The sequence below is a fragment of the Mycobacterium xenopi genome (genome assembly GCF_009936235.1).
Classification (GTDB): Bacteria; Actinomycetota; Actinomycetes; order Mycobacteriales; family Mycobacteriaceae; genus Mycobacterium; species Mycobacterium xenopi.
In genome coordinates, this window is record NZ_AP022314.1 from 2,003,367 (window position 1) to 2,234,052 (window position 230,686).

177 protein-coding genes, 2 tRNA genes, 1 other RNA gene and 19 pseudogenes (1 of these 199 running past the window's edge) are annotated in these 230,686 nt (G+C 66.6%); 118 read left to right on the forward strand and 81 right to left on the reverse strand.

Features of this window, described 5'->3' with window-relative positions; genetic code table 11:
• The 33 genes and pseudogenes from MYXE_RS09390 to MYXE_RS09540 all read left to right on the forward strand — a co-directional run.
• A protein-coding gene (locus MYXE_RS09390) for a phage major capsid protein (protein ID WP_232061768.1) crosses the window boundary here: on the forward strand, nucleotides 1–1,053 show its 3' portion. It extends 471 nt beyond the left edge of the window; the window shows 1,053 of its 1,524 coding nt (coding positions 472–1,524); the start codon falls outside the window, past its left edge; the stop codon is at nucleotides 1,051–1,053.
• Nucleotides 1,054–1,132: 79 nt separating this feature from the next.
• A complete protein-coding gene (locus MYXE_RS09395; RefSeq protein ID WP_085193415.1) occupies nucleotides 1,133–1,408 on the forward strand; it encodes a hypothetical protein in 276 nt (91 codons plus the stop codon).
• On the forward strand, nucleotides 1,401–1,979 hold the full coding sequence (locus MYXE_RS09400) for a hypothetical protein (RefSeq protein ID WP_085193413.1): 579 nt from the start codon (nucleotides 1,401–1,403) through the stop codon (nucleotides 1,977–1,979). The genes MYXE_RS09395 and MYXE_RS09400 overlap by 8 nt, the downstream gene beginning before the upstream one ends.
• A gap of 26 nt (nucleotides 1,980–2,005) precedes the next feature.
• On the forward strand, nucleotides 2,006–2,317 hold the full coding sequence (locus MYXE_RS09405; RefSeq protein ID WP_232061769.1) for a hypothetical protein: 312 nt from the start codon (nucleotides 2,006–2,008) through the stop codon (nucleotides 2,315–2,317).
• Nucleotides 2,318–2,319: 2 nt separating this feature from the next.
• Nucleotides 2,320–2,691, forward strand: coding sequence for an HK97 gp10 family phage protein (locus MYXE_RS09410; RefSeq protein ID WP_085193409.1), 372 nt, complete (start codon nucleotides 2,320–2,322; stop codon nucleotides 2,689–2,691).
• Nucleotides 2,688–3,122 (forward strand): hypothetical protein, encoded by a 435-nt coding sequence (locus tag MYXE_RS09415; protein ID WP_085193407.1) that lies wholly within the window; start codon nucleotides 2,688–2,690, stop codon nucleotides 3,120–3,122. Before MYXE_RS09410 ends, MYXE_RS09415 begins: the two co-directional genes overlap by 4 nt.
• A gap of 98 nt (nucleotides 3,123–3,220) precedes the next feature.
• Nucleotides 3,221–4,297: a hypothetical protein gene (locus MYXE_RS09420; protein ID WP_174893192.1), complete on the forward strand. Its 1,077-nt coding sequence runs from the start codon at nucleotides 3,221–3,223 to the stop codon at nucleotides 4,295–4,297.
• Between the two features lie 105 nt (nucleotides 4,298–4,402).
• The gene (locus MYXE_RS09430) at nucleotides 4,403–4,921 is read left to right on the forward strand and encodes a hypothetical protein (protein WP_085193405.1); all 519 of its coding nucleotides are present in this window, start codon (nucleotides 4,403–4,405) and stop codon (nucleotides 4,919–4,921) included.
• Nucleotides 4,893–5,264 carry a hypothetical protein gene (locus MYXE_RS24375; protein WP_085193575.1) on the forward strand — a complete coding sequence of 124 codons (372 nt, stop codon included), beginning with the start codon at nucleotides 4,893–4,895 and terminating at the stop codon, nucleotides 5,262–5,264. The genes MYXE_RS09430 and MYXE_RS24375 overlap by 29 nt, the downstream gene beginning before the upstream one ends.
• 18 nt (nucleotides 5,265–5,282) lie before the next feature.
• Nucleotides 5,283–11,168 carry a phage tail tape measure protein gene (locus tag MYXE_RS09440; RefSeq protein ID WP_161552070.1) on the forward strand — a complete coding sequence of 1,962 codons (5,886 nt, stop codon included), beginning with the start codon at nucleotides 5,283–5,285 and terminating at the stop codon, nucleotides 11,166–11,168.
• Nucleotides 11,168–11,359: a hypothetical protein gene (locus MYXE_RS23595; protein ID WP_085193399.1), complete on the forward strand. Its 192-nt coding sequence runs from the start codon at nucleotides 11,168–11,170 to the stop codon at nucleotides 11,357–11,359. The genes MYXE_RS09440 and MYXE_RS23595 overlap by 1 nt, the downstream gene beginning before the upstream one ends.
• A pseudogene (locus MYXE_RS09445) lies at nucleotides 11,356–13,079 on the forward strand (Gp37-like protein). Before MYXE_RS23595 ends, MYXE_RS09445 begins: the two are co-directional and overlap by 4 nt.
• A gap of 13 nt (nucleotides 13,080–13,092) precedes the next feature.
• Nucleotides 13,093–13,377 carry a hypothetical protein gene (locus tag MYXE_RS24390; protein ID WP_232061773.1) on the forward strand — a complete coding sequence of 95 codons (285 nt, stop codon included), beginning with the start codon at nucleotides 13,093–13,095 and terminating at the stop codon, nucleotides 13,375–13,377.
• Nucleotides 13,365–13,928, forward strand: coding sequence for a hypothetical protein (locus tag MYXE_RS09450; protein ID WP_232061774.1), 564 nt, complete (start codon nucleotides 13,365–13,367; stop codon nucleotides 13,926–13,928). Before MYXE_RS24390 ends, MYXE_RS09450 begins: the two co-directional genes overlap by 13 nt.
• A 269-nt stretch (nucleotides 13,929–14,197) precedes the next feature.
• Nucleotides 14,198–15,241 carry a hypothetical protein gene (locus tag MYXE_RS09455; RefSeq protein ID WP_161552071.1) on the forward strand — a complete coding sequence of 348 codons (1,044 nt, stop codon included), beginning with the start codon at nucleotides 14,198–14,200 and terminating at the stop codon, nucleotides 15,239–15,241.
• Between the two features lie 82 nt (nucleotides 15,242–15,323).
• The gene (locus MYXE_RS09460; RefSeq protein WP_161552072.1) at nucleotides 15,324–16,343 is read left to right on the forward strand and encodes a hypothetical protein; all 1,020 of its coding nucleotides are present in this window, start codon (nucleotides 15,324–15,326) and stop codon (nucleotides 16,341–16,343) included.
• 344 nt (nucleotides 16,344–16,687) lie between these two features.
• Nucleotides 16,688–17,587 carry a glycine-rich domain-containing protein gene (locus tag MYXE_RS09465; protein ID WP_161552073.1) on the forward strand — a complete coding sequence of 300 codons (900 nt, stop codon included), beginning with the start codon at nucleotides 16,688–16,690 and terminating at the stop codon, nucleotides 17,585–17,587.
• A gap of 20 nt (nucleotides 17,588–17,607) precedes the next feature.
• Nucleotides 17,608–17,901 carry a hypothetical protein gene (locus MYXE_RS09470; RefSeq protein ID WP_085193393.1) on the forward strand — a complete coding sequence of 98 codons (294 nt, stop codon included), beginning with the start codon at nucleotides 17,608–17,610 and terminating at the stop codon, nucleotides 17,899–17,901.
• Nucleotides 17,902–17,916: 15 nt separating this feature from the next.
• Nucleotides 17,917–18,348, forward strand: coding sequence for a hypothetical protein (locus tag MYXE_RS09475; protein ID WP_085193391.1), 432 nt, complete (start codon nucleotides 17,917–17,919; stop codon nucleotides 18,346–18,348).
• 9 nt (nucleotides 18,349–18,357) lie between these two features.
• A complete protein-coding gene (locus MYXE_RS09480) occupies nucleotides 18,358–18,768 on the forward strand; it encodes a C40 family peptidase (protein WP_085193389.1) in 411 nt (136 codons plus the stop codon).
• Nucleotides 18,765–18,905 (forward strand): hypothetical protein, encoded by a 141-nt coding sequence (locus MYXE_RS24395; protein WP_172468540.1) that lies wholly within the window; start codon nucleotides 18,765–18,767, stop codon nucleotides 18,903–18,905. Before MYXE_RS09480 ends, MYXE_RS24395 begins: the two co-directional genes overlap by 4 nt.
• 187 nt (nucleotides 18,906–19,092) lie before the next feature.
• The gene (locus MYXE_RS09490; protein ID WP_161552075.1) at nucleotides 19,093–19,659 is read left to right on the forward strand and encodes a hypothetical protein; all 567 of its coding nucleotides are present in this window, start codon (nucleotides 19,093–19,095) and stop codon (nucleotides 19,657–19,659) included.
• Nucleotides 19,656–20,318, forward strand: coding sequence for a hypothetical protein (locus MYXE_RS09495; protein WP_161552076.1), 663 nt, complete (start codon nucleotides 19,656–19,658; stop codon nucleotides 20,316–20,318). The genes MYXE_RS09490 and MYXE_RS09495 overlap by 4 nt, the downstream gene beginning before the upstream one ends.
• Nucleotides 20,263–20,967 (forward strand): N-acetylmuramoyl-L-alanine amidase, encoded by a 705-nt coding sequence (locus MYXE_RS24400; RefSeq protein WP_232061775.1) that lies wholly within the window; start codon nucleotides 20,263–20,265, stop codon nucleotides 20,965–20,967. The genes MYXE_RS09495 and MYXE_RS24400 overlap by 56 nt, the downstream gene beginning before the upstream one ends.
• Complete coding sequence (locus tag MYXE_RS09505) at nucleotides 20,967–22,055, forward strand: hypothetical protein (protein ID WP_085194425.1); 1,089 nt, start codon at nucleotides 20,967–20,969, stop codon at nucleotides 22,053–22,055. The genes MYXE_RS24400 and MYXE_RS09505 overlap by 1 nt, the downstream gene beginning before the upstream one ends.
• Nucleotides 22,056–22,165: 110 nt before the next feature.
• Nucleotides 22,166–22,318, forward strand: a complete 153-nt coding sequence (locus MYXE_RS09510) for a holin (RefSeq protein ID WP_197904891.1) — start codon at nucleotides 22,166–22,168, stop codon at nucleotides 22,316–22,318.
• On the forward strand, nucleotides 22,311–22,724 hold the full coding sequence (locus MYXE_RS09515; RefSeq protein WP_085194429.1) for a hypothetical protein: 414 nt from the start codon (nucleotides 22,311–22,313) through the stop codon (nucleotides 22,722–22,724). Before MYXE_RS09510 ends, MYXE_RS09515 begins: the two co-directional genes overlap by 8 nt.
• 21 nt (nucleotides 22,725–22,745) lie before the next feature.
• On the forward strand, nucleotides 22,746–23,144 hold the full coding sequence (locus MYXE_RS09520; protein WP_085194431.1) for a hypothetical protein: 399 nt from the start codon (nucleotides 22,746–22,748) through the stop codon (nucleotides 23,142–23,144).
• Nucleotides 23,145–23,219: 75 nt separating this feature from the next.
• Nucleotides 23,220–23,552: a hypothetical protein gene (locus tag MYXE_RS09525; RefSeq protein ID WP_023870746.1), complete on the forward strand. Its 333-nt coding sequence runs from the start codon at nucleotides 23,220–23,222 to the stop codon at nucleotides 23,550–23,552.
• Nucleotides 23,549–23,776: pseudogene (locus tag MYXE_RS25080) on the forward strand (DNA cytosine methyltransferase); the annotation flags it as partial. The gene MYXE_RS09525 and the pseudogene MYXE_RS25080, both read left to right, overlap by 4 nt.
• A 145-nt stretch (nucleotides 23,777–23,921) precedes the next feature.
• Nucleotides 23,922–24,995: a DNA cytosine methyltransferase gene (locus MYXE_RS09530; RefSeq protein WP_332102230.1), complete on the forward strand. Its 1,074-nt coding sequence runs from the start codon at nucleotides 23,922–23,924 to the stop codon at nucleotides 24,993–24,995.
• A complete protein-coding gene (locus MYXE_RS09535) occupies nucleotides 24,992–25,204 on the forward strand; it encodes a hypothetical protein (protein ID WP_085194435.1) in 213 nt (70 codons plus the stop codon). Before MYXE_RS09530 ends, MYXE_RS09535 begins: the two co-directional genes overlap by 4 nt.
• 131 nt (nucleotides 25,205–25,335) lie before the next feature.
• A pseudogene (locus MYXE_RS09540) lies at nucleotides 25,336–25,972 on the forward strand (ImmA/IrrE family metallo-endopeptidase); the annotation flags it as partial.
• A gap of 115 nt (nucleotides 25,973–26,087) precedes the next feature.
• Here MYXE_RS09540 and MYXE_RS25255 read toward each other — a convergent pair.
• From MYXE_RS25255 to MYXE_RS09575, 8 genes and pseudogenes are all read right to left on the reverse strand, one after another.
• Nucleotides 26,088–26,288 carry a DUF732 domain-containing protein gene (locus tag MYXE_RS25255; protein ID WP_415624483.1) on the reverse strand — a complete coding sequence of 67 codons (201 nt, stop codon included), beginning with the start codon at nucleotides 26,286–26,288 and terminating at the stop codon, nucleotides 26,088–26,090.
• On the reverse strand, nucleotides 26,218–27,225 hold the full coding sequence (locus MYXE_RS24405; RefSeq protein ID WP_232061776.1) for a hypothetical protein: 1,008 nt from the start codon (nucleotides 27,223–27,225) through the stop codon (nucleotides 26,218–26,220). Before MYXE_RS24405 ends, MYXE_RS25255 begins: the two co-directional genes overlap by 71 nt.
• Nucleotides 27,222–27,809 carry a DUF2510 domain-containing protein gene (locus MYXE_RS09550; protein WP_085194437.1) on the reverse strand — a complete coding sequence of 196 codons (588 nt, stop codon included), beginning with the start codon at nucleotides 27,807–27,809 and terminating at the stop codon, nucleotides 27,222–27,224. Before MYXE_RS09550 ends, MYXE_RS24405 begins: the two co-directional genes overlap by 4 nt.
• Nucleotides 27,810–28,313: 504 nt before the next feature.
• Entirely contained in the window at nucleotides 28,314–29,174 is an 861-nt protein-coding gene (locus MYXE_RS09555; RefSeq protein WP_232061777.1) for a tyrosine-type recombinase/integrase, read from the reverse strand.
• Between the two features lie 449 nt (nucleotides 29,175–29,623).
• Nucleotides 29,624–31,333: pseudogene (locus MYXE_RS09560) on the reverse strand (acyl-CoA dehydrogenase family protein); the annotation flags it as partial.
• 184 nt (nucleotides 31,334–31,517) lie between these two features.
• On the reverse strand, nucleotides 31,518–31,778 hold the full coding sequence (locus tag MYXE_RS09565) for a hypothetical protein (protein WP_085194980.1): 261 nt from the start codon (nucleotides 31,776–31,778) through the stop codon (nucleotides 31,518–31,520).
• Nucleotides 31,779–31,835: 57 nt separating this feature from the next.
• Nucleotides 31,836–34,367: an ATP-binding cassette domain-containing protein gene (locus MYXE_RS09570; protein WP_085194978.1), complete on the reverse strand. Its 2,532-nt coding sequence runs from the start codon at nucleotides 34,365–34,367 to the stop codon at nucleotides 31,836–31,838.
• Between the two features lie 103 nt (nucleotides 34,368–34,470).
• Nucleotides 34,471–34,974 carry a MarR family winged helix-turn-helix transcriptional regulator gene (locus MYXE_RS09575; protein ID WP_003918918.1) on the reverse strand — a complete coding sequence of 168 codons (504 nt, stop codon included), beginning with the start codon at nucleotides 34,972–34,974 and terminating at the stop codon, nucleotides 34,471–34,473.
• A gap of 105 nt (nucleotides 34,975–35,079) precedes the next feature.
• Between MYXE_RS09575 and MYXE_RS09580 the strand changes: the two genes are divergently transcribed.
• Both MYXE_RS09580 and MYXE_RS09585 read left to right on the forward strand, forming a co-directional pair.
• The gene (locus MYXE_RS09580) at nucleotides 35,080–37,116 is read left to right on the forward strand and encodes an ATP-binding cassette domain-containing protein (RefSeq protein ID WP_085194976.1); all 2,037 of its coding nucleotides are present in this window, start codon (nucleotides 35,080–35,082) and stop codon (nucleotides 37,114–37,116) included.
• Nucleotides 37,113–37,955, forward strand: coding sequence for a CbiQ family ECF transporter T component (locus MYXE_RS09585; protein ID WP_085194974.1), 843 nt, complete (start codon nucleotides 37,113–37,115; stop codon nucleotides 37,953–37,955). Before MYXE_RS09580 ends, MYXE_RS09585 begins: the two co-directional genes overlap by 4 nt.
• A 22-nt stretch (nucleotides 37,956–37,977) precedes the next feature.
• Here the strand turns inward: MYXE_RS09585 and MYXE_RS09590 are convergent, their stop codons facing one another.
• The 4 genes from MYXE_RS09590 to MYXE_RS09605 all read right to left on the reverse strand — a co-directional run bounded on the left by MYXE_RS09590 (nucleotide 37,978) and on the right by MYXE_RS09605 (nucleotide 42,414).
• Nucleotides 37,978–39,336, reverse strand: coding sequence for an HNH endonuclease signature motif containing protein (locus MYXE_RS09590; RefSeq protein ID WP_085194972.1), 1,359 nt, complete (start codon nucleotides 39,334–39,336; stop codon nucleotides 37,978–37,980).
• 87 nt (nucleotides 39,337–39,423) lie between these two features.
• Nucleotides 39,424–40,746 (reverse strand): ABC transporter substrate-binding protein, encoded by a 1,323-nt coding sequence (locus MYXE_RS09595; protein ID WP_085194970.1) that lies wholly within the window; start codon nucleotides 40,744–40,746, stop codon nucleotides 39,424–39,426.
• Nucleotides 40,743–41,558 carry a carbohydrate ABC transporter permease gene (locus MYXE_RS09600; protein WP_039889436.1) on the reverse strand — a complete coding sequence of 272 codons (816 nt, stop codon included), beginning with the start codon at nucleotides 41,556–41,558 and terminating at the stop codon, nucleotides 40,743–40,745. Before MYXE_RS09600 ends, MYXE_RS09595 begins: the two co-directional genes overlap by 4 nt.
• Nucleotides 41,545–42,414, reverse strand: a complete 870-nt coding sequence (locus tag MYXE_RS09605) for a carbohydrate ABC transporter permease (protein ID WP_085194968.1) — start codon at nucleotides 42,412–42,414, stop codon at nucleotides 41,545–41,547. Before MYXE_RS09605 ends, MYXE_RS09600 begins: the two co-directional genes overlap by 14 nt.
• Before the next feature lie 33 nt (nucleotides 42,415–42,447).
• Here MYXE_RS09605 and MYXE_RS09610 point away from each other — a divergent pair, with 33 nt between their 5' ends.
• From MYXE_RS09610 to MYXE_RS09625, 5 genes are all read left to right on the forward strand, one after another.
• The gene (locus MYXE_RS09610) at nucleotides 42,448–43,959 is read left to right on the forward strand and encodes a TldD/PmbA family protein (protein ID WP_085194966.1); all 1,512 of its coding nucleotides are present in this window, start codon (nucleotides 42,448–42,450) and stop codon (nucleotides 43,957–43,959) included.
• Entirely contained in the window at nucleotides 43,956–45,317 is a 1,362-nt protein-coding gene (locus MYXE_RS09615; RefSeq protein WP_085194964.1) for a TldD/PmbA family protein, read from the forward strand. The genes MYXE_RS09610 and MYXE_RS09615 overlap by 4 nt, the downstream gene beginning before the upstream one ends.
• 7 nt (nucleotides 45,318–45,324) lie before the next feature.
• Complete coding sequence (locus MYXE_RS09620) at nucleotides 45,325–46,167, forward strand: carboxymuconolactone decarboxylase family protein (RefSeq protein ID WP_085194962.1); 843 nt, start codon at nucleotides 45,325–45,327, stop codon at nucleotides 46,165–46,167.
• Between the two features lie 98 nt (nucleotides 46,168–46,265).
• Nucleotides 46,266–46,442 (forward strand): hypothetical protein, encoded by a 177-nt coding sequence (locus MYXE_RS23770; RefSeq protein ID WP_003918908.1) that lies wholly within the window; start codon nucleotides 46,266–46,268, stop codon nucleotides 46,440–46,442.
• A 955-nt stretch (nucleotides 46,443–47,397) separates the two neighbouring features.
• Nucleotides 47,398–48,741 carry an IS256 family transposase gene (locus MYXE_RS09625; RefSeq protein WP_085194960.1) on the forward strand — a complete coding sequence of 448 codons (1,344 nt, stop codon included), beginning with the start codon at nucleotides 47,398–47,400 and terminating at the stop codon, nucleotides 48,739–48,741.
• A gap of 47 nt (nucleotides 48,742–48,788) precedes the next feature.
• Here the strand turns inward: MYXE_RS09625 and MYXE_RS09630 are convergent, their stop codons facing one another.
• Nucleotides 48,789–49,277 (reverse strand): DUF6933 domain-containing protein, encoded by a 489-nt coding sequence (locus MYXE_RS09630; RefSeq protein WP_085194958.1) that lies wholly within the window; start codon nucleotides 49,275–49,277, stop codon nucleotides 48,789–48,791.
• Between the two features lie 80 nt (nucleotides 49,278–49,357).
• Between MYXE_RS09630 and MYXE_RS09635 the strand changes: the two genes are divergently transcribed.
• A complete protein-coding gene (locus tag MYXE_RS09635) occupies nucleotides 49,358–49,942 on the forward strand; it encodes a hypothetical protein (RefSeq protein WP_085194956.1) in 585 nt (194 codons plus the stop codon).
• A gap of 336 nt (nucleotides 49,943–50,278) precedes the next feature.
• On the opposite strand, the gene MYXE_RS23600 is transcribed toward MYXE_RS09635, so the two are convergent.
• Genes MYXE_RS23600 through MYXE_RS24970 form a run of 4 tightly spaced genes read right to left on the reverse strand, consistent with a single transcriptional unit; the run spans nucleotide 50,279 to nucleotide 51,822 of the window.
• On the reverse strand, nucleotides 50,279–50,455 hold the full coding sequence (locus tag MYXE_RS23600; protein ID WP_162561468.1) for a hypothetical protein: 177 nt from the start codon (nucleotides 50,453–50,455) through the stop codon (nucleotides 50,279–50,281).
• Between the two features lie 21 nt (nucleotides 50,456–50,476).
• The gene (locus tag MYXE_RS24960) at nucleotides 50,477–50,791 is read right to left on the reverse strand and encodes a hypothetical protein (RefSeq protein ID WP_269474426.1); all 315 of its coding nucleotides are present in this window, start codon (nucleotides 50,789–50,791) and stop codon (nucleotides 50,477–50,479) included.
• Nucleotides 50,792–50,832: 41 nt separating this feature from the next.
• Nucleotides 50,833–51,666, reverse strand: coding sequence for an NAD(P)/FAD-dependent oxidoreductase (locus MYXE_RS24965; protein WP_269474427.1), 834 nt, complete (start codon nucleotides 51,664–51,666; stop codon nucleotides 50,833–50,835).
• Nucleotides 51,667–51,699: 33 nt separating this feature from the next.
• Nucleotides 51,700–51,822, reverse strand: a complete 123-nt coding sequence (locus MYXE_RS24970; protein ID WP_269474428.1) for a hypothetical protein — start codon at nucleotides 51,820–51,822, stop codon at nucleotides 51,700–51,702.
• 377 nt (nucleotides 51,823–52,199) lie between these two features.
• Between MYXE_RS24970 and MYXE_RS09645 the strand changes: the two genes are divergently transcribed.
• The 13 genes and pseudogenes from MYXE_RS09645 to MYXE_RS09700 all read left to right on the forward strand — a co-directional run bounded on the left by MYXE_RS09645 (nucleotide 52,200) and on the right by MYXE_RS09700 (nucleotide 62,956).
• Complete coding sequence (locus tag MYXE_RS09645) at nucleotides 52,200–52,610, forward strand: DUF302 domain-containing protein (RefSeq protein WP_085194954.1); 411 nt, start codon at nucleotides 52,200–52,202, stop codon at nucleotides 52,608–52,610.
• Nucleotides 52,607–53,221, forward strand: a complete 615-nt coding sequence (locus MYXE_RS09650) for a mycothiol-dependent nitroreductase Rv2466c family protein (protein ID WP_085194952.1) — start codon at nucleotides 52,607–52,609, stop codon at nucleotides 53,219–53,221. Before MYXE_RS09645 ends, MYXE_RS09650 begins: the two co-directional genes overlap by 4 nt.
• Nucleotides 53,222–53,398: 177 nt before the next feature.
• The gene (locus MYXE_RS09655) at nucleotides 53,399–53,671 is read left to right on the forward strand and encodes a metal-sensitive transcriptional regulator (protein ID WP_085194950.1); all 273 of its coding nucleotides are present in this window, start codon (nucleotides 53,399–53,401) and stop codon (nucleotides 53,669–53,671) included.
• A gap of 62 nt (nucleotides 53,672–53,733) precedes the next feature.
• Nucleotides 53,734–54,165 (forward strand): MmpS family transport accessory protein, encoded by a 432-nt coding sequence (locus MYXE_RS09660; RefSeq protein WP_085194986.1) that lies wholly within the window; start codon nucleotides 53,734–53,736, stop codon nucleotides 54,163–54,165.
• On the forward strand, nucleotides 54,162–57,068 hold the full coding sequence (locus MYXE_RS09665; protein ID WP_085194948.1) for an MMPL/RND family transporter: 2,907 nt from the start codon (nucleotides 54,162–54,164) through the stop codon (nucleotides 57,066–57,068). The genes MYXE_RS09660 and MYXE_RS09665 overlap by 4 nt, the downstream gene beginning before the upstream one ends.
• A 267-nt stretch (nucleotides 57,069–57,335) precedes the next feature.
• The gene (locus tag MYXE_RS09670) at nucleotides 57,336–57,713 is read left to right on the forward strand and encodes a carboxymuconolactone decarboxylase family protein (protein WP_085194946.1); all 378 of its coding nucleotides are present in this window, start codon (nucleotides 57,336–57,338) and stop codon (nucleotides 57,711–57,713) included.
• 121 nt (nucleotides 57,714–57,834) lie between these two features.
• Nucleotides 57,835–58,044 (forward strand): annotated as a pseudogene (locus MYXE_RS09675) (thioredoxin family protein); the annotation flags it as partial.
• Between the two features lie 212 nt (nucleotides 58,045–58,256).
• Nucleotides 58,257–58,493 carry a hypothetical protein gene (locus MYXE_RS09680; RefSeq protein WP_085194942.1) on the forward strand — a complete coding sequence of 79 codons (237 nt, stop codon included), beginning with the start codon at nucleotides 58,257–58,259 and terminating at the stop codon, nucleotides 58,491–58,493.
• 157 nt (nucleotides 58,494–58,650) lie between these two features.
• The gene (ctaD, locus tag MYXE_RS09685; protein WP_085194941.1) at nucleotides 58,651–60,399 is read left to right on the forward strand and encodes an aa3-type cytochrome oxidase subunit I; all 1,749 of its coding nucleotides are present in this window, start codon (nucleotides 58,651–58,653) and stop codon (nucleotides 60,397–60,399) included.
• Between the two features lie 131 nt (nucleotides 60,400–60,530).
• Nucleotides 60,531–60,662, forward strand: a complete 132-nt coding sequence (locus MYXE_RS24410; protein WP_232061778.1) for a transposase — start codon at nucleotides 60,531–60,533, stop codon at nucleotides 60,660–60,662.
• 64 nt (nucleotides 60,663–60,726) lie between these two features.
• A pseudogene (locus MYXE_RS09690) lies at nucleotides 60,727–61,873 on the forward strand (IS3 family transposase).
• 73 nt (nucleotides 61,874–61,946) lie between these two features.
• Nucleotides 61,947–62,135 carry a hypothetical protein gene (locus MYXE_RS09695; RefSeq protein ID WP_161552078.1) on the forward strand — a complete coding sequence of 63 codons (189 nt, stop codon included), beginning with the start codon at nucleotides 61,947–61,949 and terminating at the stop codon, nucleotides 62,133–62,135.
• On the forward strand, nucleotides 62,132–62,956 hold the full coding sequence (locus MYXE_RS09700; RefSeq protein ID WP_112649938.1) for an IS3 family transposase: 825 nt from the start codon (nucleotides 62,132–62,134) through the stop codon (nucleotides 62,954–62,956). Before MYXE_RS09695 ends, MYXE_RS09700 begins: the two co-directional genes overlap by 4 nt.
• 75 nt (nucleotides 62,957–63,031) lie before the next feature.
• On the opposite strand, the gene MYXE_RS09705 is transcribed toward MYXE_RS09700, so the two are convergent.
• From MYXE_RS09705 to MYXE_RS09710, 3 genes and pseudogenes are all read right to left on the reverse strand, one after another.
• The gene (locus MYXE_RS09705) at nucleotides 63,032–63,604 is read right to left on the reverse strand and encodes an IS3 family transposase (protein WP_232061779.1); all 573 of its coding nucleotides are present in this window, start codon (nucleotides 63,602–63,604) and stop codon (nucleotides 63,032–63,034) included.
• A gap of 115 nt (nucleotides 63,605–63,719) precedes the next feature.
• A pseudogene (locus tag MYXE_RS25260) lies at nucleotides 63,720–63,956 on the reverse strand (hypothetical protein); the annotation flags it as partial.
• Nucleotides 63,953–64,264, reverse strand: a complete 312-nt coding sequence (locus MYXE_RS09710; protein WP_112649940.1) for a transposase — start codon at nucleotides 64,262–64,264, stop codon at nucleotides 63,953–63,955. The gene MYXE_RS09710 and the pseudogene MYXE_RS25260, both read right to left, overlap by 4 nt.
• Before the next feature lie 26 nt (nucleotides 64,265–64,290).
• Here MYXE_RS09710 and MYXE_RS09715 point away from each other — a divergent pair, with 26 nt between their 5' ends.
• The 5 genes and pseudogenes from MYXE_RS09715 to MYXE_RS24415 all read left to right on the forward strand — a co-directional run bounded on the left by MYXE_RS09715 (nucleotide 64,291) and on the right by MYXE_RS24415 (nucleotide 105,639).
• The gene (locus MYXE_RS09715; RefSeq protein ID WP_085193284.1) at nucleotides 64,291–64,938 is read left to right on the forward strand and encodes a site-specific integrase; all 648 of its coding nucleotides are present in this window, start codon (nucleotides 64,291–64,293) and stop codon (nucleotides 64,936–64,938) included.
• Nucleotides 64,939–64,943: 5 nt separating this feature from the next.
• Nucleotides 64,944–65,017, forward strand: a tRNA-Ile gene (locus MYXE_RS09720).
• A gap of 193 nt (nucleotides 65,018–65,210) precedes the next feature.
• Nucleotides 65,211–66,457 (forward strand): annotated as a pseudogene (locus MYXE_RS09725) (IS256 family transposase).
• A gap of 668 nt (nucleotides 66,458–67,125) precedes the next feature.
• Entirely contained in the window at nucleotides 67,126–69,120 is a 1,995-nt protein-coding gene (locus MYXE_RS09730; protein ID WP_161552080.1) for a SidA/IucD/PvdA family monooxygenase, read from the forward strand.
• Nucleotides 69,121–69,393: 273 nt separating this feature from the next.
• Nucleotides 69,394–105,639: pseudogene (locus MYXE_RS24415) on the forward strand (non-ribosomal peptide synthase/polyketide synthase).
• 11 nt (nucleotides 105,640–105,650) lie between these two features.
• Here the strand turns inward: MYXE_RS24415 and MYXE_RS09755 are convergent.
• Together MYXE_RS09755 and MYXE_RS09760 are read right to left on the reverse strand one after the other, a co-directional pair.
• A complete protein-coding gene (locus MYXE_RS09755) occupies nucleotides 105,651–106,913 on the reverse strand; it encodes a cytochrome P450 (protein WP_139821167.1) in 1,263 nt (420 codons plus the stop codon).
• A 205-nt stretch (nucleotides 106,914–107,118) separates the two neighbouring features.
• Complete coding sequence (locus tag MYXE_RS09760; RefSeq protein WP_085196062.1) at nucleotides 107,119–108,090, reverse strand: aldo/keto reductase; 972 nt, start codon at nucleotides 108,088–108,090, stop codon at nucleotides 107,119–107,121.
• Nucleotides 108,091–108,203: 113 nt separating this feature from the next.
• Here MYXE_RS09760 and MYXE_RS09765 point away from each other — a divergent pair, with 113 nt between their 5' ends.
• The gene (locus tag MYXE_RS09765) at nucleotides 108,204–108,971 is read left to right on the forward strand and encodes an SDR family oxidoreductase (RefSeq protein WP_172468558.1); all 768 of its coding nucleotides are present in this window, start codon (nucleotides 108,204–108,206) and stop codon (nucleotides 108,969–108,971) included.
• 8 nt (nucleotides 108,972–108,979) lie between these two features.
• Nucleotides 108,980–109,414, forward strand: a complete 435-nt coding sequence (locus MYXE_RS09770) for an SRPBCC family protein (RefSeq protein WP_003923330.1) — start codon at nucleotides 108,980–108,982, stop codon at nucleotides 109,412–109,414.
• A gap of 40 nt (nucleotides 109,415–109,454) precedes the next feature.
• On the opposite strand, the gene MYXE_RS09775 is transcribed toward MYXE_RS09770, so the two are convergent.
• The 5 genes from MYXE_RS09775 to MYXE_RS09795 form a co-directional block, all read right to left on the reverse strand.
• Entirely contained in the window at nucleotides 109,455–110,708 is a 1,254-nt protein-coding gene (locus tag MYXE_RS09775; protein ID WP_112649943.1) for an HNH endonuclease signature motif containing protein, read from the reverse strand.
• 320 nt (nucleotides 110,709–111,028) lie between these two features.
• A complete protein-coding gene (locus MYXE_RS09780) occupies nucleotides 111,029–111,415 on the reverse strand; it encodes a DUF2237 family protein (protein ID WP_003918860.1) in 387 nt (128 codons plus the stop codon).
• Nucleotides 111,416–111,455: 40 nt separating this feature from the next.
• Nucleotides 111,456–112,061 carry a hypothetical protein gene (locus tag MYXE_RS09785; protein WP_085196153.1) on the reverse strand — a complete coding sequence of 202 codons (606 nt, stop codon included), beginning with the start codon at nucleotides 112,059–112,061 and terminating at the stop codon, nucleotides 111,456–111,458.
• A 134-nt stretch (nucleotides 112,062–112,195) separates the two neighbouring features.
• Nucleotides 112,196–113,785: a Na+/H+ antiporter gene (locus MYXE_RS09790; RefSeq protein WP_085196161.1), complete on the reverse strand. Its 1,590-nt coding sequence runs from the start codon at nucleotides 113,783–113,785 to the stop codon at nucleotides 112,196–112,198.
• A 54-nt stretch (nucleotides 113,786–113,839) separates the two neighbouring features.
• Nucleotides 113,840–115,108: a cytochrome P450 gene (locus MYXE_RS09795; protein ID WP_085196151.1), complete on the reverse strand. Its 1,269-nt coding sequence runs from the start codon at nucleotides 115,106–115,108 to the stop codon at nucleotides 113,840–113,842.
• 126 nt (nucleotides 115,109–115,234) lie between these two features.
• Between MYXE_RS09795 and MYXE_RS09800 the strand changes: the two genes are divergently transcribed.
• The 3 genes from MYXE_RS09800 to MYXE_RS09810 are packed head-to-tail and all read left to right on the forward strand — an operon-like array spanning nucleotide 115,235 to nucleotide 118,091.
• Nucleotides 115,235–116,479 carry a M24 family metallopeptidase gene (locus MYXE_RS09800; RefSeq protein WP_085196149.1) on the forward strand — a complete coding sequence of 415 codons (1,245 nt, stop codon included), beginning with the start codon at nucleotides 115,235–115,237 and terminating at the stop codon, nucleotides 116,477–116,479.
• Entirely contained in the window at nucleotides 116,476–117,642 is a 1,167-nt protein-coding gene (locus MYXE_RS09805; RefSeq protein WP_085196147.1) for a M24 family metallopeptidase, read from the forward strand. The genes MYXE_RS09800 and MYXE_RS09805 overlap by 4 nt, the downstream gene beginning before the upstream one ends.
• Nucleotides 117,639–118,091 carry a VOC family protein gene (locus MYXE_RS09810; RefSeq protein WP_085196145.1) on the forward strand — a complete coding sequence of 151 codons (453 nt, stop codon included), beginning with the start codon at nucleotides 117,639–117,641 and terminating at the stop codon, nucleotides 118,089–118,091. Before MYXE_RS09805 ends, MYXE_RS09810 begins: the two co-directional genes overlap by 4 nt.
• Here MYXE_RS09810 and MYXE_RS09815 read toward each other — a convergent pair.
• From MYXE_RS09815 to MYXE_RS09835, 5 genes and pseudogenes are all read right to left on the reverse strand, one after another.
• Complete coding sequence (locus MYXE_RS09815) at nucleotides 118,088–119,914, reverse strand: serine/threonine-protein kinase PknD (RefSeq protein ID WP_085196159.1); 1,827 nt, start codon at nucleotides 119,912–119,914, stop codon at nucleotides 118,088–118,090. The genes MYXE_RS09810 and MYXE_RS09815 overlap by 4 nt on opposite strands.
• A 419-nt stretch (nucleotides 119,915–120,333) precedes the next feature.
• Nucleotides 120,334–121,119, reverse strand: a pseudogene (locus tag MYXE_RS09820) (cutinase family protein); the annotation flags it as partial.
• A gap of 140 nt (nucleotides 121,120–121,259) precedes the next feature.
• A complete protein-coding gene (locus MYXE_RS09825) occupies nucleotides 121,260–122,564 on the reverse strand; it encodes a cytochrome P450 (protein ID WP_085196143.1) in 1,305 nt (434 codons plus the stop codon).
• A gap of 96 nt (nucleotides 122,565–122,660) precedes the next feature.
• A complete protein-coding gene (locus MYXE_RS09830) occupies nucleotides 122,661–123,602 on the reverse strand; it encodes a hypothetical protein (RefSeq protein ID WP_085196141.1) in 942 nt (313 codons plus the stop codon).
• Between the two features lie 113 nt (nucleotides 123,603–123,715).
• Complete coding sequence (locus MYXE_RS09835; RefSeq protein WP_161552081.1) at nucleotides 123,716–124,009, reverse strand: MmpS family transport accessory protein; 294 nt, start codon at nucleotides 124,007–124,009, stop codon at nucleotides 123,716–123,718.
• A 488-nt stretch (nucleotides 124,010–124,497) separates the two neighbouring features.
• On the opposite strand from MYXE_RS09835, the gene MYXE_RS09840 reads away from it, so the two are divergent.
• The 4 genes from MYXE_RS09840 to MYXE_RS09855 all read left to right on the forward strand — a co-directional run bounded on the left by MYXE_RS09840 (nucleotide 124,498) and on the right by MYXE_RS09855 (nucleotide 128,932).
• Nucleotides 124,498–125,541, forward strand: a complete 1,044-nt coding sequence (locus MYXE_RS09840; RefSeq protein WP_276328453.1) for a catalase family peroxidase — start codon at nucleotides 124,498–124,500, stop codon at nucleotides 125,539–125,541.
• Nucleotides 125,423–126,025 (forward strand): cytochrome b, encoded by a 603-nt coding sequence (locus tag MYXE_RS09845; protein ID WP_085196138.1) that lies wholly within the window; start codon nucleotides 125,423–125,425, stop codon nucleotides 126,023–126,025. Before MYXE_RS09840 ends, MYXE_RS09845 begins: the two co-directional genes overlap by 119 nt.
• The gene (locus MYXE_RS09850; protein ID WP_085196135.1) at nucleotides 126,025–127,098 is read left to right on the forward strand and encodes an NAD(P)H-dependent amine dehydrogenase family protein; all 1,074 of its coding nucleotides are present in this window, start codon (nucleotides 126,025–126,027) and stop codon (nucleotides 127,096–127,098) included. Before MYXE_RS09845 ends, MYXE_RS09850 begins: the two co-directional genes overlap by 1 nt.
• 94 nt (nucleotides 127,099–127,192) lie before the next feature.
• A complete protein-coding gene (locus MYXE_RS09855) occupies nucleotides 127,193–128,932 on the forward strand; it encodes an Hsp70 family protein (RefSeq protein WP_085196133.1) in 1,740 nt (579 codons plus the stop codon).
• Here the strand turns inward: MYXE_RS09855 and MYXE_RS09860 are convergent.
• Together MYXE_RS09860 and MYXE_RS09865 are read right to left on the reverse strand one after the other, a co-directional pair.
• The gene (locus MYXE_RS09860) at nucleotides 128,929–129,234 is read right to left on the reverse strand and encodes a hypothetical protein (protein ID WP_085196131.1); all 306 of its coding nucleotides are present in this window, start codon (nucleotides 129,232–129,234) and stop codon (nucleotides 128,929–128,931) included. The genes MYXE_RS09855 and MYXE_RS09860 overlap by 4 nt on opposite strands.
• 108 nt (nucleotides 129,235–129,342) lie before the next feature.
• Nucleotides 129,343–130,296 (reverse strand): SDR family oxidoreductase, encoded by a 954-nt coding sequence (locus MYXE_RS09865; RefSeq protein WP_003918844.1) that lies wholly within the window; start codon nucleotides 130,294–130,296, stop codon nucleotides 129,343–129,345.
• A gap of 132 nt (nucleotides 130,297–130,428) precedes the next feature.
• Here MYXE_RS09865 and MYXE_RS09870 point away from each other — a divergent pair, with 132 nt between their 5' ends.
• Nucleotides 130,429–131,100: an SHOCT domain-containing protein gene (locus MYXE_RS09870; protein WP_415624484.1), complete on the forward strand. Its 672-nt coding sequence runs from the start codon at nucleotides 130,429–130,431 to the stop codon at nucleotides 131,098–131,100.
• 81 nt (nucleotides 131,101–131,181) lie between these two features.
• On the opposite strand, the gene MYXE_RS09875 is transcribed toward MYXE_RS09870, so the two are convergent.
• Nucleotides 131,182–131,802 carry an MBL fold metallo-hydrolase gene (locus tag MYXE_RS09875; protein ID WP_003918842.1) on the reverse strand — a complete coding sequence of 207 codons (621 nt, stop codon included), beginning with the start codon at nucleotides 131,800–131,802 and terminating at the stop codon, nucleotides 131,182–131,184.
• Nucleotides 131,799–132,884 (reverse strand): S-(hydroxymethyl)mycothiol dehydrogenase, encoded by a 1,086-nt coding sequence (locus tag MYXE_RS09880; RefSeq protein WP_085196127.1) that lies wholly within the window; start codon nucleotides 132,882–132,884, stop codon nucleotides 131,799–131,801. Before MYXE_RS09880 ends, MYXE_RS09875 begins: the two co-directional genes overlap by 4 nt.
• A gap of 75 nt (nucleotides 132,885–132,959) precedes the next feature.
• On the opposite strand from MYXE_RS09880, the gene MYXE_RS09885 reads away from it, so the two are divergent.
• Both MYXE_RS09885 and MYXE_RS09890 read left to right on the forward strand, forming a co-directional pair.
• On the forward strand, nucleotides 132,960–133,784 hold the full coding sequence (locus MYXE_RS09885) for a serine hydrolase domain-containing protein (protein WP_085196125.1): 825 nt from the start codon (nucleotides 132,960–132,962) through the stop codon (nucleotides 133,782–133,784).
• 119 nt (nucleotides 133,785–133,903) lie between these two features.
• Complete coding sequence (locus tag MYXE_RS09890) at nucleotides 133,904–134,416, forward strand: DUF3145 domain-containing protein (RefSeq protein ID WP_085196155.1); 513 nt, start codon at nucleotides 133,904–133,906, stop codon at nucleotides 134,414–134,416.
• On the opposite strand, the gene MYXE_RS09895 is transcribed toward MYXE_RS09890, so the two are convergent.
• Together MYXE_RS09895 and MYXE_RS09900 are read right to left on the reverse strand one after the other, a co-directional pair.
• Nucleotides 134,413–135,348 (reverse strand): diacylglycerol kinase, encoded by a 936-nt coding sequence (locus MYXE_RS09895; RefSeq protein WP_085196123.1) that lies wholly within the window; start codon nucleotides 135,346–135,348, stop codon nucleotides 134,413–134,415. The two genes, MYXE_RS09890 and MYXE_RS09895, sit on opposite strands and share 4 nt — an antisense overlap.
• Nucleotides 135,345–136,925, reverse strand: a complete 1,581-nt coding sequence (locus MYXE_RS09900; RefSeq protein ID WP_112650026.1) for an FAD-binding oxidoreductase — start codon at nucleotides 136,923–136,925, stop codon at nucleotides 135,345–135,347. Before MYXE_RS09900 ends, MYXE_RS09895 begins: the two co-directional genes overlap by 4 nt.
• 41 nt (nucleotides 136,926–136,966) lie before the next feature.
• On the opposite strand from MYXE_RS09900, the gene MYXE_RS09905 reads away from it, so the two are divergent.
• From MYXE_RS09905 to MYXE_RS09930, 6 genes are all read left to right on the forward strand, one after another.
• Nucleotides 136,967–137,551, forward strand: a complete 585-nt coding sequence (locus tag MYXE_RS09905; protein WP_085196118.1) for a TetR/AcrR family transcriptional regulator — start codon at nucleotides 136,967–136,969, stop codon at nucleotides 137,549–137,551.
• Nucleotides 137,536–139,068 (forward strand): glycerol-3-phosphate dehydrogenase/oxidase, encoded by a 1,533-nt coding sequence (locus tag MYXE_RS09910; RefSeq protein ID WP_085196116.1) that lies wholly within the window; start codon nucleotides 137,536–137,538, stop codon nucleotides 139,066–139,068. Before MYXE_RS09905 ends, MYXE_RS09910 begins: the two co-directional genes overlap by 16 nt.
• A gap of 66 nt (nucleotides 139,069–139,134) precedes the next feature.
• Entirely contained in the window at nucleotides 139,135–140,739 is a 1,605-nt protein-coding gene (locus MYXE_RS09915; RefSeq protein WP_085196114.1) for an FAD-dependent monooxygenase, read from the forward strand.
• A gap of 81 nt (nucleotides 140,740–140,820) precedes the next feature.
• Nucleotides 140,821–141,549 (forward strand): TetR/AcrR family transcriptional regulator, encoded by a 729-nt coding sequence (locus tag MYXE_RS09920; protein ID WP_085196112.1) that lies wholly within the window; start codon nucleotides 140,821–140,823, stop codon nucleotides 141,547–141,549.
• Nucleotides 141,530–142,309, forward strand: a complete 780-nt coding sequence (locus tag MYXE_RS09925) for a class I SAM-dependent methyltransferase (RefSeq protein WP_085196110.1) — start codon at nucleotides 141,530–141,532, stop codon at nucleotides 142,307–142,309. The genes MYXE_RS09920 and MYXE_RS09925 overlap by 20 nt, the downstream gene beginning before the upstream one ends.
• Before the next feature lie 100 nt (nucleotides 142,310–142,409).
• Nucleotides 142,410–142,832 (forward strand): amidohydrolase family protein, encoded by a 423-nt coding sequence (locus MYXE_RS09930; RefSeq protein ID WP_161552082.1) that lies wholly within the window; start codon nucleotides 142,410–142,412, stop codon nucleotides 142,830–142,832.
• A 326-nt stretch (nucleotides 142,833–143,158) separates the two neighbouring features.
• On the opposite strand, the gene MYXE_RS09935 is transcribed toward MYXE_RS09930, so the two are convergent.
• The 7 genes from MYXE_RS09935 to aceE all read right to left on the reverse strand — a co-directional run bounded on the left by MYXE_RS09935 (nucleotide 143,159) and on the right by aceE (nucleotide 152,915).
• Nucleotides 143,159–144,577 (reverse strand): acyl-CoA carboxylase subunit beta, encoded by a 1,419-nt coding sequence (locus tag MYXE_RS09935; RefSeq protein ID WP_085196106.1) that lies wholly within the window; start codon nucleotides 144,575–144,577, stop codon nucleotides 143,159–143,161.
• Nucleotides 144,578–144,607: 30 nt separating this feature from the next.
• Entirely contained in the window at nucleotides 144,608–145,867 is a 1,260-nt protein-coding gene (gene kasB / locus MYXE_RS09940) for a 3-oxoacyl-ACP synthase KasB (protein ID WP_085196104.1), read from the reverse strand.
• A gap of 82 nt (nucleotides 145,868–145,949) precedes the next feature.
• Nucleotides 145,950–147,200: a 3-oxoacyl-ACP synthase KasA gene (gene kasA, locus MYXE_RS09945; RefSeq protein WP_003918830.1), complete on the reverse strand. Its 1,251-nt coding sequence runs from the start codon at nucleotides 147,198–147,200 to the stop codon at nucleotides 145,950–145,952.
• A complete protein-coding gene (gene acpM / locus MYXE_RS09950; RefSeq protein ID WP_003918829.1) occupies nucleotides 147,197–147,550 on the reverse strand; it encodes a meromycolate extension acyl carrier protein AcpM in 354 nt (117 codons plus the stop codon). Before acpM ends, kasA begins: the two co-directional genes overlap by 4 nt.
• A 176-nt stretch (nucleotides 147,551–147,726) precedes the next feature.
• Nucleotides 147,727–148,635: an ACP S-malonyltransferase gene (locus tag MYXE_RS09955; protein ID WP_085196102.1), complete on the reverse strand. Its 909-nt coding sequence runs from the start codon at nucleotides 148,633–148,635 to the stop codon at nucleotides 147,727–147,729.
• Between the two features lie 128 nt (nucleotides 148,636–148,763).
• Nucleotides 148,764–150,068: a PucR family transcriptional regulator gene (locus tag MYXE_RS09960; RefSeq protein WP_003918827.1), complete on the reverse strand. Its 1,305-nt coding sequence runs from the start codon at nucleotides 150,066–150,068 to the stop codon at nucleotides 148,764–148,766.
• Between the two features lie 54 nt (nucleotides 150,069–150,122).
• Nucleotides 150,123–152,915, reverse strand: coding sequence for a pyruvate dehydrogenase (acetyl-transferring), homodimeric type (aceE, locus tag MYXE_RS09965; protein WP_085196100.1), 2,793 nt, complete (start codon nucleotides 152,913–152,915; stop codon nucleotides 150,123–150,125).
• Nucleotides 152,916–153,077: 162 nt separating this feature from the next.
• Between aceE and MYXE_RS09970 the strand changes: the two genes are divergently transcribed.
• The 4 genes from MYXE_RS09970 to MYXE_RS09985 all read left to right on the forward strand — a co-directional run bounded on the left by MYXE_RS09970 (nucleotide 153,078) and on the right by MYXE_RS09985 (nucleotide 154,794).
• Nucleotides 153,078–153,695, forward strand: coding sequence for a hypothetical protein (locus MYXE_RS09970; RefSeq protein ID WP_112650027.1), 618 nt, complete (start codon nucleotides 153,078–153,080; stop codon nucleotides 153,693–153,695).
• Nucleotides 153,696–153,776: 81 nt separating this feature from the next.
• A complete protein-coding gene (locus MYXE_RS09975; RefSeq protein ID WP_003918824.1) occupies nucleotides 153,777–154,199 on the forward strand; it encodes a DUF3052 domain-containing protein in 423 nt (140 codons plus the stop codon).
• Nucleotides 154,199–154,660 carry a peroxiredoxin gene (locus MYXE_RS09980; RefSeq protein WP_085196098.1) on the forward strand — a complete coding sequence of 154 codons (462 nt, stop codon included), beginning with the start codon at nucleotides 154,199–154,201 and terminating at the stop codon, nucleotides 154,658–154,660. Before MYXE_RS09975 ends, MYXE_RS09980 begins: the two co-directional genes overlap by 1 nt.
• Nucleotides 154,661–154,722: 62 nt before the next feature.
• Nucleotides 154,723–154,794 (forward strand) — tRNA-Val (locus MYXE_RS09985).
• A gap of 14 nt (nucleotides 154,795–154,808) precedes the next feature.
• Here the strand turns inward: MYXE_RS09985 and MYXE_RS09990 are convergent.
• Nucleotides 154,809–155,492 (reverse strand): cutinase family protein, encoded by a 684-nt coding sequence (locus MYXE_RS09990; RefSeq protein ID WP_085196096.1) that lies wholly within the window; start codon nucleotides 155,490–155,492, stop codon nucleotides 154,809–154,811.
• A gap of 66 nt (nucleotides 155,493–155,558) precedes the next feature.
• On the opposite strand from MYXE_RS09990, the gene MYXE_RS09995 reads away from it, so the two are divergent.
• Nucleotides 155,559–156,692: an epoxide hydrolase family protein gene (locus tag MYXE_RS09995; protein WP_085196094.1), complete on the forward strand. Its 1,134-nt coding sequence runs from the start codon at nucleotides 155,559–155,561 to the stop codon at nucleotides 156,690–156,692.
• 21 nt (nucleotides 156,693–156,713) lie between these two features.
• Here MYXE_RS09995 and MYXE_RS10000 read toward each other — a convergent pair whose 3' ends face one another.
• Nucleotides 156,714–157,109 (reverse strand): VOC family protein, encoded by a 396-nt coding sequence (locus tag MYXE_RS10000; protein WP_039889389.1) that lies wholly within the window; start codon nucleotides 157,107–157,109, stop codon nucleotides 156,714–156,716.
• A gap of 133 nt (nucleotides 157,110–157,242) precedes the next feature.
• Here MYXE_RS10000 and MYXE_RS10005 point away from each other — a divergent pair, with 133 nt between their 5' ends.
• Nucleotides 157,243–157,386, forward strand: a complete 144-nt coding sequence (locus tag MYXE_RS10005) for a hypothetical protein (RefSeq protein ID WP_157139190.1) — start codon at nucleotides 157,243–157,245, stop codon at nucleotides 157,384–157,386.
• A gap of 132 nt (nucleotides 157,387–157,518) precedes the next feature.
• Nucleotides 157,519–158,480 (forward strand): annotated as a pseudogene (locus MYXE_RS10010) (cobalamin biosynthesis protein).
• On the opposite strand, the gene MYXE_RS10015 reads toward MYXE_RS10010, so the two are convergent.
• The 3 genes from MYXE_RS10015 to MYXE_RS10025 are packed head-to-tail and all read right to left on the reverse strand — an operon-like array spanning nucleotide 158,462 to nucleotide 160,438.
• Complete coding sequence (locus MYXE_RS10015; RefSeq protein WP_085196090.1) at nucleotides 158,462–159,280, reverse strand: SURF1 family cytochrome oxidase biogenesis protein; 819 nt, start codon at nucleotides 159,278–159,280, stop codon at nucleotides 158,462–158,464. The pseudogene MYXE_RS10010 and the gene MYXE_RS10015 sit on opposite strands and share 19 nt — an antisense overlap.
• Complete coding sequence (locus MYXE_RS10020; RefSeq protein ID WP_003918817.1) at nucleotides 159,280–159,774, reverse strand: low molecular weight protein-tyrosine-phosphatase; 495 nt, start codon at nucleotides 159,772–159,774, stop codon at nucleotides 159,280–159,282. Before MYXE_RS10020 ends, MYXE_RS10015 begins: the two co-directional genes overlap by 1 nt.
• A complete protein-coding gene (locus MYXE_RS10025; RefSeq protein ID WP_085196088.1) occupies nucleotides 159,767–160,438 on the reverse strand; it encodes an HAD-IA family hydrolase in 672 nt (223 codons plus the stop codon). The genes MYXE_RS10020 and MYXE_RS10025 overlap by 8 nt, the downstream gene beginning before the upstream one ends.
• An 85-nt stretch (nucleotides 160,439–160,523) precedes the next feature.
• Between MYXE_RS10025 and cobC the strand changes: the two are divergent.
• The 4 genes and pseudogenes from cobC (at nucleotide 160,524) to MYXE_RS10045 (ending at nucleotide 164,540) form a co-directional block, all read left to right on the forward strand.
• A pseudogene (gene cobC / locus MYXE_RS10030) lies at nucleotides 160,524–161,565 on the forward strand (Rv2231c family pyridoxal phosphate-dependent protein CobC).
• Nucleotides 161,562–162,700: pseudogene (locus MYXE_RS10035) on the forward strand (Nif3-like dinuclear metal center hexameric protein). Before cobC ends, MYXE_RS10035 begins: the two co-directional pseudogenes overlap by 4 nt.
• The gene (locus MYXE_RS10040; protein WP_085196084.1) at nucleotides 162,697–163,434 is read left to right on the forward strand and encodes a zinc ribbon domain-containing protein; all 738 of its coding nucleotides are present in this window, start codon (nucleotides 162,697–162,699) and stop codon (nucleotides 163,432–163,434) included. Before MYXE_RS10035 ends, MYXE_RS10040 begins: the two are co-directional and overlap by 4 nt.
• Entirely contained in the window at nucleotides 163,431–164,540 is a 1,110-nt protein-coding gene (locus MYXE_RS10045) for a bifunctional RNase H/acid phosphatase (protein ID WP_085196082.1), read from the forward strand. The genes MYXE_RS10040 and MYXE_RS10045 overlap by 4 nt, the downstream gene beginning before the upstream one ends.
• A 20-nt stretch (nucleotides 164,541–164,560) precedes the next feature.
• On the opposite strand, the gene MYXE_RS10050 is transcribed toward MYXE_RS10045, so the two are convergent.
• From MYXE_RS10050 to MYXE_RS10060, 3 genes are read right to left on the reverse strand one after another with little or no spacing between them, the layout of a single operon-like run.
• Entirely contained in the window at nucleotides 164,561–165,778 is a 1,218-nt protein-coding gene (locus tag MYXE_RS10050) for a cytochrome P450 (protein WP_085196080.1), read from the reverse strand.
• On the reverse strand, nucleotides 165,775–167,496 hold the full coding sequence (locus MYXE_RS10055; protein ID WP_085196078.1) for an N-acyl-D-amino-acid deacylase family protein: 1,722 nt from the start codon (nucleotides 167,494–167,496) through the stop codon (nucleotides 165,775–165,777). Before MYXE_RS10055 ends, MYXE_RS10050 begins: the two co-directional genes overlap by 4 nt.
• Nucleotides 167,490–168,686: an amidohydrolase family protein gene (locus tag MYXE_RS10060; RefSeq protein ID WP_085196076.1), complete on the reverse strand. Its 1,197-nt coding sequence runs from the start codon at nucleotides 168,684–168,686 to the stop codon at nucleotides 167,490–167,492. Before MYXE_RS10060 ends, MYXE_RS10055 begins: the two co-directional genes overlap by 7 nt.
• A gap of 222 nt (nucleotides 168,687–168,908) precedes the next feature.
• On the opposite strand from MYXE_RS10060, the pseudogene MYXE_RS10065 reads away from it, so the two are divergent.
• Nucleotides 168,909–169,092 (forward strand): annotated as a pseudogene (locus MYXE_RS10065) (hypothetical protein).
• A 15-nt stretch (nucleotides 169,093–169,107) separates the two neighbouring features.
• Here MYXE_RS10065 and MYXE_RS10070 read toward each other — a convergent pair.
• The 3 genes from MYXE_RS10070 to MYXE_RS10080 are packed head-to-tail and all read right to left on the reverse strand — an operon-like array spanning nucleotide 169,108 to nucleotide 171,303.
• Nucleotides 169,108–169,503 (reverse strand): type II toxin-antitoxin system VapC family toxin, encoded by a 396-nt coding sequence (locus MYXE_RS10070; protein ID WP_085196074.1) that lies wholly within the window; start codon nucleotides 169,501–169,503, stop codon nucleotides 169,108–169,110.
• Between the two features lie 8 nt (nucleotides 169,504–169,511).
• Nucleotides 169,512–169,763, reverse strand: a complete 252-nt coding sequence (locus MYXE_RS10075) for a ribbon-helix-helix domain-containing protein (protein ID WP_003918807.1) — start codon at nucleotides 169,761–169,763, stop codon at nucleotides 169,512–169,514.
• A 55-nt stretch (nucleotides 169,764–169,818) separates the two neighbouring features.
• The gene (locus MYXE_RS10080; RefSeq protein WP_085196072.1) at nucleotides 169,819–171,303 is read right to left on the reverse strand and encodes an aldehyde dehydrogenase family protein; all 1,485 of its coding nucleotides are present in this window, start codon (nucleotides 171,301–171,303) and stop codon (nucleotides 169,819–169,821) included.
• Between the two features lie 104 nt (nucleotides 171,304–171,407).
• Between MYXE_RS10080 and MYXE_RS10085 the strand changes: the two genes are divergently transcribed.
• On the forward strand, nucleotides 171,408–172,499 hold the full coding sequence (locus MYXE_RS10085; protein ID WP_197904892.1) for a Zn-dependent alcohol dehydrogenase: 1,092 nt from the start codon (nucleotides 171,408–171,410) through the stop codon (nucleotides 172,497–172,499).
• On the opposite strand, the gene MYXE_RS10090 is transcribed toward MYXE_RS10085, so the two are convergent.
• From MYXE_RS10090 to MYXE_RS10100, 3 genes are all read right to left on the reverse strand, one after another.
• Nucleotides 172,483–172,677 (reverse strand): ferredoxin, encoded by a 195-nt coding sequence (locus MYXE_RS10090; RefSeq protein WP_003918803.1) that lies wholly within the window; start codon nucleotides 172,675–172,677, stop codon nucleotides 172,483–172,485. The two genes, MYXE_RS10085 and MYXE_RS10090, sit on opposite strands and share 17 nt — an antisense overlap.
• 102 nt (nucleotides 172,678–172,779) lie before the next feature.
• Nucleotides 172,780–173,964, reverse strand: a complete 1,185-nt coding sequence (locus MYXE_RS10095) for a cytochrome P450 (protein WP_003918802.1) — start codon at nucleotides 173,962–173,964, stop codon at nucleotides 172,780–172,782.
• A 62-nt stretch (nucleotides 173,965–174,026) separates the two neighbouring features.
• Nucleotides 174,027–174,743, reverse strand: a complete 717-nt coding sequence (locus MYXE_RS10100; protein WP_085196068.1) for a 2OG-Fe(II) oxygenase — start codon at nucleotides 174,741–174,743, stop codon at nucleotides 174,027–174,029.
• Between the two features lie 153 nt (nucleotides 174,744–174,896).
• Here MYXE_RS10100 and rnpB point away from each other — a divergent pair.
• Nucleotides 174,897–175,304: RNase P RNA component class A (rnpB, locus tag MYXE_RS10105), an RNA gene on the forward strand.
• A gap of 25 nt (nucleotides 175,305–175,329) precedes the next feature.
• On the opposite strand, the gene MYXE_RS10110 is transcribed toward rnpB, so the two are convergent.
• A complete protein-coding gene (locus tag MYXE_RS10110; RefSeq protein ID WP_085196066.1) occupies nucleotides 175,330–176,826 on the reverse strand; it encodes a CYTH and CHAD domain-containing protein in 1,497 nt (498 codons plus the stop codon).
• A gap of 138 nt (nucleotides 176,827–176,964) precedes the next feature.
• Nucleotides 176,965–177,810 carry a 3-methyl-2-oxobutanoate hydroxymethyltransferase gene (gene panB, locus MYXE_RS10115; RefSeq protein ID WP_085196064.1) on the reverse strand — a complete coding sequence of 282 codons (846 nt, stop codon included), beginning with the start codon at nucleotides 177,808–177,810 and terminating at the stop codon, nucleotides 176,965–176,967.
• A 690-nt stretch (nucleotides 177,811–178,500) separates the two neighbouring features.
• Here panB and ltrA point away from each other — a divergent pair.
• From ltrA to mddA, 12 genes and pseudogenes are all read left to right on the forward strand, one after another.
• Nucleotides 178,501–179,874 carry a group II intron reverse transcriptase/maturase gene (ltrA, locus tag MYXE_RS10120; protein ID WP_085196455.1) on the forward strand — a complete coding sequence of 458 codons (1,374 nt, stop codon included), beginning with the start codon at nucleotides 178,501–178,503 and terminating at the stop codon, nucleotides 179,872–179,874.
• 110 nt (nucleotides 179,875–179,984) lie between these two features.
• Nucleotides 179,985–181,376 carry a WS/DGAT/MGAT family O-acyltransferase gene (locus MYXE_RS10125; RefSeq protein WP_085195859.1) on the forward strand — a complete coding sequence of 464 codons (1,392 nt, stop codon included), beginning with the start codon at nucleotides 179,985–179,987 and terminating at the stop codon, nucleotides 181,374–181,376.
• Between the two features lie 53 nt (nucleotides 181,377–181,429).
• On the forward strand, nucleotides 181,430–182,992 hold the full coding sequence (locus MYXE_RS10130) for an alpha/beta hydrolase (RefSeq protein WP_003918797.1): 1,563 nt from the start codon (nucleotides 181,430–181,432) through the stop codon (nucleotides 182,990–182,992).
• A 58-nt stretch (nucleotides 182,993–183,050) separates the two neighbouring features.
• Nucleotides 183,051–184,594 (forward strand): annotated as a pseudogene (locus tag MYXE_RS10135) (alpha/beta hydrolase).
• A 49-nt stretch (nucleotides 184,595–184,643) separates the two neighbouring features.
• The gene (locus tag MYXE_RS10140; protein ID WP_003918795.1) at nucleotides 184,644–185,984 is read left to right on the forward strand and encodes a glutamine synthetase family protein; all 1,341 of its coding nucleotides are present in this window, start codon (nucleotides 184,644–184,646) and stop codon (nucleotides 185,982–185,984) included.
• A 24-nt stretch (nucleotides 185,985–186,008) separates the two neighbouring features.
• Nucleotides 186,009–188,963 carry a bifunctional [glutamine synthetase] adenylyltransferase/[glutamine synthetase]-adenylyl-L-tyrosine phosphorylase gene (locus MYXE_RS10145; RefSeq protein WP_085195855.1) on the forward strand — a complete coding sequence of 985 codons (2,955 nt, stop codon included), beginning with the start codon at nucleotides 186,009–186,011 and terminating at the stop codon, nucleotides 188,961–188,963.
• A 16-nt stretch (nucleotides 188,964–188,979) separates the two neighbouring features.
• The gene (locus MYXE_RS10150; protein ID WP_085195853.1) at nucleotides 188,980–189,606 is read left to right on the forward strand and encodes a PaaI family thioesterase; all 627 of its coding nucleotides are present in this window, start codon (nucleotides 188,980–188,982) and stop codon (nucleotides 189,604–189,606) included.
• Complete coding sequence (locus MYXE_RS10155) at nucleotides 189,603–190,463, forward strand: TIGR03619 family F420-dependent LLM class oxidoreductase (RefSeq protein WP_085195851.1); 861 nt, start codon at nucleotides 189,603–189,605, stop codon at nucleotides 190,461–190,463. The genes MYXE_RS10150 and MYXE_RS10155 overlap by 4 nt, the downstream gene beginning before the upstream one ends.
• Before the next feature lie 72 nt (nucleotides 190,464–190,535).
• Nucleotides 190,536–191,903 (forward strand): HNH endonuclease signature motif containing protein, encoded by a 1,368-nt coding sequence (locus tag MYXE_RS10160; RefSeq protein ID WP_085195849.1) that lies wholly within the window; start codon nucleotides 190,536–190,538, stop codon nucleotides 191,901–191,903.
• Nucleotides 191,904–191,964: 61 nt separating this feature from the next.
• Entirely contained in the window at nucleotides 191,965–192,207 is a 243-nt protein-coding gene (locus tag MYXE_RS10165) for a hypothetical protein (RefSeq protein WP_003918790.1), read from the forward strand.
• A 103-nt stretch (nucleotides 192,208–192,310) separates the two neighbouring features.
• A pseudogene (locus tag MYXE_RS10170) lies at nucleotides 192,311–193,905 on the forward strand (HD domain-containing phosphohydrolase).
• Between the two features lie 143 nt (nucleotides 193,906–194,048).
• The gene (gene mddA / locus MYXE_RS10175; RefSeq protein ID WP_085195845.1) at nucleotides 194,049–194,831 is read left to right on the forward strand and encodes a methanethiol S-methyltransferase; all 783 of its coding nucleotides are present in this window, start codon (nucleotides 194,049–194,051) and stop codon (nucleotides 194,829–194,831) included.
• Nucleotides 194,832–194,852: 21 nt separating this feature from the next.
• Here the strand turns inward: mddA and MYXE_RS10180 are convergent, their stop codons facing one another.
• The gene (locus tag MYXE_RS10180) at nucleotides 194,853–195,263 is read right to left on the reverse strand and encodes a DoxX family protein (RefSeq protein WP_003918787.1); all 411 of its coding nucleotides are present in this window, start codon (nucleotides 195,261–195,263) and stop codon (nucleotides 194,853–194,855) included.
• A 115-nt stretch (nucleotides 195,264–195,378) separates the two neighbouring features.
• Here MYXE_RS10180 and MYXE_RS10185 point away from each other — a divergent pair, with 115 nt between their 5' ends.
• Nucleotides 195,379–195,984, forward strand: coding sequence for a TetR/AcrR family transcriptional regulator (locus MYXE_RS10185; RefSeq protein ID WP_085195843.1), 606 nt, complete (start codon nucleotides 195,379–195,381; stop codon nucleotides 195,982–195,984).
• Nucleotides 195,981–196,805 (forward strand): hypothetical protein, encoded by an 825-nt coding sequence (locus MYXE_RS10190; RefSeq protein ID WP_085195841.1) that lies wholly within the window; start codon nucleotides 195,981–195,983, stop codon nucleotides 196,803–196,805. Before MYXE_RS10185 ends, MYXE_RS10190 begins: the two co-directional genes overlap by 4 nt.
• Nucleotides 196,806–196,848: 43 nt before the next feature.
• Here the strand turns inward: MYXE_RS10190 and glnA are convergent, their stop codons facing one another.
• Nucleotides 196,849–198,285, reverse strand: a complete 1,437-nt coding sequence (gene glnA, locus MYXE_RS10195) for a type I glutamate--ammonia ligase (protein WP_003918784.1) — start codon at nucleotides 198,283–198,285, stop codon at nucleotides 196,849–196,851.
• Nucleotides 198,286–198,487: 202 nt separating this feature from the next.
• Here glnA and MYXE_RS10200 point away from each other — a divergent pair, with 202 nt between their 5' ends.
• Entirely contained in the window at nucleotides 198,488–198,949 is a 462-nt protein-coding gene (locus MYXE_RS10200; protein WP_085195839.1) for an RDD family protein, read from the forward strand.
• A 22-nt stretch (nucleotides 198,950–198,971) separates the two neighbouring features.
• Here MYXE_RS10200 and MYXE_RS10205 read toward each other — a convergent pair whose 3' ends face one another.
• The 5 genes and pseudogenes from MYXE_RS10205 to sucB form a co-directional block, all read right to left on the reverse strand.
• A complete protein-coding gene (locus MYXE_RS10205) occupies nucleotides 198,972–199,724 on the reverse strand; it encodes a DUF4191 domain-containing protein (RefSeq protein WP_003918782.1) in 753 nt (250 codons plus the stop codon).
• Nucleotides 199,725–199,749: 25 nt separating this feature from the next.
• Nucleotides 199,750–200,688, reverse strand: coding sequence for a lipoyl synthase (lipA, locus tag MYXE_RS10210; RefSeq protein ID WP_085195837.1), 939 nt, complete (start codon nucleotides 200,686–200,688; stop codon nucleotides 199,750–199,752).
• Nucleotides 200,685–201,394 (reverse strand): annotated as a pseudogene (gene lipB, locus MYXE_RS10215) (lipoyl(octanoyl) transferase LipB). Before lipB ends, lipA begins: the two are co-directional and overlap by 4 nt.
• A 24-nt stretch (nucleotides 201,395–201,418) precedes the next feature.
• Nucleotides 201,419–202,328: pseudogene (locus MYXE_RS10220) on the reverse strand (TIGR01777 family oxidoreductase).
• 10 nt (nucleotides 202,329–202,338) lie between these two features.
• A complete protein-coding gene (gene sucB / locus MYXE_RS10225) occupies nucleotides 202,339–204,057 on the reverse strand; it encodes a 2-oxoglutarate dehydrogenase, E2 component, dihydrolipoamide succinyltransferase (protein WP_085195835.1) in 1,719 nt (572 codons plus the stop codon).
• 226 nt (nucleotides 204,058–204,283) lie between these two features.
• Between sucB and MYXE_RS10230 the strand changes: the two genes are divergently transcribed.
• Nucleotides 204,284–206,056 (forward strand): SDR family oxidoreductase, encoded by a 1,773-nt coding sequence (locus tag MYXE_RS10230; protein WP_085195833.1) that lies wholly within the window; start codon nucleotides 204,284–204,286, stop codon nucleotides 206,054–206,056.
• Nucleotides 206,057–206,063: 7 nt separating this feature from the next.
• Here MYXE_RS10230 and MYXE_RS10235 read toward each other — a convergent pair whose 3' ends face one another.
• Nucleotides 206,064–206,402, reverse strand: coding sequence for a hypothetical protein (locus MYXE_RS10235; RefSeq protein ID WP_003918776.1), 339 nt, complete (start codon nucleotides 206,400–206,402; stop codon nucleotides 206,064–206,066).
• A gap of 529 nt (nucleotides 206,403–206,931) precedes the next feature.
• Between MYXE_RS10235 and MYXE_RS25270 the strand changes: the two are divergent.
• Nucleotides 206,932–207,612, forward strand: a pseudogene (locus tag MYXE_RS25270) (phytoene desaturase family protein); the annotation flags it as partial.
• A gap of 366 nt (nucleotides 207,613–207,978) precedes the next feature.
• On the opposite strand, the gene MYXE_RS10245 reads toward MYXE_RS25270, so the two are convergent.
• Together MYXE_RS10245 and MYXE_RS10250 are read right to left on the reverse strand one after the other, a co-directional pair.
• Nucleotides 207,979–209,517: a leucyl aminopeptidase gene (locus tag MYXE_RS10245; RefSeq protein ID WP_085195831.1), complete on the reverse strand. Its 1,539-nt coding sequence runs from the start codon at nucleotides 209,515–209,517 to the stop codon at nucleotides 207,979–207,981.
• 24 nt (nucleotides 209,518–209,541) lie between these two features.
• Nucleotides 209,542–210,660 (reverse strand): adenylate/guanylate cyclase domain-containing protein, encoded by a 1,119-nt coding sequence (locus tag MYXE_RS10250; protein ID WP_085195861.1) that lies wholly within the window; start codon nucleotides 210,658–210,660, stop codon nucleotides 209,542–209,544.
• Between the two features lie 14 nt (nucleotides 210,661–210,674).
• Here MYXE_RS10250 and gcvT point away from each other — a divergent pair, with 14 nt between their 5' ends.
• Together gcvT and MYXE_RS10260 are read left to right on the forward strand one after the other, a co-directional pair.
• A complete protein-coding gene (gcvT, locus tag MYXE_RS10255) occupies nucleotides 210,675–211,763 on the forward strand; it encodes a glycine cleavage system aminomethyltransferase GcvT (RefSeq protein ID WP_197904893.1) in 1,089 nt (362 codons plus the stop codon).
• A gap of 23 nt (nucleotides 211,764–211,786) precedes the next feature.
• Nucleotides 211,787–212,893 carry a branched-chain amino acid aminotransferase gene (locus tag MYXE_RS10260; protein ID WP_085195827.1) on the forward strand — a complete coding sequence of 369 codons (1,107 nt, stop codon included), beginning with the start codon at nucleotides 211,787–211,789 and terminating at the stop codon, nucleotides 212,891–212,893.
• 6 nt (nucleotides 212,894–212,899) lie between these two features.
• Here the strand turns inward: MYXE_RS10260 and MYXE_RS10265 are convergent, their stop codons facing one another.
• From MYXE_RS10265 to MYXE_RS10280, 4 genes are read right to left on the reverse strand one after another with little or no spacing between them, the layout of a single operon-like run.
• On the reverse strand, nucleotides 212,900–213,625 hold the full coding sequence (locus MYXE_RS10265; protein WP_003918769.1) for an adenosylcobinamide-GDP ribazoletransferase: 726 nt from the start codon (nucleotides 213,623–213,625) through the stop codon (nucleotides 212,900–212,902).
• Nucleotides 213,622–214,683, reverse strand: coding sequence for a nicotinate-nucleotide--dimethylbenzimidazole phosphoribosyltransferase (gene cobT, locus MYXE_RS10270; RefSeq protein WP_085195825.1), 1,062 nt, complete (start codon nucleotides 214,681–214,683; stop codon nucleotides 213,622–213,624). The genes MYXE_RS10265 and cobT overlap by 4 nt, the downstream gene beginning before the upstream one ends.
• Nucleotides 214,680–215,216, reverse strand: coding sequence for a bifunctional adenosylcobinamide kinase/adenosylcobinamide-phosphate guanylyltransferase (locus tag MYXE_RS10275; RefSeq protein WP_003918767.1), 537 nt, complete (start codon nucleotides 215,214–215,216; stop codon nucleotides 214,680–214,682). The genes cobT and MYXE_RS10275 overlap by 4 nt, the downstream gene beginning before the upstream one ends.
• 28 nt (nucleotides 215,217–215,244) lie before the next feature.
• Nucleotides 215,245–215,913, reverse strand: coding sequence for a DUF3043 domain-containing protein (locus MYXE_RS10280; RefSeq protein ID WP_085195823.1), 669 nt, complete (start codon nucleotides 215,911–215,913; stop codon nucleotides 215,245–215,247).
• Nucleotides 215,914–216,070: 157 nt separating this feature from the next.
• Between MYXE_RS10280 and MYXE_RS10285 the strand changes: the two genes are divergently transcribed.
• Entirely contained in the window at nucleotides 216,071–217,147 is a 1,077-nt protein-coding gene (locus tag MYXE_RS10285; protein WP_003918765.1) for a glycerate kinase family protein, read from the forward strand.
• Between the two features lie 69 nt (nucleotides 217,148–217,216).
• A complete protein-coding gene (locus tag MYXE_RS10290; RefSeq protein ID WP_003918764.1) occupies nucleotides 217,217–217,573 on the forward strand; it encodes a HesB/IscA family protein in 357 nt (118 codons plus the stop codon).
• 13 nt (nucleotides 217,574–217,586) lie between these two features.
• Here the strand turns inward: MYXE_RS10290 and MYXE_RS10295 are convergent, their stop codons facing one another.
• Entirely contained in the window at nucleotides 217,587–218,219 is a 633-nt protein-coding gene (locus MYXE_RS10295) for an Rv0361 family membrane protein (RefSeq protein WP_003918763.1), read from the reverse strand.
• 171 nt (nucleotides 218,220–218,390) lie between these two features.
• On the opposite strand from MYXE_RS10295, the gene MYXE_RS10300 reads away from it, so the two are divergent.
• A complete protein-coding gene (locus tag MYXE_RS10300; protein ID WP_085195821.1) occupies nucleotides 218,391–219,365 on the forward strand; it encodes a carbohydrate kinase family protein in 975 nt (324 codons plus the stop codon).
• A 67-nt stretch (nucleotides 219,366–219,432) separates the two neighbouring features.
• Here MYXE_RS10300 and asnB read toward each other — a convergent pair whose 3' ends face one another.
• Entirely contained in the window at nucleotides 219,433–221,355 is a 1,923-nt protein-coding gene (gene asnB, locus MYXE_RS10305) for an asparagine synthase (glutamine-hydrolyzing) (RefSeq protein WP_003918761.1), read from the reverse strand.
• Nucleotides 221,356–221,535: 180 nt separating this feature from the next.
• Here asnB and ctaC point away from each other — a divergent pair, with 180 nt between their 5' ends.
• The 4 genes from ctaC to MYXE_RS10325 all read left to right on the forward strand — a co-directional run bounded on the left by ctaC (nucleotide 221,536) and on the right by MYXE_RS10325 (nucleotide 224,750).
• Nucleotides 221,536–222,612: an aa3-type cytochrome oxidase subunit II gene (ctaC, locus tag MYXE_RS10310; protein WP_232061782.1), complete on the forward strand. Its 1,077-nt coding sequence runs from the start codon at nucleotides 221,536–221,538 to the stop codon at nucleotides 222,610–222,612.
• 9 nt (nucleotides 222,613–222,621) lie between these two features.
• On the forward strand, nucleotides 222,622–223,041 hold the full coding sequence (locus MYXE_RS10315; protein WP_003918759.1) for a cytochrome c oxidase subunit 4: 420 nt from the start codon (nucleotides 222,622–222,624) through the stop codon (nucleotides 223,039–223,041).
• 177 nt (nucleotides 223,042–223,218) lie between these two features.
• Nucleotides 223,219–224,109: an MmpS family transport accessory protein gene (locus tag MYXE_RS10320; protein WP_112649950.1), complete on the forward strand. Its 891-nt coding sequence runs from the start codon at nucleotides 223,219–223,221 to the stop codon at nucleotides 224,107–224,109.
• The gene (locus MYXE_RS10325; RefSeq protein ID WP_085194444.1) at nucleotides 224,109–224,750 is read left to right on the forward strand and encodes a DUF2561 family protein; all 642 of its coding nucleotides are present in this window, start codon (nucleotides 224,109–224,111) and stop codon (nucleotides 224,748–224,750) included. Before MYXE_RS10320 ends, MYXE_RS10325 begins: the two co-directional genes overlap by 1 nt.
• A 58-nt stretch (nucleotides 224,751–224,808) precedes the next feature.
• On the opposite strand, the gene qcrB is transcribed toward MYXE_RS10325, so the two are convergent.
• From qcrB to ctaE, 4 genes are read right to left on the reverse strand one after another with little or no spacing between them, the layout of a single operon-like run.
• A complete protein-coding gene (qcrB, locus tag MYXE_RS10330; protein ID WP_003918756.1) occupies nucleotides 224,809–226,461 on the reverse strand; it encodes a cytochrome bc1 complex cytochrome b subunit in 1,653 nt (550 codons plus the stop codon).
• Nucleotides 226,458–227,651, reverse strand: coding sequence for a cytochrome bc1 complex Rieske iron-sulfur subunit (qcrA, locus tag MYXE_RS10335; protein ID WP_039889383.1), 1,194 nt, complete (start codon nucleotides 227,649–227,651; stop codon nucleotides 226,458–226,460). Before qcrA ends, qcrB begins: the two co-directional genes overlap by 4 nt.
• On the reverse strand, nucleotides 227,648–228,490 hold the full coding sequence (gene qcrC, locus MYXE_RS10340; RefSeq protein ID WP_081485225.1) for a cytochrome bc1 complex diheme cytochrome c subunit: 843 nt from the start codon (nucleotides 228,488–228,490) through the stop codon (nucleotides 227,648–227,650). The genes qcrA and qcrC overlap by 4 nt, the downstream gene beginning before the upstream one ends.
• Nucleotides 228,487–229,098 (reverse strand): aa3-type cytochrome oxidase subunit III, encoded by a 612-nt coding sequence (ctaE, locus tag MYXE_RS10345; RefSeq protein WP_003918753.1) that lies wholly within the window; start codon nucleotides 229,096–229,098, stop codon nucleotides 228,487–228,489. Before ctaE ends, qcrC begins: the two co-directional genes overlap by 4 nt.
• A 111-nt stretch (nucleotides 229,099–229,209) precedes the next feature.
• Here ctaE and trpD point away from each other — a divergent pair, with 111 nt between their 5' ends.
• On the forward strand, nucleotides 229,210–230,292 hold the full coding sequence (trpD, locus tag MYXE_RS24435) for an anthranilate phosphoribosyltransferase (protein WP_003918752.1): 1,083 nt from the start codon (nucleotides 229,210–229,212) through the stop codon (nucleotides 230,290–230,292).
• The last annotated feature ends 394 nt before the right edge of the window (nucleotides 230,293–230,686 follow it).

A 230,686-nucleotide genomic window follows, 5' to 3' on the forward strand; every position in this document is an offset into this window, starting at 1 on the left:
CGCGAGGCGGCCACCAGCATCATTGAGCGGTTCGACGACAAGAACTCCAGCCTGGCCCGCCAGTGCTTGGCAACGTCGTCGCCGGTCTATCTGCGGGCGTGGGCGAAGATGGCGCGCACCCATCAGCACCTGCTCACTCCCGAAGAGGCCCGGGCGCTCGATGAGGTTCGCGCCATGTCGCTGACCGACAACGCCGGCGGCTACTTGGTGCCGTTCCAGCTCGACCCGACCGTGATCATCACCTCGGACGGATCGCGCAACGACATCAGGCAGTTTGCCCGCCAGGTCGTCGCCACAGGTGACGTGTGGCACGGGGTGAGCGCTGGTGCGGTGCAGTGGTCGTGGGACGGCGAGGCTACGGAGGTGTCGGACGACTCGCCGACCTTCGACCAGCCGAGCATCCCGGTCCACAAGGCGGCCGGGTTCGTGCCCATCTCGATCGAGGCGCTCGAAGACGAGGCCAACGTCGCACAGGAAGTGGGGCGGCTGCTCGCCTTCGGCCGAGACACACTCGAAGCTGAAGCGTTCATCACCGGCTCTGGTTCGGGCCAGCCCAAGGGCGTAATCACGGCCGTGTCCGCCGCGACGGGGTCGGTCGTCACGGCTGGCGGCGAGCAGTTCACGATCGATGACGTCTACGCCGTCTACGGGGCATTGCCCGCGCGGTTCCGCTCAAACGCGTCCTGGCTGGCGAACAACCTGATCTACAACCAGATCCGGGCGTTCGACCAGTACGGCGGTGCCGCGCTGTGGACGCAGATCGGCAACGATCGGCCGATGCAGCTGCTGGGTCGCTCGCTCGGCGAGGCCGAGGCGATGGACGGTGCGGTCAACCCCGCCGCCACCGAGAACAACTACGTTCTGTTGTTCGGCGACTTCAGCCACTACGTCATCGCTGATCGAGTTGGCATGTCCGTCGAGTTCATCCCGCACCTGTTCGGGGCGAACCGCCGGCCGACCGGCCAACGCGGCTGGTACGCCTACTACCGTGTCGGCGCCGACGTGACGTATCCAGGAGCGTTCAGGCTTCTCAACGTCGCCACTGCGGCATAGGCAGGTCCAGTATCCACCGAGTCCCCAACGCGGAGATCCAACCGCGTTGGGGACTCGGTGCGACCGCGAAGGAACGAATATGGCAATTGTCAGGGCTACCAAGCCGTTTACCTACTGGAACAACGGTGTGCCGCGAACCGTCCGCGCTGGCGACCTGTTCGATACCAGCGACCCATGCGTGAAAGGCCGCGCTGGATTGTTCGAGCCCGTCGAGGTGGCGGCCGCCCGGACGGCATCCATCGAGGACGCAACTGCCGAGCCCGGCGCGCGCCGCTCGGTGAGCACTACCCGCGGCCGGCGCAAGCCTGCCAGCGAGCCAGAAAGAGACGAGCCGAGCGCGGAAGGCGATGCCTGACACCGACGGCGAGCTCACCACCGAGGACGTCCAGCTCTACACCAAGGGACGCCTCAACAAGGACGACGACGAGACCAAGCGGCTACTCAATGCCGCGCTGGCGACCTGTCGCCGCTACTGCGGCTGGCGTGTCACACCAGTCAAATCCGAGGAACTGACACTCGACGGGCCCGGCGGCCGGCGACTCTCGCTGCCCACACTGCATCTCGTTGAGCTGACCTCGGTGATCGAGGACGACGTGACGCTCGACCTCTCCGGGCTGCAATGGTCCCCGCTGGGGTTCGTGCGCAAGAAGTCCGGCGGCTGCTGGTCGAGCGACCTCGGCGCGATCACCGTGACCATGACCCACGGATTTGAAGACGCCGCAGACTGGCAGGCCGCCGTGCTCGAACTGGTCGACCGCATGTCCGCGATGCCCGGGGCGGTCGTCGGCAACAGCGGCCCACTGGTCGAGAAAACCGTCGACGACGTGTCCTACCGGTGGGTGCTCACCATCGGGCAAAACCCGCAGCTGTTCGACATGCTCAACCACACCCTGCTCGACCCCTACAGATTGGTGCCGCTGGCATGAGCTTTGGCGGGCAAACAGTCACCTTCGTGACTCTCACCGACTCGGGAAACCCGAACCGGCTGGGCATGAAGCCCCAGACTTCAACGGAGGTTCCTGTCGCCGGATGTCTGTTTCGGCCGCTCAGCGTTAAGGAAGTCGTCGGGGTCAACACCGACATCGCCACCGAGATCTGGAAGTGCACCGCACCGCCCGTGCCGGCTGCGCTGGCAGCCAAAGCATCAGGACAACTGCAGGTGGACGGCGAAACCTACGAGATCATGGGCGACCCCAAACCGCACCCAGACCTGTCCGGAGCTATCCACCACGTGACGATCATGTGCCAAAAGCAGGCAGGCTAGACATGTCCTACGGTTTCGACCGGTTTGGTGTATCCGACGCAGAGATCGAAGCCGCAATCGCCGCATCCGCTGAGGTCGACGCGCAGCTCAACGCGTTCATGGAGAACGAATTCGTTCCCGCAGCGCGAAACAACGCACCCATCGATCACGGAGCCTACGCGGCCGGCATCAAAGTCACAAAGCAAGCACGCGGCGGCAAGGGCCAAGTTGGTGCCACCCATTGGACGTCACATTTCATCGAATACGGGACCGGCAGCGACCCCGCGGGTACACACTCGCGGTTCGGGCCCAATACCCCAACACCCGAATTTGCGCCGATGCAGAAGACGGCTGAGCAGTTCGGCGGAACACTCGACGACGGTGATCATCGGTGACCATCGAACTGCTCGACGAAGGGGCCACCGATGCAGAAGAATTCGTCATCGCGTGGCTGCAACCACTGGCCCGCAGCGCGTCCAGGCGCCGAGTCGACGACCCGCTGCCGTTCAGGCTCGTCAACCAGGTAATGGGAGCCGACGACCCGTATTGCGGCGAAGACACCGCTGTGGTGTCAGTGCACACGCTGTGCGACGCCACCATCGACAACGCGGAAGACCTGGCAGCCCAGGAAGCCGACAAAACTCATCGCCGCATGCTTTACCTGGCCCGCTACCCGGACACCGATGTCGTGCTGAGCGACGGCAGGCTGGCCAACCTCGACTACATGGATGTTGTGCAGAAACCAATCTGGGTCGACTACGACAACATCCAGATCCTGCGGAAAGTGGGCCGATACCGCATCGGCCTCTCATACGTCGCGCTGTAATGCGCGCCGCGGCCAGCAAACGCCGCATCACAGCCCAACCCCTGTAACCGCCGGATTGCCTTCCGGTACTTCCCCTTTCGCGAAAGGAACGTCCCAAGATGACGCAACCCGCAACCGGCACAACCTGGAGCGGCGCCGGACTCAGTTCGCTCGACAGCCGGGGCCTGGAGCGCGGCAAGCTCGTTCAGGCGTTGATCCGCGACGCCCGCGGCGCCGCCACCGACATCAGCCCCCACAACCCCGACGGCTCCACGCGGTGGTCGCCGTTCGCCCAGGACGGCAAGTGGCGAGCCGATCTGTTCGCGTTCAAGCTCGTCAACGGTTTCTGGGTGCCCAACACCAGCCCGAACGAGGGATTCCACCTCGTCGGCGCGTTCAAGGAAGGCGACGGCCCCAACACCAAGCCGAACATCAAGAACGACGACTTCATGATCCTGCAGTCGAACTTCCCGTTCGACAGCGACGTTGTGGAAGAAGGTGAACCGTTCAGCTTCACCGGCGTGGAGACGGCCAAGCCGCTGATGCGGCGTTTGCGCAACAATCTGCGCCTCAACGCCGACAACGGCGACGTGCTCGTCGAACTGCCCGGCCTGCCCAACGCGGGCTGGAGCCGGCCGATTGACGCCGACAACCCAGGCCGCCAAGTGCTCCTAGTGCGCGAGTACCGCAAAAACGGCCTGCCTGTCTACAAGGTCGACGGCTATGCGTTTTGCAAACTGACCAAGCTCGGCGAATCCAAGATGGACAAGAAGGACTCCGAAGCCGCCGAGATGGAGTACACGCCGCTGCCGGACGGCTTCTTCATGGCGATGGTCGACGGTGAGTACCGGCCGGTCATCAAGCACACCTGGGTTGGTGGCGCCGGATGGGCTGCGCAATACGGGTCGCCGGTGTCGCAGTTCATCGTCACGCTCGGCACACCGACTGCAGGCGACTTCGTGTTGTCGTTCGGCGGAAACACCACAGCGCCGATCGCCTACAACGCGACAAGCACAGCGGTGAAATCCGCGTTGGTCGCGCTCGACGACGGGTTCAGCGCATCCGACTGGACAGTGACCGGCTCTGCGGGCGGCCCGTACACGGTGACCACGCCAGGCGCCCAGTATGGGCCGCTGACCGGCGACGGCTCCGGCCTGACGGGCGGCACCTTCGCCATCAACCCGGTCACACCGTAACCCTGCTAGCCCTCACCAGGCGGGTGCCGGGCTGTCGCCCGCCTGGTGAGTCACAGCCCGCCACAGCCCACCCAATCTTTCTGACAGCCCGAAAGGAACAGCCCCATGCCGGAAATTCCCGACGAGATCAAGCACCGCCACGTCGTTAACGCCGCCGACGCCCGCGAGCAGGCCAGCGAAGGCCGATACAGCTTTCTGCGCAGCGAGTTCCGCCGAGCCAAGCCCACACCCGAGCACCCCGAAGGCGAGGTATTCGAGATCCCACACAAGGATCTGTTGGACAACGAGCAGCAGAAACGCTGGGACGATCTACAGGACGAGATGCGGGAATACGACCGCGAACCCGACATTGTCGACCCGGACGGCCGAGTGATCGCCAAGGGCGCACTGGTCTACCCGCACCGCAAGAACGGCAAGCGCATTCCGACCACCTGGGGCGAACGACTCGCAATCGTGCTGTGGGGCAAAGAAGGCGCGGCGCGGGCCAATGCCGGCGGCATCAACTTCAACGAGATCGAAGTCATCTGGGGCAAGCAGAAGATCGAGATGGATCGGCGGCTAAGCGCCGACCCGAAAAGTGGTGCCGGCGATCCTGGTGTGGCGCCAGCACCCGACCGAGATTGAAGCCGACCTCGCTGACCGCGGCCACGACATCCTCGACTGGCATCGCGGAATCATGTCGAGCCGACGGCTGCTGGTGCTGCTGCGCCACGCACCCGAGAACGGCCCGTACAAAACCGCGCTGCGCGAAGGCAAATGGCCCGAGTTCATGCAGATCCTCGCCGAAATCCACAAAGAGCTCGCACTATACCGGGCCAGCCACTATGTCGGAAGCGAAAACGAGTACACACCGAAGGTCTTCATCGACCCGGTTGAGCGGCGCGCGCTCGCCGACCAACAGGCCGAGGAAGAGGCTGCGTCGGAAAACTTCCAGAACGATTTGGCGGCCCAGATGGGCTGGGAATGAACGAAAGGTGGTGGAGCCGTGCCGATAACGATTGACGTGCAGGCGCGGCCCGACGCCGCATCGTTCAAGCGGGCCGCCAACGAGGTGGAGGCTACGTTCGCTACCGCTGGCAAGAAGGCTGCAGACGCGTTCGGCAAGGGATTCTCAGCCGGGTCGAAGGACATCGAAGACGCGGCCCGCCAGTACCAAACCGCCTACGACAAGGTCGCCGACGCGTCCGGCAAAGCGAAAACCGCTGAGACAGAGCTGCAGCGGCTACGTGACAAGGCCAAAGATCAGGCCAAAGAGGTTGAGGCAGCTGAGAAACGACTATCGAACGCCCGCGAGCAGGAGGGCCGCGACAGTAAGACCGCGCTCGACGCTGAACGGGATTTGGCGACTGCACGTGACCGGCTGGCGCGCACGAACACCCAGATCGTGCGCACAGCCGAGGGTTTGGCACGCTCCAACCGCGAGCAGGCTCGCGCGGCCCGGGAGGCTACGCAAGCCTATCGCCAGCTGCAAGAAGCGCAACAGCGCGCAGGGCGCGGCTTCGAAAGCAACGCCAAGGGCTTAATCTCCGGGTTCGCTTCGCAAAGCAGTGGACTGGTCGGCCAGCTCCACAGCATCGGATCCGCGGGCGGCAAGGCGTTCATCGGCGGCGCGATCGCCGCCATCGTGGCAGGCAACTTCGTTCAGGCTGTGACTGATGTCGCCCGCACCGCGGTCGGCGCGATGAAAGACGTATTCGAAACCGGCCTGGACTTCGACAGGGTTGCAAACAAGCTGCAAGGTGTGACGCGGGCCTCAGCCGCTGACATGGATCGATTCAGGTCCGTCGCAAAGGCTTTAGGTAACGATCTCACCCTGCCCGGTGTGTCGGCCAAAGATGCGCTCGACGCGATGCTGGAACTTTCCAAAGGCGGCCTCGGGCAGCAGGATGTGCTGAAGTCGGTGCGCGGCACCCTGCTGCTATCCACCGCAGCCGGGATATCCCCCACTGAGGCGGCTCAATCCCAGGCTTCGGTGCTGCAAGCGTTCAACCTCGACCCCAGCCAGGCAGACCGCGTCGCGGACCTATTGACAGCGGTGCAGCAGGCAGCGCCAGGCGAGATCCCCGACTTCGCCCTCGCGCTGCAGCAGGCGGGCACCGTCGCGCACGGATTCGGCATCTCCATCGAAGACACGCTCGCCACGTTGGGCATGTTCGCCAAAGCGGGTGTTGTCGGCAGCGACGCCGGCACCTCTTTCAAGACGCTGCTCACCCATCTGGCGAACCCGAGCAGCGAATCACAAGAAGCTATCGCGGATCTCGGCCTGCAACTAACTGATACGCAAGGCAACTTCATCGGGATGCGCAACCTCATACAGCAGCTCGGTGCAGCGGGGGCGCGGATGCGGCCGGATCAATTCCAGGCTGATGTGGCCCAGCTGTTCGGCACCGACGCGATCCGCGGAGCCATGATCGCCAAAGACGCGGGCCTGAAAATGTTCGACCAGGTGATGGCCGAATTCGCCCGCGGCGGCCAAGCCCAGCAAATGGGTGCCGCGATGATGCAGGGCATGCCCGGCATCGTCGAGAAAGTCAAGAACAGCATCGACAGCATCAAATTGTCGCTGTCGGAGCTGTTCAGCAGCGGCGGCGCGCAGAGCTTCGGCAACAAGCTCGTCGAGGGCCTCGACAGCATCAGCGCCTGGATCGACAGCCACAAGCCTGAAATCATCGGGTTCTTCACCGATTTCGCGCGCATTGCCGTGGAGGCATTCGGTGAAGTAGCCCATGAGGCTGGTATTTTCCTGCGCGCTGTCGGCTCCGCGATGAGTCATCTTCCCGGCCGGTTCGGCGAATTCGGCCGCTCAATCCGAACTGCTGGTAAAGAACTAGTCGAGTTCGGCACTCACACAATGCCGACTTTGGCGCACCAGATCGACGTGATGGGTGATCGAGCCAGCCAAGCAGCAAGGTTCGCGCGAGACTTGGGCGACAACATCAAGCTGCTTCCCGATGGCAAAACGATTGTCCTGAAAGACAATACAGCGGAAGTCAGAGCCAACATAGACTCGACGCAGTATGCGCTAGAGAACTTACCGGACGGCACCGTCAAAATCATTCCCCTCACAGAGGAGGCTACCCTTAAGGCCGAGGCGTGGCGCCGCCAGCAAGGCGACCAGCCGGCCACCATCCCGTTGAACGTCAACACTGAGGCCGCCACCAAACAGATCCAACAATTCCTCGCAGCCGCGCCGAAGTCGATCCAGATCACCGCGCAAATGGCCGGCATTCCTGGTGCCCCGCCGGCACCTACCGCGCCGCCTAAGAACTTGCAGGATCTCCTGATGCCGCCCGCGCCGCCGAGGCGCGCTCTCGGCGGCATCTTCGACGTCTACGACTCTGTCGCCTCGTTCGCAGACGGCAAGCTCCCCAGGCATGCGCTGCTGCAGCCGCCAGTGTCCGGCGCCGGCCTGGTGCAGTGGGCCGAACCGTCCACCGGCGGCGAGGCATTCATCCCCCTAAACGGCGGGCAGCGATCCATCAAAATCTGGGCGGAAACAGGTCGTCTGCTCGGCGTATTCGACGAGGGCGGCATCCGCGGCTGGCCCAGCGAACCCGGCACCTATGTGGTGACACCGGACAACATCATGACCGCGCTGCAATTCGCCCAATCCGTCTCCGGCAGAGCACCATACGGGCCGGCCGCCGGGCCGACCATGTACGACTGCTCCGGGTTCATGTCTGCCATCTACGGCATCCTCACGGGGCACGGACTGCCGGATGGCCAACGCTTCTTCACCACAGAGTCCGACTTCACCAAGCTCGGTTTCCTGCCGGGCTACGACCCATCATCGCCGTTCAACATCGGCGTCCATCACGGCGGACCGGGCGGCGGCCACATGGCCGGCACGCTGATGGGCTACAACGTCGAATCCGGCGGCTCGCACGGCGGCCCACTGATCGGTGCCGGCGCCGCGGGGGCTACTGATCCACAGTTCGAGGAGCACTACCACCTTCCCGGCTCCATGTACGGGTACGGCACAGGCGGCGCTGGCGGCTACTTCGAGCCACCAGACCCGAAGCGAGTACGTGAGGCCGAGCAGCGGGTCGCGCGCGCCGATCAACGCGTCGCCGAGCTCGAGCAGCAGCAGCGAGAGCTGAAGGCCGACGCGAAAGAGTCTGAGCGGATGCGGCTGCGAGACGAACTCGCCAACGCCCGCCAGGACGCCCAGGACGCGCGAGCCGACCTCGCCGAGGCTCGGCAAGGCAAATACCGCTCCGGTGGTGGCGGCGCGACGTCGTCGTTCCCCGGCCAGATCGGTGCTCCGATCGACCAGGACTTCGGGCTGTCGAAGGGGCTGCCTGGTCTGGCGGAGAACTTGACCAAGTTCTTCGCCAACCTGGCGTTCGCGCCTGTGCTCGGCGCGCTGGGCGCGGTGTCCGCAGCGGCTGGAAACCCCAGCGGCGGCGGCTTGATCGGTATCGCGGCATCTCAGCCGGGCAGCCTGTTCGCGGCCGCCGGTGGCTTCGGTGGCCTACTCGCAGGGCTCGGCGGCCCATCCGCAATGGGCCCCGCACCACTGGGTGGTGGCGGTGGCATGACGGTTCCAGGTATGGGCGTCGGCGGACTTCCCGGGCCTGGCGTCCCAGCAGACGCAGGAGGACCAGCGGCAGGCCCCACGCAGATCGGCGGTGTCGCACCCGCCGCGGGCCCTGGCGGTGGCGGCTTCGGCGGCCTCGGCGGCATGCCGATGGCAGCAATACAAACAGCAGCCAGCGGACTGAACATGCTCGCACCCGGTGCGGGCATCGCCGCGCAGATCGGCATCCAGGAAATCAACCGAGCCATCGCATACGCCGGTCAGGTCGCCGGCATCGGCGTCCAAGGGCTGATGGAGACGTTTCTGCCGACTGCGGGATCGCAACTGGCACAAAACAACTGGATTACCCGCATCGTTGGCGGGATAGCTGGAGCGCGCCCCCAGCTGCCCAACACTGCCGGCCAGTCCAGCATGCCAAGCAACAAGGCCCCGCAGCAGGCGCAGCCGCTGCCGCAGCAAAACCCGGGCGACGGGCAGCCACACCAGGGCAGCGGTAACCCGCCGGGCCCGATCAACATCACCTACAACAACAACAACGCCACCGAAGCCGCCGCCGGGCCGCGACCTGACGTTCCACCTCAGCAACATGTACCAAGGGGTCATGCTGTGAGCGCCGCTGTCCGCTATCCCGCCAACCAAGTCACTCCGCACGGCTGGTATCAGCTCATCAAGGGCGATCACCCCCTGGTGCGACTACGCGCCTATGACGGGTCGATTGACTTCGACCTGATGGGCGGGCTGTCGATCCCCGACCGCTACAGCGCGCCTGAGGCGGTTCACCTCGTCGACCTCAAGGGGCTGATCCCGCCGTGGCGGCACGTCGACCAAAAGGGCGCCACCGAGGACGGCATCACCCAGCTCGACGCACTCTACGACCCGATCGAGGTGGAGGCGAAGGTGATGTGCCGGGGCCGCGACCCGAAACACACCCGCCAGGTAGTGCGCGACCTTATCGCCTCGATCGACGCCAAGCAGCAATCCGAATTCTCCTGGCTCACTCACGATCTGGGCTACTGGTGGGCTCCGATTCGCTGGTTCAAAGGCGCGCCCCCCGACCCGTTGAGGGGGGCGCAGCTCGACCGGCAGGAGCTGACGTTGCGGCTGCGCGCCGACAGCGGCTTTTGGCGCTCCTACGACGACACTGCGACATTCCGGTTCGCCTACGACTCGATGAGTGACGACTTCGACGTCGACCACACCAGCACGCAGGATCTCGGCCCCGACTGGCCGCAGCGGTACAGCGGCCCTGGCGCCGGATACTGCACCAGCCGCGGCGGGCAGGCTGTGTGGGCCGAGTCCGGCACTGACGAGCGCGAGGTCGTCAACGGGCCCTACGCCGGCTTCGACACCGACACCGACAACCAGGTCATCGAAATCGAGCTCGGCTCCATCCCCGAAATCACCTTCCAGGGCGGCTGTTTCAACGACCTGTGGGGGCGGATGAACCGCAACCCCGACGGCACCTGGGCCGGTGACGGTATCCGCGCGCGCATCGGCTTGCAGGGATTCTTCGGCTGGGTGGAGCTCGCGCGGTTCAACAACTACGTCAAAACCGTTCTGTTCGAGCGGTTGATGATCATCCCGCCGATCTTCGGCGAGAAGTTCAGCCTGGTCTGCGGTGTCGAAGGTGACCCGCGCATGTTCCGCATCCTGCGCAACGGGCTACCAATCCTGTCGCACAAGGAGACTGGTGCCGGATCGGCGCTGGGCGCGGATCACCGCGGCGTCGGGTTCGGCATGGCTGCCGGCGCGGCCGAGTTCGGCAACCAAAAGAGCCCCGCATGGGTGCGGCGGTTCAACGCCGGCGACAACAACACCGTCAGCCAATCGGGGTTCCTGGCGCGCACCAACATCGGAGATCAGCCGATGTACGACGACTACACACTGTTCGGCCCAGGCATTTTTCGCATCTACGACGGCCCCGGCAGCGACGAGTACGTCGAATTCGGGCCGCTGCTGCCCAACCAGGTAGTGTTCTTGCGCACCGACCCACGCAAACGCGGCGCACAGGTGCAAGACCTCACCGTTGTGCCGCCGACACCGCAGCAGCTCAACAGTTTTCAGCAGGCGCTCGTCAAGTTCGAATCGTTCGCGTTCGCCAACAACATCCCCCCGCTGCTGCAAACCATCAACAGCCTGTTCGGGATCAAACCACCGCAGGGCAACATGTACAGCCTCCTCAAGGGCAGGTTCTCGAATCGGGCGGCGATCCCGCCCAAGTCGCCCGGCAACCCGGCGAAGCCCTACTTCGTGAAGGTCGCGATCGACGACGGCAACGCCGACTCCAAAATCATCGCCTCCGGCACACCGTTACGGAGATACCCGATCTGATGGCCGCCATCATCGTCCTGGAGCCCGGAACACCCAGGACCGGTTTATGGTGCCCAAAATGCATGCTGCCCAGCGGCTACGAGGTCGCGCTCTACGGGCTGTTCGAGTCCGGACCGCGCACGGTCGCATGGGCTCGCCGCTGCTACGACTGCGGCGCGAAACTACCCGCCGGCGATGAGGATCGGCAGTGACTACTGCGGAGCTGACCCGCTGGCAGTCCGCGCTGCAATCCGGCGACCCGTACCGGATAGCCGGCACCGCGCGTGAACTAGCCGAAGCGAAATCCCAGCCGGACACCGACTTTCGCTTCACCGTCTACGACCAGCTGTGGCGGCCGGTCGGGGAGATCGGCGGCGAGCTCATGGAAGCCTCGGGCACCGACCCCCGCAACAATGTCGGCTCAGCGAAGCTGAAAATCAAAGGCGACAGCCACCTTATCGGCGTGTTCCAGCAGTGTCGAACCACCCTCGTCGGTGTCACCGTGGAGACCGCCGGGCCTGCGGTGGGCGTTCTACGTCGACAGCTTTGACTACGAGTTCGAAAACGGTGAATGGACCGGCACCGCCAACCTTTTGAGCATCTGGGACATCCTCAACTACCTGGTCATCTGGCCGTCGTGGTACCTGCCCATACAGGCCCAGCCATTCTCCCACGCCGTCTACATCTGGGCGCTGTGCACAGTGATCGAATCCATGATCTCCGAATGCGCGCTGCGAATCCAATCCGGCCTGTGGGAGTTCGTGAACAACGCGCTGTCGCTGAACCCCGATATCCGCGCTTGGTTCGGCACCCTGTTGCAGTCCAACGCCAACATCTTCCAGATGCTCAAAACCCCGGTCTACGTGGTGCGCACCAACCCCTTCCTGGACACCAGCCCGTTGGCGGCGCGCCTGGTGCGGATGGAATCCTGCGGCACCGTTATCAAGGACATAACACCCGCGTACGGAGTCGATGTCAGCGTCGACCTGTGGTTCCCGGGCGACCCGCAGCCCGACGTCTGGACACGCACTATCCCGTTCATGGCGCTCGACCAACCCACCTACGTGGTGACGGTCAAGGACCGATCCCAGATCGAAGGCCCCACCAAGACGGTGCTGGACTCGGTGCTGCGAACCGTGGTGGACCTCGAAGGCTCACTGCTCGGCCGGACGATGGACCCGATCCTCAATCCGCGCGGCGAATACGCACCCAGCGACAACCTCGAAATGTTCACCGCCCCGGCGCTTGGCCTCCATTTTGTACCGCCCTACGCGATCCTGGTGGCGCCCGACCCGGGCGAGGACAGCTCCATCCTGTCGTGCAAGATCAGCGACCACACGCCCAAGGGCTGGCAACACATCATCGGTGGGCGAAGCCCCAAGTGGCTCAACGATTTAATCAACGCCACCACGGCGTGGATTATCGACTCGATCATGATCGTGGTTGGACTAACGGGCGTCCCAAGCGATCTGCTGGCGGGATTCCTCAACAACGCCTTCCTCGCATTTCAGCTCATCGAGCATTACACCCGCCGCGCCGAGGTCGGCCCGTACCACCCCGCGATCGAGGTCTTCCACGCCACCGCCAGCGCCCCCTACAACGTTGAGACGGTGTTCGCGTTCATCAACGCGCTGTGGGACAGTCGCGGATACACAACGGCGATCGTCACGTTCCGCAACGGCGACCAGTATGCGTTGGGGGCGCGACATCTTCCGCGGCGGTCTCATGTCACTGGTGTACATGGGGCGGCGCAAGATGCTCACCGACTACATCGAAAACATCATGTGGCGCATCACCCCCGATGTGCGTGAAGTGACGGTGCAGCTCGGCGACGGCAAACGCGGCGAAGCCCCGTTGGCGAAACACCAGCGGTTCATCACCGCCATCTTTGAGGCGATCAACGTGCTAACCCTGGCACCGCAATCTGGCTAGGAGACAACAACCTATGACGTGGCCCAAGACTGCTGACGGGCAGTACTACCAGTTCGACGGACAGATCCTGATTCCGGTCGATCCGTCGACCGGTGTTTCGATGCTGATCCTGCGGCCGCAGGGCGGCATAGCGGTAGGTGTGCCGCCGATCGAGAAAGGCGATCCCGGTGTGCATGCCGAGATCGATGAGGCGATCGACTTCACCGCGCTCGCATGGGACGACCCCACGCCGGACTCTGCGTCGTTCACCACGATCACACCCCCCCGACCGACACCACACCGGGTGTGTACAAGCTGAAACTCGCGCTACACAAGGGCGAACCTGGTCAAGACGGCACAACCCACATCGACCTGGACAGCATCGGCGGCACCAAAGCGGCCGGCAAGCTCATCAAGGTCAACGCTGACGTCGACGGATTCGAGTACACCTTCGAGAGGGTCGCTGAGCGCTACTTTCCCACCACCATCAACAACGTCGGCCAGGGCAACCCGACCTCAACCCTGACCGTGGTGCCGATCCCGGCGCGCGGCTGGGACCGGCGGGTACGTGTTCACGCGCAAACAATCGTCACACCAACCGGCCCCAACGTCGCAGTCGACCTGGTGGCACGGCTGAACGGGGAGACGAACGGCAACATCGTCGCTCGCTGCTTCGGAATCGGCGGCGCCAAGGAGCGTCTCCAACTGACGCCCGGGCCACCGGCGGGCAGCGCGGACGCATACGACTGGATCCCTGCCGGCACGCCAGCCAACATCTACCTGCGCACCGAGCAGCAGTCCGGCTCCGACAGTTACACAGCATCCGCGGCAACCACGCTGTGCAGCGTTGAGACGCAGCCCATTCCATGACCGAGCAGCCACCTGACTGGGCTCTTTCGGTCCCACCGACCGACGCTGTCCACGCACGCCAGACCGGCACAGAATGGACACGGCCCTTCACCCAGCAGCAACTGCTCGAGATCGGCGGCCAGCTTGTCGAGCAATTCCTGGCGAAGGTTGTGCAAGCCGTCGTCGGGGTTTTCATCCCTGGCGACCGCGGCGCCGCGTTCGAGCAACTTCGACAGTGGGCGCAGGGAGTTCCGATCCTGAGCGACATCGTCGAGGCGATCACCGGCGTCGTGAACGGCGACCTGTCCGACCTCAGCGAGTGGGCCCGCAAGATCCCCATCCTGAGCGACCTCGTCGAACTGATCACCGGCCAGGAGGACGGCGACGAAAACGATCTCGGCACGTTCTTCCTGAACATCCGCAAGTTCCTGGCGAACGTCAACTTCCTGGACCCGAACTTCAACCTGCTCGCCGCTGCTAACCAGTTCCTCTCCAGCATTCTGTCACCCGCCGGCGCGCTGACCAGCCTGACCGATCTGCCGGCGCATCTGTTCGGCAACCTGGCGCCGGGCGCGAGCGACAATGTGGCGCCGCCGTTCAACGCCGACACCATCGACGGCATGGGGCTGTGGTCGTGGAACGCCACACAGGGCGCTATCGAGACGGTAGGCGACGGGACGCTGCGCCAGTTGTTGGGTGTGCCGTTCCAGGTCGCGCCGGGGCAGAAGCTCACCGCTGGGGTGTCGGCACAGTGGCAGAGCGTGACCGCGTCCGGGCCCGCGCTCGGGGTGTTCATCAACGTCTACGACATCAACGACGATTTCATCGCCACAGTGCCAGGCCAGACCATGCAGGACGGTTCGTCACCCAACCTCGTCACCAATCCAGCTGCCAACAGCAGCGGCTTCCAAGCGCTTTCGAACCAGTTCGACATTCCGGCCGGGGCGAGATTCGCGCGCATGCTGTTCGAAGTCAAACCGTCGGTCGCCGCAGGTACCGTGCGATTCAAAGCGCCAGTGCTGCAATTGCCCAAGCGCATCGACGCTGGACTGCTGGGCAACGTGGAGAACATCGACCAGTTGCTCGCCACGAGCATCGAAGGTTTCCAGGGTCTTGAGAATCTGCTGACGACGCTGACCAGAACGTTCGACGGGCTGGGCAGCGCATTCAAACTCGACCCTCTTTCTGGTGTGACGCCGCCGCTGCTGTTCGGGCTGGCGCAGCAGACGGCGCAGAACGCACAGTTGGCCATCGACAACGCAATCCAGGCCCTCCAAACGCTGGGCATCCGAACGAACAAGCCGGGCCAACATCGGTCTCGACAAGACATCTGAGGCCACGTTCCACCTGTCTGATCTGCCGCACAGCGCGTCGACTCCAACAACGCCGGTAGCGGCCGGCACGTCGATTATCGGGGTGCTGCGCGTCGCCGAGTCGGCGGTGAAGGGCTCGCTCGAGTTCCTGGCCAACGGCTCTGGCCTGACCAACGTGGTGTGCAACATCTACCGGGTCACCGACGAGTCGACCGGCGCGAAAACTCTGCTGTGGAACAGCCCCAACATCTACTCGCAGGTGCCGACCGGAGCCACCGCCGGTTGGGTGATCGTGACGATCCCCGACGGGCAGCAGCCATCGGTGGATGCCAGCGATCTGATCCACCTGGAGATCGTCAACGCCGGGGCAGGCACCCTCAACGTTGGTTTCAAACAATCAGCGGTGCCGAACCATCCGGTGGCGTACCCGCCGAGCTGCGCCGCCACCCGCTCCATAGCTGGGACGGGCGGTATAAGCCCTGCGACGCTTAATGATTCGCAGATCACCTACGGGCCCAACATTCCGTACATCAACTTCTCGATCAACGCGGTCCCGTTCGAGTATCACGCGCCGGAGCAGAAGCGCTTCGCCAACACTTCGAGCAGCAGCGCCGGCGGCGACGATGTGTGGACACCGCCGCCGTGGCTGCAGCCGGGAATGCTCGTCGACTTGGTCGGGATCGGCGGCGGCCACAGCGGGCAAGGCGAATACGGCACCCCATGGGCGGCGGATGCCGGCGAGCCCGGCAAGTGGCGGGGTCGAACGGTGGTGTACGGCAGCGACATTCCGGTCAACTCGCAGGTGCTTATTCACTTCGGTGCTGGCGGGCGAAGTGTCAACGGCTACTTCCAGCCCGGTAATCCCGGCGAAGACACGGTGTTCCGGCTGCCGGATGGTACGGAGCTGCTGCGCTGCCCAGGCGGCACGGGGACAACCGCGTCTGGTTCGTCGGGGGCTGGGGATTTCACCTTCGCCGGCCGACCCTACTACGGCGGCGGCGTGGTGGCCGCCAATTTCGATGGTGCACCCCCGGGCGGTGGCGGCGGCGGCGCGGTCCCGTTCTCGATCACCTCTGGTGCGGGCGGTCGCGGTGAAGCATTCGTAACTGCGAGGCAGCAGTGACGTTTTGGTCGCCGAGCGGCCCGGCGCTGCGGCAGCCTGGCGGTATCTTCTGGCGGGCGGTGCGGATTTCGCAGATTTCGGCGAGACTGCGCTCAGCGACAGCCGCGTTCGTTGGTGACGCCACCACCAAGGCCACAGTCGCGGCGGCGACGAAGCCTGTCGCAGCAAGCCTTTCGGGGCAGATGCAACCAGCAGGCACCATCGCCGCGCAGCCCCAACGCGTGGCCGCTGCGTTTTCCGGCGCAATGGCACCGAGCGGATCGCTCGCCGTCACTGCGCGACCTGTATCGGCCGCACTGGCGGGTGCTCCAGGGCCCCAAGGTTCTATCGCTACCGCGTTGCGGTTGGCCGCCACGGCGGCGATGTCCGGCGCGCAGATTCAGCAGGGGGCCGCGGCGGCGGCGCTCAAGCAAGCAAGTGCCGCACTGGCTGGTGCGCAGGCGCAGGCGGGTGGGTTCGCCGCAGCGCTGCGGCAGGCGATCGCCACACTTGCCGGGAACGTCGTGGTGGCATTCACGCCGTTCGCCGAAGAGAACATCAACCGCACGAATCAGCCTGTGCCATTTGGTTGTTCTGGCTGCTGGGTGACGCTGATCGGCGGCGGCGCATCTGGCAATCAAGCCAACGTCACTGCCGGTCAGCAGGGCGGCCCCGGCGGTGGGCGTCTGAACCGGGTGTTCATCCCGGCCGCGTCTCTCGGCTCCACCTACTCGGTAACCCGCGGCCTCGGGGCCACCACTGCAAGGACATCTGGCGGCGATTCCATGTTCACCTCTGGCTCAGTCGCGTTGACCGCACAAGGCGGCCAGTATCCCAACGCCTTCTCTCAAGCTGGCGGTAGCTGGTCTGCGACCGGCATCTCGGGTGTCACCGGCGCGGATGGCACCACCGGCGGCAACGGCAGCCCCAACAGCAACCCCGGCTCGCCAGGTGTGAACAACCCCAACAACGCCGGGGCGGGCGGTGGCGGCGGCACCGCAAGCAGCGGCACCACGGGCGGCAAGGGCGGCGATTCCAGCACCGTCACGGGTGGTGCTGGCGGCACAACGACCGCCCACCGCGACGGTTTCTCGCCGGCAGACGCCGCGCCCGGCAACGGCGGTGCTGGCGGCGGCGGCGGCGGCGGTAATGGCGGCGCTGGCGCAAAAGGCGGTCTGTACGGCGGCGGCGGCGGCGGCGGCGCGGGCCAAAACGGTCCATTTGGTGCCGGCGGCGACGGCTACACGCTCGTCGAATGGGTCTAACAGGAAAGGAATCTCGCACAATGAACACCGAACTGGAAGCCATCCGTGACGCGATGGACCCCGACACCGGCGGCGGCCGCGACGAACAGACGGCGCGCCAGCTCGCCGACGAATACGTTGCCAACCACTCGGCCGAGTTCGCAGCCTTCCCCAGCATGACGGTGCAGCAGCTCGTCGAGGCAGTCGACGTCTTCCGCGCCGCCAACATGCTCGAGGACCAATGGCGTGTCGAGACATGGCTTTTGCATCGCTTCGAGCCGCAGAACATCGGCGGCCCAGCACAGCCCCAAGTCCGCGTCCCCGGCGCCGAATAGAAAAGGATCACCGATATGCCAAAAGCGTTCTCCCTGACAAGCGCTGTCGCGCAAGGGATGCTCAACGGCACCGGCCTCGCGGAAGCGCTGGGCGCGTCGCCGAAAATCCGCATCTACAGCGGACCCCCGCCGGCCAACGCAGACGCCTCACTGAGCGGCAACACACAGCTAGCCCAACTGACCTGTGCGGCAACGCCGATATCGGGATTCTCCGACACCGGCAGCGCGGCCAGGGCCACGTTCGGCTCCATCTCTCCAGACCCGAGCGCGGCGGCGACCGGGACGGCGACGTTCTTCCGCATCCTTGACTCGGCCGGGGAAACTGTGAAGTGCCAAGGCAGCGTCGATACTTCGAACGCCGATATGGTCCTGAACACGACCGCCATCACCGCGGGATCAACAGTGTCGATCACGTCGGCGACGATCGACCTACCCAAAGGCCCCTAGCCCGGTCTCGTGAAAACCGCGTTCGGCGCGGCGGTGCTCCTGGCCGCCGCGCTTTCTGTTGCGCCCGCGCACGCCGACCCCTCGGTCGTGCCAGCGGCGCGCACACGCATCGGAAGCCCCTACCGCTGGGGCGCGGCCGGCCCGGACGCGTTCGACTGCTCCGGGCTGGTCGTGTGGGCGTACGCCCAGATCGGCGTGCAGCTGCCGCACTCCAGCGAGGCGCTGGCGGTCGGCGGACAGCCGATCACCCGCGACGAACTAGCCCCTGGCGACATTGTGACGTTCTATCCCAACGCAACACACGCCGCCATCTACAGCGGTGACGGCATGGTCATCCACGCATCCAAACCCGGCCAGCCCGTCGCCGAAGTACCACTCGACCAAGCAGGACCGTTCCACAACGCCAGGCACTACTCGTGATACCCGAAGCCCGCTGCATTGTGTGCGGCTGCCCCGCAGCAGACCATGTCGCGCTGCGCTATCCGCTGCGCGCGTGGCTGCGGCACAAGCTCACCGGTTTCACCCACCGAATCTTCAACCACCCCAAACGAACCTGAAAGGCGACGACGATGTACCGACTTGGCCGCCATGTCGAACATGACCCTCGTTCACGCAACTTTCCCGCACCTACCGCGCCCAAACAGGTTTCGGTGCTGTGGGGACATCACGGACCCATCCTCGACCAAGGCCAGATCGGCTCATGCACAGGAAACGCGCTCGCCGACTGCATCAACACCGACTACTTTGCCGCGTGCCGGGCCCAACGGCTACCTCACCGAAAACGACGCCCTCGAACTGTACAAGCTAGCCACCAGGCTGGATAACGTGCCCGGAACCTATCCACCCGACGACACAGGGTCCAGCGGTCTAGCGGTGTGCAAAGCGGGCAAGCAGCTCGGCTACCTGTCAAGCTACCGGCACGCTTTCGGCTTCGACCACTTCTGCGCCGCGCTGCAAATCCAGCCCGTGATCGTCGGCACGGATTGGACCGCCGACATGTTCGACCCGGACAGCAAAGGGTTCGTCAAACCAACCGGCCAGGTTGAAGGCGGCCACGAATACCTTGCGCTGGGCATCGACTACACCGCCGAAGTGCTGACGTTCCTCAACTCGTGGTCCGACGGGTGGGGCGACAAAGGCCGCTTCTACATGACGTTCGCCGACTTCGAGAAGCTGCTGGCAGCCCAAGGAGACGTGTGCGCGCCCGTCGCGGCGGTTGCCCCGCAGCCGTCCCCGCCGCTAGCCGGCCAGGCCATCTCAGGCACCTTCACCGGCACGTTGACCGGCACGTTCCTACCGGAGACCGCATGAGCTTCACATGGTTTGCGCCCCAGCCGCTGCTCACTAAAGAGCAAATCGCGTGGCAGGTACACCAGGTTTCACTGGCACGCGGGCTCGACGAGCTGGCAACGGTGATTGCTTTGATGACCATCGCCACCGAGGTCGGAGCCAACGGGCAATGGTGGTGTCCCGCCAACCCGACCAACTGGCCTGATTCCACCAAGTATCCGCACGATTCGACATCAGACGATGGCCGGTCGATGGGCTATTTTCAGCAGCAGCCCGGCCCGAACGGCGAACCCTGGTGGGGCAGCACCGAAGACATGATGACCCTGTCACGGGCTGCCGACACGTTCCTGGCCCGGCTAACTGACAACTGGTGGCAGGCCGCCAACAACCCTGTCCTGGCCGGCCAGTTCGCCCAGCAGGTCCAGCAAAGCGCGTACCCGGACCGATACGCCCAGCACTGGGATGAGGCATGGGACGTGCTGCACCGCGCACTGGCCAACCCCGCACCGCCACAACCACCACCACCGGGAGGCACCATGCCTGACAGGCCGGATTTCAACGAGTATCCGATCTGGTCACCGAACAACCAGCCCAGAGGGTCCACCAAGGTGGACCTTTTCCTTTTTGCACACACAGGAAGGCGACGGCAACGCCGACTCGCTAGCCAGGTATTTGGCTGATCCCGCCTCGCAAGTCTCCTACCACTACACGATCAGCACCGGCTACCCGCACGACGACGGTGTCACCGTCTGCGATGTTGTCGACACCGATTTGGCCTCCTGGTCTGTCGGTGACGCCAACAACCGGTCAATCAACTTGTGTTTCGCCGGGTCCAGCGTGAATTGGAGCCGCGACGAATGGCTGACGAAAGCCGGTCGCGCCATCGACGTTGCCGCTTACCTCGCGGTGCAGGACTGCCGAAAGTACGGCATTCCCACCACAATCCTCGGTTTCGGGGGCGAGTATCCCATCCACGGTGCCGGCATCTCCGACCACCGCTACGTCACCGACGTGATTGGGTGGGGCACCCACACCGATGTCGGACCTAACTTCCCCAAGGACGTGTTCGCTGCCGCGGTGGCCAAATATGCGGGCACACAACAGGATCAGCCGTCGACCGATCAACCCGAGACAGGAGGAACAGCGTTGGACGCGCTCACACCGGACGAACAGCACGAGCTGCTTGACAAGACCCGCTACATCTACGACCAGCTCGGCCCCGGTTTCGACTCGTGGGGCGTCGACGGGGATTTAGGCCGCAACGCGCAAGGATTGCGGCGCACTTTGCGCGCCGGGCTGGCGGCCCTCATGCGAAAGGTGGGTGCGTGATGGCCGTCGACAGCAACGGCCGCTGGATCGGGTTCGGAGTCGGCGATGTCGACGACCCCAACCTGCCACGCAGCGCACCGAACTGGCATGCCATCGAGTTGCTGACATCCAAGCTGCACGACAAATACGCGTGGGCGCGTGCCCGCGGCATTGTCGCCCAACCCCGCTATGACGAACAGGTGGCGGGCGCGGTCGAGGAGTTCTGCAACCGCGCCGGGTTGGCCGTCATCCGCGACCGGCAGGGTTTCGCGGTGGCCACCCTCGCGGTGCGTACCCGGCTGGGGAGCTTCCCGCCGCCGGCGCCGACCCTGCCGATCATGTTCACCGTCGAAGGCCACATGTCGAACATGTTCGCCGGGCCGGTCGCCGACACCGCCACCCAGCTCGAGTCCGAAGGTGTGTGTCACCACCAGCCGATCGGCTACAACAACGCCGCGTTGCCGTTCGACAACGACAGCGGGATCAAAGAGCTGGCACGCCTTGTCGGGGCGACCGTGATGGACAACGGTGTGCCGTTCCCCGCCAGCACACCGTGGGCGCTGGGAGTTTTCAGCCAGGGCGCCATCATCGGCTCCTACTTCTACTTCGACTACCTGGCCCCGGGCAAGCCGTTGCACTGGCGGCTACCCGACCTGCGCGGTGTGCTCGCGTACGGAAACCCGTGCCGGCAGACCGACAGCATCGCGCCGTGGGCCCGCTCGTGGGTCACCAAGACCGGCACTCATGGCCTGGACCCGTATCGGCGGTTCGGGCTGCCCGGTTACCCACCGAAACCGGACAACTGGATGGACGTGTACCGGGAGGGCGACATTTTCGCCGAGAACGGCGACGACAAGCCCAGCCAGATCAAAGCCGCTGTCTACCAAGCGGTGATGAATGATTGGATTTCCAACCCGTACTCGATTGCCGCGCAGATCGGTGACCTGTTCGAAACCCCGTGGACGGAAATCATCGGCATCGTCATGGCCATCATCAGCGGCGTGACATTCCTGGCCGACCAGCCCAACCCGCACTACGCACCATACGACATCGGTGGCGGCATCGACTGGATGCGCCAACAGCTCACCACCGCCGCACCCGCGGCATAACCAACAGCAACGAAACACGCTGCAGGAAAGGAGAACAACGAAAATGGATTTCACCTGGTTCAAATCCGCTGGCCTGGCGGCGGTACAGAATTTCGCCCACGCCATCCTGGGTGTGTTCGGGGGGCAACGCCGTCGACGTGCTGCACGTCAACTGGGTTGACACTCTGTCGATCGGGGCCGGCGCGGCGCTCATCTCAGTGCTGACATCAATCGTCTCCTACAAGATCGCCGGGCAGAAAACCAGTACCGCCAGCGGTGAGTGACATTCACACCGCGCTCGCGCAAGGCAAAGTGGTGGCCGCTGGCTGGCTTGAGCGTGCCGGCAAATTGTGGCGGCTGCCGATCCGCGACGAGGACTGGTGGCTGTCCCCAGTAGACGATTTGATGCTCGGCGACAAGCTGCACTTCCCAAACAGTCTGCGGGCCAAAGATTTGCTGTTGCGGGTGCGGTTTTCGGCCGGGCGGGTGTTCTCAGGCGAGCCGGTGCAGGTTGCCTACCGGCTCACCGGGCAGGTGGTGTGCCCGGAATGCGGGCTGTCGGCGGTGCACGCGGTGACGGTGGCCGACGTTGGCCGCCACCCGGCCGGCGGCAGCTGGTGGACATTCACCCGCCATTGCCAATGCGACAGCACATGGCTACAAGACGGTTCCGCACGAACAGGAGGATAGAAAGTTTTGTCGGCTGCGGAAATGAGCGCACTCATCGGCGCGATCGCATCCCCGGTGCTGGCCTGTGTGGGTGTGGTGGTTGGGCATCTGCTAGGCCACCGCGCCGGGCTGCGGCAAGCCGAAGCCGCTGTCGCTGACGCTGAGGCACACGCCCGGCAAGTGGTGTCTGCGGACTGGAAGGCGTTCGCCGACAGTCTGCAAACCCGGTTGGCTGCCGTGGAGACACGGTCGGCGGCAACCGAGACCCGGCTGGAGGCCGCCGAGCAGCGCGCCCTCGCGGCCGAGCAGCGTGCCAGCTCGGCGGAGACACTGTACAAGGCGGCTGTGCGGTACCTGCGGCAGATCGTGGCCTGGTTCAACCAGCGGTGGCCCGGTGAGCAGTTGCCGCCACCACCCGACGAGCTGGCAGGCGTACTATGATGCGATCTAAAACCGCACAGCCGCCATCGCGACCCGGACGAGGACACACTGGCCAAGCTGGCCGGCATCCTCGGCGTGACCGACCAGCTCGCACTCAAGTTCGCGCAAACCATGCCCGAACGGTTCGAAGAGTTCCACAACGAAAACCCCAACGTGTACGCCACGCTCGTGCGGCTCGCCCGCGAATGGGTAGCTAGCACCGGCCGCCACAAGCTCGGCATCGCAACCCTTTTCGAGCGGGCCCGCTGGGAAATCGCACTCGCCACCAACGACCCCGACTACAAGCTCAACAACAACCACCGCGCCTATTACGCCCGACTCATCATGCGCCAAGAACCCGACCTAGCCGACCTGTTCGACCTGCGCGCCAGCGAAGCCGATGAATGGATCGAACGGCGGGCATCATGACGCTAACCCTGACAGACCTATTCTGCGGCGCCGGCGGCTCGTCTACGGGCGCGATTGCTGTGCCCGGCGTGGCAGTCCGAATCGCTTCCAACCATTGGGATTTGGCGGTCGAGACCCACAATACAAACCATCCCGACGCGGACCATCTATGCGCCGACCTGTCGGCGGTCGATCCGCGGCGCTTCCCGCGCACCGACCTGCTGTGGGCCAGCCCTGAGTGCACGAACCACAGCGTGGCCCGGGGCCGCAAGCGCGCCGACGCGCAACCGGATCTGTTCGGCGAGGTTCTGCCCGACGCGGCGGCCGAACGGTCCCGCGCCACCATGTGGGACGTCCCCCCGGTTCGCGGAAGCCCACCGGTATCAGGCGGTGATCGTCGAGAACGTGGTCGACGCCTGGCATTGGGAGCCGTTCCGGGCGTGGCTGATGGCGATGGACAGCCTCGGCTACGACCACCACGTGGTGTTCTTGAACTCGATGCACGCGCAGGCGTTCGGGCCCGGCGCCCCGCAGTCGCGGGACCGCATGTACGTGGTGTTCTGGCGGAAAGGCAACCAGCGGCCGGAGATTGAGCGCGTCACCGCGCCGGCCGCGGTGTGCCCGGTGCACGGCGACGTCCGCGCCCGCCAGGTCTTCAAACGCGCGGAGCGGTCACCGTGGGGCCGCTACCGCCAGCAGTACATCTACACCTGCCCGACATTGGGATGCCACCAGATCGTCGAGCCGCACTACCGCCCGGCCGCCGAGATCATCGACTGGGCGCTCCTGGGCCAGCGGATCGGCGATCGCGACCGGCCACTCGCCGAGAAGACCCTCGCGCGAATCCGCGCCGGCATCGAACGCTACTGGGCGCCGCTGCTGGTGCCTGTCGAAGGCCGCGACGGCAAGCAGGCCGCACCCGTCGACCAGCCGGCACGCACCACCCGCGAGAACGACGGCATCGCGATGACGCCCTTCATCGCCGAGCTGCGCGGCGGCGGATCGAAACACCGGCCCGTCACCGACCCGCTCTGCACGGTCGTCGCGAACGGCAACCACCACGGCCTCGTCACCACCTACTACGGCAACGGCGGAACACGCCCGGCGAGCGACGCGCTGGCCACCGTCACCGCGGTCGAGCGCCATGCGCTTCTGATGCGGAACAACACCGCGCGCGGCGACCAAGGCCAGATGACAACCCCTGTGCGAGAGCCGATCCGGACCGTCACCACGACCGGACACCAATCGCTGCTCACCGCAGAACAGCTAACGATCGACCTCAATGACGTCCTGTTCCGCATGCTTGAGCCCCGCGAGATCGCCGCGGCGATGGACTTTCCCGGCGACTACCGCATCCTCGGCAACCGCCGCGAACAGGTTCGGCAGGCTGGCAACGCTGTCACACCTCCCGCGGCGCGTGATCTGGTGGGCGTCGTCGCTGAATCACTGGGGGTCGCATCGTGACCGTCCAGTTGTCGTTGCCCGTCTGCGTGCTCCCCGGCTGCGAAACACCGGTCACCGGATGGGGCGATGCCTGCGGCGGCTGCCGGGCCGCGTTCGGCCCGCACCTGCACCAGACCCTGCACGGGGAGCGCCTGACCGCTGAGCAGATCGAACAACGCGACAGCCACGTCCACCGCGCCTACGCGCTGCACCGATCGGCACGCCCATGAGCCACTGTGCAACCTCGCTCGACGAGTTCACCGTCGGCGGCGCCGTCACTGTCGTCGGCGGTGAGGTTACTGTCGTCGGCGGTGAGGTTACTGTCGTCGGTAAAGCGCACGACTATCGCCCAGCGCGGCACCGCGCTTTATGGCGTATGCCCATGGGCCCAGTCGTCAACCTGACACGATGGATGGAAGCCGCAGGCTGCCTCGTCTTCGAGGAAGATTTCGGCACCCAGCGCATCGACGGACTATCACAATGGGTCGATGACCATCCGATCATCCTCATCAACGCCAACGCAGCGCCGGACCGTAAACGACTGACGAAGGCCCATGAGCTCGGCCATTTGGTTCTGCATTCCAACGGGCCTACCGATCAGATGGAAGACGAGGCCAATCGCTTCGCAGCCGAATTCCTCATGCCCGCCGACGAGATCCGCCACGAACTACGCCGACTTGATCTCGGCAAGTTGCGTGATCTCAAGCGGGAGTGGGGAGTTTCGATGCAGGCGCTGTTGGAACACGCCTACCGCATGCATCTTGTCACCCCTGAATCTCGCACCAAGTTCTACAAGATGATGAACGCGCGCGGTTGGAAGACCAACGAGCCAGACATTGAATTCATCGTGTCTGAGAAGCCCTGCCCTGCAGGTCCACATCGGAAACGCGTTGCGAACTCGGGGCTTCACCGATGACGAGGCTGCAAAGATCGCCGGCTACGCCGATCCCAGCGACAACCCGTTCCGCCCAGAAAGCAGTCGCCTCCGCGTGGTGTAAGGGCCAAACCGCCCACCATCACGGACGTTGAGAGCCCTCGAAAGACCAGCCCCGGCTGTTTCGTCGAGCCGCAATGCGTTCTGCGGCTCCGAGACAGCCGGGGCTCTTTTCATGTTCAGCCAGCGTATTGGGGGCAGAAGGCGGTAATTGCCGCATTAACGATCGCGGAAGTCTGCGCGAAGGTCATGCCGTTATTGCCCACGTTGGCGGCGGCGACCTGGGCCGGAGTCATGCCGTGTTGCAGGTCACCGCAGATAGAACGGCCACTGGCGGTGAGGACCGCGGAATCTGTAATGGTCACGGGTATCTGTGACACTAAGTTGAGGAAAAGTAGGTCGGGATCTGGTGCCGCCTGCCACGGTGCTGGCGCAGCCTGCGGTGCAGGTTGTGGTGTGGCCGTGACGGTTACGATCGACGACGGCGCCGGTGATGAAGAGGCTGGCGCTGAGGACCGCTCGGCATTGTCCAGCACTCCTGGTGGCACACCCCCCGACCCGCGTCGCCGTGATCGGGGTGACGATAGTGTCGCCTTGGTTCCCGCATTCGTTGGTGTCAGTCGATTGAATCCTGTCTCCGCGGAATGTGCCGTCGGGACGCGGCTCAAGGTTAAAGCGCACTGACTGCCACGCCGTGCATGCGGCCGATCCGTCATCGGTATAGGTGGCCTGTGCTTGCACCTGAGTGGGTGTCATGTCTTGCCAGACGCCGTTGACGAGACGCAATACTCCTCTAACTTCGGGTGTCGCCGCTTTCTCGTGGTTTTGATTGTCGAGCCGAATTCCGGTGGCGATGCAGTCCATTTCGGTGCACGCTGACCGAAATGCTAGCCAGGTGCTGGCAGGCATGCCGGTGTGATCCCAGTGGACGACCCCGCCGCCTTGGCGTTTGTTGTTGCGGGCTGTTGTGCGTTCCCAGTCGTAGTCGATTCGGTAGGTGCCGTTCAGTAATGGCTTCGCCGGGGGTGGCGGGGCGGCTTGCGGCTGCCGGATCCCTTCCTGCGTGCGCTGACTGTCCCTGTGGATTGTGTAATAGATCGCCGACCCACCGCCGATCACGACGGCGACCATCGCCACCCACAGCAAACGTGAAGTCAGCCGCGACGGCGGTCGGTACTCCGAAACCTCCGGCGGATCGTCGCCGTCCGACCACGCCAGTGGGACGGCCTCGGTCTCGTTGGCGTCCGCGACGATTGCCGTCGCCGCGGTGTCGATAGCGGTCGACTCGATGTCGTCGACGTCTTGTTGGTCGGTCACGTGGGTTGGCCTGGGTTTGGATCCGGCGGCGGCACAGGTGGATACAGGCCGTAGGTTCCTGCCGGGTTGCCGCGCATCAACGCCTGGTGTTCGGCGTCGGCGCGGGCCGCGATCCTGGCCTGCTCGGCGCGGCGATCGACACTGCGCTGATAAGCCCAGTAGCCGAGGAATGCTAAGCCGACCAGGGCGGCCAGCACGACAAAAGCCGCGAAGTGGGCGGACGCCAGGCCGATTAGGAATAGGCCGCCGACCACGGCGCCGACGACCATCGCAGTCGCCGAGCCGCCGGAGTTGCCGCCTACCTGTACCCGCCGATGGCCCACGATCGCGATGATCAGCCATATCGGCAGCCACGTGCCGCATGTGAGGATGGTCAGGATCAGGTGCAGGGCGTGGTTGGGCCCGCTTGTGACCACTACGGGCGGCGCGGCGGCGCCGACGTTGTTGTTGATGACGATTGACGGCTGCGCCGCTGCCGGGGGTGGGTGCGGCAGGTCGACCCACTGCTTGCCGTCGAAGTAGCGCTGCTTCGACGAGTCGTAGGGGTCGGGGTACCAGCCGGGCGGCGGCACGGGTTGGCTCATCGGGCCTCCTGTCGTGGACTGTGGTTGACGAGAGTGTAAGTCTGTCTCCGACAAGCCGTTCGCCGAACCGGACGTTCGTTCATCCGTGGCTCGGCCGAAGCGGCCGGGCCCGCACTGCGGCCGGGCGACCGGCTCTGGTGCGCGGATCGGAAATTGTGTCCAGAGTTGTGACAACTCGTGCGAGAAACCAAGATTCGCCGTGAGACGGCGTGAGTAAGTTTAGGCAGGTCAGCGCCGGTTTGCGAGACACGGCGAGATAGCCAGAAACGCCGTTTAGCGGACTGATGATGCATCGAGCTGTTCACGCGCGATCTCGGCGTTCTGGTTGATGATGTCGGGAATTTCCACCTGGGCCGCCGCCCGTCGCCGAGCTGCTGGTAGTCGGCTTCGTTACCGTGACCGTGGCGGGCGGTGCGGTGGTCGTTGAGGTGCAGGCTGCCGGGCATACGGCAACCAGCGCCGCGACCCAGGCTAGTGTCACGTGACGAAACAGGGTGGTTGTCATTACAAGGCCACCCTGTGTGCGGCGGCTTCGGCGACGGCGCGGATTTCGCGCGCCGACACAGCGGTGTAGCGTTGCGTGGTCGCTACTGACGCATGGCCGAGCGCTTCCTGCACTGCGCGCAGGTTGCCCGTGCCCGCGTAGCCGCGGGTCGCGTAACGGTGCCGCAGCTTGTGCATCGACCAGCCGGGCGGCATCGCCCGCGATACCAGGTGTCCTACCCGGTCGGGGCTGATGTGGCCGTCGATTTGTCCGGGAAATAGGTATCCGCTATCGCGTGGCGCGGCGGCGCGGATCGCCGCTGCCAGCGACGGCGTGATCGGCACGATCCGCTGCTTGCCGCCTTTGCCGTGCACGATCAGTTCGGGGCCGTCGACGCCGGAGAGCAGATCCTCCGAGTGCACCTTGGCGACTTCGGCGCGGCGCAGACCGGCTTCACACGCCAGCCTGGCCATGAGCAGCGTGCGCTCATCGGCGTGCTGTTGTAGGTATTCCCACACGTCGTCGGTGGCCGGCTTTGGGTGCGCGCTGGCTGCTCTGATTTTCGGCAACCCCGATACGGGATTGGACTCGACGAGGCCGCTGGTGAGCGCCCAGCCGTAGAACACGACCAGGCTGGAGCGCAGGCTGCGCCGGTATTCGAGGCTGCGCCCCTCGGCGCCGATCACCTCGATCAACTGGGCGGTGTTCACGTCGCCGGGTGTCGGCACGCCGAGGATACGGGCGGTGTAGCGCAGGTGTGCCCGGCGCAGCCGCCGGGTGGCCGGTGAGGCACCGGATGCGGCCAGCCAGACGACCCAGTCGCTGATCGCGGTGTCCCACGCCGACGGCAGCGGAAACGACAACGGGTGCAGGGTTCTCACGCCGTATGTCATATCTCACCGCCAACCGTCGCGGGTCAATAATCGGTAGATTACAGGTTTGTGTAATTATAAGCATGTCTTATAGCCCTCATCGCCGCCATCGGGCCAGGCAGATGGCAATGTCCGACCGAAACCGAACTGTTATCCAAGAGCCCAGGGGGGCCGACCCGACGTGGCAGGAAAAGATCGCGCTGGCAATACGGGCGCGGGATATGGGCAAGTCCCTTCGAGAGGGGAAGCCAAAGAGCTTCTGCGTCCACCCGCGAAGGATATAGATGCGCCGTCGAACAATGACCGGGCACTGTTTGCTGCGAGTGCCGTCGTCGCATCGACTCTCAGCCCGTCGGCCACTTGCCCGACCGCACGAATACTACCCATCATGCAGCCGAATCCCTTTGCGGCACTTGGTAATCGAAGGGTTGAAGGTTCGAGTCCTTCCGGGGAGCTTTTTGGCGGGCTTCGTCATCCTCGCACGAGTCAATGCCGGCGACGAACGCTTCCAGCACCACCCGGTCGACGTGCGCACTGGCAGCGTGTAGCACGTGATCCTGCACGGCGTTGAACGCATCGAACGCCGACATTTCGTTGGACTTGGCCTGCAGCCGACGCGCAACCGACGACAGCAGGTATTCTTCGCGGTCTTCGAACATCTTGACCTGAGTGCCGCGGTTGAACAGGCTGCCCTCTTCCTCGCTGTCCTGCCGGGCGTCGACGATGGTTTGAATAATCGCTTCGGCCGCAGTGCGTTTCAGCACCCGGGTGCCGACGGTGTTGGCGGCGAAGCGTACCCATTCGACGGGACTCATGCTGCGGATGTCGTCGGCGTAGGCGGTCAGCAGTTCCTTGGCCACCAACTGGGTCAGCACGTGGTTGTCGCCTTCGAACGTGGTGAACACGTCGGTGTCGCCGCGCAACGCAATCAGCCGGTTCTCGGCCATGTAGCCTGCACCGCCGCACGCTTCGCGGGCCTCCTGGATGGCCCGGGTGGCGTGCCAGGTGTTGGCGGCTTTCAGCCCGGCCGCACGTGACGCCAGTTCGCGCTGCTCCTCGGCGTCGGGTTCGTCGGCGGTCTGGATGTCGTGGCATTTGGCGACCAGCTCGTTCTGCGCGAACTGCAGCGCATACGATTTGGCGATCAGTGGCAGCAGTCGCCGCTGGTGCACCAGATAGTCCATGATCAGCACTTCGCTGTCGTCGTCGGGTGCGCTGAACTGCTTGCGCTGCAACGCGTATCGGGTCGCGATGTCCAGCGCGACGCGAGCGGCGGCGGCCGCGCTGCCACCGACGGTGATGCGGCCGCGGACCAGGGTGTCGAGCATGGTGAAAAACCTGCGGTTGGGGTTTTCGATCGGCGAGCTGTAGGTTCCGTCGGGGGCGACGTCTCCGTAACGGTTCAGCAGGTTCTCCCGCGGGATGCGAACCTGGTCGAACACGATGCGGCCGTTGTCCACGCCGGGCAGGCCGCCCTTGTAGTCGCAGTCCGAGGTCGTCACACCGGGTAGGTCGTTGCCCTCGGCATCTCGGATCGGAACCAGGAAGCAGTGCACCCCGTGGTTGACCGGAGCGCCGTCGTGTTCGGTGATCAGTTGCGCGAATACCGCTGCGACGGTAGCGGTTTCGGCTGCTCCGCCGATGTAGTCCTTACGTGCGGTCGGGGTGGGGGAGTCGATGACGAACTCCTGGGTCGCGGCGTCGTAGGTGGCCGTCGTCTCCAGCGACTGCACATCGCTGCCGTGGCCGGTCTCGGTCATCGCGAAACAACCGCGGAGCTCCAGGTTGATGATCTTCTTCACATACGCCTGGTGGTGGCGTTCGGTGCCCAGGTTTTCCACGGCCCCGCCGAACAGACCCCACTGCACCCCGGCTTTGACCATTAGCGACAAATCCGACATCGCCAGCATCTCGATCGCGGTGATCGCTGCTCCGAGATCCCCAGTGCCGCCGTGCTCTTTTCTGAAGGCGCTTTCGGCGGCTCCCGCGGCCGCCATGATCTTCATCTGTTCGGCCACCTTGGTGCGCGCGATGACGGTGTTGGGCGTGTAGTGCGGCCGGAAGATCTCGTCGGCGAGCCGGGCCCGCATCTGGTTTTTTGCGCCGCGCCAACGCCCGTCCAGCGCGTTGCGCAAATGTTCAGCAGTCGTGACCGGATTCGAGGCCATACCCGACGTTAACCCGTCGACTGCTCGAGCATGGTCTTCTCAGACCAAGCTTCGCCGCAATTGCGTTTGCCTTGGATTAGCGAAGATCGCCCAACCCCCTCTGACATGCTTCTACACCGTGCGGCTAGCCTTGTCCGGCAGAGGGATTGGCGAGCGGCCCCAGGCCACGCTGTCGTGGGGCCAGCTATTCGGCGACCAGTTGGTCACTGTCGACGAAGACCAGCTGCCCGTCGTCGAGCAGGACAGCCCACCGCCTGGCCGGATCGGCGATGTGCTGGCTGCCGATGTCGACGGCTTGTCCCGCCGATTCACCGAAATCTTCCACGACAACCCCGCGATCCTCGCGGTCGGTTCCCGGGTATATGCGTACCCGGGAATCCACCGCCAGCTCGCCGTCGCGATTGTCGCCGGCCGTTTGCGCGTCGCGCTCCATCAACACCCCCACATGCAATCCCCCGCCCCGAATTCTCCGGCCACACTATATTCGGCGAACCGCGCGTCGTTACCGACCCGCGGCCTCGACCTGTCGCGGCCGGCTCGGCGGCCGAAGCCACCACCACAGCAGGCCCGTGCCTACCACCGCGAAGACGAACAGCATCGCCATGTCGAACAGCCACTGCCCGGCCGAGTGGCCCCAAAGCGCGTCGTGCTCGGCCAGCAGATCGATCGATTGCAGGTCGATGGTGGAAGCCTGGGCCGCGAACCCCCACCGGGACGGGAACAGCCAGGAGACCTGCTCGAAACCATCCCTGGCGGCCAGCGGGAACATGCCGCCGGAGAACACCAGCGAGAGCAGCACGACCAGCACGACAATCGGCAAGAGCAGCTGCTTGTACCGTGCCACCGCCGACAGCACCAGGCCCACGATCACCGAGACAATAGCCGTGGTCGCGACGGTCACATACAACTCGACGGTGCCGCTGCCCAGCACGGCGGCCCCGCGTGCCGGCGCGCCCTTGCCGAGCACGACGACGGTGGTGACGAACGCGGTTTGCACGGCCGCGAGCAGGCCGAACACCAGGATTTTGGCGCCCAGATACGCCGACGTCGACAACCCCAGATATTGCTCGCGGCGGAAGATGCTGTCCTCGCTGACCAGGTCGCGGATCGACAGCGCCGTGCCAATGCAGACCGCCGCCAGGGTCAGCAGCGTCAGAAGCTCGACAGGCTCGTCGGGGCCGTTGCCGTACGGGTCGGTGGTTCCCAGCCCGGTGTTGCCCGGCGTGACCAGGGCCAGCGCCGCGAACAACAGCGGCAGGATGGTCAGGAAGATGGCGTAGCGCTGATCACCGAAGACTAGCCACGCCTGGCGCCGGGCAGCCACGGCGATCTGACGTGCCAGGCCCACCCGGGCGGGACGGCCCAGCGGCGCCGCCGCAGCTGGGGCCGCCGGAGCGCCGTGTTGGCGCTGCAGGAAAGCGTCGTGGGCACCATGCGGATCGGTGCTGACCCGCCGCAGGATCTGCGACCAGTCAGCGGTGCCCATCGCCGCGTCGATCTCGTCCGGCGGACCGGCGAACGCCGTCGTACCGGCCGAGGTAAGCACCACCACCTGGTCGCACAGGTCCAGGTGACGCGACGACGTCGTCGCCAGCACCACGATCTGGCCGGCGTCGGCGAGTTCCCGCAGCCGCGTCATCATCTGACGTTCCTCGGCCGAGTCGAGTCCCGCGGTCGGTTCGTCGAGGACCAGCAGTGGCGGCCGGGTCAGCAATTCCAGCGCCAGCGTTGCGCGTCGGCGTTGCCCGTCGGAGAGGTTGCCCACCTGGACCGTGCGCTGCGAGAGCAGCCCCAGTTCGCCGAGCACCTGGTTCACCAGCTGCCTGCGCACGTCGGCGGGGGTGCCGGGCGGTAGCCGCAGCTCGGCGGCATAGCCCACGGCTTGTTCGACGGTGAGTTGGGAATGGAGGACATCGCCTTGCGGCACGATCCCGATGTACGGGCGCATGTACTCGGCGTGCACGTCGTGGCCGTCCAACCTGACCTGGCCGACGGTGGGTTGCACCGCCCCGGCGACAATGCCGACCAGTGCGGCCGGAGCCGCACTGGTCGGCCCGACAACGGCGGTCAGCGTGCCGCCGATAGCCGTGAACGACACGTCGTCAAGCACCGGGCGCCCGTCGCCGGCCAGCCCCACGTGGTAGGCCAGAAGTTCCCTGGCGCCGGCTGGCTGACGTGACACCGGCGTTTCGTCGGGCACCTTGTCGCCGGCTGGCAACCGGGTGGTGGCCACTTCCTCGTGTGGCCGGGCCGCGGCCCGGGGCGGCGAGATGTCGGCAGCGGGCGGCGAGATCTCGACGGCTGGCGGCGTCTGAGTCGCCGGCGGCGGCGAGGGCCGCTGGGCCAGGTCCGGCGCCGGCACCGGTCGAGTGGGCAGCTCCGAAGGCGGCCTCGGCCGCGGCGTCGTTTCTCGAGGCGGCGCCGGGGGCGGACCGTGGGGCGGTGCTGGGGGTGGCGCTGCGGCCTGCGGTGGCGAGACCCAGACCGGCTGCGTCGGCGTCTGGGACGGCGGCTGGCCGCGCGGTCGACGGGGCATCCGCTGCGGCGGAGGAGCAGGCCGCATCGGGCCGGCGGCTTGGCCGAACGGCACAGGCGGGGGGCGCCAGCTTGCCTGCGTGGGGGGTTGCGGTGGAGGCGGTGTCCGCGGCGCTGGCTGGCCGGGCCTCGCGGGGGGTGCTGGCCGCATGGGGCCGGGCGGTCCGGGGGCGGTTGCCGCGGCGCCCAGGCGGAACAGCAGCCGAGGCCCGTATTGCGGATCACCGACCGCGATGGTCTGGCCGTCGCGAATGTTGACTATCGGCACCCGCACGCCGTCGATGTAGATGCCGTGTCGGCTCTGGTCGATTGCCACCCACTGTTCGCCGGTGAACCGCAATACGAGGTGCACCGGCGCGATCCACCTGCCACCACCGTCGTCGAGGCGGAGATCAGACCGGCTGTCGTGACCGACCGTGATGTCGCGGCCCGGCAGGAATGTGTGGCTTGTGGATCCAACCCACACGGTCAACGGGGAAGCGAACGCCTCGGTCCGCATGGGCCGCCACCTTTCATCACCCGTCGGGGCCGATCGATGGTTGTCTACCCGTCGCCACGATTATCTATCGAATAGCGCCGCGCAGCCGGGCGCCAGCGTGCCGCTACCGGGTAGCCGTGGGCTGAGGCGGCGACGAGGCGTCGTCGAGAAGCCGGCGCAACACCGCCACGGCCTCGGTCAATACCCGCCGATCCGCGGGCTCGAGACGAGCCAGCTGCGGCTCGATCGCAGACGCGCGATCGGCCCGGACGCGGTTGAGAGCGCGCACACCCGCAGGAGTGATGCGGATCCGCACGGCCCGCGCGTCTCGTGGATCGACCGTGCGACTAACCAGACCGGCGTCTTCTAGCCGTCGCACCTGTGTGGTCATCGTGGGCTGTGAGCAGTGGTCCATGGCGGCCAGGTCACAGATGCGCGCTTCGCCGTGGGCCTCGATGGTCGCCAGCAGCCGGGCCTGCGCCACCGGCAAGGGAAGCTGGATGCGTTGGGTGGCCAGCCGATTGAGCCGGGCAACGACAGCCAGAAGCTCCGCTCCCAGCCTGGAGTCGGCTTCGGTGCTCGCGCCATTGCCCAGTGCGGCACCGTTAGCGGTGCCCGAGGTAGACATACCCCATGATTGCATAGCTTTGCTATGTAGAACAATCGTGATGCTGATCGCCGCGCGACCGCTGTGGCACGTGCGACACCGTCGTTGCCTGGCAGAATCGGTGCAATGGAGTCGACCGTCCGGGGTGCCGCGCCCCAAACGCGGGCTCGTGCACTGCGGGCCGCCGAATTGGCGCAGGCCTCGGTGATGGCGGCGTTGTGCGCGGCAACCGCGATCATCGCGGTGGTTCTCCCGTTCGGGGCTGCGTTGGCGCTGTTGGGCACAGTGCCCATGGGGCTGCTCGCCTACCGCTACCGCCTGCGGGTGCTGATCGCCGCGGCCGTCGCCGCCGGCATGATCGCGTTCTTGATCGCCGGCATGGGCGGTTTCATGACGGTCGTCAATAGCGCCTATGTCGGGGGCCTGACCGGCATCGTCAAACGCCGGCATCGCGGCACCCCGACCGTGATCGCCGCCTCGGTGGTCGCCGGTGCAGCCTTCGGCGCCGCGATGATCGTGGCTCTGGGTGCGCTGGCTCGGCTGCGTCATCTGCTCTTCGACACGGTCACCGCAAACATCGACGGCATCGCATCGGTGCTGGCGCGGCTGGGTCTTGAGGTAGCCGCAGACCGTCTGCGGCGATTTCTGGCTGTCGTGCTGCATTACTGGCCGTGGCTGGTGCTCGGCAATGCCGTCGTGACCGTCATCATCGTGTCGCTGGTCGGCTGGTGGGCGCTGTCGCGGGTGCTGGACCGGATGCGGGGCATCCCCGATGTGCACAAGCTGGATGCCTCGGCCGACAGCGCTCCGGTCGCGCCGGTGCCGGTGCGGCTGGAGTGCGTGCGCTTCCGCTACCCGGGCACCGACCACGACGCCTTGCCCCCGGTCAGCTTGCAGGTAGGGGTCGGCGAACACATCGCGGTCACCGGCGCCAACGGCTCGGGGAAAACCACGCTGATGCTGATCTTGGCGGGCCGGGAACCCACCTCGGGCACGGTAGAGCGACCCGGCGCGGTGGGTCTGGGTCGGATCGGCGGCACCGCCGTGGTCATGCAGCACCCGGAAAGTCAGGTGCTCGGCAGCCGTGTCGCCGACGACGTGGTGTGGGGGCTGCCGGCCGGCGCGACGACCGACGTGAGCCAGCTGTTGAGCGAGGTCGGCCTCGACGGGTTGGCTGAGCGTGACACCGGAAGCTTGTCGGGGGGTGAGCTGCAGCGGCTGGCGTTGGCGGCGGCGCTGGCACGCGAGCCCGCGCTACTTATCGCCGACGAAGTCACCAGTATGGTCGACCATCGGGGCCGCGACGCCCTGCTGGGCATTCTTTCCGGGCTGACCAAACGGCACCGCACCGCGCTGGTGCACATCACCCACTACAACAACGAAGCCGCGTCGGCCGACCGGGTGATCAACCTCAGCGATACCCCGGACAACACCGACATGGTCGAAACCACGGCAGCGCCGCTGGCAATAGCCCCGGTCGGTGACGACGCGGAGCCGGTACTCGAATTGCGCGGCGTCGGCCACGAATACAGCAGCGGCACACCGTGGGCTAAGACCGCGCTGCGCGACGTCAGCTTTGCGGTGCACCAGGGTGAGGGCGTCCTGATCCACGGCGGCAACGGCTCGGGTAAGTCCACGCTGGCCTGGATCATGGCCGGACTGACGATTCCGACCACCGGCACATGCCTACTCGACGGGCGTCCCACCCATGAGCAGGTCGGCGCGGTGGCGTTGTCGTTCCAAGCTGCCCGCCTGCAGCTGATGCGCAGCCGTGTCGACTTGGAAGTGGCCTCGGCAGCGGGGTTTTCGCCGCACGACCACGACCGCGTAATCGCTGCGCTGGGCGCTGTCGGGTTGGACGCCTCGCTGGCGAAGCGGCGTATCGACCAGCTCAGCGGGGGCCAGATGCGCCGACTCGTGCTGGCCGGGCTCCTGGCACGCTCGCCCCGGGCCTTGATCCTCGACGAACCGCTGGCCGGGCTGGACGCCGCCACCCAGCGTGGTCTGCTGCGGCTGCTTGAAGATTTGCGCCACGACCGGGATTTGACGGTGGTGGTCATCTCCCATGACTTCACCGGACTCGAGCAGTTGTGCCCACGCACCTTGCACTTGCGCGACGGTGTGCTCGAACCGGTGTCCGCCGCAGCCCGAGGTCTGCCATGACTGCGGCCACGTCAGCTCAACGCACCACTCGCCGCCCCACCCGGCCGGTGGTGCTGCTGCGCCCCGTGCCCGGCAGCTCACCCGTTCATGAACTGTGGGCCGGTACCAAACTTCTTGTGGTGTTCGCCATTTCGGTGCTGCTGACGTTCTATCCGGGGTGGGTGTCGATCGGTTTTGTGGCGGCTACGGTCTTGCTGGCGGCCAGGATTGCGCACATCCCGCGCGGGGTGCTGCCGTCGGTGCCGCTGTGGCTGTGGATCCTGATCGCGTTCGGCGGTATCACCGCGGCGCTGGCGGGCGGGAGCCCAGTCATCCAGGTGGGAGCGGTCTCGGTCGGGCTGGGCGGGCTGCTGAATTTCCTGCGGATTACCTCCCTGTCGGTTGTGTTGCTCGGGCTGGGCGCGATGGTGTCTTGGACCACCAACGTGGCTGAAATAGCGCCCGCAGTAGCAACTTTGGGCGCTCCGCTGCGACTGCTGCGGATCCCGGTCGACGAGTGGGCGGTCACATTGGCGCTCGCGCTACGCGCTTTCCCGATGCTGATCGACGAATTCCGGGTGCTCTACGCCGCTCGGCGCCTGTGCCCCAAGCAAATTCCGCGCAGCCGCAGAGCCCGGCGTAGGCGCCGAGCGTTGGAGCTGATCGACCTGACCTCCACCGCGATCGCCGTGACGTTGCGACGCGCCGACGAAATGGGTGATGCGATCACCGCCCGCGGTGGCACCGGCCAGATTTCGGCGGCTCCGTCGCGGCCAAAGCGGGCTGACTGGGTTGCCCTTTCGATCGCTGCGGTGGTGTGCGGCGCCGCATTGGCAGCCGAGTTGCTGTTGGGCGCCTAGCTGCGGACAGCATCCGACGCCGTCACGGGTCGTCGTCGCGCAGCAACTCTTCGGGATGATGGAACATGTTGACGCGGGGTTGTCCGTAGTCCAGATCTGGTGGTGGAATCCATTCGGTGCGACCGTCAGCGCGTTTACGGGTTTGCCATCCCCCCGGTGCTACGAGCTTGTGGTTGGGCCCGCAGGCGAGGGTCAAATCGTCGATGTGGGTGGTTTTGGTCTTCGCCCACGCTGTGACATGGTGCACCTCGGTCAGGTAGGCGGGCACATCGCAACCTGGCGCCGTGCACCCACGGTCCTTGGCGTACAGCACTATTCGTTGAGCCGGCGAAGCAATCCGCTTGGTGTGATACAGCGCCAATGCCCGGCCCTTGTCGAAGATGGCTAGGTAGTGGTGAGCATGCTGCGCCAGCCGGATGACCTCGCTCATCGGCAGCAGCGAACCGCCGCCGGTGAGGCCTCGCCCGCATGCGGTCTGCAGCTCCCGCAACGTGGTGGTCACGATGATGCTGGTCGGCAATCCGTTGTGTTGGCCCAGTTGTCCCGAGGCGAGCATGGCGCGCAGCACCGCAGCGAGCGCGTCGTGGTTTCGTTGACCCGCGCAGCGGGTGTCGGAGTCGATGGCTTCTTGCGAGGGCGTGCCGTCGACCACCGGCGCGCCGACACCATGGGGGTTGCACATGCCAGGCGCGGCCCAGCGGGCCAAAACGGCCTCGAGGCTGGCCCGCACGGCCGGGGTCACCCAGCCGCGCACCGGTGACATGCCGTCGACGTCCTGCTTGCCCAGCGTGAGCCCGCGGCGTCGAGCGCGATCCTCGTCGCTGAAGTTGCCGTCGGGATTTAGGCAATCGGCCAGCTTGTCGGCGAGCTTTGCCACCTGCTCCGGGCGAAACTGGGCGGCGAGCTTCGCCAAATGCGCTTCGGCCTGCTCGCGGGTGGGCTCGTCGACCCAGCATGGCAGGTGGTGCAGGAACGTGCGGATGACCGCCACGTGGGCAGCGCCGATCGTGCCGGCGCGTTGCCCGGCGGCGACGGCAGCCAGCCGAGGCTGCAAGGGTTCGCCGGTCAGCGCGCGACGCTGCCCGAGGTCTTCGGCTTCATGAATCCACCGCGCCGCCTCGGCGCGACTGATCCGGAGCCGATCAGCCAGCGCATGCGAGACTTTGCCGCCGATCTCGGCCGGGATGGCCTCCTGGCGGATCCCGTTGACCAACTCGTGACGCGGCACCGGCAAGCGCCGCGTTTCTCGCTCTAACCGCTCCAGCAGCTGAAACCGCTGGCGAGTTGTCAGCCCGTCGAACGACAGCCCGACCAGCCCAGATACCGCCTCGTGGAGTGCGTCCAGGCGCACCTCGATCGCTTCCAGACTAATCGAAGACATGTTCGAATGGTATCGGCGCGCACTGACACCAAGCCGCGCGCACGGCCCGCCCTGTGGACGAACTCCCAACTGTGGACAACAACCGCGCTAGCGACGTGCCGCGGCGTTAGCCGCGGCTTGCGCCTGGCGTACGGTCGCCACGATGTCGCTTCGGCCCAAAAACATTTCGTCGAAGTAAGGTTTGAGAGCTTGATAGCCGGCCGGGAACCCGGCCCCGCCCGGTGCCGCGATACGTGGGCCGTTCAGCACGGCAAAGAACGGTGTGACGTCGACCCCATGGGCGGCCCAGTAGCCGAAATACACCCGCTGAGCCGAGCGCACCGCGGGCACCGCGCTACCGCGCTGCCCCAGGTACGTGTTGCCTTGCCTGCTGCCCATCCAGGCCAACACCTGACGCACCGCCTCGGGGTGTTTCGACGCGGAATTGCCCGCCGCCGCAATACCATTCGTGACGCTGACCCGACCCTTGGGGCCAGCCGGCAGCATCGCGATGCCCCAGTGGAAGCGGGCATGCTCAGCCACCACAGCGAGGTTGTAGGTCCCGGACTGAAACAGCGCCATCTTGCCGGCGAGGAATTGATTGCGAGAGAAATCTCCGTTGTCGTTGGTAGCGGAGGCCGGCGGGGCGACGTGGTCGGAGTTGATCAGCCCGACCAGGTAGCGGAACGCGGCCACTGCTGCGGGGTTGTCAAACGCGAAGCGATCGCCGTCCTGGAACACCCCACCGGCCGATCCGATGTAGTTGAGGTAGATGCCTTGCGGGTCGTTGGCCGCGTTGTATCCCCACTGCCGTACCCGCCGAGCGTCGAAACCCGGTGTGGCCGCGGTGCGTCCGTCGGCGTCGACGGTGAGTTGAGCCAGCACGGGGCGCAGGGTGTCGCGGCTGTCGGGGCTCCACCGCAGCGAACTCACGGTCGCGGGCTCGATTCCGGCGGCGGCCAGTAGATCGGCGTTGTAGTACACCGCGATCCCCGCGTCGGTCAGCTGGGGTACCCCCCACAGCACGCCGCCTCGGGTGAACTGCTCGACCACCGAGGGCTCCCAGTCGGGCACGGGCTGGATCTTCATCAGGCGTCCGCTGTCGGCATACCCGGCGAGATAGGCGTTGGACAACCAGAAGATGTCGTCAGCGCTGCCGCCGGCCACATCGGTGCGCAGCGTCTCGAAGTACGTCGAATAGGCGACCAAATTGACGCGCACCTCGATAGCGGGATGCGAGCGGGTGAACGCCGCAAATGACTGCCGGTACGCTTCTGCCACCTGATCGTCCCATAGCCGCACCGTAACAACGGTTTTGTTCCCACGAGGCTCAAACCACCGACCCAACAGCACCGCCGTCGCAGCGAGCAACACAGCCAGCACCACCACTGCCGTCGCCACCAGCGTGGAAAACCTTGGCCGCCAAGTCACTTCAGCCCCGTAACGACGATCGACCGCGCAATGCGGCGCTGGAACACCACGAATAGCACAATCAGCGGCACGATCGCGACCGTGGTAGCTGCCATCACCAGCGTCCACTGGGCGTTGTACTGGGATTGCAGCGCGGCCGTGGCCACGGTCAGCACGCGCCACTTCGCCCCGCTGGTGATCACCAACGGCCACATGAAGTTATTCCACTGCGACACGACGGTTATGAGTGCGAGGGTCACCAGCACCGGTCGGCTGGCCGGCGTCACCACATGGACGATCACGTCCAGGGTGTTGGCGCCGTCAAGGCGGGCGGCGTTGACCAAATCGTCAGGAATGGCTCGAAAGTGCTCCCGCAGCAAGAAAATCGCGTACGGTGAACCGAACACAAACGGCAACACCAACGCCCAGAACGTGTTGCGCAGCCCGAGCTGAGCCATCATCAGATATAACGGAACCACCGTCACCGTGGCCGGCACCATCAACGTCGCAACATAGATCCAGAACAACGCATCCCGGCCCGGAAACCGCAGCCTCGCGAACGCGTAGGCTGCCAACACCGAAAAGCTCAATTGGCCAAGCAGAATGAGCATCGTCATCAGCGCAGTGACGGCCAACGCGCGGCCGAACCCGGCGCCACCCAGGTGGACGTAGTTGGCCAGGGTGACAGGTCGCGGCCACGTCAGCGGCCCGCCGGTCGCGAACTGGTGTGCGGACGTGAACGATGTCAGCAACCCAAGCCCGAACGGGGCCAGCGTGATTAGGCCGCCGACCGTCATAGCTAGGTAAAGCAGGGCAGCTCTAAGTGAGGTCATAGCTGATCCGTCGCCTGAAATAGAGATGCTGAACGACCGTTACGCCAACCAGGACGACGAACAACACCACGGCCATGACCGCGGCGCGGCCAATCGCCGCCGACCCGAACGCCTCGGCGTAGATACGCATGGCCACCAGATCGGTGTGTCCTCGTGGGCCGCCTCGGGTCAGGGCATAGACGGTGTCGAAAACCTGTGCAGCGCTGACTATTCCGGTAATCAGCACGAAGGACATGGTCGGTCGCAGCATCGGCAACGTGATGCGGCGGAATCGCTGCCATGCGGTCGCACCGTCGGTGCGGGCCGCGGCGTAGAGATCAGCGGGGATGGCCAGAATGCCCGCCACGAAGAACAACGCGACGTAGCCGACGTTGGTCCACACCACCACCGCCGACACCACCGGCAGGGCCAGTCCGGGGTCGGTGAGCCACTCGATGCGACGCCCCAACATGGCGCTGAGCGCGCCGTCGGTGGGTGCCAGGATCCATCGCCACAACACCGCTATCGCCAGCGGAGCACATATCCACGGCAGCGCGTAGACCGTGCGAAACACCCCGCTGCCGGGCAACCCGCGGGTCAGCGCCCAGGCGGCCGCCAGCCCGAGCACCGTCTGCGTGGGCACCACGATCGCCACGAACGCCAACGTCACCAGCAGCGAGTTGCCGAAGACCCGATCGGTGAGCACCGAACGCCAATTGTCCAGTCCGACATACTCGATCGGACCCAGCAGGTCCCAGCGGTGCAGGCTGAGCCAGACCACGACCATGATCGGCAGCAGCAAGAACGCGACCACCGCGAACAGGCTCGGGGCGAGCAGCGCGTAACCCAGCGCGGTCGAGCGTCGCGCGTTGGCCATGAAGGTATTAAAGCCGGTCGTTACCGTGGAGTCGTGACACCTGCTATCGATGCCGACTTTGTGCAACTGCCGCGCCACGCGTTGGCCGACGCTGCGCTGTCGACGGCCGCAGCCGCCGGCGCCAGCCATGCCGACCTGCGGGTACACCGCATCATGACCGAGCTCATCCGGCTGCGCGATGGCGAATTGGAGACCGCTGTCGTCAACCGCGAGATCGGCTTAGCGGTCCGGGTTATCGTCGATGGCACCTGGGGCTTCGCCTCGCACGCGGAGCTGGTGCCGGACGTCGCAGCCGACACCGCGCGGCGGGCTGTGCAGGTTGCCACCACGTTGGCCGCGCTGAACGCCGAGCGGGTGGAGCTGGCACCGGAGCCGGTGTATGCCGACGCGACCTGGGTGTCGAGCTACCAGATCGATCCGTTCACCGTGTCCGCGGCCGACAAGATCACCGTGCTGCAAGACTACTCCGGCCGGCTGCTTGCCGCCGACGGGATCGACCATGTGTCGGCCGCGCTAAGCGCGGTCAAGGAACAGACGTTCTACGCCGACACCTTCGGGTCGTCGATCACCCAGCAGCGGGTGCGGGTGATGCCCGTCCTGGAGGCGGTGACGGTCGACACGGCAACGGGCGGCTTCGACACCATGCGCACACTGGCCCCGCCGACCGCCCGCGGCTGGGAGGTGGTGGCCGGCGACGAGGTGTGGAACTGGAGCGACGAGCTCGCGCAGATACCGTCGTTGCTGGCCGAAAAGGTCAAGGCGCCCAGCGTGACACCGGGGCCGAGCGATTTGGTGATCGACCCGACCAACCTGTGGCTGACCATCCATGAGTCGATCGGTCACGCCACCGAATACGATCGCGCCATCGGTTACGAATCCGCTTACGCGGGCACCTCGTTCGCCACACCGGACAAGCTGGGCAAGCTGCGGTATGGTTCGTCGGTGATGAACGTGACCGCCGACCGCACCGTCGAATTCGGCTTGGCCAGTGTCGGTTACGACGACGAAGGCGTGGCCGCGCAGAGCTGGGATCTGGTGCGCGACGGGATCTTCGTCGGCTATCAGCTCGACCGGGTGTTCGCCCGGCGGCTCGGGCAGCCCCGGTCCAACGGCTGCTCGTATGCCGATTCGCCGCACCATGTTCCGATCCAGCGGATGGCCAACGTGTCCCTGCAGCCCGGTGTCGAGGACCTCAGCACCGATGACCTGATCGGCCGAGTCGACGACGGCATCTATATCGTCGGCGACAAATCATGGTCAATTGACATGCAGCGCTACAACTTCCAGTTCACCGGTCAGCGGTTCTTCCGGATCCGTGGCGGCCGCCTCGACGGCCAGCTGCGTGACGTCGCCTACCAGGCCACCACCACCGACTTCTGGAACTCCATGGAAGCCGTTGGCGGGCCGTCGACCTGGCGATTAGGCGGCGCCTTCAACTGCGGCAAGGCGCAACCCGGCCAGGTGGCAGCGGTCAGCCACGGCTGCCCGTCGGCGCTGTTCCGCGGTGTCAACGTGCTCAACACCCGCACCGAGACCGGCCGATGATTCACGCGTCCCGGGTTGTCGATCTCGTGCTGGAAGCCGCCCGCGCCGACGAGACCATCGTCTTGGTCACCGACCGCACCGAGGCGTCACTGCGTTGGGCGAACAACTCGATGACCACCAACGGGGTGTCGACCAGCCGCGGCACCACAGTGATTTCCATTCTGCGCGACGGGGATAGCGCGCAGGTCGGCTCGCTACGATCGACGGAGGTCGACCCGTCGGTGATTCCCCCGCTGGTGGCGGCGTCGGTGGAGGCTGCTCGCTCCGCGCCGAGAGCGCGCGACGCCGCGCCCCTGCTCACCGGTAGCGGTGCGCCGGACGATTGGGATGCTCCGGTGCCGGGCACCGGGGCCGAGGTGTTCGCCGGCGTCGCGGACTCGTTGAGCCGCGGGTTTCGCGGCGCCGACCAGCTGTACGGGTTTGCCCATCATGTGGTGGAGACGACGTTGCTGGCGTCCTCGGCTGGGTTGCGGCGGCGCCATACCCAGCCGACCGGCTCGGTGGAGATCAATGCCAAACGTGACACGGCCAGCGCGTGGGCAGGTGTCGGCACGCCCGATTTCGCCGATGTGCCAACGGATTTGTTGCTCGAGCAACTTTCCACCCGACTGGCCTGGGCAGCGCGAACCGTCGAGTTGCCCGCCGGTCGTTACGAGACGATCATGCCTCCGTCGACGGTGGCCGACATGATGATCTACCTGGCCTGGACGATGAGCGGCCGGGGGGCGCAGGAAGGCCGGACAGCGTTTTCGGCGCCCGGCGGCGGCACTCGGGTGGGGGAGCGGCTGACCGATCTGCCGTTGACGCTGTACTCCGATCCGTTGGCGCCCGGGCTGGCCTGTTCGCCGTTCGTCGCGACCAGCGCCTCGTCCGAGACGGTGTCGGTGTTCGACAACGGGATGGATATCGAGCAAGTGGATTGGATCCGGGACGGAGTGATCAACGCGCTGGCCTACCCGCGGGCCGCCGCCGCGGAGTTCGGCGCGCCCGTCGCGGTGGCAGCCGACAACCTGCTGATGACCGGCGGCAGCGCCGCGCTGGACGAAATGGTCGCCAGCACCGAGCGCGGACTGTTGTTGACGACGCTGTGGTACATCCGCGAGGTCGACCCCACCACGCTGCTGTTGACCGGCCTGACCCGCGACGGCGTTTACCTGGTCGAGGACGGGGCGGTGACGGCCGCGGTCAACAACTTCCGGTTCAACGAGAGCCCGCTCGACTTGTTGCGCCGGGCCACCCAGGCCGGTGTCAGCGAGGTGACGCTGCCGCGGGAGTGGGGCGATTGGGCCACCCGGGCGGCGATGCCGTCGCTGCGGATACCGGACTTTCACATGTCGTCGGTGAGCCAGGCGCAATAATGCTCCGATGAACGTGCGCGACGAGCTGACACGGTTGGTGTCGCTCTCACCGGGCGACGGCCGGGTGACGGCCCTGGTCCGCCGGGTGTGCGGACAGGCGTTGTCGTTGCCGCCGTTGCCCGCCGCGGTGGCGGTGAGCGAGCCAGAGTCGGATGCCGAAGCTGTGATCGCGTCTTTCGCCGAGCAGTTCAGCATCGACGTCTCCGGGATCGGCGACCAACACCGGTCACAGCTATGGTTTGCCCTGGCAGACAAGGCTTTTGGGGTTGTCGTACAGACCTATATCGCTGACTTCGTGCCCAGGGTGCGGGCCGGGTTGGAAGCGCTCGACGTCGGCCACGAGTACGTGGAGTGGTTGGGTGGCGTCAGGGCATGGGATCATTGCACCGATCCGGGCGACGCGGTATTGAATCGGTTTTTGCCTGCGGTGGCGCGGATGCGCGCACTCGACCCGCTGACCTCCGAGGTGGTTCGGCTGCGTGGTGCGGCGCAGCACAACTGCAGGCTTTGCAAATCGCTGCGCGAGACGACGGCATTGGACGCCGGCGGGTCGGAATCGCTGTATGGCGAAATCGAACACTTCGAGAACTCTCGGCTACTAACCGATCGCCAGAAGGTGGCGCTGCGCTATACCGATGAACTTATCTGGTCGCCGAGCCATATCAGCGCGAAAGTCGCCGCCGAGGTGCGTAGCCACTATTCCGAAGCCGAATCCGTCGAGTTGACCTTCGACGTTATGCGGAATGCCAGCAACAAGATTGCCGTCGCGCTGGGCGCCGATGCCCCACGGGTCGAGCACGGCACCGAGCGGTATCTGATCGATGCCATGGGCCAGACGGTGTTCAGTTGACGCCGTGCGGGGTGGTGTGCGCCGTGCGAGGATTGGTGCCCGCGGGTTGCACGCTGTGACCCCTCGATATGCACGGAAGGCCGGTACCGCGAGAAACTATGTCAGCCAAGCAAGCGCAGCACGAGGCCGCCGAGGCCCTGTTTGGAGCCATCATCGCTCTGCTGGACAAACATGAGCACGCCCACACGTTGACCGAGGCGGTCGTCGAGGAGCTGGCGCGAGCGTATGCGGCGGTGTCAACCAGTGTCCCGGAGCAGGAAAGATTAGGACCGTAGGGGCGCGGCAGCTATTCGGCGGCGATCACCGCAATCGGTGCAGCGCCAATATCCCTGGGCAGCAAGATCGTTCGCGCAGCAGGTGACTGTTGCGTCGGGTGCCAACAGATCAGGCGGTCATTGAGGTATCCAGACCGGGCCTTCCCAAATGCCCCATGCCTGATGACCGGGATCCCATCCGACTGGAGGTGTCCACTGCGACTGGGGAGGTGGCGGCGGCACGTCTGGCGGCGCGAATGGCGGCGCGTACGGTGGCGGGGCTTGGTACCAAGCTGGCACCGGCGGCGGCGGCTTGCACTCGCCGGTCCACACGTTGCGCGACCAATTGCGGTCGCATTGAGCCGAGCCGACTCCTGGCATGGCCACGGCGAGCGCGGCCATCGACATCACCACGGCTGCGAAAACGAGGGCTGGACGACGAACAAACCGCCTCATCACAGACCTCCCCACCGGATGCGTACCTGACCTTGGCTGGTCTCAGCCTATGCCCTGCGACAACGCCACGGCTAGAATCCGCTACCGGCACGGCGTCACTGCTTGGACGTGTACCCATTTTGCGGAGTTCGGTCCAGGGGCGGTAGCTCAGTTGGTTAGAGCCGCGGACTCATAATCGGTGTACCTGGGCGTTTGCTGCGTCGGCTAGCGTTGGTGCGGGCGGGCTAACCAGCTTCCAGCTGCGCTGATAGAGCTTGTCGCGTTGGCCGGAGCTGGATGGGTCTGGGAGCGCTGCGGTACCAACTGCGGTATTGGCTGGTCCGCGGCCTCTATGCGCAGCAACGGCACCATTGCCCTCTTCTTCAACCTCACCGAAATGGGCTACTCGCATCACCAAACCACTCCCTCGCTAGGCAAGTGCAAGTGCCGGGTGGTCGTGTCCGGAATCCGGTGTAAATAGGGAGCACGGGCGTAGGTTCCGGTTCACGACCTGCAAGTCTGCGAAGAAGGAGCAACGCCCGTGCCAGTTCGAGTATCTGCCACTGACCGTATCCGCACCAAAATCGACTCCCTGTTTTCCGAAGATCGGGAGCTGCCGGAAATCCTCGAAGAAGTCGCCCGCCTGGGCGCTCAACTGTTGATGCAGGCGGCCCTGGAGGCCGAGGTCACCGAGTTCCTCGGCCACCAACGCTACCAACGCGCCGCCGCCTGTCCCGACGCTAACGGCGGCTCACGTAACGGGTATCGGCCGGTGACGGTCAAAACCACCGCCGGGCCGGTGAAGTTGGAGCGGCCGAAGCTACGCGGTACCACCGCAGCGTTCGCGTCGCGGTTGTTCGGCAAGCACGTGACGAAAACCAACGCCCTGGAGACGCTGGTGATCGCGGCGTTCGTGCGCGGCCTGTCCGTGCGGGATGTCGAGGCCACCCTTGCCGAAGCGCTCGGCGATCAGGCCGCGATCTCAAAGTCGACGGTCTCGGAAGTCTGCAAGGCGATCCGAGCCGAGTATCAGGCGTGGGCGCGCCGCCGACTCGACGAGATCGTGCTGGACTACCTGTTTTTGGATGCCTCGTTCTTTCGGATGCATCCTGGGTCGCCGGCCGAGCCGGTGTTGGCTGCCTGGGGCATCACCACCGAGGGCAAACCGGTGTTCGTCGGATTGTCACCTGGGACCGGCGAGTCCACCGACGCGTGGGCCGATTTCCTGACCGATCTGCGCGAACGCGGCCTTGGTACTCCGCTGCTGGTGGTCTCTGACGGCGCCAAGGGCCTGATCGCCGCCATCGAACAAATCTACCCAAAAGCGTTGCGCCAGAGGTGTCTTATTCATCGGCTCCGAAACGTGCTCGCCAAGATTCCCACCGGGATGCAAGCCGAGGTCCGCGACGGCTACTGGACGATTTTCGACACCACCGACCTCGGCATCGAAGCGGGACCCCAGCTGGTTGAGATCGTCGACAACCGGATCGAGGCGTTCGCCGCCAAGTACGCCGACCTCTACCCGGCGGCCATGCGGATCCTGCTTACCGACAAAGCAGGGCTGACAGCCTATCTGCGGTTCCCGGTCGAACACCATGGGCGCGTTCGACATTCGAATTTCATTGAACGATCCTTTGGGGAGACCAAGCGGCGCACCAAGGTCATCGGCCGATTCCCCGGCGAAACCAGCGCCATCAGCCTGGTTTGGGCCGTGCTTGATCGCGCCTCGGCCGGCTGGCGCGGTCTGACCATGACACCGGTCGGCACCCGGCTGCTACAAGACCTACGCCGGTCACTGCTCGACCCACCCCGTGAACTGCGGCCGTCGCCCTCCGCCACCAGTGGCGACATCGACCAGGCCGGTCCCATCTCAGCCACCGCGTAGCGACCTCGGTCGCGACGCCGCTACGTCTCCAGGCAGGAGGGCAGCTGTTACCGCTGGCCTTGATGGTTGGCGGTGACCAGGTCGATCGGTGGAATGTAGCCGGTGATGCTGTTGATGGTGCGATGCAGGCCGTGGTGCAGCGCGCCGATGTCGCAGCGGGCCAATCCGCCAGCAGCGGCTATGACGTGTTCGGCGGTGAACGCCAAATCGTTGATGGTTCCGAGGATGCGGCGGTCGGCGGTCTTGGCCACGGCCACCTGCTGGGGATCGAGTTCGCCGAGCGTGTCGACGGGCAGGTGTTCGGCTTGCAGCGCGGCCTGGATCGCCGAGACGACAGGCGGGCCGATCGGTCGCAACCCGGCAGCGGTGACGTTCGGCATGAACACCGAGAACAAGGTGCCGGCGTGGGTCACCAGCAGGCATTTGCGTCGGTCGATCCAGACCAAGTGGGCGTAGAAGTCCTGCTGGCTGGCTTGGCCAATGGCCGGCTCAGACACCCGCAGCAGCGTCAACACCTTGGCGGTGCATCGCAGCATCACGAGTCATGATCGTAGGCAGAGCCACCGGCGATCGGTAGGAAAGAACGGTTGGCGGTGCGCCGGTACAGTGTGGCGACGTGTTGGTTGCTGATCTGGGTCACTTCCTCGACATGCCGCACGACGCTTCGGGTCCCGCGCGGCGCCTCGCGCAGCATTTGGGCGACATTGTCCGGGCGGGTACCGCCGGCGAGGTCGGTGATCCGTGGGTGTCGGCATTGCCGTGTCGGCGCCGACCGGCCCACAAGCGCTGCCCCGGACGGATGACCATTGCCATCGTGGGGGCCGAGGCGTCCGCGCCCATCCGATGGTGGTGCAGCGTCTGTGAGGACGAGGGGGTGATCAGCAACTGGGCAGACTCCCCATACGACCTGCGCCGCCGCCGGCTCAGCGTTGCCAGCGACGTGGACGAGGTCATCGTCAGCGACGAGACCGCCGCCGCGTTACGCGAGCTGACGTCGCTCGACCCCGACTGTGAGCGACTGGTCTTTGGCATGCGCGCCCACCCCGACGGCGCTGCCTTGCTGACCAGTGCAGACGACCTGGAGGAACTGATCGGATTCGTGGCCGCCGAAGCCAACCACGAACCCAACCGGCGCCGCCAAGACCGCCTCGACGCCGCGTTTAACGTACTGACCGAAGCCGCCCGAACCCTCTACAGCTGAACATCTCTCGGCACTGCAGTGTCGGTGCCCTGAGGCAGCGTCGGTGCCCTGAGGCTGCCAAAGCATCTGGAGCCCGCTGAACAGAAACCCGCCCCGTTATCCTCGACACCCCATGAGGAGCAACTGTGGGCGGCGGGCCTGCCGCCTGAGTTCCTAGCCCGTATGCTGACGGCGAAGCCGCGAACCGGCCGGTTGCTTTTACACCAACTTTCGGACGCGAACTGCCGGGTTTGCGGTGGTTCGGTGGGCTGTGATAGCTCGGCACGGAGCCGACGTGAATGTCGCCGGTGCAATGCATTGAGGTCGGCGACAGCTGCCTGGCAAGCCGGTCGCGGGTCAGCCGTGCCCGCGGAAGATGATCCGCACCATTTTCAGATTGATGCGGACGAAACGCCAGAACTGGATGAGAAGGTTCTGACGCATCCGCAGCGTCGCTTGGGTAGGTAGCGGGGCGTCAGCGATGCATTCGGCGGTCCGGAGATCCACCTCCGAGTAGATGCCGTCGTCGTCCATGGGGTGCCTTTCACTCTGGGATCATTCCGGGATCAGCCACCACAACGGCTTGGCCTTGGCCTTGTAGATGAACAGGTGGTGCAGCATCACCTTGATCCAGTGGCCGGCCAGGCCGAGCTCGCCGAACGTGCCGGCGATGTCGCGGCCGGTCTGCGGGTACTTCACCGGGTCGGGCACCACTGGGAACATCGTCATCGCGGCGGCCGAGCCCTGGCGTAAACCGGTGCCGGCCGAGGCGACGCACGCAGCGCCCATGGTCGCCATCGAGGCCCTGTGGGTGGTCGCTTCGGGGTTTTTGATGCGGTCGCGGATCGTCTCGGCAACCGTCTTGGCCATGATGCCCGACGGCATCCCGGTGCGCGGCGGGCTGGGCGTAATTACCGTCCCGTTGGCGCTCTTGCGTGGTTTGCAGATCGGGTCGGCGGCGCGAACGCGATGCCCGGCGCGAAGATATTGGGATAGGCGGGCGACTCGTAGGTGTGCGGCCAGTCCTCGGCGGACCACTCGTCGTACGGCTTGCCCGAATAGTCGGCGTCGACCTTGAGAAAGCCCGACGGGGCGAACAGGGTGGACGTGATGTCGTTGCCGTCCTTGTCGTAGGCGGTGAGATTGGCGCCCCGAAACGGCTGCAGCAGCATCGCGAAGTCGAAATCCAGGTCACGTTCTTGGCCGTCGAGTTGCTCGTAGCGCAGCTTGCCGTCCATCACCTCGTGCACCGCGGCCTGCGTAATCGCCTTCACGCCGCGCTCGCGGAACAGCGATTCGCTCCACATCGGGCTGGACTGCAGGAAACCCTGATCTTCGAACTGCATCCCGCCGACGCCGAAATCGCAGGTGCAGGTGCCGTGTCCGACGCCGACCACGAGGCGGTGCTTCTCGCCGGACTTCAGTTTGGCGATGACTTGGTCGAGCGCCTTGGCCGCCTCGACGGCGTGCCCGGCGGTGCACACCGAGTATGAGTGCCCGTCAGGCCCCAGGCCTGGCGTTGCCGCAAAGTTCAGCTGTGGGCCGGTGGCGTTGATCAGATAGTCGTAGGTGAGGCTGCCGGTCTCGCCACGGGGTTGCTCGTCGGTGTAGGTGAAGTCCACCGACGGCGACGACTGCTCGCCAGTGCCTTCGGGGCGGATCGCGGTAGCCAGCGCCTGGTGGAAGACGATGCCCTTGCGCTGATAGATAGGCTTGAGCGGGATCAGCACCTTCTTCGCTTCCATCCGGCCGACACCGACCCAGATGTTCGACGGGGTTCAGTTCCAATCGGCGTTGGGCGAGACGACGATGATTTCGTGTTTGCGGGGCAGCCATCGGCGTAGGTGCAGGGCCGTTTGATGGCCCGCGATGCCGGTGCCGAGGATCACGACTCGTGCCATTGGACGCTCGTCGAGACAGGCGACAGGATGATGTGACTCACGCCATCCTCTGCCGGTATGGGTATATATCGCCAGTAGTGCCGGGCCTCGGCCGGCCACGCAAAAGGCACGCCGGTTTCAACGGCCGCCAACGCAGTGAGTGAAAACGCTGCCCATGCCGCCTAGTTTATATACCCGGCCGGGTATCGGTTATACTTCGTCTGTTCATATCGGCTGAGGAGGTGGCAGTGACCCGGCAGGTGGGGACGGTCCGTGCGCGCCGGTCCGTCGAGGACCGCTGCACCAGTATGTGCAGCTCGCGGGTTGAGCATCGGCCGGGCGTCGCTATGTCTTTTGCTGTTGATCTGCATGCAACCGCTACCAGGAGAGGGAAACCCATGTCCATTGCCATAAGCACATCGATCGACACAGGCGACTTCGACAAAGTTGTCTCAAGGACTCGGGAAGTTCTGAAGGACAATGGCTTCGGAGTGCTGACCGAGATTGACGTGCAAGCGACTCTCAAGGAGAAGCTGGGAGAGTCGATGGAGCGTTATCTGATTCTCGGTGCGTGCAACCCGACACTGGCGCACCGGGCCTTGTCGGCGCACAAGCAGGTCGGACTGCTGTTGCCGTGCAATGTCGTGGTCCGAGAAGATGCGGAGAACCCGGCAACCGTGCACATCGAGGCGATGAACCCCGATTTGATGGTGCAGGTCGTCGGCGATGTGGCTTTATCGCCGGTCGCCGACCAAGCGACACGGCAACTACAGGCCGCAATCAGCACACTCGCCGAGGACCTGCGGTGACCTCGATCGACCTCTACGTCGACCCGGTATGCCCGTTTTCCTGGGTGACGTCGCGTTGGTTGCTGGATGCGGCCGCCGCCACCGGACGCAGTGTCGCACTGCGGCAAATGAGCCTGGCGGTACTTAACGATGGTCGCGACGTGGAGCCGGCACAGCGTGCCAAACTTGAGTGGTCGCGTCGGGTGGGCCGGGTGCTCGCCGCCGCGACAGACGAAGGCGGGCCCGGGGCATTCGGCGATCTCTACGAGTCGCTGGGCGCCGTGGTGTACAACGGGGCCGGGGACGTGGCCGACAGCTCGGTCAAAGAGGCGCTCGCCGCGACGAGTTGCAGTCCAGCATTGGTGGACGCGCTCGACGACCCGGCGTGGGATGACATCGTGCGCGCGGCGCATCAACGCAGTCAGGACGCGCTCGGCGGCAGCGGCGGCAGCCCGATCATCGCCGTCGACGGCAGGGGATTTTTCGGGCCGGTGCTGACGGCTCTGCCCACCCGGGACGCCGGCATCGCGCTGCTTGACGCCGTGCTGACAGCGGTGTCGACGCCCGCATTCGCCGTGTTGCAACGCCCCTACCAGGGCCCGCCATCGACGGCCGGTATGGGGAGCCGCTGATGTGCCATGCCGTTCGGTGCCGCACCTGCGGTTTGGTGACGTGGTCGGGCTGCGGTCGGCACATCGCCGAAGTGAAGGCCCAGATACCGCCCGCCCAGTGGTGTGAGGGCCACCCGGAAGCGAAAGGCCGCCCGTGGTGGCGGCGATAGTCCACTCCAGTAGAAAGAAGGACCAATCATGGCTACCGCCGATACCGACGCAATGGATCTGGTACTCAAGCGGCTACGGCGCGCGCAAGGCCAACTCTCCGGGGTCATCGCGATGATCGAAGCGGGCCGTGACTGCAGAGATGTGGTCACGCAACTGGCCGCCGTGTCCCGTGCGCTCGACCGCGCCGGTTTCAAGATCGTCGCCTCCGGGATGCGGGAGTGCATCACCAGAACCGACAGTAGCCTCAGCTCGACGCTCACCGAAAAAGAACTCGAAAAACTGTTCCTGTCTTTGGCCTGAGGTTGCCCCTCGCGCCCGATTCACACCGCCCAGGTCCAGGCCACGAGCGAAGGGGTGCTTCGATTTTCAGCATTCTCAAGCGAGCTTGGGTGCCGCTCGTCGTCGTGGTGGCAGTTGCCCTCAGTACTGTCGCCGTCGACCGGCTTCGCGGTGTCTTCGGCTCCGACAAGATTTTTTCGGCGACCGGCAGCAGCGCGGAACCGCTGGTGCCTTCCCATATCAAGCGGGTGACATACGAGGTTTACGGGCCCAGCGCCACCACGGGAAGCGTGAGCTATTTGAACGAGATTGCCCAGCCGGAACAGGCGGACTTCACCAACCTGCCCTGGACCTACACGATCACGACGACGATTCCGGCGGTGATCGCCAACGTGGTGGCGCAGGGCACCAGCGACACCATCGGGTGCCGCATCACGGTGAACGGTGAGGTTAAAGACGAGCAATCCTCGGCCGGGCACCACGCCCAGACCTCCTGCCTGGTGAAGGCCGCATGAGCGGCGACGGGAACGCGCGTCCCAGGTTCATGCGGGGAGTGCGGGCGTTCGCGGTGCCGATCATCCTGGCGTGGTTGCTTTTGACGGTCGCCGTGAACGTGCTGGTGCCACCGATCGAGTCGGTCGCGAGAAACCATGCGGTGACTGCGTCGCCGAAAGATGCCCCCTCAGAGATCGCCGCGCGGCGCATCGGTGCGAAGTTTCACGAGTCCGATTCCGACAGCATCGCGATGGTTGTTCTGGAAAGCGACAAAAAACTCGGAGCGGAGGCACACCGCTATTACGACGGCCTGGTGAAAAAGCTGCAGGCCGACCCTAAGCACGTCCAGCATGTCCAAAACGTGTGGGGCGATCCACTCACCGCCGCCGGTGTCGAGAGCCGAGACGGCAAGGCCGCCTATGTCTTCCTCAACCTGGCTGGCGACCAGGGCAGCACCCTGGGAAATGAGTCTGTGAAAGCGGTCCGCGAAATCGTCGCCGACTCGGCTCCTCCCAAGGGGCTCAAGGTGTATGTCACCGGCCCGGCCCCGCTGACCACCGACATGAACGAGGGTGCCGACAGAAGCATGTTCAAAATGATGGGCGTAACAGGCGTGGTCATCATGATCATGCTGTTTATCACTTATCGCTCCATCAGCACGGTCCTGCTGATTCTGGTCATGGTCGGTTTCGAGATGGGGACGGCCAGAGGGCTTGTCGCCGTCCTCGGCAATTACGATTTGCTGGGATTTTCGACATTTGTCGTTGCCATGCTCTCGTCGCTGGCGATCGCGGCCGGAACCGATTACGCGATATTCCTAGTAGGCCGTTACCACGAGGCCCGGCAAGCCGGCGAAGACCGGGAAACGGCCTATTACACGATGTTTCGCGGCACCTATCACGTCATCCTGGGCTCAGGCCTGACGATCGCCGGGGCGACTTTTTGCTTGTACCTGGCGCGGCTGTCGTATTTCAAAGCATTGGGTATCCCGTCTGCGCTGGGACTGCTCGTGGTGATCGCGGGCGCGTTGACTGCGGCACCGGCACTTGTAGTGGTGGCCAGCCGGTTCGGTCTGCTGGACCCGAAGCGGATGACCAAGACCCGCGGCTGGCGGCGTGTCGGCACCGCCGCCGTCCGCTGGCCGGGGCCGGTATTTGCGGCCTCGTTAGCCATCGCCGTTGTCGGCATCCTGATCATGCCGGGCATGAGGGTTAGCTACGACGACCGCTTCTATATACCCCGTAACATGCCCTCTAACGTCGGGTATGCGGCCGCAGAGCGCCATTTCAGCGCCGCCACAATGAATCCCGACATCCTCATGATCGAAAGTGATCACGACATGCGCAACAGTGGCGACATGATCATCTTGGACCGGCTTGCCAAAGATGTCTTTCGGTCACCGGGAATCGCGATGGTGCAAAGCATCACCCGGCCATTGGGCGGGCCCATCGAGCACACGTCGATACCGTTCCAAATCAGTGCGCAATCGATTCCGATACGGGAGAATCTCCAGTTCATGCGAGATCGGATGGACGACATGCTCAAAATGAGCGACGACCTCGGTGCCATGATCGGATCGATGCAGCGTATGTACGACCTGGTGGGCCAGATGAGCAACACCACCCACCACATGCTCGGCGACATGAACGAAATGAAGGCCATGCTCGACGAAACGCGAGACCACCTGGCGGATTTCGATGACTTCGCCAGACCGTTCCGCAGCTATCTCTACTGGGAGCCGCACTGCTACAACATTCCGGCCTGCTGGGCGTCGAGGTCGGTGTTCGAGGCGATCGACGGCGTCGACAAGTTCAGCGACGACATGAAGGCGCTGCTGAAAGACGTGGACAACATCGACGCGGTACTGCCGCAGATGCGCCAACAGTTCCCGCCGATCATCGCCGTCGCGAGTTCCATGCGCGACAGCCTGCTGACCATGCACAGCAGCTTCTCGGGTCTGCTCACGCAAATGTCGAAGATGACCGACACTGCCAGCGCGATGGGTGAAGCCTTCGACGCCTCCAAGAGTGGCGACTACTTCTACCTGCCGCCGGAGGCGTTCGACAATCCCGACTTCCAGCGCGGTCTGAAACTATTCGTGTCGCCGGACGGCAAGGCCGCGCGTTTGATCATCACCCACGACACCGACCCGGCAACCCCGCCGGGCATTTCCGCGGTCATGCCGGAACTTGCCGCGGCGCATCAAGCGGTGAAGGGCACCAACCTGACCGACGCCAAGTTCTACCTCACCGGGACGGCGGCCATCTACCGCGATATCCAATCGGGCTCACACTACGACCTGCTGATCGTAGGAATCGCCGCGCTGACCCTGATATTCGTTGTCATGGTGATGATCACCCGGGCGCTGGTCGCCTCGCTGGTGATCGTCGGCACGGTGCTGATCTCGCTGGGCGCCGCCTTCGGGCTCTCGGTGTTGGTCTGGCAATACCTTTTCGGGCTGGAGCTGAACTGGATCGCGCCGGTGTTCGGGTTGATCATCCTGCTCGCGGTCGGCTCGGACTACAACTTGCTGCTGGTGTCGCGATTCCAGGTGGAGATCGGCGCCGGACTCAAGACGGGCATCATCCGCTCGGTGGGCGAAACGGGCCAGGTCGTCACCGCGGCGGGCCTGGTGTTCGCCTTCACCATGATGTCCATGGTCGCCAGTGATCTACGCTCAATCGGCCAGGCCGGCAGCACGATCGGCCTCGGCCTGCTGTTCGACACCCTGGTCGTCCGCTCGTTCATGACGCCGTCTATCGCAGCGCTGCTCGGACGCTGGTTCTGGTGGCCCCAACGAGTGCGACCACGCCCGGCCAGCAACACGCTTCGGCCCTACGGGCCGCGTCGGCTGGTGCGCTCTCTGCTGCAGGGTGAGGATGCAGATACGGCAACCACCAAGCCCCAAAGACCATCTAATTAGGTTGGCGATCCCGCCGTTCGAAATCTGTGGGGCGTGCACAGTGAGCAACATTTTGCGGGGAATTTGCGACGACATTATTGCGGGAAAGGCTGGATGCGTGACCCTGGGCGCGCCGCGACCTGTTGAGCACCGCGGTGATGCTGTCCTCGTCGCCAATCATCGTTTCCTCCGCATCCAAGCCGAGCCGATCTTACCCCCAGGGGTATGTTGGAGCCAGGTCACAACTCGCCGTGGAATACCGCTACGGGTATTGGTATTGTAGCTGTCATGGACGAACGCGACCACTACCACGCCGTGCTCGACGACCTCAACCCGCAGCATCGCGCCCTGCGCAAGATGATCCCCGATGTCTACCGGGGATTCGCCGAGATGAGCAGCGCCGCGCTTACCTCGGGCGCCCTGGACAAGAAAGTCAAAGAGCTCATCGCCGTGGCGATCGGGGTGGTAGCCGGTTGCGACGGCTGCATCGCCTCGCACGCCCAGGCTGCCGCCCGTGCCGGAGCCTCTAAAGAAGAAGCCGCCGAAGCCATCGGCGTCAGCATCTTCATGCACGGCGGGCCAGCCACCATCTACGGTGCTCGGGCATACGACGCGTTCTGCGAATTCGCCGACGCCGCCGCCACTACGACGGGATCGCGTCAATGAGCACCACGTAGCCGCAGCGATCCGCGGAACGCTTCGCCGCTGCGAGTCGAGGCCTTCGCCCGACGATCTCTGACTGGCCAGAGGCCGAGTCATCGCCACCGCCAAGACCGAAAGGATTGCCATGACCGTCGAAAACGTCAGCCGGGCGGATTTCGAATCGACGATCCTGGAGAACTCGATGGTAATCGTCGACTTCTGGGCGCAGTGGTGTGGCCCTTGCCGGGCCTTCGCGCCAGTCTTCGGACGGTCTGCCCACGACCACCCTGACATCGTGCACGCCAAAGTCGATACCGACGCGGAGCGTGAACTGGCCGCAATCGCCAGTATCCGGCGCAAGGTACCGCTCAGCCGTCGCGCCGAACGGCGGTGATCACATCGCAAAAGGCAGCGACACTGGGTATTCCGTCCGGTAAGAAAAGAAGGAGCAAATCAAATGACAATCGCCGTTGAAAGCGACGACACCAAACATGCTGTGATCAAGCTGGCTCAGTGGCTGATCGCGGAAAACACCCACTACATTCACGCCGCGATGATCAAAAACAGATGGCGCTGACCGCCAAACTCCACCAAACCCAGGAACGCAACGCGCATCTCGTTGCCGCAAACACCGAGCCGCAGGAGCGCATCAACAGCATCGCCGAGGCCTACGCGACGTTGATTGGTGACGCGATGAATCTAGCGGAGCTCAAAGAACACATGCCAACGCCATTCCACAACAACGATCCGCAGTGGTGCGCACAAGCGGCAGCCGTGTGCCGGTCCACGTCATCGATTAGGTAAGGCATGCAGCAGCCGGCACACGGGGATACGACACCTCTGCGGCTTGGCGGCGGTGCAGGGGTTCCGGCCGTTGCGAGAATCGCACTCGTGAACTCCCGAGCCAGCGGCCGCACGTTTGAGGATATCCAGCCTCGGGAACATCCAGCGGGAACATGCCATGACTGCTGAAGCGCCGTCTGTCTTGCCATTTCAAGCGCGCCGCCCGTTTCCGGCCCGGATGGGCCAGAAGGGCACACTGGTCTACAAGCTGATCACCACTACCGATCACAAGATGATCGGCATTATGTACGTCGTCACCTGCTACGCGCTGTTTTTCGCGGGTGGGTTAATGGCGCTGTTGATGCGCACCGAGCTGGCGGCGCCCGGCCTGCAGTTCTTGTCGAATGAGCAGTACAACCAGCTGTTCACCATGCACGGCACGATCATGCTGCTGCTGTATGCCACCCCGATCGTGTTCGGGTTCGCCAACCTGGTGCTGCCGCTGCAAATCGGCGCACCCGACGTCGCCTTTCCGCGGCTGAACGCCTTCTCCTACTGGCTGTTTTTGTTCGGCGCCCTGATCGTCCTCGCGGGCTTCATCACCCCGGGCGGGGCCGCCGATTTCGGCTGGACCGCCTACACCCCGCTGTCCAACGCCGTGCACAGCCCGGGAGCCGGTGGGGATCTGTGGATCATGGGTTTGATCGTCGCCGGTCTGGGCACCATCTTGGGTGGCGTCAACATGATCACCACCGTGGTGTGCATGCGCGCGCCTGGAATGACGATGTTTCGCATGCCGATCTTCACGTGGAACATCCTGGTGACCTCGATCCTGGTACTGCTGGCCTTCCCGACCCTGACCGCCGCCCTGTTCGCACTGGCCTACGACCGGCACCTGGGCGCCCACATCTACGACCCGGCCAACGGCGGCCCGATCCTGTGGCAGCACCTGTTCTGGTTCTTCGGCCACCCCGAGGTCTACATCGTGGCGCTGCCGTTCTTCGGGATCGTCACTGAGATCCTCCCGGTGTTCAGCCGCAAACCGGTCTTCGGCTACACCACCCTGGTTTATGCCACCCTCGCTATCGCGGGGCTATCGATGACGGTGTGGGCCCATCACATGTTCGCCACCGGCGCGGTGCTGCTGCCGTTTTTTTCGTTCACGTCGTATCTGATCGCGATCCCCACCGGGCTCAAGTTCTTCAACTGGGCCGGCACCATGTGGAAGGGGCAGCTGACGTTTGAGACCCCGATGCTGTTTGCCGTCGGCTTTCTGGTGACCTTTCTGCTGGGCGGGCTGACCGGAGTGCTGCTGGCCAGCCCACCGCTGGATTTCCACGTCCACGACTCCTATTTCGTGGTGGCCCACTTCCACTACACGCTGTTCGGCACGATCGTGTTTGCCACCTTCGCCGGCACCTACTTCTGGTTTCCCAAGATGACCGGCCGGCTGCTCGATGAGCGGCTGGGCAAGTTGCACTTCTGGTTGACGTTCATCGGATTCAACACCACGTTTTTGGTGCAGCACTGGTTGGGCAACGCTGGCATGCCGCGCCGCTACGCCGACTACCTTCCCACCGACGGGTTCACCACGCTCAACATCGTGTCCACCGTCGGATCCTTCATCTTGGGCGCGTCGATGCTGCCGTTCGTGTGGAATGTGTTCAAAAGCTGGCGCTACGGCGAACCGGTCACCGTCGATGACCCCTGGGGATACGGCAACTCGCTGGAGTGGGCCACCAGCTGCCCGCCACCGCGACACAACTTCACCGAACTGCCCCGCATTCGCTCCGAACGCCCGGCCTTCGAACTGCACTACCCGCATATGGTCGAACGACTGCGCGCCGAATCCCACATCGGCAGCCGGGCGGTGGGCAGTGAGCCTGAGACCCGTCCGGGTCGACGCAGAGCGGCCGACCGCAGCTAATCGTGCGGATGAAGTAGGGCCGCGTAGTTGCAGCGGATTCACTTTCGTTGCCGACACCTGTGGTTCCCCCGGTTTCTCGGAGACTTCCGGACCAGGTTTGATCATGCAAGCCTGGAGAAAGGAAGTTCGCGGTGGCAGCGCACAGGAAGTACCCCGTCGAGCTGCGTGAACGCGCGGTGCGGCTGTATCGGGAATCTGATCCCAAGCCGGTGATCGCGCAGCTGGCTCGCCAGCTCAACGTGCATCTGGCGTGTCCCCGGTGAATGAGTCCGCCTTGTTTTAGAGTCCTGTGGCCCCGAAGTGGGGCTGGAAGGGACGATGAATCACATGGCTGGCCGGAAGAAATATTCCGCTGAGGATGTGGTGCGTAAGCTGCGCCGCGCTGACGAACTCGCCGCGGCGGGCAAGACCAACGAAGAGATCGCCGCCGAGCTGGAGGTGTCAGCGGCGACGCTGTACAACTGGCGGCGCGCCTACGGCGGGATGGATCTGGAGGCGGCCAAAGAACTCAAAGAGCTGCGGGAGCAAAACACCCGCTTGAAGCGGCTGCTGGCTGAGGCTGAGCTGCAGAAGGATGCTTTGCGGGAGGTGGCCAAGGGAAAATTCTGAACCCGGACGCCAAGCGCCGCGCCGTGGACATGCTCAAAGAAATTCTGGGCGTGTCGGAGCGGCTGGCGTGCAAAGCGGTCGGGCTGGCCCGCTCCACTTATCGGCGCAGCCCGCTCGCCCAGACCCCTGCTGACCCTGACGCCGAGCTGCGCCAATGGCTGCGTGACTACGCTGCTAAGCACCCGTGCCATGGGTTTCGTCGCGCGTGGGCCGCACTGCGCCACGACGAGCACCGGGAGGTGAACAAAAAGAAGGTCCACCGGCTGTGGAAGGAGGAAGGCCTGCAGCGGCGGGTGCACAGCCCGCGCAAGCGGACAGGTCAGTCGTCGTGGCCGGCTGAGGTGGCTGCCGATGCGCCGAAAGTGGTGTGGGCGATCGATTTCCAGTTTGACTCCACCATCGACGGCAAGGCCGTCAAGATCGCGTCGATGATCGACGAGCACACCCGCGAATCGCTACTGAATATCGTGGAACGCTCGATCACCGCCGAGCGGCTGATCGAGGACTTGGAGAAGTGTTTCACCGCGGCGGCGGCCCGCCGATGGTGCTGCGGATGGACAACGGTCCGGAACTCATTTCCCAAGCGCTGCAATCGTTTTGCGCCGGGAAGGTGGGGATGACTTACATCCCGCCCGGGGCGCCGTGGGAGAACGGCTACATCGAATCGTTTAACAACCGACTACGAAGGGAGTGCCTCAACCGCAACCATTGGACCAACCTGCTTGAGGCTCGCGTCGTCATCGACGACTTCAAGCACGAACACAATCATCGACACCGTCACTCGGCGCTGAGCTACCTCACTCCGGTCGAGTACGCTGCCCAATGCAGCCACACCCATCACCCCGTGGCCTGCGAGATCAACTGAAATCGGTATCAATCACAACCTGGCTCCAAAACCAGGTGGACCGACTATCGGGGACCTGCCACATCCGGAGGCATTGCGGAACTGGATCCGCCAGGACGAGGCTGACCGGGGTGAGCGTGACGATCGGCCGACGACAGAGATGATCGCGGAGAACCGTCGGTTGCGCGCGGAGAACAAGGAGCTGCGCCGAGTCAACGAGGTGTTGCGGGCGGCGAGCGCTTATTTCGCCCAGGAGATCGGCCCGACCCGGAGGCTGTCATGAATTTCATTGGTGCTCATGGCTTCTCGGTCGATCTCGTATTGCGGGTCCTGGGAATTGCGCCGTCGACGTATTATGGCTGGCGCAAGGCGCGCAGGCAGCCGTCGCGGCGGGCTCGCGAGGATGCTGAGCTGTTGCGGTTGGTCGATGAGATCCGCGGCGAGAGCGAGTTCGCCGCCACCTATGGATCGCCGCGGGTGTGGCTGGAACTGCGCAACCGTGGCATCCGGGTCGGCCGCAAACGCGTCGAGCGGATCATGCGCGAAAACGGACGTCAGGGCGCCTACCTGCGTCGAGGCTGGAAGCACGGGTCGACCCGGCAAAACCCCAAGCACACCGCCGCGCCGGATTTGCTCGGCCGCGACTTCACCGCCACCGCACCCAACCAGAAGTGGGTCGCCGATCTGACCCGCATCCTCACCCTGGAAGGCGTGCTGTGGCTAGCCAGCGTGCGGGATGCGTTTTCCAACAAGGTCGTCGGCTGGGACAGCGGCCCGCGTGCGACCACCGAGCTGGTGTGCTCGGCGCTGGACTACGCGCTGTGGTCACGCGACATCCGCGACGGGCAGCTCATCCACCACAGCGACAAGGGCTGCCAGTACACCTCGGTCAGGTTCACCGGACTTCCCGCGGTTTCCCGGAGACTTGTCTATCTGGGATTCGGCAAGTCTATCTGGAGATTGGCAACCCTTCTGGTTGAAGGGGGTGGCTCGGAGGCTGGGTGTGGGCGCCCAGACCGGGCAGGTCCTCGACTTGGCCCTTTGACCTGCCCACAGGGCGTGCAGAGGCTCACGGGTCAAGGGTGGCCGAAGGCCATCGCGTAGCGGCGCGCAGCGTCCTTGACGCGGGAGGGGCACGCCCGTAGCCGGCGCGGCCCACACCCGGCCGGGGGCGAGACGTCACGCTGAGCGTGGCAAGGTCCCCACGGAGGCGTCAGCAGGGCCTTGGGTGGCCTGCCAGGCGGCCTCGTAGCGATCCGGTGAGAGCCCGCCAAGCCCGGCTTGAATGCGTCGCGGGTTATACCATCCGTCGATATAGCGGAACAACGCCGCCTGCGCTTGGGCTCGTGTAGCAAAAGTGGTTGCCGGCCAGTAGATTAACTCGACCTTGATGGTCGACCACAGGTTCTCGGCGAGGGCATTATCGAAGCTGTCCCCGACGCCTCCGGTGGAGGGGGCGATGCCAGCATCCAGCAGGCGCTGGGTGAACCTGACCGAGGTGTACTGGCAGCCCTTGTCGCTGTGGTGGATGAGCTGCCCGTCGCGGATGTCGCGTGACCACAGCGCGTAGTCCAGCGCCGAGCACACCAGCTCGGTGGTCGCACGCGGGCCGCTGTCCCAGCCGACGACCTTGTTGGAAAACGCATCCCGCACGCTGGCTAGCCACAGCACGCCTTCCAGGGTGAGGATGCGGGTCAGATCGGCGACCCACTTCTGGTTGGGTGCGGTGGCGGTGAAGTCGCGGCCGAGCAAATCCGGCGCGGCGGTGTGCTTGGGGTTTTGCCGGGTCGACCCTATGCTTCCAGCCTCGACGCAGGTAGGCGCCCTGACGTCCGTTTTCGCGCATGATCCGCTCGACGCGTTTGCGGCCGACCCGGATGCCACGGTTGCGCAGTTCCAGCCACACCCGCGGCGATCCATAGGTGGCGGCGAACTCGCTCTCGCCGCGGATCTCATCGACCAACCGCAACAGCTCAGCATCCTCGCGAGCCCGCCGCGACGGCTGCCTGCGCGCCTTGCGCCAGCCATAATACGTCGACGGCGCAATTCCCAGGACCCGCAATACGAGATCGACCGAGAAGCCATGAGCACCAATGAAATTCATGACAGCCTCCGGGTCGGGCCGATCTCCTGGGCGAAATAAGCGCTCGCCGCCCGCAACACCTCGTTGACTCGGCGCAGCTCCTTGTTCTCCGCGCGCAACCGACGGTTCTCCGCGATCATCTCTGTCGTCGGCCGATCGTCACGCTCACCCCGGTCAGCCTCGTCCTGGCGGATCCAGTTCCGCAATGCCTCCGGATGCACGTTGAGCTGGCGAGCCAGCTGCGCGATCACCGGCTTGGGATCAGATTCCCGATACGGCCGCACCGCGCGTTCACGCAGCTCGACGGGGTACTTCCTGTGCGCTGCCACCGCGAACTTCCTTTCTCCAGGCTTGCATGATCAAACCTGGTACGGAAGTCTCCGAGAAACCGGGGGAACCACAGGTCGCCAGGGCGACCGAACGTTTTGAGACCCTGACACTTGTCCTCGGGTACTGCGGCCTGCGTTTTGGGGAAGCGGCAGCGTTGCGACGTAAGCATGTGGGGGATCGGGAGCTGACCGTGAGAGCGTCGGCGACTTATGTGACCGACAGCGGCATCGTGGAAACAACGACCAAGACAAACCGGACTCGGCATGTTCCGATCCCCGAGCCCGTATGGCAGCGGCTCAAGAGAGAACTACCGGACAAGCCGGATGCGTTGGTGTTCCCAAGTCACCGCGGCGGATACCTGCCGATCGAGGAGTACCGCCGGGCTTTTGACAAGGGCTGCGCAGCGGTTGCCATAGAGGGGCTGGTGCCTCACGGCCTACGCCACACCACGGCGTCCCTGGCCATATCGTCGGGCGGTAATGTCAAAGTCGTGCAAAGGCTACTAGGCCATGCTTCCGCCGCGATGACGCTGGACCTGTACGGTCACTTGTTCGATGACGACCTCGCGGGCGTTGCTGCGGCGTTAAGCAAAGCAATCAAACGTACTGCGGTATCACTGCGGTACCCCTCGACAGGTGAGATTGCTAAAAGTCACAACAGTCTAGCTAGTTAGCACTGGGGGCGGTAGCTCAGTTGGTTAGAGCCGCGGACTCATAATCCGTTGGTCGCGGGTTCGAGTCCCGCCCGCCCCACGTCAGACAGGCGAGCAGCGCAGACAGTCGATGGGCACGTCCTAAGGTCGAATCGAACCAACGCCCGGCAGTTGCGTCCAGGGGCGTGGTGTATGAGCCGGTAGGGCCGGTGGGCGTGTCGTAGCGCGGTAGAGGGCGGTCATCGCGTGATCCTTCGAACGATCAGCAAAGTCAACCGAAGGAGAGCAACGCGATGACCTCACCACACCTTATCGACGCCGAGCAGCTGTTGGCCGACCAACTCGCCGAGGCCAGCCCGGACTTGCTGCGAGGGCTGCTGTCGGTGTTCATCCACGCCTTGATGGGCGCGGAAGCCGACGCCATCTGCGGGGCCGGCTACCGCCAGCGCAGCGATGAGCGGTCCAACAGTCGCAACGGCTACCGGCATCGTGATTTCGACACCCGCGCCGGCACCATCGATGTGGCCATTCCCAAGCTGCGTCAGGGCAGCTATTTCCCGGACTGGCTATTGGAGCGACGCAAACGCGCTGAGCGGGCGTTGACCAGCGTGGTGGCCACCTGCTATCTGCTGGGAGTGTCCACCCGGCGGATGGAACGCCTCGTTGAAACACTGGGTGTGACGAGGCTTTTCAAGTCGCAGGTGTCGATCATGGCCAAAGAACTCGATGAGCAGGTTGAGGCGTTTCGCACCCGCCCGCTTGACGCCGCCCGTACACGTTCGTCGCCGCTGATGCCCTGGTGCTCAAAGTCCGCGAGGCGGGCCGCGTCGTGGGCGTGCACACCCTGATTGCCACCGGCGTCAACGCCGAGGGCTACCGCGAGATCCTGGGTGTGCAGGTCAGCTCCGCCGAGGACGGGGCAGGCTGGCTGGCGTTCTTCCGCGACCTGGTCGCCCGCGGCCTGTCCGGGGTGGCGCTGGTCACCAGCGACGCCCACCCCGGCCTGGTCGCCGCGATCGGGGCCACCTTGCCCGGAGCGGCCTGGCAGCGCTGCCGCACCCATTACGCGAACAACCTGATGGCGGCCACCCCGAAGTCCTCCTGGCCGTGGGTGCGCACTCTGCTGCACTGCATCTTCGACCAGCCCGACGCCGAATCGGTTGTTGCCCAATACGATCGAGTCCTCGACGCATTGTCGGACAAGCTCCCCAGAGTGGCCGAACACCTCGACGCAGCCCGCCCGGATCTGTTGGCGTTCACCGCTTTTCCCAAACAGATCTGGCGCCAAATCTGGAGCAACAATCCCCAGGAACGGCTCAACAAAGAAATCAGGCGCAGGACCGACGTCGTGGGCATCTTCCCCGACCGGGCCTCGATCATCCGCCTCGTCGGTGCCGTGCTGGCCGAACAACACGACGAATGGATCGAAGGACGACGCTACCTGGGCCTTGACGTGCTCACCCGCGCCCGCACAGCACTGACCAGCACCGACGAGCCCGCCGGACAGCAAACCAACACCACCCCAGCCCTGACCGCCTAGACTGCCACCCGAAGGGTCACGCGATCGAACGAACTCTTACACCACGTCACTGGGCTTGGCCCGCCCGGCCCTTGCCGTGATGCGTACATGACAGATCCATACTGCGCGCGTCGTTGTTGGTGGCGCGGGCGGACGGACCGCGCCCCGACCGAGATCCGAGGTTGGTGCCCAACCCAGTCGTATCCCGCCGGGGCACGAAGTCCCAAGCAACACGATGGATGCAGCTGTACCCCGGGCTGTCCTGGGAGTGTCGACCCGCTCGCGCGGCGAAGCAAACGACGCATCAACGCACCGTCGGGCGTTTGGCAACCCTACTTCACGGGAATCACAACCGAAGGGGTGGGTAGCGTTGAATTCGTCGAGCGGGTCGCTTTAGACTCAGGCACCGATTCATTCGTGTTTTATCGGACACGCGACAAATTAGGGGGGGAGGCGAACGAACTTGAAAGGCATGGGTCCGTAATCAGCCGGGCGCGCGTGTGCTATAGGTATTTTGGTGCGGCACAACCTGCCTGATAGTTGCGGCTCAGGCTGTTTCTGGTGTTCTCAATGCTGGCAGGTGACGCCGTACGTTCTGTTTTTTGAACAACAGTTGAACGTAATTAGACCGGTGTAGCGCCGAAGAGCCTGCGACAGAGATGGCGCGAGAAAGACATCGGGAGGACCGAATGACATCTGTGTTACCCGGTGAGGACGATTCAGACCTCGACTTCATCGGCATCGGTTTCGGGCCTTCGAACCTTGCGTTAGCGGTAGCAGCCGAGGAACTCATCCCGAACTGGCGGGGGCTGTTTCTCGAACGCAGCCAAAGCTTCCAGTGGCATCCGGGAATGATGCTCGAGGGCGCAAGAATGCAGATATCGTTTCTGAAAGACCTTGCGACACTGCGGAATCCAGCAAGCCGATACACATTCCTTCAGTACGCCAAAGCCAGAGGACGGCTTGAACAGTTCGTCAACATCAACGAATTTCGCCCCACCCGCCTCGAGTACAACGACTACCTCAAATGGGTCGCCGAGTCCTTCGCCGACCGGGTCCGTTACGGCGCCGTCGTCACCGCGGTGGTACCCCTCCGCGACTCGCCCTCCCCAGCGGATCGGTTCGCCCGGCTCAGGGTTTACGTACGTGACGAAAGCACCGGTGTTGAAACCTGCTTTTCGTCTCCTAACGTCGTTTATGGCGGCGGCGGTGTGCCCCGCCTTCTCGGTGCCCGGAATACATCGGCGGTGGTGCACTCAAGCGCATTTCTGCCTAATTTCCCTAACCGTTTCAATGAACCAGATAAAGCTTATCGCTTCGCGGTTGTTGGAAACGGTCAAAGCGCAGCAGAAATTGCCGAGTATCTGCTAAGCCATTACCGCAGAGCGACCACTCATTTATTCATATCGGACCATACACTCCGGGCCACCGATCATTCGCCGTTCATCAATGAACACTTTTTCTCGGTCAAAGCAGCGGAATTCTACGACTATCCGCCCGCGAAGCGGGCCGCCCTGCGCAACGAACTACGGCTAACAAATTACGGCGTCGTCGACGCCGATGTGCTGCAGAAGCTGTACCAGATCGCCTACCTCGATGAGGTGCGGGGATGTCGCCGGTTGTTCCTGCACGGTGAGTCGCGGCTGTCGCGAGTCGAAGAGATTGATGGTCGTGTCGTGGCCAGGTTCGAGGACCGGTTCAGCGGCGAGTCTCACGAGTTCGACTTCGACGGCGCAGTCCTAGCAACCGGTTACGACCGTGTGCTAGACGCCGAGATTTTCCGGGAGGTTTTGCCGCACGTCCTGCGCGACGAGTCCGGTGAGATCTCGCTGTCGCGCAGCTGCCGGGTCAATACCGGGCCGGCGCTGACAGCCGGGCTTTTCCTGCAGGGGTACGGCGAGGCGTCGTTCGGGATCGGCGACACGTTGCTTTCACTGCTGCCGTTTCGGGCGCAAGCGATTGCACAAGAGATTGCCGCCAGCCGCCACCGCGATGCGGTGACCGTTCGCCAGCGACCGGTAGGCGACTATCCCCCTAAGCGATATCTGGAGACCGATCCTGATCGTTTGCGCGCCGTCATCGAACGGTATCGATTCGCCACCCTGATCTCCGCTCGAGCAACCGATGAGCCTGTGGTCACACAGCTGCCCCTCACCCTCGACACATCGCGGGGGTCACACGGGGTGCTCTTCGGTCACATGGACCTGGCCAATCCACACGCCGAACTTCTCGACGGGCGCCCGGTGCTCGCGTTGTTTCACGGTCCAAACGGATACATCCCTCCACACCAGTCAAACCAACTGCCCACATGGAATTCCATCACCGTGGAGGTCCGGGGGCGTGCGCGGATCTTGCGGGACAAGGACGCCGTCGTCGACGGCCTGCGCGGCATTGCGGCGGCGGCCGACCCGTCGCCGGGCGGCTTCCGGCTGACTCGGGAAGCGGCAAGCGATGAGCGGCTCTTTCCATTCCTCGTCGGTTTCGAGATCGACATCGACGAGATGGTCGGGCGTTTCAAGCTGTCCCAGGATCGCGACGATCGGGATCGTTGGCTGGCCGCTCGTACTCTCGCGCATGGCCTGGAGCAAGATGACCGCGACCTTGTCGCCTCGATCGTCGAACTCCCCCTCGATCGCGACCACGACCCGATCCCGCTACGGCGAGCGCGCACTTCGGGAACATGACAAGACGCATGCACACGGCCTTGCGTGCCGACCACCTGCTGCGCAGGACAGTCGGTGTCATAGACAAAAATTTAGCGAGTCGGCCGACGTGCCATCGCGCTCAATTGCGGCCCCGGTGCATTTTTGGGGTGCGTTCGGATAAGAAACGGTTCGTTGTTTCGATTTTCACTGATATTCCGAAACCGGAGGTAATCTCGCCGACCAGCTTTCTGAGGGTTGGCGCCGACATGACTGATGGGAGCACTTCGGTTCGGAGGTTCCCGGAGGAACGCAATGGGGGTTGCTGATCGCATGTTTCCGCTGACGCGGGGACAACTCGATATATGGCTTGCGGAAGAAACTGGTCGCTTTGGCGCGAAGTGGCAATTGGGCATGCTGGGGCGCATCGAAAGTGCGCTCGAGCCGGATTTGCTTAAGTCGGCGATCCGTCAAGTAGTTCACGAAGCGGAACCGCTTAGAGCTGCCTTTTTCCAGGTGGACGGCCAGGTCTTCCAAAAGCCCCTTGACTATCCGGACGTCGAGCTTGCCTACTACGATCTCACCGGCTCACATGATCCTGTGCGGGAAGCGCATCGGCTGGCTTCATCGATGCAACGTGCGCCGATGCCGCTTACTGGCCCGCTGTTTAAATTTGCGTTGCTGCAGACGAGCGTCGATGAATCCTATTTTTTCGTGTGTTGCCACCATATCGTGATAGATGGGATCGGTATTGGTCTTATTTGCCATCGTATCGCCGCCGTCTATTCAGCACTTGCCGCTGGCGCTTCTATCCCACCAAGTTTCTTTGGCTCGCTGGGTGATCTCATTGAATACGAGGCAGCTTACGAAGCGTCCACCGATTATCTGGAGGATCAAGCCTATTGGACCAAGAATATTCCGCCGGAAAGCGAATCGCGTTATCGGTTGGCGCGCGCCGCGGCGGAACACGATGGGTATGAGTCTTCTGGGCCGGTTCAATTGGATCCTTTTGTCGTTGACGAGGCGCGCCGGTTGTCGCAGACGCTGGGGGTGCGCCGGGCTTCGGTGATTACCGCGGCGTGCGCGCTGTTGTCACGCGGGTGCGACGGCGAGGGGTCGGAGGTGGTTTTCGATTTCGCGGTAAGCCGGCGCGTGCGCCCGGAAGCACAAACGGTGCCGGGGATGGTTTCCGGCTTTGTACCCCTGGTATTGAAAGCTGCACCGGAGTCTGCAGTTGCTGAGTTTTGTGAACACGTCGACACGCGAATACGCGAAGCGTTGCAGCATCAGCGGTTCCCAGTACACGCTCTTGAGAACAAGGCACGGCCCCGCGGGCCCGGGCAACCTGCGAATCGGACCGTGCTTAATTTCATTCCGACTACACGCTTAGCAGATTTCGCCGGCGCTGCGGGGTGGGGGACGGTGACCCATCCCGGCATCGTGGACCAATTTGGGCTCGTCATCATCAGGGCCGGTGACCAGCTTTATCTCAGCGCGGCGGGCACCGGGGGACCTCTTTCGGATTTTGACGTCTCCGATTTAGCAGAGCGGTTACAGCGGGTATTGACCGCAATGACGGTCGATCCCGGCCGGCCGTTGTCGTCGGTGGATCTGCTCGCCGGTCCCGAGCATGCCCGATTGGATGAGCTCGGTAACCGGGCGGCCTTGGCTGCGGCCGGGCCCGCACCGGCGTCGATCCCGGTGTTGTTTGCCGCGCAGGTGGACCGCACGCCGGACGCGGTGGCGCTGGTATGCGGTGAATGCTCCTGGACCTATCGCGAGCTCGATGAGGCAGCCAACCGGGTCGCGCATTTGCTGGCTGGCCGTGGGGCCGGCCCGGGTGGCTGCGTCGCGCTACTTTTTTCCCGGTCCGCCGAGGCGATCGTGGCGATTTTGGCCGTGCTGAAAACCGGCGCGGCCTATTTGCCGATCGACCCGGCGCTGCCGGCGGCGCGGATCGGGTTCATGCTCGCGGACGCCGCGCCGATCGCGGTGCTTACCACCGGCCGGCTCCGTGATCGGCTGGACGAGTTTGCCGTGCCGGTCCTCGACGTCAACGACCCCGCCGTCGATACCCAATCCAGCACGGAGCTTCTCGGGCCCGCCCCCGACGACATCGCCCACATCATCTACACCTCTGGCACCACCGGGACGCCCAAGGGGGGTTGCCGTCACCCACCACAACGTGACCCGGCTGTTCGACGGGCTAGAAGTTGGCCTGGAGCTGGGCCCGGGCCAGGTGTGGACGCAGTGCCATTCCTATGCGTTCGACTACTCGGTCTGGGAGATCTGGGCTGCGCTGTTGCACGGTGGCCCGGCTGGTCGTGGTGCCCGAGTCGGTGACGCGCTCACCGGAGGATTTCCACGACCTGCTGGTCGATGAGCATGTCAGTGTCTTGAGCCAAACTCCGTCGGCCGTAGGCGTGCTGTCGCCTGAGGGGTTGGATTCGGCGGCCTTGGTGATCGCCGCCGAACCCTGCCCGGGCGAGGTGGTGGATCGCTGGGCGCGGGGTCGGGTGATGGTCAACGCCTACGGGCCGACCGAGACCACGGTGTATGCGTCGATCAGCGCGCCACTGGCGCCGGGGTCGGGGCCGCCACCGATCGGTTTGCCCGTGCCCGGGGCGGCGTTGTTTGTGCTGGATGGTTGGTTGCACCGGGTGCCGGTAGGGGTCGTGGGGGAGTTGTATGTGGCCGGCACCGGCGTGGGGGTCGGTTATGTGGGCCGGCCCGGATTGACCGGGTCGCGGTTCGTGGCCTGTCCGTTCGGGCCACCGGGGTCACGGATGTATCGCACCGGGGATCTCGTGCGCTGGCGCGCCGATGGGCAACTCGACTATCTGGGCCGCGCCGATGAGCAGGTCAAGATCCGCGGCTATCGCATCGAACTCGGTGAGGTGCGCGCGGCCCTGGCCCGCTGCGACGGGGTGGAGCAGGCGGCGGTGATCGCTCGCGAGGACCGTCCCGGGGATAAACGTCTGGTCGGCTATGTCACCGGCTGCGCCGATCCCGTGATGGTGCGCGCCCGGTTGGCCGAGCGGCTGCCGACGTACATGGTGCCGGCCGCGGTGGTGGTGCTCGAAGCGCTGCCCCTGACAGTCAACGGCAAACTCGATACCCGCGCGCTACCTGCACCCGAGTACACCGGTGGCGGGTATCGGCCTCCGACCAGCCCTGTCGAGGAGATCCTGGCCGGCATCTACGCCCAGGTGCTTGGTGTGGAGCGGGTCGGGATCGACGACTCGTTTTTCGAACTGGGCGGCGACAGCATTTCGGCGATGCGGCTGGTCGCGGCGGTCAACACCGGCCTGGACGCTGGCCTTTCGGTGCGCGCGGTGTTCGAGGCGCCCACCGTGGCCCAGTTAGCGACTCTCATCGACGGGGACGGCGGCCGGCTGCCGCGGTTGGTGGCCGGCGCGCGACCGGCGGAGGTGCCGCTGTCGTTTGCCCAGCAGCGGTTGTGGTTCCTCGACAAGTTGCAGGGGCCTTCACCGGTGTACAACATCGCGGCGGCGTTGCGCCTCGGCGGGCGTCTTGATGCCGATGCACTAGGCCAGGCACTTGCCGACGTGGTGGACCGCCATGAGAGCCTGCGCACCCTGTTCCCCGCGGTGGAGGGGACACCCCGGCAGGTGGTCCTGTCTGCTGAGCGTGCCGACTTCGGGTGGGACGTCGTCGATGCCAGTGCTTGGTCGGCCAGCCAGCTGACCGAGGCAATCGGCGCAGCGGCGCGCCGCACGTTCGACCTGGACGCTGAGATTCCGCTTCGGGCAACGCTTTTCCGCCTCACCAGTGACGAGCACGTCCTGGTGGTGGTGGTGCACCATATTGCCGCTGACGGCTGGTCGCTGCGGCCGCTGGCCGCCGACCTGAGCATGGCCTACGCCGATCGGTGCGCCGGGCAGACCCCTGGATGGGCCCCGCTGGCAGTGCAGTACGTCGATTACACGCTGTGGCAGCGTGCGCTGCTAGGCGATCTCGACGACAGCGACAGCCCGATCGCCGCCCAATTGGCTTACTGGCTGGATGCCCTGGACGGTGTACCCGAGCATCTGGAGCTGCCGACCGATCGGCCTTACCCGCCGGTGGCCGACTACCGAGGGACCAGTGTGGCGGTCAACTGGCCGGCGGAGTTGCAGCAACGGATTGCGCGGGTGGCCCGCGAGCACCATGCGAGCAGCTTCATGGTGGTTCAGGCCGCGCTGGCAATGCTTTTGGCGAAGCTCAGCGTCAGCTCCGAGGTGGCGGTGGGGGTTCCGATCGCTGGGCGGCGGGACCCGGTGCTGGACGACTTGGTCGGGTTTTTCGTCAACACGTTGGTGCTGCGGGTCGACCTGGGCGGCAATCCCAGTGTCGCCGAATTGCTGGATCGGGTGCGTCAGCGCAGTTTGGCTGCTTTCGAACATCAAGATGTGCCCTTTGAGGTGCTTGTCGAGCGGCTCAACCCCGCCCGCAGCCTGACTCGTAACCCGTTGGTCCAGGTCATGTTGGCCTGGCAGAACTTCCCCGGTTATACCAGCGACCCGGCCGCCGGACTGGCCTTGGGTGACCTCGAGGTCACCGTCATGCCGGTGGACACCCGCACCGCCCGCATGGATCTGGTGTTTCTGCTGGCCGAACGCTGGAATGACGCCGGCGAGCCGGCCGGGATTTCCGGGGCGGTGGAGTTCCGCACCGATGTGTTCGACACCGCCAGCATCGAGGCGCTGATCGACCGGTTGGAGCGGGTGTTGGTGGCGATGACCGCTGATCCGGGGCGATCGGTGTCGTCGGTGGATGTGCTCGATGAACGCGAGCACGCCCGGCTGGGTGATGTCGGCAACTGGGCGGCGCTGACACAACCGGCGCCTCCGCCGGTGTCGATTCCGGTGTTGTTTGCCGAGCAGGTGGCCCGCAGCCCGGAGGCGGCGGCGCTGACCAGTGGGGAGCAGTCGTGGACCTATCGCCAGGTCGACGAGGCCGCGAACCGCCTGGCCCACTTGTTGGCCGCACACGGTGTGCGCCCGGGCGGGTGCGTGGCGCTGCTGGCGGAACGCTCCGCCGGGGCGGTCGTATCGATTTTGGCGGTGCTCAAGACCGGGGCGTTCTATCTGCCGATCGACCCGGCACACCCGCAGGCGCGCATCGGGTTCATGCTCGATGACGTTGCGCCGACGGCGATTATCACCACGAGTGACCTGGCCGACCGGCTAACCGGGTTTGACGTGCCGGTCATCGACGTCAACGACCCGACTATCGGCAGCCAGCCCGCCACGCCGCTGCCGGTGCCGGCTCCTGACGACATCGCTTACCTGATCTACACCTCGGGCACCACCGGAGTGCCCAAGGGTGTGGCCATCACGCACCAGCACGTCACCCAGATGTTGCAGACGCTGGACGCCGGGCTGCCGCGACCGGGTGTGTGGGCGCACAGCCACTCGTTGGCCTTCGACGTCTCGGTGTGGGAAATCTTCGGGGCACTGCTGCACGGGGGTCGGCTGGTGGTAGTGCCTCCCGCGGTGGTGCGCTCCCCGGAAGAGTTCCGTGCCTTGCTGGTCGCAGAACAGGTCGACGTCTTAAACCAGACGCCTTCGGTAGTCGGGGTGCTGTCGACGAAGGGCTTGGAATCGACGGCGCTGGTGGTGGCCGGGGAAGCGTGCCCGGCCGAGGTGGTGGATCGGTGGGCGCCCGGACGGGTGATGCTCAACGCCTACGGCGAGACCGAAACGTGGTACGCGTCATTCAGCGCGCCGTTGGCCGCGGGTTCAGGGACACCGCCGATCGGCTCGCCGGTGCCGGGGGCGGCGTTGTTTGTGCTGGATAGCTGGTTGCGCCCGGTGCCGGCCGGCGTGGTGGGCGAGTTGTACGTGGCTGGTCGCGGGGTGGCGTGCGGATATTGGCGCCGATCCGCGCTGACGGCGTCGCGGTTTGTGGCCTGCCCGTTCGGCGGCGCTGGGACGCGGATGTACCGCACCGGGGATCTGGTGCGTTGGGGCGCCGACGGGCAGTTGCGCTATGCGGGGCGCGCCGACGAGCAGGTCAAGATCCGCGGCTACCGCATCGAGCTCGGTGAGGTGCAGGCGGCCCTGGCCGGGTTCGCTGGGGTGGAGCAGGCGGCGGTGATCGCCCGCGAGGACCGCCCCGGCGACAAGCGCCTGGTCGGGTATGTCACCGGCACCGCCGACCCGGTCGACATCCGCGCTGCGCTGCGCGAGCGGCTGCCAGCCTATATGGTCCCGGCGGCGGTGGTGGTGCTCGATGCGTTGCCGTTGACCCCCAACGGCAAACTGGACCGCCGCGCCCTGCCCGCACCGGATTACACCGCTGGCGGCTACCGCGCCCCCGGCAGTGTGGTTGAGGAAATTTTGGCCGGTATTTACGCCCAGGTGCTGGGTGTGGACCGGGTTGGCGTCGATGATTCGTTCTTCGATTTGGGTGGGGATTCGCTGTCGGCGATGCGGCTGATCGCGGCGATCAACACCAGCTTGGATGCGGGTCTGTCGGTGCGGGCAGTGTTCGAGGCGCCCACGGTGGCCCAGCTGGCTTCTCATCTCGGCGGGGACGCCGGTCGCCTCGAGCCGTTGGTGGCGGTCGAGCGACCGGCGGTGGTGCCGTTGTCGTTTGCCCAGCAGCGGTTGTGGGTTCTGGATCAGCTGCAGGGGCCGTCACCGGTGTACAACTTGGCGGCGGCGTTGCGCCTTGGTGGGCGTCTTGATGTCGCGGCGTTGGGGGCGGCGCTCGCCGATGTGATCGGCCGCCACGAGAGCTTGCGCACTCTTTTCCCCGCCCCTGAAGGCGTCGCCCAGCAGCTGGTGATTCCCGGTGACCGAGCCGATTTCGGGTGGCAGGTGGTGAATGCCGCCGGCTGGTCGGCCAGCCGGTTGGGCGAGGCCATCGACGTGGTGGCGCGTTACGCGTTCGATTTGGAAACTGAAATCCCTTTGCGCGCAACACTGTTCCGCGCTAGCGACGACGAGCACGTGCTGGTGGTGGTGCTGCATCATATCGCCGCCGACGGCTGGTCGATCACCCCGTTGGTGCGTGATTTGGGGGCGGCGTATGCCAGCCGGTGTGCGGGGCGCGCGCCTAGCTGGGCGCCGTTGGCGGTGCAGTACGCCGATTACACGCTGTGGCAGCGACGGCAGCTGGGTGAACTGGACGATCCGCACAGCCCGATCGCCGGCCAGCTCGCCTATTGGGAGCAGGCCCTGGCCGGGCTGCCGGAGCGTCTTGAGCTGCCCACCGATCGGCCCTACCCGGCGGTGGCCGATCAGCGCGGGGCCAGTGTGGCCGTCCAGTGGCGGCCGAGCTGCAACAGCAGATCACGCGGGTGGCCCGCGAGCACAACGCGACCAGCTTCATGGTGGTCCAGGCCGCCCTGGCGGTGTTGTTGTCGAAGCTGTGCGCCAGCAGTGAGGTCGCGGTGGGGTTCCCGGTCGCAGGCCGGCGTCACCCCGCACTGGACGAGCTGGTCGGGTTTTTCGTCAACACCATGGTCCTGCGGATCGACGTGGGTGGCGATCCCAGTGTCGGTGAGCTGTTAGCGCGGGTGCGCGCAAACACTTTGGAAGCCTTCGAGCATCAGGATGTGCCCTTCGAGGTGCTGGTGGAGCGGCTCAACCCGCCGCGATCCCTGAGCCATCACCCGCTGGTGCAGGTGGCGTTGGCATGGCAAAACCTGCCTTGGCAAGATTCGGTGGCCGGGCTGAGTTTGGGTGACCTGCAGGTGTCTCCGTGGCCGGTCGACACCCGGACCGCGCGGATGGACTTGACGATTTCGTTGGCCGAACGGTACGGCGATGCGGGAGAGCCGGCCGGGATCTACGGCGCGGCGGAGTTTCGCACCGACGTTTTCGACGCCGCCACCATCGAGGCGCTGATCAACCGGGTGCGGTCGGTGTTAGCGGCGGTGACCACCGAGCCCACCCGGCGGCTCTCGACGATTGACGTGGTCGATGCGGCCGAGCACGCCCGCCTGGACGAGGTCGGCAACCGGGCGGCGCTGACCCAGCCTTCGGCGAGCGGGGTATCGGTTCCACGGCTTTTCGCCGAACACGTGCAGCGTGCCCCGCAGGCGGTGGCGGTGGTGTGTGGTGAGCGGTCGTGGACCTATCGCCAGCTCGACGAGGCCGCAAACCGGCTGGCAAACCTGTTGGCTCAGCACGGCGCCGGCCCCGGCGAATGCGTGGGGTTGCTGATGGAACGCTCCGCTGAGGCCGTGGTGGCGATGCTGGCGGTGTTGAAGACCGGGGCCGCCTATCTGCCGATCGATGGGGGGCTTCCTGCGGCGCGTATTGACTTCATGCTCGCCGACGCCGCCCCGGTGGTGGTGATCACCACCGCTGGGCTGGCTGGGCGGCTGGACGGCCACGACCTGCTCGTCGTCGACGTCGACGATGCTTGCAGTGATCGCCAGCCCGCCACCGTCTTGGCTGGGCCGGGCCCGGACGACATCGCCTACCTCATCTACACCTCCGGCACCACCGGGGTGCCCAAGGGTGTGGCGATCACCCACCGCAACGTCACTCAGTTACTGGGGTCATTGGATGCAGGGCTGCCGGCCCCTGGTGTGTGGGCCCACAGTCATTCACTGGCCTTCGATGTGTCGGTGTGGGAGATATTCGGCGCGCTGCTGCGCGGGGGACGGCTTGTGGTCGTGCCCGAGTCGGTCGCGCGCTCGCCGCAAGACTTCCACGATGTGCTGGCTGCGGAACATGTCAACGTGCTGACCCAGACCCCGTCGGCGGTGGCAGTGCTGCCGGCCGACGGGTTGGAGTCGACAGCGCTGGTGGTGGCCGGTGAGGCCTGCCCGGCCGAGGTGGTGGACCGCTGGGCCATCGACCGGGTGATGGTCAATGCGTACGGCCCAACCGAAACGACCATGTGCGTGGCGATCAGCGCGCCGCTGGCGGCGGGGTCGGGGGTCCCGCCGATCGGGTCGCCGGTGGCGGGTGCGGCGTTGTTTGTGCTCGACGGCTGGCTGTGCCCGGTGCCGGCCGGGGTGGTCGGGGAGCTGTATGTGGCTGGCGCCGGGCTGGGCTATGGCTATGTGCGACGAGCGGGGTTGACGGCGTCGCGGTTTGTGGCCTGCCCCTTCGGGCCGGCGGGGTTGCGGATGTATCGCACCGGCGATTTGGTGCGCTGGCGCGCCGATGGGCAGCTGGACTACCTGGGCCGCGCCGACGAGCAGGTCAAGATCCGCGGGTATCGCATCGAACTCGGCGAAATCCAGTCAGCCATAAGCGAATTGGATGGGGTGGAGCAGGCGGTGGTGATCGCCCGCGAGGACCGCCCCGGCGACAAACGCCTGGTGGGCTATGTCACGGGCAACGCCGAGCCAGCCCGGGTCCGCGCCGCACTGGCCCAGCGGCTGCCGGCCTACATGGTGCCTACGGCGGTGGTGGTGTTGGACGCGCTGCCGCTGACGCCCAACGGCAAACTCGACAAACGGGCCCTGCCCGCACCCGACTACGCCGCCGGCCGGTATCGCGCGCCCACTGACGCCGTCGAGGAGATGCTGGCCCGCATCTACGCCGACGTGCTCGGTGTGCAGCGCGTCGGCGTCGACGACTCGTTTTTCGACCTGGGCGGCGACAGCATTTTGGCGATGCAGGTGGTGGCCCGGGCGCGGGCCGCGGGCCTGCTGTGCCGGCCGCGTGACGTGTTCGTCGAGCAGACCGTAGCCGGGCTCGCCGAAGTGGTCCGCATGGCCGGCGGTGAGGTCGCCCCGGTCGACGAAGGCGTGGGCGAGGTGGCCCTGACCCCGATCATGTGCTGGCTGACCGGCGTGGACGGTCCGGTGGAGCAGTTCAACCAAACGATGGTGCTGCAGGCCCCGGACGGAGTAAGCGAAGCCGACGTCGTGGTGCTGTTGCAGGCGTTGCTGGACCGGCACGCCATGCTGCGGCTGCGCGTCGAAGACCACGGCCGCGGGGAATGGTCGCTGATGGTGCCCGAGCCCGGTGCGGTGGATGCCCGCGCCTGCCTGCACACGGTGCAGACGTTTTCTGATGAGGCGCTGATCCGGGCGCGCGGGCGGCTGAGCCCGGCCGCCGGCATAATGCTCGGCGCGCTATGGGTGGCCGATCGCCGCCAGCTGGTGGTGCTGGTTCACCACCTGGCCATCGACGCGGTGTCGTGGCGAATTTTGTTGGAGGACCTCAACACCGCCTGGGCGCAATACCAGGCCGGACAGCCGTTGCAGCTGCCGGCGGCCAGCACGTCGTTTGCCCGGTGGGCTTCACTACTTAGCGCGCATGCCCGCCGCCCCGAAGTCGTGGACCAAGCCGAGACGTGGCGGCAGGTGGCGGCGATCCCGGCGGCGCTACCGGCGCCGCAGCCGGCAGTGGATACCTACGCCACGGCGGGACATGTGTCGGTGGCGCTGGATGTCGACACCACACGCATGGTGCTGGCAGAGGTGCCCGCTGCGGTGCACGCTGGCGTCCACGAGATCCTTGTGATCGCGCTGGGACTGGCCTGCGCGGAACTCGTCGGCACCGATGCGCCGATCGTCATCGACGTGGAAGGCCACGGCCGCCACGACGAACTGGCCCCCGACATCGACCTGTCGCGCACCGTCGGCTGGTTTACCACCACGCACCCGGTGGCGTTGACGCTCGCCGGGCTGTCGTGGCGGCAGGTGCAGGCGGGTGAGGCCGCGCTGGGCGCAGTGTTCAACGACGCCAAAGAGCAGCTTCGCTCGCTGCCGCACCCGCTGACTTACGGCTTGCTGCGCTACCTGAACCCGGAGGTGGAGTTACCGGGATCGGGCCCGACGATCGGGTTCAACTACCTGGGTCGGCTTTCCGCCGCGGAGACCGCCGACACCGCCGACACCGCCGAGCAGGCGTGGCGGCTAAGCCCGGACAGTTCGGCGATCAGCGCCGCGGCCGCCGCGATCCCCATGCCGCTGCCGCATTGCGTCGAACTCAACGCCGTCACCGTCGACACCGACGTCGGCCCTCAGTTACACGGCGACTGGAGGTGGGCCCGCTCGGCGCTCGATCACACGGCGGTGGACCGGTTGGGCCGGTTGTGGTGTGAGGCCCTGGCCGGTATCTGCGCTTACGTGCGAGCCGGCGGCCGCGGGCTGAGCCCCTCCGATGTCGCACCGGCCCGGCTCAGCCAGTCCGACATCGACGAGCTGCAGCGTCACTACGCGATCGCCGATATCTTGCCGTTGACTCCCCTGCAGCAGGGGCTGCTCTTCCACGCTCAGGCCGCCCGCGACGGCGACGACCTGTATGCAGTCCAAGTCGATATCGAGCTGAGCGGCGCCGTCGATCGGCAGCGCCTGCGCGAGGCGGTGCACACGGTCATCACCCGGTACCCGCACCTGGTGGCCCGATTCTGCAGCCGATACGACGAGCCGGTGCAGATCATCCTCGCCGACCCCGTCGCGCCGTGGCGCGCAATCCAGCTTGGCGGCGACGGTGACGACCCCGACCAGCAGATCCAGCGGCTATGCGCGGCCGAACGCGCCGCAGTCGCCGACCTGGACCAGCCGGCGTTTCGGGCGGCATTGATCCACGCCGCCCGGGTCGGCACCGACTGGTGCTGACCATGCACCACATCGTGGTGGATGGCTGGTCGCTGCCGATCCTGCTCGGTGAAATATTCGCCAGCTATCACGGCCAGCCGCTGGCCGCGCCCGGGCCGTATCGCCGGTACATGCGCTGGCTGGCCGATCGCGACCCTGAGGCTGCCCGCGCCGTCTGGGGCACGGTGCTTGACGGTCTCGAGGCACCCACGTTGCTGTGCCCGGCGCGCCGGCGCGGGCCAGGCGGGCGCGACGCTCGATCGGTGCGGCTGCCGACCGATACCACCAGCGCGGTTAGCGAACTGGCCCGTCGCGCGCACACGACCGTCAACACCGTGCTGCAAGCCGCTTACGCGCAGCTGTTGTGCTGGTTGACCGGCCAGCATGACGTGGTGTTCGGCACGACAGTCTCGGGTCGGCCCGCCGACCTGGTCGGGGCGGACTCAATGGTGGGCCTTTTCATCAACACGGTGCCGGTGCGGGCGCGCCTAACCGCGGAAACCACCACCGCCGAGCTGCTGGAGCAGCTGCGGTGCGCCCACAATCAGACCCTGGAATATCAGCATCTGGCGCTGTCCGAGATTCAGCGGCTCACCGGGCACGACCAGCTGTTCGACACCCTGTTCGCCTACGAGAACTACCCGGTGGACGCTGCTGCGCTGGCCGGCGACAGCGGACTGGCCGTCGCAGATATCCATTTCCGCGAATCCACCCATTACCCGCTGACGGTGGTGGCAATGCCGGGCCATCAGCTGGGGCTTCGCGTCGAATACGACACCGATGTGTTCGACGCCGACGGCATCGAAGTGCTGATCGAGCGTTTCGCGCGGCTGCTGATCGCGATGACGTCGGATCCGGCCCGGCGGCTCTCGGCGGTGGATCTGCTCGATGAGCCCGAGCATGCCCGGTTGGATGGGTGGGGCAACCGGGTGGTGTTGACCGAGGCGTCGGTCACCGGCGAGTCGGTTCCCGCGTTGTTCGCCGCCCAAGTCGAGCGCAGCCCGGAGGCGGTGGCGCTGACCTGCGACGGCCGCTCAATGACGTACCGAGAGCTGGACGAGGCCGCCAACCGGTTGGCGCACCTGCTGGGCGCTCATGGCGCCGGCCCCGGCAAGTGCGTCGCGCTGCTGATGGAGCGTTCAGCCCAGGCCGTGATCGCAATCTTGGCGGTGCTGAAGACCGGGGCGGCGTATCTGCCCATCGACCCGGCGCATCCGCGGGCGCGGACCGATTTCATGCTCGCCGACGCCGAGCCGATCGTCGCGATCACCACCGCCGAACTGGCCGATCGGTTCGACGGGTTCGCGCTGCCTGTCATCGATGTCGACGACCCCGCCGTCGAGTTTCAGCCCAGCACACCACCACTGGCGCCGGACCCGGACGATATCGCCCACATCATCTACACGTCGGGCACCACGGGCACCCCCAAGGGAGTGGCCGTCACCCACCGCAACGTCGTCCGGCTGTTCGACTCACGACAGGTGGGCCTGGAACTGGCACCCGGGCAGGTGTGGACGCAGTGCCATTCCTTGGCGTTCGACTACTCGGTGTGGGAGATCTGGGGTGCGCTGCTGCACGGCGGGCGGCTGGTGGTGGTGCCGGACTCGGTGACGCGTTCCCCAACGGTTTTCCACGACCTGCTAGTGGCTGACCACGTCACCGTCTTAAGTCAAACCCCTTCTGCCGCAGCGATGTTGTCCCCCCAGGGGCTTGATGCAGCGGCGTTGATGGTGGCGGGCGAGGCGTGCCCGGCCGAGGTGGTGGACCGGTGGGCGCCCGGGCGGGTGATGGTCAACGGCTACGGCCCGACCGAGACCACGGTGTATGCGGCGGTGAGTGCGCCGCTGGTTGCGGGGGCGGGCACGGTGCCGATCGGCTCGCCGGTGTCGGGGGCGGCGCTGTTCGTGCTGGACGGGTGGTTGCGCCCGGTGTCGCCCGGGGTGGTGGGCGAGTTGTATGTCGCGGGCGCCGGGGTGGGGTGCGGGTATTGGCGGCGGGCGGGGTTGACCGCATCGCGGTTTGTGGCCTGCCCGTTCGGCGGATCGGGGGCACGCATGTATCGCACTGGGGATCTGGTGTGCTGGCGTGCCGACGGGCAGCTGGAGTATCGAGGCCGGGCCGACGAGCAGGTCAAGATTCGCGGCTATCGCATCGAACTCGGCGAAATCCAGGCAGCGCTCAGCCAATTGGAGGGGGTGGAGCAGGCGGCGGTGATCGCCCGCGAAGACCACCCCGGCCACAAACGCCTGGTCGGCTACCTGACCGGCAGCGCCGACCCCGCCCAGGTGCGTGAGAAGCTCGCCGAGCGGCTGCCGGCCTACATGGTCCCGGCCGCGGTGGTGGTGCTCGATGCGCTGCCGGTGACGGTCAACGGCAAACTCGACAAACGCGCCCTGCCCGCCCCCGAATACCTCGCCGGCCACTACCGCGCTCCGACCACCGCCATGGAGGAGATCCTGGCCGGCATCTACGCCCAGGTCCTCGGCCACGAGCGGGTCGGCGTCGACGACTCCTTCTTCGACCTCGGCGGCGACAGCATCTCCGCGATGCGCCTCATCGCGGCGATCAACACCAGCCTGGATGCCGATGTTTCGGTGCGCGCGGTGTTCGAGGCGCCCACCGTCGCCCAACTGGCGGCCCAGATCGGTGGCGGCAGTCGGTTGCCCCGGTTGGCACCGGTGGAGCGACCGGCGGTGCTGCCGTTGTCGTTTGCTCAGCAGCGGCTGTGGTTCCTGGACCAGTTCCAGGGGCCCTCACCGGTGTACAACATGGCGCTGGCGTTGCAGTTGCGCGGGCCGCTTGTTGCCGCCGCGTTGGCCCAAGCGCTGGCCGATGTGGTAGGCCGCCACGAGAGCCTGCGTACGGTGTTCCCCACCCTCGACGGAACACCTCAGCAGCTAATAGTACCGCCTGAGCGGGCTGATTTCGGGTGGCATGTCGTCGATGCCGGCGACTGGCCGGCGAGCCAGCTGGATGAGGCCCTCGGGTCCGCGGCGCGTTACACGTTCGATCTGGCCACCGAGATCCCTTTGTGGGCAAGGCTTTTCCGCCTCGCCGACGACGAACACGTCCTGCTGGTAGTGGTGCACCACATCGCCGTCGACGGTTGGTCGCTCAGGCCGCTGGTGCGTGACCTCGGTGAGGCCTACGCCAGCCGGTGCACGGGGCGGGACCCCGATTGGCCCCAGTTGGCGGTGCAGTACGCCGATTACACGCTGTGGCAGCGTGAGCAGTTCGGCGATCTGGACGACAGCGATAGCCCGATCGCCGCGCAGCTGGCCTATTGGGAGCAGGCGCTGGCCGGGCTTCCGGAGCGTGTTGATCTGCCCACCGACCGGCCCTACCCGCCGGTCGCCGATCACCGCGGCGCCAGTATGGCGATCAACTGGCCCGCCGAGGTGCAACTGCGGGTGGCCCGCGCTGCCCGCGAGCACAACGCGACCAGCTTCATGGTGATGCAGGCCGCTTTGGCGGTGCTGCTGTCCAAGCTCAGCGCGAGCACGGAAGTGGCGGTCGGGTTTCCCATCGCCGGGCGGCGCGACCCGGCCCTCGATGAGCTGGTCGGGATATTCGTCAACACCCTGGTCTTGCGGGTGGATTTGACGGGTGATCCCAGCTTCGCTGACTTGCTGGCCCAGGTGCGCTCCCGCTGCCTGGCCGCCTACGAACACCAGGACGTGCCCTTCGAGGTGCTCGTCGATCGGCTCAACCCCACCCGAAGCCTGGCCCATCACCCCCTCATCCAAGTGGTGCTGGCCTTACAAAACCTTCCCGGGCAAGGCAGCGACCCCGCGGCCGGGCTGCACGTGGGTGATCTGCAGGTTACGCCGATGTCGGTCGATACCCGGACCGCCCGGATGGACTTGGTGTTCAACCTGGCCGAACGGTGGAGCGAGACGGGTGAGCCGGCCGGGATCGGCGGTGGGGTCGAATTCCGCACCGACGTTTTCGACGCAGCCAGCATCCAGACACTAATCGAGCGCTTCGAACGGGTATTGACGGCGCTCACCGGGGAGCCGGCGCAGCGACTGGCGTCGATCGATGTGCTGGATGGCCGTGAACATGCCCTGCTTCGGCAGTGGGGCAACCGCGCGGCGCTGACCGCGCCGGAACCCCCGCGGTGTCGATCCCGGAGGTCTTCGCCGCGCAAGCGCAGCGCACCCCGGAGGCGGTGGCGCTGATGTGCGGCGAACGCGGGTGGACTTATCGCGAGCTCGATGAGCGGGCAAACCGGCTGGCGCACCTGCTGGCAGGTAACCGGGCGAGCCCAGAAGCGTGCGTGGCGCTGCTGTTGTCCCGGTCCGCCGAGGCGGTGGCGGCGATCCTGGCGGTGCTCAAGACCGGTGCGGCTTACCTGCCGATCGACCCGGCGCTGCCGGCCGACCGCATCGGGTTCATGCTCGCCGACGCCGCACCGGTGGCAGTGATCACCACTGCAGACTTGGTCGACCGGCTGCCGCCTAGTGACCTGGTGGTCATCGACGTCGACGACCCACGCATCCAGGCCTACCCCTGCACCGCTTTACCCGCACCGGCCCCTTCTGACGTCGCGTACCTGATCTACACCTCCGGCACCACCGGGCTCCCCAAGGGCGTGGCCGTCACTCACCGAAGCGTGACCCAACTGTTGGCGTCGCTCGATACGCACCTGCCGGCCGGGGTGTGGAGCCACTGCCATTCGCTGGCGTTCGACGTCTCGGTGTGGGAGATCTTTGGCGCCCTGCTACGTGGCGGGCGGCTGGTGGTGATCCCGGAGTCGGTGGCGCGCTCACCGCAAGATTTGCACGGCGTGCTGGCCAGTGAGCGGGTGGGTGTGCTCACCGAAACACCGTCCGCGGTGGCGCTGCTCTCGCCTGAGGGGTTGGAGTCGCTCGCGTTGGTGGTGGCCGGGGAGGCGTGCCCGGCTGAGGTGGTGGATCGGTGGGCGCCGGGGCGGGTGATGGTCAACGCCTACGGGCCGACCGAAACCACGATGTGCGTGGCGGTCAGCGCCCCACTGGCCCCGGGTTCGGGGGCCCCGCCGATCGGCTCGCCGGTGGGTGGCGCCGCACTATTCGTGCTGGACCGCTGGCTGCGCCCGGTGCCGCCCGGGGTGGTGGGCGAGTTGTACGTGGCCGGCGGCGGACTGGCATACGGCTATGTGCGCCGGAACGCGTTGACGGCCTCCCGGTTCGTGGCGTGCCCATTCGGGCGGCCCGGCGCGCGCATGTATCGCACCGGGGATCTGGTGTGTTGGCGTGCTGACGGGCAGCTGCAATATCAAGGCCGCGCCGACGAGCAGGTCAAGATCCGCGGGTATCGCATCGAACTCGGCGAAATCCAGGCCGCTCTGGCCGGGCTGAACGGGGTGGAGCAGGCGGCGGTGCTCGCGCGCGAGGACCGCCCCGGCGACAAACGTCTGATCGCGTACATCACCGGCACCGCAGAACCGGCCCAGGTGCGCAGCACGCTGGCCGAGCAGCTGCCCGAGTACATGATCCCGGCGGCGGTGGTGCCGTTACCGCAGCTGCCGTTGACACCCAACGGCAAGCTTGACACCCGCGCCCTGCCCGCCCCGGACCACGTCGCCGGCGGGTATCGGGCCCCGGGCAACGCCGTCGAGGAGATCGTCGCCGGCATCTACGCGCAGGTGTTCGGGCTGGAGCGGGTCGGGGTCGACGAGTCGTTCACCGACCTCGGTGGCGATTCCCTGTCGGCGATGAGGGTGATTGCCGCGCTCAACGCCAGCGTGAACGCCGAACTTTCGGTGCGCGCCGTGTTCGAGTCGCCGACGGTGGCGCAGTTGGCTTCCCGCATCGGTGCGGGCGCCAGTCGGCTGCCGCGGTTGATGGCGGTCGAGCGGCCCGCGGTGGTGCCATTGTCGTTTGCCCAGCAGCGCGTGTGGTTTATCGACCAGCTGCAAGGGCCGTCACCGGTTCACAACATCGCGGCTGCGCTGCGGTTGACGGGTGGACTTGACGTTGCGGCGTTGGGTGCGGCGCTAGGCGATGTGCTGGCCCGCCACGAAAGCCTGCGCACCGTATTCCCCACCGTCGAAGGAACGCCCCAGCAGCTGGTGATCCCAAGCGAGCGAGCCGATTTCGGGTGGCATGTTGTTGAGGCCAGCGGCTGGTCGGCGAGCCAGCTGGAAGAGGAGATCGGCGCGGTAGCGCGTTATCCGTTCAACCTGGACTCTGAAATCCCTTTGCGAGCAAGGATTTTCCGCGTCGCAGACGAGGAGCACGTGTTGGTGGTGGTGGTGCACCATATCGCCGCCGATGGCTGGTCGCTCACCCCGCTGGTGCGTGATCTGGGGGTGGCGTATGCCAGCAGGCGTGCCGGGCGGGCTCCCGACTGGGATCCGCTGCCGGTGCAATACGCCGACTACACGCTGTGGCAGCGCCAGCATCTCGGTGACCTCGATGACCGCGACAGCCCCATCGCCGCCCAGCTCGCCTACTGGGAGCAGGCCTTGGCGGGACTGCCCGAGCACCTGGATTTGCCCACCGATCGGCCGTATCCGGCGGTGGCCGATCAGCGCGGCGCCACGGTGGCCGTCGACTGGCCGGCCGAAATGCAGCAGCAGATCACCCGGTTAGCCCGCGAGCACAACGCGACCAGCTTCATGGTCATCCAGGCCGCGCTGGCGGTGTTGTTGTCGAAGCTGAGCGCCGGCACCGATGTGGCGATCGGGTTCCCCATCGCCGGGCGCCGCGACCCCGCCCTCGACGAGCTGGTGGGATTTTTCGTCAACACGTTGGTGCTACGAGTGGATCTGGCCGGCGACCCCAGCGTTGCTGAACTCCTGGATCAGGTGCGCCGGCGCAGCCTGGCCGCCTACGAGCATCAGGACGTGCCCTTCGAGGCGCTCGTGGAGCGGCTCAACCCCGCCCGAAGCCTGACCCATCACCCGCTGGTGCAGGTCATGTTGGCCTGGCAGAACCTTCCCTGGCAGGACTCTCCCGGGCTGACCCTGGGTGACCTCGAGGTCGTGCCGCTGCCGGTGGAGAGCCGGTCGGCCCGCATGGATTTGGTGTTCAACCTGGCCGAACGGTGGACCGAGACGGGCGAGCCGGCCGGCATCGGCGGAGGCGTGGAGTTTCGCACCGACGTGTTCGACCCGGTCAACGTCGAGGCGCTGATCGACCGGTTGGCGCGCGTGGTGGCGGCGATGACCGCCGAACCGGAGCAGCGGCTGTCAGGCATTGATGTGGTCGACGCCGACGAGCACGCCTGCCTGCAGCAGTGGGGCAACCGCGCGGTGCTGACCACGCCGGCGGGCCCGGCGGTGTCGATCCCGGAACTGTTCGCCGCGCAGGTCGCCCGGGCCCCGGAGGCCGTGGCGGTCAGGTGCGACGGCCGGTCCATGACTTATCGCGAGCTCGAAGGCTCGGCCAACCGGCTGGCGCATCTGCTGGCCGCTCATGGTGCGGGCCCGGGCCAGTGCGTGGGGCTGCTGATGCAGCGCTCGGCCGAGGCGGTGACCGCGATCCTGGCGATCCTCAAAACCGGGGCCGCGTATGTGCCCATCGACGCCGCGCACCCGCGCGCGCGGATCGAGTTCCTGCTCGCCGACGCCGCCCCGGTGGCCGTGCTCACCATCGCCCCGCTGGCCGACCGGCTGGACGGGTTTGACGTGCCGGTCATCGACGCGGACGACCCCCGCACCCAGGCCTACCCCGGCACGGGCTTGCCGGCGCCGGACCCCGACGACGTCGCCTACCTGATCTACACCTCCGGAACCACCGGCGTGCCCAAAGGGGTGGCCGTCACGCACCGCAACGCGACCGGCTTGGTGGCGTCGCTTGACGAGTATCTGCCAGCCGGGGTGTGGGCGCACGGTCATTCGCTGGCCTTCGACGTGTCGGTGTGGGAGATGTTCGGCGCGCTGCTACGTGGTGGGCGGCTGGTGGTGGTACCGGAACCGGTGGCGCGCAGCCCCCAAGACTTCCACGACCTGCTGGTCGGCGAACAGGTCGGCGTGCTCACCGAAACCCCTTCGGCCGCAGCAGTATTGCCGGAGGAGGGGCTGGGCTCGCTGGCGCTGGTGGTGGCCGGAGAGGCCTGCCCGGCGGAGGTGGTGGATCGGTGGGCGACGGGCCGGGTGATGCTCAACGCATACGGGCCCACCGAGACCACCATGTGCGTGGCGATCAGTGCGCCGCTGGAGCCCGGCGCTGGGGCACCGCCGATCGGCTCGCCGGTGCCGAGGGCGGCGTTGTTCGTCCTGGATCACTGGCTGCGCCCGGTGCCGCCGGGTGTGGTGGGGGAGTTGTATGTGGCCGGCGCCGGGCTTGGCATCGGCTATTGGCGGCGGGCCGCTTTGACCGGGTCGCGGTTCGTGGCCTGCCCGTTCGGTGGCGCAGGGTCGCGGATGTATCGCAGCGGCGATCTGGTGCGCTGGCGCGGCGACGGGCAGCTGGATTATCTGGGCCGCGCCGACGAGCAAGTCAAGATCCGCGGCTATCGCATCGAACTCGGCGAAGTCCAGGCGGCGTTGAGCACGCTGGACGGGGTCGAGCAGGCTGCGGTGATCGCCCGCGAGGACCGCCCCGGCGACAAACGTCTGGTCGGCTACTTCACCGGCGCGGCCGACCCCGCCGAGCTTCGCGCCCAGCTGGCCCGGCGGCTGCCCGGCTACATGATCCCCGCCGCGGTCGTGGTGTTGGACGCCTTGCCGCTGACCGTCAACGGCAAACTGGACACCCGCGCGCTGCCCGCCCCCGAATACACCGCCGACAAGTATCGGGCGCCGACCAACGCCGTCGAGGAGATCCTGGCCGGCATCTACGCCCAGATCCTGGGGCTGGAACGGGTCGGGGTCGACGACTCGTTCTTCGACCTCGGCGGGGACAGCATCTCGGCGATGCGGCTGATCGCCGCCGTCAACAGCAGCGTGGATGCCGACGTTTCGGTGCGCACGGTGTTCGAGGCGCCCACCGTCGCCCAATTGGCGTCGCGAGTGAGCGTGGGTGTGGGCCGGTTGCCGCGGCTGGTGGCGATGCAGCGGCCGGCGGTGGTGCCGTTGTCGTTTGCCCAGCAGCGGTTGTGGTTCCTGGATCAACTGCAGGGGCCGTCACCGGTGTACAACCTGGCGGCAGCGCTGCGGCTGCGCGGGCGGCTTGACGCCGACGCGCTGGGCCGGGCTTTGGCCGATGTAGTGGCTCGCCACGAGAGCCTGCGCACCCTGTTTCCCGCACCGGACGGCGTCGCCCAGCAGGCGGTGCTGCCGGCCGACGAGCCGCCCGATTTCGGTTGGCAGCTCATCGATGCCACCGGCTGGCCGGCAAGCCGGCTGGACGAGGCCGTCAACTCGGCAGCACGCTACACATTCGATTTGTCCGCCGAAATCCCCTTGCGCGCACAGCTTTTCCGCGTTAGCGACGACGAGCACGTGTTGGTGGTGGTGGTGCACCATATCGCCGCCGACGGCTGGTCGATCACCCCGCTGGTACGTGACCTGGGCGAGGCCTACACCAGCCGGCGTGCCGGGCGGGCGCCCGACTGGGATCAGCTGCCGGTGCAATACGCCGATTACACGCTGTGGCAGCGCGCCCAGCTCGGCGACCTCGACGACAGCGACAGCCCCATCGCCGCGCAACTCGGATACTGGGAACAGGCGCTAGCCGGCCTGCCCGAGCGCCTGCAGCTGCCCACCGATCGGCCTTATCCGCCGGTGGCTGATCAGCGTGGCGCCGCGGTGGCGATCGACTGGCCGGCCGACCTGCAGCAGCGAGTGGCGCGCCTGGCGCGTGAGCACAACGCGACCAGTTTCATGGTGCTCGCGGCGGGGCTGGCGGTGCTGTTGTCGAAGCTGAGCGCCAGCACCGATGTGGCGGTGGGTTTCCCCATCGCGGGGCGGCGCGACCCCGCGCTGGAGGGCCTGGTGGGGCTCTTCGTCAACACCTTGGTGCTGCGTGTCGACCTGGCCGGCGACCCAAGCGCGGCTGAGCTGCTGGCCCAGGTTCGGTCGCGCAGCGTGGCCGGCTACGAACACCAGGATGTGCCGTTCGAGGCGCTGGTGGAACGGCTCAACCCGTCCCGGTCCTTGACTCATCACCCGCTGGTGCAGGTGGCGTTGGCCTGGCAGAACCTGCCCTGGCAGGACCCCGCCGCGGGGCTGACCCTGGGCGACCTCGAGGCCGCGCCGCTGCCCGTCAACACCCAGACCGCCCGGATGGATATGACGTTTTCGCTGGCCGAGCGCTGGAGCGAGACGGGTGAGCCTGCCGGGATTGGCGGGGCGGTGGAGTTTCGCACCGATGTGTTCGACGCCGCCAGCGTCGAGGCGCTGATCGAGCGGTTCCGGCGGGTGTTGACGGCGCTGACCGCCGATCCAACCCGGCGGCTGTCGTCGGTGGATTTGCTGGACGACGCCGAGCATGCCCGGCTGGACGTGCTCGGTAACCGAGCGGTGTTGGGCCGGCCCGACCCCACGCCGGCGTCGGTTCCGGAGGTGTTCGCCGCCCAGGTCACTCGCAACCCGGAGGCAGTGGCGCTGAGGTGCGGCGAGCGGTCGTGGAGCTACCTGGAAGTTGACCAGGCCGCCAACCGGTTGGCGCATCTGCTGGCCGGCCACGGCGCTCGCCCCGGCACGTGCGTGGCGCTGCTGATGCCGCGGTCGGCTGAAGCCGTGGTGGCGATCGTGGCGGTGCTGAAAACCGGGGCCGCATACCTGCCGATCGAACCCGCGCTGCCGACGGCGCGGATCGAGTTCATCCTCGCCGACGCCGCGCCGGTGGCCGTGATCACCACCACTGACCTGGCCGGGCGCTTAGCCGGGCATGACGCGGTGGTGATCGACGCGAACGACCCCGCGGTGGACCGTCAACCCAGCACTGCGTTGCCGCTGCCAGACCCGGACGACGTCGCCTACCTCATCTACACCTCCGGCACCACGGGGGCGCCCAAGAGCGTGGCCATCGCGCACCGCAGCGTGACCGCGTTGTTGGGTTCGTTGGACGCGGACCTGCCGTGCCCGGGGGTGTGGAGCCACTGGCATTCGTTGGCGTTCGACGTGTCGGTGTGGGAGATCTTCGGCGCCCTGTTGCGGGGTGGCCGGCTGGTGGTGATCCCGGAGTCGGTGACTCGCTCCCCGGACGACGTCCACGACGTGCTGGTCAACGAACGCGTCGAGGTGCTCACCGCCACCCCGTCGGCGGTGGCGATCCTCTCGCCTGAGGGGCTGGAATCGGTGGCGGTGGTCACGGCCGGGGAGGCGTGCCCGAGCGAGGTGGTGGACCGCTGGGCCATCGACCGGGTGATGGTCAATGCGTACGGCCCAACCGAAACGACCATGTGCGTGGCGATCAGCGCGCCGCTGGCGGCGGGTTCGGGCGCGCCGCCGATCGGGTCGCCGGTGGCGGGTGCGGCGTTGTTTGTGCTCGACGGCTCGTTGCGTCCGGTACCGGCCGGTGTGGTGGGCGAGTTGTACGTGGCCGGTCACGGTGTCGGCCACGGGTATGTGAAACGGTCGGGGTTGACGGCGTCGCGGTTTGTGGCCTGCCCGTTCGGGCCGGCGGGGTTGCGGATGTATCGCACCGGCGATCTGGTGCGCTGGCGCGCCGATGGGCAGCTGGACTACCTGGGCCGCGCCGACGAGCAGGTCAAGATCCGCGGGTATCGCATCGAACTCGGCGAAATCCAGTCGGCACTAAGCGAATTGGACGGGGTGGAGCAGGCGGTGGTGATCGCCCGCGAGGACCGTCCCGGCGACAACCGCCTGGTGGGCTATGTCACGGGCAGCGCCGACCCGAGCCGGACACGCGAGCGGTTGGCCGAGCGACTGCCGGCCTACATGATTCCCGCGGCGGTGGTGGGGTTGTCAGAGCTGCCGTTGACGCCCAACGGCAAACTCGACAAACGGGCCCTGCCCGCACCCGAGTACGGCGGGGCCGAGTATCGCGCCCCGGGCAACGCTATCGAGGAGACCCTCGCCGGGATCTACGCCGACGTGCTCGGGCTGGAGCGAGTCGGGGTCGACGAGTCGTTCTTCGACTTGGGCGGCGACAGCATTTCGTCGATGCAGGTGGTGGCGCGGGCACGCGCCGCAGGCCTCACGTGCCGGCCGCGGGACGTGTTCGTCGAGCAGACCGTGGCCCGGCTTGCCCGCGTCACCGCGCCGGCCACCGGACACACCGACCTTGTCGACGAGGGAGTGGGCGAGGTGGCCCCGACCCCGATCATGCGCTGGCTGGCCGGCGTGGACGGTCCGGTCGACCAGTTCAACCAAACCATGCTCGTGCAGGCCCCCGCCGGGGCGACCGAGGCCGACGTGGCTGCGCTGCTGCAGGCCCTGCTGGACCGCCACGCCATGCTGCGGGCACACGCCGACGACCCCCACGCCGGAGACTGGTCGTTGACGGTCCCCGAGCCGGGGTCGCTGGATGCGCGGGCCTGCCTGCACACCGTGGACGTGTTATCCGATGACGCGCTGATCGCGGCGCGGTCGCGGTTGAACCCGGCCGCCGGAATGATGCTCAGCGCATTGTGGGCGGCCGACGCCGGCCAGCTGGTGCTGGTCATTCACCACCTGGTCGTCGACGCGGTGTCATGGCGGATCCTGCTGGAGGACCTCAACACCGCCTGGTTCCAACACCGCAGTGGGCAGCCGACCACCCTGCCCGCGACCGGAACGTCGTATGCGAGGTGGGCGTCGCTGCTGACCGAGTATGCGCATCGCCCCGACGTCGTCAACCAGGCCGACTCGTGGAAGCAGCTGGCGACCGCACCGGCTGTGCTGCCCGCGGTGCGGCCCGAGCTCGACACGTTCGCCACCGCCGGGCACCTGTCGGCGTGGCTGGATTCCGACACCACCGGGCTGCTGTTGGCCGAGGCGTCCACGGCGTTTCATGCCGGGGTGCACGAGCTCTTGCTGATCGCCTTGGCCTTGGCGGTGGCGGAGTTCGTGGGCAACGGGGCCGTGCCGGTCGGTATCGACGTCGAGGGCCACGGCCGCCACGAGGAACTCGCCCCCGACATCGATTTGTCGCGCACGGTCGGGTGGTTCACGACCAAACACCCGGTGTCGCTGGCAGTCGGTGGGCTGTCGTGGGCGCAGGTAGCCGCAGGCGAGGCGGCGCTGGGGGCGCTGATCAAAGACGCCAAAGAACAGCTTCGAGCCTTGCCGCACCCGCTGAGCTATGGCGCGCTGCGCTATTTGAACCCCGACGTGGAGTTGGCCGGGTCGGATCCGCCGATCGGGTTCAACTACCTGGGGCGCCTGGGCGTGGCGGCCGAGGCATCCGATGAGTCGTGGCGGTTGTCCCGCGACGGCGTGTCGCTGGATGCGGCCGCGGCGATCCCCATGCCGCTAGTCCACACCGTCGAGCTGAACGCCGGCATCGTCGACACCGACAGCGGCGCGCAGCTGTACGCCGACTGGATGTGGGCACCGTCGTCCTTCGATCGCGCCGCGGTCGACCGGTTGAGCCGGTTGTGGTTGCAGGCTCTGGCCGGAATCTGCGCGCACGTGCGAGCCGGCGGCGGCGGGCTGACCCCCTCCGACATTGCCCCGGCCCGGCTCACCCAGCCGCAAATCGACGAGCTTCAGCGGCACTACGCGATCGCCGACGTGCTGCCGCTGACGCCCTTGCAGCGGGGACTGCTCTTCCACGCCGGCACCGTGCAGGGCGGCGACGACGTGTATGCGGTGCAGATGCAGCTCACGTTGAGCGGTGAGCTTGATCCCGACCGGCTGCACCAAGCGGTGCAAACCGTGGTCGACCGGCATCCCAACCTGGTGGCCTGGTTCTGCGACCACTTCGAGGAACCGGTGCAAATCATCCCCGCCGCCCCGGTGGCGCCCTGGAGCTACGTCGACCTCAGTGCCGGCCCTGATGCTGAGCGCGACGTCGAGGCGCAGATCCAGCGGGTGTGCGCCGCCGAACACGTCGCGGTCAGCGACCTTGCCCGTGAGCCGGGGTTGCGGGTGGCGTTGATCCGCATCGCAGCAGATCAGCACCGGCTGGTGTTGACCAATCACCACATCGTGCTCGACGGCTGGTCACTGCCGATTCTGTTGGGGGAGATTTTCGCCAGCTATCAGGGCCAGCGATTGCCCGCGGCTGGATCGTATCGCCGGTTCGTTGCCTGGTTGGCAGAGCGTGACCTCGAGGCCGCCCGCGCCGCATGGCGCCAGGTGCTGGCCGGTTTCGACACCCCGACTCTGGTGGCCCCGCCCAACCGGTTGGGGCAAGGCAGCCGCGGCGTTAGATCGGCGCGGCTGCCCGCGCAGACGACCCGCGCGGTCAGCGAGCTGGCCCGGTCGCATCACACCACCGTCAACACCGTGCTGCAGGGCGCCTTCGCGCAGCTGCTGATGTGGTTGACCGGCCAGCAGGATGTCGCCTTCGGTATCGCGGTCTCGGGTCGGCCCGCTGACGTGGTCGGCGCCGAATCGATGGTGGGCCTGCTCATCAACACGGTGCCGGCGCGGGCGCGCCTCGCCGCGACGACCACTACCGCCGAGTTGCTCGACCAGCTGCAAACCGCCCACAACCAGACCCTGGAGCACCAGCATCTGGGGCTGCCTGAAATCCACCGGCTCACCGGGCACGACCAGCTGTTCGACACGCTGTTCGCCTACGAAAACTATCCCGTCGATGCTGTCGCGCTGGGCGGTGACCACCAGCCGGTGGTCACGCGGGTGAGCATCGAGGAATCCACCCACTACCCGCTGACGGTGGTGGCCCTGCCCGGCGCCCAACTAGGCCTTCGCATCGAATATGACGCCGACGTGTTCGGTGCCGACCACATCGAAACACTCCTCGAGCGGTTCGCGCGGCTACTAACGGCGATGACCGCCGAGCCCACCCGGCCGCTGGCGTCGATCGACGTACTCGATGCCACCGAGCACGCCCGGCTAGACGAAGTCGGGAACCGCATGGTGCTGACCGGCTCCGCGTTTACGCCGGCGTCGATTCCGGAGTTGTTCGCCGCGCAAGTGGAGCGCACCCCGCATGCGGTGGCGCTCAGCGACGGGCAGCGCTCAATGACCTACCGCCAGCTTGATCAGGCCGCAAACCGGTTGGCGCACTTGCTGGCCGCGCATGGCGCCGGCCCCGGCGAGTTTGTGGCCCTGCTGCTGTCGCGGTCGGCACACGCGGTCACGGCGATCCTGGCGGTGCTCAAAACCGGGGCCGCCTACCTACCCATCGACCCCGGGCATCCACCGGCGCGCATCGACTTCATGGTCGACGACGCCAACCCCGTCGCTGCCCTCACCACCGCTCAGCTGGCCAGCCGCCTCGACCGACACCACCTGCTCGTGGTCGACGTCGATGACCCCCGAATCGCGGCCCAGCCCAGCACCGCGCTACCGGCGCCGTCCCCCGACGACGTCGCTTACCTGATCTACACCTCGGGCACCACCGGGGTGCCCAAGGGTGTGGCGGTCACCCACCACAACGTCACCCAACTGTTGACGTCGTTGGACCCGGGCTTGCCGCGCCCGGGTGTGTGGTCCCAGTGGCATTCGTTCGCCTTCGACGTGTCGGTGTGGGAGATCTTCGGGGCGCTGCTGCACGGCGGGCGCCTGGTGGTGGTGCCCGAAGCGGTGGGGGCCTCAGCGGAAGACTTCCACCGGCTGCTGGCCGCCGAACACGTTACCGTGCTGAACCAAACGCCTTCTGCCGCAATGGTTTTGCCATCCGATGGCTTGGAGTCGGCAGCGTTGGTGGTGGCTGGCGAGGCCTGCACGGCCGAGGTGGCGGATCGGTGGGCGCCCGGTCGCGTGATGATCAACGCCTACGGCCCAACCGAAACCACGGTGTACGCGTCGGTCAGTGCGCCGCTGGCACCCGGGACAGGGGCGGTGCCGATCGGCTCGCCGGTTCCCGGCGCGGCGTTGTTCGTGCTGGACGGCTGGCTGCGTCCGGTGCCCCCGGCGTGGTGGGCGAGCTGCATGTCGCCGGCGCCGGGGTGAGTTGTGGGTATTGGCGGCGGGCAGCGTTGACCGCGTCGCGGTTTGTGGCCTGCCCGTTCGGTGGGCCGGGGTTGCGGATGTATCGCACCGGAGACCTGGTGTCGTGGGGCCCCGACGGGCAGCTGCAGTATCGGGGCCGCGCCGACGAGCAGGTCAAGATTCGCGGCTACCGCATCGAACTCGGCGAAATCCAAGCAGCACTAAGCGGATTGGATGGAGTGGAGCAGGCGGTGGTGATCGTCCGCGAGGATCGCCCTGGCGACAAACGCCTGGTCGGCTACATCACCGGCAACGCCGACCCGGCCACCGTGCGCGATCAGCTGGCCGGGCTGCTACCGGCGTACATGATCCCGGCCGCGGTGGTGGCCTTGGCGGCGATGCCACTCACGGTCAACGGCAAACTCGACAAACGGGCCCTGCCCGCACCCGAATACACCGTCGGCGCCTATCGCGCCCCGGCCAACGCCGTCGAGGAGATCCTGGCCGGCATCTACGCCCAAGTGCTCGGACACGAGCGGGTCGGGGCCGACGACTCCTTCTTCGACCGCGGCGGCGACAGCATCTCGGCGATGCGGCTGATCGCCGCCGTCAACACCGGTCTGGATGCGGGCCTGACGGTGCGCGCCGTGTTCGAGACGCCCACAGTGGCGGGATTGGCTTCCCGGATCGGGGGAACGCGGGCGGCTCCAGCCGTTGGCACCGGTGGAGCGGCCGGCGGTGGTCCCACTGTCGTTCGCCCAGCAGCGGTTGTGGGTCCTCGACCAATTGCAAGGGCCCTCACCGGTGTACAACATGGCGGCGGCGTTGCAGCTGCGCGGGCCGCTTGACGCCGAGGCGTTGGCCCAAGCGCTGGCCGATGTGGTCGGCCGCCACGAGAGCCTGCGCACGAAATTCCCTGCGGCCGAGGGCATACCCCAGCAGCTGGTGGTGCCCGCCGAGCATGCCGATTTCGGCTGGCAGATTCTCGATGCCACCCAATGGTCGCCGCGCCGGCTCAGCGATGCCGTCAACACCGCGGCGCGTTACACGTTCGACCTGGCCACCGAGATTCCTTTGCGGGCAAGGCTTTTCCGCATCGCTGACGACGACCACGTGCTGGTGGTGGTCGTGCACCACATTGCCGCCGACGGCTGGTCGATCACCCCACTGGTGCGTGACCTGGGAGCGGCCTACGCCAGTCGGTGTGCCGGACAGGTACCCGACTGGCCGGAGTTGCCGGTGCAATACGCCGACTACACCCTGTGGCAGCGCACGCAGCTGGGTGAGCTGGCCGACACCGACAGCCCCATCGCCGCGCAACTCGCTTACTGGGAGCAGGCCCTGGCCGGGATGCCCGAGCGGCTGCAACTGCCCACCGACCGGCCCTACCCGCGGGTTGCCGATCACCGCGGCGCCAGCGTCGCGGTGGAATGGCCGGCCGAGATGCAGCAGCAGATTACGAGGGTGGCCCGCGAGCACAACGCGACCAGCTTCATGGTGATCGAGACCGCCCTCGCGGCGCTGCTGTCCAAGCTGAGCGCCAGCCCTGATGTGGCGGTCGGGTTCCCGATCGCCGGGCGAAAAGACCCTGCACTGGATGAGCTGGTGGGCTTTTTCGTCAACACCTTGGTGCTACGGGTCGACATCGGCGGAGATCCCAGCATGGCCGAACTGTTGGACCGGGTGCGGGCACGCAGCCTGGAGGCTTTCGAGCATCAAGACGTGCCCTTCGAGGTGTTGGTCGAGCGGCTGAACCCGACTCGATCGCTGGCGCATCATCCGCTGGTGCAAGTGATGTTGGCCTGGCAGAACTTCGCCGGACGCGGCGATCAGCAGTCCGCCGGGCAGGCCCTGGGAGACGTGGCGGTCACCCCGCTACCGGTTGACACCCGGACCGCGCAAATGGACCTGACCTTGTCGTTGGGCGAACGCTGGGGCGAGGCGGGCGAGCCCGCCGGCATTTTCGGGGCAGTGGAGTTCCGCACCGACGTGTTCGACGCCGAAACCATCGAGATCCTGGTCGAGCGATTGCGGCGGGTGCTGGCGGCGATGACCGCCGACCCCACCAGGCGACTCTCGGCGGTGGACGTGCTCGATGCCGACGAGCAAGCCCGCCTGGATCTACTCGGTCACCGCGCGGTGTTGAGCCAGCCGGTCAGCGCGGCGGTGTCGGTGCCAGCAAGGTTCGCCGCTCAGGTTGCCCGCATCCCGGACGCGGTGGCGATCAGGTGCGACGGCCGCTCGACGAGCTATCGCGAGCTCGACGCCGCAGCAAACCGGTTGGCGCACAATCTGATTCATCATGGCGTGGCACCGGGTGCATGTGTAGCGCTGCTGTTGCCTCGTTCCGCCGACGCGGTGGTGGCGATGCTGGCGGTGCTCAAAACCGGGGCGGCATACCTGCCGATCGACCCGGCAATCCCGGCGACCCGGATCGAGTTCATGCTCACCGACGCCGCCGCCGTGGCGGCAATCACCACCGCGGGCCTGGCCGGCCGGTTGGACGGGCACGCCGTCGTGGTCATCGACGTCGACGACCCCCGAATTCAGGACTACCCGGACACCCCCCTGCCTGCCCACGCCCCAGACGACGTCGCTTACCTCATCTACACCTCGGGCACCACCGGAGTTCCCAAGGGCGTGGCGGTCACGCACCGCAGCATCACCCAGCTGCTGGATTCATTGGATGCGGGCCTGCCGCGCCCGGGTGTATGGAGCCACTCTCACTCTTTGGCCTTCGACGTGTCGGTGTGGGAGATCTTCGGCGCCCTGCTGCGCGGCGGCCGACTGGTGGTGGTGCCGACGGCGACAGCGCAGTCACCGGACGACCTGCACAACCTCCTTGTCGCCGAACAGGTCGAGGTGCTCACCACGACCCCCTCAGCGGTGCGGATGCTCTCGCCGGACGGGTTGGAATCGGTGGCGGTGGTGCTGGCCGGGGAGGCTTGCCCGGCCGACGTCGTCGATCGATGGGCAGCCGGGAGGCTGATGGTCAACGCCTACGGCCCGACCGAAACAACGATGTGTGTCGCGATCAGCGCGCCGCTGACCCCCGGCTCGGGGGCACCGCCGATCGGCTCGCCGGTGGCCGGTGCGGCGCTGTTCGTGCTGGACGGCTCGCTGCGCCCGGTGCCACCAGGCGTGGTCGGCGAGTTGTACGTGGCGGGCGCGGGGCTGGCACACGGATACGTGCGACGGGCCTCGTTGACGGCGTCGCGGTTCGTGGCCTGCCCGTTCGGGCCGGCGGGGTTGCGGATGTATCGCACCGGCGATTTGGTGCGCTGGCGCGGCGACGGTCAGCTGGAATATCTGGGGCGCGCCGACGAGCAGGTCAAGATCCGCGGGTATCGCATCGAACTCGGCGAAATCCAGTCGGCACTAAGCGAATTGGACGGGGTGGAGCAGGCGGTGGTGATCGCCCGTGAGGACCGTCCCGGCGACAAACGCCTCGTCGGCTACATCACCGGCGCCGCAGACCCCACCGGGCTGCGCGAGAAGCTGGCGCTGAGGCTGCCGGACTACATGGTTCCGTCGGCCGTGGTGGCGTTGGAGGCGCTGCCGCTGACCGTGAACGGCAAACTCGACAAACGAGCCCTGCCAGCACCCGAATACACCGCCGGCGAGTATCGCGCCCCGACCGGCGCGGTGGAAGAGATCCTGGCCGGGATCTACGCCCAGGTGCTCGGGCTCGACCGTGTCGGGGTCGACGACTCATTCTTCGACCTGGGCGGGGACAGCATTTTGGCGATGCAGGTGGTGGCCCACGCGCGGGCGGCCGGCCTGCTGTGTCGGCCGCGGGACGTGTTCGTCGAGCAGACGGTGGCGCGGCTGGCCCGCGTGGCCGCTGTGGCCACCGGCCAGACCGAACTGGTCGACGACGGCGTCGGCGAGGTGGTAGCCACCCCGATCATGCGGTGGCTTGTCGGCGTGAACGGCCCGGTGGAGCAGTTCAACCAAACGATGGTGCTGCAGGCCCCGGCCGGAGTAACCGAAGCCGACGTGGTGGTGCTGTTGCAGGCGCTGCTGGACCGGCACGCGATGCTGCGACTGCGTGCCGAAGGCCACGGCGGCGGGGAATGGTCGCTGACGGTGCCGGAAGCCGGCGCAGTGGACGCCCGCGCCTGCCTCGACACGCTGCCCGTGTTGTCCGATGAGGCGCTGGCACAGGCGCGCTCGCAGTTGGACCCGGCCGCCGGGACAATGGTGCGCGCGGTGTGGGCCGCCGACACCGGCGAGCTGGCGCTCGTCATTCACCATCTGGCCGTCGACGCCGTGTCGTGGCGGATCCTGGTGGAGGATCTCAACATCGCCTGGGCCCAGCGTCACAGTGGCCAAGCAATATCCCTGCCGACGGGCGGGACGTCGTTTGCCCGGTGGGCGGCCCTGCTGGCCGAGCGCGCGCACCATGCGGAGGTCGTGGAACAGGCAGGCGCGTGGAAGCAGGTGACGGCGACCCCGGCCCCGCTGTCGGCGGTGCGCCCCGAGGTGGACACATACGCCAGCGCTGGCCACTTGTCGGTCGGCCTGGACGCCGAGACCACGCGGATGTTGCTGGGTGAGGTGCCCTCCGCGTTTCACGCTGCGGTGCACGACATCCTGCTGATCGCGTTCGGTTTGGCCTGGGCGCAGTTCTTGGACGTCGACGACGTTCCGATCGTCATCGACGTGGAAGGCCACGGCCGCCACGAGGAACTGGCCCCCGATATCGACCTATCCCGCACGGTGGGGTGGTTCACCATCAAGTACCCGGTCGCGTTGACGTTTGCGGCGCTGGGCTGGGCGCAGGTCGCCGCCGGCGAGCCGATCTTGGGGGCGGTGATCAAAGATGCCAAAGAGCAGCTTCGGGCCCTGCCCGACGGCCTGACTTACGGACTGTTGCGTTATTTGAACCCCGACGTCGAGCTCAATGGATTCGAACCGGTGATCGGCTTCAACTACTTCGGGCGGATGGGGGCTCCGGCCGCGGAGGTCTCGGCCGAGTTGTGGCGGACGGGCACGGACGCTCTGTTCACCGAGAGCAGCAACGCTCGTTTTCCGATGCCGTTGGCGCACACCGTGGACGTCAATGCGGTCACCGTCGACACCGGCACCGGCCCGCAGTTGCACGCCGATTGGATGTGGGCGCCCTCGGCGATGGACCGCGCACAGGTCAGCCGGCTGAGCAGGTTGTGGTTCGAGGCTCTGCGCGGCATCTGCGCGCATGTCCGCCGCGGCGGCGGCGGGTTGACCCCGTCGGACGTCGCCCCTGCCCGGCTCACCCAGCAGCAGATCGACGAGCTGTGTCAGCAGTACCGGGTCGCCGACGTGCTGCCGCTGACCCCCTTGCAGCAGGGGCTGCTCTTCCACACCCGCACCGCGCAGGGTCCCGGCGATCTCGGTGACCTGTATGCGGTGCAACTGGACATCACCGTGACGGGCCCCCTCGATCCCGACCGCCTGCGCGAAGCGGTGCAGACCGTGGTCAACCGGCACCCCCACCTCGCGGCCCGCTTCTGCGACCAATTCGACGAGCCGGTGCAGATCATCCCGGCCGACCCGGTAGCGCCTTGGCGATACGTCGAGCTCGACACCGGCGACGTCGACGACCTGATCGGGCAACTTTGCGCCGGCGAACGCGCCGCGGTCTGCGACCTCGCCCACCCGCCGGCATTCCGGGCCGCTCTGATCCGTACCGGCGACGACCGGCACCGCTTCGTGCTGACCAACCACCACATCGTGATCGACGGCTGGTCGCTGCCGACCCTGCTGCGCGACATCTTCGTCAGCTATCACCGGCAGCAACTGCCCGCGCCGGTGTCGTACCGCAGCTTTGTCACCTGGTTGGCCGAGCGAGACCGCGATGCCGCCGCGGCGGCGTGGCGCGACGTGCTCGCCGGCTTCGACACCCCGACCCTGGTGGCCCCGCCCGGCCGGTTGCGGCTCGGGTCGCGGGGCGTTGAATCGGTCCGCCTGCCCGCCGCCACCGCCCGCGCGGTCACCGAGCTGGCCCGCTCGTCGCACACGACCGTCAACGTCGTGCTGCAGGGCGCCTTCGCGCAGCTGCTGATGTGGCTGACCGGCCAGCACGACATCGCCTTCGGCACGACGGTCTCGGGCCGACCGGCCGAGATGGCCGGGGCGGACGCAATGGTGGGCCTGTTCATCAACACCGTGCCGGTGCGGGCGCGCCTCACCCCGGCAACCACCACCGCGGAGCTGCTGGCCCAGCTGCAAACCACGCACAACCACACAGTCGAGCACCAGCATCTGGCGCTCAACGACATTCACCGACTCACGGGCCACGAGCGACTGTTCGACACGCTGTTCGTGTACGAGAACTACCCGATCGACCCCGCGGCGCCGCTGGGCGACCACCAGCTGGCCATTACCGAATTCGCCGTTCGCGAATCCACCCATTACCCGCTGACGATCCAAGCCATGCCCGGCAACGAGTTGGGGCTTCGCGTCGAATACGACACCGATGTGTTCGACGCCGACAGCATCCAGACGCTCATCGCGCGGTTGCAGCGGGTGCTGACAGCGATGACCGCCGAGCCCACCCGGCGGCTCTCGGCGGTGGATCTGCTCGATGAGCCCGAGCATGCCCGGCTGGATGGGTGGGGCAACCGGGTGGTGTTGACCGAGGCGTCGGTCACCGGCGAGTCGATTCCCGCGTTGTTCGCCGCCCAAGTCGAGCGCAGCCCGGATGCGGTGGCGCTGACCTGCGACGGCCGCTCAATGACGTACCGAGAGCTGGACGAGGCCGCCAACCGGTTGGCGCACTTGTTGGCCGACCGCGGCGCGGGTCCGGGTCAGTGTGTGGCGCTGCTGATGGAGCGTTCAGCCCAGGCCGTGATCGCAATCTTGGCGGTGCTGAAGACCGGGGCGGCGTATCTGCCCATCGACCCGGCGCATCCGCGGGCGCGGACCGATTTCATGCTCGCCGACGCCGCCCCGGTCGCCGCGATCACCACCGCCGAATTGGCCGATCGGTTCGACGGGCACGGTGTGGTCGTCGTCGAGGCAGATGACCCGGCGATTGGTGCCCAGCCCAGCACGGCGCTTCCGACACCGCCGCCCGACGAGATCGCCCACATCATCTACACCTCGGGTACTACCGGGGTTCCTAAGGGGGTGGCGGTCACCCAGCGCAATGTCACCCAGCTGTTCGACTCGCTGGCGGCCGGTGTGGAGCTGCGGGTGGGGCAGGTGTGGACGCAGTGTCACTCCTATGCGTTCGATTTTTCGGTGTGGGAGATCTGGGGTGCGTTGCTGCATGGCGGGCGGCTGGTGGTGGTGCCGGACTCGGTGACGCGCTCCCCGGAGGACTTTCACGCCCTGCTGGTGGGTGAACAGGTCAGCGTGTTGACCCAAACCCCTTCTGCGGTAACGGCTTTGACGCCACAGGGGGTGGATGCGGCGTTGGTGATCGGCGCCGAGGCGTGCCCGGCCGAGGTGGTGGACCGGTGGGCGCCCGGGCGGGTGATGGTCAATGTGTACGGCCCGACCGAGACCACGATGTGGGCGTCCAAGAGTGCGCCGCTGACCCCGGGATCCGGTGCGCCGCCGATCGGTTCACCGGTGTCGGGGGCGGCGCTGTTCGTGCTGGACGGGTGGTTGCGCCCGGTGTCGCCCGGGGTGGTGGGCGAGTTGTATGTCGCGGGCGCCGGGGTGGGGTGCGGGTATTGGCGGCGGGCGGGGTTGACCGCATCGCGGTTTGTGGCCTGCCCGTTCGGCGGATCGGGGGCACGCATGTATCGCACTGGGGATCTGGTGTGCTGGCGTGCCGACGGGCAGCTGGAGTATCGAGGCCGGGCCGACGAGCAGGTCAAGATTCGCGGCTATCGCATCGAACTCGGCGAAATCCAGGCAGCGCTCAGCCAATTGGAGGGGTGGAGCAGGCGGCGGTGATCGCCCGCGAAGACCACCCCGGCCACAAACGCCTGGTCGGCTACCTGACCGGCAGCGCCGACCCCGCCCAGGTGCGTGAGAAGCTCGCCGAGCGGCTGCCGGCCTACATGGTCCCGGCCGCGGTGGTGGTGCTCGATGCGCTGCCGGTGACGGTCAACGGCAAACTCGACAAACGCGCCCTGCCCGCCCCCGAATACCTCGCCGGCCACTACCGCGCTCCGACCACCGCCATGGAGGAGATCCTGGCCGCATCTACGCCCAGGTCCTCGGCCACGAGCGGGTCGGCGTCGACGACTCCTTCTTCGACCTCGGCGGCGACAGCATCTCCGCGATGCGCCTCATCGCGGCGATCAACACCAGCCTCGGGGCGGATCTGTCGGTAGCTACGCTCTTCGAGGCGCCCACGGTGAGGAGTCTGAGTCAGCGACTGCACACCGGCGCTACTTCGCTACCGGAAGTGCTGCCGGTTCAGACCCTGAAAACCGGCACCGGCGTTCCACTCTTCTGTATTCATCCTGGGAGCGGCGTGAGTTGGCCATATCAGGTGCTTGGTCATTACCTGGACTGCCCGATCATTGGAATTCAGCGCACCCCGCAGGGCGGCGAAGGTGAGCCCGCGTCAATTCGGGAGATGGCGAAGAACTATGCCGACCGAATCCAACGAATCCATCCCACCGGGCCCTACAACCTTCTCGGCTGGTCTTTCGGCGGCGTCGTCGCCCACGAGATCGCGGTCGAGCTTCGACGGCGCGGATGCGCAGTTGGACGTCTCGTCGTCCTCGACGCCCAACCGACCGACAGCAACGTTCCACTACCGGATCACGCCGTCGGCGAGAAAGACATTCTGAAAGAGGTCTTGCGGTTCTATCGCATGGACATTCCGGACGACGAAGAGCTGCTCACCTATGAGCGGGTAGAACAATTAGTCCGCGAACGCGGGGAAGCGGAGTTTCCTCGATACAGACAGCTTCTGAACCAGATTGTGCAAAACACTAATAGCAACATGGCCCTGTATCGGGCGCATGAACCCGGGGTGTTCGACGGCGACATGGTGGTGTTCTCCGCTGCGCGCAACGACAGCGAGCGCAATGTGTCTCTTCGGCAAAGCTGGCGCCGTTACGTCGCCGGTCACATTGCCGTACACCCGGTCGACTGTACGCATCAAGAAATGCTGACCGCCGAATCGCTCGCCAGGTACGGCGACCAACTCAAACACTCACTGCTTGCCGAAGACCCACCCGGCGCTGCCGCACGGTGCGACGACTAAAACCCTTCCGCTTACGCCCGGCCAGCCGGGGCGATGGTCACTTCGGCGACCTCGTGGCCATGCAGGAAGTTCGACTGGCGAAGTGACTGTCGGCCCGTCACCGCGATGGAAGAAACAAGGCGCGTCAAAACCGTTAACAGACAACGCAACTCGAGGCGGGCCAGCACCGCGCCGACGCAGTAGTGCGGCCCGCCGCCGAACGACAGATGTGGATTTGGCTTGCGGTCCAACACGAAACGCTCCCCGTCAGGGAAGACCGCCTCGTCACGGTTGGCCGACGGTATCCACACGACGACCCGGTCGCCCGACCGAATCCTGGCCTCGCCGAGTGACATGTCGGCCGTCGCGGTGCGCAGCACGTGTCCGGGCGGTGAAGTCCACCGCAGGATTTCTTCAACAGCGGAGTTCAACAGCTCCGGGTGCGCGCGCAGCCGCTGCCAGCACGGCGGGTCCTGGCCGAAGGCCACCAGGGCACCGGACACCGCCAGCGGAGTTGTTTCAAGTCCACCGGTGAGCATGCCGTCGAGATTCAGCAAAATCTCGTCGTCGGTCAGCGGACGACCGTCGACGGTGGTCTGCGACAGCGCGGTCACAAAGTCGTTCTGTGGTGTCCTGCGGCGCTGCTGCAGCAGGTCATTGAGGTACATCAGCAACTCGCCGTGTGCTTCGGCGGCGTCCTGCGCGACATTGGTGGCATAGGCAGAATCGGTCAACCTGGCCAGTTCGCCCCAGTTCGCGTGTGGAATCCCTAGCACCCTGGCAAGCACTTGGCGGGCGATGACGGCGCCGAGATCCTTGACGGCGTCGAAAGATCCACCGTCGGCGATCAGATCGGCGAGCAGCGATCCGATGTCGTCTTCGATATCGGAGCGCATCCCATCGATCGCCGAGCTCGACAGCCAGGCCGTGTGTGCGGCACGCAGCCTGCGGTGATTGGCACCATCGGTTACCACCAGCATCTTTCCCGACGCCAACGCAACCGCACGGGTATTGGCGCCCAGCCGCATTCCAGAACCCGATACGAATTGTCGAGGATTTTGCAGCACTTCGCGCGCGAAGCCGTGTGTCGTGACCGACCAGAATTCGCCGTTGGTGGCCGAGCGCGTCCAAGCCACAGGATGAGCACGGCGCGCCAACTGCCACACCGTGAACCGGTCGGGCGCGGCGTGAAAGGACGGTGCGGCCGGGTCGACGGCTGTTGTGTCAGGCTGCCAGACGGGCGAGCGCCCGTTCGGCCCAGCGAACTGGTAGTCGGACACATTCCTCTGATTCACTGAACGCCTCGTTCTCAAACTGCGTAATCAGGCTCAACAGTATGGCAACCGTTGCCAGATCGAGACGAGTCCTGTCGCGCAAATTAACACCATGGCCGAATGAGTGGCTGTCGCCGCATATTTCGGCGTGCACTGCACAGCCAGCCAAGAATTCGCCTCTTTTCAAAAGACAAAGCGCTCCCGCCGACGTCGTCGGCTTGACAGATCAGCGACGCCCAAGTCTTTCCCGGACCATGTCGGTGAGAAAACGCCTCGTCGGCACCGGACGGAACGCGCGAGCCGCGTCGGTGAGAGCGTCACGTGCATCCGCGCTCAGCTCGATATCAGCGGCGGCTACGTTGAACTCGAGCTGCTCGACACTGGACGCTCCCGGAATCGCGACGACGCCGGGCAAGCTGATCAGCCACGCCAGCGCCACCTGTGCCGGCTTGGCGTCGACCGCACTGGCGACATCGCGCAGCGTCTGCAGCAGTGGCTCGATCCGGCGCAGGTTCTCGGTGCCGAAGAGCGGGTTGATCGCACGCACACCACCGGGCCGGTTGTCGACGCCATAATTGCCGCCCAATAGTCCCTGCGCCAACGGGCTATACGCGATCACGATGCGGTTCTCGCGCTGCGCGAACGGAACGAGGTCGTCGAGTGCCGCAGGATGCGCGAGCGAAAAATGCACCTGGTTGCTGATAACCGGGCGCCCGAGCGCAGCGTCGGCCTTCTGCCAACGGGACAACGAATAGTTCGAAACCCCGGCTGCGCCGATGGCACCGCTGTCGAGCAAGTCGCGCATCCCCGGCATGATCACCGAATCGGGGAAGACCGGGTTGGGCTGGTGGATCTGGTAGAGCGGGATGCGGTCCAGCCGCAGGCGCCGCGCACTTGCCCGCTCGCGTTGCTTGACCACGGCGGGAAACGGCGCGATCGGCATGATCTTGCTGGCCACCACGACCTCGGCGCGCCGGTCCCCGAGTGCCTCGCCGAGAATTCGCTCGCTCTTACCCAAGCCGTAGATCTCGGCGGTGTCGAACAGCGTGACCCCCAGATCGAGGGCGCGCCGAACAATGTCACGAGCCGCGCCGGAGGCGTAGCGATCACCGTAGCCCCACTCAAGCGAGCCGAACTGCCAAGTGCCCAGCCCGATGCGGCTGACCTTCCCGATGCCGTCGACGTCCAGATACTTCATGTGACCCACCGTACTGGGGTCGGCAACGCGCCCGACGCGAGAGCCCACCCGGTGGCCGATACGCTGTGGCTGCAGCGGGCTCGTTACAAGAAAGGGTCAAGATGTCACGGACTGTGGTGATCGGAGCTTCCAGTGGGCTCGGACGATGCATCGGGGTCGGGCTCGCCCAGCGCGGCGCTCGTGTCGCGCTGCTTGCCCGGCGCCGGGAGCGTATCGAAGCTGCGGCCAAGGAGGCCGGGCCCGGCGCGGTCGCCCTCGAATGCGATGTCACCGATGAGGCCTCGTGCCGATCGGCCGTCGGTGCTGCAGCTGACGCGCTGGGCGGCATCGACCATCTCATTTACACGCCCGCCGTCGGGCCGCTGGTCCGGTTGGTCGATACCGATGCCGGAACGTGGCGGCACGTCTTCGACACCAACGTCATAGGCGCGGCGCTGGCGACGGCCGCGGCGGTGCCGCACTTGACGGCCTCGGCGGGCAAGGCGGTCTATCTCTCTTCTGACGCAGGCACATTCGGCCCGCCGTGGCCGGGGCTTGGTGCGTACGGCGTCAGCAAGGCAGCTTTGGAGAGGCTCGTCGAGGCATGGCGAGCCGAACACCCTGGCATCGGTTTCACCTGCCTGATCGTTGGCGAGTGCGCGGGCGGTGAGGGCGACGCGGCGACGGGAATGACGGTCGGGTGGGATCCCGGGCTTGCCAAACAGGCCTACCCGCTTTGGGTGTCGCGCGGATGCATGCCCGGGAAGCTGATGCCGGTCAAGGACCTCGTCGAGGTCGTGGATACGATTCTGCGCACCGATGCTTCGACGTCGATGCCGGTTGTCGTCGCGAGAGGCGCGCCAGCTAACGGCCCGGCGTTTTCGGATTCCGGCCGGTCCTAAGGAGATTCATGGTCGAGCTGCATGTCGAGCGGACGATTGCCGCGCCTGCCGAGAAGGTGTTCGACTGGCTGACGGACCCGGCCAGTCTTACGGCCGCTCCGTTGGTCCTCAAGGCTGGCTGGGCGCAAGGTGCGTCGGGGCCAGCAGTGGGGGCGCTGCGCGAAGTGGTCGGGGTCGGCACCTGGTTCCGTGAAGAGATCACGGCCTACGACAGGCCCCGCACTTACTCCTATCTCATCGTCCGCTCGTTGCCGCCGTTCAACCACGAAGGCGGCACCCTGACCTTTACTCCGTCCGAGGCCGGCACACACGTCGACTGGCTGACCAACTACACCCATCCGCTTCGCACTGGGGGCAAGTTCATGGAGGCGGTCACCCGCCCCCTGCTGCGCTCGAGTTTCCTTGCGATCCTTGCGGCTTGCGCGGAGAAACTCGAAACCTGACGGCCTTGCTGCCGGTAGACGACCCGGTGAAGTGGGCGGCTTAGTTGTTGGTGGGTGGGGGTTGTGGTTGGAAGGGTTGGTACCACCACCAGTTGGCGCGTTCGCCGGTGGGCCCTGGGCAGGGTGGGACGGCGGGCGGGGGACGGTTGGGTGGTCGGGCCAGCGATCCGGCGCGCAGCCGTCGGCCGGTGCTGTCGGTGACGACGAGAGCGTTGACGGGTCCGGTGATGGTGATCACCCCGCGGTGGTGTAGCCGATGGTGGTACGGGCAGACCAGCACCAGGTTGGCCAATTCGGTGGCGCCGCCGTCTTCCCAGTGGACGATGTGGTGGGCGTGCAGCCCGCGGGTGGCCCCACAGCCGGGAACCGCGCACGTGGGGTGGCGGTGCTCGAGGGCGCGGCGCAGCCGCCGGCCGACGACCCGGGTGGCGCGCCCGGCGCCGAGGGGCTGCCCGTGGCGTTGAAACCACACTTCGCAGGTGGCATCACAGGTCAAATATTTCCGGTCGGCCTCAGATAGCAGTGGACCCAGATGCAGCGCCGCGGCGCGCTGGGCGATGTCGAGATGCACCACCACCGTGGTGCGCGCCCCGTGCGGGCGCCGTGTCGCTTCGGCGTCCCAGCCGGACTCGACCAGCCGCATGAACGCATCGATCGTGCTGGGCAGCGGGGGACAATTCTCTGACCCGCGCTCGCCGTGGTCGTGTTTCCACTCGGCGATCAGCGCATCGAGGTGAGAGGCCAGCGCGGCGTCGAACGTCGCCGCCTCAGCATGAGGCAGTCTGATCCGCCAACAACTGGACCGCTCATCGCTGGTCTTGGTGATCGAACGCGGCGCTGGCCGCTGCGGTTCGGGCCGAGACTCGGGTTGGGGTCGCGGTTCGAGCCGCACCGCGGTGCGCAACTGGTTGACCGTGGCCACCGCCGCCAACTGCGCATAGTGCTCGTCAGAGCCCGCAGCGGCCCCCGCGGCGATCACCCCGACCTGATCCAGCGACAGCCGACCCTCGACCAGGCCCGCCGCGCAGCGGGGAAACTCTTCTAGCCGGCGCGCCACCGCGGCGATGGTGTGGGCAGTGGCCGACGAGGCGCCCAACTTCCAGGCCACCAGCGCCGCCACCGAGCGCGCACCGGTCGCGCCGCACAGCTCGTCGCGATCCAGCTCGGCGACGATCTGCACAATGCGCCCATCAATGGCGTTGCGCTGACCGGCCAACTCCGCCAACTCCTCGAACAACACCTCAAGACGCTCGGCAGGACTCAGCGCCACCGCAGGCGATGCGGTCGAGGACATAACTGCATCATTGCAACCGGGTCTGACAAAACTCGGCTGCCGATCCACACCGGGACGGGCCGTCATTGTCTGCTACACGGCACAGCCTCAGTGGTCGCCAAAACCACCGCGGCTCGCGTCGAAGGCGGTCGTCACCACTCGGCTAGAACCGCCCGGTTCTGACCCCGTATTTAGCGCAGATCCCGGCAGTCCAAACCGAAAACAACAGATCGACACCCGGCGATTACTGCGACCCAACGGCCGTCGCCGCCTGATCGGAGATCGACGACCAATTGGCCTGTGAGTTTGACTGCGGCAGTGTGCTTTTGGGCTAGGCCGCCCTACAGTCCGCCCAGGTCGTCGGGCACGTCGACGGCATGCTCACGCAGTGCCTCCAAGGGCACCACGTCGAGGGTGCGCTCGTGGGTGCAAGCCAGCACCACCGGTGCGGCGCAGCCGTCGTGATAGGCCAGCAGCCAGTTCCTGGCAGTGACGCACCAGCGGTCACCGGGTGTGAGGCCCGGAAACCGGTACTCGGGCCGCGGCGTCACCAGGTCGTTGCCGATCGAGCGCTGGTGTTGCAGGAACTCGGCAGTCACCACAGCGCAGATCGTATGCAGGCCAAGGTCTTCCGGTCCGGTGGAGCAGCAGCCGTCGCGGTAGAAGCCGGTGAGCGGATCGGTGCCGCAGGGTTCCAGCGGGCCGCCGAGCACGTTGCGTTCAGGCATCGACCCCAGTATCCACCGCGCCGGGTGCGCGATGGACGGGCTAGGCGGGAAGGCCTTTCTTGATCGAGGCGTCCTGTTTTTGCCCCACGTCGGTGACGAACTCCGGCGGCGCGGGCACGCCGGTAGGCCCGTCGAATTCGAGCGTGACGAACGCCTTGCCCTCGGTGAACAGCAACACCGTCACCCCTTTGGACTTATCCGGCAAGTCTCCTGAGATCGTGACGCCGCCGGTGCCGACGTTTGCTTTGACCGGGGTTCCGGTAATGGGACCCGGGGGCGTGGCCTTGGCCGCGTTGAGCGCGCCGGCCGCCGCGGCGGGATCCGGCAGGATCTCGATGGTGTCGTGGATGACGTGGCTGCCGTCGTCGTCGGTGAACGTGGTCGCCGCACCGGGTTTGCCATTCGGGTTCTGAATCGGCGGGCTGGCCTTGAACGTCACGGGCGCATTGATGTCTGCGGCGCGGATCAGAAGCCTGGAGTAGTCGGTCGGTTGTCCTTTCGCCGGGGTCGGGGTAGCGGTGCTCGAGGTGACCGGTCTCGACGGGGGCGCCTTGGACTGTGAACGGCTGCCGCAGCCCACCGCCGACGCTCCCACCAGCATCCCCGCCGTGGTGAGTGCTGCGATTGCCACCAGTGAAGTCCTCATTGCCGGGCAACTATAACCGAACTCATACGGCTGCATTGGTGTTTGGGCTTTGAAATCGCCGTCGCCTAAGCCATCCGCCGACATGGTTAGGCAATACGCATGAATTAGACTGTGCGCCAAACGCTTACGCGCGGTCACTCGGTGTCGACAGTGTCAAGAAGCTGCACCTCCTCGAGATCCATCTCCGATTGCAGCTCGCGCAGGACGATGTCGTCGATGCGGTTTTGGTCGCGCAGCTCGGTGACGGCGCGGCGCCGGTGCTCGAGCACACCCAGGCGCACCCGCCGAACCAGGTCGTGCTGCTCGGCGGCCTTGTTCGCCGGGCCGTCGGGATTGGCCGTGACGAGTGCGGCGTGTTCTTCGTATTCCTTCTGCAGCCGGCTCAGCAGCTGCGGGCTGACGCCGACTTCGTCGGCCACCCGCGGCAACGCGTCCAGTGCTGCCTCGGCGCTGCGGCCGCGGGCCAGCTGCAATTCGTTTGCGTGCGCAACGTCTTCGGGCATCCGGGCCCATCGCACGACGAGGGGCAGTGTGCTGCCCTGCACCAGGACGGTCACCAGGATCACCGCGGACACGACGAAGATGATCAGGTTGCGGTCGGGAAACGCAGCGCCGCTGCGTGTGGTCAGCGGGACAGCCAGCGCCGCGGCCAGCGACACCGCGCCGCGGAAGCCCGCCCAGCTCGACACGGCGCGTTGGCGCCAGTCGACGCGCCGGGCGCGCTGTACCGCGCGCCGGTCTATGGCGCGGATCAACAGCGTGGTGATTTCCATCCACGCGACCCGGGTCGCGACGACGACGGCGGTCACCGCCAGCGCCAGCACCGCGGCGTGGCGAAGCCCGCCGTCGAGGTTCGAAATCCCGCGCACCGCTCCCGGGATCTGGACCCCGACGAACACCCACAGCGAGCCGTTGATCAGAAAAGTCGACATGTCCCAGAAGGCGAAGGACTGCAGACGCGAACGAGCCCGGATCACCCGCGGCCCGACATAACTGAGCACCAGGGCGGCCACCAGCACCGCGACCACGCCGCTGCAGTGCATTGTTTCAGCCAGCAGGTACGCCGCGAACGGAGTAAAGATGCTCAGCGCGCCCTCCTCCAGCGGCGCGTCGAGTCGGCGGCGCAGCAGGGTGACCGCCAGTCCGACCAGCAACCCGGCGGCGATACCGCCGAGGTAGGAGCCGACAAAGCGGCCGATGAGGGCGGTGGGGCCGATCGCGGGGCTGCCGGTCGCGACCGCGACGGTCACGGCGAACAAAACAAGCGCGGTCCCGTCGTTGATGATGCTCTCGGCGCGCAGCACCGTCAGGGGCCGGCGCGGTAACCGTTTGGCCAGGCCCGCCACGGCGGCAGCATCGGTGGGTGAGAGCACGGCACCCAGCACCGCCGCAGCGTGCGACTCCATTCCCATCGCGCGTGCCGTCCACGACACCGCGACCGCGGTGGCAATTACCAGCCCCACACTGATCAGCACGATCACCCGCATGTTCGCGCGGATCTCGCGGAAGCTGGTATTCATGCTCTCCCAGTACAGGATCGCGGGCAGGAACAGCAGCAGCACTATTTCCCCGTGGAGGTGAATCCCACCGAACCGCGGGATCAGACCCAGCAGTGCGCCCAGCAAGATCAGCAACACCGGCGGACCGACGCGATAACGCTTGCCCAAGACCGTCCCCACGATGACGGTGGCAACCAGCGCGACGATTACGACAAGCGCAAACACCAGCACATCATCCGGTACGCGGCGGGCGCACCGGCGGCAGCCCCGTCGCAGCGATTACCAAGGGCGCGGCGTGTCCCGCGAGGCTGCGGGGGTAAAGGTGACCGGCAGCTTGCCCAGCCCGGTCATGCTCGGGTTGCCGAGGTATTCCTGGACCCCGCCGGGATCGACCTGATAGTCCGGGATGCGCTCGAGCACCGCCTTGACCATCACCTCGAACATGACGCGCGCCAGATGCGATCCGATGCAGCGGTGCGGACCGAGGCCGAAGGCGACATGGCGATTGGGCGAACGGTCCAGCACAATCTCGTCAGGCCGGTCGAACTCGTGCTCGTCGTGGTTGGCGGCCAACCAGCTGATGATGACGCGGTCGTTGCGTCGAAGCCGTTGCCCGCCAAGGACGACGTCGCGCGTCACCGTCCGGCTCAGTTGCTGATTCACCGAAAAGTAGCGCAAGAACTCGTCCACTGCCGTGCGGTAGAGGTCCGGGCGGTCGATGAGCTGTCGGCGCAAATCGGGATGAGTGCCTAGATGCAGCAGGCTCAGTGCGGTCAGCGATGTGGTGGTGTCGACACCGCCGCCGATGAGGTTCCAGAGAATGTCGAGCACCTGGGCGTCGTCGAGGCGCTTGCCGTCGAATTCGAACCGAACCAGGAAGCTGGTCAGGTCGTCGCGCGGGTCGGCCCGCCGGTCCGCCGCGAACTTCAGCAGGCCGTCCATCATTGCGGGGACGTCGGCGATGGCGGCGGCGTATTCGGCGCTGTCTTGGCTCACGGCCATGACGGAGTGAAACAGGTTGGCGTAGAGCCGCCAGTTGTCGTAGGGCAGACCCATCAACCTCATGGTCAGGATGGCCGGCACCGGGCTGGCGTAGTCGAGCACCAAGTCCATCTGCCCGTCCCCGACGCGCTGGTCGAGAAACCAGTGCGCCGATTGCCGCATGAACGGTCGCATCCGCTCGACGGCACCGGGCGAGAAGAACGGGGCAAGCGCGCGCCGTAGCGCCTGGTGGTAGGGGCCGTCGACCTCGCCGATGCCGAGCGCCGGCTGGCCCTCGGGACGCGGCACCCCCATCTCGCCCTGGTAATCGACGCCGTCGGCGGCGTTGGGCTCGTACTTGTGGGCGAATGTGTCGCCGTCCCGGGCGATCTGTGCGACCGCCTCGTAGCTGGTGACGAACCAGAATCCGCCGTAGTTTTCGTTCCACGCTACCGGACACCGGCGCCGCAGCTCGGCGTTGATCTGCAGTTCGTTGAGGTTGAACTCGTCGGAGTGATGATCGAAATCGACGACCACCTCGGCACCGATGTCAGGACGGGCGGCCATCGAAAAGTCCTCCAGCGCAAGAAAACCGGCGAAACACCCACTTCGTGGGATGCGAGGTGGCTAAGCTTTGAAGTCTATTACGCTATCTTTGCGATTTTAAGCGTTTCGACGTACACAGGAGAAGTCGTGGGCTCCGGGAGCGACAGTACCGGTCGGCCGGCCGAAGCGACGATCGGCGGCCGGGCGATTCCGGATCAGCCGGATCTTGCCCGCATGCGGGCGCAGCGCTGGCAGCGGTTGCAGCACGAGCTCACGGCACGCGACCTCGACGGTGTGGTGCTGCTCGGGTCGAGCTCGGTCACCTATGCCACGGGTGCCGCCCTGCCCGCTGAAGACGGTGACCGGGCAGCGCTTTTTCGCGCGGTGGCGGTGGCGGTCACCGGCGACGCGGCACCGCACCTTTACACCTGCTACGACGACGGGGTGCCGGCCGACCTGCCCGACGATCACCTGCACGGCCCGCTGTTCCCGGATCTCGACGACGGTGTCGACCAACTCGCCGAGGCGCTCGGCGAGCATTTCGGGTTCGGTGCGCGGATCGGAATCGACCACCAAACCCACGCGATGCGCCGTGGTGTGCACGGCTTCGACTGGGTCGACGCGGCCGACGTGATCGCTACGGCCAAGGTCGTCAAGACACCGGACGAGGTGGCCTGCATCCGCTATGCCCAGCACCTCAACGAGCTGGCCATGGTCGACGCGCTGCGAATCCTGCGTCCGGGCGTGCGGCAAATCGATTTAAGCGCAACGTTTCTGCGCCGGGCCTTCGAGCTCGGTGCATCCGCAGGCGGAATCGACCCGATCTGGCAGGTGATGGCGCCGACCCGCGAGTGTGGGCCCTGGACCCTGCACGGCGATCTCGCTTACCCGACCGTGACCACCGATCGGTTCCTGCGCGACGGCGACGTCATCTGGGTCGATGCCGGGATCACCTGGCATGGCTACGCCTCCGACTACGGCCGGACTTGGGTCGTCGGCGCAAAGCCAAGCGATCGCCAACACAACCAGTTTCGTCGCTGGCGAGTCGTAGTCGACTCCGTGTTGGACCTTCTCAAGCCCGGCGTTTCGGCGCTGCAGCTGTGCAACGCCGCCGCCGAAGCCAACGACGGCGTCCGGCCCTGGATCAAGCATTTCTACCTGGCTCATGGCGTCGGTACCGAAAGCGCCGAAATGCCGCTTATAGGTACCGATTTCGGCGAGCAATTCGATGAGCAGCTCACCATGCAACCCGGAATGGTGGTGGTTCTCGAGCCGGTCATCTGGGACGACGGCGCGGCGGGATATCGCGCGGAAGACATTGTCGCGGTTACTGATACCGGCTGGATAAAGCTGAGCGACTCGGTCTACGACCCGTACGGGCTTGGCGCATGAGCCCGGTGCCCCGTGACCGCGGCGTGCTCATCGGAGCGATGGGTTTGGAGGACGATGCCCGGGTCAATTTCGCTCGGCTGCGGGCGCAGCGGCGAGCAAAGGTGTTCTCCGGCATGGAGACTCATCATATCGATGCGTTGCTGCTGGGCAGCGTCGGCAATGTGCGATACGTGTCCGGTGCCCGCTTGCTCGGCCGTTTCGGAGTACTTCCGTTCGCTCCGTTGGCTGTGGTGGTCGCCGAAACCGCACGGGTGCATGTGCTTTCGACATGGGACGAGGGTGTTCCGCCGGAGATCGGGCGCGACCAGCTGTACGGGATGAGCTGGAACCCGGTCAATCTGATGGAGGCGCTAGCCGCTATTCCCGGTCTGCGCCAGGCACGGCGGGTGGGCACCGACGGGCTGACCCCAATGATCGCTGGCCTGGTTTCGCAACTTGTCACCGCCGCCGAGCTGGTCGACGCGGCGCCGGTGATGGCAGCGGCTCGGCGGACCAAGACGCCCGACGAGATCACTTGCCTGCAAGTCGCGTCGGCGATCGCGGAGGCGGCGCTGACGGCCATGGACGAGGTTTTGGCGCCGGGCATCACCGAGCGTGAACTGCTCGGCGTCTACTACGAGCGAGTGTCACGCCTGGGAGCACCGTACCCGCCGTCGGAAAGCGTGTGCTTTGCCACGCCTGCCAGCGGCCCGGTGCGGTACCGCCATCTGGTATCCGATCGTCCGGTCGGGCAGGGCGAACTGGTGGTGCTCGCACCGGGTGCGTTGTATGCCGGATACGAGGCTGGTTTGGCCCGCACGCGGCCGGTCGGCGAGTCCGCGCCGCCCGGCAGCGGAAAGCTGGCCAGTCGGTGCGCCCGCGGCATGGATGCGCTGCTGGCCGCGTGTCGTGCGGGCAACACCGGCGCCGATCTGTATCGGGCGTGGCAGGACGCCGGCAACCGTGACTCGCCGCTGCCGCTGGCCCACGGGCTGGGGCTCGGCGCCGAGCCACCGCTGGTCGGTCTGGGCCGCGGAAGCGCGGCCATGCTCGAGGAAGGCATGGTCCTCTGCGTGCAATCCTGGGTCGCCGAGGAAGGTATCGGTGGATGCCTGGAGCGCGCCACCGTGCTGGTCGAAAACCGCCAATCGTCAACACTCACCCGTTATGGAAGGCTGAAATGACCAGTCACCGAACGGTTTTCAACCATGTAGGATTATGCGTCGCTGATCGCCAGCGGTCGCGCCGATTCTACGAGGGCCTGCTCGGCTTTCAGTTCTGGTGGGAAGCCGAACCCCCCGACGACGGCACCGACCGGCTTCTGCAGTTGGACAAGCCGCTTGGACTGCATGCCACCTACCTGGTTCGCGACGGTTTTGTGTTGGAACTCCTTGACTATTCGCGACGTGAAGTGCGTGCCGGGCCACCACGTGGCATGGACCACGTCGGGCTGACGCATCTATCGTTATCGGTGTCCGATCTCGGCGCGGTATTGCAGACGGTCGACGGCTTCGGCGGAACGGTGGTCGCCGAGACCGTGTCCGAGCAATCGGCGATGATCCGCGATCCGGATGGGCAGCTGATCGAATTGCTCTCGGATTCCTGGCTTTCGGTGTTGCCGGCGCGTCCTTAATGCGACGTTTGCCGCAGCGTCACCACCTCGTTGTTGTGCCCGGCGACGTAGACGGTGCCGATGTTGTCGACCGCCAACCCCCACGGGTAGTCCAGGCCGACGAAGGGCAGTTTGACTTGTGTGGTCGACCCGACCGGGAGTTTGAGCGCACGATTGTTGGCGCTGTCGGTGACATACACCGCGCCCTGGCCGTCCACCGTCACACCGCCGGGTTCGCTGAGACCGTCGAACGGCAGCACGGTTTGCATGGTGGAACCCTGCGGCAACGCCAGGACACGATCGTTGCCGCCATCGGCCACGTAAACGGTTCCGCTGCCGTTCACCACTACGCCGGTCGGATTGTTGAGGCCGGCGAACGGCAGCTCGCTTTGCCTGTTGGACCCGGCCGGGAGGGCCACCACGCGGTTTTTAGTGGTATCGGTGACGTAGACCGTGCGGCTGCTGTCCACCGTGACACCGGTCGGATTGCCCAGGTCGCTAAACGGTAGCTCGGTTTGCGACGTGGAACCCGCCGGAAGTACCACCACCCGCTTGTTGCCGGAGTCGGTGACGTAGACGGTGCCGCTGTTGTCGGCGGTCACCCCGGTCGGATTTTTCAGGCCGTTGAACGGCAGCACCGCGGGCGCGGTTGAACCCGCGGGCAGTGACAGGATCCGATTGTTCAACGTGTCGGCCACATACACCGTGCCGCCGTTATCCACCGTCACACCATCGGGATTGCTCAGGCCGGTGAAAGGCAGTGTCGTTTGGTCGGATTGGGGGGATTCTTGACGCGGATGACGCATGGTGACCAGACCGACAGTCACCGCGACGGCGAGCAGGGCGGCGGCCGAGATCACGACGCCCTTCCGGCGCCACCACGGCCGCGGCGGCGGCTGCGTCACCGCGGGCAGCCGCCCAGCCGAGGGCTTTCGCCCCGGAACCGAGATCATTCTCGCCCGCTGCGGTCGCGGCGTCTGGCGGACGGTTGCCGGCGGGGCACGAAAAGACCCGCGGGGGTGTGCAGCCGGTGCGGCCAGGGCGTCGCGGGCCGCGCGCGCCAGATCCACAGCGGTCCCGTAGCGTTCGGCGGGATTTTTGGCCATGCCCTTGGCAATGACCATGTCCAAGCCCGCCGGCACCGCGGGGTTGGTGATCGACGGCTGCGGCGGAGGGCTCATCAGGTGCGCGGTGAGCTGTCGCTCCATGCTGTCACCGGGGAACGGATGCTGCGCAGTCAGGCACTCGTATAACACACAGGCCAACGCATAGATATCCGAGCGAGCGTCGACTTGGCCGGTGCTAAACCGTTCCGGGGCCATGTAGTGAAAGGTGCCGATCACACCTCCGGCCGTAGTCAACGCCAATTCGCCAGTGGCACGGGCGATTCCGAAATCGATCAAGTACGCGAAGTCGTCTTCGTCGACCAAAATATTCGAAGGCTTGACGTCACGGTGCACCAAGCCCACCTTGTGCGCGGCATGCAGCGCCTTGGCCACCTGCTCGATGATGTGCACCGCCCTGGCTGGTTGCAGCGGTGGCCCGGCCTCGAGAATGGTTTGCAGGTCGCGGCCCTCGATCAGCCGCATGTCGACGAACAAGTGCCCGTTTATCTCGCCGTGGGTGTGAATCGGTATGACGTGCGGGCTGCTTAGCCGGGTGGCTGCGTGAGCTTCGCGGCGGAACCGTTGCTGGAAAACCTCGTCCTGGGAGATCTCGGGAGGCAAGATCTTGATCGCGACGATCCGGTCGATCACGGTGTCGTAGGCACGCCACACCTCGCCCATGCCGCCGCGGCCGAGCAACTCGATCAGCCGGTACTTCCCGAACGAAGTTCCCTGCAACGAGCCCTCCCACAGCAACCTGTCAGCAACTTGCCAGCACCCTAGCGCGTGGGCATTCACCGTCGCAGGCGTTTCGGCGCCTCACAGCGGCGGGGGAGGCTCAGTTCTGTCGGGCACGAATGTTACTGGCGCGCAATTCAGCGACGTGCGGACGCCGGGTTGGCCGACCGTTTCGCGCCGCAGCAAGCAGGTGACCGTGGGTGACCGGGCTGCGGGCCGCGGGTCGCCTGGGCGGTCGCCGGCCTGGAGATCAATCCGCTTATTGCCGCGCGGTTCTCGGGCCGCACGTGCAGATGCGATAGCCGCGGTTGTTGACGCCGACAGTCGCATTCTGATGTGACCGCAGCCGATCCGCATTGCGGACCGCCGGCGCTACTCGCCTTCGGCCGGGGCGGCGGGGCCGGTGGCGGCGCTGGCGGGGGCGGCGGGGTAGTGCCGGGTGGTGGGCCAAGGCGGCTCGCGGCGAAGGCTGCACCCTTGTCGATCATCGTTCCGTCGTTGGCATACGTGTTGTGGGCGGCGAAATTCAACCCGTCCGAGCAAATCGGGTCCTCGGGTGCGCAGACCTTGATGGTCTTGGCCTGATATGCCGGCCCGATGACGACCGGCGGCTCGCCGAGGAAGTTCATGGCCCGGGCATTCGGTGTTCCGAACAGCACGACTGCTGCGACGTGGTCGGCCACCTCCGGTTGCAGCGGCTTGGGCACGGTCGCGGGATCCACGCCATCCGGCACGGCCGGCGAGGTGACGAACCCCATCACAGCCGCGCCCTGAGAAAAACCGCCCAGCACCATCTTGGTCTTCGGGCAGTTCGTCGCTGTGGACTGGACGTGGGCTCCCGCGTCTCTGATGCCGTCGATCCCGGTATCCCACTGGTCGCTGGCCGGATAGTTCACCGGGTACACATCCATCGACCGACCGCCGAGGCGTGGCCGCAGTGAGTCGACGAATGCCTGTCCGGTCGGTCCCGGGCCGGGGGGTTCGCCGGTACCGCGGGCGAACACCACTTCGACATCAGGGCAGGACTGTGCGGATGCGATGGGTATCAAGGCGCCCGGTAGCGCCCATGTCGATACCACGGCAACAGCAAGCAATCGAGCGACAACGCGGGGATGCACGCAACTAATGCTGACATATCGGGGCGCACCACGGGAATCGCGTTCGCCACATGTGACCAATCGTGCAGGCCACCGATGCGCAAACATTCACCGCCGCAGCTACTTCCGTCGAGTTTGCCGCTGTCGGCCTCGCAATGCACATGCCTGCTACCACCACGGCCTAGCCGAGGGACCGGATGTTCTTGTCGGACAAGGACACACCCACAGGTACAACCCGGCTTCACCCCCTAACTCTGAACCACGCGTACATCGCTCGGGGGTGTCCAGGTGATGGGAAGTGATTTGACGCCGTGGATGAACGGTGAGAGCAGCCGGGCAGGCTCTCCCGCCGCGACGAGGTCGGGGATCTCGCGGTGCAGTTCGTCGAATACGACGCTGATCTCACGGCGAGCCAGATTGGCGCCCAGGCAGAAATGCGCGCCGCCACCGCCGAATCCGACGTGCGGGTTCGGGTTACGGGCCACGTCGAATGTCCACGGGTCGGCGAATCTGTCTTCGTCGCGGTTGGCCGAGCAATACCACATGGTGACCTTGTCGCCGGCTGCCATCCGTACACCTCTGCGCTCGATGTCCTGAGTGAGGGTGCGGCGCATGTAGACCACCGGCGAAGCCCACCGCACGATCTCTTCGACTGCTGAATGGGTCAAACTTTCGAAGTTGGCCCACCACTTGTCCCGCTGCTCGGGGTAGTGGGTCAGCGCCAGCACCCCGTGGCTGATCGCGTTGCGTGTTGTCTCGTTACCGGCCACCACCAGCAGGATGAAGAATGAGGCGATCTCGGCTGAGGACAACCGATCACCGTCGACTTCGGCCTGCACCAGCGCGGTTGTCAGGTCGTCGCGGGGGTTGACCCGCCGGTCTTCGGCCAGCGCGGTGGCATAGCCCCCGATCTCCAATGAGACCTTGGTGAATTTCTCGAAATCGGTGCCCAAGTCGGGGTCGCCGAAACCGAGGATCACGTTGGTCCAGTGGAAGACCCGCTCATGGTCGTCCTCGGGAATTCCCATCATGTCGCAGATCACCTGCAACGGCAGTGGACCCGAAAGTTCGGTGACGAGCTCACCCTTGCCATCGGGGTGCCGGGCGATCATCTCTGCGACCAGCCGCTGCGCTCTATCTCGCACCGACGCCTCCGTGCGAGCCACCACTTTAGGGGTGAAGGCGCGGCTCACGATCGACCGCAGCCGCTGGTGTCGCGGATCATCGAGTGCGATCATCGAACCGAAGTACTCGGCGACCTCGACCGGCTGATCGGCGATCGTGATATTGGGATGTGAGCTGAAGATCTCTGGGTGCCGGCTGGCGTAGAAGACGTCGTCGTATTTGGTCAGTGCCCAGTGTCCAGCGCCGACTGGGAACCCCGGCTGCACAGATTCGCCCCAAAACGAGATCGGCGCCTCGCGCCGCAGCGTCGCAAATGCCCCATCGCGGAAATCGTCATCGCCGGCCCAGAAATCCCACGAACCCAGGTCGATGTCGGCCAACGGCACCTCGGGCGGCGCAGTGCCGTTGACGCGGGTCGCGATACCCATGCGCGGTCCCTCCCTCGTTGAGGGTTGCTCGTCGCGAGCCTAGACGGACACCTGCCTGACTTGAAGACCCAATCGCCATGTCGCTGCGGCACCGGTTTACGCAGTTGACCCGTCGCAGCAACGGACGTCGGACAACCGATCTAGTTGTTCCAGAGCCTGGTGCGCTTCGATGTATGCGTCAGCCGTCGCCGAGTTTTGGCACGGCATCTTTCGAAGCTCAGCCGCTGCGATTCCCAGTCGCACAAGCACTTCGGCGACAGCGGTCCGCGGGATGTCAACCCTGGCACCGCGATAGTTGCTCAAGATGCATTGGATCGCCTTCGGCAGCCGCTTGGGGTCAGGAGCGCCGTCAGCTAGGCGGTACGGCAGCTTCCAGGTGCGCGTGTTGTCAGCGGCACCGACATAGGCGAAGCACTGCATACCGAGCGCATATTTCGGATGGCACAACCCGTCGCCAGCTGCAATGTTCATACCGGCATTTGCGCTAAGCGATACCGCATCAAGATTTGCCGCCACGAACGAGCATGGGCGATAAATGCCGTGGACCGAGATCCACCAAAGCGCTTCGGGAGCGCGATCGGTGTCAAGCGCAACCAGAACACGGTCACGCAGTCCGCCTTCGCCGACATCGGCTGCATACAGCATTGTGGCGTCACTGACTGCGACTGCTCCGACCCGCTGGCTGGCTGCATAGCGGCGCGCCTGATCCAATGCGGCGTCCACCGCCGCTCGCCGCCAGGTCAACGAACCGGGCCGCTTTACCTCGAGGACAAGCCGCTTAATCCCGAGCGCGGACAAAACCACATCTGCTCGCCCGACTTGAAGATTGACATCTGCCAACGACCAGTCCAGGACCGTAGTGAACAAATCCTCAAGAATGTTCTCCGCAATTTTCTCAGCAGGCGCACCGAACAAGCCCTGCTGGAGTCGCTCGCGCCGACGGGCGGCGAACCCCGGCCAGGTTGCCCTGATCCGGTCGACACATTTGCGGTATGCCGCGAGCTGCCTGTAGGAAGCGGCACCGACGCACTCACTCATGCGCTGAGAGTATGCACAAAAAGCGGGCCGGGAAATTTTGTTTCGCCGGGAAACCGGGCACCCAGCCGATGCGATGCCGAGCGCCGCCTCGCCCGTCTGACGTCACAGCGCCGTCAGTGCGAGCAGGCAGCCCTTGCGGGTGTTCCGGTCGACGTCATGTTGCTCACCACTTTGCCGTCGATCGAAATTGTGCAGGTGATCGAACCTGTCCCACTGCTTTGTGCGCTGAGAACATAGACCTGGCCGGGCGGTACGGTGAACTCCTTGGTCCAGGGCAAGGGCACATTCGTTTGATACTGCTGGGTGTAGTCGATCGCGTAGTTGAGGTAGGCGGCCACGCCCGGACTGCCATTGACTTGGTAGCGGATTGTCTCGCTGCTCGGCGGCAGAAGCGGACGATCGGCCACTGCAGCGCCGACTGGTGCACCACCGACCGCGGCGGCGGCCGCGAACGCGATGGTGATCCCGAACAGGAGCGGCGCCCCCGACCGGCGTGTGCTTCGGAGCTGCTGTGATGACGGTTGACTGGTCATAGTGGTGTTCCATGGTGGCACGTCGCGGCCCGGTGTCTGCGTGTTTTCGCAAACGAAACCAGCTGGCTTTCCTGCAGCAATCCGAATGTTGGCCGAACTCAACATGATCAAGCGATGAAAGGCACCACCGCCACTGGTTTGACGGTGAACCGCTGCGGCCCAGCCCCCGTTCATCGGTAGGGATGTCGCCGCCGTCGACCGTCGAGGGAGCCACCAGATGACACCACCACCTAACCGGCCGCTCGGTTGGAGGTCGGTACTTCTGCACCGCCGAAATCTGCTGCGCGGCGGTGCCGTGGTCGGCGCCTTCCTGTTGGCCGACCTCGGCGCGCTGCTGTACGCGAACAACCGGGTTGGCCCCGGTGTTTATCGACGGCTTCGCCACGGTGTTTGGCCGACATCCCGGGATCCGCCCCAACCACGCCAAGGGTGTCGCCGTAACCGGCCACTTCGACGGCAACGGCAACGGCAGCGAATTGTCCAAGGCGGCGGTGTTTAGGCCCGGGCGAACCCCGGTGATCGGTCGATTCTCGCTGAGCGGAGGGGACCCTCAGACCGCGGATGCGCCGACGGCCGCGCGCGGGCTCGGACTGGCCTTCGGTTTTCCCGGCGCGCAGCAATGGCGCACAGCCATGCTGAACCTGCCTGTGTTCCTCGACAATTCGCCACAGGGCTGCTACGACCGGTTGATGGCCTCCGCCGTCAAAACCGGCACCGGCAAACCCGATCCGGCGGCAATGTCACGGTTTTTGGCGGCCCATCCGGAAACCAGGCGTGCCATGAAGATCGTCAAGCAGCATCCGCCAACCCGGGGTTTTGCCGACAGCACCTATCACGGCCTGCATGCGTTCTACTTCGTCAACGAGTCGAACCTGCGCACACCAGTACGGTGGGCGCTGCTTCCCATGCAACCGGCGCTGCCGCCGGCGCCGGGACACAATGCCCTGTTCGACGCGTTGGTCCGCCAGCTGCGGTCGGCGCCGCTGCGCTGGCGATTGATGCTCACGGTCGGCGCCGTTTCTGATCCGGTCCGCGACCCGACGCTGCCGTGGCCGGCCGATCGCCGTGCTGTGGACGCCGGGGTGCTGACGCTGACTTCGGCGCAGACCGAACACCGCGGCAATGCACGCGATATCAACTTCGACCCGCTGATCCTGCCGGACGGCATCGAACCGTCCGATGACCCGCTGTTAAGTGCGCGGTCGGCGGTCTACGCCGCGTCCTACCGGCGCCGAGCCGGGGAAACCGCCGCGAACCCACCGGCGGTTGAGGTGGACCGGTGCCGCCATGACCGCACCCGAACCGCGTCGATACAGCCCGCTAACCAGAACCCTGCATTGGCTGACGGCCGCATTGGTATTCAGCGCGTTGTTCGTCGGGTTCGTCATGGTCAATTCGGTCACTGACTACGCCCGGCTGGTCGTCATCCACAAGACGCTCGGCGTAACCATATTCGCGGTCATGTTGGTGCGTATCGTCAATCGACTGACGCATCGACCCCCGCCGGCGCTGCCGAGCACGGTCGGCACGCTGGAACGCAAGCTTGCCATGGCTTCCGAACTAATGCTGTATGCGCTGCTGGTGACCCAGCCGCTACTTGGCTGGGCGATGCTGTCCGCCGGCGGCGCACCGGTCGTCGTGCTGGGATCCGTGCGCCTTCCCCGCATCGCACCGTGTGACGCTCGGCTGTTTTGGCTACTGCGGCAGTGCCATTCGATCCTCGCCTACGCCCTGATGACTGTGATCGCCGCACACGTTTCGGCCATCGTCGCGCACACCGTGACGTTGCGCGACAGGATGCTGTCGCGGATGACGTTCGCGTTGCCTTCGGCCCGTCGCCTGGGCCGCCCGCTTAGGGTGATCGCAGGTGGCGACACGAAAGGCGGCTGATGTCCAAACGCGTCGTGGTGTGGGGTACCGGCTTCGTCGGCAAGCTGGTGATCGCCGAAATCGTCAAGCACCCGCTGTTCGAACTCGTCGGCGTCGGCGTCAGCAACCCCGCCAAGGTGGGTCGCGACGTCGGCGACATCTGCGGGCTAGCCCAACCGATCGGCATCACCGCCACCGACGACGTCGACGCGCTGATCGCACTCAAGCCCGACGCGTTGGTGCACTACGGCCCGACCGCGGCGCATGCCGAAGACAACATCGCGCTGATGACCCGGTTCCTGCGGGCGGGCATCGACGTATGCTCGACCGCGATGACGCCCTGGGTGTGGCCGACCATGCACTTGAACCCGCCCAGCTGGATCCAGCCGATCACCGAGGCGTGCGAGCTGGGCGAGTCGTCGTGTTTCACCACCGGCATCGACCCTGGTTTCGCCAACGACCTGTTGCCGATGACGCTGATGGGCGTGTGCTCGGAAGTACGCAAAGTCAAAGCTTCCGAGCTGCTCGATTACACCAACTACACCGGCGACTACGAAAACGAGATGGGCATCGGCCGCGAACCCGAATTCCAGCCGGTGCTGCAAAACCCCGACGTGCTGATCTTCGCCTGGGGCGCCACGGTCCCGATGATCGCTCACGCCGCCGGCATCATGCTCGATGAGATCACCACCACCTGGGACACGTGGGTGACTCCCACCGAGCGCAAGACGGCGAAGGGTGTCATCAAACCGGGACAGGTAGCGGCGGTCCGGTTCACCATCAACGGCATCTACCAGGGCAAGACACGCATCCAACTTGAGCACGTCAACCGTATCGGTCACGATGCCGCACCCGACTGGCCGAGGGGCAACCAGGACGACGTCTACCAAGTCGAAATCGACGGAACGCCAAGTATCTTCAGCGAAACCGCGTTCCGGTTCACCGACGGCTCAGGACGTGACGCTGCCACCGCTGGCTGCCTGGCCACCGGGATGCGGGCGCTCAACGCGGTCCCCGCGGTCAACGACTTGCCGCCGGGTTGGGTCACCGCGCTGGATCTTCCGCTGATCGCCGGCGCCGGCACCATCCGCTGAGCCGCGCCTGCGCGCCGGCGAGGAGGCCTGCCGATACATTGGTGGCCGGTGTGCGCCCGCACGCCCGCGACCGGCCACGACTGGATAGGACGACATGGCAAACGGAGAACGCCCGGCGGTGGGCCTGTCGATCGGCGCCACCAATCTGGCGGCGGTGACCGCCGAGCGTGCCGTGACCCGCAAGCCGGTGCTGACCCTGTATCAGGGACGTTCGCCCGAAGTGGGTGTGCCCGCGGAGAACCCGAACCTCACCGAGCCCGGCCTGGTGATCACCGACTTCGTCGACCGGGTCGGCGACCCGGCCGGGATCGTGGCAGCCGACGGCACGACGCATCGCGGTGAGACGCTGGTCGCCGAGGCGCTGCGGGCACTTGCCTACGCCGCGACCGGTGGGCGCGCGCTGCCGGAGGCGGTGGCCGTCAGCTATCCGGCGCACTGGGCGGCGTCCGCGGTGGAGGCACTGCGCGGCGCGCTGAGCCGGGTCGCCGAGTGGTCGCGCGGCCCCCAGCCGGTGGCGCTGGCCCCCGACGCGCTGGCTGCGCTGGTCGCGCTGCAGGCCAACCCTGGTCTGCCGGCCCGCGGGATCATCGCGGTGTGCGACTTCGGGGGCAGCGGCACCAGCCTGACCCTGGCCGACGCCGCCGCCGGCTACCAGCCCGTCGCCGCCACGATCCGCTACACCGACTTCTCCGGCGACCGGACCGACCAGGCCCTGCTCAATCACGTCGTCGCCGACCTGTCGGCGGCCGGTTCGTTCGACACCGGTGGCACCGCGGCGATCGGCTCGCTGGCCCGGCTGCGGGCCCAATGCCGAAACGCCAAGGAACAGCTGTCGTCGAGCACGCTGACCACGCTGTCGGCGGAACTGCCGGGATTTAGCGGTGACATCGGGCTCACCCGGACCGAACTCGAGGAGCTGATCCGCCAGCCACTGGACGGATTTGTGGCTGTAGTCCAGGAAACCTTGCAGCGCAATCAAATTCGCTTAGCTGATGTGACGGCGGTTGCGTTGGTGGGCGGCGGGGCTAATATCCCGGCGGTCACCACGACGCTGCCCGAACAGCTGCGGGTCCCGGTGGTCACCGCACCGCGGCCGCATCTAGCGGCGGCGATCGGGGCGGCACTGCGGGCAGCGCGTGGCCCGGCCGGCGACAGCCGAACCGCGCTGGCCCCGACCGCCGCCGCGGCGGTGGACCCCTTCGCCGAGGCGACGGTGCTCTCCGACGCCGTCCCGGAGTCGAGCGGCGCCCCGGCACTGGCCTGGTCGGAGGCCGACGACGATTCGGGCATCATGCCGATCCGCACCGGCGAGTACCCGGCGCCGCAAGACAGTGCGGCGTTTGACCACGCTCAGGCGGGGGTCGAGCACGAGGAACGCCCGCGTGAGGCCACCCGGCCCGCGATCCCGTGGTATCGCCGGGAGGCCGTGCTGATCACCGGCGCGATCCTGGTGGTGCTGGCAGTGGGGGCGGTGATAGTCCTCGCGTTGCGACACGCTGCCGGTGGCGGCACGCCCGCCCCGCCGCTGCCCAGCGTGAGCACGACGCCGGCGCCAAGCGAAACCTCCGCTCCCGCGACCGAAAGCCCGAGTGTTCAGACCACGACGGTGACCGAGACACCGTCGACGAGCCAGCCTTCGCCGTCAACGGAATCGACGACCACGCCGCCGTCCACGCAGTCGACGACCACCGAGCCCACCACGACGACTCAGAGCTCCACGGCCACAACCACGACCACGACGACGTCGGCTCCAGCGCCGGTCGGTCCGCCGTTCCCGAGAATCCCGGGCATTCCGCGGTTGCCGCAGCCCGGCCCCGGTGGGCCGCCCGGCTAGTCCGGCGGCTCGCGCTGCTCGGCGGGCAAGTCTTCGGGGCTATCGGCCGCTTGCCTAGCGTCGTCGCGGTTGTCTTCGCCAGCGGGGTCTTCTGCGAACGGGTGCTCCTGAGGATCACCGAATTTCGGGTTGCCGTCGTCGTCAAGCCACTCGTTGATCGCTGTGCCCGTGATGGTTCGGTCCGTGCCGGGCATCACCGTCGTCGGTTTGTCTCGGTAGGCTGACGCCATCCGGTGGACTTCCTCCTTGCCTTCCTCGGACAGCTCGACGGGCTTGCCCTGTTCGCTTTCCTGCTCGACCATGACGGTCCTCCCTCCTGAGTTCGGGCTGGTTGACGACTACCCGCTGGCGGGAGGCAGCAAAACGGATCGAAAGGCGGTGGCGGCTCGGCGATACCGCTGTCGCGGAGCTTAGTTCGGCTTCGAATAGCTGACGCCGGTGAGCTGCTCGGAGATCTCCCACAGCCGCCGGCAGTCCGCGTCGCTGCGGGCCTGCGCGGGCACTTTGGCCGCCGTCACGCCGCCGCCGAACGCTTCATAGCAGCCGCGCGGTCCATAGAAGGCGCCGCCCTCGGCCTGCGGAGCGACTGCCGCGTAGAGCACGGGCAGGATCCCCTCGTCGACTTCTTGCCAGATAAACGGGGTCAGCCGCCACGACAGCTTGTACAGCCGTTCCATCACCGACGGCGTCGACCGGCCATGCGACGGCCCGCTGATCTGCAGGTTGGTTTTGGTCAAGCCCGGGTGCGCGGCATTGGACACGATGCCCCAGCCGGCCTCGCGGCTGCGGCGATCCAGTTCGCGGGCGAACATCAACACCGCCAGCTTCGACTGCCCGTAGGCCTGCATCGGGGCGTAGGACTTCTCGAACTGCAAGTCGTCGAAGTGGATGCGGCCGCGGCGGGCAGCGATGCTGCTCAACGAGACGACCCGAGCGGTGCCCGTGGCACGCAGCACCGGCAGGAGATGCCCGGTGAGCGCGAAATGCCCGAGATGGTTGCTGCCGAACTGCAATTCGAACCCGTCGGCGGTGGTGTCGCGTTCCGGCGGTGTCATCACACCGGCGTTGTTGATCAAGATGTCGATCGGGCGACCCTCGGCGTTGAGCTGCTCGGCCAGCGCCGCGACGCTAGTCAGCGACGACAGGTCGAGGTTTCTGATCGTTAGCTTGGCGTCGGGGACCGTCGCGCGGATCTCGGCGACCGCCGCCTCGCCCTTGGCGCGGTTGCGGACCGCCATGACGACCTCGGCGCCCGCCGCTGCCAGCCGGCGAGCCAGGCCGAAGCCGAGGCCGCTGTTGGAGCCGGTGACGACTGCGCGCTTTCCGGACAGATCCGGCACGGTGACTTCGAGGTTGGCTGCCATGGCGCGCTCCTGTATCCGGTGTTCCCTGCACCGTAACGTTCTGGCGTGCCCGTCGGCCAGCGCAGCGGCGGCCCGGTGTGACAGACTGCGGCGGTGACCGGCGCCAAAGCCGCGACGAGGCTCGCGGTGGTTATGTCCGTTGTGGCGATGGTGGTGGGAGGCGTCGCGTTCATCGCCACGCTGCTAGTCAACGTGTTCGTGCTGGACAGGTACAACGCGTACGGCGAGGTGCCCGTCCCGGGAACGGGCAACCTGCAGCTGCCGGCCGGTGAGGTCACCGTCAGCTTCCACACCCAGATCCTCGGCAGTGCCAGCGGCGGTCTGCCGGTACCGCGGCTGGGAATGACCATCATCCCGCCGGCCGGCGCCGCCGACCCGGTGGTGACCGAAAGCTACGGCAGCACAACGACAATCAACAACGACGCCCACCGCCGGGTCTGGTTGGCGCGCGTTCCCGCAGAGGGCACCTACACCATCAAAACCAGTGGGCAGGTCGGCGGGTTCATCAGCCCGCGACTAGCATTCGGGCACCGTAGCTCTTATGGCTCATTGGTGTGGGTCTTCGCCGTGTTGTTCGGGCTGGGTCTGCTGAACCTGATTTGCGCGCTGTGGTGGTCGGCACGGATTCGGCGCCGGCCACAGCCGGTGCCGACCCAGCAATCGGGGCCGGACGCCGCATATACCCCCGGCGAAAAGGGCGTGCGCGTCGAACAGCTGAAAACGTTGGCGGCGCTGCGGGATTCAGGCGCGTTGACTGAAGCAGAGTTCGAGGCCGAGAAACGCCGGATCCTCGACGGCCGCTGACCCTCCAACTTGCCACGAGTGGGCGCGTGTGTGCACCAGCACCCTGGCCTAGCCAGTGTGCGCGCGCTTGCGGCGAAGGACCTAGTGACCGCGGGCCACCCATTCGTCGTAGTGGACGATCTCATCGCCGACGGTGGTGGTGTCGCCGTGGCCGGTGTAGACGACCGTGTCGGCAGGCAGCGTGCCGAGCCGGCTCGAGATCGACTGCAGGATGGTCGGGAAGTCGGAGAACGAGCGGCCCGTCGCACCGGGTCCGCCCTGGAACAGGGTGTCGCCGCTGAACACCGCTCCCAGCTCCGGGGCGTACCAGCAAACCGATCCGGGCGAGTGGCCCGGGGTGTGCAACGCGTGCAGCTGCGTCCCGGCGACGCTGACGGTGTCTGCATCGGCCACCGCGCGAAAGTCCTTGTCCGGATGGGTCATCCGCCACAGCACCTCGTCGGCGGGATGCAGCAGCACCGGGGCGTCGAGCGCCTTGCCCAGCTCCGGGGCCACCGTCACATGGTCGTTGTGACCGTGCGTGCATACCACCGCGACCACATTGCGGCCGCCGACAGCCTGGACGATCGGCTCGGCAACGTGCGCGGCGTCGAACACCACCACGTCGGAGTCGTCGCCGACGATCCAGATGTTGTTGTCGACTTCCCAACTGCCGCCGTCGAGTTCGAAGGTGCCGTGGGTAACCACACGCTCGATCGTCACAGCATCACCACCGAGCGCAGCACCTTGCCAGCGTGCATCCTGTGGAACGCCTCCTCGACGTCTCCGAGCCCGATGCGCTCGGAGACGAACTTCTCCAGCGGCAACCGGCCCTGCAGATACAGGTCGATCAGGGTGGGAAAGTCGCGTTCGGGCAGGCAGTCGCCGTACCACGACGACTTCAGCGCCCCGCCGTGGGAGAAGAAGTCCAACAGCGGCATGTCGATGCGCATCTGCGGTGTTGGAACGCCAACCAGCACCACGGTTCCCGCGAGATCACGGGCGTAGAAGGCTTGCTCCCAGGTCTCCGGCCGACCGACGGCGTCGATCACCACGTTGGCGCCGAATCCGTCGGTGAGATCCTGAATGGCCCTGACGACATCGGACTCCCGCGCGTTGACGGTGTGGGTGGCGCCGAAGCCGCGCGCCCACTCGAGTTTGGTGTTGTCGGTGTCCACCGCGATGATGCGCCGGGCCCCGACCAAGGCTGCGCCCGCGATCGCGGCGTCGCCCACACCCCCACAGCCGATCACCGCGACGGTGTCGTCGCGGGTCACCCCGCCGGTGTTGATCGCCGCGCCGAGACCAGCCATGACCCCGCAGCCCAGCAGACCGGCCACCGCCGGGTCGGCCGCGGGATCGACCTTGGTGCATTGCCCTTGGTGCACCAGGGTTTTGTCGGCGAACGCCCCGATTCCCAGCGCCGGTGTCAACTCGGTGCCGTCGGTGAGCGTCATTTTCTGGTCGGCGTTGAAGGTGTCGAAGCACAAATGCGGCCTGCCGCGTTTACACGCCCGGCACTGCCCGCAGACCGCGCGCCAGTTCAAGATTACGAAGTCGCCGGGTTGCACCGCGGTCACGTCCGGCCCGATCGATTCGACGGTGCCGGCGGCTTCATGGCCGAGCAGAAACGGGTAGTCGGCGGTGATGCCGCCTTCCCGGTAGGTCAAATCGGTGTGGCACACCCCGCACGCGATCACGTCGACCACCACCTCACCCCGGCCGGGGTCGGGAATGACGACGTCCACCAACTCGACCGGATCGCCTTTTTTGCCTGAAACCACGCCCCGCACTGTCTGACTCATGGGCTCTAACCTAACGCCGCTGCATCGTCTGCCTGCCCGCTGGTTCTGAGGCGGTGGGCGTTACGCTCTGCCGCGATGGCTGCACTCGACGCGCTAGACGACTGGCCGGTCGCCACCGCCGCCGCCGCGGTCATCGGGCCCTCTGGGGTGTTGGCCAGTCACGGCGACGTCGACCGGGAGTTCGCGCTGGCGTCGGTGACCAAACCGTTGGTAGCCCGGGCCGTGCACGTGGCCATCGAGGAAGGGGTCGTCGAGCTGGACACCCCGGCCGGGCCGCCCGGCTCCACGGTCCGCCACCTGTTGGCGCACGCGTCGGGGCTGGCGATGCACTCCGACCACATTCTGGCCCGCCCTGGCACCCGTCGGGTGTACTCCAATCACGGTTTCACCGTGCTCGCCGAGACGGTGGAGCGGGCATCGGGCATCGAATTCGGGCAGTACCTCACCGAGGCGGTGTTCGAGCCGCTGCAGATGACCGCCAGCCGGCTGGACGGTGGCACGTGGGCCGCCGGGTTCGGCGCTACCTCGACCGTCGCCGACCTGACCGAGTTCGCGGCCGATCTGCTGCGCCCGGCGGTCGTCTCGGCGCAGATGCACGCCGAGGCCACCAGCGTGCAGTTCCCCGGCCTCGACGGGGTGCTGCCGGGATATGGCGTGCAGCGGCCCAACGACTGGGGCCTGGGTTTCGAGATTCGCGACGCCAAGTCGCCGCACTGGACCGGTGCATCCAACTCGGCGCGAACCTACGGCCATTTCGGGCAGTCCGGCAGCTTTATCTGGGCCGATCCCGACGCTGACCTGGCCCTTGTCGTGCTCACCGACCGCGATTTCGGCGACTGGGCGCTGCCGGTGTGGCCGGCGCTTTCCGACGCGGTGATTTCTGAACACCGCGCCCACTAGCGCAACAGGGGTATCACGAGGCACAATAGACACGCAAAGCACAACTTTATCCCGGGCTGCTCATCGGGTTCACCAGGTCGTTGGGGAAGACGTCCCTCGTGGAGCCGAAGGAGCAGCAGATGCGTGCGTCGAACCAATTCGCCGACGCGACCACTGGCGTGGTGTACATCCACGCCTCACCGGCAGCGGTGTGCCCGCACGTCGAATGGGCGTTGTCGTCGACTCTGGGCGCCCCCGCGAACCTGAAATGGACTCCGCAGCCGGCCATGCCCGGACAGCTGCGGGCGGTCACCAACTGGGTTGGCCCGGTGGGCACCGGCGCCCGGTTGGCCAACGCGCTGCGCTCGTGGTCGGTGTTGCGCTTCGAGGTCACCGAGGACCCCAGTCCCGGCGTCGACGGTCAGCGGTTCAGCCATACCCCGCAACTAGGACTGTGGAGCGGGACGACCAGCGCCAACGGCGACATCATGGTGGGCGAAATGCGACTACGGGCCATGATGGCCTCGGGCGCGGACGCCCTTGCGGCCGAGCTGGATTCGGCGTTGGGCACGGCATGGGACGAGGCCCTCGAGGTGTACCGCGAGGGCGGCGACGCTGGCGAAGTGGCCTGGCTGAGCCGGGGAGTGGGCTAGGTCTCCGTCGGCTGACCAACCGGCCGGAGCACCCGCAGCGCGGCGGGCATCGCGGAGATCCGCGCCGGCAGCGCACACACGTACTCGCCGTCGGCGTAGGCATTGATACCGGGCGACTCCACGTCAACGGAGCGAGCGCGCGCCGTGCTCACCTCGTCCAACTCGACATGGGTTCCTTTGAACACGGTGGGAAACAAGCGGACCAACCGGCTTCGCGACGCCGAGTGCACCATCGTGATATCGAGCAGGCCGTCGGCGTGGTCGGCGTCGGGGCAGATGCGCATGCCGCCGCCGTAGCTGCGGGTATTGCCGAACGCCGCCAGCGTGAGGTCGGTGACGATCTCGCGCTGGCCGTCGAGCACCAGCCGAAACGGCAGCAGCCGCAGCCGCGACAGCTCGGCAAGCATCGCCAGGTTGTAGCGCATCCGTCCGCGCGGCCAGCGCATCCGGTTGGCCCGGTCGGTGACCAGTGAATCGAAGCCCGCTGCCGCGACCGTGCCGAACCAGGTGGCGGCGCCCGCGTGGTCGCGGATCTGGCCCAGGTCAACGGTTTCCGTCCAGCCGTCGGCGACGACGTCCGCGGCACCCGCCGGATCCTTGGGGATTCCGTATTCGCGGGCGTGGTCGTTGCCAGTTCCGGCTGGCACAATGCCCAGCGGAATGTCATTGCCCGCCAACGCCTGTAGCGCCAGGCCGATCACCCCGTCGCCGCCGGCGACCACCACGGCGTCAGTGCCGCGCCCGAGGGCCGCATCGAGCAGGCGTCGGGCGTGTGTGGCGTCGGTTCCGATGATTTCGACAACGTCGACGCCGCGCTTTTGCAAGCGGGCACTGGCTTGGTGGGCGGCGTGCGGCGCGTGTCCACGCCCCGACGCGGGATTGGTCAGCAGGGTTACTCGTCCGATCTCGCGGTGGCGCACCGGTCCGGTCACGGAATCAGCTTGCCGGGGTTGAGGATTCCGGCCGGATCGAGCGTGGACTTGACGGCCCGCAAGATCTGCACGCCCAGTTCGCCGATCTCGTCACGTAACCACGGCCGGTGATCTGCGCCGACGGCGTGGTGGTGGGTGATGGTGCCGCCGGTCCGCATGATCGCGTCGCAGGCGGCAACCTTGGCGACACGCCACTGCTCGATCGGATTGCCACGCTGCCCGGCAACGACCGTGAAATACAGCGATGCGCCGGTGGGATACACATGCGAAATGTGGCACAGCACAAGCGCGGGTGTGCCGGATGCGGCTAGCGCGCCGGTCAGCGCATCGGTGACGGCGGCCTTCAGCGCGGTGATGTTGGACCAGTCGGTGGCGGTCTCCAAGGTCTCACACAGCGCGCCCGCGGCCAGCAGCGAATCGCGCAGGTAGGGCGCGCTGAACCGGCCACGCTGCCAGGCCTGCGCCGGCTCTTCGCCCAGCGACGTGCCGCCGTGCGCTTCCAGTAGCGTCCGCGTCTCGGCGTGTCTGCTCTCGGCGTGGGCCGTGGTGCCCTCGAACACCGTGATCGCCAGGCAGCCGCCGGTGATCTGCTGTTGTCCGATCGCCTCAGTGGTGGCGAGGTTGACCCCTGTCTCGGCCTCGTCGGAAAGCCGGATGACGGTCGGTCCGGTGCCGGTTTGGCTGACGGCGCGCAGCGCGGCGGTTCCGGTGGCGAAGTCGGGAAACGACCATGCCTCATAGATGGTGGCCTCAGGTATCCGGTGTACCCGCAGCCGCACCCGGGTGATGACACCGAACACGCCTTCCGAGCCGATCATTAGCTCGCGCAGGTCCGGCCCGGCCGCCGACGCCGGGGCCCGGCCCAGCTCCAGCGCGCCCGCCGGAGTGATGACCCGCAGCCCCCGAACCATGTCGTCGAAGCGCCCGTAGCCCGCCGAATCCTGACCCGACGAGCGGGTCGCCGCGAAGCCGCCGATGGTGGCGAACTCGAAGCTCTGCGGAAAATGCCCCAGCGAAAACCCATGCTCGCCGAGCAGGCTTTCGGCCTGAGGGCCGGTGACCCCGGCACCGAGCTCGGCCACGCCAGACATCGCGTCGAGCGCGTGCAACCGGTTGAACCGCCGCAGATCCAGCGACACCACCGCGTCGAACCGGCCGCGGATCGGGTCGAGCCCACCCACCACGCTGGTGCCGCCGCCGAACGGGACGACGGCGATGCCGCGCTGCGAGCAATGTCGCAGGATGGCCGCGACGTCGTCCTCGTCGCCGGGCAGCAGCACCGCGTCGGGAGCCTCCTGCACACCGGTGTCCTTGCGCCGCAGCAGATCCAGCGTGGACTTGCCGCCGGCGTGCAGCAGCCGGTCACGGTCACCGACCCGGCAGAAATCCGGGCCGACGATGGCCGCCAGCGCGTCGTAATCAGCCTGCCCCAGCGCGCTCGAAGACAGCCGGACCTGGTCTGCGTCGAGCTCGGCCACATCCGAATCCTGCACGCCCAGCGCCTGTTTCAGCAGCGACCGGATACTTTCCGATAGCGGTTTGGCTGCCGCCGGATCGCCCCACGCGTTCCATTTCATGGGCGGCAGGAGCTCCTCGGCCATGCGTTACAGTATTACATATGCTGTCAATCAGTAATGCGCCGGCGGAAACCGGTGACCGGATACTGCGGGCCGCGGCCAGCTGCGTGCGCGATTTCGGGGTGGAGCGGGTGACCCTGGCCGAGATCGCGCGCCGGGCCGGGGTGAGCCGGCCGACGGTCTACCGTCGCTGGCCCGACACGCGGTCCATCCTGGCCGCGTTAATGACCCGCCACATCACCGGCGCGGCACGCGACGTTCCCGCACGCGGCGAAGGCCGCGAGGCCCTGGTCGAGCGGATCGTGACAGTGGCCGAACGGTTACGGCGCGACAAGCTCGTCATGGCCGTGCTGCGCTCCGAGCTGGCGATGGTCTACATCACCGAGCGGCTGGGCACCAGCCAGCGACTGCTCATCGACGTCTTGGCCGACGAACTGCGCGCCGCACAGCGCCACGGCAGCGTCCGCTCGGGTGATCCGCGTCGGCTCGCAGCGATGGTGTTGCTGATCACGCAGTCGACCATCCAGTCCGCACGCATCGTGCGGCCGATCCTGGACGCCGACGCGCTAAGCACCGAACTGGCCCACGCGCTCAACGGATACCTGTCCCGATGCCCGTCGCGTTGACCGCGGCCCGCCGCACCGCCGACCTGCAGGCGCTCGCCGACGGCGCCCCGGTGGACGTCATGGTGATCGGTGGCGGCATCACCGGAACCGGCATCGCGTTGGATGCCGCGTCACGGGGCCTGCGGGTGGCGCTGGTCGAAAAACATGATTTGGCGTTCGGCACCAGCCGGTGGAGTTCCAAGCTCGTGCACGGGGGCCTGCGCTACCTGGCGAGCGGTGATGTCGGAATCGCCCGGCGCAGTGCGGTCGAACGCGGAATCTTGATGACGCGCAACGCACCTCACCTCGTTCGGGCGATGCCCCAGCTGGTGCCGCTGCTGCCGACGATGGGACGCGCCGAGCGTACGCTAGTGCGTGCCGGCTTTCTGGCCGGCGATGCGCTGCGCAAACTGGCGGGCACGCCGGGCTCGATCCTGCCGCGCTCGCGCCGAATCTCCGCACAGGCCGCCGTCGATCTGGCTCCCGCTGTGCGGCGCGACGGGCTCGACGGTGGCCTGCTGGCCTACGACGGACAGCTTATCGACGACGCACGGCTGGTCACCGCGGTCGCGCGGACCGCGGCGCAGTATGGGGCCCGGATTCTGACCTACGTGGCCGCATCGCAGGCCACCGGCACGTCGGTGCGGTTGACCGACCAGCGCACCGGCGGATCCTTCGACGTCTCCGCGCGTGCGGTCATCAACGCCGCCGGCGTGTGGGCGGGCGAGATCGACGAGTCACTGCGGTTGCGGCCTAGCCGCGGCACCCACCTGGTCTTCGACGCCCGCTCCTTCGGCAACCCCACTGCGGCACTGACCATTCCGATACCGGGCGAGCTCAACCGCTTCGTGTTCGCCATGCCCGAGCAACTGGGCCGCGTGTATCTAGGGCTCACCGACGAAGACGCACCCGGTCCGATTCCCGATGTGCCACAACCGACTTCGGAAGAGATCGACTTTTTGCTCGCCACGGTCAACACCGCGCTGGGCAGCGCGCTGGAGCCCTCGGAGGTGATCGGCTCCTATGCCGGACTGCGGCCGCTGGTCGACACCGGCGGGGGTCGCACCGCCGACGTCTCGCGCGAGCACGCGATCGTCGAGTCGCCTTCCGGCGTCATCAGCGTGATCGGCGGCAAGCTCACCGAATACCGGTACATGGCCCAGGATGTGCTCGATCGCGCGGTCCGGTCGCGCGGCCTGGCCGCCGGCACCTGCCGGACCCGCAACCTGCCGCTGGTCGGTGCGCCCGCCAACCCGGGATCGACGGCCCGGCCGGTTAGTGGACTGCCGGCGTCGTTGGTCGCGCGCTACGGAGCAGAGGCGCCCAGCGTCCTCGCCGCCGCGACCTGCGAGCGTCCCACCGATCCGGTGGCCGACGGCATCGACGTGACGCGCGCGGAGTTCGAATACGCGGTCACCCACGAAGGTGCGCTGACCGTCGAGGACATTGTCGATCGCCGCACTCGGATCGGCCTGGTTCCCGGTGATCGTGCGCGGGTTGTCGGCGTCGCCAAGGAGTTCGTGGCCGCCTTGGGCTAGCCGGCCAGAATTCGATAGCTGCTACTATATGATAGTAACTATCACTTTCTACAGGCGAGGTGAGCGATGCCGGAGGTCACGCGGGTTCCTGTACTTATCGTCGGCGCCGGCGCCGGGGGGCTGGCCACCTCGGCGTTACTGGCCAAACATGGCGTTCGCTCGCTGCTAGTGGAAAAGCGGCGAGAGATCTTCATTTACCCGAAAGCTCGCAACTTGAGCTTCCGCAGCCTGGAGATCCTGCGGCGTTTGGGGCTCGGTGACGAGATGCATGCCGTCGCGGAGCATGTTTCGGACCTCGTCGTCAAGCCGATGCTCAACAGCGCCGAAGAAGAACCGGGCATGGACATCGACGCCATTTTCGCCCCCTTCGACGGACTGAGCCCCGAGCCGTCGGCGCAGTATCTACCCCAGAGCCGACTGGAGCCGATGCTGGTGCGCGAAACTCGCCAGCATGGCAACGAAGTCCGCTACGGGACGGAATTGCCGTCGTTCGAGCAGGACGATGAGGGCGTGGCAGCCGTTGTGCGCGAACGCGATTCGGGCGCGACCGAAACGATACGAGCAGACTATCTCGTCGCCGCCGACGGCGTGCACAGCCCGGTGCGGGACTCGCTTGCCATTACCACGTCGGGGTACGGCGCGGTACCGATCTTCGTCGTCTTCATCTACTTTAAGGCGCCTTGGCGAAAGTTCGTGCCGCAGTTAGGCGACGGGGACGGCGTTCAAGTCAAAAACGCTGACGCGGACGGCATATTCCTGGTGGTCGAGGGCGACTTCGGCATATTCATCACCACCTACTTCCCCGACAAAGGTGAAACTGCCGAGCAGTTCACTAGGCAGCGGTGCGCGGAGATACTCACCAAGGCAATCGGCGAGCAGATCGACCTGGAGATCGTCGACGTCGCCACGTGGCAGCCGTACGAGCGCGTAGCCGACCAATTCCAATGCCGCCGAGTCTTTCTGGTCGGTGACGCCGCCCACACCATGCCACCGTTCAAGGCCGGGGGAGCCAACACTGCCATCCAGAGCGCAGACAACCTAGCGTGGAAGCTCGCCGCCGTCTTGAACGGCGTGGCCGGGCCGGAGCTGCTGAGTACTTATCACACCGAGCGCCATCCGGTCGGTCGCTTCAACGCTCGTCAGTCCCTCACCGGTCCGGCACTTGCCTTCCTGCGGTTGGACGACAACCGGCCGCAGTTGCCGCCGGACGAGGAAGCGCCGATGTTCGCGCTCCTCATCGGCTACCAATACCGCTCTGCTGCGGTTGTTTCCGACGAACCTGCCCCGGCGAACGGGGACGACGTGTCGCTGGTTGAGGAACTGCGCGGACAACCCGGTACGCGGGTGCCGCATGCCTGGGTGTACCGCGATGGCAAGCGAGTTTCCACCCTGGACCTGGTCGGTTCTGGGTTCACTCTGTTCATCGGAGATGACGGTGCCGCATGGTCTGACGCCGCAGTCTCCGCGTCGAGGGGTGTACCGATCAGCGTGCAGCGCATCGGAACCGGAGTCGACGTCGACGGCACCTGGGCAGCCGTCACCGGACTTACGCGCGCCGGTGCGTTGTTGGTGCGCCCCGATGATTTCGTCGCCTGGCGCGCAGACAGGCTTCCACCTGACCCGAAAGAGGAGCTTCACCAAGCGATTACGGCTATCCTCGCCCGGCGGTAAGCACTTTTCGACCCGTGAAGGTTGCTGACTATTGACCAATATGGTATTTTGGTCAGCATATATCGGACCGGAGGGCGGGCGATGGTGGAGCGTTCTCGGGTCGATCGCGTGCAGCGGGCCGACCGGATCCTCGATACCGCACGTGACCTGCTGCTGCGCTGGGGCTATCGGCGGGTGACCATCGATGAGCTGGCTCGCCGTGCGGGGGTCGGCAAGGGAACCGTCTACCTGCACTGGCGGTCTCGTGAGGAGCTCTTCCACGCGGTCAGCGCTCGTGAGGCGGCGGGGATGACGGACGCGGTCGTCGATGCGCTGCGAAACGACCCCGCCGAAGTGGCGCTGCACCGTTACCTGCGGCGGCTGTTCGTCGAAGCGATGCGCCGTCCCGTGCTTCGGGCGCTCTATACCCGCGACGCCGACACCCTCGACACGTTCCTCGCCTCGGCGAACCATCGGCGGCTGGAGGAAACCAAGCTCGGCGTCAATCGAGATTATCTGAGTGTGCTTGCCGCCGAGGGCATGCTGCGTGCGGAACTGCGCCCCACCGACCTCGACTACACCTTGCCCAACATCGTGTTCGGCTTCTTCGCCGCCGAACCGTTTCTGCCGCCGAGCATCCGGTTGAGCCTGGAACAGAAGGCCGATCAGCTCGCCGACACCGTGCGCCGCGCCTTCGAGCCGGCCGACGCACCGGACAAGCAGCGACTGAAACGCGCTGCGAACAAAGCGATCCCGATATTCGACCGACTTGCCCGCGACTACCGGGCCACGGCATACGGAGGCGATCACGATGACCGAGCTGGCTGCTGACCTTGCGCACCCCCGGGGACGATATGGAGTCGACGGCGATTACCGGCTGATTCCCGCACCGGTGGTGTTCACGATCTATGCGCTGTTGTGCCTCAGCGCAGCGGTTTTGGCGGTCAGGTGGCTGGTGGACGGGCGTGTCCTCGCTGGAGTGGCGGCGGCCGTGGTGGCCGTCGTGTTGAGTGCCGCCGGCGCGGGCATCATGCGGTTCAGCCGGCGCGGAAAATTCGAGGTATGGGCGCGCCTGCTCACCGACTTGAATTTAAGGGGCGACGAACGCGTGCTCGACCTTGGCTGCGGGCGTGGGGCGGTGCTGTTGGCGGCGGCGAAGTTGGTGCCGCGGGGAAGCACTGTGGGAGTGGACATTTGGCGGGAGGACCAGACTGGCAACTGCATGGCGGCCACGCTGGCCAACGCCGAGGCAGAAGGCGTGGCCGACCGCGTTCAGCTGCACACTCGCGACATGACCGACCTGCAGTTCCCGGACGCGTCCTTCGATGTGGTCGTCAGCAGCCTGGCGATCCACAACTTGCCTGGCAACAAGGCGCGGCTGGCTGCGATCGATGAAGCGGTCCGCGTGCTGCGGCCGGGCGGTCGCCTGGTGATCGCCGACATCGGCTTCACGCGTCTGTACGCCCGCCGATTACGGCAATGCGGCATGGAAAACGTCGAGCGTCGAGACTTGGGGTGGCGTGGTTGGTGGGGCCTGCCGCTGATCCGCACGCACGCCGTCACGGCGACCAAGCCACTGGCTCAGCGGTGACCGCAACGCCCGTATCGTAAGGAACGCGCTGGAAGAGGCGTTTCTTCATCCGCCGGTATGGGACTTGTATCCGGAGTGGTTGCACCAGAGATACAAGGCTGTGAACGCCCGGCTCAGCGACGTGGGAGCCGGGCGCATTCGTCTCATGGACGCGGCGGGAATCGACATGCAGGTGCTCACCCACGTGCAGCCCGGTGTGCAGATCCTCTCGGATGCGGACGCCGAATTGGCCGTTGCCGTAAGCCGAGAAGTCAACGACTGGCTGGCTGAGGCGATCGCCGCACACCCAAGACGGCTCACGGGCTTTGCCATGCTGCCGACCCAGTCACCCGGCGCCACTTCGGGTTGGCATCCTTGGACACGGCTGACCCGGTACTGCGGTTCCAAGCTGGCCCTCCCGCACGCGCCGCAGCGAAACAACTTGCAACCCGGATGGTTTCAGCCAACAGTGTGGCGCCCGCGCCGACGGACACCGAGTTCTTCTAAGCCCACCTTCGCCAACGGCGGCCACACCACGCGCTAGGGCTGGGTCACACCTGCCACTTATGTACCTGCCAGAGTAGAGGCACACTATTCGCCCGCCTACGAGCGAATCGTGTTGTTCTGATTTTGCGGGTGAGATAGGCGCACGCGCCGACATAGCCACCGGGATTGTGCGGTTCTATACGCCTGTGTCGGCGTGTCGCGTACGAAACCGCACATTCGACGACATTTCATGTCAACGCTAGGAGCGAGAATCGCTGATAGGCGGGCACAACCACCATCCCCCCGCTGGAGACAAAGACGTGACCCAAGACGCAAAAGCCCCTGAAAACAAAAGTTTTCGGTGTCTTTTGCGTCTGCTCGTGCTTACAGCGGGATGTTCTTATGCCGACCGCGGCGCGCCGGCGCCTCGGCCAGCGCCTGGGTCAGCTTGCTGCGGGTGTGCGCCGGGTCGATCTTCTCGTCGACGACACCGATGTCGATCGCACTGTCGACGCCACCGGCGATGCGCTCATGCTCGGCGGCCAGCGCGTCGTGCAAGGCCTCGCGCTCGTGTTCAGGCGCCGCCGCCAGTTTCTTGCGGTGCAGAATCCCGACCGCCGCCTTGGCGCCCATCACCGCGACCTCGGCGTCGGGCCAAGCAAACACCTTGGTGGCGCCCAGCGAGCGGGAGTTCATCGCAATGTAGGCCCCGCCGTAGATCTTTCGGGTCACCAGCGTGACCCGCGGGACCGTGCACTCGCCGAACGCGTGCAACAGTTTGGCGCCGCGGCGCACCACGCCGCCCCACTCCTCGCCGACACCGGGCAGATATCCCGGCACGTCGACCACACAGATCAGCGGAATCCCGAACGCATCACAGAGCCGCACGAACCGCGCTGCCTTCTCGGCGCTTTCAGAGTTCAGGCAACCGCCCAAGCGCAGCGGGTTGTTGGCCAGCACACCCACGGTGCGTCCGGAGAGCCGACCCAGCCCTATCACCATCGACGGCGCCCACTTGGATTGGAACTCCTCGAACGTGCCCTCGTCGAGCAGCCCGTGCACGATGGGGTGCACGTCATAGGCGCGCCGAGGCGATTCCGGCAGCAGCGCATGCAGATCGATGTCGCCGGCCTCGGCCTTGCTGCGGTCGAAATGCCCTTGCTGGCAGAACAATCCGACCAGGCGCCGGCCGCGTGCGTAAGCGTCGAGTTCGTCGTCGGCGACGATGTGACACACCCCCGACTTCTTGTGGTGGGTCGTCGGCCCGCCGAGCGACGCCATGTCGACGTCCTCGCCGGTGACGCTGCGCACCACATCGGGTCCGGTGACGAAGATCCGGCTGTCCGGGGCCATCACGATCACGTCGGTCAGCGCCGGGCCGTACGCGGCACCGCCGGCGGCGAAGCCGACGACTACCGAGATCTGCGGGACGTAGCCGGACGCGCGGATCATCGCCTCGAACACCAACCCGACCGCGTGCAGGGCACGTACGCCCTCGGCAAGCCGGGCCCCGCCGGAGTGCCAGATACCGACGATCGGGCACTGCTCCTCGACGGCGGTGTCGTAGGCGTCGACGATGTGCGCGCAGCCCTCCACGCCCATGGCCCCGCCCATCACGGTGCCGTCGGTGCAAAACGCGATGGTCCGCACGCCGTTGACGGTGCCCGCGGCGGCCAGCACCCCCGAGCGGTCCCGCTCGTGCAGCAGTTCCACGCTGTCGTCGTCGAAGAACGTCGACAGCCGCAGCAGCGGATCGCGTGGATCAAGTGATTCGCCAACCGCGTCGGGGGCCATGATCGTCATCGCAGGTCTCCTCCTCGATTGGTGTTCGGCTCAGTAACGACCAAACGCGATTGCGACGTTGTGCCCGCCGAATCCGAACGAGTTGTTGATCGCGTAGTTGTAGCTGCCCGGCCGCGGCTTGCCCGCCACCACGTCGAGGTCGATCTCCGGGTCGAGATTGACCAGGTTCAGTGTGGGCGGGATGATCTGGTCCCGCAACGCGAGCACGGTCAGGATCGACTCCACCGCGCCGACCGCACCGACCGAATGGCCCAGCGCCGACTTGGGGGCGTAGACCGCGGCGTTTCCGCCATGGGGGCCAAGCGCGTTGTTGATGGCTTTGCCCTCGGCCACGTCGCCGACCGAGGTGCCGGTGGCGTGGGCGTTGACGTGGTCGATGTCGCCGGGAGTGAGGTCGGCGAGCTGGATCGCCCGGGTCATCGCATGCCCGGCGCGTTCGCCGTTGGGATCCGGCGCCACGATGTGATAGCCGTCGGAGGTGACGGCCGCGCCCATCAACCGAGCCAGGATGTTGGCGCCGCGGGCCTTGGCGTGTTCCTCGGTTTCGATCACCAGCAACGCGCCCGCTTCACCGAACACGAACCCGTCGCGGTCCTTGTCGAACGGGCGGCAGGCGCCCGCCGGATCGTCGTTGTTCGTCGACAACACGATGCGCATCTGCGCGAACCCGGCGATCGGCACCGCTTCGATCTTCGTCTCGACCCCACCGCAGATCGCGATGTCGGCTTCGCCGAGCACGATCTGCTGCCAGGCCCGCGCAATGGCCTCCGATCCGGACGAGCACGCCGAGACCGGAGTCATCACCCCGGCTTTGGCGTGCCGGTCCAGCCCCACCGCCGCGGCCGCGGCGTTGGGCATGTACATCTGCACCGCCAGCGGTGAAACCGCCTTCAGGCCCCGCACCCGCATGTCGTCGTAACCGAACACCAACTCTTCGGTGGAGCCCATGCCGGTGCCGATCGACACCGCCAACCGGTTGGTGTCGACCTCGGGCGCGCCGGCGTTGTCCCACACCCGCCGGCCCAGCACCGTGGACATCTTGCCCAGGTATGACAGCCGGCGGTTCTCGACCCGCGTCAGCTGGGTGTCGAATTCCTCGAGTAGATGCCCGCCGATGCGGACCGGGAGGTCGAACTCCTCCACGAACGGGTCGTCGAGTTTACGGATCCCACTTTGTCCGTCTAGCAACAACTTCCACGTGGTCTCGGCGTCCGATGCCAGGGCGGTCGTCATGGCAATGCCGGTGACTACCACATGGGGGAAGGCTTTCCCCGTAACCAGCTCTGTCATGGGTGTCGCGAAGCTTCCTTTCTACTGTCCGGCATCTCCTCGGGTCGTCGGCGGCCCGCGTCGGTGTCGGACGTCGTGACTTTCAGTACCGCCCGAAGGCGAGCGCTACGTTGTGCCCGCCGAAGCCGAACGAGTTGTTGATCGCGTACTGGTAGTTGCCGTAGCGGGGTTCTCCGGCCACGATGTCGAGATCGATCTCGGGATCGGGTGTCTCGTAGTTCAGCGTGGGCGGGATAACGCCGTCCCGCAGGGTGAGCACCGTGAGCACCGACTCCAGCGCACCGACCGCGCCGATGGAGTGGCCCAGCGCCCCCTTGGGGGCATAGACCGCAGCGTGTTCGCATTGGGCGACGCGGATCGCGTTGGCTTCGGCGGTGTCGCCGATCGGGGTTGCCGTCGCGTGGGCGTTGACGTGGTCAATGTCCTTGGGCGACAAGCCCGCCAGCTCCATGGCCCGCACCATCGCCTTGCCTGCACGGACCCCGTCGGGCGCCGGCGCGACCATGTGGAAGGCATCGGAGGTGATACCGGCCCCCATCAAGCGGGCCAGCGGCTTAGCGCCGCGGGCCTTGGCGTGCTCTTCGGTTTCGATGACCATGAGCGCCCCGGCTTCACCGAAGACGAACCCGTCCCGGTCCTTGTCGAACGGTCGGGATGCGCCTTCCGGGTCGTCGTTGCGGGTCGACATGGCCCGCATCATGGAGAACGCCGCGATGGGCAGCGCCTCGATGCCGCCTTCGACACCGCCGCAGACCGCGATGTCGGCGTCGCCCAGGATGATCTGCCGCCACGCATGGGCGATGGCTTCCGAACCCGATGAGCACGCCGACACCGGGGCCATCACCCCGGCGCGGGCCCCCAGCTGCAGGCCGACGGTCGCCGCCGAGCCGTTGGGCATGATCATCTGAACCGCCAGGGGAGACACCTTGCGGGGCCCGCCCTCATTCATCAGGTCGTAGCTTTCGACGATTCGCTCGGCGCCGCCCAGGCCGGTGCCGATGACCACCGAGAACCGGTCCGGATCGACCTCCGGGGTGCCGGCGGCCTCCCAGAGCTGACCGGCCAGCAGCTTGGCCATCCGCTGGACATACGACATGCGCCGCAAGTCCAGCCGGCCCATGTGGGCGTCGATCGGATCCTTCAGATGGCCGCCGATCTTGACCGGCAGATCCCACTTCGTGACGAACTCGTCTTCGAGAACGTGGATGCCGCTTTCGCCGGCCAGTAAACCCTTCCACGTGCTTTCGATGTCCGCCGCGATCGACGTTGTCGCTGTGACGGCGGTGACCACAACGCTGGGGAAACCGCCGTTAGCAGTGGAAGGCTTGGTCACTTGTCCGCTTGGGCTTCCGCAATCCGGGCCCGGACGGCTTGGACCTTCTCGGGGTTTTCCGCCTCGATCTTGGCGCGGATCGCCTCGGCCGCCTCGGGGTTTTCTTCCTCGAGCTTCTGGATGTATTCGACGACGTCGCCGACGGTGCGCAGCCCGGCGAGGTCCTCGTCGGGGATCTTCACCCCGTACTTGTCCTCGGTCTGCACGGCGATCTCGACCATCGACAGCGAGTCGATGTCCAGGTCGTCGACGAACGACTTCTCCGGGGTGACCTCGGAGGGCTCGATGCCGGTGACCTCTTCGATGATCTCGGCGAGGCCGGCGATGATTTCTTCCTGAGTGACAGGCACAGTGGCTTCCCTTCGTAATGTGTTGTGGTACTGCTGGTTGACGTTTGTGCGGTAGGAGCTCGTTACTTGACGGTGTTCGTGCGTGGCGAATCTCAAATGCGTAGCGAATCAGCGATATTCGATTGTGGTGCGGGTTGGTCGTACGGCAACTGCCTTGCGGCACCGCCTAGTACGAATTACAACTGCGTCAACCCTTCGAGGTCTTCGGGGGACTTGACGGCATACGTCGGAATACCCCGAAGTTCGCGCTTGGCAATGCCGGCCAGAGTGCCCGCGGGCGGAAACTCTACGACCGCCGTGACATTGCGCTGACGCAGGGTCTCGATGCATAAATCCCAGCGCACCGGCCGCGTCAGCTGGGCGACCAGCTTCTCGATCGCCGACTCAGCTGAGGATACCGGCTGCCCGTCGGAGTTCGACAGCAGCGTGGCGGTGGGCTCGGAAGTGGCGACCTTGGCCGCGGCCGCCGCGTAGCCTTCCAGGGCGGACGCCATGAACTCGGTGTGGAACGCCCCGGCCACGCCCAGCGGACGTACCCGCGCCTTGGCGGGCGGGTCCTCGGCGAGCTTGTCCAGCGCGGTCAGCCGGCCCGCTGCGACGATCTGACCCGCGCCGTTGCGGTTGGCCGGGACCAGATCGAGCTGCTCGAGGTGGGCGAGCACCGCAGCTTCGTCGCCGCCGAGCACCGCGGACATCCCGGTCGGCTCGAGCGCACACGCTTTGGCCATCTCGGCACCCCGGGTGGCGGCCAGCGAAACGGCGTCGTCGGCGGAGATGACACCGGCGATCGCGTACGCCGCGATTTCCCCGACCGAGTGGCCGGCGACGAGCAACTCGGCGTCGGCGAATGCGCCACGCCTGACGAGCTCTCGGTAGGCCAGCAGGGTGGCCGCCACGACCAGGGGCTGGGTGACCGCGGTGTCGGTGATTTCCTCCGCCGATGCGGTGGTGCCCAGCCGGGCGAGGTCCAGACCGCTGGCCGCCGACCACGCCGCGATCTGCTCCGCGGCGCCCGGCAGTTCCAGCCACGGTGAAAGCATTCCCGGTGTCTGCGAGCCCTGTCCGGGCGCGAGCAATGCAAGCACGTGTCTAAGAGAACACTGTGAAGACGGTTTTGCGTGGTGTAACAGATTATGAACCTTGTCTTAGGTTTTTGTGTAGTCCCCACAAAACCGCCTTGGATGCGACTTGTTTGATATCGCGCCGCGATCTCTCAGGCTCCACGGTCCTCATCCGACGACGTGACCGTGGCCGCCGGGGGCGGGATCGCAGCGGGGTTTCCGATGCTGGCGTGATGCATCTGGTAGGCCAGATGCCCCACCGTGGACGCCACCCGAAGGACGTAGGCGTCGCGCGGATCGGTCGGATCGCGCCCGGTGAATTCGGCGATGCGCTTGAGTCGGTAGCGGACCGTGTTTGGATGAACGAACAACTTTCGGGCGCAGGCCTCGATCGCCCCGCCACAGTCGAGATAGGCGTCGAGCGTCTCGGTGAGCGTCGGCCCGGCCTCAGCCAGCGGCCGCATCACGTCGGTGTGCAAAGCCGCCAGTGCTGACGCATCACCCATCAGAGCCCGTTCCGGCAGCAGCTCCCGGGCCAGCACCGGTCGCGGCGCCCCGCGCCAGCCCGCGACGGCGTTCATCCCCGAGATCGCCTCGCTGGCGCTGTGGTAGGCCGCGGTGAGCGTGGGCGCCGTCGGCCCGATCACCACCGGCCCGTCAGAAAACGCGGCCAGCAGCGCGCCTAGAAACTTCTCGGTGGGTGACAAGTGGCCGGACACGATCGCCACCAGCCAGGTGCCGTGCACGTCGGTGAGGGCTGCGCGGCCGTGGCGGGTAGCCACATCCCGGACTTCCTGGCTGGCCTTTCGGCTGTCCTTCGAGCCGTCGGGTCCAGGTGCGGGGGTGCCCACCACCACCGTCGCCGGAGCGGTCGTGTCCCAGTTCAGCGCGGCCGCCCGGGACAGCAGCTCGGGCCCGGTATCGCCGCGCACCACCGCGTCCACGACGCTGGCCTCCATCCTGCTGTCCCAGGTTCCGCGGGCTTCGGCGGCGTCGGCGTAGGCCGTGGCGGCGGTGAAGGCCAAGTCGCGGCTGTACTTCAGGATGCCCACCATGAGCGCGGTCAGCTGCTCTTCGGAATGGGCCAGCATCGGCACGACTTCTTCGAAGAACTCCATGGTGACCCGCACCATGTCGACCGAGTGGCGTAAAGCGATCCGGCGGGTCAGATCCTGCGGGACCAATTCGAAAGCCTGCGCGGTATAGCTGACGTTGCTGCGCGGGTCTTGCATCCATTCGACGAAGTTGGCCACCGCGGTCTGGACCACCAGCGCGACGCTGGCCCGCTGCGACGCTTCGAGCTCCGCGAAGAACGGGAGCCGCTCCTGCATGGCCGACACGGCTTCGTTGGCCAACCGGCCGGAGTACTGCTTGAGTCGCCGCAACAACGAGTCGGGCACGCTGTCGAGCAGCTCAAGCGTCGAGCGCGGCAAAGTGGCGAACTGTTTGTCGGGCATCCCTAAAACGTACGCCACATTTGTGGATGTTTTCGCCAAGGGCGGCGAGGCGTCCTAGGTGCCGGGGCCGGGATCCGAGGTTTGCCCCGCCGCGGCCTGGACGTCGGCGATCTTGTATTGCCGTGCCGCCGCCACGGCCACCGACGGGTCGATCTCCCCGTCCTGGGCCAGTGCCTCCAACACCGCGACCACCTGTGATTCCGCGTCGGTGTTGAAGTAACGCCGCGCGGCGGGCCGGGTGTCGGAAAAACCGAACCCGTCGGTGCCCAGCGTGACGTACGTGCGCGGCACCCAGGGCCGAATCTGCTCGGGAACCGCCCGCATCCAATCCGAGACAGCGATCACCGGTCCGCTGGAGTCGGCCAGCACCCGCGTCACGTAGGGCACCCGCGCGGGACGCTCCGGGTGGCGCAGCTGTTCGGTTTCGATGGCCACGCCTTCGCGGTTGAGCTCGCTCCAACTGGTCACCGACCACACGTCGGCGGCGACATCCCACTCGGCGGCCAGCATGTCGGCGGCTTTCAGCGCCGACGGCATGGCCACCCCCGAGGCCAAAATCTGCGCGGTGCTGGTGCGCTGCTCGCTGGCTTTGCGATACCGGTAGATACCGCGCAGCAGACCCTCGGGATCGAAGTTCTCCGGCTCGGGTGGCTGTACGTACGGCTCGTTGTAGACCGTGATGTAGAAGAACACGTTTTCCGGGTTTTCGCCGTACATGCGGGCCAGCCCGCTTTCGACGATGTAGGCGATCTCGTAGGCGAACGCCGGATCGTAGGAGACCACCGCCGGGTTGGTGCTGGCCAGCAACAGCGAGTGGCCGTCGGCGTGCTGTAGACCTTCGCCGGTGAGCGTGGTGCGTCCGGCAGTGGCGCCCAATAGGAATCCGCGCGCCATCTGATCGCCCGCAGCCCACAATCCGTCGCCGGTGCGTTGGAAGCCGAACATCGAATAGAAGATGTAGACCGGGACCATCGGCTCGTTGTGTGTCGAATACGACGTGCCGGCAGCGGTGAAGCTGGCGACGGCTCCGGCTTCGTTGATGCCCTCGTGCAGGATCTGCCCCGTTTGGCTTTCCTTGTACGCCAACATCAGATCGGCGTCGACCGAGGTGTACAGCTGGCCGAGGCGGTTGTAGATCTTGAGGTTGGGAAACCACGAGTCCATGCCGAACGTGCGCGCCTCGTCGGGAATAATCGGTACGATGCGAGGGCCAATCTCCTTGTCCCGCAAAACTTCCCGGAAGGTACGCACGGTCGCCATGGTGGTGGCCACCTCTTGGCTGCCCGAGCCTTTCTTCAGCGACTTGTACGTGTCGCGGCCCGGCAGCGTCAGCGCTTTGGACTTAGTCCGCCGTTCGGGCAAGAACCCGCCGAGGGCCCGGCGCCGATCGAGCATGTAACGGATCTCCGGGGCCTCGGGGCCGGGGTGATAGTACGGGGGCAGGTACGGGTCCTCTTCCAGCTGCGCGTCCGAGATCGGGATCCGCTGGGTGTCACGGAATTCCTTGAGGTCTTCCAGCGTCAGCTTCTTCATCTGGTGCGTAGCGTTGCGGCCCTCGAAGTGCTTACCGAGCGCATAGCCCTTGATCGTTTTGGCCAGGATCACGGTCGGCTGGCCCTTGTGCTCGACGGCGGCGCGGTAGGCCGCATACACCTTGCGGTAGTCGTGACCGCCCCGCTTGAGATTCCAGATCTCTTGATCAGAAAGGTCTTTTACCAACTCCTTTGTGCGGGGGTCACGGCCGAAGAAGTGCTCGCGGACGTACGCGCCGTCGTTGGCCTTGTACGTCTGATAGTCACCGTCGGGGGTGATGTTCATCAGGTTGACCAACGCGCCGTCCCGGTCGGCGTGCAGCAGCGCGTCCCATTCGCGTCCCCAGATCACCTTGATGACGTTCCAGCCCGCCCCCCGGAAGAACGACTCCAGCTCCTGGATGATCTTGCCGTTACCGCGCACCGGACCGTCGAGACGCTGCAGGTTGCAGTTGATTACGAAGGTCAGGTTGTCCAGTCCCTCCAGCGCCGCAACATGGGCGAGTCCCCGGCTTTCGGGTTCGTCCATCTCGCCGTCGCCCAAAAAACACCACACGTGTTGGTCGGAAGTGTCTTTGATGCCCCGGTCGTGCAGGTAGTGATTAAAGCGGGCCTGATAGATGGCGTTCATCGGGCCCAGGCCCATCGATACGGTGGGGAACTCCCAGAAGTCGGGCATCAGCCGCGGGTGCGGGTACGACGGCAGCCCACCGCCGGGGTGGCTGTGTTCCTGGCGGAACCCGTCGAGCTGCTCGGCGGTCAGCCGTCCCTCCAAGAAGGCGCGCGCATAGACGCCGGGGGAAGCGTGACCCTGGATGAACACCTGGTCGCCGCCGCCCGGATGCGACTTACCGCGGAAGAAGTGGTTGAAACCGACCTCGTAGAGCGTCGCCGAGGACGCGTAGGTCGAGATGTGGCCGCCCACCGAGACCCCAGGCCGCTGCGCACGGTGCACCATGACCGCGGCGTTCCACCTGATCCACCTGCGGTAGCGGCGCTCGACCTCCTCGTCGCCGGGGAACCATGGCTCCAACTCAGTTGGGATGGTGTTGACATAGTCGGTGGACGTCAGCGCGGGAATAGCCACCCGCTGCTCGCCGGCACGTTCCAGTAGCCGCAAGATCAGGTAGCGCGCCCGCGACGGCCCTGAGCGGGCCAGCATCGCGTCGAACGACTCCAACCACTCCGAGGTTTCTTCCGGGTCGATGTCAGGCAGATAGGACGCCACACCTTCGCGTATCACCCGAACACGGCCGGGTTCGCTTGTGCCGCTTGAGTTTTCGGCCAGGTCATGGCGCACAAACTCGGTCGTCAACGCGCTACTCCTTGTTTGGCGGTTGGGCAGCTTCTCACGGGTTCGGCCGCGGGAATGCTGTTGTCAACCTCCATCGTGCCGCACCCGGGTCGGCCCGGCACGCACGGCCGCAATCCAGCGGGCCAGTTCAGCGCGAACAGCGAACCGGTAACGTCACGGAGCGTGCTGATCGGAAGGCATGCCCGCATGCCGCGCGGATACATGGGCACGGCAGCGGGCGGGCGGGTTGCGCGCCGAGCGCGACTGGGCGCGCTGCTGTTGGGGAGCCTTGCCGCGCTCGTGATGGGCATCGTCGGGTGTACCAGCATCACCGAGGGCACCCCGACCGCCGACACCGCCGTCGCTCCGGCCTACCGGGCGTCGGTGTCGGCGTCGGTCTCGGCGTCGTCGGCGACCTCCCGCATCCGCGAGTCCCAGCGGCAACAATCGCTGACCACCAAGGCGGTGCGTGCCGCGTGCGAGTCGCTCGCCACCACCAGCAAGGACGCCATCGACAAGGTGAATGCGTTTGTCGGGGCGTTCAATCAGGGCCGCGACACGGCACCGACCGAAGGCCCGGCCATTGATGCGCTCAACAACACTGCCGACACGGTGGCGGCCAGCCTGAGCGCCGCGCTGTCGCAGGAGCTGCGCGACGGACTCAACGGTTACGTCGACGCGGCCCGCGGCGTGGCCAACGCCATCGCCAGTCACGCCCCGACCGGGGAGTTCAACCGCCGGGTCGATCAACTCAACGACACCAAAACCAAGGCGTTGAAACTCTGCCTGGCTTCGTTTTGAGTCACCGGTGTGGGGCGCTGCCCTGCTGTGCGACGATATGCGCATCGCACGACGCGCTGAGGAGTTGAAGGAGGTTCCACGGTGGTCGCGGCGGATGACGCCCCGAACTACGCCCGCAAACTGGGTATTCAGCGAGGGCAGGTTGTCCAAGAGTGGGGGTGGGACGAGGACACCGACGACAACATCCGCGCCGACGTGGAGGACGCGTGCGGTAGCGAGTTGCTCGACGAAGACACCGACGAGGTCGTCGACGTCGTGTTGCTGTGGTGGCGCGAGGGCGACGGCGATCTGGTGGACACCCTGATGGACGCGATCGCATCACTTGCCGAGGACGGGGTGATCTGGGTGCTCACCCCCAAGACCGGCCGGCCCGGACACGTGTTGCCCGCCGAAATCGCCGAGTCGGCGCCGACGGCGGGCCTGATGCCGACCTCGTCGGTCAATTTGGGTGACTGGAGCGCCAGCCGACTGGTGCAGCCGAAATCGCGGGCAGGGCGACGCTGATGCTGCCGGTCGGAGCCACCGCACCGGATTTCACGCTGCGCGACCAGAATCAGCAGCCCGTGACCCTCAGCGACTACCGCGGCGTCAAGAACGTGCTGCTGGTGTTCTTCCCGCTGGCGTTCACCGGGATATGTCAGGGCGAGCTCGACCAGCTGCGCGATCACCTGCCCGAGTTCGAGAACGACGACAGTGCAACGTTGACCATTTCGGTGGGCCCGCCGCCGACCCACAAAGTGTGGGCCGTCGAGAACGGCTTTCTGTTTCCGGTGCTCTCAGACTTCTGGCCGCACGGCGCGGTCAGCCAGGCCTATGGGGTGTTCAACGAGGACGCCGGATTCCCCAACCGCGGCACATTCGTGGTCGACCGTTCGGGGGTGATCCGGTTCGCCGAGATGAAGCAGCCGGGGGAAGCCCGCGATCAGCGGGTGTGGACCGAGGCGCTGGCGGCGCTGAAGGCATGACCGCCACGGGATATCCGCTGTTTTGAAAGGCCGCGACCCGGGCGTGTAGCGTGCGCGGGGCGGGGCGCGTAGCTCAGTGGTAGAGCACTGGTTTTACACACCAGCGGTCGGCGGTTCGATCCCGTCCGCGCCCACCGGTGTTGTTGCGCTAGAGGCGGCCCGCCACGAAAGCCGCCGCCTGGCCGGGCATTCCGGAATGCGCGTAGGACAGGTGTGCCGGGGAAAACAATTCCTCTTGTGACGGTGGCGCAAGAGGCCCCGGCGAGCAAATCGGATCTCCGTCCGCGCACAAGTCAATGGCCTTGGCCCCATACCACGGGCTGATCGCGCTAATCGGCGCCCCCAGATACCTGTCTGAGGGATTTCCGAAGGTGGCGACCGCAGCGACGTGATCAGCCGTGTCCTGCGGCAGCGAATCGGGGACGAAACCCGCAACCGGTGCTTGGGCGATGGTGATCAGGTCGATCACCAACGCGCCCTGGGAGTATCCACCGAGCACGATCTTGGTGTTGGGACAGTTCGCGGCCGTGGCCCGAACGTGAGCGCTGGCATCGTTGGCCCCGGCGTTCGCCGAGGGGGCGTAATCGTAGGTGGCGGGGTAGTTGACCGGGTACACCGCGACGGACCTCCCACCGACCTGCGAGCGCAGCGAATCGACAAACTGCTTTCCGACCACGCCGACACCCGGAGGCTCGGTGGTGGCCCGCGCGAACGTAACCTCCACGTCGGGGCAGGGAGCAGCGGACGCTGGCGCCAGCAGCGCGTGCCAGAGCGTCGCGGGAAGGCCCAACACCGCGACCGCAAGCAGATGAGCGACGTGGCGTTCGCTCATGTCGCAATCCTTGCATCCGCTGAGCCGCTGCGGAGTAAAAACCGGGATCGGCCAAGATGGAAGGCCATGACCGAGGTAAGGCCGTACCGCATCGACATTTCCGACGACGTTCTCGCCGACCTGCGCTTGCGACTGGCGCGTACCCGCTGGCCCGAAGCCGAATGCGTGGACGACTGGAGCCAGGGCATGCCGCTGGGCTACACCCGCGACCTGGCCGGTTACTGGGCCGACGGATACGACTGGCGGTCTCGGGAGGCCGCGCTCAACCGCTTCGACCAATTCATCACCGAAATCGACGGCCTGGACATTCATTTCATCCACCAGCGATCCCCGCACCGCGACGCGTTCCCGCTGTTGATCACCCACGGCTGGCCGGGCTCGATCGTGGAGTTCCACAAGGTGATCGAGCCGTTGACCAATCCGACAGCACACGGCGGGCGCGCGGACGACGCGTTCCACGTGATCTGCCCGTCGCTTCCCGGCTACGGATTCTCCGGCAAGCCGACCCGCACCGGGTGGGGCGTCGAAAAGATCGCGCAGGCCTGGGAAACGCTCATGCTGCGCCTGGGCTACGAGCGTTACGGCGCGCAGGGCGGCGACTGGGGTGCGGCCGTCACCACACAGATAGGACGCAACCGTGGCCACTGCGCCGCGATTCATCTGAACATGCCGATCGGTTGGCCGCCGGCCGGAGGCATCAGCAATCCCACCGACGAAGAACAGCAGGCGCTGGCCGCTCTGGCGCACCACCGGCGTTGGGGCACAGGTTATTCCAAGCAGCAGTCCACCCGGCCGCAGACGTTGGGCTACGGTCTGGTCGACTCCCCGGTGGGGCAGATGGCCTGGATCGTCGAGAAGTTCTGGGATTGGATGGACTGTGATGGCCACCCGGAAAACGTCCTCAGCCGCGACGAGCTGCTCGACAACGTGATGATTTACTGGGCGACCGGCACCGGTGCCTCGTCAGCCCGGTTGTACTGGGAGAGCTTCAAAAGCTTCGGATCTGCGGGCCGTGTCGAACTGCCGACCGGTGTCGCCGCTTTCCCCAAGGAGGTGCTGCGCGCACCGCGCAGCTGGTGTGAACCGAACTACCACATCACGCATTGGACGACCATGCCGCGCGGCGGACATTTCGCCGCTTTCGAGCAGCCGGAGCTATTTGTCGACGACGTGCGCGCGTTCTTCGCGACGATTCGCTGACGCGTTGTGCCGCTTGGGGATTTACCCGGGCGGCGCGAAGAACTCCAAAGCGATCCCGTCCGGGTCGCGAAAACTGAGCCCCGAGCCATAGTGCGCGTCGACGATGCCGCCGTGCTCGATACCGAGCTGGCCCAGCCGCCTCGCCCACTGCTCGAGCTCGGCGCGGTCGCGGCAGCCGAAGCCGACATGGTCCAGGCCGACGCGAAACTCGCTGAACTTCTCGTCGGGCGCCGGCCGGTCATGTTGATGGATACCGAACAGCGTGCCGCTGTCGAGGCGCCACACCAGGTGCCGGAATCCGGCGTCGGTGCGTTCGTCGAGCACCGGGTCGGCGCCGAATAGCGCGCGGTACCAGGGGCCACTGACCTTGATGGCGCGCACCGTGATCGCGACGTGGTTAACCGCCGGGATGCTCATGAATCGGCCTTTCTGCCACCGGTCAACGGTTGGATCCAGTGTGCGCTGGGCAATGTGATCTGCGCCGCAAAACCGGTGCGGTGAGGTGAGGAACACATTTACGGCCGCGGGCAAATCCGCAACAGTAGTTAGTATGACTTCACAACTGACGCCCGAACGTTCGACTTCGCGTCGCACCAAGACGGACGAGACCCGCGAACGCGTCTTTTTGGAGCCCTGGTTTTGGATGGCGGTGCTTTGCATGATCGCCATGGTTTTGCTCGTCGTGTTCGGCTGATCGGCAAACGGTGCGCCTGTCCCCACCCATGGCTTCGCCACGTTGAGCATCCAGATCCAATACGGACCCGGCTCATCGGCGGCCACACCCACCTCCCGGGTCGCGCGGCAGCGGGTATGAGACCCTGCCGGGATGCGGATATTGATCCGCCGGGCCCGGCTGGCCGGGGTCGCGCTCGGCTACCTGGCCGATCTGCTGCTGAGTGACCCGAAACGCGGTCATCCCGTCGCCGGTTTCGGCGGCGTGGCCGCGCTGTTGGAGCGGATCACCTACCGGGACAACAGGATTGCCGGCGCTGTTCATGTCGGCGTCCTGGTCGGCGCGGTCGGCGTGCTGGGGACGACGCTGCAGCGAGCGGCAGAGCGCCGGGGCCCGCGGTGGTCCATAGCCGCCACCGCCACCGCCACCTGGGTAGCGCTTGGCGGGACCTCGCTGATTCGCACGGCCGAGGCGATGGCAGAACTGGTCCGCCGCGACGACATCGAAGCCGCGCGCGCCCTGCTGCCGTCGCTGTGCGGGCGTGACCCAGCCCGCCTCGACGCAGCCGGGCTGACCCGTGCGGCGGTGGAATCCGTGGCCGAGAACACCTCCGACGCTCACGTGGCACCGCTGCTCTGGGCGGCGATCGGTGGAATGCCCGCGGTGTTGACGTATCGCAGCATCAACACACTGGACTCCATGATTGGGCATCGCTCGCCGCGCTATTCCCGATTCGGTTGGGCCGCAGCACGATTGGACGATGCCGTCAATTATCTCGGCGCTAGGGCCACCGCTGCGCTGACAGTGGTGTGCGCGCCCGCCGTAGGCGGCTCACCGTCCGGCGCGCTGCGGGCCTGGCGTCGTGACGCCCCGCGACATCCCAGCCCCAATGCGGGGGTCGTGGAGGCGGCGTTCGCCGGGGCGCTGGGCGTGCGGCTGGGCGGTCCCACGCACTACGGCTATCAACTGCAGATCCGGCCGACGTTGGGGGAGGGGCCGACGCCGTCGGGGGCCGATCTGCGCCGCGCGGTGCTGCTTTCGCGGCTGGTGCAGACGGTGTCAGCTGCCGCGGCGGCGGTATGCGCCGCAATCGGATTCAGCGTCGCCGGCCGTAACGGTCGGTGAGTTTCTCCTCGACGGTCATCGGCGCCGCGGTGGCGCCGGTTGGGGTTTTCCGGTCCGCCCTGCGGGCGCGGACCTCAGAAAACACGAAATAACCGAGTCCGATCGGCGCGAGGACGCCGAACATGATCCACTGGATCCCATACGACAGAAACGGCCCGGCATCGAGGCGTGGCACGCCGATCACCCCGAGCCCGCCCGGCTGGTTCTCGACCAGCTGCAGATACGACCCGGCCAACCGGACCCCGGTGAGCGCCGCGATTTGAGCAGTGTTAATTGAATACACTTGCTGGACACCGTCTTTGAAGAACGGCTCTTTACCTTGTGCGCTCGCTTCGGAGTTGCGCAGCCGCGCGGTGATGGTCACCGTGCCCCTGGGCGGCGGGGGTATCGGCGGCACCTGCGAGCCCTGCTCGGGACGCACGTAACCGCGGTCGACCAGCACGGTGGGTCCGCCGTCAACGACGAACGGCGCCAATACCTCGAACGCCGGATCACCGTCGACCACTCGCAGCCGGGCCAGCACCTGCACCTCGGGCAGGTAATGTCCGGTGGCCGTCACTCGACGCCACTGCGCATCGGGTGCTGACGAATCCTGCTGTGGAAGAAGGTCTTTCAACGGAACCGGCGCAGTGTTCAGCGAATGCTCGATCTGGCTGTTCTCTCGGGAGGTCTTAGCGTTCTTGCCCAGTTGCCACGGCGCCAGCACGGTAAAGCACAGGTAGGTGAACGCGATCACCACCAGCGCCAGGGCCAGCCATCCCGGCCGCAGGAGGAACGCGAAGCGTCGCATCAACGATGCCCGTTCTGCGCGAGCCGCTCGTCAACCCACTGGTGCAGGCCCGGCAGCGCGGCTTCGATGACGGCGAAGACCTCTTCGAAGTCGTGATGATCGCCGTAGTAGGGGTCGTCGACGTCGAGCGCGTACCCGCCCGAACGGGGATCGAAGGATCGCAGCATCCGTATCCGGGCGGCGTCGACTCCCCATTGCTGCAAGAGCCGGGCATGGTTGCGGCCAAGCGCTACCAGCAAGTCGGCAGCCAGGTGGTCGGCATCGACCTGGGCGGCGCAGTGGTCGGTCGGGTAACCGTGTGCGCGCAGCACCCTGGCGGCGCGCTCGTCGACGCACTTGCCCACGTGCCAATTGCCGGTGCCCGCACTGGTTACCCGCACGGCGTCGTGCAGGCCGCGCTGGCCGATCTGGTGGGCAAACATCTTCTCGGCCATCGGCGAACGGCAGATATTGCCGGTGCAAACGAACGTGATATGCAGGCGGGGATCAGACACCTAACGCCCTCCGCAGCTCGGCGACGGTCGCGACGTGCGTCGCGCCCGGCGCGCGGTCCTCGGCGAAGTCGGCCTGCCCGTATCCCCACCCGACGACCACCGTGTCGATGCCGTGGGCGGCAGCGCCTTCCACGTCATGCCAGCGGTCGCCGACCATGACCACCCGCTTGGGCAACGGCTGCAGCTGGGCCAGGGCATAAGCCAGCACGTCGGTCTTGCTGCTGCGAGACCCGTCGACGCTGGCCCCGGCCACAACATCGAAATGCTCGGCGATCCCCACGTGGGCCAGGATGCGTCGCGCGGTCGGCTCGGCCTTGGAGGTGGCCACGGCCAGCCGCACGCCCGCGGCGCGCAAGTCGGCCAGCAGCGGCTCGATGCCGGCGAAAACCCTGCTGTTGACCCATCCGCGGGTGCTGTAGTCGGCGCGGTAGGCAGCGATCGCGGCGTCGGTGTGTTGGCCCAGCCCCAACGATGCCAGCGTGTGATGCATGGGCGGGCCGACGATCCGGGCGGCCAGGTCGCCGTCGGGAACGGGGGCCCCGACCTGGCGCAGCGCATGGCAGAAGCTGGACACGATACCGCCCGCGGAATCGGTGAGGGTGCCGTCAAGGTCGAAGATCACCAGCTGCGGGCGGTCAACCCGAGCGGACACGGGGTGCGTCACGTTCTCATTGTCGTTGATGCGCTCGCCGTCCTGCGTGCCACGCTCCGGAACGCCGCCGCGCCGCCGACTACTGTTTGACCCTGTGATGCGTCTGGACCCGGGCCGATTGACGGCGGCGCGGTATCACGGTGATCAGGCTGCGGCGCCGGGCATGCTCGATTTCGCCGTCAATGTCCGCCATCGGCAACCGCCCGCCTGGCTGGTGCAGCGGCTAGCGGGCCGGCTGGCCGATCTGGCCCGCTACCCCAGTCGCAGCGATGAGGCCGCCGCGGCCGATGCGGTGGCCGCCCGTCACGCCGCGCCCCCGCCGAGGTGGCGCTGCTGGCGGCGCGGCCGAAGGTTTCGCGTTGTTGGACAACCTGCGCCCGACCCGGGTGGCGCTGATCGCGCCGTCGTTCACCGAACCGGATGCGGCACTGACCGCGGCCGGCCTGCCTGTGCACCATGTGGTGCTGCCGCCGCCCTTCCGCCTGGCCGACGCGAGGGTTCCCGACGACGCCGACCTGGTGGTCGTGGGCAACCCCACCAACCCCACCTCGGTGCTACATCCCCGCGAGCAGATCCTCGCGCTGCGCCGGCCGGGCCGGATCGTCGTGGTCGACGAGGCATTCGCCGACTCGGTTCCCGGCGAGCCCGAGTCGCTGGCCGGTGTTGCGCTGCCGGATGTGCTGGTGTTGCGCAGCCTCACCAAGACCTGGTCGCTGGCCGGGTTGCGGGTGGGTTACGCGCTCGGGCCCCCGGAGGTGCTGGCCCGGCTGACCGCGCGGCGCGCCCACTGGCCGGTGGGCACCCTGCAGCTGGCGGCCATCGCAGCGTGCTGCGCGCCGGAGGCCGTGGCCGAGGCCGAGGCGGGTGCGCTGCGGTTGGCGGAGTTGCGCGCCCAGATGGCCACCGCCCTGGAATCAGTGGGCGTCGACGTGGTCAACGGGCGGGCGCCGTTCGTGTTGTTCAGCACCTCAGGTGCCGAGCTGTTGCGAAAGCACCTGCAGTGCAAGCACATAGCGGTACGGCGCTGCGACACGTTCGTCGGGCTCGATGGTCGGTACCTGCGCGCGACGGTGCGACCGGAGTGGCCGGTACTGGTGGACGCGATCGCCCAGCTCACTGCGACCGGGGTGCGGCGATGACCGTGAAGCTGCGCGATGTGATCGACCTGTTCGACCAGGCCTACCCGCCGCAGCTGGCCCAACCGTGGGATTCGGTCGGGCTGGTGTGTGGCGATCCCAGCGAGCCCGTCGAATCGGTGACGATCGCGATCGACGCGACCGCGGCGGTAGTCGACGCGGTGCCCGAGCGTGGCCTGCTGCTGGCGCATCATCCGCTGCTGTTGCGCGGCGTGGACACCGTCGCCGCCAGCACACCCAAGGGCGCGCTGATTCATCGCCTGATCCGCACCGGGCGGTCGCTGTTCACCGCGCACACCAACGCCGACTCGGCGTCGCCGGGGTCTCCGACGCGCTCGCGCAGGCGCTCGGCCTGACCGTGGAGGGCGTGCTGGAGCCGCTGGCGGGCAGAGCCGATCAAGACAAGTGGGTTATCTACGTGCCGCCCGAGAACGCCGAGGCGGTGCGGGCGGCGGTGTTCGCCGTGGGTGCCGGCCGCATCGGCGACTACTCGTGCTGCAGCTGGAGTGTCACCGGCACCGGGCAGTTCCTGGCGCACGACGGAGCATCGCCGACCATCGGGAGCATCGGCACCGTCGAACGGGTGGCCGAGGACCGGGTCGAAGTCGTCGCACCCACACGGCTGCGGGCCGACGTGCTCTCGGCGATGCGCTCGGCCCACCCCTACGAGGAGCCCGCGTTCGACATCTTCGCGCTGGCCCCGCCGCCCACCGACACCGGGCTAGGCCGCGTTGGCGCACTGCCCCAACCGGAACCGCTGCGCGCGTTCGTGTCTCGTGTGCGCGACGCACTGCCAGCGACGTCGTGGGGGGTGCGCGCAGCCGGGGATCCCGAGCTGCCGGTGTCGCGGGTCGCGGTGTGCGGCGGGGCCGGGGACTCGCTGCTGGGCGCCGCGGCAGCGGCCGATGTGCAGGCCTACGTCACTGCCGACCTTCGTCACCATCCTGCCGACGAGCATCGCCGGGCCTCCGACGTGGCCCTGGTCGACGTCGCGCACTGGGCCAGCGAATTCCCGTGGTGCAACCAGGCCGCCGACATCCTGCGATCGCGCTTCGGCGAGTCGCTGCCGGTGCGGGTGTGCACCGTCTGCACCGACCCGTGGAACCTTGAGACAGAAACCGGGGGAGGCCAGCAATGAAAGCCGCAGTGGCACAACAGCGTTCGTTGCTCGAGCTGTCGGAGTTGGATGCCGAGTTGTCACGGATCGCGTACCGGGCCGAGCACCTGCCGGAACGGCAGGAATACGAGCGGGTGCAGGCCGATCACAACGCGGCCAATGATCGGCTGGCGGCCGTTCGAATTGCGTTGGAGGACCTCGACGCTCAGGTGTCGCGATATGAGTCCGAGATCGAGGCGGTGCGGCAGCGCGAGGACCGCGACCGGTCGCTGCTGGCGTCGGGAGCGACGGACGCCAAGCAGCTCTCGGAGCTGCAGCACGAGCTGGAGACCCTGCAACGCCGCCGGGCCAGCCTGGAAGATTCGCTGTTGGAGGTGATGCAGCGCCGCGAGGAACTGCAGGCCCAGCAGACCACAGAGCTGGCGGCGATCGACGCGCTGCAGGCCGAACTGGCGCGCGCCCAGCAGGCCCTCGACACCGCGGTTGCCGAGCTTGACCGGATCCGCCAGCAACGCACGTCGCGGCGCGACGAGCTGACCGCGGCACTGGATGCTGACCTCGTTGCCCTCTACGAGCGACAGCGCGCGGCCCGCGGCGCCGGCGCCGGGCCGTTGCAGGGCCGCCGCTGCGGCGCCTGCCGGATCGAGATCGACCGTGGCGAGCTGGCACGGATTTCGGCCGCCGCTGACGACGACGTGACGCGTTGTCCCGAATGCGGTGCAATCTTGCTGCGGGTCAAGGACTTCAATCAGTGAAGGTCATCGTGGAGGCCGACGGCGGCTCGCGGGGCAACCCGGGGCCGGCGGGCTACGGGACGGTGGTCTGGAACGCCGACCACTCGACGGTGCTGGCCGAAAGCAAGCAGGCCATCGGCCGGGCCACCAACAACGTCGCCGAATACCGGGGCCTGATCGCCGGTTTGGACGAGGCAGCGAAAGTCGGCGCCACCGACGTCACGGTGCTGATGGATTCCAAGCTGGTGGTCGAGCAGATGTCGGGGCGCTGGCAGGTCAAGCATCCCGACATCGTCGAACTGTACAAGCGGGCCAAGGCGCTGGCGTCGAAGTTCGACCGGATCAGCTATGCGTGGGTCCCCCGCGAGCGCAACTCGCACGCCGACCGGTTGGCCAACGAGGCGATGGACGCCGCCGCCGAGGCCGAAACCGCTGCGGTGCGGCCCATGACCGAGGCACGCGAAACAGCGCCGGCGGGCGGCATCCCAACCCCGCCCGGCTGGACCGGTGCGCGCGGCGCCCCCACCAGACTGTTGCTGTTGCGCCACGGGCAGACCGAGTTCTCGGTGCACCGGCGCTACTCGGGGCGCGGTGACCCGGCGCTGACCGACCTGGGCTGGCGGCAGGCCGACGCTGCGGCACGTTACCTGGCGCAGCGGGGCGGGATCAGCGCCGTGGTGACGTCACCGCTGCAACGCTGCCACGACACCGCGACGGTGGCGGCCAAAGCGCTGGGTCTGGACGTGGGCGTCGACGACGACCTGATCGAAACCGACTTCGGCGGCTGGGAGGGACTGACCTTCGCCGAGGCCGCCGAACGCGACCCGGAACTGCATCGCCGCTGGCTCCGCGACACCAGCACCACACCACCCGGCGGGGAAAGCTTCGACCAGGTGCACCAGCGAGTGCTGCGGGCGCGCGACCGGATCATCGCCGGGCACACCGGCACGACGGTGCTGGTGGTGTCGCACGTGACGCCGATCAAGATGCTGTTGCGGATCGCGCTGGACGCCGGGCCCGGCGTGTTGTACCGCTTGCACCTCGACCTGGCGTCGCTGAGCATCGCCGAGTTCTACCCCGACGGGGCATCCTCGGTGCGGCTGGTGAACCAGACGGAGTATTTGTGACGGGCCGACGTCCGCGGCTCTCATGGGGCAGGGGTGAACTTCACCGGCAGCGCGACCGGCGACCGGAACGCCACCCCGACGACCCGCGGCTTCGGTGCGTTCGGGTCTAGCCGCAGATCCGGCAACCGGTCCAGTAGCGCGTTGATCGCCACGCTGGCTTCCATCCGCGCCAGATGCATGCCCAGGCACAAGTGCGGCCCCCCGCCGAATGTCAAGTGCGCGATGTTTTTTCGGGTCGGGTCGAAACGGTCCGGGTCCGGGTAGCGCGCCGGGTCCCGGTTGGCGGCGGCGACGCTGACGTTGACGTTGGTGCCCGCGGGGATCTCCACGCCGTCGAGCACGCAGTCGCGGGCCGCCACCCGCATGACCGAGGTGATCGGCGGCTCCCAGCGCAATGCTTCTTCGAGGGCACCGCGCACCAGGACACGGTCGGCGCGCACCGCGTCGAGCAGCGCGGGCTCACACAGCAGCGCGGTCAGCAGGTTGCCGGAAGCCCGATACGTCGTCTCCACGCCGGCCGGCAGAATCAGCAGCAGGAACGCGAAGATCTCGTCGTCGGTCAAGCGGGCGCCGTCGATCTCGCTCTGCGCCAGCGTGCTGATCAGGTCGTCTTGTGGGTCGCGGCGCCGCTCGGCAAGCACCGTCGCAAAGTACTCCTTCAACGCCGCCGAGGCGGCGATACCGCGATCCCAGTCGTAAACCACGTTGAGCAGCTCGATCGAGAGCCGTTGAAAGCGCGGGTAATCCGCGCGCGGTAAGCCCATGATTCGGGCGATGACCTGGACCGGAAACGCGAAGGTGAACTCGCGCACCAACTCGGCGCGCCCGCGCGGCGCGAACCGGTCGATGAGCTCGTCGACCACCACCTCCACCAGTTCGCTGCGCCACCGCTCCAGCAGCGTGGTACGAAACGACGGCGACACCAGGGCGCGGCTGGCGCGGTGCTCGGCGCCCTCCAGTTCCAGCAGGGTGCGCCCCATCACCGGGCCCATGATCTGCTCATAGATCGACGAGGAGAACCTGTCGGGGTTGGTGAGCACCGCCTGGCATTCGTCGTAGCCGAGCACCGTCACCCCCGCCACCCCCAGGGTGTGGCTGGCCGTCTCGGTAAACGGATTGCCCACCATCACACGATGTTTCGTCCGCGCTTCGCGCAGCCGCTCGTGCACGTTCTCCACCTGCATGAGCAGCCCGCCCTGCAGTTCGGCCGGGTCGAATTCGTCGACGGCCGGGTTCACGACGCCGTCACCGTGTCGGTGTCACGCCCCGACCGCAGCACCGTACCCGGCATCGCGCCGGTGGCCGCGCCGTCGCGACAGACCTCGACGCCGCCGACCCACACCGAGCTGATGCCCTGGGCGTCGGCGACCAAACGGGGCGCCCCGGCAGGCAGGTCGTAGCGGGTGCGCTCGGGCCCGTGGTCGACGGTCGCCGGGTCGAACAGCACCAAATCGGCGTGCCAGCCCGGGCTGATCCGGCCCCGGTGGCGCAGCCCGTAGAGCCGGGCGGGCACATCGGTGATCAGCCGCACCGCTTCCTCAAGCGTCACCACCTGGTAGTCGCGCACGCCACGCCCGAGCAGCGACGTGGTATAGATCGCACCGCACATCATGTCGAGGTGGGCACCGGCATCCGAGCCGCCGATGACCGCGTGGGGGTGACGCCACACCTCGGCGCGTGCCCGCCAGTCAGCGGAGTCGTCGCCGGTCGACGGCGGGCTCAGCCCGGTGCGCAGTTCGTCGGCAACCACGATGTCACACAACGTGTCGAACGGCTCAGCACCGCGTGCCGCAGCGACCTCACCCACGGAACGCCCAGTGGCGTCAACGTTTTCGGGTGCGAACGTCTCGACGACGATCAGCCGCTCCCACTGCGACAGTCCCCGCAGCACGCCGGCCTCCTCCGACTGGGCACCCTCGTTGAGGCGGCGGCGCACCTGCGGATCGGCGAGCGCCTTGAGCCGCTCGGGCACCGGCAGATGCATGGTCTCGCGCCAGCCCGGAAACCCGTCGAGCACAAAGCCGGTCAAGAACGACAGCCGAATCTTCATGGTGTGCGGCAAGGTGAGCGCCACCACCCGCCCGCCGCGCTGCGCGGCGACCTCGGAGGCCCGCAGTTGCCCCTTGTGCCCAGCGGGGTTCGCCGCCGACACCCCCAGCACGTTCCAGTTCAGCGGCCTGTCGGCGGCCAGCGACATTTCGGTGAGCAGCGCGATCTCGTCGTCGGTGAAGCCGGACAGGCAACCAGGGACGATCGCTTCGAGCGTGGTGCCTGGATGACCGCGCACACCGGCGGCCAGGGCCACCAGCTCGTCGCGGGATGCGGCACGCGACGGCACGGGCTGGCCGGCGCCGTCGTTGTGGGTGTGCGACTGCGACGTCGAAAACCCCAGCGCCCCATCGGCTAGCGCATCTTCGAGCAACTTCACCATGCGTTCGATCTGTTCGTCGCTGGCCTGTCCGCCGACTGCGTCGTCGCCCATCACCGCGAGCCGCAGCGCCGAATGCCCAACCAGAAACCCGGCATTGACGGCGGTATGGCCCTCGAGCCGTTTGAGCCAGTCACCGAACGAGGACCACTGCCAGTCCAGCCCGGCCCGCAATGCATCCAGCGGCATGCCTTCCACCCTCGCCAGCATCCGGGTCAGGTAATCCTGTTGACCGGCCGCCGCGGGTGCCAGCGTAAACCCGCAATTGCCACCGAAGACCGTGGTGACACCGTGCTGCACCGACGGGCTGGCGGTCGGGTCCCAAAACAGCTGCGCGTCGTAGTGGGTGTGCAGGTCGACAAATCCCGGTGCAAGGGTCAAACCTTGCGCATCAACAGTTTTCGAGGCCAGCTCATCGATGTCGCCGACGGCGGCGATGCGCCCGTCTTTAACACCGACCGCACCGCGGCGAGCTGGTGCCCCGGTGCCGTCGACGATGTTGGCGTCACGGACTAGCAGGTCTAGCATGGCCCCTCCTTGAGCCAGCCGATATCCGGCAACGGGTGGCGGAAAAGCTCGGCGGCGTTGCGGTGCGTGATCCGCGCGGCGTCCTCGGCGGACAAGCCCGCGACGTTGCGCGCCACCACCTGTTGGGTGTCCGGCCACGTAGAGTCGGCGTGCGGATAGTCGCTTTCGACCAGAATGCGGTCGGCCCCAATCGCATCCAGCGCCCCGAAAGCGTGCGGATCGTCGATCGAGCAGAACCAGAAGTTGCGGTGCAGCACCTCGCTGGGCAACAGATCACTTTTCCAGGACCCGGCATCGCGTCCCGACGCCGAATGGGCGAGCACGTAATCGGCCCGGTCGGCGAGCATGGCCGCCCAGCCCAGCCCGCCCTCGGCCAGGGTGATGTTCAGCCGTGGGAAGCGCACCGGCACACCGGACCACAGCATGTCCGCGCAGGCCACCAAACCGTTGACCGGAAACAACGTGGTGATGGTCTCGAATGGGGTGTCCGGCGCGGGAATCGGCGCCCACTGCGCCGACCCGGTGTGCAGGCACACCACGGTGTCGGTCTCCTCGCAGGCGGCGAAGAACGGATCCCACACGCCGGTGTGCAGGCTCGGCAGTCCGCACTGGGCCGGCAGCTCCGGGAAGCTGACCGCCTTGAAGCCGCGCTCAGCGTTGCGGCGCACCTCGTCGGCGGCCAGCTGCGGGTCGGCCAGCCACGGCAGCTGCAGCGGGATGATCCGCTCCGGGAAGCTGCCGGCCCAGACCTCCAGATGCCAGTCGTTCCACGCCCGCAGCACCGCCAGCCCCAGCTCGGGGTCCTTGCTCTTCCAGAACACCGTGCCGGAGAACCCGGCGATCAGCGACGGGAAGTTCAGCGACGCCCAAATGCCTGCCAAGTCCATGTCGGCGATGCGGGCCTTGATGTCCCAACAACCGCGCCGCATCTCGTCGAACCGGGCGGGCTCCATGCTCCATTCCTCGGGCGGCCGACCGACCACCGCATTGAGCCCCACATTGGGGTATTCGCCGTCCTCGTAGCGCCAGACCTGGCGCCCGTCGCCGGTTTCGACGACCTTCGGGGCCCGCTCGGCCAGCGCGGCCGGCAGTCGGCCATCGAACATGTCGGGTGGCTCGATGACGTGGTCGTCGACAGAGATCACGACGTGCTGACGCTTCCGGGGAGCGGGGTCTGGCAGCAACGCCATACCTGATGACTATCGTCGGTTTCCGCTGTAAGTCAATACCGGATCAACTACCGAATTGACTACCGGATCGACTACCGGGGCACCGGTTGGCGCACGAACGCCCGCGGCCGTCACGCGGTCAGTGCCGGGGGTCTGCCCGCCGACCGAGAACACAATCGGTGTGGCAGCAGCTATAGCCTGAGGCGGAAATCCACGACCCGCAGCTGCGCATAGGGTTCGACCATGCAGACAGTGCTGTTCACGCTTGGCCTGGTCTTGTTTTTGCTCGGCCTGCTCACCGGGTTCGCCGTTCCGGCGCTGAAGAACCCGCGCCTCTTCGGCAAAGGAAAGGTTCGTCAGTTTTCTCTTGGTGTCTCTCGCGGTGTCCATCGTGGTAGGCGTCGGCATCGTCATCATCGGGCTCTGACTATTCCTCGGTCGGTCAGGACAGTCGCTTGATTCCCGGGTAGACGTCGAAGCCGCGGTCGAAGCTCATCAACTGAGCGATGTTGTGGCGGTTCATCACAGCGATATGCAGCGCATCCCGCGCGGACAAGCGTTGGTAGCGCAACAGCGTGTCCTTTGCCTCTTCTGCCTCGGTGCGCCCGATCGGCAGCACATCGTCCACCACGCCGAGGATCGCATCGAACGCGGGCTGGATCGCGTCACGCCTGTTGATTGCTACATACCGATGACAGATTTCCTGCAGTACCTCGGCGTCGGTCACCAGCCGTTCGGCGGTGGACAGTGCCGATTCCAGCAGACGTTGCGCATCCAGCTTGTGCGGGTGAGAGGCACCCACTAGGTACATGGGCACGTTCGAGTCGACGAGGATCACGGTCGCAGTTAAGAAGTCGCCGTGTATCCGCGCTCGACCTCCTCGAGCATCTGGGCAATGTCGGCGGTCGGGTACTCATGGCGCGCCGCGGTCCGAACAGCGCGCAGTTTGGCGGTGAGGTCGCTGCCCGGCTCGCGCCCCTGTGCTTCGCGCAACGTGCGACGGACCCACTCGGAGACGGTCGTTCGGTGCCGGCGTGCAATCTTCTGCAGCTGTTCCCACTCTTCCTCGTCGAGGAGAACCTGCAGTCGCTTACTCATGCAATGAGTATAGATGGCTCATACAGGGTTCATCTGCGGTCTGATACCGGATCGACTACCGGGGCACCGGTTGGCGCACGAACACCCGCGGCTGGGTAAAGGCCCGGATGCCCTCGACCCCGAGCTCTCGGCCGAGGCCCGACTGGCGCGCGCCGCCGAATGGCAGCCGCGGATCCTGCGCCGCCATCCCGTGACAGTTGATGCTGACCGTGCCGGCGACCAGCTGCTCGGCGACACGGTCGGCCAGCGCCTCGTCAGCCGACCACACCGACGCGGTCAACCCGAACTCGGTGGCGTTAGCTGCGGCCACCGCCTCGTCGATGTTGTCGTAGCCGAAGATCGGCAATACCGGACCGAACTGCTCCTCGGTGGCCAGCGCCGAGTCGGGTGGTAAATCGGTGACCACGGTCGGCAGCACGAAGTAGCCCCCGGCACCGGCGTCGGCGTCGCGGATCCGGCCGGCGGTGCGCACTGTCGCCCCGTGGGCCTTGGCGTCGGCGACTAGGGCGTCAACCCGATTCCGTCCGGCCGCGGTGTGCAACGGGCCCAGAGTGGTCTCGTCGGCCAAGCCGTCGCCGACCACCTCGCGGTCGCACCGGGCCAGCACCGCGTCGGCCAGCTCACCGACGCGCCGCTTGGGGGCGTAGAGCCGTTTGATGGCCATGCACACCTGGCCGCAGGTGGTGTAGGTCGCGGTCACCAGCTGGTCGACCAGCTGGTCGGTGATGTCGAGATCGGGCGCGATGATCGCGGGGTCGTTGCCGCCGAGCTCGAGCAGCACCGGCGTGAGCCGTTGCGCGGCGGCCGCCATGACCGCGCGGCCGGTGGCGACTCCGCCGGTCAGCGAGACGACGTCGATGCCCGGGTGGCTGACCAGCGCCTGGCCCAGCTCGTGCCCGGGCCCAGCCAGCATGTTCACCACCCCGGGCGGCAGCGCGGCGGCGAACGCCGCGCCGAACTGCAGCGCGGCCAGCGGGCATGTCGGTGGCACCTTGACCACCGCGGTGTTGCCCGCGGTCAGCGCCGACGTCAACTTGGTCATCGACACGGCCAGCGGCCAATTGAACGGAAGCACAAGGGCGGCAACGCCGTAGGGCTCGCGGTGCAACCGCGGATATCTCGACGCCGGGTCGACCTGCTCGGGTGCGAGCGCCGTTTCCGCCATGGCTGCCAGGATTGATGCGACGGCCGGCGCCATGGCGATTTCCGAGCCAGCCTCCGACAGCACCTTGCCATGCTCGCGCGTGTAGAGCCGCGCGGTGTCCTGCGCGGTGAGCTGTTCGGACGCTGTGGTCGCCGCAGCGATCACGGCAGCGACCCGGTCGCCGACATCGCGTGCCCGCCACGCGGGCGCCGCTCGGCGCGCCGCCTGCACCGAGGCGTCGAGCTGGGCGTGATCGGCGGCGGGAGCTTGGCCCACGGTCTCGGCGGGTCGCGCTGGATTGTGCACGAGGTAAGTGCCCGCGCCGCCTTCCTGCGGCCGGCCGCCGATGGTGAGCACCGCCGCGGCTTGCGCGGGTGCTTTCGCCGACGTGGTCATGGGTGTCTCCCTTCCCCGGCGCGACCTGGCGGCAACCCCGCTTGACCTGGTCCAGCGGTCACGCCATGGTAAGTCACTGTGACGCGGATCTCAGATGGCCTGCCGTGAAGGCGGTCGTGCTGCGGGCGGCCGGCCAGCCGAGTGCGGTCGAGGAGATCACGTTGCGGCCGGTCGGGCGTCGAGAGGTGCGGGTGCAGGTGGCCGCGAGCGGCGTCTGCCATACGGATTTGTCGGTGCGCGATGGCGGCATGCCGGCGCTGCTGCCCTGCACCCTCGGGCACGAGGGCGCAGGCGTCGTCACCGAGATCGGCGATGATGTCACCGCAGTGGCCCCCGGTGACCACGTGGTGCTCACCTGGAACGTGCCGTGTCGCTCCTGCCCGTACTGCCTGCGCGGCGAGGCCCACCTGTGCCCGCAAGGCATCGCCCACGCGTTCGGCGAGCCGTACGCCGAGAGTGCGGCCGGCCCGGTGTGGCCGTCGATGGGCGCGGCGACCCTGGCCGAACACACGCTGGTGCCGGCCGCCGCGGTGGTGCCGATCGATCGGTCGCTGCCGCTGGACCACGCCGCGTTGCTGGCGTGCGGGGTCACTACCGGGGTCGGAGCGGTGATACGCAGCGCGGCCGTCCGCCCGGGCCAGAGCGTTCTTGTAATCGGTTGCGGCGGAGTCGGTTTGGCTGCGATCCAAGGCGCACGGATGGCCGGTGCGGCACGAATCATCGCCGCGGACCGAGCGGCAGGACAGCTTCCCGCCGCGACGGTCAACGGCGCCACCGATGCCATCGACGCGGCCGAGGTCGACGTGGTCAGCGCGGTCCGGGATCTCACCGGGGGCATCGGGGTGGATCATGCGATCGAGGTGGTGGGCAAGCCGGTCACCATCCGCGCCGCGTACGACGCCACCCGCCGCGGCGGCACGGTGACGATCGTCGGTGCGGCCGACATCGAGGAGGCGGTGACGTTTTCCGCGCTGTCGCTGATGGCCGACGGCAAGACGATCCGCGGCAGCGTCTATGGGGCAAGCGATCCGGCCCGCGACATTCCGGTCCTTGTCGAGCTTGCGTTGCGCGGCCGACTCGACCTGGAGGCGCTGGTAACGCGGCGCATCGGCATCGACGACGTCGAAGCCGCGTTTACCGACATGGCCGCGGGTCGCGGCGCACGCAGCGTGGTGTGTTTCAGCGAGACAGCGTGATCGCTTGCTCCGGGCAGTTCTGTTCAGCATTGGCGGCCTGCTCCTCAAGCGGGCCCGACACGTCGGCAACGCGCACGACGGAATGCCCGCACTCGTCGGCGTCGAAGACCTCAGGCGCCAAGCTGTAGCAGCGTCCATGTCCTGTACAGCGATCCGGATCGACGATCACTTTCACCATTGCCGCCGCTCCTCCTCATCGCTTCGCTCTGCATCGTCGCCGGCGCGCACCATTGGCGCCGCTCCTCCTCATCGCTTCGCTCTGCATCGTCGCCGGCGCGTTTCATGGTGTGCCGACGGGGAAGGTCAGCGGCAGCGCCTCCACCGATCGCAGTCCTCGGGTGTATTTGAGCTCGGTCCCGGGCGGGATCTCGTAATCGGGGATGCGGCGGTGGAACTCGTGCAAAGCCACCCGAAGCTCCATGCGGGCCAGATGCGACCCGAGGCAGCGGTGCGGGCCCGCGCCGAACGCACGGTGCCGGTTCGGGTTACGCCGGAAGTCGACGACCTCGGGGTCGGGGAACTCGGCCGGGTCGGTGTTGGCCGCGCCGAGCAACGGGCTGACCCGCTCGCCCTTGCTGATCGGGCATCCGCCGACTTCGACGTCCTGCATGGCGACCCGAGCAACCCCCGGCACCGGTGTCTCCCAACGCAATAGCTCTTCAATGGCGCTGGGCAGGATGTCGGGCTGCTCGACGAGCAGCCGGCGCTGCTCGGGATGGCGCGCCAGGTAGACGAAAAAGCAGTCGAGCGAATCAGTGACGGTGTCGAGCCCCGCGATGAGGAACAAGAAGCAGATGTCGAGAAGCTCCTCACGCGACAGCGGTTGACCCTCCACGTCCGCGGCGATCAGCGCTGACAGCACGTCGTCACGCGGATGGGCGATGTGGTCGTCGATGGCCCGCTCGAAGTAGTCGTAGATCTGCCGGGCCGCGGGTGCGGCCGCCTGCCCGTGCTTTTCGTAGCCCCGCACCCCCTCGGGGCGGATCACACCGTCCTTCCATGCCAAGAATTTGTCCAAGTCCTCCAGCGGCAGCCCGAGCAGCTGGAGAAATACCGTACACGGCAGCGGCACCGCGAACTCGGCGTGAAAGTCGCACTCGCCGCGATCGGCGAAGCCGTCGATCATCTCGTTCACCAGCTTGGTGACTTCCGGTTCCCGCCGGGCCATCTCGCGCGGGGTGAACAGCGGATCAAGGATCCGCCGGTACTTCGCATGCTCAGGTGGATCGATCTGCAGCGGGATCAGCGGCCGCAGGTTACCCAGATCGACCGCGTCCATGTTCGACGAGAACAGCTCGGTGTGCTTGAGCGCCATCTCGATGTCGGAGAGCCGGCTGAGCACCACCGCCTGTGGTGAGCGGAATACCGGGGCGGACTCGCGCAGTGCCTTGTACATCGGCTGTGGTTCCGCGACCCCCATCATGGTCTGGTCGACGTAGTCCTGCGCGTTACGTTCTGAGGTCATGGTGTCAGCCTGGCACCTATCCGACTGATGGGCAACAGTATGAGCAACTGTTGCTCGCTTTTTCAGGCCGCGTCGTGAAAGATCAGCCCCAGCGCATACCGCTCGCCGGAGCGAACGACCGAGACACCGTGGCGCACTGGTGCCGCCGACCAGCCTCGCGCCGACCGCACCGGCCGGTCTCTGGTGGTGAACACGTAGCCGTGTCCCTGCGGCAGCTGTGTTGCGGTGCCGCGGGACTGCGCCCGCGGCCGCTGCTCGACGAGCAGGAACTCGCCGCCGGTGTAGTCGGTGTCCGGGTCGCTGAGATTGATCACCACTTGAAGGGGAAACACCAACTCGCCGTAGAGGTCTCGGTGCAAAGCGTTCCAGTCGCCGGTGCGATACTTCAGCAGCAGGGCGGTCGGCCTGGTCTGACCTGCAGCGTGGCAGGTGTTCAACCAGTCAGCGAGGCTGTCCGGCCACGGGTTGCCCCGGCCGAGCTTGCCCCACCAATCCCGGGCTATCGGCAGCAGCCGCGGATACAGCGCCTCTTTCAGGCACGCGATCGGCTCGGGATACGGCTCGCGGAAGTACCGATATTCCCCGGCGCCGTAGCGGTGGCGCCCCATGTCGACGGTGGCGCGGAACAGCTTGTCGTGGGCGTAGAGCGTGCGCAGCCGAGCCGCCTCAGCGCGGGTAAGCAGGCGGGGGAGCAGCGCGCCGCCATAGTCGTTGACGTGTGCGGCGATCGCTTCCCAGTCGGCGGAGTCGACGCGCGTGTGCCACCGGGTGGAGGGCATCGCCGGACACCGTCCTCGTGTGCTCTGGTCACGGTTGTTACCGACAACCTAAACCCACAGCTGGGCCGATCGCGGAATGCCTGCGGCTGGGCGAGGGTTGACTGTCACGGCTGGTCCCGGCAGCGCACGCCGAGTACGGTGGAAGGTCGCGGACGAGTTGGCCGGGCGGCCGCGGCTCTCCCTGGTCCGCAGGACCAGGCGAGTCGAGGAAAGTCCGGACTTCACAGAGCAGGGTGGTTGCTAACAGCAACCCGGGGTGACCCGCGGGAAAGTGCCACAGAAAACAGACCGCCACCTTCGCGGTGGTAAGGGTGAAACGGTGCGGTAAGAGCGCACCAGCATCCCGGGTGACCGGGATGGCTAGGCAAACCCCACCCGAAGCAAGGCCAAGAAGACCGCACCCGGTGCGGTCGCGCAGGCGCTTGAGGGTTGCTCGCCCGAGCCTGCGGGTAGGCCGCTTGAGGCACCCGGTGACGGTGTGTCCAGATGGATGGTCGCCGCCCCGCTGCCGCTATTCGCGGTGGCGGGGAACAGAATCCGGCTTACAGGCCAACTCGTCCGCCCCTGTCGGGACCACCACCCCGGCCTAGCGCCGCATGTTGCGCAAGGCTTTGTCGAGCTTTCGCAGTGCGGGTTCCAGCTGGCGGCGGCAGTTTTCGGCCAAGTCGGCCTCTTGCTGGTACAGCAAACCGTAGGTGAAGGTGTCTTCGCCGGCGGCGTGCGCGGCGTCGGCCTGCTGAATCAGATGCTGCCGGCTGACCACGCTGTCCTGGTGATCGCCGAGCAAGGTTTGGATGGCCTTCGCCTGCTCTGCGACCTTCGTCGCGTCCATCGCCGCCGCCATATAGCGAAGTCGCTTGGCCCTCTTGCGGATTCGGTGCAACGCGTCGTTGCGTTCGGCTTCGGTGGCCTTGGCCGCGGCCTTAGCGGCCTTGCGTACCCGCTGGTAGGCGGCGTCGATGGTCACCGGCGCCTGTTCGGGTGAAGCCGCCGGTGGTTTCGCGACCACCGCGTCCAGCGCGTCGAGCAGCCGGAAGTATCGCTGCGAGTGCAGTGCCGTCAACGATCGCTGCAGCCCAGTCTCATAGCGGCGCCGGGCCTCGTCGACAAGACGCTCTCGCACACGTCCGCGCACCAGCTCCGGCGGCAGGTGGTCGAGTGCTTGCTGGTAACGCTGGGCGAGGACCTCGGCGTCACGGGCCGCGCCCAGCACCGCGGCTAGCTCCCGAAGTTCGTCGAGGATCCAGGTGTTGTCGGACAGGCCGAACGAGTCCTGCGCGGCCTGAAGCAGGCTTCGAATTTTGCGGATGGTCACCCGCATCTGATGGACGGCGTCCTCGGTGTTGGCGCGCACGGCGCGATCCCACACCAGCAGATTGTCGACCTGCTCGGCCAGCGCCTGCTGCACTGGGTCGGCGGGAGGTTCCCGCTCGCCGTCCCGGGACACCGCGAGCACCCGCGCCAGCTTGGATCCGTGCCGGGCCGGCACCGCCCCGGCGTCGAACAGCCGGTTGCTCAGCCGCTCCAGCAGCTCGACACCGGCGGTGTCGGTGTTGCGGAGCTCCAATTCCCACTCACGCCATCGCTGCTCGGTAGGCTCGCCGCCGCCGGACCCCTCCGACCAGGCCGTGACCTGGTCGTCGCAAAACTCGGCCAGCACAGCGTCGTCGGCGCCATACATCACGCGCACCTGGCGGACGGTGGTGATCCGCGCGACCGGAGCCAGCGGGCGGTCGCGCACGATCGCGCGCACCACGTCGACCAACTCCTCGGGGACCTCGTCGTCGCCGTCTCGGGCCGCCAACGGAGCGCGGACCTCGGTGCGGCAATCCGGGCCGGCGGGCAACTTCAGATGCCAACCGTCGTCCGTCCCACCCGTGCGCCGGCGCAGCGTGACCCCCTTGAACGCCAGGTCATGACCGGGGGTGTCGAAGTACACCGCCTCCAGCGTCTGTGCGGGTAACTTCTCTACCCGGGTGACCGCGGCGATGCCGTCGAACGACGGCGGCACCGTCGAGTCGACCACGTCGAACTTGCGCTCCATTTCCATATGACGTGAGGTGTCTGGAGCCTCGACGGGCATGGCTGCCTCCGGCACAGCGTCGCCGCAACGGTGGATACGGGTCCAGCCTGCCACACCGCACTATGTAGGCGCGAGCAGACGCAAAATCCCCCGAAACGGTCCGTGTTAGGGGGATTTTGCGGCTGCTCGCGCGTACTGTCAGAAACTGTGCTCGTCGGCGGGGAAAGTCCCGCTAGCTACCTCTTGGGCGTATTGCATTGCGGCACGGCGTAATTCGCCCGCGACATCGCCGAAACGCTTGACAAAGCGGGCAGTTTTGCCGCCGGTGAGCCCGGCCATGTCCTGCCAGACCAGCACCTGGGCGTCACAGTTCGGACCGGCCCCGATGCCGATGGTCGGGATGGTCAGCTTCCCGGTGATCTGGGTAGCCAACTCGGCGGGAACCATCTCCATCACAACGGAAAACGCCCCGGCTTCGGCGACGGCGATCGCGTCGGCGATGGTCTGCTCCGCGGCGTCGCCGCGGCCCTGCACCCGAAATCCGCCCAGGCTGTTGACGCTTTGCGGGGTAAACCCGATGTGCGCCATCACCGGAATCCCGGCGGCTGTCAGGGCAGCGATCTGCTGGGTGACCCGTTCACCTCCCTCGAGCTTGACCGCGTGCGCGCCGCCCTCTTTCATGAAGCGGGTGGCCGTGGCCAGCGCTGCAGCGGGTCCTGGCTCGTAGCTACCGAATGGCAGGTCGGCGACGACGAGCGCGTGCGGCGCGCCCCGCACCACGCCGCGAACCAGCGGGATGAGCTCGTCGACCGAGATCGGCACGGTCGTGTCGTAGCCGTAGACCACATTGGCGGCCGAATCACCAACCAGCAGCACCGGTATGCCGGCGTCGTCGAAAATCCGGGCCGTCGAGTAGTCGTAGGCGGTCAGCATCGCCCACTTGTGGCCGTCGGCCTTCATCTTCTGCAGGTGGTGGACGCGGGTCTTGGTTCGCGGCGCAGGGGTGGCGTTCGACGCCGCCCCGTAAACGGTGTGCTCAGACATCGTTGTCCTTGGGTGTTGGTCGGTTCGATCCTCGTGGCCCCGCTGGGTCCCCGGGTTCGTTGGACAGTGCCAGTCTGCCATCTGCCGCAGCCAACACCTACAGCAGGTGCAGTGGACTTTGTCACACCCGCAGTCGTTAAGCGATTCCGGCGCCGCCGCGGCGGCGCGGACATACCATCTGCGCATGGTGCGTCCAGAAAGCTGGATCAGGCTAGCGGGTGGAAGTCCCGTCCCGGTAAGCACCGGAGCGCCGGGTAGCAGGCCCCGGTTCGTCGCTGAGAGGCGACGGGCTAAGCGGGGTGTCAAGAGCCTCTTTGGAGGGAGCAAGTGCACGGGCCGTAGCAGCATCGCGAACTCTGCAGCCTCGTCAGATTCACAACAGGAGAGCCGAGCCGCTCATGTCACGGTGAAGGCCACGTCCGGCGAGTCCCGGTCCGGGGTCAGCTCGTCGGGTCTCCTCGGGGTAGGGGAGATGGCACGTGCACACAGTCTGGTTCGGAACTGGAGAGACCCGTCTGCGCACGCCCGCGTCGGGCAAGAGACCAAGGGTATAAGCCGATGGTGAAAGTCCTTGGAGCACAGCGGGAGTCCGAGGGGGTCATAGTACCGCTGATCGGCGTGCAGCATAACGCGTCGGGAGGGAAGGGCCCCTGCTTTGATCACGTGCGCGAAGCGGGTAAGTGTGAGGGCATGACCGGATCGCTCCGGTCCAATAACCCCGGCAAGCCATTGCTTGCCGTAGCCGATGACGAGCCGTTGAGCCCGTCGGGAGTGAAAGTGCGACAACTGCAACGGGCGCTATGGGCTGCGGCCAAGCAGTCTGAGGGTCGGCGTTTCCACGCCCTGTTTGACCGTATCTACAGGGGTGACGTCCTGTGGGAGGCGTGGTTTCGCGTGTGCAAGAACAAGGGCGCGGCCGGGGTGGATCGCATCACCGTGGCCGCGGTGGAGGACTACGGCGTGGACCGCATGTTGCGTGAGTTGCGCGGTGACCTTCGCACGGGTCGTTACCGTCCGGCGCCAGCGCGCCGGGTGGAGATCCCCAAACCACAGGGCGGTAAGCGGCCGTTGGGGATACCCACGGTGCGAGACCGGGTGGCCCAGGCGGCGGCCAAGATCGTGTTGGAACCGATTTTCGAGGCGGATTTCTTGTCGTGCTCGTATGGGTTTCGGCCGAGGCGGTCGGCGACGATGGCTAAGGAACGCTTGCGGACCGGGTTCATCGAGGGCTATCAGTTTGTGGTCGAGTTCGATATCGCCAATTTCTTCGGCGAAATCGACCACGACCGGCTACTGGCTCAGGTCAGTAAACGGGTTTCGGATCGGCGGGTGCTCAAACTGCTGCGCTTGTGGCTGCAGGCAGGAGTGATGGTCGAAGGTGTGTTGGAGCGGACGGTCGCAGGCACACCGCAGGGCGGGGTGATCTCGCCGCTACTGGCCAACATCTACCTGCACGTGCTCGACACTGAGTTATCTGCCCGTGGGGTGGGTGAGTTGGTGCGCTACGCCGATGACGGTGTGGTGCTGTGTCGCAACGCGGCACAAGCCGAGCACGCCTTGGCGGCGGTGGGAGAAATCTTGGCGTCATTGGGGTTGCGGCTGCATCCGGACAAAACGAAGGTAGTCGACCTACGGGAGGGTCGGGAGGGGCTGGATTTTCTGGGCTGTCACTTCCGAGCTCGCATGTCGGGGCGGCTGTGGGAACAACGGCGCATCGTGCGCTACTACCTGCACCGTTGGCCGTCACAGCGGGCGATGAAGCGGCTGCGGGAGAAGGTCCGCGACCGCACCGGCCGCAACCGCGCCGGGACAGACATCCGCGTCATCATCGCGGAGCTGACTCCGATCTTGCGCGGCTGGGGAAATTACTTTCGCACCGGCAACGCCGCCGACAAGTTCACCCAGATCGACCGGTACGTGTGGCGGCGGTTGTTCCGCTTGATGGTTAAGAAGCGGGGCCGCAACCTTCGTGCTGGGCAAGCTGATCAGTGGACTGAGCCGTGGTTCAACGGGCACGGCCTGTATCGACTTCGTGGCACCATCCGTTACCCGAAGGCTGCGTAACCATGTCTAGAAGATCATCGGTAAGCCGTGTGCGGGAAAACCGCACGCACGGATTGAAAGGGGGATGGGGAAACGGGTCTGCCTTGCAGACACCGCGCCCCTGACTACCAATGCAACGGCTCAGCGGACTCGACGCCAGCTTTTTGTATCTAGAGACCGCGTCGCAGCCATTGCATGTCTGCTCGATCCTGGACTTGGACACGTCCACGATGCCGGGCGGCTACACCTTCGACCGTTTCCGCGACAACTTGGCGCTGCGCATCAAGGCGATGCCTCAGTTTCGCGAAAAGATCGCCGATAGCCCGTTGAATCTTGATCATCCGGTCTGGGTGGACGACAAGAACTTCGACGTCAGTCGGCACCTGCACCGCATCGGGCTGCCGCCGCCGGGGGGTCGAGCCGAACTGGCCGAGATCTGCGGTCATATCGCCTCACTGCCGCTGGACCGCAGCCGCCCGCTGTGGGAGATGTGGGTCATCGAGGGTGTGGCGGGCACCAATCCCCGGGAAGACGGCCGGCTGGCGGTGATGACCAAGGTGCACCATGCCTGCGTGGACGGCATGACCGGTGCGAATTTGATGTCGCAGCTGTGTAGCACCGAAGCCGACGCTCCCGCACCGGATCCGGTCGACGGGGTCGGCGACGCCAACCATATCCAGATCGCGCTGAGCGGGCTGGCGAAGTTCGCTTCGCGCCCAATGCATTTGATGAATGTGTTGCCCAACACGGTGTCGTCGATGGTGGAGACGTTGGCGCGGGCGCGCGCCGGTTTGGCGATGGCGCCTCCGTTCGCCGCGCCGCCGACCGCGTTCAACGCCCCCGTCACCGGCAGGCGCAACATTGCTTATGCGCAGCTAGATCTCGAGGACATCAAAACCATCAAGAACCACTTCAACGTCAAGGTGAACGACGTGGTGATGGCGCTGGTTTCCGGTGTGCTGCGCCAATTCTTGCTCGACCGGGGTGAACTGCCCGACTCGTCATTGGTTGCAATGGTGCCGGTTTCGGTGCACGGCAAGTCTGATCGGCCTGGCCGCAACCAGATTTCCGGGATGTTTTCCCGTCTGGAGACCCAGATCGCCGACCCTGCCGAGCGGTTAAAGGCCATAGCTGAGGCGAATTCTGTTGCTAAACAACATAGTTCGGCCATAAGCGCCACGCTGTTGCAGGATTGGTCGCAATTTGCGGCGCCCGCGGTGTTCGGTCTGGCGATGCGGGCCTATGCCCGGACCCGGCTGACCAGAAGCCGCCCGGTGCACAACCTGGTGATCTCGAATGTGCCCGGACCGCAGAATCCCCTGTACATGCTCGGCTGCGAGGTCAAAGCGATGTACCCGCTGGGACCGGTGTTCCACGGCTCGGGCCTGAACATCACCGTGATGTCGCTGAACGGCAAGCTCGACGTCGGGATCATCTCCTGCCCCGAACTACTGCCGGACTTATGGAACCTGGCAGACGACTTCGCGGTGGCAATGGAAGAGCTGCTCCTGGCGAGCCGGTAGCGGCCACGGCGCGCGGGCTAACCGGAGCCTGCGGTCGTCGCATGGCAGCATGGTTGGTCATGGGCCTGCCTCGCTGCGACAAGATCACGCGCACCACGCTGATCTCGATCGTGATCACCGCGATGGTGCTGGTCGGCGGCTGCACGCGGATGGTTTCCGGGCGGCCGGTACAGGCCGGCCCCAAGCTGGGCCAGCCGCTGCAGTGGGGCGCGTGCCATTTCCGCGGCGGCTCGGCGGTGAAGGTTCCTCCCGGCGCCCAGTGCGGCAAGATCGCGGTACCCGTCGACTATCGGCGCCGCGACGGCGGCACCGCGACGCTGGCGATGATTCGCTTCCCGGCGACCGGCGCCAAGATCGGCTCGTTGATCGTCAACCCCGGTGGGCCCGGCGAATCGGGCATCGAGGCCGCCGTCGGGTTGGTGCAGGCGCTGCCGCCGCGGGTCCGCGAGCGGTTCGACCTAGTGGGCTTCGACCCTCGCGGAGTGGCGTCGTCGCGGCCGGCGATCTGGTGCAACTCCGACGCTGAAAACGACCGGCTGCGCGCCGAACCGCAAGTCGACTACAGCCCCAAGGGTGTGGCGCATATTGAAGGCGAGACCAAGGAGTTCGTCGGTCGCTGCGTCGACAAAATGGGCAAAGAGTTCCTGGCGAACGCCGGGACCGTTAACGTCGCCCGCGATTTGGACGCTATCCGCAAGGCGGTCGGCGACGAAAAACTGACCTTCCTGGGCTACTCATATGGAACCCGGATCGGCTCAGCCTACGCAGAGGCCTACCCCAAGAACGTCCGGGCGATGATCCTCGACGGTGCCGTGGACCCCAACGCCGACCCGATCGAGCAAGATTTGCGCCAAGCCAAGGGGTTTCAGGATGCGTTCGACGACTTCGCTGCCGACTGCGCGAAATCCCCGGCGTGTCCGCTGGGCACCGATCCGGCCAAGTCGGTCGACGTCTACCACAGTCTGGTCGATCCGTTGGTCGATCCGGCCAACCCCCTCATCGGCAGGCCCGCGCACACCGCTGATCCGCGTGGGCTGAGCTACAGCGACGCCATCGTGGGCACGATCATGGCCCTCTACACCCCCACACTGTGGCATCACTTGACCGAGGGCCTGACCGAGCTGACCGATCACCGCGGCGACACCTTGCTCGCCCTGGCCGACATGTACATGCGGCGCGATTCGCACGGCCACTACACCAACGCCAACGACGCCCGGGTCGCGATCAATTGCGTCGACCAGCCGCCGGTCAAGGACCGCGCCAAGGTTATCGAGGAAGATCGCCGCTCGCGCCAGATCGCGCCGTTTATGAGCTACGGCAAGTTCACCGGCGACGCGCCATTGACCGCGTGCGCGTTCTGGCCGGTCCCGCCGACCAGCAAACCGCACGTCATCTCCGCGCCGGGGCTGGCGCCCACGCTGGTGGTATCGACCACCCACGACCCGGCGACCCCGTACCAGGCTGGCGTTGACCTGGCCAAACAACTGAAAGGCGCGCTGCTCACCTTCGACGGAACCCAGCACACCGTGGTCTTTCAAGGCAACCGCTGCATCGATGACTACGCGACCGCGTACCTGATTGATGGCAGAGTGCCGCCCGCGGGCGCGAAGTGCTGAAGACGTGATCAACGTGTAATCGTTTGGCCGTCACTGCAACTGAGGACCCCATGCGACGATGAGAGCCATGGGGCGCATGAGACAACTGGGCTCAGCGCTGCTTTCGTTCGGGCTTGCGGTGGCGGTCGGATCACCGGCCAGCGCCACCCCGGAATCCGGCGCCGCCAGGCTCCCGGGACCGCGGCGCCCCAGCCCGCGGCGGTGCAATGGAGCAGCTGCGACCGGTTTGTCCGCGACACCACCGACATCCCCGGCGCGCGCTGCACCACGGTGATGGTGCCCGTCGACTACGACAACCCGGGCGGGGCCCAGGCCCACCTCGCGATGATCCGGATTCCCGCGACCGGTCGGCGGCTTGGCTCGCTAGTGGTCAATCCGGGAGGGCCCGGGGCGTCGGCGGTCGACAGCGTCGCGGCCATGGGTGCGGCGCTGGCCGGCAGCGAGATCACTCGGCATTTCGACCTCGTCGGGTTCGATCCGCGCGGCGTCGGTCATTCGACGCCGGAGCTGCGCTGCCGCACCGACGCGGAGTTCGACGCCTACCGGCGCGACCCGATGGTCGACTACAGCCCCACCGGCGTGGCTCACATCGAACAGGTCTATCAGCAGCTGGCCCAGCGCTGCCTCGACCGGATGGGACCGACCTTCCTGCACAACATCGGTACCGCCTCCGTTGCCCGCGATATGGACGTGGTGCGCCGGGCGCTGGGCGACGAGCAGATCAACTACCTCGGGTTCAGCTACGGCACCCAGTTGGGCACCGCCTACCTCGAGCGGTTCGGCGACCACGTGCGGGCCATGGTGCTCGACGGCGCCATCGACCCCAGCGTGGGACCCGTCCAGCAAAACATCGACCAGATGGCCGGATTCCAGGTCGCGTTCAACGACTACGCCGCCGATTGCGCACGCTCGGCCGACTGCCCGCTGGGCACCGACCCCGCCCAGTGGGTCAACCGCTATCACGCACTGGTCGATCCGCTTGCCGACAAGCCAGCCAAGACGTCGGATCCCCGCGGGCTCGGCTACGCCGACGCGACGACCGGGACCATCAATGCGCTCTACACCCCGCAGTACTGGAAGTACCTGACCAGCGGGCTGTTGGGGCTGCAACGCGGTACCGACCCCGGTGACCTGTTGCGCCTCGCCGACGACTACGACGGCCGCGACGCCGAGGGTCATTACGACAACGCCCAGGACGCCTTCAACGCGGTGCGCTGCGTGGACGCGCCGACGCCCACCGACGCGGCGGCCTGGGTGGCCGCCGACCGGCAGATCCGGCAAGCGGCGCCGTTTTTGAGCTACGGCCGGTTCACCGGTTTCGCGCCGCGTGATTTATGCGCATTGTGGCGGGTCCCGCCGACGTCGGCGCCGCACCGGGCCGAGTCTGCGGGCCCGGGAAAGGTCGTCGTCGTCTCCACCACCCACGACCCCGCCACCCCCTACCGGGCCGGCGTCGAGCTGGCGCGTCAACTGCGCGCCCCACTGATCACCTATGACGGGACTCAGCACACCGCAGTGTTCAACGGCGACAAATGCGTCGACGCAGCGGTGGTTCGCTACTTGGTCGACCAGGTGTCACCGCCGAATAACTTTCGCTGCTAGCGTGGCAGCAGTAACACAGACTTAACAGCCAGTGCATACTGTTCGGGACATGGATCGGCAAAAGGAATTCGTGCTTCGCACGCTGGAGGAACGAGACATTCGTTTCGTCCGGTTGTGGTTCACCGATGTGCTCGGATTCCTCAAGTCGGTGGCGATCGCGCCGGCCGAACTCGAGGGCGCCTTCGAAGAGGGCATCGGCTTCGACGGATCCTCCATCGAGGGCTTCGCCCGGGTCTCGGAGTCCGACACCGTCGCACACCCCGACCCGTCGACGTTCCAGATCCTGCCGTGGACCACCAGCTCCGGCCACCACCATTCGGCGCGCATGTTCTGTGACATCAAGATGCCCGACGGGTCGCCGTCCTGGGCCGACCCGAGGCACGTGCTGCGCCGCCAGCTGGGCAAAGCCAACGAACTCGGGTTTTCCTGCTATGTGCATCCCGAGATCGAGTTCTTTTTGCTGCGGCCCGGTCCCGACGACGGGTCGCCGCCCGTTCCGATCGACAACGCCGGCTATTTCGACCAAGCGGTGCACGACTCGGCATCCAACTTCCGACGCCGGGCGATCGACGCGCTGGAATCCATGGGCATCTCGGTGGAATTCACCCACCACGAAGGCGCACCCGGCCAGCAGGAAATCGACCTGCGCTATGCCGACGCGCTGTCGATGGCCGACAACGTGATGACCTTCCGCTACGTCATCAAGGAAGTCGCGCTCGAAGAAGGCGCGCGGGCGACGTTCATGCCGAAGCCATTCGCGCAATACCCCGGCTCGGCGATGCACACCCACATGAGCTTGTTCGAAGGCGAAGTCAACGCCTTCCACAGCCCCGACGACCCGCTGCAGCTGTCCGATGTGGCCAAGTCCTTCATCGCCGGCATCCTCGAGCACGCTTGTGAGATCAGCGCCGTCACCAACCAGTGGGTGAACTCCTACAAGCGGCTGGTGACAGGCGGCGAGGCACCGACCGCGGCGTCGTGGGGTGCCGCCAACCGCTCGGCGCTGGTGCGGGTTCCCATGTACAGCCCGCGGAAGACCTCCTCGCGGCGCATCGAGGTCCGCAGCCCCGACTCGGCGTGCAACCCGTACCTGACCTTCGCTGTACTGCTGGCCGCCGGGCTGCGCGGGGTGGAAAAGCACTACGCGCTGGGCCCGCAGGCCGAGGACAACGTGTGGGATCTAACGCCCGAGGAGCGCCGGGCGATGGGCTACCGCGAGCTGCCGTCGAGCCTCGACAGTGCGCTGCATCAGATGGAAAACTCCGAGCTTGTCGCAGAAGCGTTGGGGGAGCACGTTTTTGACTTCTTCCTGCGCAACAAGCGCACCGAGTGGGCGAACTACCGCAGTCACGTCACCCCTTACGAGCTCAAGACCTATCTGTCGCTGTAGCGCGGCTGCGCTACCGTCGTCGTCGTGACGAGACCCGCCACGCACCGTCCGCGAGTGCCCAGCGCGGGTCGGCTGGGATTAGTCGACCCACGTGCGAGTGCTTACTTGGCACAACTGGGCTGGGACACCGAGGCGCACGTCGAGCTGTTGTGGTCGCTGTCTCGGGCACCGGACGCCGACGCCGCCCTGCACGCTCTTATCCGGCTCGCCGAGACTCCTGAGGCCGGATGGAACGAGCTTGATGCGGCGCTGCGCAGTGACCGCAGCCTGCGGGCCCGGCTGTTTGCGGTGCTTGGTACGTCGTTGGCACTTGGGGATCATCTGGTCGCGCACCCGCGTTCGTGGCGGCTGCTGGGCGGCAACCTGACACTGCCGTCCGCTGATGAGCTGCGCCGGACCTTCCTCGACAGTGTTGCTGAAAAACCAAGTGCTGCAGCCATACCGGCGCTCCGCACGCTTTACCGCGACCAGCTGCTAGTGCTGGCCGCACTCGACTTGGCTCCGATCGTTGAAGACGAGCCGGTGCTGCCATTCACCGCAGTCGGTGCCCATTTGGCCGACCTCGCGGATGCCGCGCTGGCCGCGGCGCTGGCGGTCGCGGAAAAAACAGTGTGCGGCACCGATCCACCGCCGCGGCTGGCCGTCATCGCGATGGGCAAATGCGGTGCGCGCGAACTGAATTACGTCAGCGACGTCGACGTCATCTTCGTCGCCGAGTACGCCGACGCGGTCAGCACCCGCGTCGCCCGGGAAATGATGCGGGTGGCGTCCGAAGCGTTTTTCGAAGTGGATGCCGGGCTGCGGCCCGAGGGCCGCCACGGCGAACTGGTCCGCACCGTCGAGTCACATATCGCCTACTACCAGCGGTGGGCAAAGACCTGGGAATTCCAGGCGCTGCTCAAGGCCAGGCCGGCTGCCGGCGATCGCGAGCTCGGCGAGCGCTACATGGCCGCGATGAGTCCGATGATCTGGCGGGCCTCCGAGCGGGAGGACTTCGTCTCGGAGGTGCAGGCCATGCGGCGCCGGGTCGAACAGATGGTGCCTGCCGCCGTGCGAAGCCGCGAAATCAAGCTCGGCAGTGGGGGATTGCGTGACGTGGAGTTCGCGGTGCAACTGCTGCAGCTGGTGCACGGGCGCACCGACGAGTCACTGCATGTGGCGTCCACCGTGGATGCGCTGGCGGCGCTGGGGGCCGGCGGCTACATTGCCCGCGACGACGCCGCGAACCTGACCGCGTCCTACGAGTTTTTGCGGCTGCTCGAGCACCGGCTGCAGCTGCAGCGTCTCAAACGTACGCACCTGCTGCCGCCGCCCGACGACGACGAGGCGCTTCGCTGGCTGGCCCGCGCGGCGCGCATCCGCCCCGACGCTCGCCACGACGCACTCGGCGTGCTGCGCGAAGAGTTGCGGCGGCACAACATCCGGGTGTCACGGCTGCACGCCAAGCTTTTTTACCAGCCGCTGCTGGAATCGGTCAGCCCGGCCGGATTGCACCTGCGCGCGATGACACCCGATGCTGCCGAACGCCAGCTGGCCGCGCTCGGCTACGAGGGGCCGCAGAGCGCGTTGAGTCACCTTGCCGCGCTGACGAACCAGAGCGGCCGTCGCGGCCGGGTCCAGTCGGTGCTGTTGCCCAGGCTGCTGGACTGGTTGTCAACCACTCCCAATCCGGACGGCGGGCTGCTGGCCTACCGCAGGCTCAGCGAGGCGATGGCCGGGCAGCGATGGTATCTGTCCACGCTGCGCGACGAGCCCGCGGTGGCCAAGCGGCTGATGCAGGTGTTGGGCACATCGCAATACGTTCCGGAGCTGTTGATGCGGGCGCCGGAGGTCATCCAGCAATACGGCGACGGCCCGTCGGGTCCCAAGCTGCTCGACGTCGAGCCCGGAACCGTGGGCCCTGCGTTGATCGCCTCGGCGAGCCGGCACCCCGACCCAGTGCGCGCGATCGCCGCCGCCCGCAGCTTGCGCCGGCGCGAACTGGCCCGCATCGCCTCCGCCGACCTGTTGGGGATGCTCGAGGTCACCGACGTGTGCCGGGCGCTGACGTCGGTGTGGATAGCGGTACTGCAGGCCGCGCTGGACGCGGTGATTCGGGCTAATGACGACGGCAACGCACCGGCCACCCTCGCGGTCATCGGGATGGGCCGCCTCGGCGGCGGCGAGCTGGGTTACGGCTCGGACGCCGACGTGATGTTCGTCTGCGAGCCGGTCGGCGGCGCCGACGACGCGGCTGCGGTGCGCTGGTCGGCATCGATCGCCGAGCAGGTCCGGGCGCTGCTGGGTACCCCCAGCGTCGACCCGCCGCTTGACCTCGACATCGATTTGCGACCGGAGGGCCGCAACGGTCCGCTGGTGCGCACGCTGGCCTCCTACAGCGCCTACTACGAGCAGTGGGCGCAGCCGTGGGAGCTGCAGGCGCTGTTGCGGGCGCGCGCAGTCGCCGGCGATCCGGATCTGGGCCGGCGTTTCGTGCTGATGGCCGACAAGATCCGCTATCCGCCCGGCGGCGTGTCGGCTGAGACGGCGCGCGAGATTCGCCGTATCAAAGCCCGGGTCGATGCCGAACGGTTGCCGCGCGGCGCAGATCCCAACCGGCACACCAAGCTCGGCCGGGGAGGGCTGGCCGACATCGAATGGACCGTGCAGCTGCTGCAAATGCAGCATGCCCACGGCGTCCCGGCGCTGCAAACCACTTCGACGCTGGACGCCCTGGATGCGATCGCCGCTGCTCAACTGCTCGTTGAGTCAGATGTGGAGTTGCTGCGCCAGGCCTGGCTTACCGCGACCCGGGCTCGCAACGCACTGGTCTTGGTGCGCGGCAAGCCAACCGACCAGCTGCCCGGGCCGGGCCGGCAGCTCAACGCCGTCGCGACCGCGGCCGGGTGGCGCAATGGTAACGGTAACGAGTTCCTAGATAACTATCTGCGGATCACGCGGCGCGCGAAATCGGTCGTGCGCAAGGTATTCGGAAGTTGAGGCAGGAGGCTGTCCGGTGGATATCGCGTACGAGACGATCAGCGCCGACGAGCATGATCGGCTGGCGGGTTTGTACGGCCCGTTGACCGACGCCGTACGAGATCTGATCGACGCCACCATCCTGACCGACGTCGACGCTGACACCATCGAAGACGCGCGCATCGCCATCGAAGCGGTGACCCAGAAGTTGCGCGCCAGTCAGCTCAGCCCGACGTCGACGGTGCGGTACGTCGTCGATGGGCGCCCGCTGGTGTGGGGTAACGCGGTGATCGGCATGCGCAACCCGATCGCCCCGCCGCTGATCATCCACCATGATGGCGGACGCTGCTGGAGTGAGTTCAGCCTGGGCACCGCCTACGAGGGCCCGCCCGGGTTGGTGCACGGCGGTGTCTGCGCCCTGGTGCTGGACCACATTCTGGGCGAGGCCGCCAGCGAGGGGCTGACCAAACCGCTGTTCACCGGGACCATCTCGGTGAAATACCTGCGCGGCACTCCCCTGGGCGAGCTGCGCGCCGAAGCCGAAATCGAGCGCACCGAAGGCGTCAAAACGTTTGTGCGCGGCTCGATTTCGGACCGCACCGGGACTACGGCAGAAGCCGAAGGGATTTTCGTGATGCCGGGTTGGGCACGGGATATGCGATGAAGTACTACATCAGCACGGCGTTCCTGAACACCCACGAGATTGTCGAAGTCGCCAGGGCCGCCGACGAGCTCGGTTACGACGGCGTCGGGATCCCCGACCACGTCGTCAATTTGGAGGCACTGGCCACTCCTTACCCCTACACCAAAGACGGGCAGCGGCGGTGGCAGTTCTTCACCGAGTGGCCAGATCCATGGGTGTTGATCGGCGCGCTGGCCCAGGTGACCACGCGGCTTCGGTTCGTCACCACCGTTTACATCCCGGCCATTCGCAACCCCTACCTGGCGGCCAAAGCCATTGGTACTGCTGCTGTTTTGGCGGGCGGCCGGGTCGAGCTCGGCATCGGTGTCGGCTGGTGCGAGGAGGAGTTCGCGCTGATGGAGCAGCGATTCGACGCGCGCGGTAAACGCACCGACGAAATGCTCGAGTTGATGCGCGCACTGTGGCAGCCCGGCTGGACAGAGTTTCGCGGCGAGTTTTATCAAACGCCGAGGCTGGAGATGGAGCCCACGCCGCCGCGGATACCCGTTTATGTCGGGGGGCTCAGCGAGGTCGCGTTTCGCCGTGCCGCCCGCAACGACGGCTGGATTGGCGACCTGATCAAGACCGATCGCGCTATCGAGGCGGCGCGCAGGCTTCGCGCATTGCGAGCCGAAAATGGCTTGTCACTCGATGATTTCACTATCTTGACACCGTTGACCGACGCATTCACGATCGCCGACTATCAGCGTGCCGAGGAAGCCGGTATCACCGGGATCTTGACGATGCCGTGGATGTTCTACGCCGGACCCGATGCCACCCTGACCGAAAAGGTCGACGGGATGCGACGCTTCCGCAAAGACTTAGCACTCGACGGCTGACAACCTGGCGTTCATCCACAGCCGGGGGCTTGTGAAGGGATCGACGTCGGACGTCGCCGATATGATTCGAACATGCTTTCGAGGCGCGACGTGACCGTCGCGGTGCTGGACCGGCTGGAATCCGCAGTCGACGAGCTGGCCGCGTTGCGGTTCGACGCGCTGACCACACCGGAGCGGTTGCTGGTGTTGGAGCGGCTGGAAAGGGTGGCTCGCCGGCTGCCGGTGGCCGGTCACGCCTTGATCAACGGGGTACGGCAGCAGGCGACGCCCGTCGAGCTGGGCGGAAAGCTGTCGCACGCGTTGGCCGACCGGCTGCGCATCACCCGCAGCGAGGCCACCCGCCGCATCCGCGAAGCCGAGGACCTCGGCGAACGGCAGGCTTTGACTGGTGAACCGCTGCCACCGCGGCTGGTTGCCACCGCGGCCGGGCAGCGGGCCGGGAAGCTCGGCGCTGGCCACGTCGCGGTCATCCGGCGGTTCTTCGAGCAGCTGCCATGTTGGATCGACGCGACCACGCGCGAGCGAGCTGAAGCCAAGCTGGCCCGGTTGGGCGAGCAGTTTCGTCCTGATCAGCTGGCCAAGCTGGCCGATAAGCTTGCCGACTGCCTCAACCCCGACGGGCAGTTCAGTGACGAGGACCGCGCCCGGCGCCGTGGCCTGACCTTGGGCAAGCAAGACATCGACGGCATGAGCCCGATTCGCGGCTGGCTCACCCCGGCGATGCGCGCCACGGTGGAGGCGGTGTTGGCCAAACTGGCCGCGCCGGGCATGGCCAACCCCTATGACGAAAAACCCGTCGTGGACGGCACCCCCAGCGAAGACGCCGTGCGGCACGACACGCGCAGCGCCGCGCAGCGTAACCACGATGGGCTGCACGCCGGGCTGCGCGCGCTGCTGGCCAGCGGCGCGCTGGGTCTGCACAACGGGCTGCCCGCCACCATCATCGTGTCCACGACGCTGGCCGAGTTAGAGGCCGGCGCGGGCAAGGGGCTCACCGGTGGCGGCACGCTGCTGCCGATGACAGACGTGATCCGTCTGGCCCGCCACGCCAACCACTATCTGGCAATTTTCGACAAGGGTCGTGCCCTGGCGCTCTATCACACCAAACGCCTGGCCTCGCCCGGCCAGCGAATCGTGTTGTACGCCAAGGATCGCGGGTGTTCGCATCCTGGTTGCGATGTGGCCGGCTACTACTGCGAGGTTCATCATGTGACCGAATACGCCAAGTCGCGCGTCACCGACGTCAACGACCTGACATTGGGTTGCGGCGGGCATCACCCGATCGTCAAACCCGTTGGCTGGCAAACCCGCAAACGCAAAGACGGCGAGACCGAATGGATTCCACCACCGCACCTCGACCGGGGTCAACCGCGGACCAACCTGTTCCACCACCCCGAGAAACTGCTGCGAGAGGGGGACGACGAAGACGACGATCCCTAGCCGACGGCGCTTTCGGTGAAAGCCCTCCCGTCGCTGGCCCGGTTGCCCTAACGTTGCCCGGGTGGAGTCACACGCAACCCCCGAACTGGTGCCCGTCGAGGCACTGCGCTCAGGTGACCCGATCACCGACGTCAACGGTGGCGGTCAGCACTACACCGTTCTGGAGTCCAAGGCGGTCAGTGACAGCTGCATCGTGTTGGAGCTCGAGTCGAAAGCCAATCACCAGCTCCGAGTGATCGAGATGTCCTTCCCCGCCGGCTACCGCGTCGGCAGATCACCTCGCCGAAATTCTGTGACGCCCTAGTCCGCGGGGACCCACCCACGACACCTGCGGCGGTTGTCGGCTGCGGCATCAGCGGCGAAATTCAACAAGTACGTCGGCGCAACCACTTTTAGGCAAGAATCGAATGGTGGTCTATGAGCCTGACGGTGTAGACCTGCGCGGGCCGGTGCTGCCCAGTCGCGCCGAGGTGCTCGCCGCGCTGTCGGTGGCGATCGATCTCGGCCTGGGTCAACCCAGCGAGCACATGCTTCGCGCGGCACTGATCGGCACCAGGATCGCCGATCGGCTGGGGCTCAGCCGGGACCAGCGTGACTGCACCTACTACACGAACCTGGTGATGTGGATCGGCTGTCACGCCGACTCGCACGAATACGCGCGGTGGTTCGGAGACGATATCGCTGTGCGCCGCGAGTCCGCATTGGTTGACTGGGCGGGCTTGCCGTATTTGCGGTTCCTGGTCAGCAATGTGGCCCGCGGTGAACCATTGATCCGCAGGCTGGCGGTGATGACAGCACTGTTCGCCAACGCGCACGGCCAGCTGGCCCGGCTGGTGCGGTCGCACTGTGCGTCGGCGACGCTGCTGGCGCAGCGCATCGGCTTAGGTGCGGACGTGCAGGCCGCACTGGCGTTTGCGTTCGAGCGCTATGACGGCGGTGGACTACCCAACGGCGTTCGGGGCGAAGACATTCCGCTGCCGATGCGGATCGCTCAGCTTGCCGACATGGCCGAGATTCACCACCGTGCCTTCGGCATCGACGGCGCCGTCGCCATGGTCCGCCGTCGTCGGGGCGGTCAGTTCGACCCACACATCGTCGACGCGTTCCTAGAAAAGCCCCACGAGTTGTTGGCGGGGCCGCCCACCGGAGACGTCTGGGCGACGGCGTTGCGGGAGGCACCTGATCGCCAGCAACGGCTCGACGCCCATTCGCTGGACGCGCTTCTGGCCGCACTGGGAGACTTTGTCGACCTGAAATGCCCCTTCACCCTTGGACATTCACAAGCGGTGGCCCGCCTGGTCGCGGACGCGGCCGCGGTGATGAACCTTGATCCTTCCACGGTGGCCCTGACCCGCCACGCCGGATACGTCCACGACCTCGGCCGAATCGGGGTGTCGAACCAGATCTGGTCCGCGCCACGCCAATTGACCCCAAGTGAATTCGAGCGGGTGCGCCTGCACTCGTACTTCACCGTGCGGATTCTGCGTCAGGTCCGCGGCTTGGAGCGGGTCGCGCAGGTCGCCGGTAATCACCATGAGCGCGTGGACGGTTCGGGCTATCCGCGTGGGCTTGCCGGAGCCGCGCTGGGTCTGCCGGATCGTCTGCTGGCCGCCGCGGTGCGCTACCAGGCCGCGTGCGAACCGCGGCCATATCGTGCCGAGCTGTCCCCCGAAGCGGCGGAACACCGCCTGCGCCAAGACGTCCAAGCCGGCCGCCTTGATGGGGTCGCTGTCGACGCCGTCCTGCACGCAGCCGGCGGCGTGCCGAGCAACCCAGTCCGCGGCCGGGCGGATTGACTGCCCGCGAAGCCGAAGTGCTCCGCCTTGTTGCGCGTGGGGCATCCAACAAGGAAATCGCAGCGGCACTGGTGATCAGCGAAAAAACCGCACGCAACCATGTCGAGCGGATCTACGCCAAGATCGGGGTGTCAAACCGGATCGGTGCCAGCCTGTACGCGATGCAGCACGGACTCGTCGCCCCGCCGGTACCGCAGGGGAATTGAGGCAAACGCCTCATGTGCGGACGCTTGGCCGGGGTGAACGATGAGGTCGTCACGAAACGTTCGAGTAGGCGGATACCCTATTCCGCTCCGGTAGGGGAACGGAATAGTGGACGAGGCAGGGGCGGGTGAGGAGGCGCAGGGACATGACGAAGGTCAATCGCACATTGGCGATCAGCTATGGGGTGGTTAGCTACCTGATGTTCATTGTGTCCTTCCTGTATGCCATTGGGTTCGTTGGTGGCATCGTCGTCCCGCGCACTGTTGACCACGCCGTGACGGCTCCCGTCGGCCAGGCAGTGGTGGTGAACTCGCTGCTGCTGGGCCTGTTCGCCGTCCAGCACAGCGTGATGGCCCGGCCGGCGTTCAAACGGTGGTGGACGCGGTTCGTGCCGCCGCCGGTGGAGCGAAGCACTTACGTGCTGCTGGCGAGTCTGGCGCTGCTATTGCTGTATTGGCAGTGGCGCTCGATGCCCGCCCAGATTTGGGACGTGCGGTCGCCCGCCGCCCGGTCTGCGGTGTGGGCGGTGTTTTGGGTCGGTTGGCTGATCGTGTTTGCGTCAACGTTCATGGTCAGTCACTTCGACCTCTTCGGCCTGCGGCAGGTGTATCTGGCGTGGCGTGGTGAACCGTACACCGACATCGGTTTTCGCTCACCGCTGCTGTATCGGGTGGTGCGCCACCCGCTGATGCTCGGCTTCATCATCGCCCTTTGGGCGATCCCGACGATGACGGCCGGGCACTTATTTTTCGCGGCGGCCAGTACCGTGTACATCCTGATCGCCGTGCAATTCGAGGAACGCGATCTGGTTGCGGCGCTGGGCGCACAATACCGCGACTATCGCCGTCGCGTGCCGATGCTGCTACCGCTGCCGCGACCGCGGCACAAGCAGCCCCGGGCTGGCCAGGCGCAGCCCGAAATGCGCTGAGGTGTCCTCCCGTTGTCGAGGTCATCGGCGGCCGGTGCGGCGGCGGGTGTCCAGCGCGTAGGCTCCCGCGCCGACGAACACCAGCAGCAGAAATCCGAAGCAGTACAGCACCGCTAGCTCACCCTGGTTGACGATCGGCCAGAACCCATGCGGGAAGTGCTGGCTGAAGTACGCGTACGCCATCTCCCCGCACGCCACGAAGGCAGCGAGCCGGGTCAACAGGCCGACGATGATCAGCCCGGCGGTGACGGTTTCGATCCAGCCCGCGTAGTAGAACGGCCACTCGCCGACCGGGACGGTGGGCCCCACCGGCCAGCCGATCAGCTTCGACAGGCCGTGGCATAAAAACAGCAGCCCGAACACCACCCGGAACAGCGCCACGGCCACCGGCGAGTACGGGTTGAGCCTGGCCTCGAGGTTGCGCGTCGTCATGCGATGACGATACGGCTACACATCTCTGCATGCCGAGGTACGGCACCGGCGCACCAGACATCTTTGTTGACGACTGTCATTGACAGTAGTCAATGAAATGCCGTAGGGTCCCTGTATGGCGTCAGCACGCGCATCGGCGGCGGCTAGATCCCCGCGGGGCGTCCGCGAAATTCGACGGCTCGAAACCCGGGCACGCCTTTTTGACGCCGCGTTGGCCGAGATAGCCCGGCGCGGAGTCGGCGAAGCTGATGTCAGTGCCATCGCCGCGGCAGCGGGCGTGGTGAGAGGCACGTTCTATTTCCACTTCCCGACGAAAGAACACGTCCTCATCGAGCTCGAGCGCAACGAGGAGACCCGCATCATCGGTGAACTTCGCGACGCTACGGGCGATCTGCGGTCAATCCTGTTACGGCTTGTGCATCACGTGCTCGACGCCGAACGCCGGTTAGGGTCGGTCGTTTTCCGGGACATGCTGGGGTTGCATTTCTCGGCGACGCATCCGGCCGACGACAAGTTGGCGCAACACCCCGTGGGGGAGTTTCTCGTAACCGTGATCAGCCGGGCACAAGAGGCCGGGCAGGTCTCTTCGGACGCTGACGCTGAGGAACTCGCGATGTTCTTCCTGACTGGACTGTTCGCGCTCTTGGCCACGGGAGCACACGATTTCGCGCTGTTAAGTCGTTATGTGACAACGATTGTCGACGGAATGGAGAAACGATGAAACCTTCGGGCATCGACGGGTATCGAGATTTTTTGGCCCGGCGCGACGGTGAAGCCGATCTACTCAATCGGCGGTTAACGAATCGCGAACGGTTCTTTCATGAGCTTGAGGCGAACCCGTTGCGATCAGCCCATCCCGCCGACCGTTCGGCTTTCCTTCGCAACCTGCGCCGCCGGCGCCCCGAACCGGGTCTGGACAAGAAAATGCTGTTCCTGCTGGCGACCGCGAAACTGAATCAGGCGGAGCGGTTCGGGGTCGGACTCGGGGAAACCTACGGGCGCAACAGTGATGAGAGTCTGCCGCCCGAGAACGTCTACCTCGAACTTGAAGAGCACTACCACACCCGGCTGCTGGCGTACGTGCTTGACATGTTCGACCTGACATTCCAAGTGGTCCCGCCGCCGTTTGTGATCCGGCAGTTCGTCAAGACAGGCGTGTTCTTGCCTGAGCGGCTTCGCTTCAGCTTCGTCGGTGCCGCGGAGATGGCGGGCTGCATCATGTTCGACGAACTGCGCCGCATCGGCATCGAGCTCTTCGCCGACGAGCCCGAGGTCGCCCGGCGAATCGATCTGCTCTACAGCGAGATCCTCACCGACGAAATCGGCCACGTCGGCTACTGCGCATCGCGCTGCACCCGCGCAGAACGGGCGATCATGCGCCGAATCTATCCCTTCGTCGGACGACTGTTCGCCCGCCAGACCGCCGAGATCAGTCTGCTAGTCGACCCGAAAGCCTTGCATGCACGACTCGACCGGCCCTTCGATGTCGAGGAACTCACCGCCGACCTGGACAACGAGACGTATCTCGTCACCCACCCGTGAGGGGTGTCGGCGGCAGGCCGCCAGGCGCAGCGCGTCAGCTGGCTTACACGTCGAAGTACAGCGCGAATTCGTAGGGGTGCGGCCGGACGTTGACCGGCTCGATCTCGTTTTCGCGTTTGTAGGTGATCCACGTCTCGATCAGGTCGGACGTGAAAACGCCGCCCTCGGTGAGGTATTCGTGGTCGGCCTCAAGCCGGTCGATCACCGCGGCCAGCGACGTCGGCGCTTGCGGAATGTTCGCGGCCTCTTCCGGCGGGAGCTCGTAGAGGTCCTTGTCGACCGGTGCCTGCGGCTCGATCTTCTTCTTGATTCCGTCCAGGCCGGCCATCAGCATCGCCGAAAACGCCAAGTACGGGTTGCCCGACGAGTCCGGACAACGGAACTCCAGCCGCTTGGCCTTGGGGTTGGTGCCGGTGATCGGGATCCGCACACACGCCGAGCGGTTGCGCTGGCTGTACACCAGGTTGATCGGGGCCTCGAAGCCGGGCACCAGCCGCTTGTAGGAGTTGACGGTCGGGTTGGTGAACGCCAGCAGCGAAGGCGCATGGTGCAGAATGCCGCCGATGTAGTGGCGGGCGGTGTCGGATAGCCCGGCGTAGCCCACCTCGTCGTAGAACAGCGGTTCGCCTTCCTTCCACAACGACTGGTGGACGTGCATGCCGGATCCGTTGTCGCCGAACAGTGGTTTGGGCATGAAGGTGACGGTCTTGCCGTTCTGCCACGCGGTGTTCTTGATGATGTACTTGTACAGCTGCAGCTGGTCGGCCGCGTGCAGCAGCGTGTTGAATTTGTAGTTGATCTCGGCCTGACCGCCGCTGCCCACTTCGTGGTGGCCCTTTTCCAACGTGAACCCGGCGTTGATCAGGTTGGTCAGCATCTTGTCGCGCAAATCGACGTACTGGTCGTTTGGCGCCACCGGGAAGTACCCGCCCTTGGGCCGGACCTTGTAGCCGCGGTTGGGGCTGCCGTCGGCTTCGGTGGCCACACCGGTGTTCCACCAGCCGGAGATGGCGTCGACCTCGTAGAAGGAACCGTTGATCCGCGAATCGAAGGACACCGAGTCGAAGATGTAGAACTCGGCTTCCGGGCCGAAGTAGGCGGTGTCGGCGATGCCGGTGCTGATCAGATAGTTCTCCGCTTTGCGGGCCACATTGCGGGGGTCGCGCGAGTAGGGCTCACGAGTGAAAGGGTCGTGCACGAAGAAGTTCAGGTTGAGCGTCTTGGCCTCGCGGAACGGGTCGATGATCGCGGTGTCGGGGTCAGGCAGCAGGTACATGTCCGACTCGTGGATCGACTGGAACCCGCGGATCGACGAACCGTCGAAGGCCAGCCCGTCGGTGAAAACGCTGTGGTCGCACGCCGAAGCCGGGATCGTGAAGTGCTGCATGATCCCGGGCACGTCGCAGAACCGGACGTCGACGAACTCGATCTTCTCGTCCTTGATGAGCTTGATGATGTCGTCGGCCGTCTTTTCCGACACCGAAGCGCTCTCCTTTACTGCGGGCTGCGAGTCTAATGCGGTCATTGAAGCGCTCTCCTTTACTGGCCCTGGCCCTTGCACTGGTGGCCCGACCGAACGCTATGGATGCGATGTTGCCCAAGAGTCAACCCCATGTTGCGCTGACGTTACGCGCCCGCGCAGCCTGGCCTTACGGCGGGTAGCCCGACCGTATTGTGGGCGCATGGCCCGCAGCATCTCGTCGTGGCTGTCCGGTCCGGTGAACGCCGACGGCCGGCGGCCGCGCTATCCCGGTCAGTCGCTGGGCTTGCCCGAAGGCGGCCCGGGTTCGCTGGCCCGCATGGGCCGGCGGTTGGCGGCGTTGCTGGTCGATTGGCTGATCGCTTACGGCCTGGCGGCACTGGCGATGACGCTGGGCTGGGTCACCTTGTCGTCGCTGTCGACCGCGGTGTTGCTGATTTGGTTCGTGATAGGCGCGGCGGCGGTGCGACTCTTCGGTTTCACACCGGGGCAGCTCGCGCTGGGGCTGGCGGTGGTGGCTCTCGACGGGCGCTCCCATGTCGGGCTGGGCCGCGCCGTGGTGCGTGGCATGCTGATCGCGCTGGTGGTGCCCCCGTTGTTCACCGACGCCGACGGCCGCGGGCTGCAGGACCGGGTGACGGGCACCGCGGTGGTGCGGCGGTAAGCGCGGCAACCAGGCAGAAAGGCTATCGGCGGCGCACGGTGCGCTGGACGCCACGCAGCTTGCCGGCGGTCGGCATCGGCCCCTTCGGCATGGCTGCCGCGCCGGCTCGCGACCCGAGAGCGCTAAGCCGCGACTCCAACGAGTCCAGTTGTTTCCCGGTGATATTCGCCGGCAGCCGGGCGAGATGACGCTCCAGCCGGGCCAGCGGGACCTCGCCGTCGCCGTTGCCGACGACGATGTCGTAGATCGGCACGTCACCCACGAGTCGCGCGGTGCGCTTTTTCTCCTGGGCCAGCAGCGGCTTGACGCGGGCCGGTGAACCTTCGCCGACCAGGATGACGCCGGGGCGGCCGATCACCCGGTGTACCGCGTCGAAGTGACCGGTGGCGGCCACGCCCGGGGTCACGCGCCACTTGCCGCGCAGGTTTTCCAACACCCACGCCGCGGCACCGGTTTGGCCTTCCGCCTTGCGGTACACCGACCGCTGGGCGCGCCGCCCGAAGATGATGAACGCCACCAGCGCGCCCAGCACCACGCCGAGCACGCTCATCATCAGCGTGCTGAACCCGCCGGCCGCCACTCCGGCCGCCACCGACGCGCCGACGATCAGCACGAACGCGCTGATCATGTAGGGCAGCAGCCGCTTGTCTTCCTTGCGCTGGATGGTGAACGCCTGCCATAGCTGACGCCGGCGCTCCCTGGCGGCGGCCTTGCGGGCGGCCTTGGCTTCGGCCCTGGCGGCCTTGCTCGCCGCGGAATTGCGGGATTTTGCCATGATCCCCAAGGATACGGAAACCTGCTCAGCGCGGCGCTGCGGTCCGTCGCCGCGCGATGGCCTGCTGGTAGAGGCGGCCGGCCCGATACGACGAGCGCACCAGCGGCCCCGCCAGCACGCCGGCGAACCCCAGCTGTTCGGCATGGTGCGAGTACTCGGCGAACTCCTCAGGCCTAACCCAGCGCTGCACCGGGTGGTGGCGCACCGACGGGCGCAGATATTGGGTGATGGTGACGATGTCGCAACCCGCCCCACGCAGATCGGCCAGGGCGGTGCGCACCTCCTCGGGTGTCTCGCCCAGGCCCAGGATGAGGTTGCTCTTGGTGACCAAGCCGAAGTCGCGGGCAGCGGTGAGCACGTCGAGGCTGCGCTGATAGGTAAACGCCGGGCGAATCCGTTTGAAGATACGCGGCACGGTTTCGACGTTGTGCGCCAACACTTCTGGGCGAGCAGCGAAAACCTGCTCAAGCCGGGCCGGTTCGCCGCTGAAATCGGGGATCAGCAGCTCGACACCGGTGGAGGGGTTGAGCCGCTTGATCGCGCGCACCGTCTCGGCGTAGAGCCACGCCCCGCCATCGGGCAGATCGTCGCGTGCCACACCGGTGACGGTGGAATAGCGCAGACCCATCGCCTGCACACTCTCAGCGACCCGTCGCGGCTCGTCGCGGTCGAGCGGCGCGGGCTTGCCGGTGTCGATCTGGCAGAAGTCACAGCGACGAGTGCACACCTCGCCGCCGATCAAAAAGGTGGCCTCGCGGTCTTCCCAGCATTCGTAGATGTTGGGGCAGCCGGCCTCCTCGCACACGGTGTGCAGGCCTTCACGCCGAACCAGGCCCTTCAGTTCGGCGTAGGCCGGTCCCATCCGGGCCCGGGTCTTGATCCACGGCGGCTTGCGTTCGATCGGGGTCCGCGCGTTGCGTACCTCCAGGCGCAGTAGTTTTCTGCCTTCGGGCGCAACGGTCACGGTGCCGATGCTACGCGGGCCGGCCCGGGTGGACGGCTGACGGGCAGCGCACCGTCGAGCGCGTCGCACACCGCGTCGGCCACCGCCGAACGCACGTCCTCGACACCGACCCGTCGGCCAAGTTCTTCCGTTATCGACGTCACCCCGGCATCGGCGATCCCGCATGGCACGATCCTGGCGAATGCGCTCAAGTCACAGTCGCAGTTGAGCGCAAATCCGTGCAGCGTCGTCGCCCGCGATACCCGCACGCCGATCGCGGCGACCTTGCGGGCGGGCCGACCGCCGCCGGCGGGCACCCATACTCCGGATCGGCCGTCCACCCGGCCCACCTCCAGGCCTAGGTCGGTGCACACTTTGATCAGCGATTCTTCAAGGCGCCGAACGTAATTGAGCACATCGAGCGGTTCGGCCAGCCTGATGATCGGATAGCCCACGAGTTGCCCGGGGCCATGCCAGGTGATCTTGCCGCCGCGGTCGGTGTCGATCACGGGCACGCCTTGCGCCGTCGGGCCCGGGCGCTCGTGCGGCAGCGTGCGCCGGGCCCGCGGTGTACACCGAGGGGGTGTTCTAACAGCAGCAGTGTGTCGGTTCCGCCGGCCAGCCTGGTGTCGGCCAGGTCTCGTTGCAGCTGCCAGGCGGCGAGGTAGTCGACAGTGCCCAGCTGGCGGACGTCCACCGGAGCCGGGCTCGACCGGATGGAAATCACACGGTCAGGCTACCCGGGACCGCACTAGGCCACGGCGGGCCGGGCGGTGGCGTAGCTCAGCGCCTCACCAATCGTGTTGTGGTGGAACCGGAAACCGGCGCGTTCCAAAACGGCGGGGATGGCGCGCTGGCCGCACAGCAGTTCGTCGGCGAGCTCGCCGAGCACGGCGCGCACCGCGAACCCCGGCAAAACCAGCGGGGTGGGCCGGCGGACCGCGCGGCCCAACGCCGCGGTGAATTCGGCGTTGGTGACGGGTGCGGGTCCGGTCAGGTTCACCGGCCCGGACAGCCCGTCGTGCGAGATCGCAAACTGCAACGCCCGGACCTCGTCTTCGAGGCTGATCCAGGAGATGTACTGGCGGCCGTTGCCCAGGCGGGCGCCCAGGCCCAGCGAGAACAGCGGGCGCATCCGCCCCAACACCCCCGCCCGACGGGGCCAGCACCAGCCCGGTGCGGGCCAAAACGACACGGGCGCCGACTTGCTGTGCAGCTGCCGTCGCGGCCTCCCAGTCTTGGCACAGCTGAGCTAGGAAACCGCTTCCGGCTGAGGCGGTTTCGTCGACTTGACGGTCCTTGGTGTTGCCGTAATAGCCGACCGCGCTGGCATTGACCAGCACGCCTACGCCGGCCTCGGCGACCGCGGCGGCCAGCACTTCGGTCGGTGTGATGCGGCTGTCGCGCAGGTTTTGCTTGAAGGCGCCGGACCAGCGACGCTGCCCAATGTTGATGCCGCACAGGTTGACGACGGCGTCGACCCCGTTTAACGCGCTGGCATCGAATTCGCCGCTTTCGGGGTTCCAGTGCACTTCACCGCTGTTCGCCGGGGTACGACGGACGATGCGCACCACCCGGTGATCGGCGGCGCGCAACGCGGCCACCAGCGCCGAGCCGATCAGGCCCGACGAGCCGGCGATCGCGATGACGGCCTTGGCCACGGCGCCTTTCCTAGAGCCCTAGGTCGGCCTCGAACGCGGCTTCTTCGAGCCGATGCTTGACCGTGGTCAAGAATCGTCCTGCGTCGGCGCCGTCGATCAGCCGGTGGTCGTAGGTCAGCGGCAGATAGCAGATGGAGCGGATCCCGATCGACTCGTTGCCGTTTTCGTCGACGACCACCCGCGGCCGTTTGACGATTGCGCCGGTGCCGAGCATGGCGGCCTGAGGCGGGACCAGGATCGGCGTGTCGTGAAGCGCGCCCTGGCTGCCGATGTTGGTGATCGTGAACGTGCCCCCGGACAGCTCATCGGGCTTGAGATCACCCGAGCGGGCCCGCGCGGCAATGTCGGCGATCGCGCGTGCCAACCCGGCCAGGGACAGATCGCCGGCGTTGTGGATCACCGGCGACAACAGTCCTTGCTCGGTGTCGACGGCGAACCCGAGGTGCTCGGCGTCGTAGTAGGTGATCTCCTTGGTCTCCTCGTTGTAGCTGGCGTTGATGTTGGGGTGAATCTTGAGCGCGTCGATCACTGCCCGCGCGATGAACGGCAGGTAGGTCAGGTTGACGCCTTCGCGCTCGGCGAAAGCGGCCTTGGCCCGCGCCCGCAGCGCCACGATCTTGGTCATGTCAACCTCGTGGGTCTGCGTGAGTTGCGCTGTGGCGAGCAGGGATTCGCGGGTTTTGGCGGCGGTGATCTGGCGGATGCGGCTGGCTTTTTGGGTGGTGCCGCGTAGATGTGCCAGCGCGGGTGCCGGGCTGGGCGCAGCGGCGGGTCGCGCCGCGGCGGGTGCGGCCGCGGCGGCTGCTGGCGCCTTCTTCGCCTCTTCCCGCTGTTGGACCGCGGCAAGCACGTCCTGCTTGCGGATACGCCCACCCACCCCGGTGCCCTTCACCTGGGTCAGGTCGATGTTGTTGTCGGCGGCGAGTTTTCGCACCAGCGGCGTGACATACGGTGTTGCGGCCCTCGCGGGCGTCGCTGCCGGCTCGGCGGTGGGCTGAGGCTCGGGTGAGGGCTGGGCCCGCAGGGTCGGCGCCGGCTGCGCCGTGGTCGGCGGTGTGGGCTGCACAGCCGGTTCGGGCTGCGGGGACGGCGGGGCTTGGGGCTCAGCCGGGGGCGCGGCGGCGGTGCCGATCTTGGCCAGCTCGCCACCGACCGGGACCGTGGTGTCCTCCTCGGCGGTGATACTGACCAGTGTGCCGGCCACCGGCGACGGGATTTCGGTGTCGACCTTGTCGGTGGACACCTCCACCAGCGGCTCGTCGACCTGCACCGAATCGCCGACCTTCTTCAGCCAGCGGGTCACGGTTCCTTCGGTCACCGACTCGCCGAGCTCGGGCATCAACACCGGCGTGGTAGCGCCTTGGCCGCCGTCGCCGGCGGGGGCCGTGGCGGTCGGCGGCGCGGGTTCGGGCTTGGCCGCTGTTTCCGGCTCGGTCGACGCCTCGGCCGACGGCGGCGCCTCAGCCGAGGGCTGCCCGCCGTCTGCTTCGGCGGTGTCACCGATGATTGCCAGTTCCCCGCCTACTTCGACCGTCTCGTCCTCGTGGGCAATGATCTTGGTCAGCACACCGGCGGCCGGTGACGGGATCTCGGTGTCGACCTTGTCGGTGGAAACCTCCAACAGAGGCTCGTCGACTTCGACCGTGTCGCCTTCCTGCTTGAGCCAGCGGGTGACCGTCCCCTCGGTGACGCTCTCACCGAGTGCCGGCATCTGGACGGAGAAGGCCATCTTTGTTGACTCCTCGATCGATCGGGCGGTCGGCGTGGCTCGACCTCCGGCTTACCACACCGTCGTCTACCGGTGGTGGCACCCAACTGATGTCGAAACCATCCTGTCACTGCGGTGCCGTCGGCATTCAGCCAGGGCGCAACGCGGCTTGACACCGTTGGGCCGCCCGGACCAAGGTGCTTGCAACCAACGGTATTCGCTACTGGCAGTTACGGGCGGAGGTCCTATGCCGGCAATGCAACAACCAGCGCAGCGCTTCGTCGACAGCGCCGACGGTATCCGCATCGCCGTCTACGAGGAAGGCAACCGCGACGGGCCGACCGTGGTGCTGGTCCACGGCTGGCCCGACTCCCATGTGCTGTGGGACGGAGTCGTTCCGCTGCTTGCCGACCGATTCCGAGTGATCCGCTACGACAACCGCGGCGTCGGCGCGTCGGCGGCACCCAAACCCGCCTCGGCTTACACGATGGCGCGTTTCGCCGACGACTTCGCCGCGGTGATCGACGCCTGCAGCCCCGACAGGCCGGTGCACGCGCTGGCCCACGACTGGGGATCGGTCGGGGTCTGGGAGTACCTGCGCCGCCCCGACGCCCGCGACCGGGTCGCCTCGTTCACTTCGCTGTCCGGCCCCAGCCAGCACCACCTCGTCGACTACATCTTCAGCGGTCTGCGCCGCCCGTACCACCCGCGAGCCTTCGTCAGAGCGCTCAGCCAGGCATTGCGGCTGAGCTACATGGCGGTCTTCTCGATACCGCTATTGGCACCGCTTATTGTTCGACTGGCCTTGTCCAGCAAGGCAATTCGACGCCGACTGGTCGAGGGTATTCCCGGCGAGCAGGTCCACCACTCGCCAAGTCTTGCCCGGGATGCGGCATATTCGGTAAAGACCTACCGCGCCAACTACTTTCGGTCGTTCGCCGGTGCGCGGCGAGACCACTACGTCGCCGTGCCGGTTCAACTCATCGTCAACACCGAAGACCCGTACGTGCGGCCTTACGGGTACGACGCCACCGCCCGTTGGGTCCCGCGGCTGTGGCGGCGCGACATCAAGGCGGGCCACTGGTCACCGATGTCGCACCCGCAGGTGCTGGCGAGCGCGGTGCATGAGCTCGTCGACTATCTCGACGGCAAACCGCCCAGCCGTGCGCTGCTGCGCGCTGAGGTCCGGCGCAGCCGAAAGTGCTTCGGCGACATGCTGGTAGCCGTGACCGGGGCAGGCAGCGGCATCGGCCGCGCAACCGCGCTAGCGTTCGCGCGCGAGGGTGCCGAGGTCGTGGTCAGCGACATCGACGAGACGGCGGCCAAGGACACCGCCGCGCAAATCGCCGCCCAAGGCGGCGTCGCGCACCCGTATTCCCTTGACGTCGCCGACGCCGAGGCCGTCGAGGCGTTCGCCGAACAGCTCTGCGCCGAGCACGGCGTGCCCGACATCGTCGTCAACAACGCCGGCATCGGCCAGGCCGGTCGCTTCCTGGACACCCCGCCCGAGCAGTTCGACCGGGTGCTCGACGTCAATTTCGGTGGCGTGGTCAACGGGTGCCGCGCGTTCGCCCCGCGGCTGGTCGCGCGCGGCACCGGCGGACACATCGTCAATGTCGCCTCGATGGCCGCGTGGGCGCCCCTACAGTCGCTGAGCGCCTACTGCACGTCCAAGGCCGCGGTGTACATGTTCTCCGATTGCCTGCGCGCCGAACTCGACGCGGCGGGGGTGGGGCTGACCACGATCTGCCCGGGTCTCATCGACACCAACATCGTGCACACCACCCGATTCGACGCGCCCTCGCGGGCGGCCGAGCAGATCGAAGGCCGTCGAAACCAGCTGGAAAGGTTGTTTTCGCTGCGGCATTACGGGCCGGACAAGGTGGCCGACGCGATTGTGTCCGCGGTCAAGAAGCGCAAGGCGATCCGCCCGGTCACCCCGGAGGCGTACCTGCTCTACGGCCTGTCCCGGATAACGCCGCAGGTGCTGCGCAGCACCGCGCGCGGTCGTCTGCTGTAGCCCGCGGTCAAACGTCGCCGACGACCGCGGTGCCGGGCCTTCGGACGAACAGCGCACCGACGACGGTGATGGCCCCGATCACCGTCAGCGGGATCGACCACGAGCGCCGGCCCGACAGCTCCGAGTTGCATTCGGCCACGTAATTGCGGTGCGGGACAAGCTGGCTGACGATCGGTATGTCCGGGGGAGTCTTGTCCTTCGCTTCTTGCAGGTTCGACGCTATTGCATTGCCGCATCCGATGGATCCGCCGCCCTCCTGCGAAACCGACACCGGCACCAACAGTCCGATGACTCCGGCCACCAGGAGCACCGCGCCCACCAACAGGATCAACCGTCGCACCGTCACGCTCGCGCCCCTTCCCACGATGTTGAAGTAGTGCGAGGTTAGCCAATGCGACCCGCGACGAAACGGTTTTCGCCCGATGCGTTGCCCGCCCGGTCGCGCATCATCGACAGGATCGGGGGGTATCCCGGGGAATCCGTCCGATACGAAAGGATTGCGGCGATGTCTGGCACACGAGAGCTCTCCGCGACGCGGGACATCCGAGCATCCCGCCAGCAGGTCTGGGACGTGCTGGCCAACGGTTGGACCTCTGTACCGAATGGGTGATCGGCAACAGCCGCACCCGTGCGGTCGACTCGAACTGGCCCGCACCCGGCTCGGTGATCCGACACTCGATCGGGGCTTGGCCGTTGGTGATCAACGATCAGACCGAAGAGGAAAGCTCCACCCCGCCACGCGAGCTGGTGCTGCGCGCGGGACTCGGGCCGTTCGGCGCAGCACAGATCATGACGCGACTCCACGACGTCCGGGATGGTTGCCGGGTGGAGATGATAGAGGTCCGAGCGCCTCGACCCGTCCCAGGTCACGTGACATGACCGACGGTCGCTTCGATGCCGTGGTCGTCGGATTCGGGCCAAACGGGCTCGCTGCCGCAGTGAGGTTGGCTGAAGCGGGCCGCCGTGTTCTCGTCCTGGAAGGTTCGGACACCCCAGGCGGCGCCACCCGGTCCGGCCACGTCACCGGTGACGAATCCGTCCACGACATCTGCTCAGCGATCCACCCGCTGGCGACGGCGTCACCGGCGTTTCGGCGGTGGCCACTGCGAGATTACGGGCTGGAGTGGATATTTGCGCCCATCGAGGCTGCCCACCCCCTCGATGACGGCAGCGCCGTCGCGCTCTACCGTGACGTCGGCCAGACGGCCGCTTCGATGGGCCGTGACCAAGCCGCCTACGAGGGCCTGCTAAACCCCTTGGTAGCCAATGGCATCGAGCTCTTCGACAGCATCCGTGACCCTTTTCCGCCCAAGCATCCGCTGACCGTCGCCAAGTTTGGCCGGGTCGGGATCGCCTCGATCGCCGGCCTCGCCCAGCGCCGCTTCACCGATCGGCGGGCGCCCGCCCTGCTGGCCGGAATGGCCGCGCACTCGTTCATGCCACTGGGTCGCGTCGGCACCGCGGCCGTCGGGCTCATCTTTGCCGCCAGTGCTCACCGGACTGGCTGGCCGATGCCTCGAGGCGGTTCGCAAAAGATCGCCGACGCACTCGTGGCGTATTTTCGCCATCTTGGCGGTGAAATTCGGCTCGGCCATTGGGTTCGGCGGCTCTCCGACGTGCCCGCCCACTGGGTGCTTTTGTTGGACGTGTCACCAACGCAGGTGTCGGCGATACTTGGCGAGAGTCTGGCGCGCTGGTACCGGCGCTATTACGCGAGCTACCGGTATGGTCCGGGCGTTTGCAAAGTGGATTACCTGTTGGATGGCCCCATCCCGTGGCGTGCCGACGAGTGCGCGCATGCCGCAACCGTCCACCTCGGTGGGACGCTGCACGAGGTGGCTGCCGGCGAACGGGCGGTGAACAGTACGCACCCACGAGCGCCGTTCGTGCTTGTTGCTAACCTGACCCGCTGGGTTCGACGGCTAGCCGTTGGCGGCGATGTCTTCCAGCACGGCGATCATGGTGCGGGTCGGCACGCCGGTACCGCCCTTGGGGGTGTAGCCCCACGGGCTGCCGGTGTTGTATGCGGGCGTGGCGACGTCAATGTGTGCCCAGTCCACCCCTTCGGCGACGAATTCACGGAGATAGACCCCGGCGACCAGCATCCCGGCGAAGCGCTGCCCGCTGACGTTGGCCAAGTCGGCCACCGTCGACTTCAGGTCGTCCTTGAGTTCGTCGGGCAGCGGCATCGGCCAGCCGTTTTCGCCCACCCGCTGCGAAATTGCCGCCACCCGGTCGCGGAACTCGTCGCTGCCCATAACTCCGGGGGTGCGGGTACCCAGCGCCAGCGCCTGGGCGCCGGTCAGGGTCGACGTCTCGAGCAGGTAGTCGGGGTTGTCCTCACATGCTCGCACGATGGCGTCGGCCAGGATGAGCCGGCCCTCGGCGTCGGTGTTGAGGACCTCGACCTTCGTTCCGCCGTAGTGCGTCAACACGTCGCCGGGACGTTGTGCGGTCCCCGAGGGCATGTTCTCGGCCATCGGCACGGTGGCGATCACGTCGATCGGTAATTTCAGTTGGGCAGCCAGTGTCACGGTGGCGATCACCGCCGCGGCACCACCCATGTCGGAGGTCATGTAGTGCATGTTCGCCGCCGGTTTGATCGATATGCCGCCGGTATCGAAGGTGATTCCTTTGCCGACCAACGCAACCCTTTTGGGCCGCTTTGGATTTCTGGCCAGCAGCGAGCCGCGGTGGACGAGCCGCACCAGTCGTGGCGGTCGCGACGAGCCCTTGCCGACGCCGATCACCCCGCCATAGCCGGCTTTCTGCAGCGCCTTCTCGTCGAGCACCTCGACTTCCAGCCCGGCGGATTCGCCCAACTCCTTTGCGCGTCTGGCGAATTCGTCCGGATACAGGTGGCTGGGCGGGGTGTTGACCAGGTCGCGGGCGGTGGCGACCGCGGTCGCGACGGCCGTTGCGTGCACGCTGTCGGCCCTGGCGCCCTTGCCGGTGGATAACGCCGTGATCCTGCGCAGCCCGGGATCTTTGGGCGCGGTCTTGGCGCTGCGGAACTCGGTAAACCGGTACCCGCCCAGGATCAGCCCTTCGACCGTGGCGGCAACGTCGAGCTCCGATAGCGTGGTGATCGCCGCTTCGGCCCCGTTCAGCGCTCGGGCGGCCGCCCCGGCGGCGCGGCGAATCAGGTCGGTCGGCCACTCGTCGCGGGATTTGCCCAGCCCCACCGTGAGCACGCTGCCCACCGGCAACGAGGGTACCACCAGCCGGTTGGTCTGCTCGGCGCCGCCCTTGGCGCCCAACGCCCGCAGCCCGTTCTCGATCTCGGCGACGGCGTCGTGGCCCAGAAACGGTTCGGCGGCGACGACGGCGGCGGCACCCGGCTCGTCCTCGTCACCGGTCGAGACGACCGGAACGATCAACACGGCTTTGCCAACGCCGCGGCTGGGCAGCGACGAGGCGACGGTGACGGTAGGGGGTTGGTAACCGGCTCGTGTGCTCACGGGCAACCACCCTAATCACCCGGGCTACGAGTGCAGGTCATAGGCTGTCACAGGGGCGTCGAAACCCTTGAGCTGCAACGGTTGTTGGACGGCTGCGGGCCAGTCGGGTAGGGCGTCGCGAACCTCGGCGGCAGCAAGAACCTGCCCAGGTGATGCGGCGGCGACCAGGCGGGCGGCCAGGTTGACGGGGTTGCCGAAATAGTCGCCGCTGATGGCCAAGATCTCGCCGTAGCCAAGCCCGGCGCGCACTCGCAACCCGACTTCACGGGCCCGCGGATGGTCGACGAGGTCGAGCGCCGCCCTGGCCAGCTGCTCCGGCGTCGAACTCACCCACATGACGGCGTCGCCAATGAACTTCACCACCCGCCCGCCGTCGGCGTGAACGACGTCGGTGACGGCGGCGCCGAACTCGGTGAGCATCGCCGATAACTCCGCGGGCGTAAGCATCTGGGTCAGCGCGGTAAAGCCCGACAGGTCGGCAAATCCGACGCCGCAAACCAGGCCCGCGGACCGGCCCGCTAGCAGGCCCTCGATGAACGTTCGGGTGCTCACCAGATGGTGGCGGTGCACCGCGTCGATCAGTGTGCCCATGCGAGGGACAAACTCCGTGGCCTCTCGGTAGGCCTTTGCGGTGGCCAGCTCATCGTGCGAATGGCCAAGCCACAGGTCGGGTTGGCCGGCCCGAATCATCGACGATTCGGCCTCAGCCAGCCGGGCGACCGTCGCGCCGAGGACCCGCATGAAGCCGTCGGCGGCATCGTTGCCCAGCCGCGCCCGCAGAGCCAGCCAGGTCGCCAGCCCGTCGACATCCGCCTGGCTCAACGCAGCCGTATCGAGGTCGGCCACGGTCAACCCCAGCATGGCCCAGGCGTGTTCGACGTCGTGGACCGGCACCCCGAGCGCGTCGGCGGCGGTGCGCAGGCTGTAGGTCGGGGGACCCGACCACAGCAAGACGTCGCCGGCAAGCCCGAACAAGCGGCCGCGGCGCTCGGCCTCGACCATTTCGTCGGCGGTAAAGCCCAGACCTGCCAGGTATGCGATCAGCGGCACCCGCTCGCGCGCGTTGGCGATTCCTGCGGCCTCCAGCGCGTCCAAATCCAAGGAATCGGCCACCTTGTGAAGTGTGCCAGCCGCGCGCCGCATTAGGGTCGAGACTCGTGACCGAGCATGGACCGCTAGAAGACCGCCACCGCGAGCTCGGCGCAAACTTCGCCGAGTTCAGCGGTTGGCTGATGCCGCTGTCATATGCCGGCACGGTCAGCGAGCACAACGCGACTCGCAACGCCGTCGGCCTGTTCGACGTCAGCCATCTGGGTAAGGTGTCGGTGCGTGGCCCCGGCGCCGCGCGGTTCGTCAACTCCGCGCTCACCAACGACCTGGCCCGCATCCGGCCAGGCAAAGCGCAATACACGTTGTGCTGCAACGAATCCGGCGGCGTCATCGACGACTTGATCGCCTACTACATCTCCGACGACGAGATCTTCCTCGTGCCCAACGCCGCCAACACCGGCGCGGTGGTCACCGTGCTGCAGGCAGCCGCGCCTGGCGGGGTGAGGATCACCAACGAGCATCGCTGCTACGCGGTGTTGGCGGTCCAGGGCCCCCGCTCGTCTGACGTGCTCGAGGAACTGGGGTTGCCGACCCGCATGGACTACATGGCATACGCCGACGCGTCGTTTTCCGGCGTCCCGGTGCGGGTCTGCCGCAGCGGCTACACCGGTGAACATGGCTACGAGTTGATGCCACCCTGGGAATCGGCCGGGGTGCTGTTCGATGCACTGCTCACGGCCGTCACCGCCGCGGGCGGGCAGCCAGCCGGGCTGGGCGCCCGCGACACACTGCGCACCGAGATGGGCTACCCGCTGCACGGCCATGAACTGTCGGCCGACATCTCGCCGTTGCAGGCCCGGTGCGGCTGGGCGATCGGCTGGACGAAGGAGGCGTTTTTCGGGCGCGACGCGTTGCTGGCCGAGAAAGCGGCGGGTCCACGGCGGCTGCTGCGCGGGCTGCGCGCGGTCGACCGCGGGGTGCTGCGGCCAGACTTGGCGGTGTTCGACGGGGACACCAAAATCGGGGTGACCACGTCCGGGACGTTCTCTCCGACATTGAAAACGGGCATCGCCTTGGCGCTGATCGACACCGAGGCCAGGGTCGAGGACGGTCAGCACGTCACCGTCGACGTCCGGGGCCGCGCCCTCGAATGCGAGGTGGTGCGCCCGCCGTTCGTCGAACCGAAAACCCGGTAGACGCGCATGGATACAATCGCAGGATGACCAGCGGCCTCCTCGAGTTCACGGTTTTGCCCACCGCAAACCCGACGCCCGACGAGGTACGCGAATCGATTTTGGCCGATCCGGGTTTCGGCAAATACCACACCGACCATATGGTGTCGATCGACTACGCCGACGGCCAGGGTTGGCATGATGCACGGGTAATCCCGTACGGTCCGATCGAACTCGATCCGTCGGCGATCGTCCTGCATTACGCGCAGGGAGTCTTCGAAGGGCTGAAGGCCTACCGGTGGGCCGACGGGTCGATCGTATCGTTTCGCGCACAGGCCAACGCCGCCCGCATGCGGTCCTCGGCGCGACGGCTTGCGATCCCGGAATTGCCCGAGGAGCTGTTCGTCGAGTCCTTGCGGCAGTTGATCGCCGTCGACCATGCCTGGGTGCCCTCCGCGGGCGGCGAGGAGTCGCTGTATCTGCGGCCGTTCATCTTCGCCACCGAGCCCGGACTGGGGGTTCGCCCGGCCAAGCAGTACCGCTACCTGGTGATCGCCTCTCCCGCAGGCGCCTACTTCAAGCACGGTATCAGGCCGGTCACCGTATGGGTGTCCACCGAGTATGTGCGGGCCGCCCCGGGCGGCACCGGTGCGGCCAAGTTCGGTGGCAACTATGCGGCCTCGCTGGTGGCTCAGGCGCAAGCCGCCGAAAAAGGTTGCGACCAAGTGGTGTGGCTCGACGCCGTCGAACGCCGCTACATCGAAGAGATGGGCGGGATGAACATCTTCTTCGTGTTCGGCAGCGGCGCGTCGGCGCGACTGGTCACCCCCGAGTTGTCCGGCTCATTGCTGCCCGGCATAACGCGAGATTCGTTGCTGCAGTTGGCTACCGATGCCGGCATCGCGGTCGAGGAACGCAAAATCGACATCGACGAGTGGCAGAAGAAGACCGCCGCCGGCGAGATCACCGAGGTGTTCGCCTGCGGCACAGCCGCCGTTATCACCCCGATATCGCACGTGAAATACGGCGACGTTGAATTCACCGTCGCCGACGGCGAACCCGGCGAGGTCACGATGGCGTTGCGCGACACGCTGACCGGAATCCAGCGCGGCACCTTCGCCGATACTCACGGCTGGATGGCACGCCTTGGCTAGCCGGACCTAAACCGCGGCCAGCAGCACCGCGGTCAGCGTGGTAGTCGCTTCGATCGCGGCGCCCAGGACGTCGCCGGTGATTCCGCCGAAACGGTGCACACAGTGCGCCACCAGCCCGGCACCACAGAGCAGCGCGGCCACCACCGCGACCGGTCCCTGCCAAGGCGCCGAACCTGCCCACAGCGATGCCACCACCAGCACCGCGACCCACGCCGTCACCGCCGCGGCCGGCTGGGTTCCCGCGACCGAGGCTCCCAGGGTACTGCCATCGGCAGCGGGCACCGATCGGCGGCAGGCCAGCACGGCGGCAACCCGACCGGCGCAAACCGCGACCACGATCGCGGCCGGGCTCAACACCGAAAAGGCAAGGCCCTGCAGCGCAATCACCAACACGACGGCGGCCACCCCGAACGGCCCGGTGGACCCGTCACGCATCACCTCAAGCGCCCGCGGCGCAGGCCCATAGCAGCCCAGCCCATCAGCGGTGTCGGCGACGCCGTCGATGTGCAGACCTCGCGTCACCGCCATCAGGCAGGTCACCGCGAGAAACCCGGGTAGCGGGCTGGCGGAACCGAACGCCAGCGAGCCAACCCAGGTCACCGCCGCAGCCAGCAGGCCCAGCACCGCGCCGACCACCGGTAGCGCAGTCATGGCACCGCGGCCCAATGGTCGCCCACCCACGCCGGGCAAGACCGTCTCAAACGCGAAAGCCGTTGCCAGAGAACGAATCACGAGATCCCTTCGACAGCATCGGCGGCGGTGGCTACACCGGCCGCGGAGAACGTGGCCATCGACGACAGCGCCGCCACCGCGGCCCGCAGCACCGGCAGCGCAACCGCCGCGCCGGTGCCCTCGCCGAGCCGCATCCGCAGGTCCAGGATTGGGTCCAGGCCGAGCTGCGCCAGGGCTAACGCGTGAGCCGGTTCGGCGGAGCGGTGACCGGCCTGCCACCACAACCGCGCACCCGGTGCCAGGCGCTCGGCCACCAAAGCCGCGGCCGTCACCGCCAGCCCGTCGAGCAACAACGGTGTGCGCCGCACCGCGGCCTGCGCGCAAAACCCGGCGATGGCCGCGAGATCCGCGCCACCGCAACACCGCAGCAACCCCATCGGGTCGGCCAGGACCGCCCGAGCCCGAAACAGCGCATCACGCACCGCCGCCGTTTTGCGCGCCCAACCGGCGTCGTCGATTCCCGTCCCGTAGCCGACCACCGCAACCGGCTCGGCGTCGGTCAGGGCAGCCACCAAAACCGTTGCCGGAGTGGTATTTCCAATGCCCATGTCACCGGCGATGAGCAGATCGGCCCCGGCGTCGACCTCTTCGTCGGCGATTCGGCGTCCTGCCTCGATTGCCGCCGCGGTCTCCTGGTCGGAAAGCGCGTCCTGCACCGCGATGTTGCCGCTGCCACGGCGCACCTTGTGGGCGCCGATCCGTTCCGACAGCGGGTCAGCGTCGACAGCCAGGTCGGCGACTCGCACACTCGCGCCGGCGATCTGCGCCACCGCGTTGATCGCCGCGCCGCCCGCATCGATGTTGGCGACCATCTGGGCGGTCACCTGGGGCGGGTATGCCGAGACGCCGCATTTTGAGACACCGTGGTCGCCAGCGAACACTACCACCCGCGCATGCTCGAATTGCTCTGGCGGACAACGACTTTGGCAGGACGCTAGCCACACCGACAGGTCTTCCAGGCGGCCCAGGGAGCCGGGCGGCTTGGTCAGGGTGTCCTGCCGGGCCCGCGCGGCCGCGGCGGCCTCGGCGTCCGGGGACGGCACCGCCGGGAACGTCATCGCGGCGCCACCTTGATCGGCACCGGCTGGCCGGCTACCAGCAACACCACCCGGTCGCACAGCGCGGCCAGCCGCTGGTTGAGCGCACCCAGCTCGTCCACGAAGCGGCGGCCGGATGCGGTGGTGGGCACCAGGCTCAATCCGACCTCCGAGGTGACCAGCACCAGCGGCGCACGGAACACGCGCACCGCGGCGACAACTTCCTCAACGTCGACCACCACTGATCCGGCGTTCCACGCACGCTCGCGATCCAATGTGGCGGTGAGCCAGCCGCCGATATCGTCGACTAGCGTCGGAATGTCCGGCGACTGGCGCAAATGCGTTGCGATGTCATCGGTTTCGACGGTCGACCAGTGCGCGGGTCGACGGCTGCGGTGCTCGGCTACCCGGCGCGACCAGTCCTCGTCGCCGTCCCCGGCCCCGCCGGTAGCCAAGTAGCGCACGGGTTGGTCGGGCGGCACGGACTCGGCGATGGCGGCCTCGGCCCACCGGGACTTGCCGGACCTGATTCCGCCGAGCACGAGGGTCCGCACGGTAGGTCAGCGCGCTTTCCGAGGACTGCTAGACAACACGGCTGCCGTGGGTGACCTGAGGCCGGGGTGCTCGCATCCGGCGCAGCTGCGAGGCCCGGCCAAAGGCGTACCAGCCGAGCTTCCAGCGGCTTTCGGTATTGTCCGGGAACTTCTCGTCGACGCGCTTGGCAACCTTGCGGCCCAACAGGATCCCGTCGATCGCCATGATCACGACCAGGACCATCATCGCCGGCGACATGTAGACCTGCAGCTGCGGGACGGCGAGCATGATGAACAGCAGGCCCAGGGTGGCCGGCATGAACAAGCCCAGCGCGTTGCGGCGGGCATCCACCACGTCGCGGACGAATCGGCGCACCGGACCCCGGTCGCGGGGCAGCAGATACGCTTCCTCACCGGCCATCATCCGTTCCCGCCGCTCTACCATCTGAGCCCGCCGCGCCGCCTTGTCCGCCCGGCGTTCCTCGCGGCTGAGCTTCGGGCCGGCCAACGCTTTGCGGCGGGCTCGGGCTTCCGCGGCGGTCAACGGGGCGGGCGCGACCGGGCCGCGCCGACGCGCGGTGTCGCGTTTGGGCGTGGGCCGTCCCTTGGGTGCGGTGGTCCGGGACCGGCCGGGCGTCGGGGGTGCGACATCGCTGGCCACCGCCGACTCGGCGTCGGCCGGTGTGGCACCGTTGTCTTTCTTACGGCCCAGCTTCACAGTGGCCAGGTTACTTCGCGGGTGCCTGAACTGTTGAGCCGGACTGAGCCGGATCGGCCGTCATGCGCCGCCGCGCGCCCGGCCATACGCTTGCTGAATGAGTCGCTCCGGGGCCGGCTTCCGGGGCGGCGCGCCTGCCGAAACCGACGTGCCGCCCTTGCGGCTACTAATCGCCCCCGACTGCTACGGCGACACCCTGACCGCCGTGCAGGCCGCCGCGGCCATCGCCACTGGGTGGAGCCGGATCCGTCCCGCCGATCACGTCACCATCGCACCGCAATCCGACGGCGGCCCGGGCTTCGCCGACGTGCTGGCCGACCGGGTGGGGGAGCTGCGCCGGGTGCGGGTGCGTGGTCCGCTGGACGCCCACGTCGATGCCGCCTGGGTGTTCGATGCCGCAACAACCACCGCCTACCTCGAAAGCGCGCAGGCGTGCGGGCTGGCGCTGCTCGGCGGCCCGCCCACCCCGCAGACCGCGTGGTCGGCCCACAGCAGGGGAGTCGGCCAGCTCATCGTGGCGGCTCTGGATGCCGGCGCGACGCGGATCGTGGTCGGGCTTGGCGGCAGCGCCAGCACCGACGGCGGGCGCGGGCTCGTCGAGGAACTCGGCGGGCTGGCCGCGGGGAGGCGCCTGCTGGCGGATGTCGAGTTGATCGCCGCAACCGACGTCGACCACCCGTTGTTGGGGCCGTGGGGTGCTGCGCGGGTGTTCGGGCCGCAGAAGGGTGCCGACCCGGCAACCGTGGCGGCACTCGACCAGCGCCTCGCGGAGTGGGCTGGCCAACTCGACGCGGCCGCCGGCCGGCCGGTCAGCGCCGAATCCGGTGCAGGCGCTGCGGGCGGCATCGGTGCCGCCCTGCTCGCGCTGGGCGGACGGCGGGAATCCGGTGCGGCCATCATCGCCGAGCACACCCATCTGGCCGACGACATCGCCGCCGCCGACCTGGTTATCACCGGGGAGGGCCGGTTCGACGAGCAGTCGCTGCACGGCAAGGTGATCGGTGCGCTGGCCGCCGCCGCGCGCGCCAGAAAAGTGCCGCTGCTGGTGCTGGCCGGCCAGGTCTGCGTGGACGGTGACGCACTGCGCTCAGCGGGCATTTTGGGCGCGTTGGCCATGGCCGATTACGCGGGTTCGGTGCGGCTGGCTTTGGCCGACGCGGCCAATCAGCTCATGGGCCTGGCCAGCGCAGCCGCGGCACGACTCGGGAATAGCGCCGCAACAAGGTACCTTTGATTAAGCGGGCTGCAGCGGGCATCAGGCCCGAGCGGCCCATCGGGCGATTAGTGCATACAGGGAGAAGCAATGACTGTTCAGGGCGAGTCGAGCGCCAAGACCCACGGCGTGATCTTGACCGAGGCCGCCGCCGCCAAGGCGAAGTCACTGCTGGACCAGGAAGGACGCGACGACCTGGCGCTGCGGATCGCGGTTCAGCCGGGCGGCTGCGCGGGCCTGCGCTACAACCTGTTCTTCGATGACCGCACCCTCGACGGCGACCTGACCGCGGAGTTCGGTGGCGTCACCTTGACCGTGGACCGGATGAGCGCCCCGTACCTGCAAGGCGCCTCGATCGACTTCGTCGACACCATCGAGAAACAGGGCTTCACGATCGACAACCCCAACGCCACTGGTTCGTGCGCGTGCGGCGACTCGTTCAACTAAAGCCGTCGACCGGCTAATAGGTGCCGGCGGTCCGCAACACATACGAGCACACCAGCACCTGGCCGTGCTGGAACAACAACTGCGCCAAGCCTTGCACCTGGTCGCGCGGGGGTCCGCCGGTCGCGGGCCGCACCCGCATGGTGAACAGCACCTGGGCCTGGTAATTCGACCAGTACACGATCTTGTCGATCGAAATGACCTGAGCCGACGCGAACTGCTTGCGGAACGCGTCGCTGCTGAGCTTGGCCAGAGCCTGGTCGGAGCGGCGGTCCCGCACCGCGTCGTAGATGCCGCACAGGGTGTTGCGGGCGATGGTTTCGATGTCACGGTTTTCCAGCGCGTCCAGATACCCCTGGATCGCCGTCTTGGCGGTCGCATCGGACAAGGCGACGGTGGTGGCGGAGCGCTGCTCGCGTGTCCCATACACGATCGCGGCCGTCATCGCGGCGATCAGCGCCAGCGCCGCCACCGCGCCGACGATGAGGCGCCGGCGGCGGCGCTTCGGGTACGGCACCGGCGGTGGCAACCCGCCTGGGTAGGCGGCTGACGGTCCGGCGTAGGCCGGTTGCCGGGGAATCGGCTGACTGGGGTGGGGTTCGGTGTGAGGCGGTCCGTCGGCGCCGACGCCATGGTTCGGACCGGCCATCGATGCTCCTACCGTCGTGACGGGGACGGCAAGCGCCGCCCGCAGCGTTCGGGTTCCGGTGAGTCCCTTTGGCAGGCTAGCGCACGACCGGTCACTGGCCGGGACCCCAAGGCGGCGGCTAGCCTAAGTAAGCTTAGCTAGACGAGCTTACGAACGAAGGGTGGAGTTTTCGTGACGATCGCGGTGACCGGTTCGATTGCAACCGACCATTTGATGCGGTTTCCGGGCCGGTTTTCCGAGCAGCTGCTGGCCGAGCATCTCCAGAAAGTGTCGCTGAGCTTTCTGGTCGACGACCTGGTGATCCACCGCGGCGGGGTGGGCGGAAACATGGCCTACGCCATCGGTGTGCTCGGCGGCGACGTCGCGCTGATCGGTGCGGCCGGCGCGGACTTCGCCGACTACCGCGACTGGCTGGAAGCCCACGGCGTCAACTGCGACCACGTGCTGATATCGACGACGGCACACACCGCGCGGTTTGTCTGCACCACCGACCTCGAGATGGCCCAGATCGCGTCGTTCTACCCGGGGGCCATGTCGCAGGCGCGCGAGATCTCGCTAGCCGACGTGGTGGCCGCGATCGGCACGCCTGAGTTGGTCATCATCGGCGCCAACGACCCGGAAGCGATGTTCTTGCACACCGAGGAGTGCCGCAAGCTCGGGCTGGCATTCGCTGCCGACCCGTCCCAGCAGCTGGCACGGCTGACCGGCGAGGAGATCCGTAGGCTGATCAACGGCGCCACCTACCTGTTCACCAACGACTACGAATGGGACCTGCTGCTGTCCAAGACCGGCTGGTCGGAAGCCGACGTGATGGCGCAGGTCGGGTTGCGGGTCACCACACTCGGCGCCAAGGGGGTGGACCTGGTCGACCCCGACGGCACGGTGATCCACGTCGACGTGGTACCGGAAACCAGGCAGGTCGACCCGACCGGGGTCGGTGATGCGTTCCGGGCCGGGTTCCTCACCGGCCGAAGCGCCGGGTTGGGCCTGGAACGTTCGGCGCAGTTGGGCTCGCTGGTCGCTGTGCTGGTGCTGGAGTCCACCGGCACGCAGGAATGGGAGTGGGACCGCGAGGTCGCCGTGGCACGGTTGGCCGACGCCTACGGCGACGCGGCGGCCCGAGAGATCGCCGCCGCGCTCACTTAGGTGGCGCGAGCAGACGCAGAATCGCACGGGCAAGGCCCGTGTGGTGCGATTCTGCGTCTGCTCGCGGTTAGAGCTGCACCGGGTAGTGCGGTTCTTTGATCTGCGGCACCACCGTGTGCTCGACGAAGATCGCATGCCACAGCATGAAGATCAGCACCGTCCACAGGCGGCGACTGTGATCGCTTGTGCCGCAGCGGTGTTCGTCGAGCATGCGGCGCACGGCACCGATGTCGATCAGTTGGCCGGCCTGCGACGAGTTCACCAGGTCGTAGGCCCACTCCAGCAGCTCCCCGGCGCGCAGCCAATGCCGGATCGGCACGGGAAAACCCAGCTTCGGCCGGTTGAGCACATGGGCCGGCACGATCGGCTGCAGCGCGCGTCGCAACGCATATTTGGTGGTGGTGCGGGTGATCTTGGCCTCCACCGGCAAGCGGGAAGCCACCGCGAATACCTCAGGGTCCAAAAAAGGCACCCGCAGCTCCAACGAGTTGGCCATCGTCATCTTGTCGGCCTTGACCAAGATGTCGCCCCGGAGCCAGGTGAACAAATCGATGTGCTGCATGCGCGCCACCGGATCCCAGCCCACGGAGTGCGCGTACACCGGCGCCGTCACGTCGGTGTGCGTCCACTCGGGACGGAAACCGGGCAGCACGGCTTGCAGCTGCGCGTCGGAGAAGCTGCGGGCGTTGCCGTAGTAGCGCTCCTCGAGCGTCAACGATCCGCGGTGCAGCAAGCTCTTGCCGCGCATGCCCTCCGGCAGCGGTTTGGACACCTTGCCCATCGAGCGCCGCAGCCGTGCGGGCAGATATTCGAAAGGCTTGAGCGACAACGGTTCCCGGTAGATCGTGTACCCGCCGAACAACTCGTCGGCGCCCTCGCCGGAGAGCACCACTTTGACGTGTTTGCGGGCCTCGCGGGCGACGAAGAACAGCGGTACCAGCGCGGGGTCGGCGACCGGTTCGTCGAGATACCAGACGATCTCGGGTAATGCGGCGACGAACTCGCCAGGACTGACCACCTTGGCGACGTGTCGCGCGCCGATCGCTTCGGCAGACGCCACCGCGACGTCGATCTCGGAGAAGCCCTCACGCTCGAACCCGGTGGTGAAGGTGATCAGCCGCGGATTGTGGCGGATGGCCAGTGCGGCGATCGCCGTGGAATCGATGCCGCCCGACAGGAACGCGCCGACGGTGACATCGGCGCGCATGTGCTTGGCGACCGAGTCCTCCAGGACCGCGGTGATCTCGTCGTAGCGGGCCCGCTCGGTGTCGCGGGTAATGGGTTCGGCGGCAAATCGCGGCACGAAATAGCGGACGACGTCCGGTTCGCGGTCGCCGGGACGGATGCGGGCGTAGCAGCCGGATTCCAGGCGGCGCACCCCGCGGGTCAAGGTCTCGGGTTCGGGCACGTACTGCAGGACCGTGTAGTGCTGCACGGCCCGCTGGTCGATGCCGGTGTCGAATCCGATCAGCGACGCAAGCTCCAGCAGGCACTTCTTCTCGCTAGCCACCGCGATGCCACCGCTTCCGGCCGCGATGAACAGCGGTTTGATGCCGAAAGGATCACGGGCGCAGAACAATTCGCCAGCGACAGTGTCCCAGAGGGCGAACGCGAACATACCCCGCAACCGGGCCAGCGCGTCCACACCCCAGTGGTGGTAGGCGGCGATGATGGCTTCACCGTCACCGTCGGTGGCAAATACGGCGCCGTGGCTGGCGGCGAGTTCGGAGCGTAGCTCCAGGTAGTTGTAGATCTCTCCGTTGAACACCAGCACATACCGGTCCGGCGTTTCGGGTGGCCCCCACCGCAGCGGCTGATGTGAGTGCGCGATGTCGATGATGGACAGCCGGTTGAACCCGAACACGACATTGTCGTCGGCCCAGGTGCCGGGCTCGTCGGGACCGCGATGGCGCATCAACTGCGACGCGTCGGCCACGGCGTCGGCAGCGTCGTGGGCAGCGGCACCCACGAACGCCAGCAGTCCACACACGGCGCCCCAGTATGCCGCAACGCGACGGCCGTCGGCGTCGTGCCTGGCTGACGCCGCTGGCCAGAAGGCCCGGGTAGCTCGGCTTGGTTTCGATGCGTGGTCTACGCTGCGTAGTATTCGACTGCTGCGGCGGGTCAGCCCAGCGCTGCTGGCCCAGCTTGTGACACAGGAGGCGCAAACGTGACACCTTGCGGGCCCCGTCGTGTGCGTGGCTTTGGCGGCGTTCGCCCGGCGCTGGCCCGCGGGGGTCGCCTGCTGGTGCTGGCCAGCACGCTGAGCGCGCTGGCCGTGAGCCTCAGCGGATGCAGCTGGTCAGAAGCTCTGGCCCTGGGCTGGCCGCGGGGCATCACCCCGGAAGCCGACGTCAACCGGCAACTGTGGATCGGCGCGGTGATCGCCTCGCTGGTTGTCGGCGTGATCGTGTGGGGCCTGATCTTTTGGGCGTCCGCGTTTCACCGCAAGAAGAAGACCGACACCGACCTGCCCCGCCAGTTCGGCTACAACTTGCCGCTTGAGCTGGTGCTGACCGTCATACCGTTCCTGATCATCTCGGTGCTGTTCTATTTCACGGTGGTGGTCCAGGAGAAGATGATTCACCTGGCATCCGATCCGGAGGTCGTCGTCGACGTCACGTCGTTCCAGTGGAACTGGAAGTTCGGCTACCAGAAGGTCCGCTTCAAGGACGGCACGTACGTGTACGACGGCGCCGACCCGGCCCGCAAGCAGGCGATGGTGTCCAAGCCGGAAGGAAAAGACAAGCACGGCGAGGAACTGGTCGGCCCGATCCGTGGGCTCAACACCGAAGACCGCACCTACCTCAACTTCGACAAGGTCGAGACGTTAGGCACCAGCACCGAGATCCCGGTGCTGGTGTTGCCGGCCGGCAAGCGCATCGAGTTTCAATTGGCTTCAGCCGATGTGGTACATGCGTTTTGGGTGCCAGAGTTCTTGTTCAAGCGTGACGTGATGCCCAATCCTGCGGCCAACAATTCGGTGAACCGATTCCAGGTCGCCGAGATTACGAAAACCGGTGCGTTTGTGGGCCGCTGCGCCGAGATGTGCGGTACCTACCACTCGATGATGAACTTCGAAGTCCGGGTGGTGCAGCCCAACGACTTCAAGTTCTATCTTGAGAAGCGCCGCGAAGGGAAGACGAACGCCGAGGCGCTGCAGGCGATCAACCAGCCACCCACCGCGGTTACCACGCACCCCTTCGACACCCGCCGCGGGGAATTGGCACCGCAAGCGAGTAAGTAGGACACACCCATGCACATCGAAGCCAGGCTGTTCGAGTTCGTCGCCGCGTTTTTCATCGTCACCGCTGTGCTCTACGGCGTGTTGACCCAGCTGTTCGCCACCGGCGGCGTCGAGTGGGCCGGCACCACCGCGCTGGCGCTGACCGGCGGCATGGCGTTGATCGTGGCCACCTTCTTCCGGTTCGTCGCCCGTCGGCTCGACACCCGTCCCGAGGATTACGAAGGCGCTGAGATCAGCGACGGGGCAGGCGAACTGGGCTTCTTCAGCCCGCACAGCTGGTGGCCGGTGCTGGTCGCCTTGTCGGGCTCGGTGGCCGCGGTCGGCATCGCCCTATGGTTGCCATGGTTGATCGTTGCCGGGGTGGCGTTCGTGCTCAGCTCGGCGGCCGGACTGGTCTTCGAGTACTACCTCGGCCCCGAGAAACACTGATTGACGTGGCCAAAAGGTCACAATCAGGGCACCAGTCGCACTGCGGCCGATTCGCCATGGCCGTCCCGCCCAGCCGGGTTGGGTAGGGTTGCTGCCGAAGCACAATGGAAAATGTTTGAGCGCGCGCAGCCACAGTGCCGCGCGCGTTGGTGATGTAGTCGAACAGGACAGGCAAACATGAGTGGGCCGAATCCCCCTGGACCGGAATCTGACGAACTGGACCCCGGCCGCGCGCCCAGCGAGGAACTCGACGCCGACAGCGGGCCCGACGCCGAGGACGGGGGGCAGGAGGACGATTCCGAGCAGACCAGCGCGACCGAATTCTATTCGCAGGCGTACTCGGCGCCCGAGTCTGAGCACTTCACCAGCGGCCCCTATGTGCCGGTCGACCTGGGGCTCTACGACTACGACAGCTACGACGAGCCGGCCGCGCAAGACCAGGGCCGCCCTCCCCGCTGGCCGTGGGTGGTCGGTGTCGCCGCGATCGTGGCCGCGATCGCCCTGGTGGTCTCGGTGTCACTGCTGTTTGCCCGCACTGGCACCACCAAGCTGGCCACCCCGAGCACGGCGCCGACGTCGACCCCGCCGATGCAGGACGAGATCATCGCCACCACCCCGCCGCCCGCACTGCCGCCCCCGCCGCCGCCCAGGGAAACGGTGACGGTGACGACCACCGCGCCGCCGCCGCCCCCGCCGCCCCCGCCGCCGGCGGCTGAGGCACCACCGCCGCCAGCGACTTCGGCGCCGCCAGCGGCACCCTCGGCCGGTGCCCCACCGCCAACCACGACACCGGCCGGCCCGCGGCAGGTCACCTATTCGGTGACCGGCACCAAGGCGCCCTTCGACATCATCACCGTGACCTACATCGACGCGTCCGGGCAGCGGCGCACTCAGCGCAACGTCTACATCCCGTGGACGCTGACCCTCACACCGATCTCGCAGTCGGAGGTCGGCTCGGTGGAGGCGTCTAGCCTGCTGCGGCTGAGCAAGCTCAACTGCTCGATCACCACCAGCGACGGAACCGTGCTGTCGGCCAACAACAGCGACGCGCCGCAGACGAGTTGCTGATGGGCGTCGACGATCCCGGGGACCGGCAACGCTGGGGCACCGTCTCACCGGTCACCACCGACCGAATTCTGCTCGGCGTATGCGTCGCGGTGTGGTTGGCGGTGGTCGGCGTGAGCGTGGCCGCGGTGGTCGCGTTGGTCGACCTGGGTCGGGGTTTCCAGCGAACAGCCAGCCAGCACACCCCGGCGGTGCTCTACGCCGTCATCATCGTGTCCGCGCTGGTGATCGTGGCCGCGATCCCGGCGTTGCTGCGAGCCCGTCGCACCGGCTACGTCCATCCGGCCGGTCGGCCGACCACGGGCCCTCGGGTTCGGGAAGCGGTCCGGCGCCCGGGCAGGCCGGGCTACGTCGCGCCGCGAACCATCGCCGAGGAGGCGCGCACCGAGCGGCTCACCTCGTTGGCTGCGGCGGGCGTGTCGGGTGCGGAGATGGACCGGATCTGGTTACGCGGCACGCTCGCTTTGGCGGCCACGATGGGCGTGGCCCTGATCGCGGTCGCGGCAGCGACGTATCTGATGGCCATCGGTCGCTACGGCCCGTCCTGGACGGCCTACGGCATCGCCGGAATCGTCACGGCGACTCTGCCGCTAATCTCCTGGCAACGTGTGCGACGACTGCGTCGACTCCTCACCAGGGTGTGACTCACCAGGGTGTGACGAGTGCGCGGGGCGGCCCGACCGTCGCCGGGCCCGCATCGGGCTAGTGCTGACCCCCGCGTTCGCCGTTGGGGGAACCGTTGCCGCCCTCTTGGCGCTCCCGCAGCGCGGTGAGCGCTCGCTGCTCGGCGGCGTGGGCCGCCTCGCGCAGTGCCGCGTCTTCCGACGGCGGGTCGGCGAACAAGAAGCTGCCTGACCCCGGCGACCCCGCCGACCCGAGTTTGTTCATCTTGTTGGGCACCGGTGCGCCCTGGTATTCCAGCGGGATCGGGTGGCCGTGCTCGTCGACCGGACCCAGCGGCTGGTGCAACTCGATGTAGGCGCCGTGCGGCAACCGCTTGATGATGCCGGTCTCGATGCCGTGTTCGAGCACCGCCCGGTCGCTGCGCTGCAGCCCGAGGCACCACCGGTAGGTGACGAAGTAGACGACCGGCGGCAACACCACCATGCCGATGCGACCGATCCATGTCGTCGCGTTCAGTGAGATGTGGAACTTCCACGCGATGATGTCGTTCATCGCGCTCAGCGTGAGCACCATGTAGAACGCGATCGCCATCGCCCCCACCGAGGTGCGCACCGGGACATCGCGGGGCCGCTGCAACAGGTTGTGGTGCGCGTAGTCGCCGCTGAACCGCTTCTCCAGGAACGGGTAGATGATCAGCAGCACGAAAATCAGGCCCATGATCAGCGCCACCCACACCGGGGCCGGGATGGTGTGGTGCCAGAAGTAGAACTCCCACGGCGGCCAGATGCGGGCCAGGCCTTCGGTCCACATCATGTAAAAGTCGGGCTGCGAACCCGCCGACACCTGAGATGGCTTGTAGGGGCCTAGGTTCCAGATCGGGTTGATCTGCAACAGCCCTCCCATCAGGCCGAGGACCGCGGTCACCAGCGCGAAGAACGCCCCGGACTTGACCGCGAACACCGGCATCACCCGCACGCCCACGACGTTGTCTTCGGTGCGGCCAGGCCCGGGGAACTGGGTGTGCTTCTGGAACCACACCAACGCCAGGTGTAGTGCGATCAGCGCCAGGATGATGCCCGGGAAGAGCAGGATATGAATGGCGTAGAGCCGCGGAATCAGGATGTCGCCCGGGAAGTCACCGCCCATCAGCGCCCAGTGCAACCAGGTTCCGATCACCGGCATGCCCAGGGTGATCGACGACAGCGCCGCGCGCAGCCCGATACCGGAGAGCAGGTCGTCGGGCAGCGAATAGCCGAAGTAACCCTCGAACATGGCCAAGATCAACAGCAGCGAGCCGATGATCCAGTTCGTCTCGCGGGGCCGGCGAAACGCGCCGGTGAAGAAGATGCGGGCCAGGTGCACCATGATCGCCGCGGCGAACATCAGCGCCGCCCAGTGGTGGATCTGGCGGACGAACAGCCCGCCGCGGACTTCGAAGGAGATGTCGAGCGCCGATTCGTAGGCCCGTGACATCGCCACCCCGCGCAACGGTTGGTAGACACCGTTGTAGGTGACTTCTGTCATCGACGGGTCGAAGAACAACGTCAGATAGACGCCGGTGATCAGCAACACGATGAAGGAATACAGCGCGATCTCGCCGAGCAGAAACGACCAGTGTGTCGGGAACACCTTGTTGAGCTGGCGGCGCAGCGCCGCCGACGGGTGATAACGCGTGTCGATGTCGTCGGCTTGCCGGGCCAGGATGCGGCCGATATCGAGTTTCGGGCTCATGTTGTGCGCTCCCAGAAGGCCGGTCCCACGGGCTCGATGAAATCGCCGTTGGCGACGAAATACCCGTTGGTGTCGATAGTGATGGGCAGCTGCGCCAGTGCGCGCGCAGCCGGACCGAATATGGGTTTGGCGTACTCCAGCGCGTTGAACTGCGACTGGTGGCACGGGCACAGGATGCGATAGGACTGCTGCTCGTAAAGCGAAGAGGGGCAACCCAAATGCGAGCACACCTTGGTGAACGCGAAAAACTCGCCGAAGTTGAAGCTCTCCTGGCCCTTGCGCTTGACGACCTTGGGCATGTCAGTTGGCCGGATGCGGATGAGCATCACCGGATTGCGGACGCCCATCGTGATGGCCAACAGCTTTTCGTGTGATTCCGGGGTGGTGCCGTCACCGTCGGATTCCCGCCACGGAAAGACCGTTTCCATGCCGCCGGCGTCAATGTCTTCCGGGCGCATCTTGACAAACGGCGGGCCGGCGTGTCGGCCGGTGGCGCGGGCCAGGTAGATCGTTTCACCCGGATATCGGGGAGTCCAGCCCGACGTCCACAGCACCGCCTTCTTGCCTTGCGCGGTCTGCACCACCGGTTTCCACGGGTTTTTGATGAGACCGCCGACAAACGCCACCAGCGTGCCCACCCCGAACGCGCCAAGACCGATGCCCAGTGAGAGCCCAATCATCTTGCGGCGTCGCAGCGTTGAGCTTTCGAGCGCATCGGTCAGGTTGGCCGCCACCGTCTTGCGGTGGATTTCGGGGGAGCGGTTGTCGTGGCGCTCCTGAATCGAAATCTCTTCGGGGATGAACTTTTTCTGAAACAGCACCGCGCCGACCGCGATCGACATGATGGAAAGCCCGAACGTCAGACCGTAAAGCGGCGTGGTCAGCGAGTAGAGGAAGCTGCCGCTGGCTTCCTTGGGCTTGTACTCCCAGGGCCAAAACAAAAACACCAGCAGCAGCGCCAGGCCGAAGAAACCGCCCGCCAAAAGCCACAGTGCCACTTGGCGTTCCGCGCGTTTTTCGGCCCGGGTGCCCTGCACCGGCCAGCGTGGTTGCTTGTAAACGGTTTCCACGCCGTCCAACCGGCCGCCCAGCGCGACGAGTTCTTCGCGCGACATCGCCGCCAGAGCCGCCTCGTCGGGCTCTTGGTGCCGGTCCGCGTCGGTGCGGGCCTGATCTCCGATGTCGGTCATGATCGCGCCCCAATCCACAGTGCTACGCCGATGACGGCGACCATCCCGATGATCCACATCGCCATGCCCTCGGGGGCAGGACCGAAGCCGCCCAGACCGTAGCCGCCGGGCTGGCGCTCTTCGGTGACGGTCTTGACGTAGGCGATGATGTCTTTCTTCGCGTCGAGCGACAGCTGCCGGTCGGAGAACTTCGGCATGTTCTGCGGCCCGGACAGCATCGCGGCAAGGATTTGCTGCTCGTTGGCCGGCCCCAAGTCGGGCGCGTACTTACCCGACGACAGTGCCCCGCCCTTGCCGGTGAAGTTGTGGCACGACGCGCAGTTCAGCCGAAACAGATCACCGCCACGGCCTAAATCCTTGCCGCGCAATGATTTTTGAGCGAGGCTTCCGTCCGGCTCGCGTACCAGGGTGGGGCCGCCACCGTTGGCTTGCACATAGGCGCCCAGCGCCTCGATCTGCGCCTCGTCGAAGATCGGGTCTTTGCGTGGCGCCTGGGCTTCACCACGCACGGCGGGCATCCGGCCGGTGGAGACCTGGAAGTACACGGCTGCCTCACCGACGCCGATCAAGCTGGGCCCGCGACCGGGCACGCCCTGCAGGTTGGCGCCGTGGCAGGTCACACACGACGTGTCGAATAGCTGCTTACCCGTGCGCAAAAGCGCCGACGAGGACTCGTCGGCGACCGCCACCTGCGGTTTGGGTGTCAAAACCGCGGCCAGCCCGCCGGCCAGCGCCAACGCTGCCACCAGCAGCAGCCCGCCTGACAAGCGGCGGCGAAGACGTCGCCGTGAGCGGTTTGTTTTCAACCGAGCACTCCTGTTCGTCGGGCGCCTGCTCATCGGATGAAGTAGATCGTGGTGAACAGCGCGATCCACACGATGTCGACGAAATGCCAGTAATAGGAAACGACGATCCCGGCGGTGGCCTGCGCGGGCGTGAACTTGCTCATCGCGGTGCGGGCGAGCAGGAAGATGAAGGCGATCAGCCCGCCGATCACGTGCAATCCGTGGAAGCCGGTGGCCAGGTAGAACACGCTGCCGTAGGCGCTGCCCGGGATCGTGGTGCCGTGACTGCTCAGGTGGTAGTACTCGTAGCCCTGGCCGAGCACGAAGAACAGACCCATCAAGAACGTGACCACATACCAGCGGCGCAGGCCGAACACGTCGCCGCGCTCGGCGGCGAATACGCCCATCTGGCAGGTGAACGACGACGCGATCAGCACCAGGGTGACCGGCACCGCCTGGTAGAGGTTCAGGTGGGTGGGGTGAGGCGGCCAGTTGCCGCCGGCCTGGGCTCGCGCGGTGAAATACATCGCGAACAGCCCGGCAAAGAACATCAGCTCGCTGGAGAGCCAGACAATGGTGCCGACGCTAACCATGTTGGGCCGGTTCAGCGAATGCACACGCGAAGTGATCGCAGTTCCCGAGGTCCCCACAGCGCTGGTCACATCCGCAAGTATGACGCTTTGTAGTTGATGATCTCCACCCGGGGCGGCATTTGACCGGGCGGGTCGCGCTGGCCGTTCGGCGACAAGCGCCGTTCGTGGGACGATCGGCGCGTGGCCGTGTCACATCAACCGCCGCCATCCGGTGAGCCAGGCGGTTCGTCATGGCCGCAGGTGCTGGGCCGGTTGACCGTCGGGCACGACCTCACCCGCGGCCAGGCCGCCTGGGCGATGGAACAGATCATGACCGGCGCCGCGACCCCCGCGCAGATCGCGGCTTTCGGGGTGGCGCTGACGATGAAGCTGCCGACCCCCGCCGAGGTGGGCGAGCTGGCCGACGTCATGCTGCGCCACGCGCGCCGGCTGCCGGCCGGTGTCGGCGCCGACGCGGTCGACGTGGTCGGTACCGGCGGTGACGGGGTCAGCACCGTCAACCTGTCGACGATGGCGGCGATCGTGGTGGCGGCCGCCGGCGTGCCGGTGGTCAAACACGGCAACCGGGCGGCGTCGTCGCTGGCCGGCGGCGCCGACACGCTGGAGGCGCTCGGGGTGCGCATCGATCTGGGTCCCGACGAGGTGGCGCGCAGTGTAGCCGACGTCGGTATCGGGTTCTGCTTCGCGCCGACGTTTCACCCGTCGTACCGGTACGCCTCGGCGGTGAGACGCGAGGTCGGGGTGCCGACGGTGTTCAATCTGCTTGGGCCGCTGACGAATCCGGGTCAGCCGCGGGCGGGTCTGATCGGCTGCGCGTTCGCGGATCTGGCCGAGGTGATGGCGACGGTGTTCGCCGCTCGCCGCTCCAGCGTGTTGGTGGTGCACGGCGATGACGGGCTCGACGAGTTGACCACCACCACGACCAGCACCATCTGGCGGGTTCAAGCGGGCACCGTGGACAAGTTGACGTTCGATCCGGCCGGCTTCGGGTTCGCCCGTGCCGAGTTGGGGGACTTGCTGGGCGGCGACGCGGCAGCGAACGCGGCCGAGGCGCGTTCGGTGCTGGCCGGGGCCCAAGGGCCGGTGCGCGACGCCGTCGTACTCAATGCCGCCGGCGCGATCGTCGCCCACGCCGGGCTATCCAGCCGCGCCGAATGGCTGCCGGCGTGGGAGGACGGGCTGGCCCGCGCCGCCGCGGCGATCGACAGCGGCGCGGCCGAACAGCTTCTCGCGCGGTGGGTGCGGTTCAGTCAAACCGTTTGACTGCCAGTCGTTTACGGCCTGTTCGGCCGCCGCCCGCGCCGAGCGGGCGGCCGCCGCCCACGCCGCCCACGGTCCGGCCGACCGCAGCGGCGAGGCCCAGCCCGCCGCGTCGTCGGCGCCGTGGCAGCACACGACGCGCACGCCCGGTGCCGCCAGCCAGCGCGCTATCAGTGCCGTTTCCTCGACCAGCGCGCCGCCCAACGGTGCAGCGGTCGGCACGATCGCCTGGGCGCCGGCCCGGATGGCCTCGACGACCGGCATCGGCGGCACCCCGCGGGCAGCGCAGCCCGCCGCAGCGAGTTGGCCATGGCGGATCACGGCGAGCTGCCAGCCGCCGCGCCCGTCGGGCGCGGCGGCCACCAGCTCCGGCAGCGCGGCCAGCGCCCGCAGGCGC

Bases quoted from the DNA above. Each gene is read 5' to 3' on its own strand.
- MYXE_RS09915 (WP_085196114.1), top strand. From the start codon at position 139,135: ATGCCGGAGGTCACGCGGGTTCCTGTACTTATCGTCGGCGCCGGCGCC.
- MYXE_RS09990 (WP_085196096.1), bottom strand. From the start codon at position 155,492: ATGAGCGAACGCCACGTCGCTCATCTGCTTGCGGTCGCGGTGTTGGGC.
- MYXE_RS09860 (WP_085196131.1), bottom strand. From the start codon at position 129,234: ATGGTCGAGCAGGAAAGCGAACAGGGCAAGCCCGTCGAGCTGTCCGAG.
- MYXE_RS10090 (WP_003918803.1), bottom strand. From the start codon at position 172,677: ATGGTGAAAGTGATCGTCGATCCGGATCGCTGTACAGGACATGGACGC.
- MYXE_RS09475 (WP_085193391.1), top strand. From the start codon at position 17,917: ATGCCAAAAGCGTTCTCCCTGACAAGCGCTGTCGCGCAAGGGATGCTC.
- MYXE_RS24960 (WP_269474426.1), bottom strand. From the start codon at position 50,791: ATGGCCAAGACGGTTGCCGAGACGATCCGCGACCGCATCAAAAACCCC.
- MYXE_RS09420 (WP_174893192.1), top strand. From the start codon at position 3,221: ATGACGCAACCCGCAACCGGCACAACCTGGAGCGGCGCCGGACTCAGT.
- MYXE_RS24390 (WP_232061773.1), top strand. From the start codon at position 13,093: ATGACGTGGCCCAAGACTGCTGACGGGCAGTACTACCAGTTCGACGGA.
- mddA (WP_085195845.1), top strand. From the start codon at position 194,049: ATGACGAAGGTCAATCGCACATTGGCGATCAGCTATGGGGTGGTTAGC.
- MYXE_RS10000 (WP_039889389.1), bottom strand. From the start codon at position 157,109: ATGAGCATCCCGGCGGTTAACCACGTCGCGATCACGGTGCGCGCCATC.
- MYXE_RS10140 (WP_003918795.1), top strand. From the start codon at position 184,644: ATGGATCGGCAAAAGGAATTCGTGCTTCGCACGCTGGAGGAACGAGAC.
- MYXE_RS10100 (WP_085196068.1), bottom strand. From the start codon at position 174,743: ATGCCCTCCACCCGGTGGCACACGCGCGTCGACTCCGCCGACTGGGAA.
- MYXE_RS09605 (WP_085194968.1), bottom strand. From the start codon at position 42,414: ATGGCCAACGCGCGACGCTCGACCGCGCTGGGTTACGCGCTGCTCGCC.
- MYXE_RS09865 (WP_003918844.1), bottom strand. From the start codon at position 130,296: ATGGCAGCCAACCTCGAAGTCACCGTGCCGGATCTGTCCGGAAAGCGC.
- MYXE_RS10160 (WP_085195849.1), top strand. From the start codon at position 190,536: ATGCTTTCGAGGCGCGACGTGACCGTCGCGGTGCTGGACCGGCTGGAA.
- MYXE_RS24965 (WP_269474427.1), bottom strand. From the start codon at position 51,666: ATGGAAGCGAAGAAGGTGCTGATCCCGCTCAAGCCTATCTATCAGCGC.
- MYXE_RS10060 (WP_085196076.1), bottom strand. From the start codon at position 168,686: ATGGCGTTGCTGCCAGACCCCGCTCCCCGGAAGCGTCAGCACGTCGTG.
- MYXE_RS09680 (WP_085194942.1), top strand. From the start codon at position 58,257: ATGGCGCTGACCGCCAAACTCCACCAAACCCAGGAACGCAACGCGCAT.
- MYXE_RS09430 (WP_085193405.1), top strand. From the start codon at position 4,403: ATGCCGGAAATTCCCGACGAGATCAAGCACCGCCACGTCGTTAACGCC.
- MYXE_RS24970 (WP_269474428.1), bottom strand. From the start codon at position 51,822: ATGGCACGAGTCGTGATCCTCGGCACCGGCATCGCGGGCCATCAAACG.
- MYXE_RS09925 (WP_085196110.1), top strand. From the start codon at position 141,530: ATGACCGAGCTGGCTGCTGACCTTGCGCACCCCCGGGGACGATATGGA.
- MYXE_RS09770 (WP_003923330.1), top strand. From the start codon at position 108,980: ATGGTCGAGCTGCATGTCGAGCGGACGATTGCCGCGCCTGCCGAGAAG.
- MYXE_RS09780 (WP_003918860.1), bottom strand. From the start codon at position 111,415: ATGCCTGAACGCAACGTGCTCGGCGGCCCGCTGGAACCCTGCGGCACC.
- MYXE_RS09550 (WP_085194437.1), bottom strand. From the start codon at position 27,809: ATGAGCCAACCCGTGCCGCCGCCCGGCTGGTACCCCGACCCCTACGAC.
- MYXE_RS09805 (WP_085196147.1), top strand. From the start codon at position 116,476: ATGAGCCCGGTGCCCCGTGACCGCGGCGTGCTCATCGGAGCGATGGGT.
- MYXE_RS09570 (WP_085194978.1), bottom strand. From the start codon at position 34,367: ATGCGGACCGAGGCGTTCGCTTCCCCGTTGACCGTGTGGGTTGGATCC.
- qcrA (WP_039889383.1), bottom strand. From the start codon at position 227,651: ATGACCGACATCGGAGATCAGGCCCGCACCGACGCGGACCGGCACCAA.
- MYXE_RS09870 (WP_415624484.1), top strand. From the start codon at position 130,429: ATGTCCGTTGTGGCGATGGTGGTGGGAGGCGTCGCGTTCATCGCCACG.
- MYXE_RS09760 (WP_085196062.1), bottom strand. From the start codon at position 108,090: ATGAAGTATCTGGACGTCGACGGCATCGGGAAGGTCAGCCGCATCGGG.
- cobT (WP_085195825.1), bottom strand. From the start codon at position 214,683: ATGACGTTCCCGGCGGTGCCGTCCCCGGACGCCGAGGCCGCCGCGGCC.
- MYXE_RS09960 (WP_003918827.1), bottom strand. From the start codon at position 150,068: ATGCCCGACAAACAGTTCGCCACTTTGCCGCGCTCGACGCTTGAGCTG.
- MYXE_RS09645 (WP_085194954.1), top strand. From the start codon at position 52,200: ATGTCCATTGCCATAAGCACATCGATCGACACAGGCGACTTCGACAAA.
- MYXE_RS09590 (WP_085194972.1), bottom strand. From the start codon at position 39,336: ATGTCTTCGATTAGTCTGGAAGCGATCGAGGTGCGCCTGGACGCACTC.
- MYXE_RS23595 (WP_085193399.1), top strand. From the start codon at position 11,168: ATGGCCGCCATCATCGTCCTGGAGCCCGGAACACCCAGGACCGGTTTA.
- MYXE_RS09620 (WP_085194962.1), top strand. From the start codon at position 45,325: ATGAACGTGCGCGACGAGCTGACACGGTTGGTGTCGCTCTCACCGGGC.
- MYXE_RS10205 (WP_003918782.1), bottom strand. From the start codon at position 199,724: ATGGCAAAATCCCGCAATTCCGCGGCGAGCAAGGCCGCCAGGGCCGAA.
- MYXE_RS09575 (WP_003918918.1), bottom strand. From the start codon at position 34,974: ATGTCTACCTCGGGCACCGCTAACGGTGCCGCACTGGGCAATGGCGCG.
- MYXE_RS09400 (WP_085193413.1), top strand. From the start codon at position 1,401: ATGCCTGACACCGACGGCGAGCTCACCACCGAGGACGTCCAGCTCTAC.
- MYXE_RS09845 (WP_085196138.1), top strand. From the start codon at position 125,423: ATGACCGCACCCGAACCGCGTCGATACAGCCCGCTAACCAGAACCCTG.
- MYXE_RS10325 (WP_085194444.1), top strand. From the start codon at position 224,109: ATGGGCGTCGACGATCCCGGGGACCGGCAACGCTGGGGCACCGTCTCA.
- MYXE_RS10200 (WP_085195839.1), top strand. From the start codon at position 198,488: ATGGCCCGCAGCATCTCGTCGTGGCTGTCCGGTCCGGTGAACGCCGAC.
- MYXE_RS09905 (WP_085196118.1), top strand. From the start codon at position 136,967: ATGCTGTCAATCAGTAATGCGCCGGCGGAAACCGGTGACCGGATACTG.
- MYXE_RS09825 (WP_085196143.1), bottom strand. From the start codon at position 122,564: ATGGGTATCGCGACCCGCGTCAACGGCACTGCGCCGCCCGAGGTGCCG.
- kasB (WP_085196104.1), bottom strand. From the start codon at position 145,867: ATGACAGAGCTGGTTACGGGGAAAGCCTTCCCCCATGTGGTAGTCACC.
- MYXE_RS09855 (WP_085196133.1), top strand. From the start codon at position 127,193: ATGGCAAACGGAGAACGCCCGGCGGTGGGCCTGTCGATCGGCGCCACC.
- MYXE_RS09910 (WP_085196116.1), top strand. From the start codon at position 137,536: ATGCCCGTCGCGTTGACCGCGGCCCGCCGCACCGCCGACCTGCAGGCG.
- MYXE_RS09935 (WP_085196106.1), bottom strand. From the start codon at position 144,577: ATGACGATCATGGCCCCCGACGCGGTTGGCGAATCACTTGATCCACGC.
- MYXE_RS09980 (WP_085196098.1), top strand. From the start codon at position 154,199: ATGCTGCCGGTCGGAGCCACCGCACCGGATTTCACGCTGCGCGACCAG.
- MYXE_RS09470 (WP_085193393.1), top strand. From the start codon at position 17,608: ATGAACACCGAACTGGAAGCCATCCGTGACGCGATGGACCCCGACACC.
- MYXE_RS09580 (WP_085194976.1), top strand. From the start codon at position 35,080: ATGGAGTCGACCGTCCGGGGTGCCGCGCCCCAAACGCGGGCTCGTGCA.
- MYXE_RS09600 (WP_039889436.1), bottom strand. From the start codon at position 41,558: ATGACCTCACTTAGAGCTGCCCTGCTTTACCTAGCTATGACGGTCGGC.
- panB (WP_085196064.1), bottom strand. From the start codon at position 177,810: ATGTCTGAGCACACCGTTTACGGGGCGGCGTCGAACGCCACCCCTGCG.
- MYXE_RS09670 (WP_085194946.1), top strand. From the start codon at position 57,336: ATGGACGAACGCGACCACTACCACGCCGTGCTCGACGACCTCAACCCG.
- MYXE_RS10260 (WP_085195827.1), top strand. From the start codon at position 211,787: ATGACCAGCGGCCTCCTCGAGTTCACGGTTTTGCCCACCGCAAACCCG.
- MYXE_RS09850 (WP_085196135.1), top strand. From the start codon at position 126,025: ATGTCCAAACGCGTCGTGGTGTGGGGTACCGGCTTCGTCGGCAAGCTG.
- MYXE_RS10075 (WP_003918807.1), bottom strand. From the start codon at position 169,763: ATGAGTAAGCGACTGCAGGTTCTCCTCGACGAGGAAGAGTGGGAACAG.
- MYXE_RS10155 (WP_085195851.1), top strand. From the start codon at position 189,603: ATGAAGTACTACATCAGCACGGCGTTCCTGAACACCCACGAGATTGTC.
- MYXE_RS09505 (WP_085194425.1), top strand. From the start codon at position 20,967: ATGGCCGTCGACAGCAACGGCCGCTGGATCGGGTTCGGAGTCGGCGAT.
- MYXE_RS10005 (WP_157139190.1), top strand. From the start codon at position 157,243: ATGACTTCACAACTGACGCCCGAACGTTCGACTTCGCGTCGCACCAAG.
- MYXE_RS10315 (WP_003918759.1), top strand. From the start codon at position 222,622: ATGCACATCGAAGCCAGGCTGTTCGAGTTCGTCGCCGCGTTTTTCATC.
- MYXE_RS10180 (WP_003918787.1), bottom strand. From the start codon at position 195,263: ATGACGACGCGCAACCTCGAGGCCAGGCTCAACCCGTACTCGCCGGTG.
- MYXE_RS10015 (WP_085196090.1), bottom strand. From the start codon at position 159,280: ATGCGACGCTTCGCGTTCCTCCTGCGGCCGGGATGGCTGGCCCTGGCG.
- MYXE_RS09715 (WP_085193284.1), top strand. From the start codon at position 64,291: ATGATCAAACCTGGTACGGAAGTCTCCGAGAAACCGGGGGAACCACAG.
- MYXE_RS10125 (WP_085195859.1), top strand. From the start codon at position 179,985: ATGCAACGGCTCAGCGGACTCGACGCCAGCTTTTTGTATCTAGAGACC.
- MYXE_RS09655 (WP_085194950.1), top strand. From the start codon at position 53,399: ATGGCTACCGCCGATACCGACGCAATGGATCTGGTACTCAAGCGGCTA.
- MYXE_RS09630 (WP_085194958.1), bottom strand. From the start codon at position 49,277: ATGCTGCGATGCACCGCCAAGGTGTTGACGCTGCTGCGGGTGTCTGAG.
- MYXE_RS10290 (WP_003918764.1), top strand. From the start codon at position 217,217: ATGACTGTTCAGGGCGAGTCGAGCGCCAAGACCCACGGCGTGATCTTG.
- MYXE_RS10040 (WP_085196084.1), top strand. From the start codon at position 162,697: ATGAAAGCCGCAGTGGCACAACAGCGTTCGTTGCTCGAGCTGTCGGAG.
- ctaD (WP_085194941.1), top strand. From the start codon at position 58,651: ATGACTGCTGAAGCGCCGTCTGTCTTGCCATTTCAAGCGCGCCGCCCG.
- MYXE_RS09700 (WP_112649938.1), top strand. From the start codon at position 62,132: ATGAATTTCATTGGTGCTCATGGCTTCTCGGTCGATCTCGTATTGCGG.
- MYXE_RS10295 (WP_003918763.1), bottom strand. From the start codon at position 218,219: ATGGCCGGTCCGAACCATGGCGTCGGCGCCGACGGACCGCCTCACACC.
- MYXE_RS09615 (WP_085194964.1), top strand. From the start codon at position 43,956: ATGATTCACGCGTCCCGGGTTGTCGATCTCGTGCTGGAAGCCGCCCGC.
- MYXE_RS10110 (WP_085196066.1), bottom strand. From the start codon at position 176,826: ATGCCCGTCGAGGCTCCAGACACCTCACGTCATATGGAAATGGAGCGC.
- qcrC (WP_081485225.1), bottom strand. From the start codon at position 228,490: ATGAGCAGGCGCCCGACGAACAGGAGTGCTCGGTTGAAAACAAACCGC.
- MYXE_RS10095 (WP_003918802.1), bottom strand. From the start codon at position 173,964: ATGACCTCAGAACGTAACGCGCAGGACTACGTCGACCAGACCATGATG.
- MYXE_RS09900 (WP_112650026.1), bottom strand. From the start codon at position 136,925: ATGAAATGGAACGCGTGGGGCGATCCGGCGGCAGCCAAACCGCTATCG.
- MYXE_RS09775 (WP_112649943.1), bottom strand. From the start codon at position 110,708: ATGTCCTCGACCGCATCGCCTGCGGTGGCGCTGAGTCCTGCCGAGCGT.
- MYXE_RS09920 (WP_085196112.1), top strand. From the start codon at position 140,821: ATGGTGGAGCGTTCTCGGGTCGATCGCGTGCAGCGGGCCGACCGGATC.
- MYXE_RS09830 (WP_085196141.1), bottom strand. From the start codon at position 123,602: ATGAGTGAGTGCGTCGGTGCCGCTTCCTACAGGCAGCTCGCGGCATAC.
- ltrA (WP_085196455.1), top strand. From the start codon at position 178,501: ATGACCGGATCGCTCCGGTCCAATAACCCCGGCAAGCCATTGCTTGCC.
- MYXE_RS09995 (WP_085196094.1), top strand. From the start codon at position 155,559: ATGACCGAGGTAAGGCCGTACCGCATCGACATTTCCGACGACGTTCTC.
- qcrB (WP_003918756.1), bottom strand. From the start codon at position 226,461: ATGAGCCCGAAACTCGATATCGGCCGCATCCTGGCCCGGCAAGCCGAC.
- MYXE_RS10055 (WP_085196078.1), bottom strand. From the start codon at position 167,496: ATGCTAGACCTGCTAGTCCGTGACGCCAACATCGTCGACGGCACCGGG.
- MYXE_RS09395 (WP_085193415.1), top strand. From the start codon at position 1,133: ATGGCAATTGTCAGGGCTACCAAGCCGTTTACCTACTGGAACAACGGT.
- MYXE_RS10080 (WP_085196072.1), bottom strand. From the start codon at position 171,303: ATGACCACGTCGGCGAAAGCACCCGCGCAAGCCGCGGCGGTGCTCACC.
- MYXE_RS10250 (WP_085195861.1), bottom strand. From the start codon at position 210,660: ATGCGGCGCGCGGCTGGCACACTTCACAAGGTGGCCGATTCCTTGGAT.
- sucB (WP_085195835.1), bottom strand. From the start codon at position 204,057: ATGGCCTTCTCCGTCCAGATGCCGGCACTCGGTGAGAGCGTCACCGAG.
- MYXE_RS10230 (WP_085195833.1), top strand. From the start codon at position 204,284: ATGCCGGCAATGCAACAACCAGCGCAGCGCTTCGTCGACAGCGCCGAC.
- MYXE_RS09585 (WP_085194974.1), top strand. From the start codon at position 37,113: ATGACTGCGGCCACGTCAGCTCAACGCACCACTCGCCGCCCCACCCGG.
- MYXE_RS09795 (WP_085196151.1), bottom strand. From the start codon at position 115,108: ATGGCCGCCCGTCCTGACATCGGTGCCGAGGTGGTCGTCGATTTCGAT.
- MYXE_RS23600 (WP_162561468.1), bottom strand. From the start codon at position 50,455: ATGGACGACGACGGCATCTACTCGGAGGTGGATCTCCGGACCGCCGAA.
- MYXE_RS09810 (WP_085196145.1), top strand. From the start codon at position 117,639: ATGACCAGTCACCGAACGGTTTTCAACCATGTAGGATTATGCGTCGCT.
- MYXE_RS09730 (WP_161552080.1), top strand. From the start codon at position 67,126: ATGACATCTGTGTTACCCGGTGAGGACGATTCAGACCTCGACTTCATC.
- MYXE_RS09665 (WP_085194948.1), top strand. From the start codon at position 54,162: ATGAGCGGCGACGGGAACGCGCGTCCCAGGTTCATGCGGGGAGTGCGG.
- MYXE_RS09880 (WP_085196127.1), bottom strand. From the start codon at position 132,884: ATGAGTCAGACAGTGCGGGGCGTGGTTTCAGGCAAAAAAGGCGATCCG.
- MYXE_RS10320 (WP_112649950.1), top strand. From the start codon at position 223,219: ATGAGTGGGCCGAATCCCCCTGGACCGGAATCTGACGAACTGGACCCC.
- MYXE_RS23770 (WP_003918908.1), top strand. From the start codon at position 46,266: ATGTCAGCCAAGCAAGCGCAGCACGAGGCCGCCGAGGCCCTGTTTGGA.
- MYXE_RS10190 (WP_085195841.1), top strand. From the start codon at position 195,981: ATGAAACCTTCGGGCATCGACGGGTATCGAGATTTTTTGGCCCGGCGC.
- MYXE_RS09520 (WP_085194431.1), top strand. From the start codon at position 22,746: ATGAGCGCACTCATCGGCGCGATCGCATCCCCGGTGCTGGCCTGTGTG.
- MYXE_RS09885 (WP_085196125.1), top strand. From the start codon at position 132,960: ATGGCTGCACTCGACGCGCTAGACGACTGGCCGGTCGCCACCGCCGCC.
- MYXE_RS10185 (WP_085195843.1), top strand. From the start codon at position 195,379: ATGGCGTCAGCACGCGCATCGGCGGCGGCTAGATCCCCGCGGGGCGTC.
- MYXE_RS09890 (WP_085196155.1), top strand. From the start codon at position 133,904: ATGCGTGCGTCGAACCAATTCGCCGACGCGACCACTGGCGTGGTGTAC.
- MYXE_RS09495 (WP_161552076.1), top strand. From the start codon at position 19,656: ATGAGCTTCACATGGTTTGCGCCCCAGCCGCTGCTCACTAAAGAGCAA.
- MYXE_RS09785 (WP_085196153.1), bottom strand. From the start codon at position 112,061: ATGAGGACTTCACTGGTGGCAATCGCAGCACTCACCACGGCGGGGATG.
- MYXE_RS09410 (WP_085193409.1), top strand. From the start codon at position 2,320: ATGTCCTACGGTTTCGACCGGTTTGGTGTATCCGACGCAGAGATCGAA.